This is a genomic window from Streptomyces sp. NPDC127197, assembly GCF_042672405.1.
Classification (GTDB): domain Bacteria; phylum Actinomycetota; class Actinomycetes; order Streptomycetales; family Streptomycetaceae; genus Streptomyces; species Streptomyces flavusporus.
This window is the reverse complement of the sequence record NZ_JBHXVG010000008.1, coordinates 56,588-280,277: the sequence shown is the minus strand read 5'-3', so window position 1 is coordinate 280,277 and position 223,690 is coordinate 56,588. Positions and strand designations below refer to the sequence as shown.

At 70.6% G+C, this 223,690-nt stretch carries 208 protein-coding genes, 1 tRNA gene, 1 other RNA gene, 11 pseudogenes and 2 riboswitches (2 of these 223 cut by a window edge); of the genes and pseudogenes, 101 read left to right on the top strand and 120 right to left on the bottom strand.

What is annotated here, in order from left to right:
• The 7 genes in view from ACFVJQ_RS15990 to ACFVJQ_RS15960 are tightly spaced (at most 15 nt apart) and all read right to left on the bottom strand, a layout consistent with a single transcriptional unit that may run on beyond the window.
• Positions 1 to 63 carry the 5' end (the start) of a Trm112 family protein gene (locus ACFVJQ_RS15990; protein ID WP_385784258.1) on the bottom strand. It extends 165 nt beyond the left edge of the window, so the window shows 63 of its 228 coding nt (coding positions 1-63); its start codon is at positions 61 to 63; the stop codon falls past the left edge of the window.
• Between the two features lie 14 nt (positions 64 to 77).
• Positions 78 to 965, bottom strand: a complete 888-nt coding sequence (locus ACFVJQ_RS15985; RefSeq protein ID WP_385784330.1) for a hypothetical protein — start codon at positions 963 to 965, stop codon at positions 78 to 80.
• A gap of 15 nt (positions 966 to 980) precedes the next feature.
• The gene (locus tag ACFVJQ_RS15980; RefSeq protein WP_385784255.1) at positions 981 to 1,700 is read right to left on the bottom strand and encodes a class I SAM-dependent methyltransferase; all 720 of its coding nucleotides are present in this window, start codon (positions 1,698 to 1,700) and stop codon (positions 981 to 983) included.
• Positions 1,697 to 3,148: a condensation protein gene (locus tag ACFVJQ_RS15975; protein WP_385784252.1), complete on the bottom strand. Its 1,452-nt coding sequence runs from the start codon at positions 3,146 to 3,148 to the stop codon at positions 1,697 to 1,699. The genes ACFVJQ_RS15980 and ACFVJQ_RS15975 overlap by 4 nt, the downstream gene beginning before the upstream one ends.
• A complete protein-coding gene (locus tag ACFVJQ_RS15970; protein WP_385784249.1) occupies positions 3,145 to 7,440 on the bottom strand; it encodes a DUF3367 domain-containing protein in 4,296 nt (1,431 codons plus the stop codon). Before ACFVJQ_RS15970 ends, ACFVJQ_RS15975 begins: the two co-directional genes overlap by 4 nt.
• Positions 7,437 to 8,177 carry a bifunctional 2-polyprenyl-6-hydroxyphenol methylase/3-demethylubiquinol 3-O-methyltransferase UbiG gene (locus ACFVJQ_RS15965; RefSeq protein ID WP_129800943.1) on the bottom strand — a complete coding sequence of 247 codons (741 nt, stop codon included), beginning with the start codon at positions 8,175 to 8,177 and terminating at the stop codon, positions 7,437 to 7,439. Before ACFVJQ_RS15965 ends, ACFVJQ_RS15970 begins: the two co-directional genes overlap by 4 nt.
• Positions 8,174 to 9,361, bottom strand: a complete 1,188-nt coding sequence (locus ACFVJQ_RS15960) for a glycosyltransferase family 4 protein (RefSeq protein WP_385513100.1) — start codon at positions 9,359 to 9,361, stop codon at positions 8,174 to 8,176. Before ACFVJQ_RS15960 ends, ACFVJQ_RS15965 begins: the two co-directional genes overlap by 4 nt.
• A gap of 332 nt (positions 9,362 to 9,693) precedes the next feature.
• Here ACFVJQ_RS15960 and ACFVJQ_RS15955 point away from each other — a divergent pair, with 332 nt between their 5' ends.
• Together ACFVJQ_RS15955 and ACFVJQ_RS15950 are read left to right on the top strand one after the other, a co-directional pair.
• Positions 9,694 to 9,846, top strand: a complete 153-nt coding sequence (locus tag ACFVJQ_RS15955; RefSeq protein ID WP_385513101.1) for a hypothetical protein — start codon at positions 9,694 to 9,696, stop codon at positions 9,844 to 9,846.
• A 2-nt stretch (positions 9,847 to 9,848) separates the two neighbouring features.
• Complete coding sequence (locus ACFVJQ_RS15950; protein ID WP_385513102.1) at positions 9,849 to 11,156, top strand: PucR family transcriptional regulator; 1,308 nt, start codon at positions 9,849 to 9,851, stop codon at positions 11,154 to 11,156.
• Here ACFVJQ_RS15950 and ACFVJQ_RS15945 read toward each other — a convergent pair.
• From ACFVJQ_RS15945 to ACFVJQ_RS15890, 12 genes are all read right to left on the bottom strand, one after another.
• The gene (locus tag ACFVJQ_RS15945) at positions 11,090 to 12,205 is read right to left on the bottom strand and encodes an MBL fold metallo-hydrolase (RefSeq protein ID WP_385784244.1); all 1,116 of its coding nucleotides are present in this window, start codon (positions 12,203 to 12,205) and stop codon (positions 11,090 to 11,092) included. The two genes, ACFVJQ_RS15950 and ACFVJQ_RS15945, sit on opposite strands and share 67 nt — an antisense overlap.
• A gap of 174 nt (positions 12,206 to 12,379) precedes the next feature.
• On the bottom strand, positions 12,380 to 13,663 hold the full coding sequence (locus ACFVJQ_RS15940; protein WP_385784241.1) for a PucR family transcriptional regulator: 1,284 nt from the start codon (positions 13,661 to 13,663) through the stop codon (positions 12,380 to 12,382).
• A gap of 111 nt (positions 13,664 to 13,774) precedes the next feature.
• Entirely contained in the window at positions 13,775 to 14,674 is a 900-nt protein-coding gene (locus ACFVJQ_RS15935; protein WP_385513105.1) for an ABC transporter permease, read from the bottom strand.
• Positions 14,661 to 15,449, bottom strand: a complete 789-nt coding sequence (locus tag ACFVJQ_RS15930; RefSeq protein WP_385513106.1) for an ABC transporter ATP-binding protein — start codon at positions 15,447 to 15,449, stop codon at positions 14,661 to 14,663. Before ACFVJQ_RS15930 ends, ACFVJQ_RS15935 begins: the two co-directional genes overlap by 14 nt.
• 60 nt (positions 15,450 to 15,509) lie before the next feature.
• Positions 15,510 to 16,676 (bottom strand): ABC transporter substrate-binding protein, encoded by a 1,167-nt coding sequence (locus tag ACFVJQ_RS15925; RefSeq protein ID WP_385513107.1) that lies wholly within the window; start codon positions 16,674 to 16,676, stop codon positions 15,510 to 15,512.
• Complete coding sequence (locus tag ACFVJQ_RS15920; RefSeq protein WP_385513182.1) at positions 16,663 to 17,925, bottom strand: sulfate adenylyltransferase subunit 1; 1,263 nt, start codon at positions 17,923 to 17,925, stop codon at positions 16,663 to 16,665. Before ACFVJQ_RS15920 ends, ACFVJQ_RS15925 begins: the two co-directional genes overlap by 14 nt.
• A 133-nt stretch (positions 17,926 to 18,058) precedes the next feature.
• Positions 18,059 to 18,967 carry a sulfate adenylyltransferase subunit CysD gene (gene cysD, locus ACFVJQ_RS15915; protein WP_385784236.1) on the bottom strand — a complete coding sequence of 303 codons (909 nt, stop codon included), beginning with the start codon at positions 18,965 to 18,967 and terminating at the stop codon, positions 18,059 to 18,061.
• Positions 18,964 to 19,500, bottom strand: coding sequence for an adenylyl-sulfate kinase (cysC, locus tag ACFVJQ_RS15910; RefSeq protein WP_385513183.1), 537 nt, complete (start codon positions 19,498 to 19,500; stop codon positions 18,964 to 18,966). The genes cysD and cysC overlap by 4 nt, the downstream gene beginning before the upstream one ends.
• An 8-nt stretch (positions 19,501 to 19,508) precedes the next feature.
• The gene (locus tag ACFVJQ_RS15905; protein ID WP_385513109.1) at positions 19,509 to 20,621 is read right to left on the bottom strand and encodes a sulfotransferase; all 1,113 of its coding nucleotides are present in this window, start codon (positions 20,619 to 20,621) and stop codon (positions 19,509 to 19,511) included.
• A 107-nt stretch (positions 20,622 to 20,728) separates the two neighbouring features.
• Complete coding sequence (locus ACFVJQ_RS15900) at positions 20,729 to 21,814, bottom strand: type III polyketide synthase (protein WP_385513110.1); 1,086 nt, start codon at positions 21,812 to 21,814, stop codon at positions 20,729 to 20,731.
• 378 nt (positions 21,815 to 22,192) lie between these two features.
• Entirely contained in the window at positions 22,193 to 24,490 is a 2,298-nt protein-coding gene (locus tag ACFVJQ_RS15895; protein WP_385784232.1) for an MMPL family transporter, read from the bottom strand.
• A gap of 92 nt (positions 24,491 to 24,582) precedes the next feature.
• Positions 24,583 to 25,308: a DUF2993 domain-containing protein gene (locus ACFVJQ_RS15890; protein WP_385513112.1), complete on the bottom strand. Its 726-nt coding sequence runs from the start codon at positions 25,306 to 25,308 to the stop codon at positions 24,583 to 24,585.
• Positions 25,309 to 25,382: 74 nt separating this feature from the next.
• Here ACFVJQ_RS15890 and ACFVJQ_RS15885 point away from each other — a divergent pair, with 74 nt between their 5' ends.
• The 3 genes from ACFVJQ_RS15885 (at position 25,383) to ACFVJQ_RS15875 (ending at position 27,763) form a co-directional block, all read left to right on the top strand.
• On the top strand, positions 25,383 to 26,003 hold the full coding sequence (locus ACFVJQ_RS15885) for a TetR family transcriptional regulator (RefSeq protein WP_385513113.1): 621 nt from the start codon (positions 25,383 to 25,385) through the stop codon (positions 26,001 to 26,003).
• 147 nt (positions 26,004 to 26,150) lie between these two features.
• Positions 26,151 to 26,924: an IclR family transcriptional regulator gene (locus ACFVJQ_RS15880; RefSeq protein WP_129800929.1), complete on the top strand. Its 774-nt coding sequence runs from the start codon at positions 26,151 to 26,153 to the stop codon at positions 26,922 to 26,924.
• Positions 26,921 to 27,763: an SMP-30/gluconolactonase/LRE family protein gene (locus ACFVJQ_RS15875; RefSeq protein ID WP_385784226.1), complete on the top strand. Its 843-nt coding sequence runs from the start codon at positions 26,921 to 26,923 to the stop codon at positions 27,761 to 27,763. Before ACFVJQ_RS15880 ends, ACFVJQ_RS15875 begins: the two co-directional genes overlap by 4 nt.
• A 106-nt stretch (positions 27,764 to 27,869) precedes the next feature.
• On the opposite strand, the gene ACFVJQ_RS15870 is transcribed toward ACFVJQ_RS15875, so the two are convergent.
• The 5 genes from ACFVJQ_RS15870 to ACFVJQ_RS15850 are packed head-to-tail and all read right to left on the bottom strand — an operon-like array spanning position 27,870 to position 33,439.
• Positions 27,870 to 29,267 (bottom strand): FAD-dependent monooxygenase, encoded by a 1,398-nt coding sequence (locus ACFVJQ_RS15870; protein WP_385513115.1) that lies wholly within the window; start codon positions 29,265 to 29,267, stop codon positions 27,870 to 27,872.
• A gap of 14 nt (positions 29,268 to 29,281) precedes the next feature.
• On the bottom strand, positions 29,282 to 30,466 hold the full coding sequence (locus tag ACFVJQ_RS15865) for an MAB_1171c family putative transporter (protein WP_385513116.1): 1,185 nt from the start codon (positions 30,464 to 30,466) through the stop codon (positions 29,282 to 29,284).
• A complete protein-coding gene (locus tag ACFVJQ_RS15860; protein ID WP_385513117.1) occupies positions 30,463 to 31,638 on the bottom strand; it encodes an MAB_1171c family putative transporter in 1,176 nt (391 codons plus the stop codon). The genes ACFVJQ_RS15865 and ACFVJQ_RS15860 overlap by 4 nt, the downstream gene beginning before the upstream one ends.
• Complete coding sequence (locus tag ACFVJQ_RS15855) at positions 31,635 to 32,153, bottom strand: toxin (protein WP_385513184.1); 519 nt, start codon at positions 32,151 to 32,153, stop codon at positions 31,635 to 31,637. The genes ACFVJQ_RS15860 and ACFVJQ_RS15855 overlap by 4 nt, the downstream gene beginning before the upstream one ends.
• A gap of 50 nt (positions 32,154 to 32,203) precedes the next feature.
• Entirely contained in the window at positions 32,204 to 33,439 is a 1,236-nt protein-coding gene (locus ACFVJQ_RS15850) for an MAB_1171c family putative transporter (RefSeq protein WP_385784221.1), read from the bottom strand.
• Positions 33,440 to 33,651: 212 nt separating this feature from the next.
• Between ACFVJQ_RS15850 and ACFVJQ_RS15845 the strand changes: the two genes are divergently transcribed.
• The 9 genes from ACFVJQ_RS15845 to ACFVJQ_RS15805 all read left to right on the top strand — a co-directional run bounded on the left by ACFVJQ_RS15845 (position 33,652) and on the right by ACFVJQ_RS15805 (position 44,327).
• The gene (locus ACFVJQ_RS15845; protein ID WP_385784218.1) at positions 33,652 to 35,010 is read left to right on the top strand and encodes an extracellular solute-binding protein; all 1,359 of its coding nucleotides are present in this window, start codon (positions 33,652 to 33,654) and stop codon (positions 35,008 to 35,010) included.
• The gene (locus ACFVJQ_RS15840; RefSeq protein ID WP_385784215.1) at positions 35,007 to 35,948 is read left to right on the top strand and encodes a carbohydrate ABC transporter permease; all 942 of its coding nucleotides are present in this window, start codon (positions 35,007 to 35,009) and stop codon (positions 35,946 to 35,948) included. The genes ACFVJQ_RS15845 and ACFVJQ_RS15840 overlap by 4 nt, the downstream gene beginning before the upstream one ends.
• Positions 35,945 to 36,808, top strand: a complete 864-nt coding sequence (locus ACFVJQ_RS15835) for a carbohydrate ABC transporter permease (protein ID WP_385784212.1) — start codon at positions 35,945 to 35,947, stop codon at positions 36,806 to 36,808. Before ACFVJQ_RS15840 ends, ACFVJQ_RS15835 begins: the two co-directional genes overlap by 4 nt.
• A 21-nt stretch (positions 36,809 to 36,829) precedes the next feature.
• Positions 36,830 to 37,795 (top strand): arabinan endo-1,5-alpha-L-arabinosidase, encoded by a 966-nt coding sequence (locus tag ACFVJQ_RS15830; protein WP_385784209.1) that lies wholly within the window; start codon positions 36,830 to 36,832, stop codon positions 37,793 to 37,795.
• A 102-nt stretch (positions 37,796 to 37,897) separates the two neighbouring features.
• Positions 37,898 to 39,415 carry an alpha-N-arabinofuranosidase gene (locus tag ACFVJQ_RS15825; protein ID WP_385784206.1) on the top strand — a complete coding sequence of 506 codons (1,518 nt, stop codon included), beginning with the start codon at positions 37,898 to 37,900 and terminating at the stop codon, positions 39,413 to 39,415.
• Between the two features lie 1,238 nt (positions 39,416 to 40,653).
• On the top strand, positions 40,654 to 41,538 hold the full coding sequence (locus ACFVJQ_RS15820) for a carotenoid biosynthesis protein (RefSeq protein ID WP_385784204.1): 885 nt from the start codon (positions 40,654 to 40,656) through the stop codon (positions 41,536 to 41,538).
• Positions 41,539 to 41,733: 195 nt separating this feature from the next.
• The gene (locus ACFVJQ_RS15815; protein WP_385784326.1) at positions 41,734 to 42,921 is read left to right on the top strand and encodes an NAD(P)/FAD-dependent oxidoreductase; all 1,188 of its coding nucleotides are present in this window, start codon (positions 41,734 to 41,736) and stop codon (positions 42,919 to 42,921) included.
• Positions 42,922 to 43,188: 267 nt separating this feature from the next.
• Positions 43,189 to 44,085: an RNA polymerase sigma-70 factor gene (locus ACFVJQ_RS15810; RefSeq protein ID WP_385784201.1), complete on the top strand. Its 897-nt coding sequence runs from the start codon at positions 43,189 to 43,191 to the stop codon at positions 44,083 to 44,085.
• On the top strand, positions 44,082 to 44,327 hold the full coding sequence (locus tag ACFVJQ_RS15805) for a transposase family protein (protein ID WP_385784323.1): 246 nt from the start codon (positions 44,082 to 44,084) through the stop codon (positions 44,325 to 44,327). The genes ACFVJQ_RS15810 and ACFVJQ_RS15805 overlap by 4 nt, the downstream gene beginning before the upstream one ends.
• 112 nt (positions 44,328 to 44,439) lie before the next feature.
• Here the strand turns inward: ACFVJQ_RS15805 and ACFVJQ_RS15800 are convergent, their stop codons facing one another.
• Complete coding sequence (locus tag ACFVJQ_RS15800) at positions 44,440 to 44,571, bottom strand: DUF4291 family protein (protein WP_385784198.1); 132 nt, start codon at positions 44,569 to 44,571, stop codon at positions 44,440 to 44,442.
• A 23-nt stretch (positions 44,572 to 44,594) separates the two neighbouring features.
• The gene (locus tag ACFVJQ_RS15795) at positions 44,595 to 45,155 is read right to left on the bottom strand and encodes a hypothetical protein (RefSeq protein WP_385784195.1); all 561 of its coding nucleotides are present in this window, start codon (positions 45,153 to 45,155) and stop codon (positions 44,595 to 44,597) included.
• Positions 45,156 to 45,322: 167 nt separating this feature from the next.
• Here ACFVJQ_RS15795 and ACFVJQ_RS15790 point away from each other — a divergent pair, with 167 nt between their 5' ends.
• The 3 genes from ACFVJQ_RS15790 (at position 45,323) to ACFVJQ_RS15780 (ending at position 48,139) form a co-directional block, all read left to right on the top strand.
• Positions 45,323 to 45,775 carry an iron chaperone gene (locus tag ACFVJQ_RS15790; RefSeq protein WP_385784193.1) on the top strand — a complete coding sequence of 151 codons (453 nt, stop codon included), beginning with the start codon at positions 45,323 to 45,325 and terminating at the stop codon, positions 45,773 to 45,775.
• A gap of 234 nt (positions 45,776 to 46,009) precedes the next feature.
• Complete coding sequence (locus ACFVJQ_RS15785; RefSeq protein ID WP_385513126.1) at positions 46,010 to 46,456, top strand: hypothetical protein; 447 nt, start codon at positions 46,010 to 46,012, stop codon at positions 46,454 to 46,456.
• Positions 46,457 to 46,555: 99 nt separating this feature from the next.
• Entirely contained in the window at positions 46,556 to 48,139 is a 1,584-nt protein-coding gene (locus tag ACFVJQ_RS15780) for an MFS transporter (protein WP_385784190.1), read from the top strand.
• An 89-nt stretch (positions 48,140 to 48,228) separates the two neighbouring features.
• Here the strand turns inward: ACFVJQ_RS15780 and ACFVJQ_RS15775 are convergent, their stop codons facing one another.
• From ACFVJQ_RS15775 to ACFVJQ_RS15765, 3 genes are all read right to left on the bottom strand, one after another.
• Positions 48,229 to 49,317, bottom strand: a complete 1,089-nt coding sequence (locus ACFVJQ_RS15775) for a hypothetical protein (RefSeq protein ID WP_385784187.1) — start codon at positions 49,315 to 49,317, stop codon at positions 48,229 to 48,231.
• Positions 49,318 to 49,494: 177 nt separating this feature from the next.
• Positions 49,495 to 50,313: a hypothetical protein gene (locus tag ACFVJQ_RS15770; RefSeq protein WP_385513129.1), complete on the bottom strand. Its 819-nt coding sequence runs from the start codon at positions 50,311 to 50,313 to the stop codon at positions 49,495 to 49,497.
• Positions 50,310 to 51,575 carry a glycosyltransferase family 4 protein gene (locus ACFVJQ_RS15765; protein WP_385784183.1) on the bottom strand — a complete coding sequence of 422 codons (1,266 nt, stop codon included), beginning with the start codon at positions 51,573 to 51,575 and terminating at the stop codon, positions 50,310 to 50,312. The genes ACFVJQ_RS15770 and ACFVJQ_RS15765 overlap by 4 nt, the downstream gene beginning before the upstream one ends.
• Positions 51,576 to 51,768: 193 nt before the next feature.
• On the opposite strand from ACFVJQ_RS15765, the gene ACFVJQ_RS15760 reads away from it, so the two are divergent.
• Together ACFVJQ_RS15760 and ACFVJQ_RS15755 are read left to right on the top strand one after the other, a co-directional pair.
• Positions 51,769 to 52,749, top strand: coding sequence for an arabinan endo-1,5-alpha-L-arabinosidase (locus ACFVJQ_RS15760; RefSeq protein WP_385513131.1), 981 nt, complete (start codon positions 51,769 to 51,771; stop codon positions 52,747 to 52,749).
• Positions 52,731 to 54,164 (top strand): family 43 glycosylhydrolase, encoded by a 1,434-nt coding sequence (locus ACFVJQ_RS15755; protein WP_385784179.1) that lies wholly within the window; start codon positions 52,731 to 52,733, stop codon positions 54,162 to 54,164. The genes ACFVJQ_RS15760 and ACFVJQ_RS15755 overlap by 19 nt, the downstream gene beginning before the upstream one ends.
• 13 nt (positions 54,165 to 54,177) lie before the next feature.
• On the opposite strand, the gene ACFVJQ_RS15750 is transcribed toward ACFVJQ_RS15755, so the two are convergent.
• From ACFVJQ_RS15750 to ACFVJQ_RS15715, 8 genes are all read right to left on the bottom strand, one after another.
• Positions 54,178 to 55,908, bottom strand: a complete 1,731-nt coding sequence (locus ACFVJQ_RS15750) for an aminotransferase class I/II-fold pyridoxal phosphate-dependent enzyme (RefSeq protein WP_385784176.1) — start codon at positions 55,906 to 55,908, stop codon at positions 54,178 to 54,180.
• Positions 55,909 to 56,214: 306 nt separating this feature from the next.
• On the bottom strand, positions 56,215 to 57,363 hold the full coding sequence (locus tag ACFVJQ_RS15745) for an aldose epimerase family protein (protein WP_385513134.1): 1,149 nt from the start codon (positions 57,361 to 57,363) through the stop codon (positions 56,215 to 56,217).
• 52 nt (positions 57,364 to 57,415) lie between these two features.
• Positions 57,416 to 58,660, bottom strand: a complete 1,245-nt coding sequence (gene mmsB, locus ACFVJQ_RS15740; RefSeq protein ID WP_385263226.1) for a multiple monosaccharide ABC transporter permease — start codon at positions 58,658 to 58,660, stop codon at positions 57,416 to 57,418.
• The gene (mmsA, locus tag ACFVJQ_RS15735) at positions 58,657 to 60,207 is read right to left on the bottom strand and encodes a multiple monosaccharide ABC transporter ATP-binding protein (protein ID WP_385513135.1); all 1,551 of its coding nucleotides are present in this window, start codon (positions 60,205 to 60,207) and stop codon (positions 58,657 to 58,659) included. The genes mmsB and mmsA overlap by 4 nt, the downstream gene beginning before the upstream one ends.
• Before the next feature lie 32 nt (positions 60,208 to 60,239).
• A complete protein-coding gene (chvE, locus tag ACFVJQ_RS15730; protein ID WP_385513136.1) occupies positions 60,240 to 61,352 on the bottom strand; it encodes a multiple monosaccharide ABC transporter substrate-binding protein in 1,113 nt (370 codons plus the stop codon).
• 137 nt (positions 61,353 to 61,489) lie between these two features.
• Positions 61,490 to 62,458 carry a hypothetical protein gene (locus ACFVJQ_RS15725; RefSeq protein WP_385513137.1) on the bottom strand — a complete coding sequence of 323 codons (969 nt, stop codon included), beginning with the start codon at positions 62,456 to 62,458 and terminating at the stop codon, positions 61,490 to 61,492.
• A gap of 111 nt (positions 62,459 to 62,569) precedes the next feature.
• Positions 62,570 to 63,574 carry a zinc-binding dehydrogenase gene (locus ACFVJQ_RS15720; protein ID WP_224733996.1) on the bottom strand — a complete coding sequence of 335 codons (1,005 nt, stop codon included), beginning with the start codon at positions 63,572 to 63,574 and terminating at the stop codon, positions 62,570 to 62,572.
• Complete coding sequence (locus tag ACFVJQ_RS15715) at positions 63,571 to 64,728, bottom strand: mandelate racemase/muconate lactonizing enzyme family protein (protein WP_385784170.1); 1,158 nt, start codon at positions 64,726 to 64,728, stop codon at positions 63,571 to 63,573. Before ACFVJQ_RS15715 ends, ACFVJQ_RS15720 begins: the two co-directional genes overlap by 4 nt.
• A 361-nt stretch (positions 64,729 to 65,089) precedes the next feature.
• On the opposite strand from ACFVJQ_RS15715, the gene ACFVJQ_RS15710 reads away from it, so the two are divergent.
• Entirely contained in the window at positions 65,090 to 65,767 is a 678-nt protein-coding gene (locus ACFVJQ_RS15710; RefSeq protein WP_385784167.1) for a hypothetical protein, read from the top strand.
• A gap of 88 nt (positions 65,768 to 65,855) precedes the next feature.
• Positions 65,856 to 66,236, top strand: a complete 381-nt coding sequence (locus ACFVJQ_RS15705; RefSeq protein WP_385513141.1) for a winged helix-turn-helix transcriptional regulator — start codon at positions 65,856 to 65,858, stop codon at positions 66,234 to 66,236.
• Positions 66,237 to 66,304: 68 nt separating this feature from the next.
• Here the strand turns inward: ACFVJQ_RS15705 and ACFVJQ_RS15700 are convergent, their stop codons facing one another.
• On the bottom strand, positions 66,305 to 66,754 hold the full coding sequence (locus ACFVJQ_RS15700; protein WP_385513142.1) for a MarR family winged helix-turn-helix transcriptional regulator: 450 nt from the start codon (positions 66,752 to 66,754) through the stop codon (positions 66,305 to 66,307).
• 120 nt (positions 66,755 to 66,874) lie between these two features.
• On the opposite strand from ACFVJQ_RS15700, the gene ACFVJQ_RS15695 reads away from it, so the two are divergent.
• Complete coding sequence (locus ACFVJQ_RS15695; RefSeq protein WP_385784163.1) at positions 66,875 to 67,897, top strand: NADP-dependent oxidoreductase; 1,023 nt, start codon at positions 66,875 to 66,877, stop codon at positions 67,895 to 67,897.
• Positions 67,898 to 68,006: 109 nt separating this feature from the next.
• Here the strand turns inward: ACFVJQ_RS15695 and ACFVJQ_RS15690 are convergent, their stop codons facing one another.
• A complete protein-coding gene (locus tag ACFVJQ_RS15690) occupies positions 68,007 to 69,155 on the bottom strand; it encodes a serine hydrolase domain-containing protein (protein ID WP_385784160.1) in 1,149 nt (382 codons plus the stop codon).
• 50 nt (positions 69,156 to 69,205) lie between these two features.
• Positions 69,206 to 71,755, bottom strand: a complete 2,550-nt coding sequence (locus ACFVJQ_RS15685; protein ID WP_385784157.1) for a M14 family zinc carboxypeptidase — start codon at positions 71,753 to 71,755, stop codon at positions 69,206 to 69,208.
• Positions 71,756 to 71,938: 183 nt separating this feature from the next.
• On the opposite strand from ACFVJQ_RS15685, the gene ACFVJQ_RS15680 reads away from it, so the two are divergent.
• Together ACFVJQ_RS15680 and ACFVJQ_RS15675 are read left to right on the top strand one after the other, a co-directional pair.
• Complete coding sequence (locus ACFVJQ_RS15680; protein WP_385784155.1) at positions 71,939 to 72,802, top strand: hypothetical protein; 864 nt, start codon at positions 71,939 to 71,941, stop codon at positions 72,800 to 72,802.
• A 51-nt stretch (positions 72,803 to 72,853) separates the two neighbouring features.
• A complete protein-coding gene (locus ACFVJQ_RS15675; RefSeq protein WP_385513147.1) occupies positions 72,854 to 73,651 on the top strand; it encodes an EI24 domain-containing protein in 798 nt (265 codons plus the stop codon).
• 16 nt (positions 73,652 to 73,667) lie between these two features.
• Here the strand turns inward: ACFVJQ_RS15675 and ACFVJQ_RS15670 are convergent, their stop codons facing one another.
• Together ACFVJQ_RS15670 and ACFVJQ_RS15665 are read right to left on the bottom strand one after the other, a co-directional pair.
• Entirely contained in the window at positions 73,668 to 74,939 is a 1,272-nt protein-coding gene (locus tag ACFVJQ_RS15670) for a pyroglutamyl peptidase (protein ID WP_385784152.1), read from the bottom strand.
• 103 nt (positions 74,940 to 75,042) lie between these two features.
• Positions 75,043 to 75,618 (bottom strand): TetR/AcrR family transcriptional regulator, encoded by a 576-nt coding sequence (locus tag ACFVJQ_RS15665; RefSeq protein ID WP_385513149.1) that lies wholly within the window; start codon positions 75,616 to 75,618, stop codon positions 75,043 to 75,045.
• A gap of 103 nt (positions 75,619 to 75,721) precedes the next feature.
• Between ACFVJQ_RS15665 and ACFVJQ_RS15660 the strand changes: the two genes are divergently transcribed.
• A complete protein-coding gene (locus ACFVJQ_RS15660) occupies positions 75,722 to 78,166 on the top strand; it encodes a glycoside hydrolase family 3 C-terminal domain-containing protein (protein WP_385784149.1) in 2,445 nt (814 codons plus the stop codon).
• Between the two features lie 70 nt (positions 78,167 to 78,236).
• On the opposite strand, the gene ACFVJQ_RS15655 is transcribed toward ACFVJQ_RS15660, so the two are convergent.
• On the bottom strand, positions 78,237 to 79,205 hold the full coding sequence (locus tag ACFVJQ_RS15655; protein ID WP_385784146.1) for an aldose epimerase family protein: 969 nt from the start codon (positions 79,203 to 79,205) through the stop codon (positions 78,237 to 78,239).
• Between the two features lie 25 nt (positions 79,206 to 79,230).
• The gene (locus ACFVJQ_RS15650) at positions 79,231 to 80,124 is read right to left on the bottom strand and encodes an SGNH/GDSL hydrolase family protein (protein ID WP_385513152.1); all 894 of its coding nucleotides are present in this window, start codon (positions 80,122 to 80,124) and stop codon (positions 79,231 to 79,233) included.
• A gap of 299 nt (positions 80,125 to 80,423) precedes the next feature.
• On the opposite strand from ACFVJQ_RS15650, the gene ACFVJQ_RS15645 reads away from it, so the two are divergent.
• Entirely contained in the window at positions 80,424 to 80,918 is a 495-nt protein-coding gene (locus tag ACFVJQ_RS15645; protein ID WP_224733479.1) for a DUF3145 domain-containing protein, read from the top strand.
• A 70-nt stretch (positions 80,919 to 80,988) separates the two neighbouring features.
• On the opposite strand, the gene ACFVJQ_RS15640 is transcribed toward ACFVJQ_RS15645, so the two are convergent.
• The 5 genes from ACFVJQ_RS15640 to fasR all read right to left on the bottom strand — a co-directional run bounded on the left by ACFVJQ_RS15640 (position 80,989) and on the right by fasR (position 85,959).
• Positions 80,989 to 82,260: a beta-ketoacyl-[acyl-carrier-protein] synthase family protein gene (locus ACFVJQ_RS15640; RefSeq protein ID WP_385513153.1), complete on the bottom strand. Its 1,272-nt coding sequence runs from the start codon at positions 82,258 to 82,260 to the stop codon at positions 80,989 to 80,991.
• 85 nt (positions 82,261 to 82,345) lie between these two features.
• Positions 82,346 to 82,594 carry an acyl carrier protein gene (locus tag ACFVJQ_RS15635; RefSeq protein ID WP_129800876.1) on the bottom strand — a complete coding sequence of 83 codons (249 nt, stop codon included), beginning with the start codon at positions 82,592 to 82,594 and terminating at the stop codon, positions 82,346 to 82,348.
• Between the two features lie 105 nt (positions 82,595 to 82,699).
• Positions 82,700 to 83,701 (bottom strand): ketoacyl-ACP synthase III, encoded by a 1,002-nt coding sequence (locus tag ACFVJQ_RS15630; RefSeq protein WP_385784141.1) that lies wholly within the window; start codon positions 83,699 to 83,701, stop codon positions 82,700 to 82,702.
• A gap of 24 nt (positions 83,702 to 83,725) precedes the next feature.
• Positions 83,726 to 84,664, bottom strand: coding sequence for an ACP S-malonyltransferase (locus ACFVJQ_RS15625; RefSeq protein ID WP_385513155.1), 939 nt, complete (start codon positions 84,662 to 84,664; stop codon positions 83,726 to 83,728).
• A gap of 89 nt (positions 84,665 to 84,753) precedes the next feature.
• Entirely contained in the window at positions 84,754 to 85,959 is a 1,206-nt protein-coding gene (fasR, locus tag ACFVJQ_RS15620; RefSeq protein WP_224733483.1) for a fatty acid biosynthesis transcriptional regulator FasR, read from the bottom strand.
• A gap of 74 nt (positions 85,960 to 86,033) precedes the next feature.
• Between fasR and ACFVJQ_RS15615 the strand changes: the two genes are divergently transcribed.
• Positions 86,034 to 86,684 (top strand): pirin family protein, encoded by a 651-nt coding sequence (locus ACFVJQ_RS15615; protein WP_385513185.1) that lies wholly within the window; start codon positions 86,034 to 86,036, stop codon positions 86,682 to 86,684.
• A 168-nt stretch (positions 86,685 to 86,852) separates the two neighbouring features.
• Here ACFVJQ_RS15615 and ACFVJQ_RS15610 read toward each other — a convergent pair whose 3' ends face one another.
• Complete coding sequence (locus tag ACFVJQ_RS15610) at positions 86,853 to 87,674, bottom strand: serine hydrolase domain-containing protein (protein WP_385513157.1); 822 nt, start codon at positions 87,672 to 87,674, stop codon at positions 86,853 to 86,855.
• A gap of 19 nt (positions 87,675 to 87,693) precedes the next feature.
• Complete coding sequence (locus tag ACFVJQ_RS15605; protein WP_385784136.1) at positions 87,694 to 88,164, bottom strand: GNAT family N-acetyltransferase; 471 nt, start codon at positions 88,162 to 88,164, stop codon at positions 87,694 to 87,696.
• A 97-nt stretch (positions 88,165 to 88,261) separates the two neighbouring features.
• Between ACFVJQ_RS15605 and ACFVJQ_RS15600 the strand changes: the two genes are divergently transcribed.
• Together ACFVJQ_RS15600 and ACFVJQ_RS15595 are read left to right on the top strand one after the other, a co-directional pair.
• Complete coding sequence (locus ACFVJQ_RS15600) at positions 88,262 to 88,759, top strand: MerR family transcriptional regulator (RefSeq protein WP_385513159.1); 498 nt, start codon at positions 88,262 to 88,264, stop codon at positions 88,757 to 88,759.
• Entirely contained in the window at positions 88,756 to 89,772 is a 1,017-nt protein-coding gene (locus ACFVJQ_RS15595) for an aldo/keto reductase (RefSeq protein WP_385784133.1), read from the top strand. Before ACFVJQ_RS15600 ends, ACFVJQ_RS15595 begins: the two co-directional genes overlap by 4 nt.
• 79 nt (positions 89,773 to 89,851) lie before the next feature.
• Here ACFVJQ_RS15595 and ACFVJQ_RS15590 read toward each other — a convergent pair whose 3' ends face one another.
• The 3 genes from ACFVJQ_RS15590 to ACFVJQ_RS15580 form a co-directional block, all read right to left on the bottom strand.
• Entirely contained in the window at positions 89,852 to 90,697 is an 846-nt protein-coding gene (locus ACFVJQ_RS15590) for a DUF4429 domain-containing protein (protein WP_385513161.1), read from the bottom strand.
• 67 nt (positions 90,698 to 90,764) lie between these two features.
• Positions 90,765 to 91,982 (bottom strand): alpha/beta hydrolase, encoded by a 1,218-nt coding sequence (locus ACFVJQ_RS15585; RefSeq protein ID WP_385784129.1) that lies wholly within the window; start codon positions 91,980 to 91,982, stop codon positions 90,765 to 90,767.
• A 70-nt stretch (positions 91,983 to 92,052) separates the two neighbouring features.
• Entirely contained in the window at positions 92,053 to 92,718 is a 666-nt protein-coding gene (locus tag ACFVJQ_RS15580; protein ID WP_385513186.1) for a TetR family transcriptional regulator, read from the bottom strand.
• A gap of 122 nt (positions 92,719 to 92,840) precedes the next feature.
• On the opposite strand from ACFVJQ_RS15580, the gene ACFVJQ_RS15575 reads away from it, so the two are divergent.
• Both ACFVJQ_RS15575 and ACFVJQ_RS15570 read left to right on the top strand, forming a co-directional pair.
• Positions 92,841 to 94,460: an MFS transporter gene (locus ACFVJQ_RS15575; protein WP_385513163.1), complete on the top strand. Its 1,620-nt coding sequence runs from the start codon at positions 92,841 to 92,843 to the stop codon at positions 94,458 to 94,460.
• Positions 94,461 to 94,729: 269 nt separating this feature from the next.
• Positions 94,730 to 95,038 (top strand): small hydrophobic protein, encoded by a 309-nt coding sequence (locus ACFVJQ_RS15570; RefSeq protein WP_385513164.1) that lies wholly within the window; start codon positions 94,730 to 94,732, stop codon positions 95,036 to 95,038.
• 66 nt (positions 95,039 to 95,104) lie between these two features.
• On the opposite strand, the gene ACFVJQ_RS15565 is transcribed toward ACFVJQ_RS15570, so the two are convergent.
• The gene (locus tag ACFVJQ_RS15565) at positions 95,105 to 95,866 is read right to left on the bottom strand and encodes a potassium channel family protein (RefSeq protein WP_385513165.1); all 762 of its coding nucleotides are present in this window, start codon (positions 95,864 to 95,866) and stop codon (positions 95,105 to 95,107) included.
• A gap of 97 nt (positions 95,867 to 95,963) precedes the next feature.
• Positions 95,964 to 98,711, bottom strand: a complete 2,748-nt coding sequence (gene aceE, locus ACFVJQ_RS15560; RefSeq protein WP_385784124.1) for a pyruvate dehydrogenase (acetyl-transferring), homodimeric type — start codon at positions 98,709 to 98,711, stop codon at positions 95,964 to 95,966.
• A 389-nt stretch (positions 98,712 to 99,100) separates the two neighbouring features.
• Between aceE and ACFVJQ_RS15555 the strand changes: the two genes are divergently transcribed.
• The 6 genes from ACFVJQ_RS15555 (at position 99,101) to ACFVJQ_RS15530 (ending at position 103,697) form a co-directional block, all read left to right on the top strand.
• A complete protein-coding gene (locus ACFVJQ_RS15555; RefSeq protein WP_165396382.1) occupies positions 99,101 to 99,538 on the top strand; it encodes a DUF3052 domain-containing protein in 438 nt (145 codons plus the stop codon).
• 141 nt (positions 99,539 to 99,679) lie between these two features.
• The gene (locus ACFVJQ_RS15550; RefSeq protein ID WP_224733500.1) at positions 99,680 to 100,138 is read left to right on the top strand and encodes a peroxiredoxin; all 459 of its coding nucleotides are present in this window, start codon (positions 99,680 to 99,682) and stop codon (positions 100,136 to 100,138) included.
• 114 nt (positions 100,139 to 100,252) lie between these two features.
• Positions 100,253 to 100,828 (top strand): calcium homeostasis/redox stress adaptation protein, encoded by a 576-nt coding sequence (locus ACFVJQ_RS15545; protein ID WP_129800861.1) that lies wholly within the window; start codon positions 100,253 to 100,255, stop codon positions 100,826 to 100,828.
• A gap of 107 nt (positions 100,829 to 100,935) precedes the next feature.
• Entirely contained in the window at positions 100,936 to 101,511 is a 576-nt protein-coding gene (locus tag ACFVJQ_RS15540) for a TerD family protein (RefSeq protein ID WP_224733502.1), read from the top strand.
• A 57-nt stretch (positions 101,512 to 101,568) separates the two neighbouring features.
• Positions 101,569 to 102,705: a DUF475 domain-containing protein gene (locus tag ACFVJQ_RS15535; protein WP_385513167.1), complete on the top strand. Its 1,137-nt coding sequence runs from the start codon at positions 101,569 to 101,571 to the stop codon at positions 102,703 to 102,705.
• A 254-nt stretch (positions 102,706 to 102,959) separates the two neighbouring features.
• Complete coding sequence (locus tag ACFVJQ_RS15530; RefSeq protein WP_385784119.1) at positions 102,960 to 103,697, top strand: Tellurium resistance; 738 nt, start codon at positions 102,960 to 102,962, stop codon at positions 103,695 to 103,697.
• Between the two features lie 27 nt (positions 103,698 to 103,724).
• On the opposite strand, the gene ACFVJQ_RS15525 is transcribed toward ACFVJQ_RS15530, so the two are convergent.
• Positions 103,725 to 104,618: a TerD family protein gene (locus ACFVJQ_RS15525; protein WP_385784116.1), complete on the bottom strand. Its 894-nt coding sequence runs from the start codon at positions 104,616 to 104,618 to the stop codon at positions 103,725 to 103,727.
• A gap of 206 nt (positions 104,619 to 104,824) precedes the next feature.
• Here ACFVJQ_RS15525 and ACFVJQ_RS15520 point away from each other — a divergent pair, with 206 nt between their 5' ends.
• The 3 genes from ACFVJQ_RS15520 to ACFVJQ_RS15510 all read left to right on the top strand — a co-directional run bounded on the left by ACFVJQ_RS15520 (position 104,825) and on the right by ACFVJQ_RS15510 (position 109,404).
• Positions 104,825 to 105,994 (top strand): HpcH/HpaI aldolase/citrate lyase family protein, encoded by a 1,170-nt coding sequence (locus ACFVJQ_RS15520; RefSeq protein WP_385513169.1) that lies wholly within the window; start codon positions 104,825 to 104,827, stop codon positions 105,992 to 105,994.
• A gap of 120 nt (positions 105,995 to 106,114) precedes the next feature.
• Positions 106,115 to 108,592 (top strand): phosphoribosyltransferase, encoded by a 2,478-nt coding sequence (locus ACFVJQ_RS15515; protein ID WP_385784113.1) that lies wholly within the window; start codon positions 106,115 to 106,117, stop codon positions 108,590 to 108,592.
• Complete coding sequence (locus tag ACFVJQ_RS15510) at positions 108,592 to 109,404, top strand: HAD family hydrolase (protein WP_385784110.1); 813 nt, start codon at positions 108,592 to 108,594, stop codon at positions 109,402 to 109,404. Before ACFVJQ_RS15515 ends, ACFVJQ_RS15510 begins: the two co-directional genes overlap by 1 nt.
• Positions 109,405 to 109,433: 29 nt before the next feature.
• On the opposite strand, the gene ACFVJQ_RS15505 is transcribed toward ACFVJQ_RS15510, so the two are convergent.
• The 4 genes from ACFVJQ_RS15505 to ACFVJQ_RS15490 all read right to left on the bottom strand — a co-directional run bounded on the left by ACFVJQ_RS15505 (position 109,434) and on the right by ACFVJQ_RS15490 (position 112,693).
• Entirely contained in the window at positions 109,434 to 109,652 is a 219-nt protein-coding gene (locus tag ACFVJQ_RS15505) for a zinc ribbon domain-containing protein (RefSeq protein ID WP_129800854.1), read from the bottom strand.
• A 9-nt stretch (positions 109,653 to 109,661) separates the two neighbouring features.
• Positions 109,662 to 110,246, bottom strand: coding sequence for a DUF4383 domain-containing protein (locus ACFVJQ_RS15500; RefSeq protein ID WP_385513172.1), 585 nt, complete (start codon positions 110,244 to 110,246; stop codon positions 109,662 to 109,664).
• Positions 110,247 to 110,387: 141 nt separating this feature from the next.
• Entirely contained in the window at positions 110,388 to 111,782 is a 1,395-nt protein-coding gene (locus tag ACFVJQ_RS15495; RefSeq protein ID WP_385784105.1) for a hypothetical protein, read from the bottom strand.
• A gap of 74 nt (positions 111,783 to 111,856) precedes the next feature.
• Positions 111,857 to 112,693, bottom strand: a complete 837-nt coding sequence (locus ACFVJQ_RS15490) for a DUF4097 family beta strand repeat-containing protein (protein WP_385784102.1) — start codon at positions 112,691 to 112,693, stop codon at positions 111,857 to 111,859.
• Between the two features lie 229 nt (positions 112,694 to 112,922).
• Here ACFVJQ_RS15490 and ACFVJQ_RS15485 point away from each other — a divergent pair.
• The 6 genes and pseudogenes from ACFVJQ_RS15485 to ACFVJQ_RS15460 all read left to right on the top strand — a co-directional run bounded on the left by ACFVJQ_RS15485 (position 112,923) and on the right by ACFVJQ_RS15460 (position 117,646).
• Positions 112,923 to 112,997 (top strand) — tRNA-Val (locus ACFVJQ_RS15485).
• A gap of 144 nt (positions 112,998 to 113,141) precedes the next feature.
• Positions 113,142 to 113,387, top strand: a pseudogene (locus ACFVJQ_RS15480) (NUDIX hydrolase); the annotation flags it as partial.
• A gap of 207 nt (positions 113,388 to 113,594) precedes the next feature.
• Positions 113,595 to 114,616, top strand: a pseudogene (locus tag ACFVJQ_RS15475) (IS110 family transposase).
• Between the two features lie 58 nt (positions 114,617 to 114,674).
• Complete coding sequence (locus tag ACFVJQ_RS15470) at positions 114,675 to 115,172, top strand: hypothetical protein (protein WP_385513175.1); 498 nt, start codon at positions 114,675 to 114,677, stop codon at positions 115,170 to 115,172.
• Between the two features lie 229 nt (positions 115,173 to 115,401).
• Positions 115,402 to 116,640 (top strand): IS110 family transposase, encoded by a 1,239-nt coding sequence (locus ACFVJQ_RS15465; RefSeq protein ID WP_385784097.1) that lies wholly within the window; start codon positions 115,402 to 115,404, stop codon positions 116,638 to 116,640.
• A 301-nt stretch (positions 116,641 to 116,941) separates the two neighbouring features.
• Positions 116,942 to 117,646, top strand: coding sequence for an ester cyclase (locus ACFVJQ_RS15460; protein ID WP_385784094.1), 705 nt, complete (start codon positions 116,942 to 116,944; stop codon positions 117,644 to 117,646).
• 502 nt (positions 117,647 to 118,148) lie between these two features.
• Here the strand turns inward: ACFVJQ_RS15460 and ACFVJQ_RS15455 are convergent.
• Positions 118,149 to 118,514, bottom strand: coding sequence for a hypothetical protein (locus ACFVJQ_RS15455; protein ID WP_385513178.1), 366 nt, complete (start codon positions 118,512 to 118,514; stop codon positions 118,149 to 118,151).
• A 312-nt stretch (positions 118,515 to 118,826) separates the two neighbouring features.
• The gene (locus ACFVJQ_RS15450) at positions 118,827 to 119,366 is read right to left on the bottom strand and encodes a hypothetical protein (protein ID WP_385784091.1); all 540 of its coding nucleotides are present in this window, start codon (positions 119,364 to 119,366) and stop codon (positions 118,827 to 118,829) included.
• A 336-nt stretch (positions 119,367 to 119,702) separates the two neighbouring features.
• On the opposite strand from ACFVJQ_RS15450, the gene ACFVJQ_RS15445 reads away from it, so the two are divergent.
• Positions 119,703 to 119,951, top strand: coding sequence for a hypothetical protein (locus ACFVJQ_RS15445; protein WP_385784088.1), 249 nt, complete (start codon positions 119,703 to 119,705; stop codon positions 119,949 to 119,951).
• Between the two features lie 535 nt (positions 119,952 to 120,486).
• On the opposite strand, the gene ACFVJQ_RS15440 is transcribed toward ACFVJQ_RS15445, so the two are convergent.
• Complete coding sequence (locus ACFVJQ_RS15440; protein WP_385784085.1) at positions 120,487 to 121,077, bottom strand: hypothetical protein; 591 nt, start codon at positions 121,075 to 121,077, stop codon at positions 120,487 to 120,489.
• A gap of 196 nt (positions 121,078 to 121,273) precedes the next feature.
• A complete protein-coding gene (locus ACFVJQ_RS15435) occupies positions 121,274 to 122,212 on the bottom strand; it encodes an AraC family transcriptional regulator (RefSeq protein ID WP_385784083.1) in 939 nt (312 codons plus the stop codon).
• Between the two features lie 102 nt (positions 122,213 to 122,314).
• Between ACFVJQ_RS15435 and ACFVJQ_RS15430 the strand changes: the two genes are divergently transcribed.
• Positions 122,315 to 123,313 (top strand): zinc-dependent alcohol dehydrogenase family protein, encoded by a 999-nt coding sequence (locus ACFVJQ_RS15430; RefSeq protein WP_385784080.1) that lies wholly within the window; start codon positions 122,315 to 122,317, stop codon positions 123,311 to 123,313.
• A 45-nt stretch (positions 123,314 to 123,358) separates the two neighbouring features.
• Here the strand turns inward: ACFVJQ_RS15430 and ACFVJQ_RS15425 are convergent.
• A pseudogene (locus ACFVJQ_RS15425) lies at positions 123,359 to 123,897 on the bottom strand (GNAT family N-acetyltransferase).
• A gap of 98 nt (positions 123,898 to 123,995) precedes the next feature.
• Here ACFVJQ_RS15425 and ACFVJQ_RS15420 point away from each other — a divergent pair.
• Entirely contained in the window at positions 123,996 to 124,136 is a 141-nt protein-coding gene (locus ACFVJQ_RS15420; protein WP_385512066.1) for a helix-turn-helix domain-containing protein, read from the top strand.
• A gap of 290 nt (positions 124,137 to 124,426) precedes the next feature.
• Here the strand turns inward: ACFVJQ_RS15420 and ACFVJQ_RS15415 are convergent, their stop codons facing one another.
• Together ACFVJQ_RS15415 and ACFVJQ_RS15410 are read right to left on the bottom strand one after the other, a co-directional pair.
• Positions 124,427 to 124,612, bottom strand: coding sequence for a hypothetical protein (locus tag ACFVJQ_RS15415; RefSeq protein WP_385512064.1), 186 nt, complete (start codon positions 124,610 to 124,612; stop codon positions 124,427 to 124,429).
• Positions 124,605 to 124,922 (bottom strand): hypothetical protein, encoded by a 318-nt coding sequence (locus ACFVJQ_RS15410; protein ID WP_385512062.1) that lies wholly within the window; start codon positions 124,920 to 124,922, stop codon positions 124,605 to 124,607. The genes ACFVJQ_RS15415 and ACFVJQ_RS15410 overlap by 8 nt, the downstream gene beginning before the upstream one ends.
• A 382-nt stretch (positions 124,923 to 125,304) precedes the next feature.
• Here ACFVJQ_RS15410 and ACFVJQ_RS15405 point away from each other — a divergent pair.
• A pseudogene (locus ACFVJQ_RS15405) lies at positions 125,305 to 126,056 on the top strand (DUF6879 family protein).
• 10 nt (positions 126,057 to 126,066) lie between these two features.
• Positions 126,067 to 126,270: pseudogene (locus ACFVJQ_RS15400) on the top strand (helix-turn-helix domain-containing protein); the annotation flags it as partial.
• Between the two features lie 614 nt (positions 126,271 to 126,884).
• Here ACFVJQ_RS15400 and ACFVJQ_RS15395 read toward each other — a convergent pair.
• Positions 126,885 to 127,238, bottom strand: coding sequence for a hypothetical protein (locus ACFVJQ_RS15395; protein ID WP_385512060.1), 354 nt, complete (start codon positions 127,236 to 127,238; stop codon positions 126,885 to 126,887).
• 300 nt (positions 127,239 to 127,538) lie between these two features.
• Between ACFVJQ_RS15395 and ACFVJQ_RS15390 the strand changes: the two genes are divergently transcribed.
• Positions 127,539 to 128,327: a tetratricopeptide repeat protein gene (locus ACFVJQ_RS15390; protein WP_385784076.1), complete on the top strand. Its 789-nt coding sequence runs from the start codon at positions 127,539 to 127,541 to the stop codon at positions 128,325 to 128,327.
• A gap of 220 nt (positions 128,328 to 128,547) precedes the next feature.
• Here ACFVJQ_RS15390 and ACFVJQ_RS15385 read toward each other — a convergent pair whose 3' ends face one another.
• Positions 128,548 to 129,837: an MFS transporter gene (locus tag ACFVJQ_RS15385; protein ID WP_385512057.1), complete on the bottom strand. Its 1,290-nt coding sequence runs from the start codon at positions 129,835 to 129,837 to the stop codon at positions 128,548 to 128,550.
• Between the two features lie 55 nt (positions 129,838 to 129,892).
• Between ACFVJQ_RS15385 and ACFVJQ_RS15380 the strand changes: the two genes are divergently transcribed.
• From ACFVJQ_RS15380 to ACFVJQ_RS15370, 3 genes are all read left to right on the top strand, one after another.
• On the top strand, positions 129,893 to 130,879 hold the full coding sequence (locus tag ACFVJQ_RS15380) for a DUF5937 family protein (protein ID WP_385512055.1): 987 nt from the start codon (positions 129,893 to 129,895) through the stop codon (positions 130,877 to 130,879).
• Between the two features lie 399 nt (positions 130,880 to 131,278).
• Positions 131,279 to 131,698 carry a hypothetical protein gene (locus ACFVJQ_RS15375; protein ID WP_385784072.1) on the top strand — a complete coding sequence of 140 codons (420 nt, stop codon included), beginning with the start codon at positions 131,279 to 131,281 and terminating at the stop codon, positions 131,696 to 131,698.
• 13 nt (positions 131,699 to 131,711) lie between these two features.
• A complete protein-coding gene (locus tag ACFVJQ_RS15370) occupies positions 131,712 to 132,380 on the top strand; it encodes a PP2C family protein-serine/threonine phosphatase (protein ID WP_385784069.1) in 669 nt (222 codons plus the stop codon).
• Positions 132,381 to 132,401: 21 nt separating this feature from the next.
• Here ACFVJQ_RS15370 and ACFVJQ_RS15365 read toward each other — a convergent pair whose 3' ends face one another.
• Positions 132,402 to 133,304, bottom strand: a complete 903-nt coding sequence (locus tag ACFVJQ_RS15365) for a ketopantoate reductase family protein (RefSeq protein WP_385784066.1) — start codon at positions 133,302 to 133,304, stop codon at positions 132,402 to 132,404.
• Positions 133,305 to 133,502: 198 nt separating this feature from the next.
• On the opposite strand from ACFVJQ_RS15365, the gene ACFVJQ_RS15360 reads away from it, so the two are divergent.
• Positions 133,503 to 133,733, top strand: a complete 231-nt coding sequence (locus tag ACFVJQ_RS15360; RefSeq protein WP_385512051.1) for a DUF2277 domain-containing protein — start codon at positions 133,503 to 133,505, stop codon at positions 133,731 to 133,733.
• 16 nt (positions 133,734 to 133,749) lie between these two features.
• On the opposite strand, the gene ACFVJQ_RS15355 is transcribed toward ACFVJQ_RS15360, so the two are convergent.
• From ACFVJQ_RS15355 to ACFVJQ_RS15335, 5 genes are all read right to left on the bottom strand, one after another.
• Positions 133,750 to 134,376 carry a DedA family protein gene (locus ACFVJQ_RS15355; protein ID WP_385512049.1) on the bottom strand — a complete coding sequence of 209 codons (627 nt, stop codon included), beginning with the start codon at positions 134,374 to 134,376 and terminating at the stop codon, positions 133,750 to 133,752.
• A 161-nt stretch (positions 134,377 to 134,537) separates the two neighbouring features.
• Positions 134,538 to 134,990, bottom strand: coding sequence for a DoxX family protein (locus ACFVJQ_RS15350; protein WP_385512048.1), 453 nt, complete (start codon positions 134,988 to 134,990; stop codon positions 134,538 to 134,540).
• Positions 134,991 to 135,069: 79 nt separating this feature from the next.
• The gene (locus ACFVJQ_RS15345; protein WP_385512047.1) at positions 135,070 to 136,980 is read right to left on the bottom strand and encodes an FAD/NAD(P)-binding protein; all 1,911 of its coding nucleotides are present in this window, start codon (positions 136,978 to 136,980) and stop codon (positions 135,070 to 135,072) included.
• A 125-nt stretch (positions 136,981 to 137,105) separates the two neighbouring features.
• On the bottom strand, positions 137,106 to 138,746 hold the full coding sequence (locus tag ACFVJQ_RS15340) for an alkaline phosphatase D family protein (protein ID WP_385784061.1): 1,641 nt from the start codon (positions 138,744 to 138,746) through the stop codon (positions 137,106 to 137,108).
• A gap of 87 nt (positions 138,747 to 138,833) precedes the next feature.
• Positions 138,834 to 139,478, bottom strand: coding sequence for an HNH endonuclease family protein (locus ACFVJQ_RS15335; RefSeq protein WP_385512044.1), 645 nt, complete (start codon positions 139,476 to 139,478; stop codon positions 138,834 to 138,836).
• Between the two features lie 388 nt (positions 139,479 to 139,866).
• On the opposite strand from ACFVJQ_RS15335, the gene ACFVJQ_RS15330 reads away from it, so the two are divergent.
• Both ACFVJQ_RS15330 and ACFVJQ_RS15325 read left to right on the top strand, forming a co-directional pair.
• A complete protein-coding gene (locus ACFVJQ_RS15330) occupies positions 139,867 to 140,448 on the top strand; it encodes a TMEM165/GDT1 family protein (RefSeq protein ID WP_385512042.1) in 582 nt (193 codons plus the stop codon).
• 204 nt (positions 140,449 to 140,652) lie between these two features.
• On the top strand, positions 140,653 to 141,309 hold the full coding sequence (locus tag ACFVJQ_RS15325) for an HAD-IA family hydrolase (protein ID WP_385784058.1): 657 nt from the start codon (positions 140,653 to 140,655) through the stop codon (positions 141,307 to 141,309).
• 414 nt (positions 141,310 to 141,723) lie between these two features.
• Here the strand turns inward: ACFVJQ_RS15325 and ACFVJQ_RS15320 are convergent, their stop codons facing one another.
• Positions 141,724 to 142,659, bottom strand: coding sequence for a peptidoglycan-binding protein (locus tag ACFVJQ_RS15320; protein ID WP_385784055.1), 936 nt, complete (start codon positions 142,657 to 142,659; stop codon positions 141,724 to 141,726).
• A gap of 184 nt (positions 142,660 to 142,843) precedes the next feature.
• Here ACFVJQ_RS15320 and ACFVJQ_RS15315 point away from each other — a divergent pair, with 184 nt between their 5' ends.
• Positions 142,844 to 144,895, top strand: a complete 2,052-nt coding sequence (locus tag ACFVJQ_RS15315) for a DHA2 family efflux MFS transporter permease subunit (protein ID WP_385784052.1) — start codon at positions 142,844 to 142,846, stop codon at positions 144,893 to 144,895.
• Here the strand turns inward: ACFVJQ_RS15315 and ACFVJQ_RS15310 are convergent.
• The gene (locus ACFVJQ_RS15310) at positions 144,879 to 145,382 is read right to left on the bottom strand and encodes a GNAT family N-acetyltransferase (RefSeq protein WP_385512034.1); all 504 of its coding nucleotides are present in this window, start codon (positions 145,380 to 145,382) and stop codon (positions 144,879 to 144,881) included. The genes ACFVJQ_RS15315 and ACFVJQ_RS15310 overlap by 17 nt on opposite strands.
• 162 nt (positions 145,383 to 145,544) lie before the next feature.
• On the opposite strand from ACFVJQ_RS15310, the gene ACFVJQ_RS15305 reads away from it, so the two are divergent.
• Positions 145,545 to 146,234: a hypothetical protein gene (locus ACFVJQ_RS15305; RefSeq protein ID WP_385512033.1), complete on the top strand. Its 690-nt coding sequence runs from the start codon at positions 145,545 to 145,547 to the stop codon at positions 146,232 to 146,234.
• Between the two features lie 3 nt (positions 146,235 to 146,237).
• Positions 146,238 to 146,726 carry a hypothetical protein gene (locus ACFVJQ_RS15300; RefSeq protein WP_385784047.1) on the top strand — a complete coding sequence of 163 codons (489 nt, stop codon included), beginning with the start codon at positions 146,238 to 146,240 and terminating at the stop codon, positions 146,724 to 146,726.
• 25 nt (positions 146,727 to 146,751) lie between these two features.
• On the opposite strand, the gene ACFVJQ_RS15295 is transcribed toward ACFVJQ_RS15300, so the two are convergent.
• On the bottom strand, positions 146,752 to 147,162 hold the full coding sequence (locus ACFVJQ_RS15295) for a DUF1992 domain-containing protein (RefSeq protein ID WP_385512030.1): 411 nt from the start codon (positions 147,160 to 147,162) through the stop codon (positions 146,752 to 146,754).
• Positions 147,163 to 147,281: 119 nt separating this feature from the next.
• Between ACFVJQ_RS15295 and ACFVJQ_RS15290 the strand changes: the two genes are divergently transcribed.
• Positions 147,282 to 147,674 carry an FHA domain-containing protein gene (locus ACFVJQ_RS15290; protein ID WP_224735980.1) on the top strand — a complete coding sequence of 131 codons (393 nt, stop codon included), beginning with the start codon at positions 147,282 to 147,284 and terminating at the stop codon, positions 147,672 to 147,674.
• 14 nt (positions 147,675 to 147,688) lie between these two features.
• Here the strand turns inward: ACFVJQ_RS15290 and ACFVJQ_RS15285 are convergent, their stop codons facing one another.
• Positions 147,689 to 148,360: an O-methyltransferase gene (locus ACFVJQ_RS15285; protein ID WP_385784043.1), complete on the bottom strand. Its 672-nt coding sequence runs from the start codon at positions 148,358 to 148,360 to the stop codon at positions 147,689 to 147,691.
• 318 nt (positions 148,361 to 148,678) lie between these two features.
• Entirely contained in the window at positions 148,679 to 150,064 is a 1,386-nt protein-coding gene (gene proP, locus ACFVJQ_RS15280) for a glycine betaine/L-proline transporter ProP (protein ID WP_385512026.1), read from the bottom strand.
• Positions 150,065 to 150,450: 386 nt separating this feature from the next.
• Here proP and ACFVJQ_RS15275 point away from each other — a divergent pair, with 386 nt between their 5' ends.
• Positions 150,451 to 152,535, top strand: a complete 2,085-nt coding sequence (locus ACFVJQ_RS15275) for a bifunctional glycosyltransferase 87/phosphatase PAP2 family protein (RefSeq protein ID WP_385784040.1) — start codon at positions 150,451 to 150,453, stop codon at positions 152,533 to 152,535.
• 38 nt (positions 152,536 to 152,573) lie between these two features.
• Here ACFVJQ_RS15275 and ACFVJQ_RS15270 read toward each other — a convergent pair whose 3' ends face one another.
• Together ACFVJQ_RS15270 and ACFVJQ_RS15265 are read right to left on the bottom strand one after the other, a co-directional pair.
• Entirely contained in the window at positions 152,574 to 154,712 is a 2,139-nt protein-coding gene (locus tag ACFVJQ_RS15270; protein ID WP_385784037.1) for a P-loop NTPase fold protein, read from the bottom strand.
• A 74-nt stretch (positions 154,713 to 154,786) separates the two neighbouring features.
• Positions 154,787 to 155,242 carry an ATP-binding protein gene (locus ACFVJQ_RS15265; protein WP_385512020.1) on the bottom strand — a complete coding sequence of 152 codons (456 nt, stop codon included), beginning with the start codon at positions 155,240 to 155,242 and terminating at the stop codon, positions 154,787 to 154,789.
• 92 nt (positions 155,243 to 155,334) lie between these two features.
• Here ACFVJQ_RS15265 and ACFVJQ_RS15260 point away from each other — a divergent pair, with 92 nt between their 5' ends.
• Together ACFVJQ_RS15260 and ACFVJQ_RS15255 are read left to right on the top strand one after the other, a co-directional pair.
• Positions 155,335 to 156,183 (top strand): helix-turn-helix domain-containing protein, encoded by an 849-nt coding sequence (locus ACFVJQ_RS15260; protein WP_385784034.1) that lies wholly within the window; start codon positions 155,335 to 155,337, stop codon positions 156,181 to 156,183.
• Positions 156,143 to 156,424 (top strand): DUF397 domain-containing protein, encoded by a 282-nt coding sequence (locus ACFVJQ_RS15255; RefSeq protein ID WP_385784031.1) that lies wholly within the window; start codon positions 156,143 to 156,145, stop codon positions 156,422 to 156,424. The genes ACFVJQ_RS15260 and ACFVJQ_RS15255 overlap by 41 nt, the downstream gene beginning before the upstream one ends.
• Here the strand turns inward: ACFVJQ_RS15255 and ACFVJQ_RS15250 are convergent.
• Complete coding sequence (locus ACFVJQ_RS15250; RefSeq protein ID WP_385784028.1) at positions 156,408 to 157,577, bottom strand: steroid 3-ketoacyl-CoA thiolase; 1,170 nt, start codon at positions 157,575 to 157,577, stop codon at positions 156,408 to 156,410. The two genes, ACFVJQ_RS15255 and ACFVJQ_RS15250, sit on opposite strands and share 17 nt — an antisense overlap.
• Positions 157,578 to 157,824: 247 nt before the next feature.
• Between ACFVJQ_RS15250 and ACFVJQ_RS15245 the strand changes: the two genes are divergently transcribed.
• A complete protein-coding gene (locus tag ACFVJQ_RS15245; protein WP_385512015.1) occupies positions 157,825 to 159,060 on the top strand; it encodes a cytochrome P450 in 1,236 nt (411 codons plus the stop codon).
• Positions 159,061 to 159,247: 187 nt separating this feature from the next.
• On the opposite strand, the gene ACFVJQ_RS15240 is transcribed toward ACFVJQ_RS15245, so the two are convergent.
• From ACFVJQ_RS15240 to ACFVJQ_RS15205, 8 genes are all read right to left on the bottom strand, one after another.
• Positions 159,248 to 159,475, bottom strand: a complete 228-nt coding sequence (locus ACFVJQ_RS15240; protein ID WP_385263060.1) for a helix-turn-helix domain-containing protein — start codon at positions 159,473 to 159,475, stop codon at positions 159,248 to 159,250.
• A gap of 403 nt (positions 159,476 to 159,878) precedes the next feature.
• Positions 159,879 to 160,292 (bottom strand): transglycosylase SLT domain-containing protein, encoded by a 414-nt coding sequence (locus tag ACFVJQ_RS15235; protein WP_385263056.1) that lies wholly within the window; start codon positions 160,290 to 160,292, stop codon positions 159,879 to 159,881.
• Between the two features lie 337 nt (positions 160,293 to 160,629).
• On the bottom strand, positions 160,630 to 161,469 hold the full coding sequence (locus tag ACFVJQ_RS15230; RefSeq protein ID WP_385512013.1) for an ECF transporter S component: 840 nt from the start codon (positions 161,467 to 161,469) through the stop codon (positions 160,630 to 160,632).
• Positions 161,466 to 163,145 (bottom strand): ABC transporter ATP-binding protein, encoded by a 1,680-nt coding sequence (locus ACFVJQ_RS15225; RefSeq protein ID WP_385784023.1) that lies wholly within the window; start codon positions 163,143 to 163,145, stop codon positions 161,466 to 161,468. Before ACFVJQ_RS15225 ends, ACFVJQ_RS15230 begins: the two co-directional genes overlap by 4 nt.
• Positions 163,142 to 164,377, bottom strand: a complete 1,236-nt coding sequence (locus ACFVJQ_RS15220; protein WP_385784020.1) for an energy-coupling factor transporter transmembrane component T — start codon at positions 164,375 to 164,377, stop codon at positions 163,142 to 163,144. Before ACFVJQ_RS15220 ends, ACFVJQ_RS15225 begins: the two co-directional genes overlap by 4 nt.
• Positions 164,370 to 165,011, bottom strand: coding sequence for an SCO2322 family protein (locus ACFVJQ_RS15215; RefSeq protein ID WP_385512009.1), 642 nt, complete (start codon positions 165,009 to 165,011; stop codon positions 164,370 to 164,372). The genes ACFVJQ_RS15220 and ACFVJQ_RS15215 overlap by 8 nt, the downstream gene beginning before the upstream one ends.
• Positions 165,012 to 165,013: 2 nt before the next feature.
• Complete coding sequence (locus tag ACFVJQ_RS15210) at positions 165,014 to 166,234, bottom strand: prenyltransferase/squalene oxidase repeat-containing protein (protein WP_385512007.1); 1,221 nt, start codon at positions 166,232 to 166,234, stop codon at positions 165,014 to 165,016.
• 133 nt (positions 166,235 to 166,367) lie between these two features.
• A riboswitch (cobalamin riboswitch) is annotated at positions 166,368 to 166,445 on the bottom strand.
• 117 nt (positions 166,446 to 166,562) lie between these two features.
• Positions 166,563 to 167,588, bottom strand: coding sequence for an MBL fold metallo-hydrolase (locus tag ACFVJQ_RS15205; protein WP_385784016.1), 1,026 nt, complete (start codon positions 167,586 to 167,588; stop codon positions 166,563 to 166,565).
• A 189-nt stretch (positions 167,589 to 167,777) separates the two neighbouring features.
• Between ACFVJQ_RS15205 and ACFVJQ_RS15200 the strand changes: the two genes are divergently transcribed.
• Positions 167,778 to 169,235 carry an aldehyde dehydrogenase gene (locus tag ACFVJQ_RS15200; RefSeq protein WP_385512004.1) on the top strand — a complete coding sequence of 486 codons (1,458 nt, stop codon included), beginning with the start codon at positions 167,778 to 167,780 and terminating at the stop codon, positions 169,233 to 169,235.
• A gap of 3 nt (positions 169,236 to 169,238) precedes the next feature.
• Positions 169,239 to 169,472 (top strand): ferredoxin, encoded by a 234-nt coding sequence (locus ACFVJQ_RS15195; protein ID WP_129800813.1) that lies wholly within the window; start codon positions 169,239 to 169,241, stop codon positions 169,470 to 169,472.
• Positions 169,473 to 169,551: 79 nt separating this feature from the next.
• Positions 169,552 to 169,727, top strand: a riboswitch (TPP riboswitch).
• A 9-nt stretch (positions 169,728 to 169,736) separates the two neighbouring features.
• Here the strand turns inward: ACFVJQ_RS15195 and ACFVJQ_RS15190 are convergent.
• Positions 169,737 to 170,378 (bottom strand): TetR family transcriptional regulator, encoded by a 642-nt coding sequence (locus tag ACFVJQ_RS15190; RefSeq protein WP_385512002.1) that lies wholly within the window; start codon positions 170,376 to 170,378, stop codon positions 169,737 to 169,739.
• Between the two features lie 221 nt (positions 170,379 to 170,599).
• Between ACFVJQ_RS15190 and ACFVJQ_RS15185 the strand changes: the two genes are divergently transcribed.
• The 3 genes from ACFVJQ_RS15185 to ACFVJQ_RS15175 are packed head-to-tail and all read left to right on the top strand — an operon-like array spanning position 170,600 to position 173,771.
• Positions 170,600 to 171,976 (top strand): glycosyltransferase family 4 protein, encoded by a 1,377-nt coding sequence (locus ACFVJQ_RS15185; protein WP_385512000.1) that lies wholly within the window; start codon positions 170,600 to 170,602, stop codon positions 171,974 to 171,976.
• The gene (locus tag ACFVJQ_RS15180; protein ID WP_126391870.1) at positions 171,970 to 172,704 is read left to right on the top strand and encodes a class I SAM-dependent methyltransferase; all 735 of its coding nucleotides are present in this window, start codon (positions 171,970 to 171,972) and stop codon (positions 172,702 to 172,704) included. The genes ACFVJQ_RS15185 and ACFVJQ_RS15180 overlap by 7 nt, the downstream gene beginning before the upstream one ends.
• A complete protein-coding gene (locus ACFVJQ_RS15175; RefSeq protein ID WP_385511998.1) occupies positions 172,701 to 173,771 on the top strand; it encodes a prenyltransferase/squalene oxidase repeat-containing protein in 1,071 nt (356 codons plus the stop codon). Before ACFVJQ_RS15180 ends, ACFVJQ_RS15175 begins: the two co-directional genes overlap by 4 nt.
• A 4-nt stretch (positions 173,772 to 173,775) precedes the next feature.
• Here the strand turns inward: ACFVJQ_RS15175 and ACFVJQ_RS15170 are convergent, their stop codons facing one another.
• Positions 173,776 to 174,072 (bottom strand): hypothetical protein, encoded by a 297-nt coding sequence (locus ACFVJQ_RS15170; RefSeq protein WP_385511997.1) that lies wholly within the window; start codon positions 174,070 to 174,072, stop codon positions 173,776 to 173,778.
• A 158-nt stretch (positions 174,073 to 174,230) separates the two neighbouring features.
• Here ACFVJQ_RS15170 and ACFVJQ_RS15165 point away from each other — a divergent pair, with 158 nt between their 5' ends.
• Genes ACFVJQ_RS15165 through ACFVJQ_RS15155 form a run of 3 tightly spaced genes read left to right on the top strand, consistent with a single transcriptional unit; the run spans position 174,231 to position 177,827 of the window.
• On the top strand, positions 174,231 to 175,514 hold the full coding sequence (locus ACFVJQ_RS15165) for a hypothetical protein (RefSeq protein WP_385784009.1): 1,284 nt from the start codon (positions 174,231 to 174,233) through the stop codon (positions 175,512 to 175,514).
• On the top strand, positions 175,511 to 177,088 hold the full coding sequence (locus tag ACFVJQ_RS15160) for a substrate-binding domain-containing protein (protein WP_385784006.1): 1,578 nt from the start codon (positions 175,511 to 175,513) through the stop codon (positions 177,086 to 177,088). Before ACFVJQ_RS15165 ends, ACFVJQ_RS15160 begins: the two co-directional genes overlap by 4 nt.
• On the top strand, positions 177,075 to 177,827 hold the full coding sequence (locus ACFVJQ_RS15155) for a hypothetical protein (RefSeq protein WP_385784003.1): 753 nt from the start codon (positions 177,075 to 177,077) through the stop codon (positions 177,825 to 177,827). The genes ACFVJQ_RS15160 and ACFVJQ_RS15155 overlap by 14 nt, the downstream gene beginning before the upstream one ends.
• A gap of 4 nt (positions 177,828 to 177,831) precedes the next feature.
• Here ACFVJQ_RS15155 and ACFVJQ_RS15150 read toward each other — a convergent pair whose 3' ends face one another.
• From ACFVJQ_RS15150 to ACFVJQ_RS15110, 9 genes are all read right to left on the bottom strand, one after another.
• Entirely contained in the window at positions 177,832 to 178,842 is a 1,011-nt protein-coding gene (locus ACFVJQ_RS15150) for an LLM class F420-dependent oxidoreductase (RefSeq protein ID WP_385784000.1), read from the bottom strand.
• Positions 178,843 to 178,940: 98 nt separating this feature from the next.
• Positions 178,941 to 179,768, bottom strand: coding sequence for a hypothetical protein (locus ACFVJQ_RS15145; RefSeq protein ID WP_385783997.1), 828 nt, complete (start codon positions 179,766 to 179,768; stop codon positions 178,941 to 178,943).
• 157 nt (positions 179,769 to 179,925) lie between these two features.
• Positions 179,926 to 180,870: an N-acetylmuramoyl-L-alanine amidase gene (locus ACFVJQ_RS15140; RefSeq protein WP_385511985.1), complete on the bottom strand. Its 945-nt coding sequence runs from the start codon at positions 180,868 to 180,870 to the stop codon at positions 179,926 to 179,928.
• A 102-nt stretch (positions 180,871 to 180,972) separates the two neighbouring features.
• Positions 180,973 to 181,623: a class I SAM-dependent methyltransferase gene (locus ACFVJQ_RS15135; protein ID WP_385511984.1), complete on the bottom strand. Its 651-nt coding sequence runs from the start codon at positions 181,621 to 181,623 to the stop codon at positions 180,973 to 180,975.
• A 96-nt stretch (positions 181,624 to 181,719) separates the two neighbouring features.
• A complete protein-coding gene (locus tag ACFVJQ_RS15130; RefSeq protein ID WP_385783993.1) occupies positions 181,720 to 182,868 on the bottom strand; it encodes a sialidase family protein in 1,149 nt (382 codons plus the stop codon).
• Positions 182,856 to 183,383, bottom strand: a complete 528-nt coding sequence (locus tag ACFVJQ_RS15125; protein WP_385783990.1) for an RICIN domain-containing protein — start codon at positions 183,381 to 183,383, stop codon at positions 182,856 to 182,858. The genes ACFVJQ_RS15130 and ACFVJQ_RS15125 overlap by 13 nt, the downstream gene beginning before the upstream one ends.
• Positions 183,384 to 183,390: 7 nt before the next feature.
• Positions 183,391 to 183,888 carry an RICIN domain-containing protein gene (locus ACFVJQ_RS15120; protein WP_385511979.1) on the bottom strand — a complete coding sequence of 166 codons (498 nt, stop codon included), beginning with the start codon at positions 183,886 to 183,888 and terminating at the stop codon, positions 183,391 to 183,393.
• A 126-nt stretch (positions 183,889 to 184,014) separates the two neighbouring features.
• Positions 184,015 to 184,998 (bottom strand): helix-turn-helix domain-containing protein, encoded by a 984-nt coding sequence (locus tag ACFVJQ_RS15115; protein ID WP_385511977.1) that lies wholly within the window; start codon positions 184,996 to 184,998, stop codon positions 184,015 to 184,017.
• 152 nt (positions 184,999 to 185,150) lie between these two features.
• Entirely contained in the window at positions 185,151 to 186,890 is a 1,740-nt protein-coding gene (locus tag ACFVJQ_RS15110; protein ID WP_385783986.1) for an MFS transporter, read from the bottom strand.
• Positions 186,891 to 187,026: 136 nt separating this feature from the next.
• Between ACFVJQ_RS15110 and ACFVJQ_RS15105 the strand changes: the two genes are divergently transcribed.
• The 6 genes from ACFVJQ_RS15105 (at position 187,027) to ACFVJQ_RS15080 (ending at position 193,003) form a co-directional block, all read left to right on the top strand.
• Positions 187,027 to 188,460 carry an MFS transporter gene (locus ACFVJQ_RS15105; protein ID WP_385783983.1) on the top strand — a complete coding sequence of 478 codons (1,434 nt, stop codon included), beginning with the start codon at positions 187,027 to 187,029 and terminating at the stop codon, positions 188,458 to 188,460.
• A 51-nt stretch (positions 188,461 to 188,511) separates the two neighbouring features.
• The gene (locus ACFVJQ_RS15100; protein ID WP_385783980.1) at positions 188,512 to 189,051 is read left to right on the top strand and encodes a SigE family RNA polymerase sigma factor; all 540 of its coding nucleotides are present in this window, start codon (positions 188,512 to 188,514) and stop codon (positions 189,049 to 189,051) included.
• The gene (locus ACFVJQ_RS15095; RefSeq protein ID WP_385783977.1) at positions 189,051 to 189,884 is read left to right on the top strand and encodes a hypothetical protein; all 834 of its coding nucleotides are present in this window, start codon (positions 189,051 to 189,053) and stop codon (positions 189,882 to 189,884) included. Before ACFVJQ_RS15100 ends, ACFVJQ_RS15095 begins: the two co-directional genes overlap by 1 nt.
• A 185-nt stretch (positions 189,885 to 190,069) precedes the next feature.
• The gene (locus tag ACFVJQ_RS15090; RefSeq protein ID WP_385511969.1) at positions 190,070 to 190,930 is read left to right on the top strand and encodes a MaoC/PaaZ C-terminal domain-containing protein; all 861 of its coding nucleotides are present in this window, start codon (positions 190,070 to 190,072) and stop codon (positions 190,928 to 190,930) included.
• Positions 190,931 to 190,968: 38 nt separating this feature from the next.
• Entirely contained in the window at positions 190,969 to 192,045 is a 1,077-nt protein-coding gene (locus tag ACFVJQ_RS15085; RefSeq protein WP_385511967.1) for a Zn-dependent alcohol dehydrogenase, read from the top strand.
• Between the two features lie 25 nt (positions 192,046 to 192,070).
• Entirely contained in the window at positions 192,071 to 193,003 is a 933-nt protein-coding gene (locus ACFVJQ_RS15080; RefSeq protein WP_385511965.1) for a 3-oxoacyl-ACP reductase, read from the top strand.
• Between the two features lie 77 nt (positions 193,004 to 193,080).
• Here ACFVJQ_RS15080 and ACFVJQ_RS15075 read toward each other — a convergent pair whose 3' ends face one another.
• Together ACFVJQ_RS15075 and ACFVJQ_RS15070 are read right to left on the bottom strand one after the other, a co-directional pair.
• Entirely contained in the window at positions 193,081 to 193,239 is a 159-nt protein-coding gene (locus tag ACFVJQ_RS15075) for a hypothetical protein (protein WP_385511964.1), read from the bottom strand.
• A gap of 104 nt (positions 193,240 to 193,343) precedes the next feature.
• Complete coding sequence (locus ACFVJQ_RS15070) at positions 193,344 to 194,543, bottom strand: hypothetical protein (protein ID WP_385511962.1); 1,200 nt, start codon at positions 194,541 to 194,543, stop codon at positions 193,344 to 193,346.
• Positions 194,544 to 194,730: 187 nt separating this feature from the next.
• Between ACFVJQ_RS15070 and ACFVJQ_RS15065 the strand changes: the two genes are divergently transcribed.
• From ACFVJQ_RS15065 to ACFVJQ_RS15055, 3 genes are read left to right on the top strand one after another with little or no spacing between them, the layout of a single operon-like run.
• Positions 194,731 to 195,582, top strand: a complete 852-nt coding sequence (locus ACFVJQ_RS15065) for a Nif3-like dinuclear metal center hexameric protein (protein ID WP_385511960.1) — start codon at positions 194,731 to 194,733, stop codon at positions 195,580 to 195,582.
• Positions 195,579 to 196,322, top strand: coding sequence for a zinc ribbon domain-containing protein (locus ACFVJQ_RS15060; RefSeq protein ID WP_385512076.1), 744 nt, complete (start codon positions 195,579 to 195,581; stop codon positions 196,320 to 196,322). Before ACFVJQ_RS15065 ends, ACFVJQ_RS15060 begins: the two co-directional genes overlap by 4 nt.
• Before the next feature lie 12 nt (positions 196,323 to 196,334).
• Entirely contained in the window at positions 196,335 to 197,636 is a 1,302-nt protein-coding gene (locus ACFVJQ_RS15055) for a bifunctional RNase H/acid phosphatase (protein WP_385783971.1), read from the top strand.
• Between the two features lie 21 nt (positions 197,637 to 197,657).
• Here the strand turns inward: ACFVJQ_RS15055 and eda are convergent, their stop codons facing one another.
• Positions 197,658 to 198,272, bottom strand: coding sequence for a bifunctional 4-hydroxy-2-oxoglutarate aldolase/2-dehydro-3-deoxy-phosphogluconate aldolase (gene eda, locus ACFVJQ_RS15050; protein ID WP_385511956.1), 615 nt, complete (start codon positions 198,270 to 198,272; stop codon positions 197,658 to 197,660).
• 68 nt (positions 198,273 to 198,340) lie between these two features.
• Entirely contained in the window at positions 198,341 to 199,123 is a 783-nt protein-coding gene (gene yaaA / locus ACFVJQ_RS15045; RefSeq protein WP_385511954.1) for a peroxide stress protein YaaA, read from the bottom strand.
• Between the two features lie 75 nt (positions 199,124 to 199,198).
• Between yaaA and ACFVJQ_RS15040 the strand changes: the two genes are divergently transcribed.
• Entirely contained in the window at positions 199,199 to 200,635 is a 1,437-nt protein-coding gene (locus ACFVJQ_RS15040) for an RNB domain-containing ribonuclease (RefSeq protein ID WP_385783966.1), read from the top strand.
• Here ACFVJQ_RS15040 and ACFVJQ_RS15035 read toward each other — a convergent pair.
• Positions 200,586 to 201,116: pseudogene (locus tag ACFVJQ_RS15035) on the bottom strand (hypothetical protein); the annotation flags it as partial. The gene ACFVJQ_RS15040 and the pseudogene ACFVJQ_RS15035 sit on opposite strands and share 50 nt — an antisense overlap.
• 3 nt (positions 201,117 to 201,119) lie before the next feature.
• Positions 201,120 to 201,567, bottom strand: a pseudogene (locus ACFVJQ_RS15030) (MerR family transcriptional regulator); the annotation flags it as partial.
• Between the two features lie 163 nt (positions 201,568 to 201,730).
• Between ACFVJQ_RS15030 and ACFVJQ_RS15025 the strand changes: the two are divergent.
• The 4 genes and pseudogenes from ACFVJQ_RS15025 to rnpB all read left to right on the top strand — a co-directional run bounded on the left by ACFVJQ_RS15025 (position 201,731) and on the right by rnpB (position 204,499).
• On the top strand, positions 201,731 to 202,309 hold the full coding sequence (locus ACFVJQ_RS15025; RefSeq protein WP_385783963.1) for a Uma2 family endonuclease: 579 nt from the start codon (positions 201,731 to 201,733) through the stop codon (positions 202,307 to 202,309).
• Positions 202,310 to 202,353: 44 nt separating this feature from the next.
• The gene (locus tag ACFVJQ_RS15020; RefSeq protein WP_385783960.1) at positions 202,354 to 203,181 is read left to right on the top strand and encodes an AraC family transcriptional regulator; all 828 of its coding nucleotides are present in this window, start codon (positions 202,354 to 202,356) and stop codon (positions 203,179 to 203,181) included.
• Between the two features lie 19 nt (positions 203,182 to 203,200).
• Positions 203,201 to 203,980: pseudogene (locus ACFVJQ_RS15015) on the top strand (DMT family transporter); the annotation flags it as partial.
• Between the two features lie 115 nt (positions 203,981 to 204,095).
• An RNA gene (gene rnpB / locus ACFVJQ_RS15010) (RNase P RNA component class A) lies at positions 204,096 to 204,499 on the top strand.
• 66 nt (positions 204,500 to 204,565) lie between these two features.
• Here rnpB and ACFVJQ_RS15005 read toward each other — a convergent pair.
• The gene (locus ACFVJQ_RS15005; RefSeq protein ID WP_385783957.1) at positions 204,566 to 205,051 is read right to left on the bottom strand and encodes an ATP-binding protein; all 486 of its coding nucleotides are present in this window, start codon (positions 205,049 to 205,051) and stop codon (positions 204,566 to 204,568) included.
• A gap of 143 nt (positions 205,052 to 205,194) precedes the next feature.
• On the opposite strand from ACFVJQ_RS15005, the pseudogene ACFVJQ_RS15000 reads away from it, so the two are divergent.
• Positions 205,195 to 206,051 (top strand): annotated as a pseudogene (locus ACFVJQ_RS15000) (Scr1 family TA system antitoxin-like transcriptional regulator).
• A complete protein-coding gene (locus ACFVJQ_RS14995; protein WP_385511943.1) occupies positions 206,048 to 206,236 on the top strand; it encodes a DUF397 domain-containing protein in 189 nt (62 codons plus the stop codon). The pseudogene ACFVJQ_RS15000 and the gene ACFVJQ_RS14995 overlap by 4 nt, the downstream one beginning before the upstream one ends.
• A 55-nt stretch (positions 206,237 to 206,291) precedes the next feature.
• Here ACFVJQ_RS14995 and ACFVJQ_RS14990 read toward each other — a convergent pair whose 3' ends face one another.
• A complete protein-coding gene (locus ACFVJQ_RS14990) occupies positions 206,292 to 206,759 on the bottom strand; it encodes a MerR family transcriptional regulator (protein ID WP_385783954.1) in 468 nt (155 codons plus the stop codon).
• Between ACFVJQ_RS14990 and ACFVJQ_RS14985 the strand changes: the two genes are divergently transcribed.
• Together ACFVJQ_RS14985 and ACFVJQ_RS14980 are read left to right on the top strand one after the other, a co-directional pair.
• Positions 206,722 to 207,288 (top strand): RBBP9/YdeN family alpha/beta hydrolase, encoded by a 567-nt coding sequence (locus tag ACFVJQ_RS14985; RefSeq protein WP_385783952.1) that lies wholly within the window; start codon positions 206,722 to 206,724, stop codon positions 207,286 to 207,288. The genes ACFVJQ_RS14990 and ACFVJQ_RS14985 overlap by 38 nt on opposite strands.
• 119 nt (positions 207,289 to 207,407) lie before the next feature.
• Positions 207,408 to 207,865, top strand: a pseudogene (locus ACFVJQ_RS14980) (RrF2 family transcriptional regulator).
• A gap of 72 nt (positions 207,866 to 207,937) precedes the next feature.
• On the opposite strand, the gene ACFVJQ_RS14975 reads toward ACFVJQ_RS14980, so the two are convergent.
• From ACFVJQ_RS14975 to ACFVJQ_RS14960, 4 genes are all read right to left on the bottom strand, one after another.
• A complete protein-coding gene (locus ACFVJQ_RS14975) occupies positions 207,938 to 208,375 on the bottom strand; it encodes a hypothetical protein (protein ID WP_385783949.1) in 438 nt (145 codons plus the stop codon).
• Positions 208,372 to 209,508: a molybdopterin-dependent oxidoreductase gene (locus tag ACFVJQ_RS14970; protein ID WP_385783946.1), complete on the bottom strand. Its 1,137-nt coding sequence runs from the start codon at positions 209,506 to 209,508 to the stop codon at positions 208,372 to 208,374. The genes ACFVJQ_RS14975 and ACFVJQ_RS14970 overlap by 4 nt, the downstream gene beginning before the upstream one ends.
• Before the next feature lie 80 nt (positions 209,509 to 209,588).
• Positions 209,589 to 209,957, bottom strand: a complete 369-nt coding sequence (locus ACFVJQ_RS14965; protein ID WP_385783943.1) for a MazG-like family protein — start codon at positions 209,955 to 209,957, stop codon at positions 209,589 to 209,591.
• 52 nt (positions 209,958 to 210,009) lie between these two features.
• Complete coding sequence (locus ACFVJQ_RS14960; protein WP_385511933.1) at positions 210,010 to 210,582, bottom strand: DoxX family protein; 573 nt, start codon at positions 210,580 to 210,582, stop codon at positions 210,010 to 210,012.
• A gap of 165 nt (positions 210,583 to 210,747) precedes the next feature.
• Here ACFVJQ_RS14960 and ACFVJQ_RS14955 point away from each other — a divergent pair, with 165 nt between their 5' ends.
• Both ACFVJQ_RS14955 and ACFVJQ_RS14950 read left to right on the top strand, forming a co-directional pair.
• Positions 210,748 to 211,074, top strand: a complete 327-nt coding sequence (locus ACFVJQ_RS14955) for a nuclear transport factor 2 family protein (RefSeq protein ID WP_385511932.1) — start codon at positions 210,748 to 210,750, stop codon at positions 211,072 to 211,074.
• 64 nt (positions 211,075 to 211,138) lie between these two features.
• Positions 211,139 to 212,125 (top strand): aldo/keto reductase, encoded by a 987-nt coding sequence (locus tag ACFVJQ_RS14950; RefSeq protein ID WP_385511930.1) that lies wholly within the window; start codon positions 211,139 to 211,141, stop codon positions 212,123 to 212,125.
• A 264-nt stretch (positions 212,126 to 212,389) separates the two neighbouring features.
• Here ACFVJQ_RS14950 and ACFVJQ_RS14945 read toward each other — a convergent pair whose 3' ends face one another.
• The gene (locus ACFVJQ_RS14945; protein ID WP_385783940.1) at positions 212,390 to 213,160 is read right to left on the bottom strand and encodes an SDR family oxidoreductase; all 771 of its coding nucleotides are present in this window, start codon (positions 213,158 to 213,160) and stop codon (positions 212,390 to 212,392) included.
• A gap of 142 nt (positions 213,161 to 213,302) precedes the next feature.
• On the opposite strand from ACFVJQ_RS14945, the gene ACFVJQ_RS14940 reads away from it, so the two are divergent.
• Positions 213,303 to 214,943, top strand: a complete 1,641-nt coding sequence (locus tag ACFVJQ_RS14940; protein ID WP_385783937.1) for an alkaline phosphatase D family protein — start codon at positions 213,303 to 213,305, stop codon at positions 214,941 to 214,943.
• Here the strand turns inward: ACFVJQ_RS14940 and ACFVJQ_RS14935 are convergent.
• The gene (locus ACFVJQ_RS14935) at positions 214,930 to 215,964 is read right to left on the bottom strand and encodes a Gfo/Idh/MocA family protein (protein WP_385783934.1); all 1,035 of its coding nucleotides are present in this window, start codon (positions 215,962 to 215,964) and stop codon (positions 214,930 to 214,932) included. The genes ACFVJQ_RS14940 and ACFVJQ_RS14935 overlap by 14 nt on opposite strands.
• A gap of 116 nt (positions 215,965 to 216,080) precedes the next feature.
• On the opposite strand from ACFVJQ_RS14935, the gene ACFVJQ_RS14930 reads away from it, so the two are divergent.
• From ACFVJQ_RS14930 to ACFVJQ_RS14905, 6 genes are all read left to right on the top strand, one after another.
• The gene (locus ACFVJQ_RS14930; protein ID WP_385511922.1) at positions 216,081 to 217,376 is read left to right on the top strand and encodes a multidrug effflux MFS transporter; all 1,296 of its coding nucleotides are present in this window, start codon (positions 216,081 to 216,083) and stop codon (positions 217,374 to 217,376) included.
• A complete protein-coding gene (locus ACFVJQ_RS14925) occupies positions 217,328 to 218,503 on the top strand; it encodes a serine hydrolase domain-containing protein (protein ID WP_385783930.1) in 1,176 nt (391 codons plus the stop codon). Before ACFVJQ_RS14930 ends, ACFVJQ_RS14925 begins: the two co-directional genes overlap by 49 nt.
• 112 nt (positions 218,504 to 218,615) lie before the next feature.
• Complete coding sequence (locus tag ACFVJQ_RS14920; RefSeq protein WP_385511918.1) at positions 218,616 to 219,608, top strand: small ribosomal subunit Rsm22 family protein; 993 nt, start codon at positions 218,616 to 218,618, stop codon at positions 219,606 to 219,608.
• A gap of 126 nt (positions 219,609 to 219,734) precedes the next feature.
• Entirely contained in the window at positions 219,735 to 220,208 is a 474-nt protein-coding gene (locus ACFVJQ_RS14915; protein WP_385783926.1) for a carboxymuconolactone decarboxylase family protein, read from the top strand.
• A gap of 77 nt (positions 220,209 to 220,285) precedes the next feature.
• Positions 220,286 to 220,903 carry a TetR/AcrR family transcriptional regulator gene (locus ACFVJQ_RS14910; protein WP_385511915.1) on the top strand — a complete coding sequence of 206 codons (618 nt, stop codon included), beginning with the start codon at positions 220,286 to 220,288 and terminating at the stop codon, positions 220,901 to 220,903.
• Between the two features lie 189 nt (positions 220,904 to 221,092).
• The gene (locus ACFVJQ_RS14905) at positions 221,093 to 221,830 is read left to right on the top strand and encodes a bifunctional DNA primase/polymerase (RefSeq protein WP_385511913.1); all 738 of its coding nucleotides are present in this window, start codon (positions 221,093 to 221,095) and stop codon (positions 221,828 to 221,830) included.
• A 12-nt stretch (positions 221,831 to 221,842) separates the two neighbouring features.
• Here ACFVJQ_RS14905 and ACFVJQ_RS14900 read toward each other — a convergent pair whose 3' ends face one another.
• The 3 genes and pseudogenes from ACFVJQ_RS14900 to ACFVJQ_RS14890 all read right to left on the bottom strand — a co-directional run.
• Positions 221,843 to 222,844, bottom strand: coding sequence for a hypothetical protein (locus ACFVJQ_RS14900; protein ID WP_385511912.1), 1,002 nt, complete (start codon positions 222,842 to 222,844; stop codon positions 221,843 to 221,845).
• A pseudogene (locus ACFVJQ_RS14895) lies at positions 222,807 to 222,941 on the bottom strand (iron transporter); the annotation flags it as partial. The gene ACFVJQ_RS14900 and the pseudogene ACFVJQ_RS14895, both read right to left, overlap by 38 nt.
• A gap of 4 nt (positions 222,942 to 222,945) precedes the next feature.
• On the bottom strand, positions 222,946 to 223,690 hold the 3' portion of the coding sequence (locus tag ACFVJQ_RS14890; RefSeq protein ID WP_385783922.1) for a heme ABC transporter ATP-binding protein. Its footprint extends 80 nt past the window's final position; 745 of the gene's 825 nt are visible here — the last part of the coding sequence; its start codon lies off the right edge, out of view — the gene reads right to left on this strand; its stop codon occupies positions 222,946 to 222,948.

Genomic DNA, 223,690 nt, shown 5'->3' with positions numbered 1-223,690 from the left:
GTGCAGCTGGCCCTTGTCGAGGGGGCACGCCAGGATCTTCAGCAGCGGGTCGTCGGGGGTCATGGTGGTGTCAACTCCTAGGCGGTGAGGGGTGGTTGGGGTGCCGTATCGTGCTTCGGCATGCTCAGCAGCACCGTGACCGCCAGCGCCGTGCCCGTCAGCCGCAGTGCCAGCCGCAGCGGGTCGTCCGGCAGTGCCTCGCCGAACGACAGCGTTCCGAGCACCGCCGTGTACAGGCAGGTCACCGTCGTGCACACCGGCACGATCAGCGAGGCCCGGCAGCGCTGCAGCGCGGCCTGCGACATGACCAGGCCGAACGCGCCGGTGAAGAGCAGGAGGTACGGGTACGGGGAGCGCAGTACGGACAGGAGTGCGCCGGCCGGGTCACTTGTCGTCCAGTAGCCGGAGACCCCCTTGATCGCGAGCGAGCTGACCCCGTAGAGCAGGCCCACCGCCACCCCGTACTCGACGCCGGTCGTCGGCAGCCGGTGGCGGCGCAGGGCCCGGCGTTCGGCCGCGCGGTACAGCCACACGCCGGACGCCAGCGACGGCACGCACAGCAGCAGGACCAGGGCGTAGGGGGCTTGCCGGCTGACCGTGTCCGTGGCCTCGTCCAGCGACAGTACGACCATCAGCAGGGCGGCGAGGATCGCAGCCAGTGCATACCGCTCCCGTCCGCTGGTCTCCTCGCCCAGCAGCCGGGCGGAGAGCAGTACCAGCAGTACCAGGCCGGAGACGAAGATGCCCTGGGCGGCGGCGATCGGCAGGGTGCGGTAGACGATGAGCTGGGCGGCGAACCCGGCCGCGAGGGCGAGCGAGCCGCCGATCCACAGCGGGCTGCCGAGCACCAGGCGCAGCAGGCGGCCGGGGCGGCGGACCGTGACCTCGGGCAGGGCGGCCAGCGCCCGCTTCTCCAGTACGAACCCGCTGCTGTACAGGACGTTCGCCATCAGGGCCGCGGCCACTCCCCACCACACGGCCTATGTCCTTCGCGCGTGCAGGAGCAGGATCGAGGCGAGGGGTGGTCTGGCGCAGGCCAGCCGGTCCAGCGGTCGCAGCGGGCGCGGTACGCCGTGGAAGGGCGCTCCGGTAAGTCGTACGACCTCGAAGCCCGCCGCCGCGACGAACTCCCGTAGCGCGCGGGCGGTGTACAGCCGCAGGTGTCCGACGACCTCCCGGCCGGGGCGGCCGTGGATCGCGCGCAGGCTCACCTCGGAGAAGACCGGCTGGACGCCGACGGCCAGCAGGGCGCGGTTGTACCAGGCGGCCAGGTTCGGGGTGGACAGCATCAGATGGCCGCCCGGGCGCAGGACGCGTCGGATCTCCTCCAGGGCGGTGTCCGGGTCCACGAGGTGTTCGATCACCTCGCTGAAGAGGACGGCGTCGGCGGAGCCCGTTCGGAAGGGCAGTGCGGTCAGTTCGCCGCGCACCGCGTACGGCAGCCGGTTGCAGGCGCGGGTCAGGGCGTCGTGGGACCAGTCGACGCCGACGATGCGGTGGCCGGGGAGGAGGGGGGCGGCGGTGGCGGCCGCTGTGCCGTCTCCGCAGCCGATGTCGAGGACGGTCTGGGCCGTGTCGGTGCCGAGGGCGGCGGCCAGCATGCGGGCCTGGCGGAGGCTGCGGGGGGTGCCGGAGGCGACGGGGACGGCGGGGTTCTCGTAGAAGTCCCGCAGGTTGCCGGGGGGTGCGGTGGTGGTCATCGGGTGACCTCCGTGGTGTGCAGGTAGTGCTCGAACAGGTCCCGCAGATGGGCGCCGTCGCCGTGGCTGAGCAGGGTGCGGGACCAGCGCAGCGCGAGGTGGAGGCGGCCGGCCGTCGATGCGGTGGTGACCGTGAGGCCGCGGGGCATACGGGCGGGGGCCGAGAACCAGACCGCGTGGGCGCGGCCGGCCTCCTCGCCGAAGTCCAGGGGGTACGGGACGCGGCCGATGTTGCTGAGCAGCGTTGTGGACGTCCAGGGTGCTGCGGCGCGGCGGAGGCCGCGGGTGAGGGCGGCGCGCCACGGGACCGGGAGGACGGGCGCGGTCAACAGGGCGGCTCCGTGGCCGAGTTGGGGACGGGAGAGGGACTTGAGAGCGCGGGTGCGGGTTGCCGTCCGGCGGAGCAGGGTGTCCATGTCGGTCGGGGTCAACTCGTCTGGGGAGAAGGGGACTTCGACGAGGCGGGTGCCGTTGCCGATGGGCATCGTCGTGTCGCGGGGGCGGTTGTCCACCGGCATGGTGATGCGCAGGGGGCGGATGGGGGTCCCCCCGCTCGAGCGAAGCCGAGAGTGGGGGAGGGTGCCGTGTTCGCGGTTCCAGTGGGCGATCGTCAGGGCGGTGGTGACCATGAGCTGGTCGTTCACCGTGTAGGGGGAGCCCTTGGGGCGGTGGGGGAGGGGGAGGTCGGTGACGAGCATGCCGTTGCCGGGGGAGGGGGCGGGGGTGCCGGGGGCGACTCTTGCGGGTGGGGTCCAGTTGGAGGGGGTGTCCGGGGGGACCTGGGGGGTTTCGGGCGCGCGTGCGGGGGGTGCGGTGGGGGAGTTGTCCACGCCGCTGTACAGCTCCGCTGCGGTGGCCAGGACGCGGAGGCAGGCTGGGCCGTCCAGGGCGGTGTGGTTGATGGTGAGGAAGAGGACTGTGCCGGTGGGATCCTGGGGTGGGGTACGCAGCCCGGCGTCGCGGGGTGCCGCTGCGCCCACCCTCCCCCACTCTCGGCTTCGCTCGAGCGGGGGGACCCCCATCGCCCCGGCGGCACGACTGCCCGCAGCTGAGTCGGCACGACTGCCCGCAGCCACGTTCGCGACCACTTCAAGGCGTATCGGTGGCGACAGGGACAGTGGTGGTGCCTCCGTCAGCGCGCGGATCCGGGCGTCCCGTAGCGCATCCCGGGTCGGCGGCGGAAAGCTCACCACCTCCACGTCCGGCTCCCCGGTCAGCTCCCACTCGTAGCGCCGTCGGTACCACCGCCCCGGCGCCTCCCGCATCAAGATGCGGGGATGGCGTTGCAGGGCCTCCGTGAACGCCTTGCACAGGCGGGGTGGGTCGAGGGGGCCGGGGAGGTGGACCTCGATGTGGACGGTTTCCGGTTCCTCGTCCTGGAGGCAGTGCCGGGCCACCTCGTCCACGACCGGGAACGGGATGCGTGCCGGGTGTTCGACTGCCGTCATGGGCGTTCCTCTCCCCCCTGGCCGAACTGCGGGTTCCCCGGACCGCGCGCGGAGACCGTCGGGCCGGCGTCGGGCTGAGGGGCCGGCTCGCGCTGGGGGACCGGCCCGTGCTCGCCCCGTCGGCGGTGTGGCAGGGGTTGCGTCGGTGGCTCGGAGGTCCCCGGCACCGGTGGCAGCACCGCCGTCGTCCCCGGCGCTCCCCGCTCCCGTACGCTCACCAGGGCCGCGAACAGGCCGATCAGGGCGAGCAGTTGGGCCGCCGGTCCGAACGCTCCCGTGCCGTGCGCCACCGGCTGCCCGGCGCCCGTCGCCGCTGCGATGCCGGCCCCGGCGAGCGCCACGAAGGCGATCGGGACGAGCAGGGCGTGCCGCCGGTACGCCAGCACCGCCAGGGCCGGGACCAGGAGCGCGAACCACCCGGCGATCACGATGCCGACCACCGTCAGCGCCGCCGTGCCCAGCCACAGGCCCGGCGCTCCGGGCACCGGCTGCGGCGGGTCGGGGTTGGGGGCGCGGCGGCGCCACAGGACCAGGGCCAGCAGCGCCGCCATGCCCACGCCGCTGCCGATGAGGGCGGCCTCGTAGGGCGTCGACGGCTCGTACGTCAGCTTGACCGTGCCGCTCGCCCCGGCCGGGATCCGCCAGCCCTGCTGCCAGCCGTCCAGCCGGACCGGGGTGAGTTCGTCGCCGTTCAGCGTGGCCCGCCAGCCGTCGTTGAAGTTCTCGTACGTCGTCAGGTACGAGGCCGCGCCCGAGCCGACGCTCACCTCGCGCAGGTCGCCCAGCCAGTCCCGTATCTCCAGGTCACGGTCGGAGGTCACGGGCTCGGTCACCGTGCCGCGGGTGAGGGTGACGTCGGTGAGGACCAGCGGGCCGGCGTCGCCCGCCTCGACGCGGTGCGTGCCCCGGGTCAGTTCCAGCCCGTCCGACGGGCACACCGACACCTCGACCGGCCGGTGTTCCGCCAGGTCGCGTACGGTCCCCTGCACGCTCGTGCGGTACAGCTTCCCGTCCACGGCCAGCACCGGCCCTTCCCCGCACGGCAGCGAGAAGGTCCGTTCGGGCTTCGGCTGCGGGGTGCGGTAGCGGTCGAGGGCCGGGAGGTACGCCTCCGTCAAGCCCACCGGGAGTTGCAGGTCCTCGTCGACGACCGGGTTGTGGAGGGTCAAGGGGGCGGTTTCGGTGATGGTGATGTCGAGGCGGTCCGTCGTGATCGGCGGGAAGCGGACCCAGCCGTTCTCGTCGACGCCGGCGGTGGCCGCGCCGTCGGGGGAGCTGATGTGCACCTCCGTGGGGCGGGTGGACAGGCCGCCCGCCGGGGCCAGCACCAGTTCGCTCACCGGCTGCTTGGCCGGCCAGCGCAGGTGGATCGTCGGGCGGTCGCCCGCGATCCATGCCGTCGTCAGGTCGCCGTCGGTGAGGTTGCGTGCGGACAGGCCCGTGCCGAGTCGTGCTGTGGAGTCGGCGGTCGCGGTGATGCGGTCCTGCTGGTCGGGCGCGATCTCGTAGAGCAGCCGGTCGAGTTCCTCGCCGGGTATCGGCACCGCGCTCGCCTTCACCTCGTACGTTCCCGCCGTGCCCGTCGAGAAGCGGCGGTGCAGGCCCGCCTCGGTGCCGGTCGGGGACGTGCCGGTGGGGTCGGCGGTGCGGTGCAGGGAGATGAGCTCACCAGGCGTCGCTTCCGACGCGTCCGTCGGGAGCCGCAGCATCCGGGTCACCTGTACGTCCGGCAGGGTGATCTCGGCGAAGCCCGCGCCCAGCAGACCGGCCCGGCGCTCCACCGAGTCGACGATCGTCAGCTTCATCCAACTCGTCGCGCCGGCCGGTGCCTTGATGCGCTGGGTCATGCCGTTCGGCTGGAGGAAGCTGGTGACGGAGCCCCGCTCGGTCTCCACCCGCACCCGCGTCGGCGCCGCCCGCACGCTCTCCTGCGGCAGCGGCGTGACCCTGAACGACGACGGCATGTCGTAGTCGTCCGTGAAGCCGATGCGCAGCCACTGCCCGTTCGGTGTGCCGTCCGAGCCCTCCGTCCAGGCGGTGTCCGGGTTGCCGTCGAAGGCGTTCACCGGGTCGAACTGCGGGAGATGGAAGAACCAGCTGCCGTACGAGGACGCCGTCACCGAGCGGGCGCCGCGCAGTTCGGCCACCGTCTGGTGGCCGGTGCCGGTCACCGGCAGGATCTGGTGCGGTGGCTCGTCCGCGTCCTGGTAGGCGTCCGGGGCGTTCCGCTCGTCCCGGGTGTACGTGTACGAGGTGTTGGCGTTGACCAGGCCGAACCGGGTGTCGGCGCGGCGCAGTCCGTCGCCGACGACCTGGAGCTGCGGGGAGCCGAGCCCGGGGTGGTTGTCGCCGGTCAGGACGGTGGCCCGGCCGCGCAGTTCGGAGGCGAGCGGCAGCAGGGACTCGGGGCCGCCGGAGACGACGGCCGTGTCGGCGACCGGGTACAGCGTGGCCTGGCCGGGCCGGGGAACGTCCTCGCCGCGCGGCTGGTAGATCTCCACCGCCCGCTGCCGGGGGTAGAGGCCCTCGACCTGGAGCGGGGTGTCGTCGGCGATCCGCCCGCCGGTCATGACCGGGCCGAGGCCGGTCACCCGCTGGTAGCCGGACTGCTCCAGGGTGCGCTTGACGGTCGTCGTCGGGACGGCGCCGATCTGGTCGGGGTCGAGGTCGTTGCGTACGACGACGTAGTGGATCCCGGCGCGGCTCAGATAGTCCGCCAGGCCCGGCACTTCGCCGCCGGTCAGCAGCGCCTGTTCGACCGCGTCCATCGCGCGCCGGTTGCCGGGGGTGCCGAAGGGGACGTAGTCGCGCTGGGCCCAGCGGGAGTCGGCGAGGACGTCCAGGGGCTGGTCGATGGTCGAGCCCCAGGTGTGGATGCCGTGCGCGGTGGCCGGGACGACCAGGGCGCGCGAGTCGGGGGAGTACTTCTCCAGCCAGTCGGCCGTGGTCTGCCAGTACTTGGGGAGCTCCTGGAACGAGCCCGGGTTGAGGATCGATCCGTTGAGGTACGGCCACAGCAGGCCCGGAAGGATCAGCACCGCCGCGACCAGCGGTGCGAAGCGGCGGCCGGGCACGGGGCGGGCGCCTCGCGGTTCGGCGGCGACGGCGACCAGGTGGGCCAGGCCCAGCACCAGCGCCAGGGCCAGACCTGTCTGGAACTTGTAGATGTTCCGGAAGGGTGCCAGCCAGCCGTTCAGCCAGTCCTGCACGGTGTCGTGGAAGGGCGCGCCGAAAGCCCCGCCGTACCCGGCGAGCAGGATCAGCGCCGCCGTCAGCACGGTCAGCACCAGCCACCGCCGCTCCGGCAGGTCCCGGCGCGCCAGCCCGGCCAGGCCCAGCCCGGCCGCGCACGCCGAGCAGAGGATCACGACCACCGAGGACGCCACCGCCCACCCGGCCGGCAACCACGCCTCACCGAAGTGCAGATACGCCACCCAGTTGCCCGCGCCGCGCAGCGCCTCCGGCGCCGACATCGTGGCCGTCGTGGTCTGCGAACTCTCCACATAGGGAAGGAAGTTCTCGCCGTACACGCCGAGCAGCAGCAGCGGGATCCACCACCAGGCGGTCGCCACCAGCATGCCCGGCACCCACCAGGCGATCAGCTTGCGCTGCCGTGGCCCGGGCGGGCGGGACAGCAGGTACAGGCCCACCGGGAGCAGGGACGCCAGCGTCGAGGCCGCGTTCACACCCCCCATGAACGGGACGATCAGCGCCGAGCGGATCGCCGCGACCCGTGCGCTGTACCGCTCGTTCGTCAGCGGCAGCAGCACCCACGGCAGGAACGCGCCGGGCAGCGCCGCCGCCGACGTCGAGCCGACGACGGTGGTGAACACCGGCCACAGCGCGTACGCCGCTGCCGCGAGCAGCCGGGACGTGCCGTTGCCGATGCGCAGCCGCTCCGCCAGCCGCAGGGCGCCCCAGAAGGCGACGGCGACGATGATCGACATCCACAGGCGTTCCGCCAGCCACACCGGCAGGCCGGCCGTGCGGCACAGCCAGTGGAACGGCAGCATCGGCCACAGGTAGCCGACGTACTGGTCCTGGATGCCGCCGAAGCCGCCCCGGTCGTGCCACAACTGGCCGAGATCGGCGAGGAACTGCCCGGGGTCGACGGTCACCCCGAGCTTGGTGTCGAAGGTCTGCCGGCCCGGCTGCACGGCCAGGAACAGCACGAGGACCACGGCCCAGAACCCCAGCAGCCAGCGCCGCGACCGCGGGCCCTCCGGGGGACCCGCGGTGGTCGCGGTGGTGGGGACGGCTGCCGGAGGAGGGGCCTGGACCGTGGTCGTCATGGGGGACACCGCCGGAGGATGAGGAGGAGGTTCCAGGTGGCCAGCTCACGGAGGCCGGGGACCTTGACGACGGCCTCCGTGAGGAACGGCCAGTAGCGGGAGCGCGCCGTGACGACCGTGACGTCGTCGCGGGCGCGCACCTGCCGCAGGGTGGGGCCGATGTGCACGGCGAACAGGTTCTCGCCGAGGGTGTGCTTGGCGTCCTTGCCGGTACGGCGGCGGTAACGGGCGCGGGCCCGTTCGGCGCCGAGGTAGTGCCAGGGCGCCCACTCGTGTCCGCCCCACGGGGACAGCCAGTTGGTGAACGACACGTAGATCAGCCCGCCGGGCCGGGTGACCCGCGCCAGCTCGCTGAGGAACGTCTGCGGATCGGCCACGTGCTCCAGGACGTTGGAGGAGAAGGTGACGTCGGCGACCCCGTCGTACAGCGGCAGCAGATAGCCGTCCGCGATGACCGTCCCGTCGGGCGGCTTCTCGCCCAGCTCGCGTACGTCCGGCTCGAACAGGTAGGCCTCGGCGCCGCGGCGCCGGAACTCCTCCGTGAAGTGACCGCTGCCGCCGCCGACGTCCACGACGGTGCGGCCGGCGAGGGGACCGTCGTAGGCCTCGACCTGGTCGGCGGCGTCCCGGGCGAGCAGCGCGTAACAGGCCTCCGGGTCGTCCTGCTCGCGGAGGAAGGCACGGAAGAGGGCGAGGGACCGGCGTATCGACGGGTCCTTGAGGCCGGTGCCGGTCACGGCTCCCAGCCCCTCACCGCCTCCGCCGCAACTGCGCGGAACTGCCGGACCGTCCGATCCCATCGGTACCGCGCCGCGTGTTCACGGGCCGCCTTGCCCATCAGCTCCCGGCGGTGCGCGGACAGCGCAAGCGTGCACCAGGCGGCGGCGAAGGACGACTCGCCGTGGGCGAGGACGCCGGTCTCGCCGTCGATCACCGAGTCCCGGAGGCCGGGCACGTCGAAGGCGATCGTCGGCGTCTCACGGGTGGCCGCCTCGGTCACGACCAGGCCCCAGCCCTCCACCGCCGAGGGATGGACCAGCAGCCAGGCCGCGCACAGCAGCCGGTGCTTCTCGGCGTCGGAGACATGGCCGGTGAACTCCACGTCCGGGCCCGCGAGCCGCTCCAGCCGCTCGCGTTCCGGGCCGTCCCCGACGATCAGCAGCCGGCCGCCGGTGACCGGCCGGACCCGCTCCCACAGCCGTAGCAGCAGGTCGATGCGCTTGTACTCGACGAGCCGGCCCACCGCCACGAACAGCGGCTCGGGCGAGCGGTCCGCCCGCGGACCCGGCTCCTCCACGCCGTTGTGCACGACCCGGATGCGTTCGCGTTCCACGCCGATCGCACGCAGCGCGTGGGCCGTGGACGGGGACACGGCCACCATCAGGCTGCGGGCCTGTGCCCCGGTCAGCGCCCAGTGCTCGAGTCTTCGGCCGATCCGGGCGGCGGGGGCGAGCGGCCCGCCGAAGCGCATCTGCCACAGATCGGTGTGTACGTGGTTGACCAGGCACAGCGTCGGGCCGCGATGCCACATGGGCGCGAGGTAGGGCATGCCGTTGCACACCTCGACCAGCAGGTCGCAGTCACCGACCTGACGGGCGAAGGCGGAGCGGGCGCGCAGATAGTGGCCGTAGGCGCCGCCCGCCGAGACGACCCGGTAGTCCCGGATGGGGGCACCTCCCGCTCGAGCGGAGCCGAGAGTGGGGGACGCGGGGCCGCCGCATAGCAGCGTGACCTGGTGGCCCAGCCGGGTCAGACCCTCGGCCAGCCGGTCGACGAGCAGCTCGGAGCCGCCGGCCGCCGGATTGCCGAGGTCCCGATGGGCGAGGAAAACGATTCGGCGCGGGGGTGGGGGAAGCGCCGAAGGGTGCTGCTGCGGCCGGGGGAGCTCGGTGCGCAGCGGCGGCGGTACGTGCTGGGGCATGGGTGCTCCAACTCGTCTCAGGGTGCGGAACTCAGCGTGGGGGGAAGGACGTGCGGGAAGAAATAGTCTCTGTGCTGTTCCTGCGTGGGGGCTGTGGACGGGTTGTGCTCGGGGTGGGTGGACAGTTTTCGCCCAGGCGTTCGCCACGGCTACTCACCGGCATGACAATTTCGGCGCTTGTTGTAGCTGACGTCACGTCACAAAGTGAGCCTCGGCCGATACCCACCCTTGACGCCGTGTGAGCGCCCTGTCGAGACTGGGCTCCGAACGGCAGGGGCGGGGCACCGGGGTGGGACGACCTCCGGACTCTGGACGAGAGAGGCAGACCCCGCATGCCCAGACTGCTCGCCGCCACCGTGACCGTCGTGATCGCCGCCGCCCTCGCGGTGGGCGCCGCGTTCGGCATCGTCGCGCTGCTCGAGTCCACACCCGAGCAGCCCAACACGCCCTTGATCACATACGAGCAAGCGGGCCAGGGGAGCTGACCGTGGCCGCCCGTCCGGCAGCGGTCACCGCCCGTTCCGCCTGGCACGACGTGCCCCGGCTCCAGGTGCGCCGGTTCGCGGCGATCGCCATGGCCGAGGCGCCCGCGCTGGCCGAGGAGATCCTCGGCGAGATCCGCCGCGAGTACCCGCACCTGCCCGTCGTCCTGGACGAGAGCGGCGAGCCGATGGCCCTGGTCGGCATCCGCCGCGCCATCGAGGTGTTCGTGCAGCACCTGGAGCACGCCGACTACTCCACGGGCCGCCCCACCGTCCCGCCCGGCGTCTTCCAGGACTTCGGCCGCGGCGAGGGGTACAACGGCCGCACGCTTGACTCCCTCCAGGCGATCTACCGGATGGGCGTACGCCTGGCCTGGCGCCGGTTCGCCGACATCGGGCAGCGCGTGGACATCCCGCCGCCCGCGATGTACGAACTCGTCGACGCCGGCTACGAGTACCTCGACGGCCTCGTCGACCAGTCCGTACGCGGCTACGCCGAGGCCGCCGCCCGCCAGGCCGGCGAACGCCTGCGCCTGCAACGCCGCCTGATGGAGCTGCTGCTCGCCGAACGCCACCGCGGCGACCCCGCCGACGCCCTCGCCGAACGCGCCGCCCGGATCGGGTGGACGCTGCCCGAGAAGGTCGCCGTCGGGGTGCTGCTGCGCCCGGCCCGCGAGGCGGTGGCACCGGCGGTCGGGCAGGGCGTGCTGCTCGACCTGGAGTACGAGCAGCCCCGCATGGTCGTCCCCGAACCGGACGCCGCCGGCCGGGGTGAACTGCTGCACCGGGCGCTGGGCGGCTGGGCGGGCGCGATCGGACCGCCCGTGCCGCTCGCCGACGCCGCCAAGTCGCTGCGCTGGGCCGAGGCCGCCGTACGCCTGATGGAGCGGCGGCTGCTGCCCGCCGGTGAGGTGCTGTTCTGCACCGAGCACACCGAGGCCCTCGTCCTGCTCCAGCCGGAGGAACTGATCGACGACCTGGCGCTGCGCTGTCTGGCGCCGTTGGCTCATTGCGGCCCCACTCATGGGCGGAGACTTGCGGAGACGTTACTGGCGTGGCTGGAGACGAGGGGCGGCGCGCCGGAGGTGGCGGCACGACTCGGCGTCCATCCCCAGACCGTCCGCTACCGGCTGCGGCAGATACGCGAACTCTGGGGCGACGAGATCGACGACCCTGACCGGCGCTTCGAACTGGAACTGGTCCTGCGGGCCCAGCGCCTGCGAGGCGAGATCGGCCGGGGCCGCACTCAGCCCCGTCGGGCGCCCACCGGCAGGCGGGCCAGGTCGCGGCCCACCACCACCCGGCCGGAGTAGCCCTTGCTCGCCTTGGTGTGCCAGGTCGAGTCGTCGACGATGTTCGTGGCACCCGGGACCAGATGGCTCAGCACCAGCGTGCCCACACCGGCGCGTTCGGCGAGCGGGCCCACCCGGGTCGCGTCCGTGTGGCTGATCTCCATGTGCCGCAGCTGCGCCGGCTTCAGCCCGCCCAGCGCCAGCGTCTCCAGGTCCATCACCTCGTGCACCAGCACGTCCGCGCCCCGGGCCAGCCGCGCCACGTTCCCGCACGGCGCGGTGTCGCCGCTGAACACGACAGACCCGTCCGCGGTGTCGAAGCGGTAGGCGAACGACGGGAACACCGGCGGATGCTCCACCAGCACCGCCGTGACCCGCACCCGGTCGTCCCGCATCACCTCGAACGGCTCCATCGGCGGCGCCATCAGCTTGCGCGGCCCCGCCGCCTTCGGCAGTGGGAAGCGCACGTCGTGCGGCCGGATCAGCGTGCGGATGTCGGGCCAGCCCTCGCTGCGCATCCGTACGTTGATGTCGTACGCGGTGGCGGCGATGTGCCCGGCGATCAGGTCCTCCGTGCCGGGCGCGGGCTCCGACGGGCAGACGGTCCGCACCGAGCGGCCCTTCGGCCAAGTGGCGGGGAGGTTCCCCGCGGAACCGGGCCCGTAGACGTGGACCGGATCGCCCAGCGGCTGGTACCCGCCGAACCGCAGCCACAACAGGGCGTACAGGTCCGACAGATGGTCGGAGTGGAGGTGGGTGACGAAGATCGTCGTGAGCTGCTCGGCCGTCAGCCAGGCCTGCGCGTACCGGCCGAAGATGCCGGGGCCGCAGTCCACGAGGTAGGCCCGGCCGTCGACGACCAGCGCGGACCCGATACCGGCGCGACCGTGCATGGGGACGGGACCGCCGCTGGTACCGAGCAGGACCAGCTCGGTACCGCGGCTCGGCTGGGGAGCGGCGTTCGCGGGGGCGGGGTGCAGGGGGACGGCGGCAGCGGCGGTGAGTGTGGAGGCGGCAGCGGCGGTGCGCAGGACCGTCCGGCGGGTGGGGGCGTCGGGGCGTGAGGGCATGGCGGATCCCAAGGGGGTGAAGAGGTGGTACGGGAGGCGGGTACGCGGTGGGGGCGCGTGACAACGGGGCGTTCTCCTCAGCAGTCAACGGCGGCCGGACGGCTTGGGCTTTGGGCCGGCGGCCCAAAATCCCACCGGTCTTTGTGACCCGCGTCCCATCCCCACCCGGATGTGTTAGAAGGGTCCGAGCAGCCGGGTGATCTCCAACGCCAGCCGCAGCTCCAGGGCGTCGGCGTCCAGCGGACGGCCCAGCAGCTCCACCGCCCGCCGCACCCGATACGTCACCGTGTTCCGCGCAACGAACAACCGTTCCGCAGCCCCCTGCGGACTCCGCCCCTCCGCGAGATACACCCGCAGCGTCTCCCGCAGCTCCCGCACCCGCGGATCATCACCCCCCAGCGCCCCGAGAACCCGCGCCGCAAACCACCGCGCATGCTCCACGTCGGCCGTGAGCAGCGCCGCCGTACTCACGTCGGCGTAGTCGCACAGCCAGCCCGTACGGCCCAGCCGGGCCACCCGTTCCGCCTCCCGGGCGCCGCGGTGGCTGCGCCGGAAGCCCTCGGTGGCGTAGCCCACCGGGCCGAGCGCGGCACGCAGCGGCCGGCGTTCGGGGACCTGGCGGGGCAGCCGGGCCAGGACGTCGCGGCGCGGCTCGGACGGCCAGCACATCCACGCCCACAGCTCGGCGCTGCCCGCCGCCACGTTGAGCAGCTGCTCGGCGCCGGCCGCCCGGCACAACTCGGCGGCCAGCAGCCGCAGCTCCTCGGTCGAGGTGTCGGGAGAACCGGACGTGACGATCAACGCCACATGATGCCGGGCGAGTTCGTAGCCGAGCGTACGGGCGGCGACAGCGCCGCCGACCAAGCGCCCGGCGAGCAGCTCGTCCACGATCCGGCGGCGGGCCGCCTCCCGGCCGCGCCGCCAGCGGTCGCGCTCGGCGACGTACTCCTCGGCGAGTCGGCTGGCCTGGACGTCGGCGTACACGAACAGCAGCTCACTGACCCGATGCGTTTCCTGGACCCGGATCTCCTCCGGTTCCTTGCCCAGTGCCTCCATCAGCCGCCCGTGCAGGTAGGCGTGCCCGAGCCGGACGCCGCGCAGCACGCGGTCCAACGGCACGTTACGGCGGGCCAGTTCGGCGTTGCTCGCGACGGCCTCCGGCGGGACCAGGGCGGCGGTCGGCTCCGGCTCGGTGAGCAGGCCGGTCAGGGCGGTCAGGACGGTGGCCTCAACAGCACGCTGAAAGGGGACAGCGGCACCGGGCGCACCGTGCTCGGGTACCTGCCGCACGATGTGTGCGGCCATGTCCCGGGCGACCTCGAGGGCCCAGCCGGCGGGGCCGGGGCCCAGTGGGTGTTCGGCGGCGGCCAGCGTCTCGGGCGAGCACGCTGGTTGCGGCGGCACCGCGTCCGGCGCCAGCCGCAGCAGCCACGATCCCGAACCCGAGGGCACGCTCACCGGGTCAGTACAGCAGATGGCGCCGGTGCTCGCGCCCGGGGTTGCGCAGCCCGGCGCTGCGGGGTGCCGCTGCGCCCACTCGTGCCGCCCCAGCGGCACGACTGCCCGCAGCTACCCACGCGCCCCCGCCAACCCCCGCGACCGCAATACCCGTCGCTCCAGTGGTGCGAACAGCAGTAGGTCGACCGCGATGCCGACCAGGAGGATCTCGCCGATGGTGGCGAGGACCAGGGCCATGTCCTGGTAGGAGCGGGCGTTTTCCAGGAGTTGGCCCAGGCCCAGGCCCAACTCCGGGGAGCTGGCGATGAGTTCCGCGGCCATCAGGGAGCGCCAGGAGAACGCCCAGCCCTGCTTGAGCCCGGCCAGGTAGCCGGGCAGCGCGGCCGGCAGCAGGACGTGCCGGACCCGGGCGGGTCCGGTGGCGCCCAGTACCCGTCCCGCCCGCAGGTACAGCGGCGGCACCTGGTCGACGCCCGCCAGCAGCCCGTTCGCGATGGACGGTACGGCGCCCAGCAGGATCACCGCGTAGATGGTGGCGTCGGTGAGCCCGAACCACACGACCGCCGCCGGCACCCACGCCACCGACGGCAGCGACTGAAGGCCCGACAGCACCGGCCCGATCCCGACCCGCAGTGACCGCACCGCGCCGAGCAGCAGCCCCAGCGCGGTACCGATGACGACGGCCGCGGCGAACCCGAGGGCGCCGCGCTGCATGCTCGTCCACACCGTGGAGAACAGCGTGCCCTCGTACCACTGGTCGGACAGCGCCCGCCACACGTCGGCCGGCGACGGCAGCAGGTAGTCCGGTTTGAGCTCGGCCTCGTAGGCGGCCTGCCAGGCGAGCAGGACGAGGACGACGGCGGCCACAGGTGGCAGTACTCGCTCGCGCAGGATCTGGCGCAGGGGTGTCCGGGCGGGGCCTACGGGTGCGCTGTCCAGCGCGTCGAGGCCGGCCTCGACGGCCGCGGTCTCCTGGACCTTCCGGGTGGCGACCGTCTCACCGGCGGCCATGGCGTCGGATCTCCTCCCGCAGTGCGTCGGTGACCCGGGCCGTCAGTGCGGCCTCCGGGAGGTCGGAGTCGGTCCACTCGCGGGCGATCCGGCCGGGGCGGGAGGACAGCAGCACGACCCGCTCGCCGAGCCGGACCGCCTCGCGGACGTTGTGGGTGACGAAGACGACGGAGAGCCTGTTCTCGGACCAGATGCGGGTGAGCTCCTCGTGGAGCACGTCCCGGGTGATGGCGTCGAGCGCGGCGAACGGCTCGTCCATCAGCAGCACGTCGCCCTCCTGGGCGAGGGCACGGGCCAGGGCGACGCGCTGGCGCATGCCGCCGGACAGTTCGTGGATGCGCTTGCCGTAGGCGTCCTTCAGCCGGACCAGCTCGAGGAGCCGGCGGGCCTCCTCGGGCCGCTCGCGCCGGGGCACTCCGCGCAGCCGCAGGGCGAGTTCGATGTTCCGGCCGGCGGTGAGCCAGGGGAACAGGGCGTGGTCCTGGAACATCAGGGCGGGCCGCCGGCCGCCGGTGACCTCGATGGCGCCCGTGGACGGCCGGTCCAGGCCCGCCACCAGGTTCAGCAGCGTGGACTTGCCGCAGCCCGAAGCGCCGAGCACGCAGACGAACTCGCCGCGGCCGACGGTCAGGCTGATGTCGTCCAGGACCGTCTGGCGCCGTCCCGCGGTGTCGAACCACTTGGAGACGTGGGTGAGCCGTACGGCCGGTTGCTCCGCCTCGGCCAGGGCGACCGGGCGGGCCGGTGCGCCGGCCCGCAGCACCGTTTCTGACATGTGATCAAATCCTTTGCAGTACGGGCAGTGCTGCCCAAGAAGTCCGGTCGGTGTCGGGGGTCAGGTGCCGCGGTCGGCGACGCCGAGCCCGGCGTCGTCCACGGTCGGCTCGCCCTGCTGGGCGAGGACCCGGTTGAGGGGGCGCAGGTCGAAGATCCCGCGCAGGGCCGCCTGCGCACCGCCGCCCTGCGTGCCGTCCGCGCCGTGCAGGAGCCCGAGCCGGTCGGCCCGGTCGGCCTCCTCGGCGAGGGTCGCGGCGAGTGGGTCGTCGGTGAGTTTCACGTGCCGCCAGGCCGCGTCGAGGACCCCGCGCTCCAGTGGCCGTCCGGTCAGCGCATCGATGGCGCTGTTGACGGCCGTCTTGCCCTCGGCCGGATGGCTTTTCAGCCAGGCGTTGGTGCGTACCGAGCCGCGCAGCACGGCATCGACGACGTCCGGATGGTCCGCGAGGAACGACGGGGACACCACCACCAGTGCGGTGACGAACGCGCCGCCGTCCCACAGGTCCGACTCGTCGACGAGCACCCGCCCGCCGGCGGCGACCAGCTGCGCGGCCACCGGCTCCGGTACCCACGCCCCGTCGATCGCGCCCCGCCGGAAGCTGGTCGGGATCTCCTTGGACGACTGCCGCACCACCGTGACGTCACCGCGCCCGGTGCGCGGATCCACCTCCCAGCCCTGCTCGCGGATCCAGTGCAGCAGCGCGACGTCCTGGGTGTTGCCCGCCTCCGGCGTCGCGATCCTGAGCCCGCGGATGTCGGTGCCGCGCACCTTCGCGTCGGCGTCGACGACCAGTGCGACCCCGCCCGATGCGGCACCCGAGACGATCCTCAGGCCGCGGCCCTCGGACCGCAGGAAGCCGTTGACGGCCGGCGACGGTCCCATCCACGCGATGTCCACGGCGCCCGCGTTGAGCGCCTCCAGCGCCGACGGGCCGCCGTTGAAGACCTGCGTGCGCAGCCGGGTACCGCCCAGCTCGCGGGTGAAGTAGCCCTTCTGCACCCCGGCCAGCGGCGTGGCGTGCGTGACGTTGGCGAAGTAGCCGATGGAGACCTCGTCCGCCGACAGCGGCGGGCCCGTGCCGACGGCCGGCGCGGCCGCCGCCTCCGGCGCCCGGGACCCGTAGCCGCAGCCCGCCGCCAGGAACAGCAGCAGGAGCAGCGCGAGGGCCGCGCGGAGCGGACGCCGGGAGCGGCTGGGCGCCGGGCTGCGCTCAGACAGGCGCATCGGGGGTCCCCGGAGCTGTCGCGCCGACCATGCCTGCGGTCAGCGTGGCGCCGTCGGCCGGGTCGATCAGCACGAAGGAGCCGGTGCGCCGGCTGTCCTGGTACTGGTCGAACGCCAGCCGCTCGGCGGTGCGCAGCGCGACCTGGCCGATCTCGTTCAGGTCGAGCCGGCCCGGGCCCGGGATGCGGCGGACCACCGCGCGCACGGTGCGCGTGGTGTGCTTCAGCAGCACGTGGTCCCCGGGCCTGAGCGGGCGTTCGTGCAGATGGCACACGGCTGCCTCGACGTCCCGGGACAGCGTCGGCAGGGCCGCCGCCGGGACGATCAGGTCGCCTCTGGAGACGTCCAGGTCGTCGGCGAGCCGCAGCGCGCCGGACTGCGGTGAGCGGACCAGCTCGGCCGGGGCGCCCAGCACGTCGATGCCGGTGACGGTGGTGGTGCGCCCGGACGGCAGCACGGTGACCTTGTCGCCGACCCGCAGCACTCCGGCGGCGACCTGACCCGCGTAGAGGCGGACGTCACCGGAGCGGATGACGTACTGGACCGGGAAGCGGGCGGGTCCGTCGGTCACCTCGTCCGCGACGGGCACGTTCTCCAGGTGCGCGAGGACGGTCGGCCCGCCGTACCAGTCCATGCGCGTGGACGGCTCGACGACGTTGTCACCGGCGAGCGCGGAGATCGGGATCGCGGTGACCTCGGTAATGCCGAGGTCGGTCGCGAGCCGGGTGAACTCCCCGGCGATGTCCGCGAACACGGACTGCTCGTAGCCGACGAGGTCCATCTTGTTGACGGCGAGGACCACGTGCGGCACCCGCAGCAGCGCCGCCACGGCCGCGTGCCGCCGGGTCTGCTCGACCACGCCCTTGCGGGCGTCGACGAGGATCACCGTCAGGGTGGCCGTGGACGCGCCGGTGACCATGTTGCGGGTGTACTGCACGTGCCCCGGGGTGTCGGCGAGGATGAACCGGCGCCTGGGGGTGGCGAAGTAGCGGTAGGCGACGTCGATGGTGATGCCCTGCTCGCGCTCGGCGCGCAGCCCGTCGGTGAGCAGGGCCAGGTCGGGGCCCTCGCCGGAGGACGCGCGGGCGACGGCCTCCAGCTGGTCGGCGAGGACGGACTTCGAGTCGTGCAGCAGTCGTCCTACGAGGGTGGACTTGCCGTCGTCCACCGAGCCGGCGGTGGCCCAGCGGAGCAGGTCCGCCTCGGCCGCGGGGGCGGCGGAGGCGTCACGGTGCCGGGTGGTGGGCATGGGGTTCGCGTGTCCCTCCTGTGCGCCGGTCCCGGCGGTCAGCCGGGACCTGGCTTCCTGGAAGATGCCGCGCATCATCAGGGCGGCGGTGAAAAGCGGGGGGTGGCCGAGAGCTGTCACGTCCGCGGTCATGTCAGAAGTACCCCTCGCGTTTGCGGTCCTCCATCGCCGCCTCCGACAGCCGGTCGTCGGCACGGGTGGCGCCGCGCTCGGTGAGCCGGGAGGCGGTGATCTCGACGATCACCTCGTCGACGTCGGACGCCTCGGACAGCACGGCTCCGGTGCAGGACATGTCGCCGACGGTGCGGTAGCGAACCCGGCGCTTCTCCACCGGCTCGCCGTCCTTCGGGCCGCCCCAGTCGCCCGGCGCCAGCCACATGCCGGAGCGCAGGAACACCTCCCGGTCGTGCGCGAAGTAGATGGACGGCAGCTCGATGCCCTCGCGGGCGATGTACTGCCACACGTCCAGCTCGGTCCAGTTGGACAGCGGGAAGACGCGCACATGCTCGCCGGGCAGATGGCGGCCGTTGTACAGCTGCCACAGCTCGGGCCGCTGCCGGCGTGGATCCCACGTACCGAACTCGTCGCGCAGCGAGAACACCCGCTCCTTGGCGCGGGCCTTCTCCTCGTCGCGCCGCCCGCCGCCGAACACCGCGTCGAACCCGCCGCCGCTGATCGCCTCCAGCAACGGCAGCGTCTGCAGCGGATTCCGGGTGCCGTCGGGACGTTCGCGCAGCACACCCCGGTCGATGTAGTCCTGTACGGACGCCACATGGAGGGTGAGCCCATGTGCGGCCACCACACGGTCCCGGTAGGCGAGCACCTCCGGGAAGTTGTGCCCGGTGTCCACATGCAGCAGCGCGAACGGCAGCGGCGCCGGCGCGAACGCCTTCAGCGCCAGATGCAGCATGACGACGGAGTCCTTGCCGCCGGAGAACAGCAGCACCGGCTTCTCGAACTCGCCGGCCACCTCGCGGAAGATGTACGCCGCCTCCGACTCCAGGACGTCGGTGTGCCCGAGGCGGGCGGCCACGGTAGTCACAGCAGCCCCCGTTCCGCCATCAGCGCGTGCAGGGTGTCCACCGACTCGCCGACGGACTGCAGTTGCGTCTCCACCTTCGCGTCCGGTGACTGCGGCGGCTCGTACGGATCGTCGATGCCGGTCAGCCCGGACAGCCGCCCGGCGCGGGCCTGCGCGTACAGGCCCTTCACATCGCGTACGGCGCACACCTGGAGCGGCGTGGCGACATGCACCTCCAGATACGGGGTGCCGCTCGCCTCGTGCCGTTTGCGGACCGCCTCGCGGCTGTCGGCGTACGGCGCGATGACCGGGACCAGCACCAGGATGCCGTTGCGTGCCAGCACCTCGGCGACCAGGCCGATGCGCTGCACGTTGGTGTCCCGGTCCTCGCGGGTGAAGCCGAGGCCGGCGCTGAGGAACGTACGTATCTCGTCGCCGTCGAGCACCTCGACCCGGTGCCCCTCCCGGGTGAGACGGCTGGCCAGCGCCTGCGCCAGCGTCGTCTTGCCGGAGCTGGGCAGCCCGGTCAGCCACACCGTGGCGCCCTTGGTCAGCGGGGTCCTCATGCGCTGCTCCTTGCCGCCGTACCGGCCATGGGGACGACACCGTGCGCGGCGAGCACGGAGAACCCGGCGGCGCACGCCTGCTCCAGCTCCTCGCGCTCGGCGTCGGGCAGGTCCCGCCAGGACGACGAGGGCGCGCCCACCTTGGCCGCGCACCGGCGCTCCCAGTCGGTGTCCACGAAGTCCGCGCCGAGGAACTCGCCGATGCGGTGCAGGGACTCCTCGGGCGCGGCCAGCAGGTCCTCGTACCAGATGTGCAGCACGTTCTCCTGCGGCAGCGCGGACATCGCCTCCATGCCGCGCTTCATCTCGTCCGCCCAGTACGTGCCGAACAGCGAGACCGGGAGCCGGTAGTCGCGGACGGCACGGGCGTCGAAACGATCCGGCAGGAACGGCAGCAGCTCGTCCGGTACGAACCCGAGATCGCGTTCGGTGTCGGCGGACTGCTCCTCGGCGTACGGGTCGTGGCCGAGGGTGAGATGCAGCGCCATCACCACCGCGGCCATACGGAAGCCGGTGTGGCGGCTCATGGACAGCGCGGTGTCCCGGCCGTCGCGCACGATGTGCAGATAGCGGGCGTCGGGGAAGTGCTCGCGGAACTGCCCGGCGAGGATCAGCGAGCCGCCGCTGCGCTCGGCCCACAGGGTCTTGCCGAAGCGGGCGCACAGCCAGGCGAACAGGCGGTGGTAGTGCTCGCCGACACCGGCGTCCGGGAACTCGGCGACGGCCGCTTCGAGTTCGCCGTACAGCTCGTCGGGGGTGTCGGTGAGGTGGGGGAGGGTGGTCAGCAGGACGGCCGGGATGCCGGTGTCGGCCTGGAAGCGGCTGGTCGCCGAGGGGCGGTAGAGGACTTCCCTGGGGGCCAGTCCGTGGGCGGTCAGGAGTCGGTTGACGGTGTTGCGGGAGGACAGGACGTCCCAGAACTCCGCGGCCGTGAGGAGGCCTTCGGGGAAGACCCGGGCGGTGATCCGGTACATGTCCGTGAGGTGGTTGAAGAGCTCCGACAGGCTGAGGACCTGCGGGTGCTCGCGCAGCAGCTCGGAGACCAGGGTCGAGCCGCAGCGTCCGGTGCCGGTGACGAAGACCTGGCCCGGTGAGGTCGGGTTGGGCATGGCGCAGCTGTTCCTTCCGTGCGTCCTTGGGCGGTGTCCGTGGGGTCGTGCTGGAAGGTGCTTCGGGCGGGCCGACGGTGTGGGGCCGTGGCGCGGCCCGGCCGGTGTCAGGACCGGCGCAGCAGGGCCGCGTACAGCGTGAGGCCGGGGCCGAAGGCCATGGCGACCACCGGGCCGTCGGTGCGGGGCAGGCGCTGGAGGACCATGAGGACGGTGGGCGAGGAGCAGTTGCCGCACTCGTCGAGGACGCCGTACGAGGCGTCCAGCGCGCCGGCGGGCAGCTCGAGCCGCTCACCGACGACCTCGAGGATGCGCTTGCCGCCCGGGTGCACGGCCCAGCCGGTGACCTCCTCGGGCGTGAGCCCGTGCGGGGCGAGCAGCTGGTCGCGGACCACCTCGCCGACGTGCTGGGCGAGCACGTCGGGGACCTTCGGCGAGAGGCCCATCTTGAAGCCGAGGTCGGTGATCTGCCAGCTCATGTGGTCGGCGGTGCTGTGGTCGGTGACCGCGACGACGTCGATCACCTCGTAGCCGCTGTCGGCGTCGGGCTCGAGGACGACGGCCGCGGCGGCGTCCGCGAACAGCGCGTGCGCCACGATCTGTTCGATGTCCCGGGTGGGCGGCTGGACGTGCAGCGAGGTCAGTTCCAGGCACAGCAGCACCGCCGGCCGGCCGCGCGAGGCGACGAAGTCGGAGACGGCACCGAGCGACGGGACGGCGGCGTAGCAGCCCATGTGGCCGATGAACAGCCGCTGGACCTTGCTGGACATGCCCAGCTCGTCCGCGAGCCTCAGGTCGAGGCCGGGCGTGGTGTAGCCGGTACAGGAGGCCACGGCGAGCAGGCCCACGTCCGACGGGGCCAGACCCGCGGACTCCAGGGCGTCGGCGACGGTGCGCTTGCCGAGGGGCACGGCCTCCTCGATGTAGCGCTCCATGCGCTGTCCGGTGCTCCAGCCGGACACTTCCTTCTCGGCGCGCGGGTCCACGGCCGTGGAGCGGGAGCTGATTCCGGAATTCTCGAATATCCGGCGGGCCAGCGGAAAACCGTCGTAGTGGCCCAGGAAAAATTCCTGCCACAGGTCGTCCTGGCTGCTCCGGGTGCCCGGAAAGGAATGAGAGGAGCCGGTGATGACGGGGCGTGCGGCGGCGCGCAGCCCCCGGCGGGCAGGGGCGATTTTCTCTTCGAGCTGCATGCGTAATCCCTTTGCTTTTGGGCAGCGGAAACGGCCGCGTCGGGCCGACGGCGGGAGAGAGGGAATCGTGCGTGCTGATGGAATCCGACCCGGGCGCCTTTGCGCAGGCCAGAACGTCCATATGAAGATACGCCGAAACGGCGCACGGAAGATGAAAGAAAGAGTGGTCTGCTCTCCCCCGCTCGAACCGGATGTCGATTCGGTGCCCTCAGTCAAACACAGGGCTTCCGGCGGAATCAAATATTCCGGGGTTAATTTCCTCGTCGGTAACAATTAGCGGCTGAAAAACGCCAGCCTGCCTCTCGGTGAACCCGAGAGGCAGGCTGGTGTCGTGTTTTTCTGTTCGGTTTCGGTGTCCGGAATCGAGCCCCGGGTAATTCAGCCAGAACTTGCGTTGATTTCGGTCAGCGGCCGTGCGGGTTCCGCCCGGGGTGGTTCGTGCAGCCGGGCGCCCTCGATGTCCAGGTCGGGCAGCAGCCGGTCCAGCCCGCGCGGCAGCCACCAGGCGCCGCGTCCCACCATCGCCAGCACCGCCGGCACCAGGGTCATCCGTACGACGAAGGCGTCCACCAGCACACCGAACGCCAGTGAGAACGCGATGGGTTTGACGATGGCGTCCTCCGTCGTCACGAAGCTGGCGAAGACGAAGAACATGATGAGCGCCGCCGCCGTCACCACCCGCGAGGCATGCCCGGCCCCGTCGATCACCGCGTCCCTGGCCCGGCCGGTGCGCACCCACTCCTCGCGCATGCTGGACACCAGGAAGACCTCGTAGTCCATCGCCAGCCCGAAGAGCACGGCCATCAGCACGATCGGCAGGAAGCTGACGACGGGACCGGTCCGGGCCACCCCCAGCGCGTCGGCGAGCCAGCCCCATTGGAACACCGCCACGACCGCACCGAAGGACGCCGCCACCGACAGCAGGAACCCGACGGTCGCCTTGACCGGCACGACCAGCGAGCGGAAGACCAGCAGCAGAAGAATCAGACAGAGCCCGACGACGACGGCCGCGAACGGCAGCAGTGACGCGGTCAGCCGGTCGGAGACGTCGATGCCGATCGCCGTGGTGCCGGTGACGGACACGGCGGCGCCGGTCTCCCGCTCGATGACGGCCGCGTCGCCGCGGATGGCGTCCACCAGGTCCTGCGTGGACTCGTCCTGCGGTCCGCCCTCCGGCACGACCTGGATCACCGCCCGCCCGGACTCCGGCGCGTACTGCGGCTGACCGACCTTGACCACGCCCGGCAGCTCCTGCAGCCGTCCGGCCACCGCGGCCGCCTGCTGCTGCCCGGCCTGCCCCTGGGCGTCCGCCTCGGCGAGCACGAGCAGCGGCCCGTTGAAGCCGGGCCCGAACGCCTCGTCGACGGTGTCGTACGTCTCGCGCTGCGACGTCCCGTGCGCCGCCGTGCCGTTGTCGGGCAGCGCCAGCCGCAGATCGGCGGCGGGCAGCGCCAGGGTCACCAGGGCGGCGACGGTGCCGACGACGACGAGCAGCGGGCGCCGGCTGACGAGCCGGGCCCAGCGCTGCCCCATGACGGAAGCCTTTGCTGCGGCCTTCTCCGTGGCTTCCTCCGCGACTTCTTCCGTGGCCTTCTCCGTGGCTTTTTCTGTACTCCCCGCAGGAACCTCCCCCGCGGCAACCGCCGCCCGCCGCGCGGCCCGTGACCCCGGCCGGGGCGCGAGCCGTGCCCCCGCGAGGCCGAACAGCGCCGGCAGCAGCGTCACCGCGACCAGCACGGCGATGAGCACCGTCGCCGCCGCACTCAGACCCATGACCGTCAGGAACGGGATACGCACCACGAGCAGCCCGACCAGCGCGATGACGACCGTCGTCCCGGCGAAGACCACCGCGCTGCCCGCCGTACCGACCGCCCGTCCCGCCGACTCGCGCGGTTCCATTCCCTGGGCGAGCTGCGTCCGGTGCCGGGACAGCACGAAGAGCGCGTAGTCGATGCCCACCGCCAGCCCGAGCATCAGCGCGAGGCTCAGCGCGGTCGACGACACCGTCACCCCCGAGGACACCGCCAGCAGTCCGGCGAGCCCGGTGCCGACGCCGACGAAGGCGGTCAGCAGCGGCATCCCGGCGGCGAGCAGCGAGCCGAAGGTGATGGCGAGCACGGCCAACGCGACCACCACGCCGAGCAGTTCGAGGACGCTCGGGGTGAGCACGCCGTTGCCGTACGCCTGACCGCCGACGGAGACCTCCAGCCCCGCCTCCTCGGCGGCCTTGGTGGTCTCCTCCAGCGAGTCGAGCGCGCCGTCGTCCAGGTCGGAGCGGCTGACGTCGTAGTTGACCTGGGCGAGCGCGGTGCGCCCGTCGGGGGTCACGGTGCCGGCCTTGTCGGGCGGGATCACGGCGGCGACCTGCGGGGCGTCCTGCGCGGCGGTCAGTGTCCGCTGGATGCCCTGGGCGGCCTGCGGATCGGTGACTTTTGCGCCGTCGGGCGCGGTGAACACGATCTGGGCGCTGGTGCCCGCGGCCGCCGGGAAGTCCTCGGCCATCGTGTCCTGCGCCTGCTGGGATTCGGAGCCGGGAATGGTGAACTCGTTGTCGAGCTTGCCGCCCACGACGACCAGCGCGCAGACGGCGCCCGCCAGTACGGCCAGCCAGGCCGCCAGGACGAGCCGCCGTCGGCGGTAGGCGCCGAGACCGAGCCGATAGAGCCATGTCGCCACGGAGATGCTCCTCGTGCAGTAGTGGCTTGTGCGATGGGGGGCCGAAGACGGACGGGTGTCGGTGGGCCGGGGCGTCTGTCGGGCGGAGCGGGTCAGGCCTTCACGGTCGTGCTGCCTCCCGTCAGTTCCAGGCGCAGTCCGTCGGCGGTGACCGCGAGCCGCTCCGGCTCCAGGTCGAGGGGCAGTCCGGACAGGTCCAGCTCCTGCGGGGTGTCCCCGAGCAGCTGGCCGGCGAGGGCGTCGGGAACGATGCGTTCGCCGATGCGCACCGTGGTGCGTTCGAACCGGATGCCCTCCTTCTCGAGGACCGGCCGGAAACCGATGGAGATCCGCCCGGCCGGCCCGGCCTGCACGACCAGTTCGCCGCTGTCCGGATCGGTGGTCACCGCCGCAGCGCCCAGTGCACCCCCGGTCATCGTGGCGACGGCGTCGGCGAGCGCGGCGTCCGTCAGCTCGGCGCTCACCCGGGTGTCGGCCACCGACAGTCCGTCGCCGGTGCGGACCACATCGGCCAGTTCGGCGTGCAGGTCGACCCCGGAGAACCGGCGGAACGTCGCGCCCTCACCGGAGACCTCCACGTGGGAGAAGGACCCGCGGGCCAGTTGCAGCATCACCGGCGTCGGTCCGAAGCCCACGTCCAGCCCGGTGTGCAGCCGGCGCTCCATGCGGTCCGCGAGCCGGTCGGCCGCCTGGTGACGTGCCACCGCCTCCGCGACACCCCCGGCGGCCAGCACCGCGCCGACCACGCCCAGGGTGATCAGGCGGGCTCTGCGGGACACCCGCCCCCGGAACACACGCCCCCTCCGAAAAAGTGTCATGACTGACAGCATAGCGAAGGTGTCATGACTGACAGATTCTGTACCGTCGGTTTTCCGCCTGCGATACTCCTCACATGGCAACCCTCGACACCCCCTCCGCGGCGCCGCGCGGGCGTCGCGAGGCGCACAAGGCGGCGACGCGCAAGGCCCTCCAGGAGGCCGCCCACCGCATGTTCGAGGAACGCGGCTATGCGCAGACCACCGTGCGGGACATCGCGGCGGCCGCCGGGGTCACCGAGCGGACCTTCTTCCGCTACTTCCCCTCCAAGGAGGACCTGGTCCTCGACGAGGTCCTGGACCTCATCCCGGTCATGCAGGCCCAGGTGGCCGCCCGCCCCGCCGACGAGGACCCGTACGCCGCCGTCCTGGGCGCTTCCCTCGACCTCATCGCCGACGGCGGCCCCGGCCTGATGTTCAGCGGGCCGCCGCAGCGCTTCCCCGGCCAGCCGGTGCGCCAGTTCCTGCCGGTGCTCAGCCAGTTCGAGGACGGTCTCGCCGAGGCCCTGCGGGAGCGGCTCGCCGAGCACGATCCCGACGCGGCCACGCCGCTGCGGGCGGCCGTACTGGCCCGGGCCGCCGTCGGTGCGATGCGCTCCGCCCTCTTCGCGTACACCGCCCTGCCGGAGGAGGAACGCACACCGGCCCTGGCGGACGAGCTGCTGCGCACGGCGTTCGGGCATCTGCACGAGCCCTGAGCGCGGCGACCTGCACATCCGGCCGGTGCAGGCCCATTGCCCAGGCAAACACTCCATGAGTAGCCTGTGTTCGCCATTCCGATCGACAGTTGAAATTTCGAACGCAGCCGCAGACGCAAGTCTCAGACGCAAGGGAGGGGGCCGGTCGTGGGACGCCTCGTACCTGCCGTGACCCGGGCTCTCGACATCCTGGAGCTCTTCCTCGACGGGGACGGCACACTCTCCGCCCCCGACATCGTGCGCAAGCTACAGCTTCCGCGCACCACCGTGCACGAACTGGTGACCACCCTCGCCGCCAGGTCGTACATCGTCCAGGTGCCCGGCCAGCCGGGACGCTACCGACTGGGCGTACGCCCGTACCAGCTCGGCAGCCGCTACGCCGAACAGCTCGACCTCGCCGCCGAGGGCCAGCAGGTCGCCCGGTCCGTCGCCGAGACGTGCGACGAGACCGTGCACGTGGCCATCCTCGAGGGCACCGACGTCATCTACATCGCCAAGGTCGACTCCACCCACGCGGTGCGCATGGTGTCGGCGGCGGGACGTCGCCTCCCCGCCCACTGCACGTCCGTCGGCAAGATGCTGCTGGCCTCGCTGCCCGAGCCGGAGCTGACCGCACGCATCCCGGACGACGCCGACCTGGTCGCGATGACCCCGAACAGCATCACCGACCCGGCGGCCCTGCGCGAGGCCCTGGCCGGGATCCGGCAGCGGCAGATCGCCGTGGAGAGCCGCGAGTCCAACCCGGACGTCAGCTGCGTGGCCGCCCCGGTGCGCGACCGCACCGGCAAGGTGGTGGCCGCGCTGTCCATCTCCGTGCCCATGATCCGCTGGAGCGACGAGCGCCGCGCCGAACTGGAGCAGCTCGCCGTCAAGGGTGCCGCGGAGCTCTCCGAACGCCTCGGCCACCGGAGCGTGGCATGACGTACGAGGTGGCGGTACGTGCAGAGGCGACGCTCGGCGAGGGCCCGACGTGGGACCCGGCGACCGGACGCCTGATCTGGATCGACATCCTCGGCTCCCGGCTCCACACCTACGACCCCTCCTCGGGCGTCCGGACGGCCCGCTCGACCCCGCAGCACGTCGGCGCGGCCAAGCCCCGCACGAACGGCGGCCTGGTCCTCAACCTCCGCGACGGAGTCGGCCTCCTCGACCCGGACGGCTCCTTCCGCTGGCTCCACCACGACCCCGTCCCCGGCCGCCGCGCCAACGACGCCGCCGTCGCCCCCGACGGCACACTGTGGGCGGGCACGATGCGCTACGACGAGGCTCCCAGCGGCGGCACCCTGTCCCGGATCACCGGTGACGGCTCGGCCGACGTCGTCCTCGACGACGTGGCCGTGAGCAACGGCACGGGGTGGAGCCCCGACGGGCGGTTGATGTACTACGTCGACTCACCGACCCGCCGCGTCGACGTCTTCGACCACGCGGACGGCGGCGTGACGAACCGGCGCCCCCTGGCGGAGATCGAGGAGGGCGCCGGCTTCCCCGACGGCCTGACGGTCGACGCGGACGGCTGCGTATGGGTGGCCCTGTGGGACGGGGCAGCGATACGCCGCTACACCCCGACGGGCAAGCTGGACCGAGTGATCAACCTCCCGGTCCCCCGCCCGACAGCCTGCACCTTCGGCGGCCCGAACCTGACGGACCTGTACATCACGACGGCACGGACGGGGCTGGATACACCGACGCCGCTTTCGGGGTCGGTGCTGGTCATACCGGGGGCAGGAATGGGGTTGAGGCAACCGGCGTTCACCGGATAGGACGCTACCGCGGGCATTCGTGCCGCCCGGGGCGGCACGGGTGGGCGCGGCGGTACCCCGCCAACGCCGGGCTGCGCGACCCACCCCCGTCCGATCAGCGACCCGCCTACCGCCCCGTCCGATCCAACCCCCGCAGAACCTCCCGCTCCTTCGCCGTCAGCGGCGGTCCCGCAGGGGCGGGCAGAGACGGACCCGTGAGGGCGGCCAGGAGGGCGTTCGGACGGAAGAGACGGGTCGGGCCGGCGGTCAGGCTGGTCACGTCCCACAGGGCGGAGGCCGCCGCGTAGGAGCCGGTGGCCGCTCTTGTCAGCCGGCGGGTGTACCCGGCGGCCAGACGGTCCGCGGTGCCGGGTCGGCCGCCGCGTGTTCCCGGATACCAGACGTCCTGGCTGACGGCCAGGGTCCACGCCGCGTCAACCGTCCCGGCGGCACCGCGCTGCACGCGGCGGGCCAGTCCGGGTGCGGCCGGTCCGTCGCGCCGGAGCTCGCGGGCGAGGAGCTGGGCGCCGAGCGCGGCCACCGACATGCCCTGCCCGTAGGCCGGGTTGAAGGTGGCCACCGCGTCACCGAGGACGACGAAGCCCTCGGGCCACTGCCGGGCCTTCTCCAGATACCGTCGGACGTTGCTGGTGCTGCGCCCGATGTGGACGTCGGTGAGTGGTTCGGCGCCGGAGATCAGCCGGCCCACGATGGGGTCGGGCAGGTCGAGGGTGTACTGGAGGAAGCCGTCGGGGTCGGCGGGCGGCTCGCCACCCCGGGTGCCGGCGAGGCTGACCATCCAGCGGTCGCCCTCGATGGGCAGGACCATCCCGCTGCGGCCCGGCCGGGACGCGTAGGGGTCGGCCTGCACCATCGTGAGCGGGAACCCCTCGGCGCCCGGCGGCGTGCGGTAGATGCGGGTGGCGTTGACGAGACCGGAGTCGACGGATGTCTCCCGGATGCCGGAAATGCCCAGCAGCTCCAGCCACTTGATGACACGCGTCCCCCGTCCGCTCGCCTCGACGACGAGCGCGGCGTCAAGGTCCGTGTCACCCTCGGGTGTTGACACACGGACACCGTGAACACGCCTGTCGCTGCCGATGAGTTCGAGGACCTGCCCCTTGCGGATCTCGACCGGGGTTCCGGTGACGACCGCCTCGCGCACCGTCCAGTCCAGCAGCGCCCGCGTGCACGTGATCATCTGGGGCCCCTCGTGCCACCAGCGCCGGAGCCAGCCCTCGGGCGTGAGGGCCACCATGCCCCGGCCGAGGGATATCTCGTGGGCGCCCGCGGTGAGCAGGTCCTTGCGCAGCCGGGCGCCCGGCACCAGCTCCTCCATGGCGGCCATACCCCCGGCCATCAGAAGGTGGGCGTGACGCCCCTGCGGGAGTCCCTTGCGGTGTTCCGGTCCCTCGGGCAGGTCGTCGCGTTCCAGCACGATCACCTCGTCCACGACGGTGGACAACGCCGCCGCGGCCAGCATGCCGGCCAGGCCGGCACCGATGACAACAGCTCTACGCGACATGAGACTCCTTGGATTCAGCCATGGTTCAAGCCATGCGAGGTGCTCACCGTACCTTCGCGCACGGCGACCACCGGCGAGCGCGTCAGGACCTGCGCCAGCTCCACCAGCCCGCTCGTGTCGGAGACTTCGGTGGCGTAGAGCCGATAAGTGCTCGGCCGGTCGAGGGGCTGCTCGCCGGCGGCGGCACGGCGCGCGGCGTCGTCGACCATCGCGGCCTCCGCGACCAAGCGGGCCTCGTGCGCGCAGCGGTTCTCACGCAGGACGGCGTCCCGGGCCCGCTCGCGCACCCGGTCGTCGAAGTAGGGGGCCAGGGCCAGCAGCGCGTCGTGGATGGACATCTCCCGCCAGTGCAGCCGCTCCCGGGGCAGCTGCCACCAACTGTCGGGCGACTTCGGCGCGGTGGACACGAACCGCACCCGTGACCACAGCGGGCCGAGCCTGCGGTAGTCGCCCAGACAACGCCAGTGGTCGACGGCCGGCGGCAGCAGCCTCGGCAGCATGAAGCCCGCGGAACAGACCAGCGCGGCGAGCGAGGCCATCGGCGGGGCGACGACCGTGGACAGGAAGTCGAGGTCACCACCCGCCCAACGCGCCACCACGGCCGTGTACTTGGTCAGCTGGAACCCCAGCACATCCAGCGCCGCGCCGACCATGATCAGCTGCAGGCCGGTCCTGAGCAGCCCGGTGACCTCGCGCATCCACTTCAGGCACAGCGCGCACATCACCACGGTCGCGACGCTGTGCCCGACCAGGTAGAGCACCGTCATCTCGCGCATGAACGGCGTGTTGGCGTAGTACGTGTCGAGGTCGGACAGCCGCTCGGTGTCCGCGTCGGCGAGCACGAACATCACGACGATGGCGACGATCAGCGCGGCGTAGGCGGTGACACTGCGGGCGACCATGCGCCGGATCCGCTCACGGGGGCCGCCCCGCCAGTGGATCAGCAGGATGACCAGGGAGCAGCTGTACGCGGAGATCAGTCCGTACGTCAGCGGCGCACCGAAGTTGGTGATGCCGGTCAGGTCGTTGACGACTTCCAGGGTCAGCGGTGCAGAGCAGACGAAGACGAGCGCGCCGAGTGCGATGGCCACGCACGTGGACACGGTCAGCGGGTTGCGTACGGTGGTGCGCGGCCGCCGGAACAGCACGGCGAAGGACAGCCCCAGCAGGCCGGCCGCCAGATACACGACGAGGCTCATGCCCGCCCCCTCGTGGCCGCCCTGCGGCTGATCCGGGCGGCGGCGACGGCCGGGGAACCCGCCAGTGCCTCGGCGATGGGCACGAGGGCTGCCGGGCCGGGCACCTCGACCGGCAGCCGGTCCGCCTCGTCCGCCGATACGGCGACGCTGTCACGTTCCTCCCGGGCGGCCGCGGCGATGACCGCGGCCCATGCGGTGGCCTCGGCCCGCTCCGGGTCGCCCGTCGCCCGCAGTTCGGCGTCGAGCGTACGGTCGTACAGGACCCGGTCGTAGAACGCGTCCAGGTAGCTCAGCGCGTTGTGGATGCTGGTCTGGCGCCACATCAGCCGGGTGGTGGGGGAGGCCCAGCGTGGCCGGGCCAGTCGCAGCGAGCGGCGGGTGAGGACGTCGTCCAGTTCGCGCTCCAGCGGGGCGAGGCGCGCGTACGTCCGCCAGGACAGCAGCCACCGCGTCAGCCCGGGCCCGGCCAGCGGGATCAGGATGCCGGCGGAGACGACGAACGCGCCCAGGCCGGCCGCCGCGAGGGAGACGTTCGTGTCGAGTGCGGTCCAGTCCTGCCCGAACCAGCGGCCGATGACGGCGGCCAGCTTGGACAGGCTGTACCCCGACGCGCACAGCGTGCCCACGCCCAGGGTGACCAGACCGACCCGCAGCCAGCCGTGCACCTGGCGGGCCCAGCGCAGCGAGGAGACCGTGGTGACGCTCACGGCGGTGAGGTGTCCGACCAGGTACAGCACGATCATCTCGGCGATGAACGGCGTCGTCGCGTAGTAGGTGTCCAGGTCGGTGCGGCGCTCCACGGGGGCGTCACCCAGGGCGAACGACACGGCGATGCCGATGACGACGAGCGCGTAGGCGAGGATCCAGCGGCGCGCGGTCACCGCAACCTGCGGCCCGCCCCGCCAGCACACGATCAGCACCTGGGAGGCGGCGCTGTACGCGGTGATTGCCGCGTACGTCATCGGCGCGGCGAGGTTGGGGATGCCGCTGACGTGGTTGATCGCCCCCACGGTGGGCGGTGCACCGAGGAAGAAGCACAGGCCGGCCAGGCCCAGGACCGCGCAGATCGCGCGCAGGTAGGGGTCCTGCCGGTGGCGGATCAGGTCCGGCGCCTTCACCGCCAGGCCGAGCCACAGCACACCGCAGCTGATGTAGTTGACGAGGCCGCTCATCTGCGGTTCCCGCGGTAGTTGAGTGCGGCCCCTATCCGGCCGGCCAGCCCCTGCGGGTCGGCGCCGCCGTCGGCGGGGGGAGCGGGGTCCGGCGGTGTTTCCATCAGGGCGCGCAGCCGCTGGCCCATCAGCATGCCGAACCGGTCGGCCTCCTGCTCGTCGGCGAGGCAGAAGTCGGTCCGCAGCGCGGCGGGCCCGTCGGCGGCTGTGGCATGCGACGTCTCCGACTGCTCCCGGCTCATGTGCCACACCTCGTGACAGAAGATCACGATCTGGTGCCATACGGCGGCCCGCTTGTCGACGACGATGTCGTCCCGCGTCTCACGGTTCAGCCACAGCCCGCTGGCGGTGTGGGGCGGGAAGACCTCCCGGTGCAGGACGACTTCGCGGCCCCGCCACTCACTGACGGATGCGACGAGCGCGGCCAGCAGCGCCTCGGGGTCGGCCGGGACGGGAACCTGGATCGGGGCGATGAGGGCGTCGGCGAGCCGCCGCATCTCCTTCTTCGTACGCACCATTCTTCCCCGGGGTTGTCTCGTCGTTCGGCGTCTCGAGGGCGGTGGGGTCACTCATGGACGGGCACGCTCCGTGCGGGGGCCGTGCGGGCGCGTACCGCCGCCAGGACATCGGGGCGGCGCAGGGCGCGGGACACGGCGTAGATCTCCTGGAGCAGATCCGTGGTGTCCTGGTCGCCGGTGCCGGTGGTGTCCGGGGAGCGCCGTCTGGCGTCGACGGCGTCCTGGATCATCACGGCGGCGGCGCAGGCCTTCGCCGGGCCGGGATCGAGGCCGAGGGCGAGCGCCGCGTCGTACGCCCTGCGCTGCTGGTCCGCGTCGATGTGCCGGGCCAGCGGCAGCAGCACGTCGCGGATGAACGTCTCCCGGCGGATCAGGCGCAGTTCCTGGGTGGAGTGCAGCACGAAGGGCACGCCGGGGCCGTTCACGGAGCGCATCAGCAGGTACAGGGGCCGCAGTTCATGGTGGGCGAGCCGGACCCGCCAGCGGTCGTGCAGATACTGGCCGCTGTGCGGCAGGATGAAGCCGACCGCGATCAGGATGGCGGACAGACAGGCGATCGGCGGTGCGACGCCGGTGTTGAGCCAGTCGAGGTCGTGCCCGCTCCAACGGGCCGCCACGGCGGTGAACTTGGCCGCGTCGAACATCAGGTTCATCGCATAGCCGGCCCCGAGGGAGGTCAGGCCCCAGCGCAGCCAGGCGTCGAGTCCGTCGGTGCGGACCCAGTTCCAGATCAGCTTGGAGGTGATCAGGACGGCGACACAGTGTGCGACCAGATAGAGCACCGTCATCTCGCGCATGAACGGCGTGTTGGCGTAGTACGTGTCCAGGTCCCGTACCCGTTCCACCGGGGCGTCCGCGAGGGCGAACAGCACCCACAGCGCGACGATCACGCCCGAGTACAGGGTGATGACCCACCGCATGGCGCGGCGCGTCGAGGCCGACCGGTCGGACAGGCCGTTGCGCCAGGCGATGATCAGCAGCAGGCAGGATCCGCAGAATGCGGTGAGCAGCGAGTACACCCAGGGCGCGGAGATGTTGGGGACGCCCGTGATCCGGTTGACCCAGGCGATCGTGGCCGGCGCCACGAACACGAACACACAGCAGGCGAGCAGCAACAGCCCGCCGACCGCGCGCAGCAGTGGGTCCTTCCAGAGCCGGATGATGGTCGGCAACTTGATGGCGAGAGCGGCGACCAGGACCGCCGTCGGGATCCAGATGAAGGAGCCGTACAGCTCGCCGACGAACACGGCGGGATCCAGCGCCGGCGCGCCCGCGATGCCCATCGGACCCCCTTCTCACCGCCGTTCGGCAGCTTGTCCGAGGTTACGCGCTCGGAACTGTCCGCGTCATGCGATACGGCGACCGTAGTCCACCCCGAAACGACCGGCGCCGACCGAAAGTCCTGTCCAACCCATTGACGCGCAAGCGCTTCGATTTTACGGTCCCGTTCGAAGTTACGAGCGCATTTCGAAATATCGAACAGTAAGGGCAGGGCATGGGACAACCTGGCCTGAATCGCAGGCAGCTTCTGGCCGCAGCAGGCGGATTGACGGTCGCGGGCAGCTTCGGCTTCGCCGCCCTCGGGACCGGCGCCGACGCGCTCGCCTCCGGCGCGGACACCCGGGTGCGCTACTGGAACCTCTTCAGTGGCGGCGACGGCGCCAACATGATCGCGATGCTGGACGCCTTCCGTAAGGAAAACCCCGGCATCGACGTGAAGGACTCCACCCTCCAGTGGGGCAACCCCTTCTACACCAAGCTCGCCATGGCCGCCGCCGGCAACCGCGCACCCGACCTCGGCGTCATGCACCTGGGCCGGGTCACCGGCTTCTCGCCCGGCCGCCTCCTGGACCCCTGGGACGTAGACCTGCTCGCCAAGTACGGCGTACGGGAAGCGGACTTCAACCCCGACCTGTGGAAGCGCGCCGTCATCGACGGCAAGCTCTACGCCCTCCCGCTCGACATCCACGTCCAGCTCTGCTTCTACCGCAAGGACGTACTGAAGAAGGCGGGCCTGCTCGACGACGACGGCCGGATCGTGCCCGTGACGTCGACCGGCGAGTGGTTCGACGTGCTCAAGGAGGCCAAGAAGGCCACCAAGAAGGGCCTGCAGACCATCGGCTTCTGGCACAACGACCAGAACTTCCAGTGGTGGTTCTTCGTCGCCTTCTACACCCAGCTCGGCGGCACCTGGTTCGACGCCGCCAACACCGAGGTCACCTTCGACACCGACAAGGCCACCCAGGTCCTGGAGTTCCTGCGCCGGCACATCACCGACGGCTACGCCAACTCGGGCTTCGGGGGCACCGCAGGCGCCGAACAGTTCCTCAACGGTGCCCCCTTCGTCTGGGAGGGCAACTGGTCGGTGCCGGTCTTCTCCGGCGCCAAGCTCGAGTACGGCGCCACCCCGCTGCCGCCCGTCTTCGGCCGGCAGGCCACCCACGCCGAGTCGCACGCCTTCGTCCTGCCCCACCAGTCCGACCGCGGCGGCGCCGCCAACGAGGGCGCCCACCGACTGGCCGCCTACGTCGTCCAGCACGCCCAGCAGTGGGCGGCAGGCGGCCACATCCCCGCCTACACGCCGACCCTGTCCACAGCCGCGTACAAGAAGCTGTACCCGCAGAGCGAGTACGTCTCCGCGATGGACCACCAGGCCACCGAGCCGAAGGTGTGGTTCGCGGGTTCCACCGGCATCCTCGCCCAGCGCATCGGCCCGATCGTCGTCGCCTCGACGATGGGCTCCGCCAAGCCGGAGGCAACCGCCCGCCGGATGAAGGGCGCGCTCACCGAGCTGCTCGGCATGAAGAACCCCATGGACGGCAAGACCGCCGCGCAGGGAGGTGCCGTCGCATGACGACCGCCAGTACCGAGACCGTCCTCGCACCGGCACGCGCGAAGACCGCCGCACTGAGCGCCACCGTCCGCCGCAAGCAGGGCTTCCAGCACGGCGGCTGGTTCGTCGCCCCCTTCCTCGCCCTGTTCGCGCTCTTCGTGATCTGGCCGCTGCTGCGCGGCATCTATCTCAGCTTCACGGACGCCAACATCTCCGGCGACGGCGCGAGTTTCGTCGGCCTCAACAACTACCGCGAGGCCCTGCAGGACCCGCTGATGTGGGACGCCCTCGGCCACAGCGCGTACTTCACGCTCCTGGTCGTGCCCTGCATCACGGTCCTCGCCTTCCTCCTGGCGATGCTCGCCCACCACATCGAGCGCGGCAAGTGGCTGTGGCGGCTGTGCTTCTTCGCCCCGTTCCTGCTGCCCTCCACCGTCGCGGGCAACCTGTGGCAGTGGCTGTTCAACCCCGGCACGGGCATGATCAACCATGTCTTCGGCATCGAGACACCCTGGCTGACCGACAAGTCGTACGCGATGCTTGCCATCGTCATCACGACCCTGTGGTGGACGGTCGGCTTCAGCTTCCTGCTCTACCTCGCCGCGCTCCAGGGCATCCCCGACCACCTCTACGAGGCCGCCAAACTGGACGGCGCGAACGCCTGGCACCGCATGATCCACATCACGCTGCCGATGCTGCGCAACATCACCGGGCTCGTGATCGCCCTGCAGATCCTCGCCTCGCTCCAGGTCTTCGACCAGGCCGTCGTGATGATGGACTTCTCGCCAGGACCGGAGGAATCGACCCGCACCTTCGTCCAGTTCACCCTCGAAGAGGGCTTCACCAGCTACCGCGTGGGCTACGCCTCAGCGATCTCCATCATCTTCTTCGTGATCATCGCGGCCGTCGCCCTCGCGCGGATGTGGCTGCTGCGCAACCGTGAGGAGGGCGGCCGATGAGCACCGCCGCAGAAATCCGCGTCAAGCCCCGCAGGTCGTCCTGGACACCCAGCCAGATCGTGCTCACCCTCCTCGGCGTGGCCGTCTCCGTGGTGTTCTTCGCCCCGCTCGCATGGGCGCTGTTCACCTCGCTCAAGTCGGAGACCGAGGCCGTCGAGGTGCCGCCGCACTGGCTGCCGAAGGAGTGGACGGGCCAGGCCTGGTCGGCGATCTTCGAGACCGGCAACATCACCAACTGGTTCGTCAACTCCCTGGTCGTCTCGGTGTGCGTGACGACGGTGGTGCTGATCGTGAGCGCCCTCGCCGGATACGGCTTCGCCCGCACCGAGTTCCGCGGCAAGGGCGTGCTCATGGGCATCGTCATGTCGGGCCTGATGATCTCCCCGGCCGTCCTCGGCGTCCCCCTGTTCACCACGGTCCAGCAGATGGGGATGGTCGACACGTACTGGGGCATGATCCTGCCGCAGTGCGCGCCCGCCGCGATGGTCTACATCCTCTACAAGTTCTTCCAGGGCATCCCCCGCGAACTGGAGGAGGCCGCGTTCATCGACGGCGCGGGCCGCTGGCGGGTCTTCTTCACCATCGTCGTCCCGCTCGCCCGCCCGTCCCTCGCCGCGGTCGGCATCTTCACCTTCATCGCGTCGTGGAACAACTTCCTCTGGCCGTACATGGTCACCAACAACCCCGACCTGATGACCATGCCCAACGGCATCGCGACCGTCATGAACTCCTACGGCATCCAGTGGGCCCAGCTCATGGCCGGCGGCCTGATGGCGGGCCTGCCCCTGATCGTCGTCTTCGTCTTCTTCCAGCGGCAGATCGTGGCGGGCGTCGCCCACACGGGCCTCGCCGGCCAGTAACCCCCTTGAGGAGAGCGTGAGTTGAAGCGCTTCAGACTCGTGACGCTGCTGTCCGCGGCGCTCATCGCCCTGATGCCGAGCACGGCAGAGGCCGTGACCTACCCCGACCCCCAGCCCATCACCGGCCAGCAGATCATCCACGACCCGACGGTCATCCGCCTCAAGTCCGGCGGCTACGTCGCCTATTCGACCGGCGGTGTGATCGGCGCCCGCCTCTCCGAGGACCGCGTCCACTGGGAGGACTCGGGCAACGCCTTCGCCGAGCCGCCGAGCTGGTGGTACGAGTACAACGACACGGGCGACCCGTGGGCGCCGGACATCTCCTACCGCGACGGCCGCTACTGGCTGTACTACGCCGTCTCCTCCTGGGGCACCAACCACTCCGCGATCGGCGTAGCGACCTCCCGCTCCGGCCTCCCCGGCACCTGGACCGACCACGGCAAGGTCCTCACCTCCGAGACGACCGACCACTGGAACGCCATCGACCCCGCCCTGATCAGAGCGGACGGCAAGCTCTGGATGTCTTTCGGCTCGTACTGGACGGGCATCCGGATGATCGAGCTGGACGAGAGGACAGGCAAGGCGATCCCGGGAGCCCCGGTCCACCACCTGGCGACCCGCCCCGACGCGCCGTACGCCGTCGAAGGCCCGTACATCGTCAAGCACGGCCGCTTCTACTACCTCTTCGCGTCGTACGACGCGTGCTGTTCGGGCGTGAACTCGACGTACAAGATCAAGGTCGGCAGGTCGACGTCGGTGACGGGCCCGTACGTGGACAGCACGGGGAAGCCGATGCTGGAGGGCGGCGGTGACTTGCTGCTGGCCGGCCACGGCAGGTACATCGGCACGGGAGGCCAGTCGGTGTTCCGAGACAGGGGCCAGGACTGGCTGGCGTACCACTACTACGACGCAGAGGACGAAGGCACCCCCAAGCTGGGGCTCAACAGGCTGAGCTGGAAAAAGGACGGCTGGCCAATCGTCCGTTAGGGGCGCGGGGCTGTATCAATTTGCGGCTCCGCCGCGTGGGCGCGACCAGCCACAGACAACCCGCACCCGGCAACGAACCAGAACCACCCTCGAAGGGACCCCATGAGTAAGACCGCCCGCTTCACGCTCGACCCCGCCTTCACCACCGGCAAGGTCAATCCCCGCCTCTTCGGCTCCTTCGTCGAACACCTCGGCCGCTGCGTCTACACCGGCATCTTCGAACCCGACCACCCCACAGCCGACGCGGGCGGCCTCCGCACAGACGTCCTCGACCTCGTCCGCGAACTCGGCGTCACCGCCATCCGCTACCCCGGCGGCAACTTCGTCTCGGGCTACAAGTGGGAGGACTCCGTCGGCCCGGCAGCGGAGCGCCCCCGCCGCCTCGACCTGGCCTGGCACTCGACGGAGTCCAACCGCTTCGGCCTCTCCGAGTACATCGACTTCCTCCGCAAGGTCGGCCCCCAGGCCGAGCCCATGATGGCCGTCAACCTCGGCACCCGAGGCGTCGCCGAGGCTCTCGAACTCCAGGAGTACGCCAACCACTCCGAGGGCACTGCCCTGTCCGACCTCCGGGCCTCCCACGGCGACAAGGACCCCTTCGGCATCAAACTCTGGTGCCTCGGCAACGAGATGGACGGCCCCTGGCAGACCGGCCACAAGACGGCCGAGGAATACGGCCGCATCGCAGCCGAAACGGCCCGCGCGATGCGCCAGATCGACCCGAACGTGGAACTCGTCGCCTGCGGCAGCTCCGGCCAGGGCATGCCCACCTTCGCCGAGTGGGAGGCGACGGTCCTCAAGGAGACGTACGACCTCGTCGACTACATCTCCCTGCACGCGTACTACGAGCCCGTCGACGGCGACATCGACTCCTTCCTCGCCTCCGCCGTCGACATGGAGTCCTTCATCGAGAACGTCGTCGCGACCTGCGACCACGTGGGCGCGCGGCTGAAGTCGAAGAAGAAGATCAACCTCTCCTTCGACGAGTGGAACGTCTGGTACATGTCCGGCTGGCAGCAGCACGCCGAGGGCATGGACCCGGCCGACTGGCCGGAGGCCCCGCGTCTGCTGGAGGACAACTACAGCGTCCTGGACGCCGTCGTCTTCGGCTCCCTCCTCATCGCCCTCCTCCGCCACGCGGACCGCGTCACGGTCGCCTGCCTCGCCCAGCTGGTGAACGTCATCGCCCCGATCATGACGGAGCCCGGCGGCCCGGCCTGGCGCCAGACGACGTTCTTCCCGTTCGCCCAGGCGTCGCGATACGGCCGAGGCGAGGTGCTGGACGTACGCGTCGACTCACCGACGTACGAGACCCAGAAGTACGGAGAGACCGACCTGCTGCACGCCACCGCCGTGCGCGCCGAGGACGGCACGGTCACCGTCTTCGCGGTCAACCGCAGCCGCACCGAACCGCTGCCGCTCGAGGTCGCCCTGAACGCCCTCGACCTCACCCGGGTCATCGAGCACAGCGCCCTCGCGGACGCCGACCCCGACGCCCGCAACACCCTCGACGACCCTGAGCGCGTCACCCCGCACGTGATCGAGGGCACGACCGTCCAGGACGGGCAACTGAACGCCGTACTGGAGCCGCTGTCCTGGAACGTGATCCGGCTCGCCTGATCCGGACCGGACAAAGCCGACGGAGCCGCCGGAGGACATCTCACCCTCCGGCGGCTCCACCGTGCTCACCCCAGGAGAACTCGTAGCGATCGCGCTCCGCTCGGTCGGACGCATTCCCATACGCGTGAGCCAGACAGTCACGCGTCCGGTGGGCCGCGTTGGACTCTGCCGGCGCGAGGACGTACAACTGCGGCAAGAGGGCCTCCTGGTGCTCACGGAAGGCGAGTTGAGCTGCGGTGTCGGAGCATCCGTGAGCAGGCTCGCGTGCCGGGCGAGCCGTCGGCCTTCGTCCAGCTCGTTCAGCTCCGCCGGCTACGGCGGTGGCCTCGAGCAGGCCGCCCTGCGCCTGTCGGCGGTGGCCTCTGATGACCGTCTGAGCACTCATGCCCAACTGCCGCCCGAGGAAAGGGGCGGCGTTCCGTTGTGTCCGGTGTGCGCTACGTCTCATCCGCGGGCTGTTACGGCAGAGGGATGGCTGGTGTCTTGATGCCGAATCCACGACATGGGGAGAGATGAATGAGCGGGAACGCCGAGCGCGGTGGTTGCTGGCGACGGGGACGGGGACGGGGACGGGGACGGGGGCGTGACGGCGGGCCGGCAGCCTGGCTCGGCGCGATGGTGTGCCGGTGACCGTGGTCGATCCGCGTCCCGAGTTCGTCGAGCGGATCCGTCTGCACCAGCTTCTGACCGGTTTCCGATGACACGGTCGAGGGCTTCGGGGGCCGCTGGCAGACATCGGGGCGACGGCTCCGGCGAGGATGAATTGGCTGAGATGACGGCGTCTGAGAATCAGACCGATTCTCGGCAGGCTCTGGTGAAGCGCATCGAGAGCCGGGATGCCGATATCGGTACGTATCTTCAACGCGCCAGGCGCCGGCGCGACCGGTTTTCACTGGTGAGCACAGTTGCTGGTGCTGTGGATGACCTGGCTGGGCGTCACGTACCGCGACTCGGCGGCTGCTGCCCGGCCGGTGGACGCGTCTGCGGAGGAGCTGTTGTTCACCGAGGTCGTACCTCCCGGCACTGCTCGTGATGGTGGGGCTGCTGGAGCTCTACGGCCGCCAGTCCACCAGCGCCTGGGCGTCTCGAGTGTTCACCGGGTACCGCCGTGCCGTCCCCGACGCACCCGAACCCGCGGACCCCACCGACTGGCCGCATTCCGGGGCGGGCCGCTTCCACCACACCCTGGCACTGTGCGCGGCGGAGGCAGCTGAACCCACCATTACAGGAGAAACAAAATGAACCCATGGAACCGCGTCCTCTGGCTGCTGGCAGCCGCCGCCGCAGTAGTGGGCCTCACCGTACCGCTGACCGGGACACACATCGCGGTGCCGATGCTGCTGCTGTCGGTCCCGTTCGCGCTGATCCACGGGGTGCGGAGATACGGGTGGCGGACGCTGCTGTTCTTTCTGATCGTGACCCTGGTGGTGAGCAACTTCTTCGAGAACCTCAGCGTTTCCACCGGGTTCCCCTTCGGCCAATACCACTACACGGGCCATCCGCAGCTGATTCATGTGCCCATCGAGATCGGACCGATCTACTTCGGTCTGGGCTACCTCTGCTGGCAGGTGGCCAACACCTTGCTCGACGAGGCGGACAGCCGTCTGGGCGGCTCGTCCGGGTCGGTCGCCGGCCGGGTCGAGGTGGTGGCGCTGCCGATGCTGGCCGCGGCACTGATGACCATGTTCGACCTCGGCGTCGACTCGATCGCCGCCACCGTGAAGCGGGTCTGGGTCTGGGAAGATGGGGGCGGGGTGTTCGGGGTGCCCTACACCAACTATTTGGGCTGGTGGTTTGTCACCTATCTCTACTTCCAGATCTTCGCCCTGTATTTGATGAAGCGTCAGCCGACATCGACATCGACATCGACCTCGGTGTCGGTGCGGACCGAGGGGCGGGGGGTGTTGGCGCAGAACGTGCTCTTCTACGGGGCGCTGGGGCTGAGCTCGGTTCCCTACTTCATCGGCGCTTCCGGTGACATGGTCAAGGACGGGGCCTCGGTCAGCTGGAGCGGGCATGCGATCAACGAGACGATGATGACGATCAACCTGTTCGGCATGGTGGTCGCTGCGTTTCTTGCCGCGGTCAAGCTGGCTCGCAACGACCTGGCCCTGCGACGCTGATTCCGACTGACGCAGAACGGCCGCCGCTCGGCTTTCCGGCGGCCGTTCGCGGTGTTTTCCAGCGAATGCGGTGAGCCTGACCTCGTCAGGGCCGCGTTTCGCGGCATTTGATGTGTGCTACGTCTCATCCGCAGGTTGTTACGCCGGACGGGCAGCCGGTGTCTCCATGCCGAGTTCACAACACGAGGAGACATGATGAACGGGAACGTCGAGGTAGTCGTCGTCGGCGGAGGGTACGGGGGCGTGACGGCGGCCAACAGCCTGGCTCGGCGCGATGGTGTGTCGGTGACCGTGATCAATCCGCGTCCCGAGTTCGTCGAGCGGATCCGCCTGCACCAGCTCGTGACCGGCTCCGATGACGCGGTCGAGGGCTTCGACAGGGTCATGGGCGGGAACATCCGGCTGGTGGTCGACACCGCGACCCGGATCGACGCTGCCGAGCGTCAGGTGTCGCTGGCGGGCGGTGGCACGGTCTCCTACGACTACCTCGTCTACGCGGTGGGCAGCGGCGCCGCCGATCCCGGCGTCCCCGGAGCGGCGGAGTTCGCTCATTCGGTGTCGGACCTCGAGGGGGCGGAACGACTGCGGTCGGCGCTGGATGCGACGCCCGCGTCGGCTCCGGTGACCGTGGTCGGGGCCGGCCCGACCGGCCTGGAGACCGCCGCCGAGCTGGCGGAGGTGGGCCGCAAGGTCACCCTGGTCTGCGGCAAGGCGCTCGGCCCCTCCCTGCACGCCCGAGTCCGCCGCCCGGTCGCCCGCCGGCTCGCCAAGCTGGGTGTGACCGTCCTCGAAGGACCCGGTACGAAGGTGGCGGAAGTGACACGCGACGGCGTACGGCTCGACGACGGCCGCGAGCTGCCCAGCGCGGTGACGATCTGGACCGCAGGATTCCGTATCCCGGACCTGGCCGCCCGCAGCGGGCTGCGCACCAACGCCGAAGGCCGTCTGGTCACCGACACGACGCTGACCAGTGTGGACGACGAGCGCATCATCGCCGCTGGGGACGCGGGAGTGATGCCGGACCACCCGTTCCGGCTGAGCTGCCAGGCCGCCACGCAGCTGGGCCCGGCGGCCGCCGCCACGATCCTGCGCCGGATCGCGGGGAAGAAAGCCTCTCCCGTCCGGATGTTCTTCGCCGGGCAGTGCCTCAGCCTCGGCCGGAAGGGGGGCGTCACCCAGTTCTCCTACCCGAACGACAAGGTGAACGCGCTCAGCATCAGCGGGCGGACCGGTGCCGGCGTCAAGGAGATCGCCTGCGTGTTCACCCTCAACAAGTTGGTGTCCGGGGCACGCAAGGCCAGTTCCCGCGGATCCCACGGCGACAGCACCGACCGCGTGGTAACGCCTCAGCCGGAACACCCCACGACGCCGTCCAACACCTGACGCGCGGGCCAGCCGCCAAGACCCCTCCTTCGGCCGGACCGACCGGTCCGGCCCGAGAAGGACCGAGCCGGAGTGACAAGCACACAACGCCGCGGCCTCGTAGGCCGTGGCCGGGCTCCGGGGCGCCAGTCCCACAGCCCGCCCATCCCACGTGGCCTGATCAGTGGGGAGGCTGCTGCCGACAACCCCGTCTTCGGACCGGGTACCTGTTCTTTACGGCCTGCTTCCGGCACATGGGGCCGACCGCGAGAGAGTGAAGCGCACGACATGAACGACCACGTCACCGATTCCGCGACCGAGGCCTTCGTCGCCCACCGCGACCTGCTGTTCACCGTCGCCTACGAGATGCTCGGATCGGCGGCGGATGCCGAGGACGTCCTCCAGGAGGCCTGGCTGCGGTGGGTCAAGGTCGACCTGGAGCAGGTGCGGGACCAGCGCGCCTACCTGGTACGGATCACGACCCGGCAAGCACTCAACCGGCTACGCACCCTCAAACGGCGCAAGGAGGCCTACGTCGGCCCCTGGCTGCCCGAGCCCCTGCTCACCGCGCCGGACGTGGCCGAGGACGTCGAACTGTCCGAGAACCTGTCGCTGGCACTCATGTTCATCCTCGAAACCCTCTCACCGACCGAACGCGCCGTCTTCGTGCTGCGCGAGGTCTTCGACATCGGCTACGAGGACATCGCGGCCGCAATCGACAAGAGTCCCGCCGCCACACGCCAGATCGCCTACCGCGCCCGCCAACACGTCGACGCCCGCCGGCCGCGCACATCGGTTTCCCCGGAAGAAACCCGGGCAGCGTTGAATTCGTTCCAGTCCGCGCTCGAAACCGGGGACCTGCACGGGCTGCTCGACGTACTCGCCCCGGACGTTGTTTTCGTCAGCGACGGCGGCGGCCTCAAGCTGGCGGCCCTGCGGCCGGTCGTCGGCGCCGACAAGGTGCTCCGTTACATGGCCGGCAGTGTCGAAAAGGCCGGCGGCACCTTCACCAGTGAGCCCACGACGGTCAACGGCAACCCCGGACTCATCCTGCGCGTGGACGGCGTGATCGACGGCGTGCTGGCCTTCCGCGTGGAGAACGCCCGCGTCACGGGTCTCTACTACGTCCGCAACCCCGAAAAGCTCACCCGCGTTGAGTCCGAAACCCCCCTCACCTCCCGCTGACCGTCTCCCCGCGACACGGCCGACCGAGGTCCGCGGTAGCGCAGGCGTCGCGGAACAAGCCGCTGACCGCCGCCGAGAAGCAAGCGAACCGGCTGGTCAGCCGGGAACGCGCGGCGAACGAGCACGGCTTCGCCGACCTGAAGAACTGGCGCGTACGCACCAAGCTCCGCCTGAACGCGAAGCACGCCACCATTCTCCTGCGTGCCCTCCTCGTCCTGACGAACGCGGAGACGAGCCGCTGACTCGACGCGGCAGACGATCACCCCAGCACGATCAGTCGGACGACCAGCACGAGCACCCCACCCCCGGCTCACACCAGCCCCACTGACCAGCACATTTCAAGATGACAACGTCTCATTGGGCAAGCGTCGCCCGGACCTTCGGGTCCGGGTCGACCGCCAGCTGGGCGCGCAGCGCCGGTTCGGCGATCTCCCGCGGATACGCCTGATACACCGTGATTCTGGAATCGGTGTGGGCCGCGCGCATGATACGACCGTGCTCTGCCTGCGTCACAGACCGCGCGCCTCTGACACCCATACGCCCACCTTGTGGACCTCCGGCCCCTCGACGTGTGTCGCCCCGGCCGTGTACAGCAGCCACAGCAGTTCGAGGGATCCGAAGAAGGATTCCCCCCAGCTGTCGACCCAGACGCGGACCTGCGAGGGACCCACCGGGACCACGTCCCAGAACTCCCAGCCGCGGGAATCCTCGTCCGGGTGGAACCGATAGATCCAGTTCTGGAGACGCCAGGGCTTTACTTTGCCACTCTTGGCCAGGAACGCGGCACGACCGTCCCGGGCTAATTCCTGACCGGACTCCTCGCCCCGGCCGGAGACGCGCGTGAACCAATCCGGAAACCGGTCCGTAGGCAGATCTTGGTCGTCGAACTCCGCCGTGCAGGCCAAATGCAGTGCCGCAGCCAGTACTTGGCGTACTCGTTCCGCGTATTCCGCGGGCGGTGCGGTGACATCGACGGTGAATGCGGCCAGAACCGGTGGCGCCGCCTCGGCCGGTGGGCGCTGCCGTACGCGATCCAGTTCGGCGGCGACGCTCTCCTCGCTGTGGATCATTCGCCGATCCTCCCGGACATCACTACTCGGCCGCCCGGTGGTCAGTGGTGGATTCCGTGGTCAGCACGGAGGCGGTCCGTGCGCCGGACGGGAGAGGCTGTGGTCGCAGTGATCGGGCCCGGCAGGACACGCCGGGCCGATCGTGACCCACGGCTACGGGAGTGACCATGAGCAGCACCGAAAGCAGCACGTACGAGGGGTTTACGACCGAGGAGCGGGCCGCGATGAAGGAGCACGCCCAGGAGCAGAAGAAGGCAGCGCGCCGCGGCTCGCGTGCGGACAAGGCGGCGGAGGCGGAGCGGGACGTGCTCGCGAAGATCGCCGAGATGCAGGATTCGGACCGGATCATGGCCGAGCGCGTCCATGCCGTCGTCACCGCCGGCGCCCCGGTTCTCGCACCGAAGCTCTGGTATGGCATGCCCGCTTATGCGTTGGACGGCAAGGTCGTCTGCTTCTTCCAGAGCGCGGCGAAGTTCAAGGCGCGCTACGCGACACTCGGGTTCAGCGACCAGGCGAACCTGGACGAGGGCGCGATGTGGGCGGCCGGTTTCGCCCTGACCGAGGTGACGGCCGAGGTGGAGGCGCGGATCGCCGCACTCGTGAAGCAGGCGGTGAGCTGAGGGGGCACGCCCGCTACCGGACGGCCTTGGGCGCGAGGCTGCAGCGACCGTGTCCCGACAGGATCCGGACACGGCGTGGACCAGGCCGGACAGGTTCCGATTGTCCGGGACAAGCCGTCCTCCTTGCCGCACTTGGCGCTGTTCAGCAAGCTCTCAGCAGCCGGCCGGTCCAACGGCACGGCATTCTCCGCCTACTTGGGCGGTGCGCCCACGGATGCCTGAAAAGGAGCTGCAGTGAACAGACGGAAGCTAGTGCGCCATGCGGTTCAGTCTGTGCTCGCCGCGGCCGTCTTGACGGTCGCCGTCCCCACGTCCGCCTCAGCCGCCGCAACGGGCTATGTGCACGGAGCCAGCTACCAGGCGTGCAACATCGTGAGAGGCGACTACGGCTACTCGCCCTACAGGGAGAAGTTCGACGGCTTTACCGGGTACGACACCTGGGGCAGCGTCACGTTGTCCTACGACAGGAGGGAATGCGGCTCTTGGAACACCGACATCGGATGGTTCCAGTACACCGGCTACGTGTGGGTTGGCGGCGAGTGGCTCTTCATCCCCTGGACCTCGAAGGCCAGCCCTTGGGGTGAGGTAAGCCTGGACTTCGAGCCTCCCTCTCGGGACCTGCGCTTCCGTGTCTGCAACAACATCAACGGGAAGCCGGACGGCTGCGGCCGGGTGCAATAGCGGTCGCCGACATCGCCGTTGGCTGTGGCCTGCGGCGGGGGCCCGTCGCGTTGACCTCAAGTCCAGTTGAGGTTCTACGGTGGCGCCATGGAGACAGGAATGACAACATCTCCCCAGGTCAAGGCGGGGAAACGAGAGTGGTTGGGGCTGGCCGTCCTGGCTCTGCCGACCATCCTGATCGCTCTCGATATGTCCGTTCTGCACTTGGCGGTGCCGCATTTGAGTGCCGACCTCGACCCGTCGAGCACGCAATTGCTCTGGATTGTCGACATCTACGGTTTCCTCATCGCAGGCCTGCTCATCACCATGGGCACATTGGGTGACCGTATCGGCCGACGGCGGCTGTTGCTGATCGGCGCGGTGGGATTTGGTGCCGCCTCGATTTTCGCGGCCTATTCCACGAGTCCGGTGATGCTCATCATCGCGCGCGGGCTGCTGGGTATCGCCGGGGCGACACTGATGCCGTCCACGATGTCGCTGCTGCGGAACATGTTCCACGACGCGAAGCAGCGCAATGTCGCGATCAGCGTGTGGATGGCGGGCTTCGTGCTGGGCGGTGCCCTGGGGCCGGCCGTCGGCGGCGTGATGCTGGAGTACTTCTGGTGGGGTTCCGTCTTCCTGCTGGGCGCGCCGGTGATGGCTCTGCTGGTGATCACCGGCCCCCTGCTGCTCCCGGAGTTCCGGTCCGACCAGCCGGGGCGTCTGGACTTCCTCAGCGTGCTGATGCTGCTGGTCGGCGTGCTTCCGGTGGTCTACGGCATCAAGGAGTACGCCTCGCACGGCATCGAGGCCACCTCCTCGCTGATCCTCGCCCTGGGCCTGGCCATCTGCGCGGCCTTCGTGCTGCGCCAGCGGAACCTCGAATCGCCCCTCCTGGACCTCCGCCTGTTCAGCAGCCGTACGTTCGCCGCCGCCCTGGCCGTGCTGTCCCTGTCGATGTTCGTCATGGCCGGCGCGCAGTTCTTCCTGGCGCAGTTCCTGCAGATGGTGTCCGGGTACACGCCGATGGAGGCCGGACTGCTGATGCTGCCGATCTCCGTGATGATGGTCATCGGCATCATGGCGTCCCCCGGGCTCGCCCAGAAGATCCGGCCCGCCTACCTGATGGCCGGCGGGCTGGCGATCGCCGCCGTGGGCATGTTCATCCTCAGCCGCCTGACCGAGGACTCCGGCATCGGCATGGTCATCGCCGGTGGCGCCATCATGAGCCTGGGCCTGGGCCCGACGCCGGCGCTGGGCACGGGCATGGTGCTCGCCACCGCTCCCGCGGAGAAGGCCGGCGAGGCCTCGGCCATCCAGGAGACCGCTGCCGAGCTGGGCACCGCCATGGGCATCGCCCTGCTGGGCGCGGCCGGCACCGCGGTCTACCGCGCCGAGGTGCAGGACAGCATCCCGGCAGGCACCCCCGAAACGGCCTCGGCCGCGGCCGAGGACAGCATCGGCTCCGCCGTCGCGGCGGCGGAGGACCTCACCGGTGACACCAAGGAGTCTCTCCTGGACGCCGTGCGAACGGCGTTCACCGACGGGATCCAGATCTCCTACACCGCCAGCGTGGTCATCGCGCTCGCCATCGCCCTGCTGGTGGCCACCCTGCTCCGCAGGGTCACACCCACCCTCGAAGAGGAAGACGAGGCCCCGCAGCCGGAGCAGAAGGCCATGGTGGCGGGTGATCAGGCCAGGTAGCCGACAGCCGCAGAAAAGCAGCGGGCTCTCCGCGTGACTCCGGGCCCCGGGGCAGGCTTGTCCTCGCCCCGGGGCCCGGCCGGCGTGGTTCAGCGCTCGATCCGGACCTGGGCGGGCGGATAGGGGGAGGAGGACGTCGTACCGACTCCCCAATAGCCGCCCGCACCAGGCACGGACACCAGGGAGTTGATCACCACAGGAGCCGACGAGGCGGCACCGCGCTCACTCACCCAGGCCGCCCCGTCCCACCGCAGGTGATGCGCCCGGTTCTGGTCCCAGAAATCCCAGCCGGAAACACGGTCGGGCAGTCCCCGCTCGTCGCCCACGATCCCGGTGAGCATGCCGAGGGTGAACGGCGCGGTGACGCTCCGCCAGGTGCTGCCGTCCCCGTGGAGGAGGGTGACGCCGGGGGGTTTGCCGGGCGGGCCGCCGACTCCGTAGTCGTAGCCGGTGAGCCAGATGTCGTCGTCGGCGACCGGGAGCAGTCCGGTGACGGTGGCGCGGATGCCCTGGTAGGCGGGGAGCTCGGTCCACGCGGTGCCGTTCCAGCGGGCGACGATTCCGGTGCCGTAGACCCAGACGTTGCCGTCGGGAGTCACCCGGACGCCCGAGGGCGTGGCCGCGGCCCCGCTCGGCGGCGCCGCCACCCACCACCAGCCGCCTCGCCCGCCGCGCAGCAGCACCGAGCCGTCGCTGTTACGGCCGGAGCACCAGGCCTGCCCGTCGGGGCCCACCGCGACTCCGGTGAGGACAGTCCCGGCCTGCCCCCGCCCCGGGAAGTCGGCCTCCTGCCAGGTGCGCCCGTCCCAGGCGAGCAGGTGCGCGGCACCGGAGGCGTCGGTGCCGACCGCCCAGGCGGAGCGGGCGCAGGTGCCGGCGACGGAATGCAGGGAGCCTCCGAAGCCGAGGTGGGCGAGGCCGACCCGGGTCCATGTCCCGCCGTCCCACGCGAGGGCCAGCGGCGTGCCTCGGGTACTGCCGTTGCGCCCCTCCTCGCCCACGGCCCAGGCGAGGTCGGGCCCGGCGGCGGCCACATCGATCAGTTGGGCGGCGGGAGTGCAGTCGGGCGCGGTGACCGCCTGCCAGTCATGGGGCTCCGCGGCGTCCAGGTCCGCCGCACTCGCCGTGCCGCCGCTTGTGGAGGCGAGCCCGAGCCCGACCGCCCCGGCACCGAGCACGCCCCCTAATCCGCTCAGAAAGCTCCGTCTTCGCACGGCCTTCCCCCTCGTCCTCGGCGCTCGTCACGGGCCAACACCGTGAACCAGCCCGCCGCAAAAGGCAATGCAGAAGCGGGTGTCAACTCGCGGTGGGCGAAGCCGGAGGCGTGAGCCGTGGAGGGGCGGGCGTCATCCACCTCAACCGGCCTTCGTCACCTCCACGGAGAGGTCGTTGTCGACGGTGTAGTAGGGGCGCAGGACGGCGCCGCCGAGTGTGACCGCCGGGTGGACGAAGACCTCCTTGCGGTCTGCCAGGTCGTCGAGCAGACGGGCGACCCGGATGAGAGGCGCCTGCGCCGCAGGCCGCACGAAGACGTCCCAGACGCCGCTCCCGGCGTCCGTCCCGGCGGTCAACTCCCCGTAGTCGACCGTGAAGGAGAAGCTTCGGCCGTCGGGTGCGGGCCGTGGCTCCAGGGAGCGCACGGTGCCGCTGCCGCCCCGCAGGCGCAGGTGCACGGCGGCTCCCTCCTGGAACGAGGCGCCGTGCAGGCGGGCGCCGACCGTCATCGACCGGTCCGTGATGTCGATGCCGTCGACCTCCGCGTGGGCGGGGCGCAGCCAGGCCCGTACTGCGAGGTACCCGTCCTTGGTGACGTAGGGAACCCGGACGGCCAGCGGTGACTGCCGGTCGCGGAGGTGTCCGTCGACCAGGGCCCGCAGGTCGCGCAGGCCCGGGCGCAGACGCTGCCGCTCGGATCCCGGTCCCCGGAGCAGGTGCACATCCCACCGGCCCTCCTCGAGAACGGGCTGCGGGCCCAGGACGGCGCGCAGGCGACCGTCGTCGGCGGGCTCCAGGTCGAGGGCGTGCACGGTCTTCTCAGGCTGGCCCTTCTTCGGGCGCAGCCGGAGCAGCACCTGCGGCCCTTCGGCCGGCAGCGGCGGCAGATCGAACGTGATCCGGCCGTCCGGCTCGACCACGCAGCCGACGCGCGGATCCACACTCTGTTCCGTGCTCATCGCTGTCCCTTCCGAACCATGCGCAGCGCGCTGCTCGCCGAGGCGAACGCGGCGTCGCGGGCGGCGAAGCCCTGGCTGACCAGGGCGCGGTGCATGCGGGCGCGTTCCTGTACGACGGGTCGCCCCGCCCTTCGCGCCGAGACCGCCTCCGTGAACAGCCGCTCGGCCTGCTCGACCACGGGGCCGGGAGCGAACCGCCGCGCGTTCCTCAGCGCCGCACGGCCCATACGGCGGCGCCCCTCGTCGTCACGGACCAGTTCCAGCAGGGCCGTGCCCAGCGCGTCCCGGTCCCCGACCGGCACCAGCCGGCCGTCGACCCCGTCCTCGATGATTTCACCGGGTCCGTAGGGGCAGTCGGTGCTCACCACCGGCAGTCCGCAGCGCATCGCCTCGACGATCGTCATGCCGAACGGCTCGAAGTTGGAGGCGGCCGCACCGATCGAGCCCTTGACCCACTCTCCCTCCATGGGGGCCGCCGCACCCATCAGGAAGACGTTGTTCCACAGGCGGAGGTCCATGATGAGCTGCCGCAGCCGATCGTGCTCCTCACCCTTGCCGTAGATGCGCAGCTGCCAGTCCGGGTGTTCGGCGGCGACCATGGCGAAGGCCTCGATGAGCAGGTCGTAACGTTTCACCGGGACCAGTCGGCCGGCCGCGACGACCACCTTCGCCGAGCCGTCGACGGCCGGCAGCACGGGATCCGGCACGCTGTTCGGGAGTGCCTCCACCCGGACGCCGGGCAGCCACATCTTGCGCCGGTAGGCGGCGGCGTCCGCCTCGGTCACCGTGGTCAGCGCGTCGAGCCGGCGGTAGGCCCGGCGCAGCGTGGTGCGCAGCCGGGGCGGATGGTTGTCCAGGGTGAGGTGCTCCTGTCCGATGCGGACGACATGCTCCGGAGCCTGGAGGGCGAGGTGGACGTTCAGCCCCGGCCGGGTGCCGATGACCACGTCGGCGTCGATCGTGGCGAGGCACTCGGCGATCCGCTGGTCGGTCAGCTCGCTGTACTGCCCGTAACGGTACTCGGCGCGGGGGAACACCCCCGCCGGTCTCAGATGCAGCGGATGGTTCTTCTCCTGCCGCAAGTCCACGAGCGGTCTGAGCGACACCCTCGGGCCCAGGGTGAAGTTCGGGTGCTCCCGGTGCCGTAGCACGGAGACGATCTCCACCTCGTGCCGCTCGGCCAGTGCGTGGGCCAGGTTGAAGGTGGTGGTGATCGTGCCTCCGATTCCGTAGGCGTTGTGGAGCAGGAAAGAGATCTTCATGGCGGGCTAGACCACGACGACTCACCGGCGGTTGCCGCCCGTTACCACTTCGTAGTGCGCCCGCTGTGACTGCGCGGACCATTGACGCGCAAGTGGTTCGATTCTACGGTCCGTCCGAGCTTGCGATCGCTGTTCGAAATCACGGACGTACGGGCGCTCCATTCCAACGCCCCCACCCGCAAGGAGGATCCGCGTGAGCCGCACCTCCCGAACGACCAGAACCGCACTCCTCGCCCTCCCCGCCGCCGTCCTGCTCGCCCTGCTGCCGTCCACGGCATCGGCGTACCCGAACCCCGGACGGGTCACCGGCTCCGTCGTCACCCACGACCCGACGATGATCCGCACCTCGTCCGGGCAGTACCTGCTCTACGCCACCGGCGGAGGCATCGCCAACAAGACCTCCAGCGACCGCATCGCGTTCAGCGCCGGCGCGGACGCCTTCTCCTCGCGGCCCAGTTGGTGGCGGAACTACTCCTCCGTCCCCGAAGCCTGGGCGCCGGACATCTCGTACCACGGCGGCAAGTACCTGATGTACTACTCCGTCTCGAAGTTCGGCTCGAACACCTCCGCCATCGGCCTCGCCACCTCCAGCACCGGCCAGCCCGGCAGCTGGACCGACCAGGGCACCGTCTACACCTCCGGCTCCTCCAGCGACTACAACGCCATCGACCCCAACCTCTTCGTCGACGGCGACGGAAAGTGGTGGCTGTCCTTCGGCAGTTGGTGGACGGGGATCAAGATGATCCAGATCAATCCGTCCACCGGCAAGCAGCTCTCCAGCAACACGACCCGGTACTCGCTCGCCTCCCGCCCGACCGGGACGAAGGCCGTCGAGGCGCCGTTCATCGTCAAGCGCAACGGCTACTACTACCTCTTCGCCTCGTACGACACCTGCTGCGCCGGCACCAGCTCCACGTACAAGGTCAAGGTCGGCCGCGCCACCAGCATCACCGGGCCGTACCACGACAAGAACGGCGTCTCGATGATGAACAACGGCGGGACACCCGTCCTCGAGTCGCACGGCAGCATCATCGGGCCCGGCGGACAGTCGATCATGAACGACGTGGACGGCGACCTGATCGTCTACCACTACTACGACGGCAACGACAACGGCACCCCCAAGCTCGGCATCAACCTCCTGAACTGGAGCAGCGGATGGCCCGTCGCTTACTGACCCTGCTGGCGGCCCTCCTGCTCGCGCTCGGCCTCGGCCAGTCCTCCGCGAGCGCCGCCTCGTTCACCAACCCCGTCAAGTCCGTCAAGGGCGCCGACCCCTGGATCTCGTACCACAACGGCAACTACTACCTGGTCACGACCAGTTGGACCAGCGCCATCACCATCCGCAAGTCCACCACCCTCGCCGGTCTCTCCACCGCTCCCAGCGTGCAGGTGTGGACCGGCGACGCCGCCTCCCGGTGCTGCAACATCTGGGCGCCGGAGCTGCACTTCCTGAACGGCCGCTGGTACCTGTACTACGTCGCCGGGCAGAACGTGTCCGACTACATTCCGACGCAGCGCACCCACGTGCTGGAGAGCGCCGGGTCCGATCCCATGGGGCCGTACACCTACAAGGCGCAGCTCAACTCCGCCTGGATGCTGGATCCGACCGTCGCCACCATCAACGGCTCTCTCTATCTGTTCGGGAGTGCCAGTGGCGGGACCCAGAATCTCGTCGCCGCTCGGATGTCGAATCCGTACACCGTCAGCGGGGCCTTCTCGACGGTCTCGACGCCGACGTACGACTGGGAGCGGCAGGGCGGGACGGTCAACGAGGGCCCGGAGATCCTTCAGCGCGGCGGGCGGACGTTCCTCATCTACTCGGCGAGCGGCTGCTGGACCCCCGACTACAAGCTCGGCCAGCTCGAACTCACCGGGTCCAACCCGCTCTCCGCCTCCTCCTGGACGAAGAAGTCCACGCCCGTCTTCCAGCGCAGTGACGGCAACGGCGTCTACGGTCCCGGCCACAACGGGTTCTTCACCTCGCCGGACGGCAGTGAGAGCTGGATCGTCTACCACGCCAACGACGGCGCGAGCGAGGGCTGCGACAACGGACGGACGACCCGGGCGCAGAGGTTCACCTGGAACTCGGACGGTACGCCGAACTTCGGTACGCCGGTGCGGCTGGGGGCCTCGCTCGCCGGTCCGTCCGGTGAGCCGGCGGCGGCCTCGACCACGTACACCGTCGTCAATCGAAACAGCGGCAAGTGCCTTGACGTAGCGGGGAGTTCCAGTGCCGACGGGGCCAATGTCCAGCAGTACGGCTGCAGTGGCGGCAACAACCAGCGGTGGCGGCTCGAGGATCTCGGTGACGACACCCACCGGCTGGTGAACGTGGCCACCGGCAAGGTGCTCGACACCGCGAACTGTTCCGCCGACGACGGGGCCGATCTGCGGCAGTGGTCCTGGCTCAACAACACCTGCCAGCGGTTCCGGTTCGTCGCCACCGACGGCGGCTACGTACGGATCGTCAACCAGGCCACCGGCAAGGTCGCCGACGTCGCCAACTGCTCGACGGCGGACGGGGCCGACGTACGCCAGTGGACGTGGCTGAACAACGCCTGCCAGCAGTGGCGGCTGACTCCGGCCTGACCCGGCGGGCCGCCTACCCCACCTGGCCCATCCCGGCCGGGTTCGGCCAGCTGGTCGCGCCCGGCCAGCCGGTCGCCGGTGCCGTCGCCAGACCGGCGGGGACGCCGGTGCCCGTGGTGCCCCGCACCTGCGCGGCGGTGAGGCCACCGCGGGCCGGGACGCCGGGCGGGGTGAGGCCGGACGGCTGCTGGGGTACCGCCTGGGCCACCGCGGGCTGCGGGATCGCCTGCGGTGGCCCAGGCTGCGGAATCGCGGGCTGAGGGACGGGCTGCGGCGCCGCCGGTTGCGGGACCGCCTGCGGCGCCGTCGGCTGCGAGAACGTCTGCGCGGCCGCCGGCTGCGAGAACGTCTGCGCCGCTGCCGGCTGCGGGAACGTCTGTGCCGCCGCCGGCATCGGCACCCCCGCCCCGCCGGTCTGTGCCGCGGCCGGCATCGGCATGCCGGTGCCGGCGGGCGGGGCGGCTGCCAGGCCCCGCCCACCGGCACCGACCGCACCGACGGCGCCGACGGCCTGAGCGGCAAGGCCTTGCATACCGGCGCCATTGGTGGCACTGACGAGCCGGTCCACCGCCGCCGTACCCGAGCTGTAGCTGGTCCCGGTGCCCAGCTCGGGCACGGCGGCTCCCCTCCTGGTCCCGTAGAGCACCTGTTCCAGGCCGGACACCAGGCGACGCACATCCACCTGGGGGCGCACCACGAGCCGCAGGAAGCGGCTGGAGGATCCGATCTTGTTGCCGCACTCACGGACCAGGATCCGGTGCTCGGTCAGCATCCGGTCCCGGACCACGGTGCCCTCGGCGCCCACGGGGAGGCGCACGAAGAGGAAATTGCCCTGGGACGGGTACACCGTCAGGCCGGGCAGCGCGGCCAGCTGGCCGGCCATGTCCAGCCGGTCCCGTCGCACCTGCTGGAGGCTCTGCGCGTACTCCTGGCCGTGTTCCTTCAGCATGAACACCACGTGCTCGGCGAAGGAGTTGAGGTTCCACTTGGGGAGCATGGAGCGGACCCGGCCCGCGAGCGCCGGGTTGGCGACGAGGTAGCCGAAGCGGATGCCGTGCAGGCCGAAGTTCTTGCCGAGGCTGCGCAGCACGATGACGTTGGGCCGGATCATCGCCTCCTGCACGACGCTGGGTTCGGCCTCGGCGTCGGCGAACTCCAGGAACGACTCGTCGATCACGACCAGGTCCCGGTCCGCCATCGCGTCCATGAACTGCACGACCGCGTGCTTGTGCAGGTAGCCGCCGTCGGGGTTGTTGGGGTTGCACAGGACGGCGACCCGGGTGCCGCGGGCCCGGATGAACTCGGCGTACTGCGCCAGGTCCAGGGCGAAGCCGCTGGACTCCTGGAGCGGGAACATGTCGACCCGCTTGCCGGTCTCCATCGGCTGGTCGGTCCAGCGGCCGAAGGTGGGGACGGGGATGGCGAGGGACTCACGGACGAGGAGGTGGTCGATCCAGGTGATCAGCTCGGTCGAGCCGTTGCCCATCGCCACGCACTGCGGCGGAAGCTGGAGCAGGCTGCACAGTTCGGCGGTGATGGTGTCGGCGCTGCTCGGGTAGTACGTGATGATGTCCCGCAGCCTGCTCGCCATCTCGTCGAACATGGCCGGGGTGGGGAAGTAGGGGTTGCAAGGGATGCAGAAGTCCACCGGGCCGGTCTCGTCGCCGCCCTCCCGCGTCAGCGCCGCCATGGAGGGGCTGTGCGCCGCAGTGCTGCGGAACAGCGAGGTGACGTTGTCAGCCATGGAACCTCCGTATGAGGCGGGCCCGGTGGGGACGATCGGGTCCGTCGTCTGGGCGGCCCGCGCGGGGGAGCGCGGGCCGCCCATTCATACGGATGCGGCTGTGACGCCGTTCAACTCATTTGAATCCTCTCCCTCGCGAGGGAGATTCCTGGCTCACGCCGCCTGGCAGGCCAACGACCCGTCAGGTCTTCCGCGATCAGCACCAGCCGGGTTGAAACCAGCCCGGAAACAGCAGCTGCCATCGTGCACTGACACCGACATATGCTTGGTTCTCGCTACACACCGGAGTCACCTGATCGCACAGTATCACGCACCGAACGAATGGATGGTTGTCGACCGGTACGTCTGCCCCGGCCGCAGCACCGTCGACGGGAACGACGGGTGGTTCGGCGAGTCCGGGTAGTGCTGGGTCTCCAGGCACAGCCCGTCGCCCTGCCGGTAGACGGTCCCGCCGGTGCCGACGAGGGAGCCGTCCAGGAAGTTGCCGGAGTAGAACTGCAGGCCCGGCTCGGTGGTCGCGATCTTCAGGGTGCGGCCGGAGGACGGGTCCCGGAGCGTGGCGATGTGCTCGGGGCGGGCCGTGATGCCCTTGTCGAGGACCCAGTTGTGGTCCAGGCCCTTGCCGTACAGCAGCTGCTGGTGCGCGACGCGGATGTCCTCGCCGACGGTCTTGGTGCGGCGGAAGTCGAAGGGGGTGCCCGCGACCTTCGCCAGTTCGCCCGTGGGGATCAGCCCTGAGTCGACCGGCGTGTAGCGGGCGGCGGCGATGGACAGCTCGTGGTCGTAGATCGTGCCGCTCGACTCGCCGGCCAGGTTCCAGTAGACGTGGCTGGTGAGGTTGACGACCGTGGCCTTGTCGGTGGTGGCCTCGTAGTCGATGCGCCAGTCGCCGTGCCGGGTGAGGGTGTACGTGACCTTCGACTTGAGCGTGCCCGGGTAGCCCATCTCGCCGTCGACGCTGGTGTAGTACAGGTACAGGCCGACGTCGGAGCCCTTGGTGAACGGCTCGATGTCCCACACCCGCTTGTCGAAGCCCTGCGCTCCGCCGTGCAGGCTGTTGTCGCCGTCGTTGACGGACAGCTGGTACGCCTTGCCGTCCAGGGTGAACCTGCCCTTGGCGATGCGGTTGCCGTAGCGGCCGATCAGCGCGCCGAAGTACGGGCTGGAGGAGACGTAGTCCTCGATGTTGTCGAAGCCCAGCGAGACGTTGGTGTAGCGGCCGCGCCGGTCGGGGATCTCCAGGGACTGGACGATGCCGCCGTAGGAGAGGACCTTCAGGCGGGTGCCGCCGTTCTCCAGCGACCAGCTGTAGACCTTCGTGCCGTCGGCGAGCTTGCCGAAGAGCGACTTCACCGGCGTCCTGCCTCCCGTGGCGTGTGCTGTGCCGCCGAGCGTGGTGGCGGCTATGCCCGCCGCCGCGGCTCCCGCGATGACCGTGCGTCTGTTCAGTTCCATGTGCGGCTCCTGCATAAGGAGGGGCCCCGCCTTCCGGCGGGGCCCTGCTGACTTACGAACCGACCTTGCGCTTGTTCCACACGTCGAACCCGACCGCCGCGAGCAGTACCAGGCCCTTGATGACCTGCTGCCAGTCGGTGCCGATGCCGACGAGGTTCATACCGTTGTTCAGCACGCCCAGGACCAGACCGCCGATGATCGCGCCGAGCACGGTGCCGACACCGCCGCTCATCGACGCGCCGCCGATGAACGAGGCCGCGATCGCCTCCAGCTCGAAGTTCAGGCCGGCCTTGGGCGAGGCCGCGTTGAAGCGGGCGGCGAAGACCAGACCCGCCAGGGCCGCGAGCATGCCCATGTTCACGAAGATCAGGAAGGTGACCTTCTTGTCCTTCACACCCGACAGCTTGGCCGCGGGCAGGTTGCCGCCGATCGCGTAGATGTGGCGGCCGATGATCGCGTTGCGCATGACGTAGCCGAAGCCGACGAGCAGCACGCCCAGGATGAGCAGCACGATCGGGGCGCCCTTGTAGCTGGCCAGCAGCAGCGTCAGCGTGAGGATGGCGGCGCCGAGCGCGACCAGCTTCAGCAGGAACAGGTTGAAGGGCGGGACGTCCAGGGAGAACTCCTGCTGCCGGCGGCGGTCGCGGAACTCCTGGAAGACCACGAACGCGATCATCCCGAAGCCCAGCAGCAGAGTGAGGTTGTGGTAGTTGGTGTTCGGTCCGACCTCGGGCAGGAAGCCGTTGGCGACCTTCTGCAGACCCTCCGGGAACGGGCCGAGGGTCTGGCCCTCGAGGAAGATCTCGGTCAGACCGCGGAAGATCAGCATGCCCGCGAGGGTCACGATGAACGACGGTATGCCGCCGTAGGCGATGAAGAACCCTTGTGCCGCGCCCGCGACCGCGCCCATGGCGAGGCAGAGGATGACGGCGACCGGCCATGGCAGATCGTTCTTGACCATGAACACGGCGGCCATCGAGCCGATGAACGCTGTCAGTGATCCCACCGACAGGTCGATGTGGCCCGCGATGATGACCAGCATCATGCCGATCGCGAGGATCAGGATGTAGCTGTTCTGCAGCACCAGGTTGGAGACGTTGCGCGGCAGCAGCAGGTCGCCGTCGGTCCACACGGCGAACAGCGCCACGATCAGGCCGAGGGCGATCAGCATGCCGTACTGCCGCATGTTGCGGCGCATGCCGTCCAGGACCAGCTGGAGCAGGCCGTCGCCCGCGGCCCCTCCGCTCTTGCCCGGCGGCGCGGGGGCCGGGGTCTTGGCGGTCACATCCGTGCTCATCGGGATACCTCTTTGTCCTTAGTCATCTGACGCATCAGCGATTCCTGCGAGGCCTCGGCCCGCGAGAACTCGCCGGTCAGCCGCCCCGCGGCCATCGTGTAGATGCGGTCACACATGCCGAGCAGCTCCGGCAGCTCGGAGGAGATGAAGACGACCGCCTTGCCCTGGGCGGCCAGCTGGTCGATGACCGTGTAGATCTCGTACTTGGCACCGACGTCGATGCCGCGCGTCGGCTCGTCCAGGATCAGCACGTCCGGACCCGCGAAGATCCACTTGCTGAGGACGACCTTCTGCTGGTTGCCGCCGGACAGCTTGCCCACCGGCTCGAAGACGGTCGGCGCCTTGATGTTCATGGACTTGCGGAAGCCCTCGGCGACCTGCCGCTCCTCGTGTTCGTCGACCACACCCCGCTTGGCGACCTTGCCCAGCGCGCTGAGCGAGATGTTGCGGTTGATGGTGTCGATGAGATTGAGGCCGTAGTGCTTGCGGTCCTCGGTGACGTACGCGATGCCGTGCTTGACCGCCTCGGGGACGGTCTTCGTACGGATCTCCCTGCCGTCCTTGAGGACCGTGCCGTCGGCGTACCGGCCGTAGGTGCGGCCGAAGACGCTCATCGCGAGCTCGGTGCGCCCGGCGCCCATCAGGCCCGCGATACCGACGATCTCCCCGCGCCGCACGGACAGTGACACATCGTCGACCACCTTGCGCTGCTGGTCGATCGGGTGGTGCACGGTCCAGTTGCGGATCTCCAGCGCGGGGGCCGCGCCCTCCTCCGGCTCGTGCGGCGTGCGCTCCGGGAAGCGATGCTCCAGGTCACGGCCGACCATCCCGCTGATGATCCGGTCCTCGGTGGTCTCCGGGGCCTTCACGTCGAGCGTCTCGATGGTCTGGCCGTCACGGATGATCGTCACCGAGTCGGCGACCTTGCGGATCTCGTTGAGCTTGTGGGAGATGATGATCGAGGTGATGCCCTGCTTCTTCAACTCCAGGATCAAATCCAGGAGTTTGCCGCTGTCCTCGTCGTTCAGGGCCGCGGTCGGCTCATCCAGGATGAGCAGCTTCACCTTCTTCGACAGCGCCTTCGCGATCTCCACGAGCTGCTGCTTGCCCACGCCGATGTCGGCGACGCGGGTCTCCGGATGGTCGGTCAGACCGACCCGGCGCAGCAGCTCGGTGGCGTGCCGCAGGGTCTCCCGCCAGTTGATGAAGCCACCCTTGGCATGCTCGTTGCCGAGGAAGATGTTCTCCGCGAGGGAGAGGTACGGCGACAGCGCCAGCTCCTGGTGGATGATGACGATGCCGCGGTGCTCGCTCGCCCGGATGTCCTTGAACTCGCAGACCTCCCCCTCGAAGAGGATGTCCCCCTCGTAGGTGCCGTGCGGGTGGACGCCGGAGAGGACCTTCATCAGGGTCGACTTGCCGGCGCCGTTCTCCCCGCAGATGGCGTGGACCTCGCCCTGCTGGACGGTCAGTGTGACGTCCGACAGCGCCTTGACGCCGGGAAAGGTCTTGACGATCGAGCGCATTTCCAGGACGGGTCCCGCCATGGTCGTGCCTTCCAATCCCTAGGTGCTGGCGGTTACTTGAGGTCGCTTTCCTTGATGTAGCCGGAGTCGACGACGGTCTCCTGGTAGTTGGCCTTGTCGACGGCCACCGGCTCCAGCAGGTAGGCCGGGACGACCTTGGCGCCGTTGTCGTACGTCTTGGTGTCGTTGACCTCGGGCTTCTTGTCGTTGAGCACCGCGTCGACCATGTTCGAGGCCACCTTGGCGAGTTCGCGGGTGTCCTTGTAGACGGTCATCGACTGCTGGTCGGCGATGATCGACTTCACCGAGGCGACCTCGGCGTCCTGACCGGTGACGATCGGCAGCGGCTTGCTCTTGGAGCCGTAGTCGTCCGACTTCAGCGCCGACAGGATGCCGATGGAGATGCCGTCGTACGGCGAGAGCACCGCGTCGACCCGCTCGCTCTTGTACGCCGAGGTCAGGATGTCGTCCATGCGCTTCTGGGCGGTGCCGCCGTCCCAGCGCAGGGTGGTGACCTGGTTCAGCTCGGTCTGCTTGGACCGGACGACCAGCTGCTTCTTGTCGATGTAGGGCTGCAGGACGTTCATCGCGCCCTGGAAGAAGTAGCGGGTGTTGTTGTCGTCGTTGGAGCCGGCGAACAGCTCGATGTTGAACGGGCCCTTTTCGGAGCCGTCCTTCAGGCCGAGCTTCTCGACGATGTAGTTGCCCTGGAGCTCGCCGACCTTCTCGTTGTCGAAGGAGGCGTAGTAGTCGACGTTCTCCGTGCCGAGGATGAGGCGGTCGTAGGAGATCACCGGGATGTCGGCGTCCTTGGCCTGCTGGAGGACGTTGTTCATCGACTTGTTGTCGATGGCCGCGACGATCAGGGCGCGCACACCCTGCGTGATCAGGTTCTCGATCTGCGAGACCTGCTGGTCGGGGTCGTCCTCGCCGTAGACCAGCTGGGTCTTGTAGCCCTTGGACTCCAGGTCCTTCTTGACGTTGTTGCCGTCGGCGATCCAGCGCTCGGAGGACTTGGTCGGCATCGCGATGCCGATGGTGGCGCCCTCGGCGCTGCCCTTGTCCTCCTCGCTGCCACCCTCACTGCTCTGGCCGCAGGCGGTCAGGGTGAGGGCGAGGGAGGCCGCTGCGGCTATGGCGGAAAGTGCGGCTCGGCGATTGCGCATGGTCATCTTCCTTGATGTCTCAGCCCGGCTGGGAATGGGTGTGCGGCAACGCTGGGGTGGTTCGTGAAAACCGGTGAACGGTGTGTGGGATTCTGTTTGCCTGCGTCGTCTTCTGTGAAGAGGGGGCGTCGAAACCTTTATGAATATGTTTCGAACCGCTTGAGCTCGCCGGGCAGCCGCGAGCCCAGCGGGGCCATGTCCCCGTCGGCCCCGTGCCGGGCGAGCAGGTCCAGGGCCAGCCGGCCGCGCCGCACCCGCTCCCTGGCGGTGGCCAGGGTGACGTCCCGCAGGTGGTGGCCGTACGGGTAGATCCCGGGGGCCTTGGACAGGCCGAACTTCAGGTAGAGCGGTGCGCCGCGCCGGATCAGCTCGGCGACCTCGTACATCCGCACATAGCCGCCGAGGTCGTCGGGGGCCTCGATGTACATGTCCATGGGGGCGCCGGACACCCGCCGGATCTCGGTGAGGTGATCCAGCGTCAGGTCGCTGGGCACGTTGATCGAGTCGGCGCCGAGCCGCTCGTACACGGAGAACGAGGCCGGGTTGACCGGCCCGACCAGCGCCGACAGCTTCAGCGTGGTGTCGGCCGGGATGATCCCGGCCGTGCGCGCCCGGTGCAGCGTCCACAGCACGCCCTCGTCGGCGACGAGCAGGCACTTCACGCCCAGCTCCGTGGCCCGTACGGCGTCCTCGACGCACCCGGCGACGGCGTCGTGCCCGCGGGCCCTGAGGCCGCCGCCGCGGGAGTCGGTGCGGGTCGAGCCGCCGATGTCCCAGGTGCCGCGCGGGCCGGTGAACAGGCAGAGCTCGATGTCACGTTCGCCGGTGGCCTCGACCATCTCGGTGATCTCGGCGTCGGTCAGCATCCACACGCCGCTGCCCTGGCTGATCCGGTGGATCGGTACGTCGAGCCGCGAGGACTCCTTGAGCACGACCGCCAGCGCCTCGGGACCCTCGCACGAGGGGATCTCGGTGCGCCAGCGGCCACCGCCCGGAAAGCTGTGCGGCGATGCGTCGGCGGGGTCGAGGGAGGGCGCGCCCAGGCCGAGCGCGGTGAGCGCCTGCTCACCGGGCCTGCGGGCTGCCGTGGCGGAAGCGTCGGTCACAAGCTGTCCTTCGTGTTCGAGATATCGGACGTGGTCCGGGGCTCTGGGTAGGGGAAGCTCTGGGATACGCCGGTACGGCGGCCGTCAGGTCGCCGCCGTACCGGCGTACGACTAGGGGCGGAGCAGCACCTTGCCGACCTTCGGATCGCCGGCTCCCACCAGCTCGATGGCCTGCGGGAACTCGGTGAGCGGCAGCTCGTGGGTGACCAGCGGCACCGGGTCGAGCAGCCCGGCGCCGAACACCCGCACCGTGTGCGCCCAGGCGTCCGGCGGCGCGCCGAAAACGGTGTGCACCTCCAGCTGCCGTACGACCAGATCCGTCGGGTCCAGACCGTCGGCGCCCGGCGCCGGGATCCCCGTCAGGACCAGCCGGCCGCCGCGCCGCAGCAGGGCGGCCGCGGTGCGGGCGGCGTCGGCGGAGCCGGCCGTCTCGATCACCACGTCGAAGTCGCCGGGGAGTTCCTCGTCCTTCGTACGGAACTCGGTCGCGCCGAACTCCCTGGACAGGGCCGCACGGTCCGGACGGGTGCCGACGACCAGCAGCTCGGCCGGGGAGGCCGCGCGCAGGAACTGCACCGCGAACATCCCGAGCGTGCCGGTGCCGACCACGGCCACCTTCTCGCCGGGCAGGGCATGGGCCTTCAGGGCCGCCGCCGCGATGCAGGCGGCCGGCTCCAGCAGCGCCGCCGCCGTCAGGTCGGCGTCGTCCGGCAGGACGTGCAGCAGACGCGCCGGGAGCGTGAGGGTGGTGGCCATCGCCCCCGGCTGGGTGAACCCGGTCTCCTCGTAGCCGTCCGTGCACAGCGTGGTCTCACCGGCGTGGCAGCGGTCGCACACCTGGCAGTTGCGGAAGCCCTCGCCGACGACCTTGCGGCCGACGAGCGACCCGGGGACTCCGGCGCCGACCTGCTGCACCGTCCCCGACCACTCGTGGCCGGGGGTGAGCGGGTAACGGACGTATCCCTCGGGCCGGTTGCCCTGGTAGACCTCGCGGTCGCTGCCGCAGATGCCGACGGCGTGCACCCGGACCAGCGCCTCGCCGGGCTCGGGCGGGCGGGGCGTGTGCTCGACGAGCCGGTGCTCGCCGGGCGCCTCGATGACGACGGCGGTGCTCACTTGGTTTCCTTCGGCTTGCGCTGCTCCCAGCCCTCGGCCCACAGGTCGAACCGGGCCTGCTGCTGCGGGAACTCGGCAGCCGCGTCGGTGTCGAGCTCGACACCGAGGCCGGGGGCGTCGGAGAGGTGGAAGTACCCGTCGATCACCTGGGGCGCGCCCTTGACGACCTTCTTGATCTCCGCGTCGGCGAAGTCGTTGAAGTGCTCCAGGATCTTGAAGTTCGGGGAGGTGAAGCCGACCTGGAGGGACGCGGCGGTGAGGACGGGCCCGCCGACGTTGTGCGGGGCGACGAGCATGTAGTGGGTCTCGGCGGTGGCGGCCAGCTTCCGCGTCTCCCAGATGCCGCCGATGTGGCCGACGTCGGGCTGGATGATGTCGACGGCCTGGCTCTCGAAGAGCTCGCGGAACTCGATGCGGTCGTGGATGCGCTCACCGGTCGCGACCGGGATGTCCACCTTGGCGGCGACCTTCTCCAGCGCCTTCAGGTTCTCCGGCGGGCAGGGCTCCTCCAGCCAGGCGGGCTTGAAGGGAGCGAGCTCCTTGGCCAGCCGGACGGCGGTGGCGGGCGAGAACCGGCCGTGCATCTCGAGCATCAGCTCGGCCTCCGGGCCGATGGCGTCCCGCACGGCCTCGATCAGCGACACGGCGTACAGGGTCTGCTCGTGGTCGAGCTCGAAGTGCCCGGTGCCGAAGGGGTCGATCTTGAGTGCCTTGTACCCGCGCTCCATGACCCCCTGGGCGGCCTTGTGGTACGCCTCCGGGGTCCGCTCGGTGGTGTACCAGCCGTTGGCGTACGCCTTGACCTTGTCGGTGACCTTGCCGCCCAGGAGCTGCCAGACGGGCACCCCGAGGGCCTTGCCCTTGATGTCCCAGCAGGCCATCTCGATGACGGCGATACCGGACATGACGATCTCGCCGGCCCGCCCGTAGTCGCCGTACTTCATCCTGCGGACGAGGTCCTCGACAGCGAACGGGTCGGAACCGAGAATGTGGTTGGCCTCGGCCTCCCGCAGATAGCCGATCAGCGCGTCGGTGTGGCCCAGCATCCGGGTCTCGCCGACTCCGGTGATGCCCTCGTCGGTGTGCACCTGTACGTACGTCAGGTTGCGCCACGGCGTCCCGACCACGTGTGTGCTGATTCCGGTGATGCGCACGGCAGTTGCCCCTCGTGAACGTCGGCTCTGTTCGAAATTTCGTCACTCGTTCGAAATGCTGGCGTGACAGTAAGGACGGGGCGGTCGGGGTGTCAATGGGTCGAACGCATAACAGTTTCGGCACTTTCGAAAGTCGTTTCGGGGTGATGCGGGCGGGTTGCCCTCAACTCGCCACGCCGGAACGGATCGTTCACCACAGAACATTCACAGCGGAGCCTATGAACGTTACCGATGCGGAACTTAATCTTCCCGCGTCATGGACTACTGTCACCCGTGCCGACGGCACCTGAATGGCGCCCTCGCCTGTCCGGGGTGCGGCACGCCAGCGGAACAGCTTCGCGCGTACGCGGAGGAGACGGTCGTGCACACCGTCGTACGGACGGACGTGCGGACGGACGTCGTCACGGTGGTACGGCCGGCGGAGCCCGACGAGCCGTACGACGACGGATACGACGAGGACGACGACGACCGCCCCGGACGCGGCTCCGGGCGACGCCGTCAGCCGGCCGTGAGCCGCCGCGACCGCAAGGCCGCGGCCCACCGCCGCCGGCGCCGCCGCACCCTGCTCATCGCGGCGGGCTTCCTCCTGGCCGCCGGCGCCCTGAGCCTCGCCGAACTCGGCCTGGACGCCCCGGGCTCATCCCCGAAGCCGGCAGCGGCCGGGGACGCCTCGCCGGACGGCGGTGCGTCGGACGGGTCCGACGAATCACCGGACCCCCTGACCGACGGCTCCACGGGCGCCACCCCGGGCACGGGCACGGCCTCCGCGGACGCCTCGAAGTCCCCTTCCCCGTCGAAGTCCGACAAGGACAAGGACGAGAAGGACGACAAGAAGTCCGCGACCCCGACGGAGAACGACCAGTCCTCCCCGACGGACCCGGCCCCCGACGACCCGTCGAACCCCGACCCCGCGCCCCCACCCGCCGACCCGGACCCGACCCCGACTCCGCCCTCACAGCCGACGACCTCGGTACCGGACCCGGACCCGGAGCCGTCGCCGACGAAGACGTGCGAGCGGTTCTTGTGGTGGTGCACGTAGCCGGTCACTCTCTTGTGGTTACTCGGAAACCGTAGGAGACTGGCCGTCGGCCTGGAAGAACGCACTTTTTCGGCGACTGGGGAACCTCATGGGGACCAAGCAGTTCACGGGCTCGCCCGAGGAAGCGGACCTCAGGCGCGCGGACTCCCTGGCGCGGCAGATCTTCTCGGACGTCGCCAACAAGTGGGCGTTCCTGATCATCGAGGCTCTCGGTGGGCGCACCCTGCGCTTCAGCGAGTTGCGGAACGAGGTCGAGGGCATCAGCCACAAGATGCTCACCCAGAACCTGCGCATGCTGGAGCGCTACGGCCTGGTCGAGCGGCAGGTGCACCCCACCGTGCCGCCGCGCGTCGAGTACACCCTCACCGAGCCGGGCCAGGCTCTGCGCGCCACGGTCGACGGAATGTGCGGCTGGACCCACCAGTACCTCGGCCACATCGAGGCCGCCCGCCGCCGCTTCGACGCCTGACGGGTGCGCGGCACTCGCGTGCGGCCATACCGCCGCTCAGATCTGCCGGCTGTGGCAGGCCGGTTGGGTCAGCCTTCGTAGGAGCCCGCCCCCAGCATCCGCCGCAGCAAATCCCGCAACGTCAGCCGCTCCTCCTCGCTCAACCCCGCCAGCGGCTCCCGCGCAAACCGCAGTGATTCCCGCAGACTGCGCGCCACCCGCCGCCCCTCCTCCGTCGCCACCGCCAGCTTCACACGGCGGTCGGCCGGGTCCGGGCGGCGTTCCACCAGGCCCCGGGCCTCCAGGCGGTCCACGATGCCCGTCACGTTGGAGGGCTCGCACTTCAGCTTGTGGGCCAGCTTGCGCATCGGCAGTGGTTCGAGTGACAGCAGGCTCAGCAGCTTGGCCTGTGCGCCGGTCAGCGCGTGCTCGCCGGCGGCCTCCTCGTACTCCTCGTGGTAGAGGGCCACGACCGAGCCGATCAGGTCGACGACCTCCATGGTCAGTTCATCGGGGCGGGTGGTCTGCGGTACGGCCATGCTCTCCAGGGTACCCGGTTACTTGACATCCTGAAATATTCCAGAGCATTGTTGTTTCAGGTTCTGAAGTATTTGCTCCGCCTGCCGCATCCGCAGGCGGCCCGCAGGAAAGGCGCCCTCATGGCCGACACCCCCGCACTCCCCGCCGTCAACCGCGAATGGCACCTGCTCAGCCGCCCGGTCGGCTGGCCCCAGCCCGAGGACTTCGCCCTGGTCGAGGCCCCGATGCCCACGCCGGGCGAGGGTCAGGTGCTGGTCAGGAACCAGTACCTCTCCGTGGATCCGTACATGCGCGGCCGTATGAGCGCCGCCAAGTCGTACGTCGCCCCCTTCGAGCTCGGCAAGGTCATGCAGGGCGGCGCGGTCGGCGAGGTCGTCGCCTCGAACGCCGAGGGCATCGCTGTCGGCGATCATGTGCTGCACTTCTTCGGCTGGCGCGAGTACGCCGCCGTGGACGCCAAGAACGCCGTCAAGGTGGACCCGGACGCCGCGCCGCTGTCGACGTACCTCGGGGTGCTCGGTATGACCGGGCTGACCGCCTACGCCGGTCTGCTGCGCACCGCCGCCTTCAAGGAGGGCGATGTCGTGTTCGTGTCCGGTGCCGCCGGTGCCGTGGGCAGCCAGGTCGGGCAGATCGCCAAGCTGAAGGGGGCGTCCAGGGTCATCGGGTCGGCCGGCTCCGACGAGAAGGTCAAGCTGCTCGTGGAGGAGTACGGCTTCGACGCCGCCTTCAACTACAAGGCCGGGCCGGTGGGCGAGCAGCTGCGTGCCGCCGCGCCCGACGGCATCGACGTCTACTTCGACAACGTCGGTGGCGATCACCTGGAGGCCGCCATCGGGTCCCTCAACCAGGGCGGCCGGATCGCCGTCTGCGGCATGATCTCCGTCTACAACAACACCGAGCCCGCCCCCGGCCCGCGCAACCTCACCCGCCTCATCCAGACCCGCGGCCGCATCGAGGGCTTCCTGGTCGGCGACCACTACGACCTCCAGCCGCAGTTCGTGCAGGAGGTCGGCCCCTGGGTCGCCTCGGGAGCCCTGAAGTACCGCGAGACCGTCGTCGAGGGCATCGAGAACAACCTGGAGGCCTTCCTCGGCGTCCTGCGCGGCGACAACACCGGCAAGATGATCGTCAAGCTCTGATCACACGATCAGCCGTCACCGTGACGCTCGTCCGACGGCGCTCGTTGCGTACGGCGAAGGCCGCACCCTTGGACGTGGGGTGCGGCCTTCGCCCACTCGCGTCGCCGACTCACAGAGCAGCGCTGTGCACCGCCCGCACGAACCCCACGTTCTCCGGCGCCGCCCCGCCCGGGAAGGCGCACCGGCGCCGCGTGTAGCCGTAGGCCAGCCCGCTGCGCGGGTCGGCGAAGGCCTGCGAGCCGCCCGCGCCGCTGTGCCCGAACGCTCCGGCGCCCAGGAACGGGTACCAGTTCTCCGCCGTCGCCTGGAAGCCCAGCCCGTACGCCTTGTGGGCGCGGGCCACCAGGTCGTAGCCGACCGAGTGGATCTGCCCGACCTCGGCGACGGTGTCCGGCTTCAGCAGCGGCGGCCGGCCGTCCACCTCGCTGATCGCCGCCGCGTACATCCCGGCGAGCCCGTGCGCGGACGCCACGCCGCCCGCCGACGCCGGGCCCTTGGCGCGTACGGTGCGGGAGTTGGCGTGGTCCTCCAGCGCACCCGTGCCGGGCACATGCGTGTTGAACGCGATCGAGGTCAGCGTGTGCGGCCCGGTCGGCTGTGCGTCCAGTACGGCCTGCTGCTCGGCCGTGGGGGCCATCGGCTGCACGGACCGGAAGCGGGGCTCCTCGGCGGCCGGCAGGCCCAGGTGGAAGGCCAGCCCGTAGGGGGCCCGCACCCGCTCCTCGTACACCTCCTGGAGCGTACGGCCGGTCGCCCGCCGTACCACCTCACCGGCGAGCGCCCCCATGACCAGCGCGTGGTAGCCGAAGGCCGTGCCGGGCCGCCAGAACGGCCGCTGGTCCGCGAGCCGTTCGGAGATCAGCCGGTCGTCCGCCAGCTCCTCCTCGGTGAACCCGGCGTCCAGGCCGATCAGGCCCGCCCGGTGCGTGACCAGCTCGCGCAGGGTCAGCGCGCCCTTGCCCTCGGCGGCGAACTCCGGCCAGTAGTACGTCACCTTGCGGTCCAGTTCGAGCGTGCCGTCCTGGACGAGGAGCGCGACGACGAGGTGGGCGGCGCCCTTGGTGGAGGAGAAGACGCCGTAGAGCGAGTCGGCCGAGACGTCGTCCGGCCCCGCCCACAGGTCGACGACCCGCCGCCCGTGCACGTAGGCGCACAACTGCCCCTCGTAGTCCGGCCGTTCCGCCGCCACGAAGGCGGCGAACTCCTCGCGCACCTCCTCGAAGCCCTCGGCGACGGTCCCGTGGATCTGCTGCGTCATCCGATCTCCTCTGCCTCCTCGGCCGTAGCGCTGCTCGCGTGTGCCGTGGTCTACATGGTCGCCATGGTGAACAATGCCCGTCCGACCTGAGGGAATTCTCCCCTGGGATGTGCCCGGAAAAGCGGTTCGGTGCCGAAGAGCACCGCATGCGGGCCGCTCACCACCGAGGGCCGCCCCGCTGCCGCGGCGGAACCGCCGGTTCCGTCCGCCAGCGGCCGCCAGTGTCCGGACACCAGGGGGTTCCCGGTCGCATACGACTGCTCCACCCGCACGCCGGGTCCGAGGTCGGTGAACCAGACCGGCGCGTAGACGAAGCCGTGGTCCGGTGCACCCGCGGTGACCTTCCCGCCGGAATTCACCACGCGCACCACGCCGTTGGCGTCCCCGTTGCCCTCGACGGCCTTGACCGGCAGCAGCCCGGCGGCGGCGTTGAGGGTGGCCCCGTCCGAACCGCGCCCGACGAGACCGTGGCCGTCGAGGAAGGCGTCGAGGGCGGTACGGGCCGCGGCGTTCAGGTCGTCGTGATCCAGCCCCGCCGACACGAACAGCACATCCACCGTCGACCAGTCGAACCCCGCGTTGAGCACGGCCGTCGACACCGGCGTGACCTCGAAGTTCATCTCCCGCAGCGCGAACAGCTCACCCGGCGTGACCGCGGCGGCCACCCGGACGCGGGTCAGCGGGGTGCCTCCGGTGATGCGGGTGGCGTCGAAGGCGACGTCGTACGCCCGTGCCGCCGCGGCCGCCTGCCGGCGCGCCGAGCCCGGCACGACGACACTGCCGTCCGCCGCCTGCCGTACCCGGACGCCCTGCTGCAGAAGGGAGTTGAGCGCGGCGACCTCGCGCGGATCGTCGAGGCGCAGCCGCAGGTCGCCGCGCGGGGCGACGTACCCGACCGGTGTGGCCTCGCGCACCGGGCGCAGGGTGACGTGGGACAGACCCTGCACCGACTCGACCGTGGCACCCCACAGCCGGCCGAGGCTCCAGCCCGAGATGTCGTACATCACCGACACCTTGTCACTGATGTCCCGCCCGTCCGCCAGCAGCGCGTTCGCGAGTCCTCGCTTGGGCTGGCGCATGTCGACGACGTACGAGCCCTTGGCGTACCACCGCCCGTCCAGCCGGAACGGGTGGGCGGCGCGGCTGACACGGACGTCGTTGGCGATCAGATGGTCGACGAGCCGGGCGGCTGCGGTGAGGGAGCGCTGGGCGTCGCCGGCCGGGATGACGTAGGCGCGGGGGAACGTCGTGGTGTAGACGTCCTCGGGTCCGATACCGGGAACGCCGGGCACCGTCTCCTCGGAGACCGGCACCTGCGCGGCGCCCGCGGCTCCCCGCCGGAAGACCTCGATCTGGTCCGCGACCAGGGAGGTGCGCTGCCGCTGTACGAAGTCGAGCGTGGCGTCGAGCGTGGCGCCCGCCACGTCGACGTTGATCGCGGAACGGCGGCGCAGCTCGCTCACCGGCAGCGTGTTGTAGTCGGTGTTGTTCACCCGCAGCGGGATCTCGACGGTGTGCGCGGCGACGGTGCCGTGGAAGGCCGCGTACTGCGGGGTGAAGATGGGCGGCCAGTCGTCCCAGCCCTCGTCCTGGTCGCGGAACGGGATCTGGGCCGGCTCGACGCCGTCCTTCTCGGGCGTGTAACCGAGGCCGTTGACGGCGGCTTCCATGCCGAGGGCGTTGGCGTAGGTGTTCTTCAGGAACAGGTCGTACTCGTAGTTCTCGCCGTGCGGCGGGGTGGTGGGCTCGATGAGGGTGCCGTTGACGTAGCCGTGCAGGTCGAGCATGACGGCCGGCTGCTTGTCGACCATGATCTGCCGCATCGCGCGCGCCTCGGGCTGGGAGGCGGTGACGAAGTCGCGGTTGAGGTCGAAGCCGTTGGCATTCGCCCGGGTGCCGGCGATGCGCCCGTCCGGGTTGGCGGTGATGTTGAAGTACAGGCGGCTGTGCGCGAGGAGGTCCGCCGTCCTCGCGTCGTTCGCGGTCGCCAGCCGCTCGATGAGCTCCAGGGAGGCGTCCGTGCCCTCCCACTCGTTGCCGTGGATGTTGTTGTTGAGGAAGACGGGCGTCTTGTAGGCCGCCTTGACGGCCGGGTCCTTGGCGGCCACCGCCGGTGTGTTCTCGATGAGTTCGCGCAGCCGGCTCTGCTCACGAGCCTGACGGGCCGTCTCCGGGGCGGTGACGGTGACGAGGTAGAGCCGGTGGCCGCCGGCCGAACGGCCCGCGATCTCGACGCTCACCCGGTCCCCGAGGCGTTGCAGGGCGTTCAGCTTCGGCGCGATGGCGTGATACGGAGTGAGGCCGAGCTTTATCGACTTGTCGGCCGGGTTCACCGGGTCCGGGGTGAGGATCTGTTCGCGCGGGTAACCGCGGTGGGCCTCGTCCGCGAAGTCGTCGGAGAGGTCGGGGACGGGCGCAGTGAGGGCCTGACGGGCGGCGCTCGCCGGGGACTTGGCGGGGCGGTCGTCGAGGGCGGGGCCCTCCCGGGTGACGGGGTCGGTGTCCGCGCCGGCCGGGGCCGGAGTGGTGAGCAGGAGCGATCCTGCGATGAGGGCGGCGGTCAGGACGGGTCTCGCTGGGGCGGTTCTCGTGGTGCGCACGCGTACCTCCTCGGCTTCCTGAGATCGGTACGGCGAGGTGTACCTGTTCGACTCAACCGCAACAAGAGGGTCTTGGTGTCGCCGACGCCCGGCGTTGCCCCGGATGGCGCACGGCGGTCGGCTCGCGGGGGCATGCTGAGTGGGCTCGGCAGTGGGTGCGCGCACTCGAGACGAGGAGGACCCGTGGCAACGATCCCGTCGCTCCCCAGCAGGGAGGACGTACTGCGGATGGCCCGCAGTACGACCGACATCACCGGCCAACTCCTGGACACCGCCCAGAACATCACCCGGATCACGATCAACACGCTTGACCCGCGGGACGGTTCGGGCGCCGAAATGCTGCGGATGCTGCGCGAGACCACCGCGGAGCTGGCCGAGGCGAGCGCGTCTCCGCAGGCGCAGGAGGCGTTCTCCCGGATGGTCGACACGCTGACCCGGCTCGGCACGAGCGGAATGCCGCTCGCCGCCCACCCCGTGAGCGAGCCGGCGCAGGCGCTGCTGGCGGCGCTCGGCGACAGCCTGCTGCCCGTCCTCGACGCGGTGCAGCCGGCGGTGGAGGAGCTCGCGGCGGCGGTCGAGGACCTGACGGACGCGATGTCACCGCTGCTGCCCGTCACGGCCGGCGTCGCGGCCGGGGTCCTGCTCGTGCTGACGCCGGTGATCCGGGCGGCCGCGGAGGTCCTGCGCGACTCCTCACCCGAACTCCGCCGCGCCGCCGACGCGTTGACGGCGGCCGTGGCTCCCGTGATGCCGCTCCAGGTGGCGTTGGCGGAACGCGCGGCCATGGCGGGGGCGGGCGTCGTACGGGCCGCGGTGCCGCCCCTCGCCGACCTGACGGAGGGGGCCGCGGCGACAGTCAAGGCAGTACGGCCGGTTGTCGTCGCCGGGGAAGAGCTGCTGGTCGCCGGGTTGGAGCAGTTACAGCCGCTGCTGCTGGCCGGGACGGCCCGCGCGGGCCGGATCGCCCGGGCGATGGCGGTACGCGTCTCGGCGGCGGTGTCGCCGGCGGCGGAGCCGGGCGTTGTGGTGAGTGTGGTACCTGTGTAACGACAGCGGCCGTGGCTCGGGCGGCCGTGGGCCACCGGCTAGAGTTCCCGCATGCGCGATCTTGGGGTGGGCTTCCGCTGTCTCCTGAAGGGCCAGCGATGGGTGGCCCGGCACGGCAAGCAGTACGGCTTCGGGCTGCTCCCCGGCCTGATCACACTGGTCCTGTACGCGGCGGCCCTGGTGGCACTGGCGCTGTGGGGCGAGGACTTCATCGCCTGGGCGACTCCGTTCGCCGACGACTGGTCGAGCCCCTGGCCCGGCCTCTTCCGCGGCTTCCTCACGGCCGTTCTGTTCGCCCTGTCCCTGCTGCTCGCGGTCCTCACCTTCACCGCGGTCACGCTGCTCATCGGGCAGCCCTTCTACGAGAGCCTCTCCGAGTCGGTCGACCGCGACGTCTCCCCGGACGGCACCGCCCCCGAGTCCGGCCTGCCCCTGTACAGGGAACTGTGGATCTCCGCCCGGGACAGCCTCCGCATCGTCGTCCGGGCCGCCCTGTGGGGCGTGCTGCTGTTCGCCCTCGGGTTCATCCCGGTGTTCGGCCAGACGGTCGTCCCGGTGATCGGCTTCTTCGTCACCGGCTTCTTCCTCACCGAGGAACTCACCTCCGTCGCCCTCCAACGCCGCGGCGTCGTCCTCCGCGACCGCCTCGCCCTCCTCCGCTCCCGCAAGTCCCTGATCTGGGGCTTCGGCACCCCGCTCGGCCTCGCCTTCCTGGTCCCCGTCGTCGCCGTCTTCCTGATGCCGGGGGCGGTTGCGGGCGCGACTCTGCTGGCACGGGAGCTGCGGGGCGAGGAGATCGTGGAGGAGACCGAGGACGAACCGGCGCCGCGAGCCGACGCCGGTCAGTGACACTCGGCAGTGAACCTCAGGCGGACGTCGCGTTGGCCGCCGCCGTCACGATCGCCCGTACCTGCGCGATGATGTCCAGCCGGTTCTGTACGAACTCCGGGTCGGTCACCGCGCCCGTCGCCGGATCGGTGTTGCCCGCCCCGAACTGCAGCACCGGCGTGTGCACATGCCCGCCCGGCAGCGTGTCGTGCAGGCCCAGCCGGTCCCGTAGCAGCGTGGCCCGGTAGGCGATCTCGTTGGAGAGGTAGTTCCCACCGCCGCCGGCCCGCGCCACCGACCCCGGGGTCGGCCCGTCCGGCCGTACGACGGGCTCAGCGCCGCCCGCCGGGATCTCGGTCACGCTCGTGTTGTCGTACACCGGGAAGCGGCCGGTGTCCGCGGCCACGATCTCCTCGTACGGCAGCGTCGTCGATGTCCACTGCGGCTGCGTGGCCGGATCGGTGACGGGGACGGTCTCCGTCCGGCCGATGTTCTCGTTGTCCGGGAATCCGCCCCGCCAGGCCCCGTTGGTGCGCTCGATGTCGAACCGCCCGACGCGCCCCTGGCTCACGGTCGCGAAGAGGTCGGCCTTCGGCAGATACGGCCGCAGCGTCCGCTCCACCGTCCCCTCCGCGAAGTCCTGCCAGCGCACCGGGAACACGGCGGTCTCCACCCTGGCCGGGCCGTCCGCCGTGTCGATCACCGTGCCGTCGAGCGCGAGCGCGGTCGCCCCGGACGGATTGGAGATCCGCACGTCCCGGTCCAGCGTGAACGGATCGAACCCGGTGACCACGATGCGCCGCACACCCTCGCCGTGGGGGAGGATGTCGGTCTGACCGCGCGAGGTGCGCTCCAACGCGTCGAGCAGGGCCGCACGTTGGCGGTCGGTGAGCCCGAAACCCGGCTCCCAGCCCCGCACTTCACGCGTCATCCCCAGCCGCGCCCAGTACAGCGGCCGGTCGTCGTCCCGGCTCAGGTCCCCGCCGGCCGGCCCCCGGCCCTGCGCCCGGTCGACGGCCCGCCGCCACAGCTCCGCTCCCTCGCGTACGACGATCCCGCGGGCCTGCGCGTACGAGCCCGCCCGGCTCAGCGCCTCGGCCAACTCCGGTGCCACGCCGTCGAATCCGGACCGCCTCAGGATCTCCTGCGGCACGGCCCGGTCCAGCCGCTGCTCCTCGACCGTCGCCGTGGCCGTGCCTGGGTCGGCAGAGGCAGAGGCAGAGGCAGAGGCAGAGGCCGGTGCGGGCGCCGCGAGGCCGGCCAGCAGGGCAAGGCCGAGTACACCGATGCGAACACGTATGGAATTCAAGGGGTTTCAGGCCTTCCGTCGCAGTGGGGTGCGGGTGCCGGACGGCGGAAGTATCGCGCGACGAAAGTGGTCTACGCCATGGTGTGTGAGGGGAGTTGGGCGGTCAGCGCTCGCCCAGCAACGTGAGGAAGTCCCGGAACGCGCCCGGCATGTCCACCGACTCCGGGTCCAGCAGCCACTGGTACTGCAGTCCGTCCATCACCGCGACCAGCAGGGGAGCGGTGCGTTCGGGAGTGAGGCCGTTCGGCAGGCGGTCGCCGTACTCGGTGCGCAGGACGTCCGCCATGGACTCGCGCACCCGCGCGTAGCGCTCGGTGAAGTAGGCGCGCGCCGGATGCCCCTCCGTGACGCTCTCGCCGAGCAGCGCCGAGAAGGTCTGGATGATGCCGGGCCGCATCGCGTTGTACTCGACGAGCGAGGCCAGCAGATCGACCCGCCAGGTGGTGTCCGGGACGGCGTCCCACTGGTCCCGCTCCTCGAGCACGGCGACCAGCAGGGCGTTCTTGGTCGGGAAGTAGTGCAGCAGCCCCTGCTGGGTCAGGCCCACCCGTTCCGCCACCGCGGCCAGGCTCGCGCCCCGGTAACCGCGCTCGGCGATCACCTCCAGGGCGGCCCGGACGATCTCGGCCCGCCGTTCCTCGCTCCTGACCCTCGCACTCATGGCGTCACCGTACGACATCACCCCACCGGGATATAACGGAAAGGTAACGAAACCTACTGGTCTACAGGTAGCCGATGCAGGATGGAGAAGCCGCACGGACCCGACGCGAGGAGACACCGCCATGGCGGAAACCCCGGCCCACCGCACGCTCGCCGATCAGGCCCGCGAGGCCGCCGTCGAAGCGGCCCTCGGCAAACTCGACCTGGACGACAAGGCCCGGCTGCTGTCCGGCCAGGACGCCTGGACCCTGCCCGCCCTGCCCGGGATCGGCCTGAAGTCCCTCGTCATGTCCGACGGCCCGATCGGCGTACGCGGTGTGCGCTGGACTGCCGACGACCCCTCCGTCGCCCTGCCCTCACCCACCGCTCTCGCCGCCACCTGGGACCCCGGCCTCGCCCGGCGCGCCGGCGTCCTCCTCGCCCAGGAGGCCCGCCGCAAGGGCGTCCACGTCCTGCTCGCCCCCACGGTCAACCTGCACCGCTCCCCGCTCGGCGGCCGCCACTTCGAGGCCTACAGCGAGGACCCGTATCTCACCGGCGAGATCGGCGCGGGCTATGTGAACGGCGTCCAGTCCGGCGGCGTCGGCACCACCGTCAAGCACTTCGTCGCCAACGACGCCGAGACCGACCGCTTCACGGTGAACAACACGGTCGGCGAACGCGCCCTGCGCGAGCTGTACCTCGCCCCCTTCGAGGCGATCGTCGAGAACGCCCACCCCTGGGGCATCATGACCGCCTACAACTCGGTCGACGGCACGACGATGACCGAGCACCACCACCTGGTCGACAAGGTCCTGCGCGGCGAATGGGGCTTCGACGGCTTCAACGTCTCCGACTGGACCGCCGCCCGCTCCACCACCGCCTGCATCGAGGGCGGCCTCGACGTCGCCATGCCCGGCCCGCAGACCGTGTACGGCGCCGCCCTCGCCCAGGCCGTACGCAGCGGCGAGGTCGCGGAGGCCAAGGTCGACGAGGCAGTTCGCAACGTGCTGCGGCTGACCGCCCGGGTCGGCATCCTCGAGGGCGCCGAACCGGCCGTCACCGACCTGCCGGAGCCCGTCGACGGCGAGGCACTGGCCCGCGAGATCGCCCGCCGCTCCTTCGTCCTGGTGCGCAACGAGAACGACGCCCTCCCGCTCAGGCCGGGCAAGGTCGCGTTGATCGGAGCCGCCGCCCGCGACGCCCGCGTCCTCGGCGGCGGCTCCGCCACCGTCTTCCCGGCGCACGTCGTCTCCCCGCTCGACGGCCTCACCGCCGCCCTCCCCGACGGCACCCTCAGCTACGCCGTCGGCGCCGACCCGAACACCGAACTGGCCGTCGCCGACCGGGGCTTCGAACTGCGCGCGGTCTGCCGCGACGCCGACGGCAACGTCCTCGGCACCGCCTCCGTCCCCAACGGCCAGATCCAGTGGATCGGCGACGACCTCCCCGACGGAGTCACTCACGACCGCCTGCACACCGTCGAACTGACCGGCACCTTCACCCCGCGCGAGACCGGCCCGCACACCTTCGGGGTCAAGGGTCTGGGCGCCTTCACTCTCACCATCGACGGCACGACCCACTACGACGACATCCAGCGCCCCGACGGCGACGACCCCTTCCAGTCCTTCTTCGGCGCCCCGGTGCCCCGCGCCCGGCCCGAACTCACCGCGGGCGAACCGGTCGACGTCTCCCTCACCCACGTCATCGACCTCCCCGAGGGCATCCCGATGAAGATGGTCAGCTTCGCCCTCGCCCACCAGGAGCCGCAGCGCGACGCCGACGAGCTGATCGCCGAGGCCGTCGAGGCCGCGCGCGACGCCGACACGGCCGTCGTCGTGGTCGCCACCACCGAGCGCGTCGAGTCCGAGGGCTTCGACCGCACCGACCTCAGGCTCCCCGGCCGCCAGGACGACCTGGTCCGCGCCGTCGCCGCCGCCAACCCCCACACCGTCGTGGTCGTCAACGCGGGCTCCCCGGTGGAACTGCCCTGGCGTGAGGAGGTCGCGGCCGTGCTGCTGACCTGGTTCCCGGGACAGGAGGGCGGCGCGGCACTGGCGGACGTGCTGACCGGCGCGTACGAGCCCGGTGGGCGCCTGCCGACCACGTGGGGCTCCCTGGCGGACGCCCCGGTCACCCAGGTCGTCCCGGCCGACGGAGAACTCCCGTACACGGAGGGCGTGTTCATCGGCTACCGCGCCTGGGAGAAGCACGGCCGCACCCCGGCGTACCCCTTCGGTCACGGCCTCGGCTACACCGACTGGACCTACGAGTCCGTCGAGGTCGAGGGCACCAGTGTCCGGGTCCGCCTGCGCAACTCCGGCGAGCGCCCGGGCCGCGAGGTCGTCCAGGTGTATCTGGCGCCGAGCGAGCCCGACCCCGAGCGCCCCGCGCGCCGACTGGCCGGCTTCGCCGGGGTGGAGGCCGCGCCCGGCGAGCGCGTCGAGGTCACCGTGGACCTGCCGCGCCGCGCGTTCGAGATCTGGGACAAGATGAGCGGGTCATGGTCGTTTGTGAAGGGTTCGTACGAAATCCAGATCGGCCGCTCGATCACGGACCGCCGCCTCACCGCGGCGATTAACGTCTGAGGCGGGGCAACCCACGAGCAGCCCCGGTCCGGGACCTGACACCCGGGCCGGGGCTCGTGGGGCCCAGGCCCTACCGGGTCGAGAAGCCGTACACCGTCTCCGACCGGTACACCTCGCCCGGCCGCAGCACCGTGCTCGGGAACTCCGGCCGGTTCGGGGAGTCCGGGAAGGCCTGCGTCTCCAGGGCGATGCCGTCGCCGGGGGCGAAGGGCTCGCCCAGGTGGTCGGCGGTGTACAGCTGGAGGCCGGGCTCCGTGGTCGACACGGTCAGGACCCGCCCGGATGCCGGGTCGTACAGCTCGGCCACCTCCTCCGGCGTCCCGGTCACCCCCTTGTCGAGCACGAAGTTGTGGTCGTAACCGGCGCCGGCCTTGCGTTCCGTGCGGAAGTCGAAGCGGGTGCCCTCGACGGAGGCGATGCCGGTCGGGATCAGGTCCGCGTCGACCGGCGTGTACCGCCCTGCGGCGATCCGCAGCGCATGGCCGCCCGCGGTGCCGGAACCGCTCAGGTTCCAGTACGAGTGGTTCGTCAGGTTCACCACGGTCGGCGCGTCCGTGAGCGCCTCGTAGGAGATCCGCAGCGCGCCCGTCGAGTCGAGGCGGTACGTCGCCGACACCTCCAGCCGGCCCGGGAAGCCCTCCTCGCCGTGCGGGCTGATCCGGCTGAGCCGTACGCCGTGCTCGACCGGCGTCACCTCCCACACACGCTTGTCGAAGCCGCGCTCGCCGCCGTGCAGCGAGTTCGGCCCGTTGTTCCGCGCGAGCTCGTACGTCTGTCCGTCCAGCGGGAAGCGGCCGCCCGCGATCCGGTTGGCGTACCGGCCCACCAGGGCGCCGAAGTAGGGTCCCGGATGCTCGACGTACCCGTCCAGGTCCGCGAAGCCCAGCACCACGTCCGCGGCCTGCCCCTGCCGGTCCGGTACCTGCACCGACTGCACGATTCCGCCGTACGACAGGATCCGCACCCGCACGCCCGCCCGTTCCAGGGTCCAGCGCTCGATGGGGGTGCCGTCGGAAAGTGTGCCGAAGTGTTCGCTCATGAGCGAAACCCTAGGACAACCCTGGTCAGGCCGTCTTCCCGGTGACCTTCCGGTACGCGATCTCCGCCAGCCGCGCCTGCCCGTTCTTGCTCGGATGGAACCAGTCCCAGTGGCTCAACTGCGCCGTACCGAAGCGGTACTCGTACACCGCGCCGCCGTCGAAGCGGCACCGCTCGTCCTGCGCGCACACCTCCTCCAGCACGCCGTTGTAGTCCTCCACCCGCTGCTGCACCGTCTCGCGCCGCTGGTTCGCCGCCGCGTCCAGCGCGTCCGCGTCGCCCAGCATCGACGGGCAGATGCCCAGCTTCCACACCTGCTTGCCCAGCGGATTGGTACGCCCCTCGGACCACAGCCGCTTCAGGTTCGGCACGCTCGCCACATACACCTGGGCCTTGGGCATGGCCTTGCGCAGGGTGTGCAGCGCGTCCTCGAAGTCGGCGCGGAAGTCGGCCACCGGCGTCATCTCCGCCGTCGAGGCCCGACAGGCGTCGTTCGCCCCGGCCATCACCGTCACCAACTCCGGCTCACGGGTCACCGCCCGCGCCATCTGCCCGGGCAGGTCCGCCATCCGCGCCCCCGTCACGGCGTAGTTCCAGCTGTGCGTGGCGGCCCGCGCACCGCCCAGCAGCCGTACGGCGAGACTGTCCACGTCGGGGCTGCTGCCGGTCGCCCAGGAGGCCTCCGGACAGTCCGACAGGACCTCGCAGGCATCGAAACCGCGGGTGATCGAGTCGCCGACCGCGGCGATCGAACGGGGGCTGCGGTCCCAGGCCGGCGTCGGACTCGGCTTCGCCCGCTGCGCACCGGTACCCGCCGGGCCCGACGAGTCGCCCCCCACCGCATCGCATCCGGTGACACAGAGAAGGGCCGCCGTGAGCACGGCGAGCCAGGCCCGCGAGCGTTCTCCGGTCTTCCGCATCCGCTGCTGATCCCCTCGGTCCTCGTGCGCTGGTGTACGACGGTCGTCCCCAAGACCGCGCGACGGCGTCCAAGGGGGCTCCCTCCATAACAACGCGCAAGAGTTCCCGACCGCGCGGCGTGCAACGGCGCACGGCCGTACAAGCGTCCTGCCGGGTGAATGGCGGGAGTTTCCCGGCACCTGGACCGACGGTACGTCACACTCCTTGCGCCGCCGCACGGTAGCCTCGCCATCAACGTGGCCGACAGCCACCACCGCCCCGCCCGAACGCACCATGCCCGCTCTGCCCGGAGGTCCCGGTGACGACACGTGGAGTCCTGTACGTGCACTCCGCGCCGCGCGCGCTGTGCCCGCATGTCGAGTGGGCCGTCGCCGGGGTGCTCGGCACACGCGTCAACCTCGACTGGATCCGGCAGCCCGCCGCGCCCGGCACCTGGCGCTCGGAGTTCTCCTGGCAGGGCGAGGCCGGCACGGCCTCCAAACTCGCCTCCGCGCTACGGGGCTGGCATCTCCTCCGCTTCGAGGTCACCGCCGAGCCCTGCCCGACCGCCGAGGGCGAGCGCTACAGCTGCACCCCCGACCTCGGCATCTTCCACGCCGTCACCGGCATCCACGGCGACATCCTGATCCCCGAGGACCGCCTGCGCGCGGCGCTGCTCCGCAGTCAGCGAGGGGAGACGGAGCTGGAGGCCGAACTGTCCAAGCTCCTCGGGAAGCCGTGGGACGACGAGCTGGAGCCGTTCAGGTACGCGGGCGAGGGGGCGCCGGTCCGCTGGCTGCATCAGGTGGTGTGATTCCCTGCCCCACACGTACGAAGGGCCCCCACCGGCTGGTGGGGGCCCTTTACGCTCGTAGGACAGGCCGTCAGACCGTCCGGAACGCCAGTACCACGTTGTGACCGCCGAACCCGAACGAGTCGTTCAGCGCGGCGATCCTGCCCTCGACGGGCAGCTTGCGCGCCTCGCCGCGGACCACGTCGGCGTTGGCCTCGGCCTCCGGGTCGATGTTCTCCACGTTGATGGTCGGCGGAGCAACCCGGTGGTACAGGGCGAGCACGGTCGCAACCGTCTCGACCCCGCCCGCACCACCCAGCAGATGCCCGGTCATCGACTTCGTCGCGGACACCGCGATGTGGTCGGCGTCGTCACCGAACACCTTCCGCAGCGCCTTCAGCTCGGCGATGTCACCGGCCGGCGTCGACGTCGCGTGCGCGTTGACGTGCATGATCTCGGCCGGGTCGAGGTCGGTCCTCTCGAGCAGGTTCTGCAGGGCGTGCGCGATACCGCGCCCCTCCGGCTCGGGCTGCACGATGTCGTGACTGTCGGCGGAGATGCCCTGCCCGACCGCCTCCGCGTAGACGCGCGCACCGCGCTTCGCGGCGTGCTCGGCGGACTCCAGGACGACCACGCCGGCGCCCTCACCGAGGACGAAGCCGTCACGGGCCACGTCGTACGGACGGGAGGCGCCCTGCGGGTTCTCGTTGTTCTTGGACATCGCCATCATGTTGCCGAACGCGGCGATGGGCAGCGGATGGATCGCCGCCTCCGTGCCACCCGCGACGACGATGTCGGCGCGGCCGGTGCGGATCATCTCGATGGCGTAGCCGATGGCCTCGGCGCCCGACGCGCACGCGGAGACCGGCGTGTGCACGCCCGCCCGGGCGCCCACGGCCAGACCCACGTTCGCGGACGGGCTGTTCGGCATCAGCATGGGGACGGTGTGCGGGGAGACGCGGCGGACGCCCTTCTCCTTGAGCACGTCGTACTGGTCGAGCAGGGTCGTGACACCGCCGATGCCGGACGCGATGACCGCACCGAGCCGGTCCGGGTCGACGGTTGCGTCCTCACCGGCCTTTGCGGTGAAACCGGCGTCGGCCCAGGCTTCCTGAGCGGCGATCAGCGCGAACTGCGCCGAGCGGTCCAGGCGGCGGGCCTGCGGCCGGGGGATGGTCTCGGTCGGTTCCACCGCGACCGGCGCGGCGATACGGACCGCCTGGTCGGCGGCCCAGTCCTGCTCCAGGGCCTTGACGCCGGAACGTCCGGCGACCAGGCCCTCCCAAGTAGAGGCTGCGTCGCCACCCAGCGGTGTGGTTGCGCCGATACCGGTGACGACCACAGTGCGATTGGTCGGGCTCACGGGAATTCTTTCTCCAACGGATACGAGGATTCAGCGGCGCCACCGCCGGGTGGCGGGGCCGGCAGCTCCCGGCCTAAGGGGTGCCTCAGGCCTGGTGCTTGAGGATGTAGTTGGTCGCGTCGCCCACGGTCTTGAGGTTCTTGACGTCGTCGTCCGGGATCTTGACGTCGAAGCGCTCTTCGGCGGCGACGACGACCTCGACCATGGACAGCGAGTCGACGTCCAGGTCGTCGGTGAAGGACTTGTCCAGCTGGACGTCCTCAACCGGGATGCCGGCGATCTCGTTCACGATCTCCGCGAGACCGGCGACGATCTCTTCCTGAGTGGCGGCCATGTCAGGCGCTCCTTCGTAGATGTTCCAGAGGGTGTGGCGCCCACCGCGTGAGCGGCAGGTGCTTGCAGTGCCCGCACCGGATCGGCACGATCCGGCACGGAGTGCCTAGGGGAGGGTAACGACAGTGGCGGCGTAAACGAGACCCGCCCCGAATCCGATGACGAGCGCGGTGTCGCCGCTCTTCGCCTCGCCGGTCGCCAGGAGCCGCTCCATCGCGAGCGGAATCGAGGCGGCCGAGGTGTTGCCGGTGGTGCGCACGTCACGGGCGACCGTGACGCTCTCCGGCAGCTTGAGTGTCTTCACCATCGAGTCGATGATCCGCTCGTTCGCCTGGTGCGGAATGAAGACATCCAGTTCGTCCGGCGAAAGTCCGGCGGCGTCCAGGGCCTCCTTGGCGACCTTCGCCATCTCGAACACGGCCCAGCGGAACACCGCCTGGCCCTCCTGCGTGATCGCAGGAAACCGCTCGACCTCGCCCTCGCGGTAGTCGGTCCAGGGCACGGTCTGCTTGATGGTCTCGGACTTGTCGCCCTCCGAGCCCCAGACGGTCGGGCCGATCCCGGGCTCGGTGGACGGGCCCACGACGACCGCGCCCGCACCGTCGCCGAACAGGAAGGCCGTCGCCCGGTCCTCCAGATCGGTCAGGTCGCTCAGCCGCTCCACGCCGATGACGAGGACGTACTCCGCGGAGCCCTCGACGATCATGCCCTTGGCGAGGGTCAGGCCGTAGCCGAAGCCCGCGCAGCCGGCCGAGATGTCGAACGCGGCGGCCTTGGCCGTGCCGAGCTTGTCGGCGATCTCGGTGGCCACGGCCGGGGTCTGCTTGAAGTGGGTGACGGTCGAGACGATCACCGCGCCGATCTGCTCGGCGGCGATACCGGCGTCGGCGATCGCCTTGCCGGACGCCTCGACCGACATCGCGGCGACGGTCTCCTCGGCGTTCGCCCAGTGCCTCGTCTCGATGCCGGAGCGCGAACGGATCCACTCGTCCGACGAGTCGATCTTCTCGAGGATCACCTCGTTCGGCACGACTCGGGTGGGCCGGTACCCGCCCACGCCGAGGATGCGCGCGTACGGGGCGCCCTTGCTGGGCTTGATCTTCGGCATGTTCGGTCGGGCTCCTTCAGGGGGTCAGGCGCCCGCTGCGTCAGCAGCAGGATCAGACGCAGCGGTGATGAGCTCGCGGGCCGCGTCGAGGTCGTCGGGGGTCTTCAGGGCCAGCGTCTTGACGCCGGGCAGGGCCCGCTTGGCGAGACCGGTGAGCGTACCGCCGGGGCACACCTCGAGCAGGGCGGTGACGCCGAGCTCCTGGAACGTCTCCATGCACCGGTCCCAGCGGACCGGGTTGGCGACCTGACCGACCAGCCGCTCGACGACCTCGGCGCCGGAGGCGACCGTCCGGCCGTCCTTGTTCGAGACGTAACGGATCTTCGGGTCGGCGGGCGTGAGCGCCTTGGCGGCCTCGGCCAGCGTGTCGACCGCGGGCGCCATGTGGTGGGTGTGGAACGCGCCGGCCACCTTCAGCGGGACGACCTTGCGGACGCCCTCGGGCTTGTCCTCGTTCAGCGCGGCGAGCTGCTCCAGGGTGCCCGCGGCCACGATCTGCCCGGCGCCGTTGACGTTCGCCGGGGTCAGGCCCAGCTTCTCCAGGTGCGCGACGGACACCTCGGGGTCGCCGCCGAGCAGCGCCGACATCCCGGTCTCGGTGATCGCGGCCGCGTCGGCCATGGCCAGACCCCGCTTGCGTACGAGAGTCAGAGCGGCGGTGTCGTCGAGGACGCCCGCGAACGCGGCGGCGGTGATCTCACCGACGCTGTGGCCGGCGACCGCGCCCGCATTGATGTCACCGAGTGCCGCGGCCGAGAGGATTCCGGCGGCGACGAGCAGCGGCTGCGCCACGGCGGTGTCGCGGATCTCGTCCGCGTCGGCCTTCGTGCCGTAGTGGGCGAGGTCCAGTCCGATGGTGTCCGACCAGGCGGCAACGCGGTCGGCGGCACCGGGCAGTTCGAGCCAGGGAGTCAGGAAGCCGGGCGTCTGGGCGCCCTGGCCGGGAGCGACGAGTACGAGCACTCTCACACTCTCTCTTGGGGACGGCCATGGCCGCCCGTGGGGACAAGGACGAAGAACACGAAGGGGTTTTGTGGGCCCCCGACAAAAGGCTAGGGCTGGAGATCTCCATCCGCCAGACGCCCCAGGATCAGTGCGATGCGCAACGTGAACGCGGAACGTACATCGGATGGCGACCAACCGGTGACGTCAGTCACACGTCGAAGCCGGTAGCGCACGGTGTTGGGATGCACGAACAGCATCCGGGCCGCTCCTTCGAGGCTGCTCGCCTGCTCCAGATAGACGCTGAGGGTCTCCAGGAGCGCCGAGCCGGCTTCCTCCAGCGGTCTGTAGATCTCCTCCACCAGCTGCTCGCGTGCGCTCGGGTCACCGGCGATCGCACGTTCCGGAAGCAGGTCGTCCGCCAGAACCGGCCGTGGCGCGTCCTGCCAGGCGGAACACGCCTTGAGCCCCGCGGCGGCGGCCTGCGCGGAGCGGGTCGCGGCCAGCAGATCGGGCACGATCGGCCCCGCGACGACGGGACCTGCGGCGAAGGGCCCGATGAGCGACTTCGCGACAGCGAGCGGATTGTCACTGCCGCCCGCGATCACGACCAGCCGGTCCCCGAGCACGCCCGTCAGCACCTGGAGCTTGGCGTGCCGTGCCGCCCGCCGGATCGCCTCCACCGTCAGCTCGGAGTCACCGTCGGGCGCGGTTCCCAGCACCACGCACACATGCTCGGGTGCGTTCCAGCCGAGCGCGGCCGCCCGCGACACGGCGCCCTCGTCGGCCTCGCCGCTCAGCACGGCGTTCACGACCAGCGACTCCAGCCGGGCGTCCCAGGCACCGCGTGCCTCGGCGGCCTGGGCGTACACCTGCGCGGTCGCGAAGGCGATCTCACGCGCGTACACCAGCAGCGCCTCCCGCAGGACGTTCTCGTCGCCGGGGGCGGCGACCTCGTCGATCGCGCTCTCCATCACTTCGATCGTGGTGCGCACCATCTCGACGGTCTGCCGCAGCGTGATGGCCCTGGTCAGCTCGCGTGGCGCGGTCCCGAAGACGTCGGTGGAGATGGCCTGCGGGGCATCCGGGTGCCGGAACCACTCGGTGAACGCGGCGATACCGGCCTGCGCGACCAGCCCGATCCAGGAACGGTTCTCCGGGGGCATGGCCCGGTACCACGGCAGCGTCTCGTCCATCCGCGCGATGGCCTGGGCGGCAAGACTTCCGGAGGACTTCTCCAGCCGCTTCAGGGTCGCGGCGTGCGCATGCACGCCGGGTACAGGGGCGTCGGGGTGACGGGCTTCGGGTTCGGGCACGGGGACAAGACTGCCTTATCGGGACGCGAGTGCGCTCCGCCGGGTCTCAGGTGAGGTCTACGGTGGTGTCCGTGATGGACGTACGGCGCGCCGAAGAGCGCTACCCCGGCGGCGACCCGCAGACCGGCATCGTGTCCCGGCACGCCTTCTCCTTCGGCCCCCATTACGACCCCGACAACCTCCGCTTCGGCGCGCTGATCGCCTGCAACGAGGAGCGGCTCGCCCCCGGCGCCGGCTTCGACGAGCACCCGCACAGCCACACCGAGATCGTCACGTGGGTGGTCGAGGGCGAGCTGACCCACCGCGACTCCGCGGGCCACGAGACGGTCGTCCGTGCCGGGGACGTCCAGCGGCTCAGCTCGGCGGCCGGCGTCCGCCACGTCGAACGCAACGACGCCGACCACCCGCTGACCTTCGTCCAGATGTGGCTGGCCCCGCTGACCCCCGGCGGAGACCCGTCCTACGAGATCGTCCACGGCATCGCCGACGCCACGCCCTACGCGGTCCCGGAAGCCGGCGCGATACTCCACGTCCGCCGCCTGACCCCGGGCGAACGCACGGCAATCCCCGACGGCCGACACGTCTACGTCCACGTGGTCCACGGCGAAGTAACCCTGAACGCCGAGCCGTTGGGCCCGGGCGACGCGGCCCGCATCACGGACGCCAAGGACGTGGAGGGGGTGGGGACGACGGAGGCGGAACTGCTGATCTGGGAAATGACGTAACAGCCCCGTCCCGCCGGCCCGCGGGCGCCGCCACGCCGTCAGTCCGCGGGCGCCGCCACGCCGTCAGTCCGCGGGCATTCGTGCCGCCAAGGGCGGCACGGGTGGGCGCGGGCGGCACCCCGTCAGCACCGGGCTGCGCACCTCACCCCCGCCCAGCCCCAGCCGACCTCAGCCCCGCAACTCCGCCAGCACCGCATCCGTGAACACCGGCCACGCCTCAACCGCCCAGGCCCCGAACGCCCGATCGGTCAGCGCAACGCAGGCAACCCCCGCCTCCGGGTCGATCCACAGAAACGTACCCGACTGCCCGAAGTGCCCGAAGGTGCGCGGCGAGGACGAAGAGCCTGTCCAGTGCGGGGACTTGCCGTCACGGATCTCGAAACCGAGCCCCCAGTCGTTCGGGTTCTGATGCCCGTACCCCGGCAGCACCCCCTTCGTCCCCGGATACTGCACAGTCATCGCCTCAGCAACCGTCCGCGGATCGAGCAGCCGCGGCGCCTGCACCTCAGCCGCAAACCGCACAAGATCGTCGACAGTCGAGACGCCGTCCTTCGCCGGAGACCCTTCCAACGAGGTCCCCGTCATGCCCAGCGGCTCCAGCACCGCCTGCCGCGCATACTCGGCGAACGGAATGTCCGTCGCCTTGGCGACATGGTCCCCGAGCTGCTCGAACCCGGCGTTGGAGTACAGCCGCCGTTCCCCGGGCGCGGCCGTCACCCGGTGCTCGTCGAAGGCCAGCCCGGAGGTGTGCGCGAGCAGATGACGGACCGTCGAGCCGGGCGGCCCGGCCGGTTCGTCGAGCTCGATCGCCCCCTCCTCGTACGCGACGAGCACGGCGTACGCCGCGAGCGGCTTGGTGACCGAGGCCAGTGCAAACCGCTCCCCGACCGCCCCGCGCCGCCCCAGCACCGCACCATCCGCCCGCACGACACCCGCCGCAGCAGCAGAAACCGGCCAGCTGTCGATCAACGCCAAGCTCTTCAAGGACATGCCATCGAGCCTATGCGCCTCAGAGCTTCAACCGCATCAAGGGGTCCCTCTGCCGCGCGAAGCCCAGCGAGGCGTACAGCGGCTCGGCCTCGGCGGAGGCGGTGAGGTCGATCTGGCCGGCGCCGCGCTCCCGGAACCACTGGAGCAGTTCCTCCATGCAGGCGCGCGCGTACCCGCGCCGCCGGGCGTCCGGGTCGGTGGCGACGCTGAAGACGAAGCCGATCCTGCCGTGCGGATTGCCGGCCTTCCCGATCCGGTACTCCAGCGTCCCGGCCACCAGCGCGGCCAGCGCCCCCGGCCGCTCCGGATGGTCGACCACGAACGCCGCGAAGTCCCCGTCGGGCTCGCCCAGCCGCGCGCGCAGCGTCGGCAGGGACTCCGTATGCCAGTCTCTGGACCCGTCCGCCGCGAACACCGAATCGATCATCACCTGGCGCAGTCGCAGCACTTCCGGGGCATCTTCGGGCATGGCACGGCGTACAAGACTCATGACCCGCACGCTAGCCACCCGACCCGAGGCACGTCCTGCCGATTTCTTACCGTCTGCGCTTGCCTGGAGTGCACTCCAAGGTCATAGCGTGGAGCGCATGACGGTGATGCAGACCACGGCAGCAGCCACCGAAGAACGCACCGAAGAAGCCCTCACCCGCACGGACATCTGCTCCGCCCCACCCCGCCGGCATCCGCGCCCCGACGGCCAGGACCGGTACACGATCAGCGAGGTCGTCGCCTTCACCGGCCTGTCGGCCCACACCCTGCGCTGGTACGAGCGGATCGGGCTGATGTCCCACATCGACCGTTCCCACACCGGTCAGCGCCGCTACACCAACCGCGACCTGGACTGGCTCGACCTCGTCGGCAAGCTGCGGCTGACCGGCATGCCGGTCGCCGACATGGTGCGGTACGCGGAGCTGGTGCGTGCGGGCGACAGCACCTACGGCGAACGGTGCGCGTTGCTGGAGGAGACCCGCCGGGACGTACAGGCCCGGATCGCCGAACTCCAGGACACCCTGGCCGTGCTCGACCGGAAGATCAGTTTCTATACGGACGCCACCCGCGTCCGCGAAACGGAGACACCCCGATGACCGACAGCAGGATCCCGACGGTACGACTCGGCGACGGCGGCCCCGAGGTCGGTGTGCAGGGTCTCGGCTGCATGGGCATAAGCTTCGCCTACGGCCCCTCCGACGCGCGGGAGTCCCGGGCCACCCTGGAGCGGGCGCTGGAGCTGGGCGTCACGCTCTACGACACGGCGGACGCTTACGGCCAGGGAGAGAACGAGCGGTTCCTGTCGCCGTTCTTCAAGGCGCACCGGGACGACGTGCTCATCGCGACCAAGTTCGCCCTGGCGATCCCGCCGGACGACCCGACCCGGCGGATCATCCGCAACGACCCGCCGTACATCCGCCAGGCCGTCGAGGCGAGCCTCGGGCGCCTGGACGTCGACGTGATCGACCTCTACTACATGCACCGCCGCGATGTGAACGTGCCGATCGAGGAGACCGTCGGCGTGATGGCCGAGCTGGTCCGCGAGGGCAAGGTCAAGCACCTCGGCCTGAGTGAGGTCACCGGCGCGGAACTGCGGGCCGCACAGGCCGTGCATCCGATTGCCGCCGTGCAGTCGGAGTGGTCGCTGTTCAGCCGGGACATCGAGGCGGGCGTGGTGCCGACGGCCCGCGAACTGGGCGTGGCCCTCGTGCCGTACTCGCCGCTGGGCCGGGGTTTCCTCACGGGCTCCTTCACCAGCGCCGAGAAGGACCTGACGGCCGACGACTTCCGCCGCCAGATGCCCCGCTTCACCGGCGACAACGCGACGGCCAACGCAGCGCTCCTGGAGCCGATCCGCAAGGTAGCCGCCTCCCACGGCGCCACCCTCGGCCAGATCGCCCTGGCCTGGGCCCAGCAACAGTCGACGGTCCACAACCTCCCGGTCATCCCCATTCCGGGCACCCGCAAGCCGGCCCGAGTGGAGGAGAACACGGCGGCGACGCGGATCGTGCTCGGCGAGGAGGACATGGCTCTCCTGGACCCGATCGCCGAGAGGGTGTCAGGCAACCGCTACGCAGACATGACGTTCACTTCTGCCGGACGGGAGTAGGAGATACCTAAGGGGCGCGGGGAACTGCGCGAGCAACCCCCACAAGCCGCGCCTCACCACCGGAGGTACCCGGCAGAAGCTAAAGCTCAGCCAACAACTCCGCCTTCTTCACGGAGAACTCCTCATCCGTCACCAACCCAGCCTGATGCAACTCCCCAAGATGCCGAATCCGCTCCGCAATGTCCGCGGGATCCCGCCGCGGAGCGGCAACCACCGCCGCCGCCGGACCCGCGGTGCGAACCGCAGCCAATACAGCCGCCGCGAACGGCAGTGACTCATGCACAGGCCCGTACCCCAGCCCGAACACCACGGCCGCCGGATCCTGGTCAGCCTGCGCAGGCTGATCGTGCGCGTCGCGCCGCAGCAGCCGCAGATGGCCCTCGAAGACCTCGGGTGACCGCCACTCGACCCCGCTGAGGTCGGCGACCGCGAACTTCTGGTCGCCGGCCTTCCACTTCGCCGATGACGCCCCCGTCCAGAACCACCGGAAGGAGACGGACGTACCGTCGAAGGACGCCTTCGCGTCGTACGCCTTGAACTGCAACGGTGGCTCCGGCGCCGCCACGAGATGGCGTTCGGCCGGACCGGACTCGGTCAGCAGGCCCCGTAGTTCATCGGCGTAGTACTCGGCGAGCGTCTCCCGTTCGGCAGGCAGCACCAGACGATAGGGATCGCTGCCTTCCTTCAGTTGGCCCGCGGCAGCGTCGATCAGCGGATCGGCGCCCGCCCGTAGCTCGGCGCGCAGCACCACGGTCCCGCGCCGGCCGGGGGAGAGCGTCACCCCCTGCAGAGCCTCCAGTGGCACACGGCGCTCCCCGAGCGCCTGGAACAGCTTGGGTGTTCGAATCCCCCGTTCGTAACGGATGAGCACGGAGTCGGACTCGAACTCCCAGGCGGCATGAAATCCGGCCAGTACGTCACCCATGCGGCTCATCGTATGCGGCACGCGCTCTTTCGTCCCCTCCCTGCGCAGACCGCAGTTTCTTGCGCCTCTACGCGCGTCCGACCGCGGTGGTGCCGGACAAACCCGCCTGGCACGTGCCGGCATCGTCGGCGCAGTCCACCGCGCGGTACGCGCCAACCCCGATCTCGGCGAAGTTGGCGAGGCTCTGCGTGCCCGGTTCGAAGTAGCCGGCGTGCCCCTCGGCGCCGCGCGCCGACAGCACCCGCGCCCCGAACGCGGTGGACACCGGGTCGGCGCCGTGCCCGAGACCACCGAACTCCATGTACGGCACGTCCTGGATCCAGTCGTCGGCGTCCCGCATCGCCCACACGTGCGCCGAGGTCCGCAGGTGCGAGGCCGTCGCCGCTCGCATGCCGGGACTGCCGGCCACCGCTATGTCGGCGACCCGGCGCGGCAGCGTGTGCGCGGCGACCCCGCACACCACGGAGCCGTAGCTGTGGCAGAACAGCGAAACGGGCGCCCGGCCGGGCAGCGCGCGCACCATCCTGGTCAGCCGGACCGCGCCGTCCTCGGCGCGCATCGCGGTGGCCGCGTCCATGCCGATGCCGCTGGGCGCGGTGTAGTCGGCCCAGGCGATCACGGCCGTGCGGGTCGAGAGGCTCGCCGCGCGCTGGGCCGCGTACAGGGACTTCGCCATGCCGACCGGCGCCGAGTATCTGCGGCGAGTGCGCTGGAAGGTGAGCAGGTCGGTGTCGACGCCGGGGACGACGACGGAGACCCGCTGGGCCTTCGTCAGATCGCCGAAGACCTCGGCGATCCGGCCCGAGCCGACCGGGTCGAAGGCGAGGATGTGCCGGTCGGCCCGCATGAGCGACGCGAAGCGGTGCATACGCCGGCCCGCCTCCTGCTGCCCGGTGGGACTGAGCCGGTTGTCGTGCATGCGCTTGAGTTCGACCTTGCGGGCCTGGTCGAGCGCGATGCGGTTGGCGCGGTAACGCAGCCGGACGGGGGCGCCGTTCATGTTGCCGACCGCCAGTGGATAGCGGTGGGCGAGGTGGGCGCGCTGCCGGTCGGTGAGCGAGGCGAAGAAGCGGGCCAGCCGGGCGGGTGCGGCGTCCGGGTCCGGCAGCCGGTGTCCGTCGAGACGGCCGTGCTCCCAGGCGGAGAGCGAGGCCTGCAGCGGCGACTGGGCCCGCCCGCTGCGCAGGGCGGTCCAGCCGGTGGTCGCCAGCATCACGAACACCACGGCCAGGGCGAGCAGTGCGCGCCAGACGCTGAGTGAGGGAGAGGTGTCGAAGGAAGTCACTGGGAGGACACACTAGGAGAACGAGAGGGTCTCGCGTGAACCGAGTGACACGGATCACGTTTGGGTAAAGTCACGCTCCTTGGGGCGCACGCCAGTTGCCGGCCAGTGCCGGTCCCACCTGATCCAGGTAGGTGGCCGTCAGTTCGCGCATCGCCGCCAGGCTGAAGTCGGGGCCCGTGCTCCACTGACGTTCCGTCACCCGCATCACCCCGCTGAAGACGGCCACCGCCACCCGCGGTCGTGGATCGGCGTCCACGTCGAGGCCCTCGCGCTCCGCGATCAGCAGCGCCATCTGCTCCTCCGTCTCCGCGAAGTGGCGCAGATGCGCGGCGAGCAGGACGGGCGTCGACTCGATCACCTGGTACATCCGCAGATACTGCTCGATCGGAGCGACGGACTCGACGACCGCGCTGAGCGTGTCCCACCCCTCCATGACGGCCCGGCGCATCGCCTCCATCGGCGGTTCGTGCGCGGGGCGGGCGCGCACCGCGTCGAGGAAGTGCGCCACCGTCATCGTCTCCAGGGCGAGGGCGGCGTCCTCCTTGCCGGAGAAGTAGCGGAAGAAGGTGCGGGGAGAGACGTCGACGGCCGCGGCGATGTCGTCGACGGTCGTGTGGTCGTACCCACGCGTGGTGAACATCTCGACCGCGGTGCGCAGCAGCGCGTCCCGGGTTCGCCGCTTCTTCAGCTCGCGCAGTCCCGGCCGGGGCGCCGATGCCGTGCCCGCACTGTTCACCGTGTCCACCAGGCCTTTCCTCGAACTGTTTTCCCAGTTCAGGCTATATGGGAGTGACGTGACAGTTACTGACTTGTGAACTGGTTTGTCAACTGTCAGAGGCTGACACTAACCTCGAACACATGACTAGTCAGACCACCATCGACAAGACGGGGCCGGGGGACAAGGCACCATCAGCCCCGTCGGATGCGGCGCCGGCCAAGGGCCTGCGCGGCCATCCCTGGCTCACCCTGATCACCGTCGCCGTGGGCGTGATGATGGTGGCCCTCGACGGCACCATCGTGGCCATCGCCAACCCGGCCATCGCCACCGACCTCAAGGCCAGCTGGGCCGAGGTCCAGTGGATCACCAACGCCTACTTCCTCGCTCTCGCGGTCTCCCTGATCACCGCGGGCAAGCTCGGTGACCGCTTCGGCCACCGGCAGACCTTCCTCATCGGCGTGGTCGGCTTCGCCGCCGCCTCGGGTGCCATCGGCCTGTCCGACTCCATCGCCGCGGTCATCACCTTCCGTGTGTTCCAGGGCCTGTTCGGCGCCCTGCTGATGCCGGCCGCGCTCGGCCTGCTGCGCGCCACCTTCCCGGCCGAGAAGCTCAACATGGCCATCGGTATCTGGGGCATGGTCATCGGTGCCTCCACGGCCGGCGGCCCGATCCTCGGCGGTGTCCTGGTCGAGCACGTCAGCTGGCAGTCGGTGTTCTACATCAACGTGCCGGTCGGCATCCTCGCCCTCGTTCTGGGCCTGCTCATCCTGAACGACCACCGCGCGGAGAACGCCCCGCGCTCCTTCGACCTGCTCGGCATCGGCCTGCTGTCCGGCGCGATGTTCTGCCTGGTCTGGGCGCTCATCAAGGCCCCCGAGTGGGGCTGGGGCGACGGACAGACGTGGACCTTCATCGGCGTGTCCGCGCTGGGCTTCGCCCTCTTCGCCCTCTGGGAGAAGAAGGTGCGGGAGCCGCTGATCCCGCTGGGCCTGTTCCGTTCGGTCGCGCTGTCCGCCGGTGTCGTCCTGATGGTCCTGATGGCCATCGCGTTCATGGGCGGCCTGTTCTTCGTGACGTTCTACCTCCAGAACGTGCACGGCATGAGCCCCGTCGACGCCGGTCTGCACCTGCTGCCGCTCACCGGCATGATGATCGTCGGCTCGCCGCTCGCCGGCGCGATGATCACCAAGGTCGGCCCGCGCGTCCCGCTGGCCGGCGGCATGGCGCTCACCGCGATCGCCATGTACGGCATGTCCACCCTGGAGACGGACACCGGCAGCGGCATCATGTCGCTCTGGTTCGCCCTGCTCGGCCTGGGCCTCGCGCCGGTCATGGTCGGCGCCACCGAGGTCATCGTCGGCAACGCCCCGATGGAGCTCTCCGGTGTGGCCGGCGGCCTTCAGCAGGCGGCGATGCAGATCGGCGGCAGCCTCGGTACGGCCGTCCTGGGCGCCGTCATGGCCTCCAAGGTCGACAGCGACCTCCCCGGCAACTGGGCGGACGCGGGCCTTCCGGAACTCACCCCGGCCCAGGAGGCGCAGGCCGCCGAGGCGGTCCAGCAGGGCGCCGCGCCGGTCCCGCCGGGCACGCCGGACGCCATCGCCGCGAAGATCACGGGCGTCGCGCACGACACCTTCATCTCCGGCATGAGCCTGGCGTCCCTCGTCGCCGCCGGAGTTGCCGCGGTGGCGGTCCTGGTCGCCTTCCTGACCAAGCGCGGCGAGAACGCGGAGGCGGGCGCGGGAGCCGCCCATATCTGACGCGGGATCAACAGGGGTCTCTCTGGCCCCTGTTTCCCCTATCAGAGTGACAACCCTAAAAAATCCGCCCCCTGGCACACGCCGCACTTCACAGTGGCTCCAGCCCTTCGTATGGCATGTTCCTGCGGCAAGTTCGTACGACGAGGAGGGCGGCCTGGGGCTGCGGCGCGCTGCTGGAGGGGGGCGGCGCGCCGGCAGACCTGATTGAGGCGCGCATGTCGGGTACTCGCCCTACCGAACCCGAACGGCCCGGATGATCCAGGGAGTTGATGATGGCGGGCTTCGGACAGGGAACGCGCAGGCACCCCCGCTCACGTGGCCGGACGTGGTCACGGACCGGGCCGGATCGCGCGACGCTCGGAATCATCGGTGCCATCTGTGCGATCGCCGGTTTCTTCGTGCTGGGAATCTTCCTCGGCCCGGTGGCGATCGTCTGCGGCTGGCTGGCCATGGGCCGCACATGGACCGGCTCCCGCTCGGTACCGGCCCTGGTTGCCGTCGTCCTGGGCGCCATCGACACGCTCCTGGCGATCATCTGGCTGTCCGGCGCGACCACCCCGGGCACCGGCATGTTCTGAGCCGGGGGGAGTGAGGAGGGGCCTCCGGCGTCACCGCCGGAGGCCCCGTAAACGCCGGTCAGCCGGTCAACGCCGCTGGTCCTCCCCGACCGGTTGCGGAACCGCCGACCCGGACAACATCGCAACCTCCGCCCGCAACGCCCGGACCTCCTCCGTCAACGCCGCGATCGCCTCCGTCTGCCGCCGCTCCTCCACGTCGTCCCTCTCGAACCGGGAGATGAACCACGCGGCGATGTTCGCCGTCACCACACCCAGCAGCGCGATCCCGGACAGCATCAGCCCCACCGCGAGCAACCGCCCCGCCCCGGTGGTCGGCGCATGATCCCCGTACCCCACGGTCGTCATCGTCGTGAACGACCACCACACCGCGTCACCCAGCGTCCGGATGTTCCCGCCGGGAGCGTCCCGCTCCACCGACAGCACGGCCAGCGACCCGAACATCAGCAGCCCGATCACCGTCCCGGCCACATACGTCGTCAGCCGGATCTGCGTGGCCATCCGCGCCCGCCGCCCCACCAGCAGCAGCGTGGACACCAGCCGCAGCAGCCGCAACGGCTGGAGCAACGGCAGGATCACCGCACACAGGTCCAGCCAGTGCCGCCGTACGAACGTCCGGCGATCGCGCGCCAGCACCACCCGCACCACGTAGTCCGCCGCGAACGCCCCCCACACCACCCACTCGATCAGCAGACACGCAAGCGTCGTCGACCGGCTCGGCGAGCCGTCCACGATCGGCACGGCATAAGCGACGGCGAACACGACGGCCAGCGCCAGCAGCGGGTTTTGGGTACGCCGCTCCCACCGTTCCTGTGCCGATTGCTCCTTCATGTCCGCATCGTAAAGAACCCGCCGGGCCGGCGAACGCCCGAGGGCGGCAGAGCCGAAAACCACAGCCCCACCGCCCTCGAAGCAGGCCCGTAAAGCCTTACGCGTCGCCGCCCGCGACCCCCGGATCGGCCGCCGCGACGTCGAGGAGCTGGTACCGGTCGATCGCCTGCTTCAGTACTGACCGGTCGACCTTCCCCTCCTTCGCCAGCTCGGCCAGCACCGCCACCACGATCGACTGCGCGTCGATGTGGAAGAACCGCCGCGCCGCACCGCGTGTGTCGGCGAAGCCGAAGCCGTCCGCGCCCAGCGACTGGTACGTGCCCGGCACCCACCGCGCGATCTGGTCCGGAACCGACCGCATCCAGTCGGACACGGCCACGAACGGCCCCTCCGCGCCGTTCAGCTTCCGTGTCACGTACGGCACCCGCTGCTCCTCCTCGGGGTGCAGCAGGTTGTGCTCCTCGCAGTCCACGGCCTCGCGCCGCAGCTCGTTCCAGGAGGTCGCCGACCAGACGCCGGCCTTCACGTTCCACTCCTCGGCGAGGATCCGCTGCGCCTCGACCGCCCACGGCACCGCGACACCCGAGGCCATGATCTGCGCCGGGATCGACCCCGACGTGCCCTCGCTGAGCCGGTAGACGCCCTTGAGGATGCCCTCGACGTCCACGTTCTCCGGTTCGGCCGGGTGCTGGATCGGCTCGTTGTAGACGGTGAGGTAGTAGAAGACGTCCTCGCCCTGCGGGTGCTCCTCGTCGCCGCCGTACATCCGGCGCAGACCGTCCTTGACGATGTGCGCGATCTCGTACGAGTACGCCGGGTCGTACGCCACACAGCCCGGGTTCGTCGAGGCGAGCAGCTGGGAGTGGCCGTCCGCGTGCTGGAGACCCTCACCGGTCAGCGTCGTACGTCCGGCGGTCGCGCCCAGGACGAAACCGCGCGCCAGTTGGTCGGCCATCTGCCAGAACTGGTCGCCGGTGCGCTGGAAACCGAACATCGAGTAGAAGACGTACACCGGGATGAGCGGCTCGCCGTGCGTGGCGTACGCCGAACCCGCCGCGATCAGCGACGCCGTGCAGCCGGCCTCGGAGATGCCGTCGTGCAGCATCTGCCCGGTCGGCGACTCCTTGTACGCGAGGAGCAGGTCCCGGTCCACGGCCTCGTACTGCTGGCCCAGCGGGTTGTAGATCTTCGCGCTCGGGAAGAAGGAGTCCATACCGAAGGTGCGGTACTCGTCCGGCGCGATCAGCACGAACCGCTTGCCGATCTCCTTGTCCCGCATGAGGTCCTTGAGGAGCCGGACAAAGGCCATGGTCGTCGCGATGGACTGCTGGCCCGAGCCCTTCTTCACGGTCGCGTACGTCTTGTCGTCCGGCAGCGCCAGCGGCTTCGACCGCACGACCCGCGTCGGGACGTACCCGCCGAGCCCCTTGCGCCGGTCGTGCATGTACTGGATCTCCTCCGAGTCCCGGCCCGGGTGGTAGTACGGCGGCAGGCCGGACTCCAGGTCCTTGTCGGCGATCGGCAGGTGGAGGCGGTCCCGGAAGCGCTTGAGGTCGTCGACCGTCAGCTTCTTCATCTGGTGTGTGGCGTTGCGGCCCTCGAAGTTCGGGCCCAGCGTCCAGCCCTTGATCGTCTTGGCCAGGATGACCGTCGGCTGCCCCTTGTGCGCCTTGGCCGCCGAGAACGCCGCGTAGATCTTGCGGTGGTCGTGGCCGCCGCGGCCCAGCATCAGGATCTGGTGGTCGGTCATGCCCTCGACCATCGCGCGCAGCCGGTGGTCGTCGCCGAAGAAGTGGTCGCGGATGTAGGCGCCGGTCTCGGTCGCGTACGTCTGGAACTGGCCGTCCGGCGTGGTGTTCATCTTGTTGACCAGCACACCGTCGCGGTCCTGCGCGAGCAGCGGGTCCCAGGTGCGGTCCCAGATCAGCTTGATCACATTCCAGCCGGCGCCGCGGAAGACCGACTCCAGCTCCTGGATGATCTTGCCGTTGCCGCGCACCGGGCCGTCCAGGCGCTGCAGGTTGCAGTTGACGACGAAGGTGAGGTTGTCCAGGCCCTCGCGGGCGGCGATGGACAGCTGGCCGAGTGACTCCGGTTCGTCCATCTCGCCGTCGCCGAGGAAGGCCCATACGTGCGAGTTGGAGGTGTCCGCGATCCCGCGCGCGTGCATGTAGCGGTTCATCCGCGCCTGGTAGATCGCGCCGATCGGGCCGAGGCCCATGGAGACCGTCGGGAACTCCCAGAAGCCCGGCATCGAGCGCGGGTGCGGATAGCTGGACAGCCCGTACGGCGCCTTGGACTTCTCCTGCCGGAACCCGTCCAGGTGCTGCTCGCTGAGGCGGTCGAGCAGGTACGCGCGCGCGTAGATGCCCGGGGAGGCGTGCCCCTGGAAGAAGACCTGGTCGCCGCCGTCGCCCTCGTCCTTGCCGCGGAAGAAGTGGTTGAAGCCGACGTCGTAGAGGGAGGCGGAGGACGCGAACGTCGCGATGTGGCCGCCGACTCCGATGCCGGGCCGCTGGGCCCGGGAGACCATGACGGCCGCGTTCCAGCGGGTCGCGTTGAGGATCTTGCGCTCGATCTCCTCATTGCCCGGGAAGAACGGCTCGTCCTTGGTGGCGATGGTGTTGACGTAGTCCGTGCTGCGCATCTCGGGCACGGCCACGCGCTTCTCGCGGGCCCGCTCGATCAGCCGCAGCATCAGATAGCGGGCCCGCTCACGGCCGCGCTCGTCGATGGCGGCGTCCAGGGAGTCGAGCCACTCCTGGGTCTCCTCGGGGTCGAAGTCAGGAACCTGACTCGGAAGGCCGCCAATGATGATCGGATTGCGATCGGATCCGGGAGCCACGCTGTTCCTTACCTGTCAGAGGGGGCTGTCTGAGGCCGGTTTTCGTCTGTGTGCCTGCACCGATCCCCATCGTGTACCTCGGGACCGCAAACGTCATCTCTACCGAGAGGTAATCGAGACGTTCGTCAGCTCTTGGCGCAAAGCCATGCGAATTTCGTACCCACGGACGGTTCCCAAACGTACAAAGGGGGCAGATAGGTGTGGTGTGTGTCACCCTCGATCACAGCGCCATGCCTGGAGTTGCGGCGACACGGCCGGGATCGTCACCGTTTAGGCGGCCCGAACCGCCGGGTACTTGCGCGATCCGCCCCGCCCGTGTGGACTACGGCCAATGCTTCGCGCACGCGCGTGGCTGAGATATTCATCAAGACATGATCAGGAGGCAACCCGTGAGCGCGACCGCGGACCACGCGGAGGAGCGGACGAACCCTGCCGCCAGGCTGGGGTTCCAGCCCGGGCAGGTGGTCCAGGAGATCGGCTACGACGACGACGTCGACCAGGAGCTCCGCGAGGCCATCGAGGAAGCCATCGAGGGCGATCTGGTGGACGAGGACTACGAGGACGTGGCCGACGCCGTCGTGCTGTGGTTCCGTGACGACGACGGCGACCTGACGGATGCGCTGGTGGATGCCACCACGTACATCGAGGAAGGCGGCGCGATCCTGCTCCTCACGCCGAAGACCGGCCGTACGGGATACGTGGAGCCGAGCGACATCTCGGAAGCCGCGACCACGGCGGGACTGACGGCGTCCAAGAGCGTCAGCGTCGGCAAGGACTGGAGCGGCAGCCGCCTGGCGACGCCCAAGGCCGCGAAGTCCAAGCGGTGACCGTTCGTTGAACGTCAGGACGGGCTGAACGGCCTCGTCCTCGAACGCCGGACGGGCTGGTCGGTCAGCCCGTCCGGCGCTTCTTCGGTGATCTCTGCGTAGGGTGGGTCCACCCGAACAGCCCCACCGAAGGGATGCACGATGGCGATCCAGGTCGGCGACAAGGCGCCCGACTTCGAGCTGAAGGACAACCACGGCCGGGACGTGAAGCTCTCGGACTTCCGCGGTGAGAAGAACGTGGTCCTGCTCTTCTACCCCTTCGCCTTCACCGGCGTGTGCACCGGCGAGCTGTGCGAGGTCCGGGACAACCTCCCGAAGTTCGAGGACCGCGACACCCAGGTGCTCGCCGTCTCCAACGACTCCATCCACACCCTGCGCGTCTTCGCCGAGCAGGAGGGCCTGGAGTACCCCCTGCTGTCGGACTTCTGGCCGCACGGCGCCACCTCGCGCGCGTACGGCGTGTTCGACGAGGACAAGGGTTGCGCGGTGCGCGGCACCTTCGTCATCGACAAGGACGGCGTCGTCCGCTGGACCGTCCGCAACGGGCTCCCGGACGCCCGCGACCTGAACGAGTACGTCAAGGCGCTCGACACCCTGTGATTCTTCGGTTCAAGGCCCTACGAGGGCCGGGAACCCGTCACTAGGATCGATTCGTTTGATCCGATAGCAACGCACGACGGGGCTTCCCGCCCCCGGACACCAATGGAGGGACTCGTGGGAGTCAGCCTCAGCAAGGGCGGCAACGTATCGCTGACCAAGGAGGCCCCGGGCCTGACCGCGGTCATCGTCGGTCTGGGGTGGGACGTGCGCACCACGACCGGCACGGACTTCGACCTCGACGCGAGCGCGCTGCTGCTGAACAACTCGGGCAAGGTCAGCAGTGACCAGCACTTCATCTTTTTCAACAACCTGAAGAGCCCGGACGGCTCGGTGGAGCACACCGGCGACAACCTCACCGGTGAGGGCGAGGGCGACGACGAGCAGATCAAGGTCAACCTCGCCGCCGTCCCGGCGGAGATCGAGAAGATCACCTTCCCGGTCTCGATCTACGACGCCGAGAACCGCCAGCAGTCCTTCGGCCAGGTCCGCAACGCGTTCATCCGCGTCGTGAACCAGGCCGGCGGTGCGGAGATCGCGCGGTACGACCTCAGCGAGGACGCCTCGACCGAGACCGCCATGGTCTTCGGCGAGCTGTACCGCCACGGCGCGGAGTGGAAGTTCCGCGCCATCGGCCAGGGTTACGCCTCCGGCCTGCGCGGCATCGCGCAGGACTTCGGCGTGAACGTCTGAGCCACGCCCCCACCGCAAGGTCCTGTCCGGCGCCGCGCGTTTGCGTGCGGCGCCGGACGCGCAGGACAACCACATCAGGCAGCAGCACCCAGGGGAGGACCAGCATCATGGGCGTCACGCTCGCCAAGGGGGGCAACGTCTCCCTGTCCAAGGCCGCGCCGAACCTCACACAGGTGATGGTCGGACTCGGCTGGGACGCGCGTTCCACCACCGGAGCCCCGTTCGACCTCGACGCCAGCGCCCTGGTGTGCAGCAGCGGACGGGTGCTGGGCGACGAGTGGTTCATCTTCTACAACCAGCTCAAGAGCCCGGACGGCTCGGTGGAGCACACCGGCGACAACCTCACCGGTGAGGGCGACGGCGACGACGAGTCGATCCTCATCGACCTCTCCAAGGTGCCCGCCCAGTGCGACAAGATCGTCTTCCCGGTCTCGATCCACCTGGCCGACGAGCGTGGCCAGACCTTCGGCCAGGTCAGCAACGCCTTCATCCGGGTGGTGAACCAGGCCGACGGCCAGGAGCTCGCCCGCTACGACCTCAGTGAGGACGCCTCCACGGAGACCGCCATGATCTTTGGCGAGGTCTACCGCTACCAGGGAGAATGGAAGTTCCGTGCGGTAGGACAGGGGTACGCGTCGGGGCTGCGGGGGATCGCTCTAGACTTTGGGGTCAACGTTTCGTAAAGCCGGGTACGGCGCGGGGGAGACCCGTATACCCGTACACAAGGGATTGGGTAGCCAGTGGTTCTGAAAACCTTCGGCTGGTCGTTCGCGGTCACCGCGCTCGGCCTAGTCGCGGCGGTCTTGTACGGGGGGTGGACCGCCTTCGGCATCGTGGCGATCCTCTCCATCCTCGAGATCTCGCTGTCCTTCGACAACGCAGTGGTCAACGCCGGAATCCTGAAGAAGATGAACGCCTTCTGGCAGCGCATCTTCCTCACCATCGGCATCCTGATCGCCGTCTTCGGTATGCGGCTGATCTTCCCCGTCGTCATCGTCGCCGTCAGTGCACAGCTCGGTCCGATCGAGGCCGTCGACCTCGCGCTGACCGACAAGGACCGTTACCAGGAGCTCGTCACCGACGCCCACCCGGCGATCGCGGCCTTCGGTGGCATGTTCTTGCTGATGATCTTCCTGGACTTCATCTTCGAGGACCGGGAGATCAAGTGGCTGACCTGGCTGGAGCGGCCGCTGGCCAAGCTCGGCAAGGTCGACATGCTGTCGGTCTGCATCGCGCTGATCGTCCTGCTGGTCACCTCGATGACCTTCGCGACCCACGCCCATCTGCACGCCGGGCCCGCGGACAAGTCGGCGACGGTGCTTCTCTCCGGTGTCGCCGGCCTCATCACGTACATGATCGTCGGCGGTCTCTCCGGCTACTTCGAGGACAAGCTCGAGGAAGAGGAGGAGCGCGAGCACGAGGAGGAGGAAAAGGCCAAGCGCACCGGCAAGCCCATAGTCCTGCTGGCCGGCAAGGCCGCGTTCTTCATGTTCCTCTACCTCGAGGTCCTGGACGCGTCCTTCTCCTTCGACGGTGTGATCGGCGCGTTCGCCATCACCAACGACATCGTGCTGATGGCCCTCGGCCTCGGCGTCGGCGCCATGTACGTCCGGTCGCTGACCGTGTACCTGGTCCGCCAGGGCACCCTCGACGACTACGTCTACCTGGAGCACGGCGCGCACTACGCGATCGGTGCTCTCGCCGTGCTCCTCCTCGTCACCATCCAGTACGAGATCCACGAGGTCATCACCGGCTTGATCGGCGTCGCCCTGATCGCCTGGTCCTTCTGGTCCTCGGTGCGCCGCAACCGCGCGCTGGCGGCGGCTGAGGGAAAAGCGGGCTCGGACGAGAAGACTGAGGTCTCGGCCGGCCTTTAAGGGCTCGGTTCGCCTCCGGGGCGCAAAAGTCGGTGTCGAGAGCCCGATCGTGCTCAGTCCTTCGGGCCTCCGCGCGGTCGGTCTCTCGACACCGACGCGCCCCTTCGGCTCACTCGCCGTAGGCGGCCGTTTCTCGGTGTGAACCTGGGGAACGCTCTGTGCGGGGCGGTCATTGAGGACGGCTGGATGTCCTCGACGGCCGCCCCGCCGGTCTGTCAGGCGCAGGTGTGGGGCAAGCGAATGTGGGGGCGGAAATGGGCTTGTTGGACGGGCTCTGGCGCGGACGCGCGGCCGAGTTCGACTCGGGCAACGCGGCCACCAACGCGATCGAACTGACCAAACGGCACAGCCAGGTGTCGCTCACCAAACAGGGGGCGGCGACCGGGCATCTGCGGATCAACCTGGCGTGGCGGATGCGCAGCTCCGACATAGGCGGGCCGCAGCGGGAGAGTCTGCTGCGGCACCCGTTCAAGGCGCTCAAGCCGCCGGAGGTCGTGGGCCACAGCCAGAGCATGGTCAACGTCGACCTCGACCTGGGGTGTCTGTACGAGCTCCAGGACGGCACCAGGGGCGTGGTCCAGCCCCTCGGCGGCTACTTCGGTGACGTCAACGCCCCGCCCTACGTCAAGCTCAGCGGCGACGACCGCTTCGGCTCGGCGTCGGGCGAGACGATCTACGTCAACCTGGACCACCGCGAGGCGATCAAACGCCTCCTGCTCTTCGTCTACATCTACGACCAGACCCCCGCGTTCGACCGCACCCACGCCATCGTGACCCTCTACCCCAGCAACGGCCCCCGCATCGAGATCGGCCTCGACGAACGCCACCCCCAGGCCCGCTCCTGCGCCGTCGTGATGATCGAGAACGTCAAGAACGAGGTGTGGGTCCGCCGCGAGGTGAAGTTCGTGTACGGCTTCCAGGCGGAGCTGGACCGGCTGTACGGGTGGGGGCTGCAGTGGGGGCGGGGGCACAAGACGAAGTCGCAGCGCTGAGCGCGTGCCGGAGTGCCGGCGGAGCGCTCAGCGCCCGATGAACTGCGGCCCCTGCGGCGGCAGCCGGAAGTCGGGGTCCGGGGTGGCGGCCGGCACCGGCACCGGGGGCGGGTATCCGTAGCCGGACTGCGCGGTCGCCGGAGCGGGCTGCGGATAGCCGTACGCAGGCTGACTGGTCGGCTGCGGATAGCCGTACGCAGGCTGACTCGCCGCCGCTGCGGGCTGCTGCTGCGGATACCCATACGCAGGCTGCGCGGTCTGCGGCGGTACGGCCGTCGTCGGCTGCTCCGGGGGCAGGGGACGCGACACCTCGGGTGCCGGCTGCGGCGCCGGAGCGGACGTGGTGTCGGCGGCCGGGGCAGGCTCCTGCGCGGCCTCCGACTCGTCCACCGAGATCCCGAAGTCCGTCGCCAGCCCCTTGAGCCCGTTCGAATACCCCTCGCCGAGCGCCCGGAACTTCCACCCCTCGCCGCGCCGGTACAGCTCACCGCAGATCAGCGCGGTCTCCTCACCGGTCTCCGGCTTGACGTCGAAGTAGGCCAGCGGCTCACCGTCGGGTGCAGCCGCGTCGTACAGCAGAATGCGCAGTGACCGTACGCAGTCGAAGGCGACGCCGTCCGCCGAAGCGACCAGCAGAATCTGGTTGACGTCGGACTCGACACCGGAGAGGTCTGTCTGGATCGTGTCGGTCAGGCCTTCGGTGACCCGTTTCTTGCCGAGCCGCCAGACCTTCCCGGAGGGGTGCCGGGGCTGGTTGTAGAAGACGAAGTCCTCGTCGGAACGCACACGACCGTCGGGGCCGAGGAGCAGCGCCGAGGCGTCGACATCCGGGACCCCCTGCCCGGGCGTCCAGCGCAGCACGGCGCGCACCGTCGTGACTTCGAGCGGGACGTTCGACCCCTTCAGCATCGCGTGCGTCATGCGGTCATCCTGCCCTCTCCGTCCTGGTCACGACAACGCGGGGTCGGGGATCCAGGACTGCCCCGCAGTGCCGCCGACATGGCCCTGCTTGCCCTGCGTTACCTGAAATTCATGCCCAACGGGAACCCCGGACATGGCCTTCTACGTACTATTACCGGCCACCTTCATTCGGCACATCGGCCGCTCAGTCACCACGGGGGAGCTTTATGCGTCATTTCGGGCACATCGCCCCTGAGGTGCGGCAGCGCCTCTTCCATCAGGAGCCGTGCGACTTCACCGCCGGTTCCCCGGCCCGGCTGCTCTCGGCGGCCCTGGGCGCCACGCTGTACAGCCCGGCGACGCGACCTCGGCTCGCCGACGACATCGTCAAGCAGACCGGACGCGGCGTGGTCTCGATGGTGCTGTGCCTGGAGGACTCGATCGACGACGCGGACGTCGGCGCGGGCGAGGAGAACCTCGTCCGCCAGTTCACCGAGCTCGCCGGCCGCGCCGACGACAACGATCTGCCCCTGCTGTTCATCCGCGTCCGCACGCCCGGGCAGATCCCCGACCTGGTCCGCCGCCTCGGCCCCGCCGTCCGGCTGCTGTCCGGATTCGTACTGCCGAAGTTCACCGAGGAACGCGGCATCCCCTTCCTGGAGGCCGTGGCCACCGCAGAGGCGGCGAGCGGGCAGCGGCTTTTCGCCATGCCGGTGCTGGAGTCGCCCGAGCTGCTGTACCGGGAGTCGCGGGTCGGGACACTGGAGGGCATCTTCCGGGCCGTCGACAAGTACCGCGACCGCGTGCTCGCCCTGCGCCTCGGCGTGACGGACTTCTGCTCCTCGTACGGGCTGCGCAGACCCCCCGACATGACCGCCTACGACGTCCAGATCGTCGCCTCCGTGATCGCCGACGTGGTGAACATGCTGGGACGGGCCGACGGCACCGGATTCACGGTGACCGGGCCGGTGTGGGAGTACTTCCGGGTGCAGGAGCGCATGTTCAAGCCCCAGCTGCGACGCAGCCCCTTCCTGGAGGGGCAGGCCGAGGAACTGCGCGAGGCGCTGATCGAGCACGCCATGGACGGGCTGCTGCGGGAGATTACGCTGGATCAGGCCAACGGTCTGCTCGGCAAGACCTGCATCCACCCCTCGCACGTGCTGCCGGTGCACGCTCTGTCGGTGGTCAGTCACGAGGAGTTCAGCGACGCCCAGGACATCCTGCGGCCGGAGCGGCTGGGCGGTGGCGTGCTGAGGTCGGCGTACACGAACAAAATGAACGAGGTGAAGCCGCACCGCGCCTGGGCCGAGCGGACGCTGCTGCGCGCCGAGGTGTTCGGCGTGGCCAACGAGGACATCGGCTTCGTGGAACTGCTGGCCGCGGGAATCCCCGGCTGATGCCGCCGGACACCGCCGAAGCGCCCGAAACCCCCGAAATCGCTGAAACCGCCGAGAACCGCCGAAACCACTGAAGCCGCCGAACACAAGGTGCCGAACACCGGTGAACACAAGGAACGCATGGACAAGGCAGTGAACAACGGGGACAACCGAGCCGACGGGAACGGGACCTGGTCCGGGACCTGGGTCGCCGAGCGGCTCGGGGTCGAACTCGCCGGCGACGACACGCTGGCCGACCTGCTGGGGCTCGCCCTGCGACGCAACCCCAAGCGGGCGCACCTGCTCGTGTCGAACGTGCTCGGCAAGCACGTACCGCAGTCCCCGTCGGTCGTCTACGGCTCCGGGTTCGCCCTCGGGCGGAGGGTCCGGGAGCTGCTGGGGGACTCCGGGGCGAGCGCCGCGGTCGTCGTCGGGTACGCGGAGACGGCCACCGGGCTCGGCCACGCGGTCGCCGACGGCCTCGGCCACGCCCCGTACCTGCACTCCACCCGGCGCCCCGTGCCCGGCGTCGCGCAGGCCGGCGGCTTCGAGGAGTCCCACTCGCACGCCACCTCCCATCTGCTGCTCCCCGAGGACCCGGAACTGCTCGCCGGAGACGGCCCACTGGTCCTGGTCGACGACGAGTTCTCCACCGGCAACACCGTCCTCAACACCGTGCGCGCCCTGCACGAGCGCTATCCCCGCGACCGGTACGTCGTCGTCGCTCTGGTCGACATGCGCTCGCCCACCGACCAGGACCGCCTCGCGGAGCTCGCGGACGAAATCGGCGCCCGTGTGGACCTCGTCGCAACGGCCCAGGGGACCGTATGCCTGCCGGACGGCGTACTGGAGAAGGGCCAGGCCCTGGTCGCCGAACACGAACAGACGGGGCCGGTGGGTGCCCATGGCTCCGCGGACGCCGTCACTCGGGTCGATCTGCGCTGGCCCGCCGGGGTGCCCGACGGTGGCCGGCACGGCTTCACCGCCGCCCACCGCAGGCGCCTGGAGGCCGCTCTGCCCGCCATGGGCGCCCGCCTCGCGGAGGCCCTGCCGCCGGGCGCCCGGCGCGTGCTGGTTCTCGGCTGCGAGGAGCTGATGTACGCGCCGCTGCGCCTCGCCCGCGAGCTGGAACACCTCGTCCCGCCCGCCGACATACGGTTCTCCACCACGACCCGCTCGCCCGTCCTCGCCGTCGACGACCCCGGCTACGCCATACGCACCCGCCTGGTCTTCCCGGCGCACGACAACCCGGCCGACGGCCCCGGCGAGCGCTACGCCTACAACGTCGCGGGCGGCGGTTTCGACGCCGTCGTCGCCGTCGTCGACTCGACCGCCGACACCCCCGCCCTGCACGCACCCGACGGGCTCCTCACCCAGCTTGCCGCCCACACCCCGCACGTCCTGCTCGCGGTCGTACCGTCGTACGTTCCCGAGGCCGCGCATGCCTCCGAAAGGCCCGCCATGCTGCCCGAGCCCCTTCGCGGCCCCGCCTTCTCCTCGTACGCGCCCGAAGAGGTCGGCTGGCTGCTGCAGGACCTGTCGGACGTCACGCTGGAAGCACCCACCGAGGAGCGCGAGGAGGCCATCCAGAGCGGCGGCGCGCACTACGCGGAGTCCCTGCCGGTGGAGTACCAGCCCAGCGAGCAGTACCAGGAGCTCTTCCACGCGGCCCTGGAGACCTCCGCGGCGCGCATCGCCCACGCCGTCGGCGTGGTCACCGAGACCGTTCTCGCCGAGCGGTCCCCGCGCCCGGTCCTGGTCTCGCTGGCCCGCGCGGGCACACCCGTCGGCATCCTGATGCGACGCTGGGCGCAGCACCGGCACGGCCTCGACCTGGCCCACTACGCCGTGTCCATCGTGCGTGGCCGCGGCATCGACGCCAACGCACTGCGCTGGCTGGCCGCCCGGCACGACCCGCGCGACGTCGTCTTCGTCGACGGCTGGACGGGCAAGGGCGCCATCACCCGCGAACTGGCCGCGGCGCTGCGCGAGTTCGAGGAAGCGGAAGGCGTCACCGGGTTCGACCCGGAGATCGCCGTGCTCGCCGACCCCGGCTCCTGCGTCCGGACCTACGGCACCCGCGAGGACTACCTCATCCCGTCCGCCTGCCTCAACTCCACGGTGTCCGGCCTGATATCGCGCACCGTGCTGCGAGCCGACCTGGTGGGGCCGAACGACTTCCACGGCGCCAAGTTCTACCGCGAACTCGCCGGCGCCGACGTCTCCACGGCCTTCCTCGACGCCGTCTCCGCCTGCTTCGACGAGGCCGTGGACGCGGTCGACGCCGCCGTCAAGGAACTCCTGGCCGCCGACCGCACCCCGACCTGGGAAGGCTGGGCGGCCGTCGAGCGCATCAGCGAGGAGTACGGCATCCACGACGTCAACCTCGTCAAGCCCGGCGTCGGCGAGACCACGCGGGTCCTGCTGCGCCGCGTGCCGTGGAAGATCCTGGCCCGGGCCGGCGCGGGCCCCGACCTGGACCATGTCCGGCTGCTGGCCGAGCAGCGCGGGGTACCGGTCGAGGAGGTCGCCGAGCTCCCCTACACCTGCGTGGGGCTGATCCATCCCAAGTACACGCGCGGCGCGACGGGCGCCGACGGAAGGGCGGTGGCTGTCTGATGCCGGTGCTGGTGGCGAGCGACCTCGACCGTACGCTCATCTACTCCGCAGCGGCCCTGTCGCTGACCATGCCGGACGCGCGGGCGCCACGGCTGCTGTGCGTCGAGGTGCATGAGAGCAAGCCGCTCTCGTACATGACCGAGACGTCGGCGGCACTGCTCGCGGACCTCGCCGACTCCGCGGTCTTCGTGCCGACCACGACCCGCACCCGCAAGCAGTACCACCGCATCAACCTGCCCGGCCCCACTCCGAAGTACGCGATCTGCGCGAACGGCGGGCACCTGCTGGTGGACGGGGTGTCGGATCCCGACTGGTACGCGCGCGTGACGGCTCGCCTGGCCGACGAGTGCGCGTCGCTGGCCGAGGTGCAGGAACATCTGCTGAGGACCGCCGACCCGGTCTGGGTGCGCAAGCACCGGGTCGCCGACGACCTCTTCGCCTATCTCGTCGTCGAGCGCGAGCTGCTCCCCGAGGACTGGGTGAAGGAACTCGCGGTGTGGGCGGAGAACCGCGGCTGGACGGTCTCCCTGCAGGGCCGCAAGATCTACGCCGTGCCGAAGCCGCTCACCAAGAGCGCGGCCATGCGGGAGATAGCCCTCCGCACCGGCGCCGACCTCACGCTCGCCGCGGGCGACTCCCTCCTCGACGCCGACCTGCTGCTCGCGGTGGACAAGGGCTGGCGTCCGGGGCACGGTGAGCTGGCCGACAGCGGGTGGAGCGCGCCCGACATCACCTCTCTGCCTGAGCGCGGGGTGCTGGCCGGGGAGCGCATCCTGCGCGAGTTCCTGCGGGCGTCCCGGGAGCGGCCGTAGGCGGTGACGGCCGCGTCCCGGCAACGCCGTCAGCCGCAGCAGCCTCCGCCACAGCACCCGCCCCCGCCGCCGGCTCGCGGAGCCGGCGCAGGGGCGGTGGCCGAGCCGCCCACCGCCACGGTCGACAGCAGCTTCACCGTGTCGTCGTGGCCCGTCGGGCAGGTGGCCGGGGCGGAGGACTCGGCCATGGGGCGGCTCAGTTCGAAGGTGTCGCCGCAGGTCCGGCAGCGGTACTCATAGCGAGGCATACGCACAGGTTAACGGGGACTCTCCGGCGGCCGCCGGGATTCGTCGCGCGCCACGGCCGCCCCCCGCGCCCGCTCCCGCGGCTCCGGCTCGACCAGATCGGGATGGCGGGCCCGCCAGTACGGGTTGTCGTGCGGCAGGGCCGAGCCGACCCTCCCGTACATCCCGAAGAACATCAGCACCACACCGAACACGAAGCTGAACAGCACGTTCTGGATGCGGAAGGCGAGGAAGTTGTAGTCCGTGTCCAGCAGCCCCAGGTTCAAGAAGCCGCTGAGGATGAAGGCGACGCCGACGATCATATTGAGCGTCGAGGCGAAGTTCCCGCCGATCACCATGCCGACGAAGAGCAGCAGCCCCACGCAGATCGACAGGACGCTCAGCGCGCCGTTGGTGTTCAGGCCCGCGACCTGGTCCCCGCGGGTGTCGAAGAAGCCGACCCTGTCGATCAGGCCGAGGATGCCGAAGGCGATCAGCACCAGACCCATCAGACCCGCGCCGACGCGGTAGACCTGGTTCAGGCGATGGTCGACGGGAAGATGATCGTCGAACCGGATCCGCCGCCGTGTTCCCCCGTGCGCTGCGTGTGTGGCCATGTCCGCCTCCCTTGGGCGTGAGCGGAGGCCGTACTTCCCTTTCCCTTCAATATCTGCCCGCTCTGCCCCGCCGGGCAACACGTCCGAGCCGCATCCGAGCCGCACCCAGGCTCCACAACAGGTCAGCGGCCGGCCCGCCGCTCAGTGACCGGCGGCGCCCCCGCGTTCCTCACGGATCTGCGCGACCACCCTGGCCACCGTCTGCCGCACCGCCTCCGTCTCGGTCAGGAAGTGCCAGTAGTCCGGGTGGCGGCCGTCCAGCGTGGCGATCGCCCGTTCCAGCCGGCCGACGGAGTCGTCCAGCGGGCGGGCGTGACGCGGGTCCGGGGTGTGGCGTCCGGCCATGGCCAGCCGCTGTGCGTCCCGGATCGCGAACCGGGTCCGCTCGATCTCCTGCTCGGGGTCCTTCTGCACGGCGTTCAGCCGCTGCAGCCGGTCACCGGCGGCCGAGACGGCCTCGTCGGTGGAGTTCAGCAGTGCCCGTGCCGTCGACAGCAGGGCCGTCGCGTCCGGCCAGCGCTGGGCGTCGCGCGCGGCCTGCGCCTCGGTCAGCTTCAGCTCGGCCTGCCGTACGGTCTCGGCGGCCTGCCCGGGCACGTGCTGGAGGTCCTGCCAGCAGGCGAGGGTGAACCGCCGCCGCAGTTCGCTCAGCACCGGCTCCACCTGACCGGCCCGGGTGGTGAGGGCCTGCGCGCGGGTGCGCAGGGAGACCAGCCGGTGGTCGATCTCGGCGGCCCGCTCCGGCAGCCGTTCCGCCTCCGCGCGGATCGCCTCGGCCTCCCGGGCGACGCGCTCGGCCCGCTCGAGGGTCTGGGGTACGCCGTGCTGTCCGGCGCCCTGGTTCAGCTTGGTCAGCTCCGGGGCGAGGGCGGCGAGACGGGCGGCGAGATCGTCCGCCCGCAGCCCTGACCCCCGGACCGTGTCAAGGGCGTTGGAGGCGGCGAGCAGCGACTGCCGGGCGCGTTCGACGGCGGGGGCCAGCCGGGCGAGCTGGGTCTCGGCCTTGCCGAGCAGCGGACCGAGCCCGTCCGCGAACCGGTCCAGGTCCTGTTTGACACGGCCGAGCTCGTCCTTGGCCCGGGTCAGCTCGGTGCGGGCACGGCCGGCGGCCGAGGCCTCCAGGTCGTCGCGGTCGAGGTCGTGGGCGTCGACGGCTTCGATGTAGCGGTGGCTGGCCTCGTCGATGCGGTGGCCGAGGGCCTCGAAGTCGGCGGCGGCGCGGCGGGCGGCGGGGGAGTCGTCGACGGCGGCGATCGTCTCGATCGAGATCCGCAGATCACGCTGGGCGGTGTCGAGCTCGTAGAAGGCAGCCGCGGCGGCGTCCTTGGCGGCCTGTGCCTCGGCACGCTGGCTCTCGGCGCGCCCGCCGAACCACCGCCGGGTGCCGCCACCGGCGAACGCGGCCGGCAGCGCGAGGACGGCGACCAGGGGCAGGCTCATGAGGGTGAGGGCGTCACGGACCGCGGCGGAGACCTGCGGAGGGCGGTGCGCGCGCGGCATCGACGGCGATTCCGGCTGAGGTGGTGTCGCCGTCACATCCCTCTCCCGTGTTGTCATCCGCCCTGCCCGGTGTCATTCTCCCACCGGTTAAGGACGAACACACGGGCCTGTTAGTTCGCTGTCCGGACCGTGACTTTGCCGTCGCCGGTGCGGGCGGACACCACATGGTCGCTGGAGTCGTCGCGGGGCACGGACACGTCGACCGCGCCGTCGCCGGTCTCGGTGCTCACGCGGTACGTGGCCCGGGGCAGCGTGACGGTGACGGAGCCGTCGCCGCTGCTGGACTCCACCAGGTCCGGTACGACGCCCAGTTCGAGCCGGACCGAGCCGTCGCCGGTGTGGGTGCGGACCTCGCGGGAGCTGACGTCGGCGTGGACGGAGCCATCAGCGGTGCGCAGCTCCACCGGCCCGGTGGCGCCGCTGACGTGCACGGACCCGTCGCCACTGCGCACCTTCAGCGCCGCGGTCGTCTTCTCGACCCGGACCGAGCCGTCGCCCGTACGGATGTTCAGGGCGTCCTCGAAGCCGCGGGCCCGTACGCTGCCGTCCCCGTTCTCGACCTTGACGTCGACGCCGCGCGGCACCTCGATGCGGTGCTTGGCCGAGCAGTCGGCGATGAACCCGGAGCACTTCAGCCGCAGCACCAGCCGGTCGTCCTCCATCGACCAGGTCACCTTGGGATCGCTCCCCGCAACGACCGAGCCCTCGAACCACCGGGTGACCTCGATACGGCCCGCCGGGTTGTCGTCCGCGGCGACGATCTCGAGGGCGGAGTCGTCGGAGTCGACGGTGAGGGTGGAACCCCGCAGCGAGAAGGACCGCTGCTCGGGGTCCGTGTCTTCCCCGGCCGAAGCACCGCAGCCGGCGACCCCTGCGACGACGACCACGACGGCGCCGGCGACGGCGGCCGCACGAGCGCCAACGGAAACGGAAACGGTACGGGCCATGAGGATCTCCCCCTGAGACGGACTGCGAGACGCCCCGGTCCCGGCCTGTGGGTACCGGGAAGGCGACTCCTCGACCGTAGGCACCGGGCCTCGTCCGGGGGATCCGGACCACTCCCGAATCCGGGGTGGGGTTATCCCCCCGCCTGGGACACCCACGCGGGGGCCGCCCGCCCCGCGATACGCGTTTGCAGGACAGTGCCCCGGGCAAGGTAGGCTGTCGAATCGTCCTGGGCGCGTAGCTCAGCGGTAGAGCGCCGCCCTTACAAGGCGGATGTCGGCGGTTCGAAACCGTCCGCGCCCACCAGTTGCAGGACACGACGAAGGCCCAGGTCAGCGGGTAGGTACCCGGAGACCTGGGCCTTGATCTTTGGTGGCTGCTCGGAGCCGCCGTGCCACTCACGTGCCAGATGGGTCGCGCGGGGGCCGCTTCACCCTTCCTGATCTGGCCGTGGATGAACTCACTAGGGTCGACAAGAACACGACGCGAGGCATCGTCGCCCTGGCCTTCCGCTGCAAGCCCTCCGGCTGCATCGAGCGCACGTCGAGCGAGTCGACGGCCGTCGCCTGGCTCACGCCCGAAGAGGTCAGTGAGCGCATGTCCAAGGTCTACGCAATCCTCCTCCTGGACGCCTTGGACGGCAATGGCCCGCACGTCCGAAGCCGCGACGGCAAGCGCCTCATCCCAGCGGGATAGAACTTTCCCTACCTTCATCAAGGCGGCTCGCTCCGCTCGCCGCGCGCGGCCCGGCCCCCGGCCGGGCCTGTGCTCCTGTCTCCGCCCCGTTCTTCGGGACTCCTTGACCTCTGATTGAGATGTGCGGATCGGTCGCTGTTTACGGAGCTGGCGGCGGGGTGTCCTCGGACCGAACCGGCACGCTGTCCGAGGGTCGAGGAGACGCACATGACCATCCAGTTGCCCCGTCTTTGGGGCGGTATCGATGCCAGCAAGGCCCACCACTGGTGGGTCGCCATCGACAACACCGGAACCACCGTCTGGAGCCGGAAAGTCAGCAACGACGAGGCCGCGATCCTGGCTGGCCTGAGCGAAGTCCTGTCGCTGACCAGCGATGCCCGCTGGGCGGTTGACCTCAGCGGCACCGCGTCCGCCCTCCTGCTGGCCCTGCTCACCACCCACCGCTCGGATCTGATCGCCGACCGGGTCCGACTGCTCAACCGCCTGCACGACGTGCTCACCGGCATCAGCCCGGCCCTGGAAGCGGCCTTCGACTACGCCGACCACAAGGGCGCCGTCATCCTGCTCACCGGCTACCAGACCCCCGCCGCCCTGCGCCGATGCGGCCAAGCCCGCCTGACCCGCTGGCTCACCGCCCGAGGCGTGCGCCACCCCGACACGGTGGCCGCCACCGCCGTCCAGGCGCGCATGCCCAGCACATCACGCTGCCCGGTCAGGACACCGCAGCCGCCATCACCGCAGACCTCGCCCGACAGGTGCTGGCCCTGGACGACCGGCTCAAGCAACTCAACCGGCAGATCCGCGACGCCTTCCGCACCCACCCACAGGCCGCCGTCATCGAGTCGCTCCCCGGCATCGGCCCCATCCTGGGCGCGGAGTTCCTGGTCGCGGCGGGCGACCTGGCCACCTACCCCGACGCCGGACATCTCGCCTCCGCCGCCGGCCTGGTCCCCGTCGCCAAGGACTCCGGACGCCGCACCGGCAACCTGCACCGGCCCCAGCGCTACAGCCGCCGCCTGCGCCGCGTCTTCTACCTCTCCGCCCAGACCAGCATCATCCGCAACGGCCCCAACCGCACCTACTACCTCAAGAAACGAGCCCAGGGCCACAAGCACATCCCAGCGGTCATCGCCCTCGCCCGCCGCCGCGTCGACGTCTTATGGGCCTTGCTCCGCGACAACCGCCCCTTCACCACCACCCCGCCCGCAGGAGCGACCACCGCAGCATGACGGGTCATCAAGGCTCCACTGACCTGCGCAGTAAGGTGCAGGCACCATAGGGGGTGCCATGAGTCCGCTCACGATCACTTGGACGCTGCGCCATCACGGCTGGGCATTTTGCAAGGTGGCCGATGACAAGGGCGAGGTGGAGGTCTTCGCGTCGTACGTCACCGACGGCCCAGAACAGTTCCTGCACGCCGTCACCAGACTCGCGCTGATGGACACGGAGACTCGGGCCGAGTTCGAGGGCGAGCCGCAGGTCTACCGATGGCTCTTCCGCCGTGAAGGGGCTGACGTCGACATCCACCTGCTGAGGGCCGGCAACTCCCTGAAGCCCGACAGCTCAGGTGTTGTCCTCTGGTCCAGCCGCCATACGATCACGACCCTCGTGAGGGCTGCACTTCGCGCCTTCGACCAGGTTGCCTACGAGCTTGGCGAAGACGGCTATGCATCCCAGTGGGGGCGGCCGTTCCCCCGGGCGGACCTTGAAGCGCTACGCACCGCGCTCCACGCTGCACCGGGCGGGAACCGCCCTCAACCGAAGGACGGCGCCCCGCCGACTTGACCCGGCCATTGAGCGATACCCCGAAGGGGAGAAAATCGGGCTACGGCCGTCCGGCTGACGTCGCGGAGTCTTGGTGCCTCCGGAACCCGACATTGAGTAGGACGCCGGGATCCTTCGTCAGGCACCCGGAAGTGTTGCTGCGAGCATGCGAATCAGATTCTTTTGCCTGGGCGGTCCCCGCCGGACGGCTGCCGCGCAGCCGCACAGCGCGTGAAGGGGGTGCCGGGGCATGGACGTGGTCCACGAACGATGCGCCGGAATCGACATCGGCAAGGCGGACGTGAAGGTCTGTATCCGCGTCCCGGGACCGGGCAAACGCCGTCGCAAAGAGATCCGTACCTTCTCGACCATGACCCGTGACCTGCTGGCCATGCGGGACTGGCTGTTGGCCGAGCAGGTCACCGTGGTGGGTATGGAGGCCACCGGCTCGTACTGGAAGCCGGTGTTCTACCTGCTGGAGAACGACATCGAGTGCTGGTTGCTGAACGCCCGGCACATGAAGAACGTCCCCGGCCGCAAGACCGACGTCGCCGACTCCGAGTGGATCTGCAAGATGGTCGAACACGGCCTGGTCAGACCCTCGTTCGTGCCACCGCGTCCCGTTCGCCAGCTGCGGGACCTCACCCGCTACCGCACCGAGGTCATCCGCGAGCGCACGCGCGAAGCCCAGCGGCTGGAGAAGCTGCTGGAGGACGCCGGGATCAAGCTGTCCGCGGTCGTCTCGGACCTGCTGGGCAAGTCCGCCCGCTCGATGCTGGAGGCCCTGATCGCCGGGGAGCGTAACCCCGAGGTCCTCGCCGAGATGGCCAAGGCCGGCATGCGCGCGAAGCGGCAGATCCTCGCCCAGGCGCTGACCGGCCGGTTCACCGACCACCACGCCTTCCTCGCACGGACCATGCTGGACCGCGTCGACGCGGTCACCGCGACCGAGGCCCGCCTCAGCGAGGAGATCACCCGCCAACTGGCCCCGTTTCGGCGCCAGATCGAGCTGCTGACCACGATCCCCGGTGTCAGCACCCGTTCGGCCGAGATGATCCTGGCCGAGATCGGCACGGACATGGCCCGCTTCGCCTCGGCCGCCCACCTGGCCTCGTGGGCCGGGATGTGTCCGGGCAACCACGAGTCCGCCGGCAAGCACACCTCGGGCAAGTCCCGCCCGGGCGACCCGTGGCTGAAGAACGCACTCGGCCTGGCCGCCACGGCCGCGGCCCGCAGCAAGGACACCTGCCTCGCGTCCCGCTACAAACGCATCGCCGTCCGCCGCGGCAAGAAGCGGGCCCTGGTCGCGCTCGGGCACACCATCCTGACCTCGATCTGGCACATGCTCACCAACGACGCCGAGTACCACGACCTCGGAGCGGACTACTTCCTGCAACGAACCGGCCGGGCCCGCCAGACGCGGCGCCTGGTCAGCCAGCTCAACATGCTCGGCTATCAAGTGTCCCTCCAATCAGCGGATGCGGGCTGAGCTGCGACGTCAGGGGATTTTCGAATCAGGGGATTTTCGAATCAGACGTCCACGTGGGGACAACATCCCGGGTGGATGTCGCTGGATGCGGACAAGGCGGTCGCGGCGGCGATGCAGGATCTGGCGCGGGCAGGACGGTGTTCATTCCGGACGCCCGTTACAAGGCGCTGGTGGAGCTAGCGCCGGGCGGGCGCTGCGGGATCCCCCTACGGGACGCTGACGCTACGGCCCCAGCTGACCCGACGGTAGGCCGACATTCGCTACTAAAATGAAGAAAACGGCGCTCGCTACGGGAGGCGCCATGACATTCGTGCAGATCATCGACTGCAAGACCGACCGGATCGACGAGATGAACCGGCTCATGGACACGTGGGTCGAGCAGACGAAGGGCAAGAGGACCGCCACCCACGACCTCATCGGCAAGGACCGGTCCGAGCCGCGCCACTTCATAGAGATCGTCGAGTTCCCCTCGTACGAGGAGGCGATGAAGAACTCCAACCTCCCGGAGACCAACCGGATCTTCGAAGAGATGGTCGCGCTCTGCGACGAGGTGCCCACCTTCACGGACCTGGACGTAGTGCGGGACGAACAGCTCAACAAGGCGACGGCCCGCCGCTTCTTCCTGGAGCTCGTCGGCAGGGACGAGCCCGAAGGCTTCAATCAGGTGTTCGCGGCCGACTACCACGACCACGACATCGCCAACAAGGAGGACACCCGTGGTGCCGACGGCATCCGCGAGGAGGCGCTCGGTTACCGCAAGGCCTTTCCGGACTTCGAGTTCACGATCGAGGATCAGGTGGCCGAGGGTGACCGTGTAGTGACGCGGTGGAGCTGGACGGGTACCAATACTGGAGAGCTGCGGGGCATGCCGCCCACTGGCAAGAAGGTCGAGATGGTCGGCACCACGACCTTCCGGTTCGAGGACGGCAAGGTCGGGGAAGGCTGGTGGCACTGGGACTTCCTCGGCATGCTGAGCCAGCTCGGCGTGGTCGAACTGCCGACGTAGTCCTTCAGAGGCCAGCAGGAGGGCCCCCTACTCCCGTACCTCACGAGCGGGAACAGGGGGCCTGCGTACGTCTCGCATACCACCCGCGGAAGTCAGCCACGAAGGGTCTACTGCATCCCCAACAGTGCCTCGCCTATCGCGGTGAGTCTGTCGATATTGGAGATCAAGAGGCAAGGCCGTACGACGGAACCTGCAAGGCAGATGTCACCGGCCGTGGACTATTTGTGGATAGGCAGCCGCTCAGTGGCCACAGCCGTTCCCGTGACCGACGACGATCCCAGAGACCGGAGCGGCCTCCCGAGCCGTGCGCGCTTCGCTGTACCGGGTCGCGACATCTACGTCTGACATCCAGCGGCGGGCCAATCTCCCGAGCGAACTCCTAAAGTGGATGTCGCAGGTTCGAATCCTGCCGGAGCGCCAGCGGAGAAATCCCAACCGATCAGCGGGCCGACTGGATGCGGCTCCCGGCTGCCCTCCCACCAAGGATCTCGGTGATAGGCGGTCACCCCATCTGCGACTTGACGTGGTCGATCACCTCGTTGAACTCCTTCGTCGGCGAGAAGTCCATGTACTCGCAGTCCTCAAGCGCTTCCGGCACGTGACCGGGCGACCAGTGGAAGGCCTGCCCCGCCTCGTAGATCTCCTCCCCATCCTTTGTCCGCATCTTCAACCGCCCCTTGAACAGGTAGCCCCAGTGCGGGCACTGACACATGTCTCCGGGCAGTCCCGTAACAGCCGGTGTCATGTCCGTGCCCTTGGGAAATCGCACGAACGCGACGGTCATGCCTCCCCCAAGTTCCTGCGTCCGCAGCTCCACACCATCGCCTTCGATCGCGACAGGAGTGTCGTTCCACGTCGTTGCCGTCATGACTCCTCCACGGCTTGTCCGTGCTAGACCTCGAAATCGCTACCTGTTTTCAGTCTGGGTCCCTCCTCGGCGGTGCGCGACAGGGGACGCATCGCACACGGTGGCGAGGCCGCCTGCGTCCATGCCGTCGGAGCATCCCTGGCGGGACGCTCGGCAGTCAGTCGTCAGTCACGACCTATTTGTGGACAGGAACCGCCTTCGTCTACATCTCCACGCCCGTGAACAGGGCCTTTGCCTGATTCGCTGACGGCCTCCGGAGCCGTGTGCGCAGCTTCGAATCCCTCTGGGGTTCTGCCGCCACCGGAATAAAGATCACGCGGGCCATGCTTCAGTGGTGACCCGCTGAACCTCTTTGCAGAACATCTCGTACGCGCCGAGGTAGCCGCGCTGCTGGTCGAGCCAATGTAGGTATGGCGGTGAATCAGGCACAGCTTCGGCAGGGCTCCGGCGGAGAGTATCGATGGCGCGGGCGGCGCTTTGGAGCCAATCCAACGCTTCGGCCGAGATGTTCACCAAGGTGCCCGACGCGTACGTCATCACGTGGTCAAAGTGGCCGGTGTGGACCGACAGTATGGCTTTCCGAAGCCGACTATGCGCTTCGCTTGAGTTGGCGTCACGCAGCGCCTCCGCTGACTCCTCCAGGGCGAACAGCGCGTCGCGGAGTTTCGCCTGGAAGGCTGTGCAGTTCTGCTTGAACTCCTCTCTCCGCTGCTTGCTCAAGTCGACCTTGCCCTGTTGGAGCACCTGACTTCGAGCGCCACGCGCCGTCAAGCCCGCTCCCACGGCAGCGCCTGCCGCACTTGCGAAGCCGGCCACGCCCGCAGCCCACACAGCAGCAACCCCCTGGTCCATGGACAGTATTTTGGCGAGTCCATCGCAAGCTGGGTAGGTCGAGGGAGCCGTTGTCCCGCTGCTGATCGATTGGCTTAGTGAACTTGTAGGCCCGCCCAGGCAGCCACTGGCGCCCGTTGCGCTGCATGCTGCGCGACCAGGGCGCACCACAAGCGCACCAGATCGAGCGGGGAACAGCGGGGAATCACGGTGAAAGCAGCCGAGCCCACGGAGGCATCGAACCGGACGTTCGGCCAGGTCAGCGCACCCATTAGGCCTCAGATGTCCACAGCTTCCCAAGCTGGTGGCCTACCGCCGGCCTTGACCCCCGTCAGTCCCTCCTGATCAGCTGAACCCATGGCTACCGACCCCAGCGAGTACGAGAAGGCAATGCCGTTCGTGGGCGCCCACCTTGCCAAGATCGAGCGAGCAGTCGACCGGACCCGCGCTTCTCACTCCGGACGGCCGTTTGCCGAAGTCCGCCAGGCCCTGGTCGAGGCACTGGAACATGAAGGCGCTCAACGGGTCGTTCCTCAGGTCGTCGATGAGTTGGCGCGACAGATCTCCGGTACGCCGGTGATCCCACCCCCTGACATCCACGCCTGACATCAACGTCGGCAGACAGCAGCAGCTCAGTCCGAACGGTGATGGCCGCACCTGCCGAGTGCAATGAGCCGGTTGGGCCCGCTTGATCGAACTCCTAAAGCGGGTGTCGGCGCGTGCCACAGTCGTGCCGCATAGGGCGGTCAACCACGGTCAACGACGGTTCACCGCAGTCGAGATGCGCCTCTGGCCTGCGCTGCGATAACAGCCGGAGTGACCTGCGCCCCTATGCCGCCGCCCACGTCCGCCCTTACAAGGCGGTGTCGGCGGTTCGAAACCGTCCGCGCCCACAGGGGATAGCCGCAGGTAAGCGGTAGGTTCGGCCCCTCGCCCATGATCGGGCGGGGGGCCGAATCCTTTGACTTCTCCGTGATCGCGGCGTAGGAGTCTTCCTCGATCTCGGCCTGGGACTTCGAGCAGTCGGCCATGGCGAGGAGCCCGGCGGTCAGCACGATTGTGGCGGTGCACCGCACGGGGCTGTGGGTGGGGGCGGCCGTGGCCCTGCCGTCACGGGTGGGCAGGGCCACGACGGTTGGGGTTAGTAGTTGGCGTTGGCGAGGATCTCGCCGTCCTTGTCGTACACCGTCACGAGACCGTTGTCCGACTCGTAGCAAGACGTGAACGCGGACGCGATCAGCTTGCCCTCGCCCGCGTGCGGGCCCACCAGTCCACCGGTGAAGTCCGTGAACACCTCGGGCGCGTCGAGGATGTCGTTCCGCTTGTCGGCGCCGGTGACCTTCGTGACGTGCTTGACGGCTTCCTTCTCGGTGGGCGTTCCGTTCTTGGCGACGCAGGCCTGGAACTGCTCGGCCTGGGTCTTGGTCTCCTCCGCCGGTTCTTCCTTCGCCTCGTCAGCCTTCTGGTTGTCGTTGGCGCTGACGGCCTTGTCCTTGTTGCTGGTGTCGGTGGAGTCACCGTCCCCGCCGCCGGCGGCTACGCCGGCGATGACGACGAGAGCGATGACGCCGAGGCAGCCGAGCCCGGCGATCTTGCCGACGCTGCGCTTCTTCGGCGGCTGGGGCGCGGGCGCGCCGTAGTAGGCAGGCGGCTGCTGAGGGCCGCCCCATCCAGGCTGCTGCGGGTACTGCTGCTGCGGCTGGTTCGGCTGCTGCGGGTACTGCTGGTTCACGTGTCCCCCCGAGGGATCGTTCGTGGATTGCACGTGTACGACTCATGGAGAAGTTGTGTGGTTGTAGAACATCGAAATAATTCTTCGATCGGGGTGCAGCCCCAGGGGGCGGTGCTTTCCTGCGGAAGCAGACCACGGTGACCAGCCACCCATCGAGGGTTGTGAACCGTCCGCACGATGATCCAGACGAAACCGCCTAGGAGCCGGCGGCGGCCGCGGGACGCTTGCGGTACTGCCCCGGCGGGATGCCGTACTCGCGCTTGAACGCCTTGGCGAAGGCGAACTCCGAGGTGTAGCCCGCGCGTTCCGCCACAACGCGCAGCGGCGTGTCACCCGAGCGCAGCAGTCGGCCCGCCGTCGTCATGCGCAGCCAGGTCAGGTAGGCCAGGGGCGATCTGCCCACCAGGGCGGTGAAGCGCCGCGCGAATGCGGCCCTGGACAGGCCGCCACGGGAGGCCAGCTGTTCCACCGTCCAGGGCAGGGCCGGGTCGGAGTGCATCGCCTGCAGTGCGGCGGTGACCGCGGGGTCCCGCAAGGCCGCCGCCCAGCCCGTCGCCTCCCGTCCCTCCTGGGACTTCCGCAGCCACCAGGTGCGCAGCAGGTACACCAGCAGCGTGTCCAGGAGGCCGGAGACGATCGCGTCGGAGCCGGGGTGCGGCTCCGCCAGTTCCGCGCCCAGCAGGTCGAGGGCGGACCGGAGGCCGTGGTGCGTCCCGATCCCGGCCCGGACGTGGACGACCGGAGGCAGCTCCGAGAGCAGTGGGTGCGCCCGCGACCGGTTCAACTGGTAGGCACCGCACAGCAGCAGTGTGTGCGCGTCCGGACCCGGACCGGGATCGGGCGGCACCGGCCAGGACCCGTCCGGCTCCAGCGCGAAGTCCTCCAGGGGAGTGTCGGGATGGTCGGCCAGAGCGTGCCCGTAGCCGTGGGGCAGGAAGACCACGTTGCCGGGCCCGAGGGGCACCGGAGCGGCTTCCCCTGGGCGCAGGAGATAGGCCGCGCCCTGGAGTACGACGTGGAATCCGGCGCCGTCCGAGGCGGGGAACCGCACGCCCCACGGAGCGTTCTGTGCCGTACGGGAGGAGTGCGGCCGTCCCGTGCGCATCGCGGCGACCGCGTCGCTGAGGACATCCATGCGCCGAACCGTACGTCATCCCGCTGCCCGCGAGACGATCGGACAGTAAGGGAAGACAATGCGACATGGATCGTCTCGCGGCCGATGCATAGCGTCGTCTCCATGACGACTTCCCTTCACACCAAGGCGGTTCTCTTCCATGAACTCGGCGGCCCCGAGGTGCTTCGTGTCGAGGACGTGCCGCTCGGCCTGCCCGGCCCCGGCGAGGTGCTCTTCCGGGTGGACGCGATCGGCCTCAACCGCGCCGACGCCCTCTTCCGCGCGGGCACCTACTACTACCCGCCCACGCTGCCCGGCTCGCGGCTCGGCTACGAGGCCGCCGGGGTCGTCGAGGCGGTCGGCGAGGGCGTGAGCGGCTTCGCGCCGGGCGATCCGGTGATGGCGGCGGCCAACTTCGACTTCGGGGTCCACGGCGTGTACGCCGAGCGGGCCGTGCTGCCGCAGGAGTCGGTGGTGCACCGTCCCGCCGGCGCCGACGCCGTGACCTCGGCTGCGGCCTGGCTGACCTACACGACCGCATACGGAGGGCTGGTTGAGACCGCCGGGATGACCCCCGGCGACCATGTGGTGATCACCGGCGCGTCGAGCGGGGTCGGCACGGCCGCGATCCAGACGGCCCTGCGGCACGGCGCCATCCCCATCGCCACCACGCGCGGCCCGCGGAAGCGGCAGCGGCTCCTGGAACTCGGCGCGGCCCATGTGATCGCGACGGACTCCGAGGACCTGGTCGCGGAGGTCCGCCGAATCACCGGGGGCAAGGGCGCCGAGATCGTCTTCGACGCGATCGGCGGGCCCGGCTTCGCCGCACTCGGGGACGCCCTCGCCCCCGGCGGCACGGCGGTGCTGTACGGCTGGCTCGACCCGCGCCCGGCACAGTTGGGCCTGAACTGGCCGCAGACAGTGCACATGTACAACAACGGCCCCCTCGTGGAGCATGCCGACTTCCGACGGCGCGCCGCCGCGTACATCGGCTCGGGACTGGCCGACGGCACGCTGGCGCCCGTGATCGCCGAGACCTTCGAGGGGCTGGACCGCGTCGCCGACGCGCACCGGCTGATGGAGTCCAACACGCACACCGGCAAGATCCTCGTGACCCTGTAGAGCACCGGCGGCGGCTGAACGGTGATCCGAACGAAACTGCCTGGCTCAACCGGACGGCGTGACCGGGGACCACATGCCGAGCCACTGCTCGGCGCCCCATGCCTCGAACCGCTCTACCTCGGTGAACCCCAGCTTCGCCGCGAGGCGCATCGAGCTGACGTTGGCGGTCTGGGTGGCGAGCACCACCGGCTCGCCGGGAAGGACGCCGTCCAACCAGTCGAGTGCCGCCGCGCACGCCTCGGCGGCGTACCCGAATCCCCACGCCCGCGGCAGGAACAGGTAGCCGAGATCGACCTTCCCCGCGGCAGCCGGGCGACGGTGCTCCGGTGCTCTCCTGAGCAGGATCTGGCCGATCATCGCCCCGTCGAGATCAACGACGAAACTCCCCGGCCACCGCTCGGGCACCCCGGGCGTCTCGCGCTCAAGCTCGTCACGCGGCCGGGGCCGCCGAGGTAGGTGTGCACCTCTGGCGAGGCGAGCAGCTCGATGAACGCCGCACGGTCCCGGGCCTCGGACTCGCGGAGCACGAGCCGCTCGGTCTTGATCGGGGCAGGTGGCCAGGTGATGGGGCCGAGTCCAGTCATGGCGGGCAACCTATCGCACGCCCGTGAGAGTGATCCGAAAGAGAAGGCCTAGGTGGGACAACAGATCCGGCGCGTCCGCGAGCTCCACAACCTGTCCCATGCAGGACGTGTGCGGCCGGTCCGGAATCGACGTCGCCATCTACAGCCGAATCGAGCAGGGCCACTCCTCACCCAAGCTCGACACCCTGATCCGTATCGCCGACGCGATCGGCGTTCCGCTCGCCGACTTCGTCCGCTGAGGTGGCCGCCCCCGACGGGGATGCAGGGGCGGTCACTCGCCCGCCGCCGACGCGGTAGGCGCGACGCTGCCGACGGCGGAGATCAGTACGAGGTCGTGGCTCGGTACTCCTCCCAGAGCCGTTCCGCGTCAGGACACCGGCCGTCCTCGAAAGCGCAGGAGTCACACCTTGAGGTGTGGCAGATGTACGCGTTGTAGGCCTGCTGGGTGCGCCTGAACCGCGCGTTGGTGCCAACCCGCTGTAAGTGCCGGCGCCAGATCCGTGGTGTCTGTACTCCCGTCCGGCACGGCTCACCGCGACCTCCGACGCTGCGGCTCGTGGTGATTGCGGATCTCCACGTTGCAGTCCGACACGCGGGACAGGTCGCCCCGGGCGGCAGCCTCGGCCCGCTGACGGGCCAAGGCCTGGCACACCCCGCAGCCGACGGGAGGCTCGGGCGCGTCCAGCGGGAGGCCGAGCGTGATCGGTTCATCCATCGTCGTGGGCGTCTTCATCGAGTGCCTCCGCGGGAAGTCGGTACCCTCCCGGCCCGAACGCCGCGGCGAGTACGGCAGCATCAGTGAGCCGGCCCGAGCCATCTGGACGCCACAGCCAGAACCGGCCGTCGACATACGAGCCCATCGACGGGCAGTGCAAGGACCAGCCCGCGGGGCGCACGACCAGCTGGCGCACGTCGGCCAGCTTCTCGGCAGCGTCGAGCGGCACCAGCCACCACGCCCTGTCCAACTCCCCGTCGGCGAGCACGGGTCCGCGCTGTTCCTCGCGGATGCGCGTGGCTGCTGGCATGGCAGGTATGAGGCGAGACTCGGCGACGAGCCAGTGCTCGCCAGATGCGATGGACGCGAACTCCTCGGCGTTTCAGGCCTTGCGTACGAGGTCCGGGTGCGGGGAGCAGTTGGCGAGCCATGAGTCCCCGGCCTCGTACCGCGCCGCGAGCGTGGCCGCACGCGCGATCGGCTTCGTGCTCATGCCGCGCGGTCCTGTGAAGGGGTCGATGTCTTGCGACGCAGGTGGTGTGGCCATGAACAGGACGGTAAGTACGAGGAGTTGACAGCCGTCATGTGATGTTCTCGTCTGGTCTCGCGAAAGGGCCGAGGCACGGTGGCGCGGACCATCAGGCCTGGTGATGCTGAAGGCAACACCACTCGGCATCGAGGGAGACGCGACCATGGCGCGACGGCTCCGGTTCAACGGCACCGACAGCAAGAACGGCGGCTGCCCGGCGGTCCACGAGGACCTCGACAGTGGTGAAATCATCGTTCAGGGGCGGCCGCTCACCGACCCTGAGGACATCGCCCGACTCCGGCACCTCGGCCCGGACGACGTCGCCGTGGCTGTCCCACGCGAGCTGCTCGTCAACCACGGCCCAAGGAGATGGACCGCGTGCCCAAGCTGATCGGCCTCGACGAGTTCGGCCGGCTCTTCGAGACGTTCGAGCACTCGGCATGGCACCTGGAGACGCGACGCGGCTACGCCTCCGATCGTGAGGACGCTGGGTACGCGGAGTTCCTCGCAACCGGCACAGCCCCGTGCGACCTGGACAGCGACTGGTGCGCGAACATCCGCCGGCAGACGACGGCCGGGAAGTACGTCGGGCGGGTGCGGGTCGTCGACAATCCGCCGACCGAAGGCCAGCGTTTCCTCCTCAGCTATGCGCGGTGCAACGCGGCTACGGGTGAGGACGTACGCAACCTCTGGCGCGAGGACGCCGAACAGGCACACCTGCCCGCAGAGGACTTCTGGCTGTTCGACAGCCGCCTCGTGGCCATCCTCCGCTTCGACGACTATGACGTCTTCCACGACGTGGAGGTCATCACCGAACCCGCTGAGGTGCTGCGGTACTGCCAGGTCCGCGACGCCGCGGTCCACGCCTCCGTCCCGTACGACCAGTTCGCGGCGCAGCTCGGTACGAAGGAGTAGACCGGCACCGGTGAGCACGGACTACCAGCAGGCCCGGGAAGCCCTCGGCCAACGTCTGAGGGAACTACGCCTCTCGGCCCCGGAAGGCCGTCTCACCGGCACGCAGCTCGCGCGGCGGCTCGGCTGGCCGCATTCCAAGGTGTACAAGCTGGAGGGCGGCCGACAGACCGCGACCACGGAAGACCTCCAGGCCTGGGCCGAGGCTGTAGGCCGGGGGACTCTCACGATCAGCCCCGATTGCCCTGCCTGGAACCCATGCGAGTCGTCGTCCTCCATCGCATCTGTCTATCAGCGGGGCCCGACCGGCGGCGACCCGATTATCACCGCCATGCCAGCTGGACGGGGCACCACCCAAGCACACAGGTGGGGTCAAATCGCAGTGACAGATCGTGCCCGAGAGATCGCCAAGTGGGGCCAATTCCCGCTGTCGAATGGGGCCGGCTCACATGTCACACGGCTGTGGCACACGACCGCTTCGTCCCGAAGCAACAACGAGCTCCCTCAGGTCGTTTGCGACCATGACGTGAGCAAGGCGTCCGGCGACGGTCACGCCTTCCTGCCAAGCGGCTGCCAGAAGGTACTCCGCGTCAGTGTCGTTGGCCGCCTCGTCCGCCGCGCCGTGGCTTCGACAAAGTCGAGATGCGCCGCTGACCGGAGGTGGCGCTAGAGCCGTGGACTCAGAACACCTAGGCGTCCCCGCCACCGATCACGTACGCCCGTACAAGGCGGATGTCGGCGGTTCAAAACTGTCCGCGCCCACCAGTGTTAGGGCACGACGAAGACCCAGGTCAGCCAGTAAGTAGCCGGGGGTCTGGGCCTTGATCGTTTTCAGGTTTCCTTCCGCTCGGGTTCCGGTGGTGTCTCGTGCGCGTGCTTGAGTTTCGCGCGGGCGTCGACGCGGTCCGGGCCGGTGAGTTCCGACCAGTAGCGGTGGGTGGTGACGAAGATCGCGAGTTCGTGCTCGCGTTGGCGGAGCTTCTCGACCTCGGCCTGTTCGTCGGCCGTCCAGCCGGGGGAGGCGGGGCGTTCGATCTTGCGCCAGCCGCCGGCGTCGCTGAAGCCGTCCAGGGGCTCGACCGACCAGGGGAGCCGCTTCAGCAGGGCCGACAACTCGGCCCGGACCTGATGCAGCTCCTCCTGACCGGCGCGGAGGTCGCTAGGGAAGTCATAGGTCGTAGCCACGCCGCAATGCTACGCCTGTTCGATTTTGGGTGGCGAGTTCCTTCCCGTGGTTCATGCGAACGGGTGTGACTGAGCACGCTAGTTGGCCACTGCGCATCTCAGTTGGCCACTCTGGCGCTCAGCTTGTTGTTCAACGCCTCGCTTCGCAGCGGTGTGGTGAGAGTTCGCACTGCTCGCCTGACCCCGGGACATCAGGGGCCGCCGACCAGCTCTCGCCCCTTCGCCAAACGGCGTGCGCAGCATCCGTATGCTCCGGCCATGAAACTCTTCCGGCCGCGCGGCCGAAACGACGCCGGGCGGATGACGAGATCCCCTGTGTCCCAGGCCATGGCCCTGTACGAGGCCGGGCGCTATGCCGAGGCGGAGGCCGAGGCCCGCGCCGTGGCCGCGGCCCGGTCGCGGCCGCGCGACGACATGTACGCACCGCTGGCGCTGAGCATCGCCGCGCTCGCCACGGGCGCCCAGGGCCGCCACGCCGAGGCCCTCGCCGCATACGACGCAGTGCTGCCGGTCTTCGGCAGGATCTTCGGAGCCGAACACCCGCAGACCCTGAAGCTGCGCTCGGACCGCGCCCAGGCGCTGACCGTGCTCGCCCGGCACGCCGAGTGCGAGGCAGAGTGTGCGGCCGTCGGCCGGGCCGCGACCCGCGGCACAGGGCCGGAGATGCCGCTCATAGCGGCGGCCGCCCGCAACGGACTGATCTTCGCCCTCAACGCGCAGGGACGCCACCCGGAGGCCGAGGCGCTCGCCTGCGAGGCCCTGGCCGCCCATCGCGTACCGGACCGGTTCTCCCTGGTCCTGCGGCTCGGCCTGGCCCGCAGCCTCAACGGCCAGGCCCGCCACGAGGAGGCTCTCGCCGAGGCGGAGCGCGCCGACGAACTGCGCCGCAGTCTGCCCGAGGAGCAGCGCCGCCCGGAGACCGGCGCCGTCGAGCTGGCCGTGGCCACCGCCCTCCTGGGGCTGGGCCGCGGTACCGAGGCCCGCCTCCGGGCCGCAGCCGCTCACGACGCCTGCCTGGCCTCCTTCGGCCCGGACCATCGCCGCACCGTCGAGGCTCGGGCGCTGCTCGACCGCATCGACGGCGCTTGACCGGGCGCGCAACGCCTCCCTCTGCCGGGCCGCACGCCACACCGTGGGCAGCTCATCCGGCCACCGCGATGAGCCGGGCGAAGGTCGCGCACGTCCCACTGAAACTCTGGTTCGGCGCGCTGAGCGCTCTAGTTGGCCAGTTCCTGGGAAAGCGGATGCCGCGCCTCGTGGGCAGTGGCGTTCTTCTGGAGGAAAGTCGCAGAGCCTGGTGCCATTTCGGTCAGGACTGCGAGGTGGCTGTCGGTGACGCGGGGCGTGGTGGCTGGGAGGCGGGTGCTGGTGGGAGCTCCCGCATCGTGCGCACGGGGGAACAGAGGACCGGGAGGAAAGCGCCTGCCAGGCACACCGCTCCCGCCCACACAGCCACGCGTACGCCTGTGGTTTCACCGATCAGTCCGCCCAGCGCGGAACCGACGGCGAGGGCGCCGGTGAGCAGGAAGCGGAAGGTCGCATTCATTCGGCCCAGCAATGCGTCCGGGGTCAGGCGCTGGCGCAGGCTGACGCCGAGCACGTTGTCCACCCCCGTCTTCGTCGTGGCTGCCAGCCAGCCGGCAGTGGCCACCCACAGCCAGGGCCCGCGCCCGGCCAGGGCGACGGCCAGCCCGGCAGGGGCGAACCACAGCCCGGCAAGCCCCAGGGCGCGGCCGTGGCCGAAGCGGGCGGCAAGGCGGCGGGCGCTGCCGGCGCCGAGCAGGATGCCCAGTCCACCGGCCGCCCAATACAGGCCCAGTACCCCGGCTGGCAGGCCCAGGTCGCGGATGAACAGCACCGGCAGCACGGCATTGATCATCTGTGCGCCGAGGTTGGTGAGCGTCGCGGTGAGCGCCAGCGCACGCAGCTCCTTGCTGCCGAAGACGTGGCGCAACCCCTCCGCGATCTCGGCCCGCAGCCGCCGTCGCCCGGTCGGCGCCGCGGCGCGTGCGCTCCGGTGGCGCACACCCGTGAGACCTGCGGCAGAGGCCAAGTAGGCGATGGCCGCTCCCAGGATGGCCACCGGAGCCGTGAGCAACTGCACCAGGAAACCGCCGGCGCCGCGGCCGGCGATGTTGGCTCCGGCCATCAGGCTCACCACCGCGGCATTGGCCGTAACCAGGCGCTCGCGGCCGACGAGTTCCGGCAGGATGCTCTGCGAGCCGACGTCGAAGAAGACGGTGGCGCACCCGTTCAGCAGCACGACCGCGTACAGCTGGGGCAGTGACAGCGCATCCAGCCACCAGGCGACGGGTACCGAGGCGAGCAGCGCGGCTCGCGCAGCGTCGGCGGCGACGAGGACCCGGCGGCCGGGCAGTCGGTCCACCCAGGCCCCCGCGGGCAGCCCGATGATCAGGAAGGCGGCGGTGGAGAGCGCGGCCAGTCCGCCGGCCTGACCAGGACCCGCGTCCAGGACGGTGACGGCCAGCAGCGGGATGGCCACGTATCCGATGTTGGTGCCGAGATGGCTGAGGGCGCTTGCGGTGAAGAGCGTGCGGAAACCGCGTAGGCGCCACGGAGATCCGGGGTGTGGGGTCATGCGCGTACGGTGCGGGGCGGGCCGCGGCTCCGCCTAATGATTTAGCCTCATCTAAATGATCGAGATCGAGTTCGGCATGGAGGACGTGGCCCGCACGCGCTTTGCGCTGTCCCCGCTGTGGGAAGTGGTGGCGAGCGTGCGGGTGCTCAAGGGCGCCGACGAGCAGGGCCTGCACCGCACGTGGACGGAGCGTGTCCGTCCACGGCTCGCCGCCGGCCTCGACCTCGGCGTGCTGTTCGATCTGGTCCCGGTGCCGTCCCGGTCGCCGTGGACGGGAAGCATCCCGTCGTTCCTCTGCCCGCCGCCCACGACTCCGCTGCCCTCGCTCGCCGTGGAGCTGGCGACGCTGCGGGCCACCCCGCCGGAGCTGCTGAGGACGACGTCGGCGGTGCCGGCCGCGCGCATGGCGGCCCTGCATGCGGACCCGGCAGCGGAGCTCGGCCGTCTGGCAGAGGTGATCGAGGCGTACTGGGAACTGGCGCTCGCCCCGTACTGGCCCCGGATCCTCACCCTCCTGGAGAGCGACATCCGCTATCGCGCGGGCCGGTTGGCAGACGGCGGCGCACAGCACCTGTTCGCCGACTTGGACCCGCAGGTCGCCTGGGCAGGCGGAACCCTGCAACTGGCTCACCGCACGGTGCGCGGCCCTCGCCGACTGGACGGCCGAGGCCTGTTGCTGGTGCCCTCGGCGTTCGTATGGCCGCGCATATTCTCGGTGCTGGGCGAGCCGTGGCAGCCTTCGCTGCGCTACCCCCCGCGGGGCGTCGGCACCCTGTGGCAGTCCCGTCCGGCGCCCGTCTCCGACGCACTCGCGGGGGTGATGGGCCGCTCGCGCGCCCTGCTGCTGGCCGAGTTGGGCGCTCCCGCCTCGACCACCGAGCTTGCCCACCGCACCGGACTCACCCCCGGCGGTGTCTCCCAACATTTGACGGCCCTGCGGACAGCGGGCCTGGTCAGCGCTCACCGAGCCGGGCGGCAGGTGCTGTACGCACGCACCCGTACCGGAGAGGCGGTGGTCGAGGCGGCAGGGTCAGGACCATGAGCAACCTGCCGAACCGGCGTACACCATCCGAGCCCGGATGCGCGCATGCCTCCGCGAGCCACCCCGAAATCAGCCAGGCTGCCTCACCCACTCACGGCCTGTTCGACGCTCAGTGAGACCTCCCGAACGGGCGCATCCTCCCGGCCGACCAACGCGCTCAGAGTGGCCGACTGAAGCGCTCAGTCACAACGGGTGTGCCTGAGCGCCCAGGCTGCTGCATGTTCCCTGCAGTGCTCAGTCACGACGGGTGGGACTGGGCGCCTGACCTGGCGCAAGGGCGTTGAAGTGGAGAGTTCAACTTCGGCGAGGCAGGCTTTACCCATGCGGTCGCTCCTCCGCCCTCCTCCTCGACCGGGAGCAGGCGGCCACAGCCGGGTACTCCTCACACTCACGAGGTGGTTGCCCTTCGTCATCGCGCTGGGCGTGCTGGTCATCGAACTCACCCCCGCCCACTTCATCTACACCGGCCCCCTGCTCGTCGCGACGCCGGCGCTGGCCGCCGTGACGATCGGCCCCAAGGGCACCGTCTCGGCGGCGACTCTGGTTCTGGTGATCAGCGTGACCACCGCTACCTATAACCAGGCCTGGGGCACGCTTCAGGTCTATACCAACTTCCTGGCTCTTACCCTGATCTCCCTGGCCAGCTTCATCACGAGCAGCGCCGTGCGTGCGTACAGGCGGAGCGAGTTCGACCAGGTTCGCCGGATCGCCGTGGCAGCACAGGAGGTCATACTTCGGCCCGTCCCCGAGCGCCTGGGCCCTCTGCGGGCGGCCAGTCTGTGCCTCGCGGCCGGGACCGGGGGCACAGGTCGGCGGTGATCTGTACGAGGCCGTGCAGACGCGCTACGGCGTCCGGATGATCGTGGGGGACGTCCGGGGCAAGGGACTGAACGCCATGCGCGCGGTCGCGAGGGCGCTGGGCGCGTTCCGGGTGGTCGCGCACTATGAGGACGAGCTGATGGAGGTCATGAACCACTGCGCGCACGCGCTGCGGCGGGAGGCGGCCGTGCCCGGTGCGTACGACGAGGAAGCTCTGATGGAGGGATTCATCACCGCGCTCATGGCCCAGGTGCCGGACGACACCGTGGTGCAACTGGTCAACCGGGGTCATCCGCCCCCGCTGCTGCTGCACCAGGGCAGGGTCCAGGCTCTGATGCCCTCCTCGCCACAGCCACCTCTCGGCCTGGAAGACCTCATCACCGGCCCTCCCGAGAAGCCGGAGAGCTATCCGTTCGTTCCCGGCGACCGTCTGCTGCTGTACACCGACGGCGTGATCGAGGCCCGCAACCGCGACGGCGACTTCTTCGACCTGCGGGAGGCCATGGAGCGCATGGGCGCAGGCACCACCACCCCGGCAGAGTTCCTGCACGAACTGCACAAGGCGTTGATCCGCCACACCGGGGGCCGCCTGGCGGACGATGTGGCGATGATCCTCGTCGACCGGCTCGACGACGAAGCCGGCGAGCAGGGCGGTGGAGCTGCTGCCGCCGCGCGTGGATGACGACCTCCGCCGGAGGTCCTGTCAGTGGCCGGCGTCCTTCAGCTCCCGGACCAGCCGTGCCGTCACGGGGGTGGGTACGCCGTGGCGTTCGGCCGCGCGGAGCAATGCGCCGCCGATGGCGTCCAGTTCGAGCGGGCGGCCCGCTTCGGCGTCGCGTTGCATGGAGGACTTGGTGCCCGGCGGGAAGGCGTCGTAGCGGGCGAGGGCCTGGCCGGGGTCGGCCGGGCCGCCGCAGGCACGGCTCACCGCGGCCGTCTCCGCCACCAGGGCCGTCAACTCGTCGCGGTGCCGGGAGCGTACGTCGCCCAGGGGGAGGGCGTAACGGGTGGTGAGCAGCGCGAAGGGCGCGAGGAACGACATCTTCGCCCACAGGGCCGCCGCCTCGTCCTCCAGGACACGGGTGGTGGGGCCGGCGGCCGCGAACGCCGCTGCCGGCGTGTCGAGACGCTCGCGAGATACGGGGTCGCCGGTCAGGTCGACCTCGGCGAAGGGGCTGGTGTGCTCGATCACGCCGGGGGCGACGCGGGTCGACTCCACGCGGACGACGGCAGGGGCGACCTGGTCGGGGCGGTAGCGGGAGCGGAGGAAGGAGGGGTGTTCGACGCCGTTCAGGAAGGGGACGATCAGGCCGTCGCCCAGGACGCTGACCGGGACGCGGGCGAGCGCGGCGTCCAGGGCCGTGTGCTTGACGGTGATCAGGCAGACGTCGACCGGTTCGCGCAGTTCGGTGGCCGCTTCGACGTCGGCGGCGAAGTCGCCGAACCGGGGGCTGCGGACGCGGATGCCGGTGGTGCGCAGGGTGTCGGTGGTGGCCTCGCCGGCCAGGCAGATCACACGGTGCCCGGTGCGGGCGAGGAGGGCGGCGAGCAGGCCTCCCACGCCTCCGGGGCCCAGGACCGCGACGGTGAGCTTGTCGTGCGCCATGGAGTATGGCTCCTCTCGGTGGTCGGCCCCGGGGAGGTGGCCGCCTCGGAGTGGATCATCTCAGGCGGGGTGGGGGAGGGGTATAGCGGATTCGGAGTGTGAGACGGGAGACGTGGGGTGGGTGTCGGCGGAGACGGCGGTCCGTCCCAGCGGCACGACTGCCCGCAGCTGCGTCGGCAGTTGTGATGCACTGGACCCATGTGCCGCAGTATCAAGACGCTACGTCCGCCGGTGTTGCCCGAGGAGGCCACCGAGGCTGAGATTCGGGCTGCCGCCCTGCAGTACGTGCGGAAGGTCTCCGGGTTCCGGGCGCCGGCCGCGCACAACCGGGAGGTCTTCGACCGCGCCGTCGAGGTGATCGCCGAGGCGACGGCGGAGTTGTTGGCCGGGTTGGAGGTGCGGGGGCAGACGGCTCGGCAGGCGGGTTAGGAGAGGGCGAGGCGGGTTACGCCGTCTCGCCGGGCTCCGGCCGTCGGCGCATCAGGTACGTCGCCGCCGCGCCGGCCGCGAACAGTGCCAGGACGGACACGCCCGTGGCGAGCCAGGTCGTGCCCAGCCAGTGGGCGCCGAAGTAGCCGAGGGCGACGCTGTACGTGGCCCAGGCGAGGCCGGCGAGGGCGGACCAGGGGACGAAGTCGCGGGCGCGGCGGTGTGCGGCGCCGGCGGTGAGGGAGACGACCGAGCGGCCGGCGGGCGCGAAGCGGGCGAGGACGACCAGGGCGCCGCCGCCCCGGGCCAGAGCCGTGCCGAGACGTTCCTGCGCGGTGCTCAGGCGGGGTGAGCGGGCGAGCGCGCGGTCCAGTCGGGCGCCGCCGCTCCAGGCCAGGCGGTATGCCACCAGGTCGCCCAGCACGGATGCGGTGGTCGCGCACAGCGTCAGGGCCAGGATGTCGGGGACGTTGTCCGGGACCTGGCCGGTCGCCGCGCCGGAGCCCGCGGCCGCGGCCGTCGCGGCCATGATGACGAGCACGCCGCTCGGCAGTACCGGAACGAACACATCGAGGAGGACCGACGCAGCGACCATGGCGTAGATCCATGGACTGCCTGTCAGTGACCCCACACTCTCCAGCACCGCGACTCCCCGTTGCTCCCCCGTGAGCCATAGAGCGTACGCCTGGGTGTGACAGAAGGGTCACAGGGGGCTCGTGTGTTCGGCCAGAACGACAGCCAAAACGACGGCGCCCTCCCTCACCCGCGTGAGAAAGGGCGCCGTATGTACAGGTTCCGGCAGGATCAGGCCGTCACCGGCGACCGCTCGCCCGCCGGCTTCTCCGCCGTCGTCGAGCGCTTGGCGAACAGCCGGTCCAGGCCGAGGGCGCCGGAGCCGGTGAATATCAGCAGGAACATGGCCCAGCAGTACAGGGCCGCGGCCTCGCCGCCGTTCTGGATCGGCCACAGGGCGCCCGGCTGGTGCACCTTGAAGTACGCGTACGCCATCGCGCCGGACGCGATGAACGCCGCGACGCGGGTGCCGAGGCCGAGCATGACCAGGGCGCCGCCGACGAGCTCGATGACGGCGGCGTACCAGCCGGGCCAGGTGCCCGCGGACACCGTTCCGCCCTGGCCGTCGGCGCCACCGAGGACTCCGAAGAGCTTGGAGGCGCCGTGGCAGAAGAAGAGCAGGCCGATCACGATCCGGAACAGGGCGAGGACGTACGGCTGCGCGCTGTTGAGGCGTGCGGTCATTGTGGGGGGCTCCTACGGTCAGGCAGGCCAGGACGACCTGCCGGTGACGTAATCGAACGAAAGCTCAGCGTAGGTAGCCCTAATCAATGCTTGCAAGTTCAACAACCTGTCGGTTTGCTGTCGCTTGTGGCTCCGCGGCCGTACGCAGCACGGCCCGCGCCACCCCGTCCGCGTCCGACAACGTGACCGAATCCACCCCGGGCCGGGCCCCCGCCGCCGTCACCCAGTGCACACCCTCCGTGGGCACCCCGAAGGCGAACCGCCGGGCGTGTGGCTCACCTCGACGGTCCACCAGTCGATAGGGCCGGGGGGTGACGTCCAGCCCTCCCGTTTCGTAACCGTCGACCGTGTGCGGGCGGCACTGTCCGGTCTTCAGCAGCCCGGCGAGCAGGTCGTCGGCGGTGCGGCGCAGGTCGGGCTCCGGCAGCCGGGCCTCGATGAGTGTCGTCACGCGGACCGTCGAGCCCGGTATGTCGGGTGAGTGCGCCACCCACGCCCCGTCCGCGCACCGCACCCCCAGGCGCGGCCCGAGCACCTCCACCACACCCGCCTCCATCAGCGCGGCCAGTTCCTCGATGCGGCGCCGGGGCGGGCCGATGGACAGGAAGGCGTTGAGCGGGGTGTACCAGCGATCCAGATGATCCCGGCGGGAGACGCCGGGCAGTCCGCCGTGGTCGACGATCAGCCGGATCTCGTTGCGCAGGTCGCGCAGCACGTCCAGGGCGGTCTTGAGCGGGCCGTGCACATTGCCGAGGGCGGCCTGTGCGGCGTCCTCGCGCAGATACGACAGGAGCCAGTCCCGCCACTGACCGGGGCCGTCGAAAGCGCGGCCCGCGTAGGGGCGGGAGATCCGTTCCCAGCACCAGCGTTCGGCCGCCGGGACGCCGAACTCATCGAGCAGGCGGGCCTCTTGGGGGTCGCGGTGGGGGACGGCGAGATAGTGCTCGGCGAACTCGGGGCGTCGTAGCAGCGTGGTGTAGTAGACCGTCTCCACCTCCTTCGCCACCAACGGCCATATCTCCGTCAGGAAGTCGGGCGCGTCGCCCGAGTCCGCACGTTTGCGGAAGCCCGCGATCACCTCCGGGGTCAGCGCGAGCGGGGTGTGACGGCCGTACGGGCCCTTGGCGTTGTCGCCGCGCGCCTGGTACGGGATGCCGCGCCGGGAACCGGCGTACAGGCGAGGCTCGCGGCCGGAGGGGACATAGCGCAGCCCTGCGCCGGTGGGGACGAAGCGGCCGCCGCGGCCGGTGGTCAACAGGGCCATGTGGTCGAAGAAGTTGAGACCCAGGCCGCGCAGCAGCACCGGTTCGCCGGGGGAGAGGGCGGACAGGTCCACGTCCGCCGGGTTGGCGGGCGGGATGTGCCGCAGGCCGTGGCGGTCGGCGTACGCCGCCTGGCGCCGCTGCTCCGCGTCCGGGGCGGTCGGCAGATGCCCCTGCGCGAGGACGACGGCCGCGAGACCGGTCAGCGTACGGCCGTCGTCCAGGGCGAGCAGCTGGCGGCCGTCGGGGCCGTCGTCGAGCCGTATCGCTCGGGCGGCGTGGGTCTCGACGCGCACCTCGGGCGGGGCCTGCCGCACCGCCTCGGCGAACACCCACCCCAGGTAACGGCCGTACTGCGCCCGGGTCGGATACTCGTCCGGCCCCAGCTCGCCGCCCGCCCACTCGTGCAGGCTCGGCCCCGGCCGGATCGGCCCCGAGCAGTCCACGCTGTCGTCGGTGAACAGGGTCACCTGCGAGGCCACGGTGTTCATCAGCAGTTCGGCCGACTGCGCGGTGCGCCAAACGCGGCCGGGCCCGGGCGGCGCCGGGTCGATCACATGGACCGTCAGCCGGGTGCCGGGCGGGAGGAGTTCACGGGCGGAGGCGCAGAGTCGTTCGAGGACGCTGGTGCCGCGCGGCCCGGCACCGACCAGGGCGACGGAAACCGGGGCCGACGGGGACCCCGGTATGGAGGACTCCGATGCGGACTCCGCGGTCGGTGCAGACAAAGCGGTGACTCCCGGGCGTGTGGGGCGCAGAGCGGCGAACCGCCCGCGGGAAGCGGACGGTCCGCCTCATCATGCCTTCGGGCGCCACAGAAGCCAACGCGCGTCCCACAGGTCCCGGATGTGCCTCATGTGGTGGTGAGGACCGACTCCTCCACCGTCGTCAGCCGCGCTCCGCCCCGCCCGTCCGCCCTGGCCTGGTCCAGCCGCAGCCGCGCCGAACGGCCGTTCAGTGTCAGCGTCATGAGCTGGTTGCCGAACCACGGGCCGCCCGTGCGCCGCCAGTCGATCGGCGGGCGCGGGACACGGCCGTGCCCGGCGATCCGGCGGCCGAGGAAGCGGGCGAAGCCGCTCCAGCCGAAGCGGAAGCCGAGCCGGATCGACAGCGGGATGGAGTTGTGCACGGGGGAGCAGGTGAGCTGGACGACCCGGGCGTCGGGGCCGGCCGAGGGCCAGACGGGCTCGGCCACGTAGGCGTGGTGCACGTCCCCCGACAGCACGCACACCGTCGCCGGTGCCCCGTCCCCCGAACCCGCCTCGGCGATCAGCGCGGCCAGCGCGTCGAAGGAGCCGGGAAAGGCAGCCCAGTGCTCCAGGTCCGCCGCCCGCCGCACCTTCTCCCCGAACCGCGCCCAGCGCTCGCCCTTCTCGCCCCGGCACAGCGCCGCATTCCACCCCTCGGCGTCGTGCACCAGGTGCGGCAGCAGCCACGGCAGGGAGGTGCCGATCAGGAGATGGTCGTACGAGCCCGGCTCGTACAGCGCCTGTGCGCGCAGCCACTCCGCCTCGCCCGGCGCGAGCATCGAGCGCGCCTGCTCGTCGAGAACGCGGGCGGCGCGGGTGTCCACCATCAGCAGCCGTACGCGGCCGAAGTCGCGCCGGTAACTCCACCGCACGGACGTCGGGTCGGCGTCGGCCTTCGCGGCGAAGGCGCGCAGGAGGTCGGTCGCGTCGGGGGTGTCGCGTACGGCCGCGTACAGGGCGTCGGCGGCCAGTTCGGCCGGAGACAGGTTCCCCAGGTGCTGGTGGACCCAGTACGACATCAGGCCGCTCAGCAGGCGTTCGCGCCACCAGTCGGTGGCCCGCATGTCGGCGAGCCAGGCGGCGGAGGTGTTCCAGTCGTCGATGACGTCGTGGTCGTCGAAGATCATGCAACTGGGGACGGTGGACAGCAGCCACCGCACCTCCGGGTCGAGCCAGGATTCGTAGTAGAGGCGGGTGTACTCCTCGTAGTCCGCCACCTCCCGGCCCGGCGGCTCGCTGAGGTCGCGGCGGGCGGCGAGCCAGCGCTGGGTCGCCCGGGAGACCTCGTCGGCGTAGACCTGGTCGCCCAACAGCAGCAGCACATCGGGTCGTTCGGCCGTGGGATCGGCCGCGATGCGGGCGGCCAGGGTGTCCAGGGCGTCGGGGCCGACGGGGTCCTTCTCGTCGGCCGGGGGAGCGGCCCAGCGGCAGGAGCCGAAGGCGACGCGGACGGCGTCGCCGGTCGTCCCCGCGCGGATGACCGAGGGCGGGTACGGGGAGTCCGGCAGCGGCCACACGCGCGTGCCGTCGAGGAACACCTCGTACTCCGTCGCCGTGCCCGCAGTGAGGCCGCTGACCGGCACGAGGGCGTAGTGATGGCCCGCGACCTGGAAGGTGCGGGCCGTACCGCGGGCGCCGTCGGCGCAGCGCACCTCGGCGGTGCACGGACGGCTCGCCTCGACCCATACGGTCGCGGACGAGCCGTCGGCGTACCTCAGCAGTGGACCCAGGCGCAGTCCCGCCACGTGATCACCCTCCTCCGTCGCCCCGTACGGTACGGAACGACGGAGGCCGGTGGCGAGGTTCCGTTCATGAACGCCAGGGAAAGCGGATCAGCAGGGGGCCAGGTAGTTCTGCAGCGCGCTCTTCTCGGCCGAGTCGACCGACAGGCCGTAGTAGTACTTCACCTGGACCCAGGCGCGGACGTAGGTGCAGCGGTAGGCGGTGCGGGACGGCATCCAGGTGGCCGGGTCCTGGTCGCCCTTGGACTGGTTGACGTTGTCGGTGACCGCGATGAGCTGCGGGCGGGTCAGGTCGTTGGCGAAGGACTGGCGGCGGGAGGTGGTCCAGCTGTCGGCGCCGGAGTCCCAGGCCTCGGCCAGCGGCACGAGGTGGTCAATGTCGACGTCGGAGGCGGCGTACCAGGTGGCGCCGTCGTACGGGGAGTACCAGCTGCCGCTGGTGGCGGCGCAGGAGGAGTCGGTGACGACGTTCGAACCGTCGCGCTTGAGGACGGTCTCACGGGTGTTGCAGGAGCCCGACTGTGTGATCCAGTGCGGGAAGAGGTCCCGGTTGTAGCCGGTGCGGTCCTCGGTCGCCACGGTGAGCTGGGCGAGGTAGCTGCGGGCGGTGGCGCCGCTGACCGGAGTGGGGAGGGCGGCGGAGGCGGTGGGGGCGTTGAAGAGGGCCACGGAGGCTATGAGGGCGCTGAACGCCGCGGCTGTGCTCAGCCGTCGACGCGCGTAGAACCTGGCCATGCGAACTCCCTTGGGGATGTGGGGGTGTTGGCGTGCGAGCGAGGGAATGCTCGCGGTGCCGTGTTGCGTACGCGTGTGCGTGCGATGGCAAGTTAGTGACGCGGGCATGACACGACAAGGTTCAAGGCGGAACTTTTCACTCCAGGCGTGTCGCGTACGATGGACGGCGCAGAAGGGGAGTAGCTCTTCGCCGGACCGTCGACATACTGCTCAGCTCGTCTGAGCCGGCGCCCGGAGGCGGGCCTCGAAGGTGAGGCCGGCCAGCGAGACCTTCGGCAAGCAGTGCACGCCCGAGCCGTACGGCACGGGTGCCACGTGTGCTGCCGTGCCGAGGTGTCGCTGACGACGTACGACTCTCGGCGGGGCGGCCCCGACCGATTGAGGAACCTTGATCAGCATCACCGTCACGGCGCTCGTCTTCGGCGTCGTCTTCCTCGCCGAACTGCCGGACAAGACCGCACTCGCCGGCCTCGTCCTCGGCACCCGCTACCGCGCTTCCTACGTCTTCGCCGGTGTCGCCGCCGCGTTCGCGCTGCATGTCGCGCTCGCCGTCGCGGCGGGCAGCGTGCTGACGCTGCTGCCGCAGCAGGTCGTCCACGCGGTGACCGGCGTGCTCTTCCTGGGGGGCGCGGCGATGCTGCTCAGGAACAAGGGCGAGGACGAGGAGGAGATCCGCAAGCCGGAGGACCAGTCCTTCTGGAAGGTCGCCGGGGCCGGGTTCATGCTCATCCTCGTCGCCGAGTTCGGGGATCTGACGCAGATCATGACGGCGAACCTCGCGGCGCGTTACGACGATCCGCTCTCCGTCGGACTGGGTGCGGTGCTGGCGCTGTGGGCGGTGGCGGGCCTGGGCATCGTCGGTGGGCGTGCGCTGATGAAGCGGGTGCCGCTGGGGCTCATCACCAAGATCGCGGCGTTGCTGATGCTGGGGCTCGGGGTGTGGAGTCTGTGGGAGGCCGCTGCCGGGTGAGCTGAACGCCCGGTGAACGGTTGTCCAAGGTGGTGGCGGCATGCCGGGTTTGTTTTGTACCGTGGGGGAACAAAGTGGTTCCCGCCCGTTTTCCCTGACCGGCGGGCGGGGCCACCTTGTCCCTCCGGGGGGTCACCTTGTCCCTTCGAGGGTCACCTTGTGCCTTCGGGCCACCGCCCCGCACCCCGCGTTCTGGAGCTGCCGATGCTGGCCACCACCGTGCTCACCGCCCGCGCCCTCCTGCTCGACATGGACGGCACCCTCGTCAACTCCGACGCCGTGGTGGAGCGCATCTGGCGGCGCTGGGCTGAGCGGCACGGGCTCGACGGGGACGAGGTCATGAAGGTCGTCCACGGGCGGCAGGGGTACGCGTCGATGGCCGTGCTGCTGCCGGACCGGCCGATGGAGCAGAACCTTGCGGACAACGCGCGGATGCTCGCGGAGGAGACGGCGGACATGGACGGCGTCGTGCCGGTGCCGGGGGCGGCGGAGTTTCTGGCGTCCCTGCGGGGGCTTCCGCATGCGCTGGTGACCTCGGCGGATGTTGCGTTGTCGACGGCGCGGATGGCTGCGGCGGGGCTGGGGATGCCTGATGTTCGGGTGACCGCGGAGTCGGTGGGGGCGAGCAAGCCTGATCCGGAGGGGTTCTTGAAGGGGGCCGCGGAATTGGGAGTGGCGCCTGCGGACTGTCTCGTCTTCGAGGATTCGGGGGCCGGGATTGCGGCCGGGCGGGCGGCTGGGATGCGGGTTGTGGGGGTTGGGGTGCGGGCGGGGGGTTATCGGCCGGATGTGCTGGTGCCGGATCTTAGGGGCGTGCGGGTGGAGGAGGGGGTTGGCAAGTTCGGCGTGCAGTTCACATGAAGTCGCTTTAACACGATCGTGTGATCGTCGACTTCCGGGCTTGTGCGGCCCTGAGCCGTCCGGGTTAACGTGATCGTGCGATCTGGGACGCCGGGTATGGCGCCAGCGTGCGGGGCCCCCGCTCCACCAGAGGGATGGTGCGGGGCCTCCCCGTCGCCTCTGGCCGTGCCCATATGGCCAGGTTGCGCAGGGAACTGGCCTCCTGGGCTCGGACCACGCACGGGATGCGTGTCGCCGCCCCGGGGTTGAGTACGCCGGGGACCAGTGCGCTCAAGACCGTTCGGGGCGTGCGGCTGAACGGGTTCACTCCTGCTCAGTCTTCAGGAACGGTTGATGGGGCGATGCGGGTGCGTCGGATGGTGCGGGGGCGCTGGGGCCGTTTGCGGGTCGGTGGGCGGGAAGCGCGGCGGAGCGTTACGGCTCCGACGTTTCCGACTCCAGGCGCTCCCGTGTCTTCTCGTCGTAGACCCCCAGTTCGTCCGGCTGTACGCCGCGTGCCCACTGGTAGTTGCGTACGGCTTCCTCTACGCGGTGGTTGTAGTGGCCGTGGGGTTCGTCGTTGTACAGGTACAGCTGGCGTAGGCGGAGTTGGAGTTCGACGACCTCGGAGCCGTCGTCGCCGGGGCGTAGGACGGGGGTGTTCTCGTCGCGGTCGTTTTCGGGGGCCTCAGGGGCGGTGGGTCCGGTCGTTGTCGCGGTGGGGGTAGGGGTCCGGGGCGGGGTCGGGGATGTGGTGGGCGCCGAGCGGGTCGGGGTGGGGGACGGGGACGTCGGGCTTGTCGTCGGTGACGGCGTCGTGGGTGTCGGTGTCGCCGAGGGGGCGGTCGTGGACGGCGTTCGGGGTGCCTCGCTGGTACGTGCGTCGGGTACGGCTTCCCGTACGTCCTGCGGCAGCGCGTCGTCCCGTGACGGCGTCTCGTAGGAGAACAGCCCGCTCGCGAACCCGGCCGCCGCGACGACGGCGACGACGGCGCCGGCCACCGCGAGCAGTGCCGTACGGCGATGGTTGCGGGGCCGCTCCAGGCCGACGTCCGGGGTGGGCGCGTCCGGATCCGGGGCCTCGAACAGCCGTAGGTCGGTGGCGCTGGGCGTGGGGAGCGGGTCGGGTTCGACGGCGCGCAGGGGCATCGTGACCTCGGCGTCCGGGGGAGCCTGGGACACCTCCTCCCCGTCGAGGTCCACGTACGGCCGGATGCGCAGCGGATCAAAGTCCTCCGCCGCCGCCTGCTCCGCCGTACGGGCGTCGCGCAGCGCGTCGGACGCACGCCGGCCGCAGGCGCAGGAGGGGGTGTTGTCCGCCCCCCTGGGCGCCCCGCACTCCGGGCACCGATGCCCCTTCGGCTCCACCACGCGTCCGTCCCCTCCCCTCGCGACTCCTCGCGACCCCAGAGATTATGCAGATCTCGTGGAGGTCCTGTTCCCGAAGCCTCGGAGTCACAGCGGAACCACACCTTCCAAGCGGACTCGACGGGCCATAACCGGGCAGATCGCCCACGATGGATGGCGTAACCACGGCAGCCCTCGGGAGGTCTCCATGGCGGGGGATACGCGCGGCAGGACGAGGGACGTTCCGGGCACCGGCGCCCAGGAAGGCGTGCCCGGCGGTGTCCTCGTGTCGCTGGGCGCACTGCTCCTCGGCATGCTGCTCGCCGCCCTCGACCAGACGATCGTGTCGACCGCGCTGCCCACCATCGTCAGCGACCTCGGCGGTCTGGAGCACCTGTCCTGGGTGGTCACCGCGTATCTGCTGGCGTCGACCGCCGCGACCCCGCTGTGGGGCAAACTCGGCGACCAGTACGGGCGCAAGCGGCTGTTCCAGACCGCGATCGTGATCTTCCTGGTCGGCAGCGCGCTGTGCGGTATGGCGCAGAACATGCCGCAGCTCATCGCCTTCCGCGGCCTCCAGGGCCTGGGCGGCGGCGGGCTGCTGGTGCTGTCGATGGCGATGGTCGGCGATCTCGTGCCGCCCCGCGACCGCGGCCGCTACCAGGGGCTGTTCGGTGCGGTCTTCGGCACGTCGAGCGTCCTGGGGCCGCTGCTCGGCGGGCTGTTCACCGAGCACCTGAGCTGGCGCTGGGTCTTCTACATCAACCTGCCGCTCGGTGTCGTCGCGCTCGTCGTGATCGCGACCGTGCTGCATCTGCCGCGCACAGCCACCCGGCACGTCATCGACTACCTGGGCACCTTCCTCATCGCGGCCGTCGCCACCTGCCTGGTGCTGGTCGCCTCCCTCGGCGGCACCACCTGGGCCTGGGGCTCGCCGCAGATCGTCGGGCTCGCGGTGCTCGCCGTCCTGCTCGCCGTGGCGTTCGTGCTGGTCGAGCGGAGGGCGGCGGAACCCGTTCTGCCGCTGAAGCTGTTCCGTATCCGCACCTTCACCCTCACCGCCGCCATCAGCTTCATCATCGGTTTCGCCATGTTCGGCGCGTTGACCTACCTGCCGACCTTCCTGCAGGTCGTCCACGGCATCACGCCGACCTGGTCGGGCGTGCACATGCTGCCGATGGTGCTGGGCCTGCTGCTGGCCTCCACCACCTCCGGCCAGATCGTCAGCCGCACCGGCCGCTGGAAGGTCTTCCCCATCATGGGCACCGGCGTCACGACGGTCGGTCTGCTCCTGCTCAAGGAACTCGACGAGCACAGCTCCGACGCCGTGATCAGCGGCTGCCTCTTCGTCTTCGGCCTGGGGCTCGGCCTGGTCATGCAGGTGCTGGTGCTCATCGTGCAGAACGCCGTCTCGTACCAGGACCTGGGCGTCGCCACCTCCGGCGCGACGTTCTTCCGCTCCATCGGGGCCGCCTTCGGAGTCGCCATCTTCGGCACGGTCTTCGCCGGCCGCCTCGACGACGCTCTGGCGTCCGCCTTCCGCGGCGTACAGCTCCCGCCCGGCGTGTCGATCGACTCCCTGGAAGCCGACCCGCGCGGCATCGCCGACCTGCCACCGGGGCTGCGCCCGCCGGCCCTGCACGCGTACTCCTCGTCCATCACGGACGTCTTCCTGTACGCCGCTCCCGTCGCTCTCCTCGGCTTCGTGCTGGCGTGGTTCCTGAAGGAGGACCGGCTGCGCGGCTCGGTCACGGCACCCGACGTCACCGAGACGCTGGCCAGCAACCCCGTGCACCGGTCGTCGTACGACGAGGTGTGCCGCGCCCTGTCGGTGCTCGGCACCCGCGAGGGCCGGCGCGAGGTCTACCGGAAGATCACCGCACGCGCGGGCTACGACCTGCTGCCGGCGGCGAGCTGGCTGCTGCTGCGGATCAAGCGGTACGGCTCCGTGGAGCCGGGCGTGCTCGCCGAGCGTGCCACCGTCCCGCTGGGTGCCGTCCTGGAGGCCGCCCGGCAGATCGAGGAACGGCGGCTGGCCGTCCGGGAGGGCCTCGACCTCGTCCTCACCGAGCAGGGGCGCGTGGTCGCCGAACGGCTCGCGCACGCCCGCGAGGAGTCCCTGGCCGGGCTGCTCGGCGACTGGTGGGGCCCGGACCGGCCCACCGACCTGGTGCAGCTGGTCAGAGAGCTGAACGAGGAGCTGTGCGGCTCGGACCGGGAGGAGCCGCACGCAGCCCGTCCGGTCACCCCCTCGAGATGAGCCGTTTGCCGAACCAGTGCTCGGCGTACGGGTCGGAGTTGTGTGCCGCGGTCTCCTCGTAACCGAGCCGCGCGTACAGCGCCCGCGCCTCCACCAGGTCGCTCCGCGTGTCGAGGATCATCCGCTCGGCGCCCAGCTCCCGCGCGGCGTCCTCGGCGGCGGCGACGAGCAGCGCCGCCCCGCCCTTCCCGCGCAGCTCCGGCAGCAGGAACACACGCGTGAGCTCGGCGATCGACGGATCCTCCGTCAGCCGTACGCCCGCGGTGCCGACGGCCGTGCCGTCGTACCGCGCCACCAGCAGAAGCCCGGCGGGCGGGGCGAGGCGGTCGCCCGCGTTCGCCGCGATCTCCCGCTCCAGTTCGGCCGGGTCGGTCCGGCGGCCCTGGTGCAGCAGGTACCAGCGGTCGCTGACCTCCGTGTAGTACGCCCGCCAGAGCGCGGCGGCGTCCGGGGAGTCGACGGGTTCGGGAGCGACGGTCCAGGTCATGCCGCTCATTGTCGGGAGACGGTGGGCGGGGCCCGCAACCGAATATGCGTCACCTCGGGCTCCGGCCGCAGACGGGGTCGTTTGGGCGGGGGTGCGTGGGCAACCCGGTCAGCGGACCGGCCCGGTGAAGGGCCGGTCGGGTCGAGAACCCGGAAGGCATTCATGTCTGGCTGGATCATTGCTCTGATCGTGATTGCGGCGGTGGTCGTCCTCATCGCGGCCGCCCTGGCCCTGCGCGGCCGTGGTGCGACCGGCGGACGGGACCTGCGGCGACGTTTCGGGCCCGAGTACGACCGGGCCGTGGCCCGGCACGACGGCGACACCAAGGCCGCCGAGCGCGAACTCACCGAACGCCTGGAGCGCCACGGCAACCTGCGGGAACGGCCCCTCGAGCCCGTGCAGCGCGAGCAGTTCGAGGCCCGCTGGACGGCCGCCCAGGAGCGGTTCGTCGACTCGCCGCAGGACGCGGTGAGTGAGGCCGACCGGCTGCTCGCGGAGCTGGCCGGGGCGCGCGGCTTCCCGGACGGCGGGCAGTACGAGGAACAGCTCGCCGCGCTGTCCGTGCACCACGCGGACCACGTGCACGGCTACCGGCGCGTCCACCGCATCGCACGCGCACAGGTCGGCGGCGCCCAGGAAGGGCGGACGGACGCCGCGCAGGACGGGCCCGCCGCCACCGAGGAGATGCGTGAGGCCATGGTCGAGGCCCGCGCCCTGTTCGACGACCTGGTACGCCCGGCCCGTGAGGACGAGGGGCGCCCCGTCGCCGAGCAGAAGACCAGGCGGCCGGCCCACGCCGGTGGCCGCCAGCACCTGCTGTGGGGCTTCAGGCGGCACGCGAAAGGGAGTTGAGGCATGACCGACGTGACACGACCCACGGGCGGCGGCGCGGAAGGCGAGCCCGACCGCACCGGGCGCCGCGAGAACCTCACCGGCCACGAGGCGGCCCCCGCGACGGCCCGCGAGGCCGGCGGCACCGGCGGCACCGCGCGCGGTGCGGCGCCCGTCCCGAGCCCCGGTCCTTCGGGACCCGCGGACCCGGCCGCCCCCACGGCCCGTATGGCCCCGCTGCTCCCGCACGACGAGACCGACAAACTGGGACTGCGGATGCAGCAGGCGGTCTCCGGGTTCGTGGACGGCCCGCGGGCCGCCGTCGAAGAGGCGGACCACGTGCTGGAGGAGATCGCCGCCCGCTTCACGGACGCGGTGACCCAGCGGCGCCGTACCCTGCGCAGGTCCTGGCAGTCGACGGACGAGGGCACGCCCGCGACCACCGACACCGAGCAACTCCGTCTGGCCCTGCAGGACTACCGCGAGCTGGCGGAGCGGTTGCTGCGCCCCTGACCTCCCAAGAGGCCGCCGTGACCTGCTAAGAGGCCGCCGTCCGGCGCTTCCGCCACTGTCGTACGACATCTTCGACGTCGTACGGCTTCAGACCCAGCGGCGGGCCGGGCGGCGGCTTGAACATCATGTCGCGGATCTTGACGTTGATGTCCTCGACGATCTTGCGCACGGCCCGCTCGGACGGTGCCTTCGTGGCGGCCAGGAGGGCGTCCTCCGCCTCCTTGCGCAGGGCGAGTGTCGGCGGCAGGACCGACAGGCCCTCGCGGGCCAACTTGCGCTTGATCCACCACTGTTCGTCGTACGTCGCCTCGACCTCTCTCGGCAGTGGCTTGCCCGCGCCCGGCAGATGCGCGAAGTCGCCGCGCGCCTCCGCGTCGCGGATCTGTTTGTCGGTCCAGGACTCGAAGCTCACGCCCGGTGGCTTTCGCTCGGTCATGGGGCCATTGTGCCGGACGCCGTCGTGCCGGGCGATTTATCATTCGGCGGCGGTGGGCCAACCAGTCCGCCGGGCAAGGACGTTGAGCCCCGCGCAGGGACGTGACAAAAGGAGCGCACGTGCTCGAACTCACCATGGCCACCGTCTCCGGGGCGGAGGCGGGCGCCACGGCCGGCATGCTCATGGCCGACGCGCCCAGCGAGCCGGGCGCCGTGCTGCGGGTGGGCCGGGACAAGTCCGTGTGCCGGCTCGCCACGCCCGACGACTGGCTGTTCGTCTCGCGGGTCCATCTGGAGTTCCTGTGCGGCCCGGACGGCAGCTGGCAGGTGACCTGGCTGCGCGGCTCGCAGCCGGACCCGTCCTCCGAGGTCCGGCTGATGGCCGGCGGGTACACCCAGCCCCTCGCCTACGGCGGCACCGTGCCGCTGCCGCGGGGCGGCAACGGAGAGATCGTCATCCAGGACCGCACCGCGCCGCGCAGCGTCAACGTCGGCTTCTACCACGAGCTCTGAGTGACGGCGGAGTCCTATGCCAGGACCCGTGCCAGCGCGAAGCCGTCGTAGCCCTTGCTGCCCACCGTCTGGATCGCCGTGCCGCTCAGCCTGGGATGGGAGCCGATCAGCTCGATGGCGGCGCGGGCGCCCTGGACGTCCGGCTCGGTGCTGGCCGCGTCGGTGACGCGGCCGCCGCGTACGACGTTGTCGACGATGATCAGGCTGCCGGCGCGGGTGAGCTTGAGGGCCCACTCCACGTAGTGGGCGTTGTTGGCCTTGTCGGCGTCGATGAAGACCAGGTCGAAGGGCGGCGGGTTCTCGTCGGCGAGCTGGGGCAGGGACTCCAGCGCCGGGCCGACCCGCACCTCGACGAGCTTGTCGAGGCCCGCGCGGGCGATGTTGCGGGTGGCGACCTCGGCGTGCTTGGCGCTGTACTCCAGCGAGATGAGGCGGCCGTCGGCGGGGAGGGCGCGGCCGAGCCAGATGGTGCTGTAGCCGCCGAGCGTGCCGATCTCCAGGATCATCCGGGCGCCCTGGATCTGGGCGAGGAGCTGGAGCAGCTTGCCCTGGGGGGCCGTGACGTTGACGTGCGGCAGTTCGGCGGCCTCGCTGTCGCGCAGGGCGGCCTGGAGGGGCTCGTCGTCGGGGGAGAGATGGGTGCGGAAGTAGTCGTCCACGGCGTCCCAGGTCTGCGACTCGCTCATGCGCATTGCCTCTCGTGTGCGAAGCGGTTCCGTAATTAGGGCGTCTAACTAGTTGCCCTAACGAAGGTAGTCGCCACGGGGTTTCACGACGAGAGCGGCACGCCGACGGCCGTCAGTCCGCGGGCAGTCGTGCCTCCCCCAGAGGGGGGACCCCCAGGGCGGCACGGGTGGGCACGGGCGGCATCCCGTCAGCGCCGGGCTGCGCGACCCACCTCGGCCGGCTCCCACGCCGGGCGCTTGGAGAGCGGCGGCTCGTTACCGTACGCACGGGCGGTACCCGGTAGCGCGGGTTGCGCAACCGGGTACCGCAGCCGCGCGTCAGCGCCCAACCGCCTCCGCCGGCTCCAGAGCCGGCGCCGACCCCGGCAGCGGGCGCCCCGCCGATTCCGTCATGAACCACACCGCGACACCGCCGATCACAGCCGCCGCCATCATGTAGTACGCGGGCATCATCATGTCGCCGGTCGCCCCGATCAGCGCCGTGACCACCAGCGGCGTCGTGCCACCGAAGAGGGAGACTGAGATGTTGAAGCCGATGGAGAGGGAGCCGTAGCGGACCCGGGTCGGGAACAGGGCGGGGAGCGCGGAGGGCATCGCCGCCGTGAAGCAGACCAGCAGCAGGCCCAGGGCGCCCATGCCCAGAGCGACAGCGGCGAGGCTGCCCTGGCGGATCAGCAGCAGCGCGGGGATGGACAGGGCCAGGAAGCCCGCGCAGCCCGCCGCGATCACCGGGCGGCGGCCGATGCGGTCGGTCAGGGCGCCGGTGAAGGGCTGGGCGATCATCATCAGCGCCATCACGCCCAGGACGACCAGCAGGCCGTGCGTCTCGTCGTAGTGGAGCTCGCTCGTGAGGTAGCTCGGCATGTACGACAGCAGCATGTAGTCGGTGACGTTGAAGACCAGCACCAGGCCCATGCAGAGCAGCAGGGCCCTCCACTGGCCGGAGATCATCTCGCGCATCGGCACCTTCGGCCGGGCCGACTCCGCCTTCTCGACCTCCGCCGCGAAGGCCGGGGTCTCCTCCAGACGCATCCGCAGGTACAGGCCGATGAGGCCCATCGGGCCCGCGATCAGGAACGGGATCCGCCAGCCCCAGGACAGCAGGTCCTCGGTGGACAGGAGGGCGGTCATGAGGGTGACCAGGCCCGCACCGCCGATGTAGCCGGCGAGCGTGCCGAACTCCAGCCAGCTGCCGAGGAAGCCGCGCCGCCGGTCGGGTGCGTACTCGGCGATGAAGGTGGACGCGCCCGCGTACTCGCCGCCTGTGGAGAAGCCCTGCACGAGGCGGGCGGCCAGCAGCAGGATCGGCGCGCCGACGCCGATCGCGGCGTACGACGGGATCAGGCCGATGGCGAACGTGCCGATCGCCATCATGATCATGGTGAGGGCCAGGACCTTCTGGCGGCCGATACGGTCGCCCAGCGGGCCGAAGACCATGCCGCCCAGCGGGCGGACCAGGAAGGCCGCGGCGAAGGCGCCGAACGTGGACAGCAGCTGAGCCGTCGCGTTGCCCGTGGGGAAGAAGACCTTGCCCAGGGTCACGGCGATGTAGCTGTAGACGCCGAAGTCGAACCACTCCATGGCGTTGCCGAGCGCGGCCGCCTTCACGGCGCGCTTCACGAGGGCCGGGTCGGTGACGGTGACGTCCGGGGCGTGGGTGGTGGTCGGGGACGGATGCGGGGCGGCGACTGTGGCAGTCGTCAAAACTTCGCTCGCCTACCTTTCGACGGGGACAGGGGCGGGCCCGTCCGGCGTCGACGGCGGCAGGCCAAAAAGCGACCATAGGGGCACTTGTCCCGATTACGTACCGTGGTCGTTTCGCTGTATGGGGTAGGTAAACGCCGTATGTCCAGGAGCGTCGGCCCGCCCCGGAACCCGTCATTCCGGCGCCGACTGTGATCCATCTCGCGCCCGGTGGGGGCAACCCGATCCCCCTCCGACTATCGTCTTCCGGACAAAAGGAGAGCGGACGTCAGGTGAAGCGGGGGTTGCCTGCGTCCCCCTCCGGGGGTGGTGCGAGCCTCATGAGGATCGCAAAGGGACCCATGCGCGGGACACGTGGGACGAACGGGGCGGGAGGGCCGCGGGGCGTGGCGAATGCGGAGCACACCGGGAGACCGGGGGAAGCCTTCGGGGCGGCGGCGGCGGTCGGCACGGCCGGGGCACGGCAGCGCGCGGCGCGGCTGGGTCTGTGGCTGGTCGCCGCGATCCTCGCCGTACGGCAGATGGCCGTCATCCTCAGTACGCCCAGGGGCGAGCGGCTGACGGACCTGGAGACCTGGGTCGGCCCGGACGGCGTGCTGCACGTGGAGGGCTCGCTGTACGACTCCACGCGCTTCACCGGCACCCCCTTCGGCGGCCTCGTCCTCAAGCCCCTCACCCGCTCCGCCGAACAGGCGCTCGGCTGGGGCTGGACCTTCGGCACGCTGCTGCTCGTCGTCGTGCTCGGCCTGGTCGCCGCGCGCGCCCTGCCGAAGCCGGTGAGCCGGCGCAGCTCGCTGTTCGCCGCGCCCGTCGCGATCTGCCTGCTGATGCTGTCGCTGCCGGTGCGCAACGCCTTCTGGCTCGGCCAGACCAGCATCATCCCCGTCCTGCTCGTCCTGCTCGGCTGCTTCGCCGTGCGCGGCGAGCGGGCCGGCGGCGCCCTGATCGGTGTCGCCGCCGCCTTCCAGCCGACCGTGCTGCTGTTCGCCCCGCTGCTGTGGTTCACCGGCCGCCGGCACGCCGCCGCCTCCCTCGGCGCGACCTTCGCCGCCTGCACCGCGCTCGCCTGGGCGGCGATGCCGCACGACTCGTACACCTACTGGGTGCACCACATGGCCGGCGTCGGTCTCGGCGGCCGGGCCGACGATCTCGCCAACCAGTCCCTGCACGGCGCCCTGCTCCGTCTGGGCCTGTCCGGCCCGCTGGAGATCGCCGTCTTCCTGGTGCTGGGCGCCGGGATCGCCACCCTCGGCCTGCGCCGCGCCGTCCGCCACGCCCACGACGGGCAGCTCCTGCTCGCCGTCGCGATCACGGGCTGCGCGGCGATAGTCGTCTCTCCCACCGCCTGGCAGCACCAGCTCCTCTGGGTCCTCCTCGCGGTCGTCGGCCGGGTCGGCAAACGGGCCTCCGACCGGCTGGTGTGGCCGGTCGCCGTGGTCGTGGTCATGACGCTCCCGGCGAAGATGATCCTGCCGAACATGGCCGCCCTCCACCCGCTGCGCGACAACGTCGTCCTGCTCGCGGCGATCGCCGCCGCCACGGTCGTACCGTTCCTGTCGCGTACGTCGCCGTACTACCGCTCCCCGATCCCCACGCAGTACGCGCCGCCGGTCCCGGCCCGCTGGCAGCGCATCCCGCTGCTGCCGTTCCTGCGCCGGGTGCTAGGCCGCCCGAACCTCCTGCTGGAACTGCTCCTCATACGCGTCACCTACGCCGCGTACTCCCAGGTCCGGCTGGCGGCGACGGGCGGCACGATATCCGGGGGCCGGGAGCGCGCCGAGCACCACGGCGAGCAGATCCTCTCGCTGGAGCGGATCCTGCACCTCGACATCGAACGCTGGGCCAACCACGCGGTGGTCAAGATCGACTGGCTGCGGCAGTTCTTCGACTTCTACTACACGTCCTTCCACTTCGTCGTCCCGCTGACCGTCCTCGGCGTCCTCTACTGGCGCCGCCCGGTCGACTACCGCTGGGGCCGCTCGACCCTGGGCCTGACCACACTCCTCGCGCTCGTCGGCTTCTGGGCCTACCCCCTCGCCCCGCCCCGCCTGATGCCGGACCACGGCATCGTCGACACGGTCCACGGCGTCCAGGACTTCTCCCAGCCGGACTACGGCACGCTGACAGCGCTCACCAACCAGTACGCCGCGATGCCGTCACTGCACTTCGGGTGGTCGCTGTGGTGCGGGGTGGTGATCGCGATCGTCGCGCCGAAGGGATGGATGAAGGCGCTGGGCCTGCTGCACCCCTTCTTCACCCTCTCGGCGATCGTCGCGACCGGCAACCACTGGGTCCTGGACGCGGTGGGCGGAGCGATGGTGGTCGGCGCCGGGTTCGGGCTGGCTTATGTGTTCCAGGGGCCGCGGGCGCGCACGGCCACGGCTGGGGCGGTCGGTGCGGAGCGGGAGCCGGAGCCGGCGCCCTCCGCCGTCGTCAGCCGCCCCGGATCAGGGCTCCCACCTCGTACTTGAGGCGCCGCGTGTCGGCCGCGTTGCGGAAATGGCTCACTTCAGGCGGAAGGCATGGGAGGCAGCGTCGGCAACGACCAAGCCGTTCTGACGCGTTGCAGCGTGGACCGGGCAAGCGTGTCGGCCGTGCCGATCTCGCGCTGGGCTCTGGCGAGGGCCGCGAAGGAGCCGGAGACCCCGGGATCGGAGGCCCTGGTGAAACGGTCTTCGGTGAGGTCCCTGGTGAAGATCCTCAGCACCGTGTCCAGATGGTAGGCGCGGTTGGCCAGCGTCGCGCCCACGCGGGCACGGTCGCCGGTCTCCCCGGCCTGCTGGTGGATCACGCCTCCCAGTGCGCCGAGTCCGCCGTGCTCGGCGACCAGGTCCGCGCGGAAGAGCTGCGCGAGTTCGGCCGACTCCTCGGAGCCGCCGGCGGTGTTGGCAATGCGGTCCAGTTCACGGTTCACCAGCTTGCGGGCCAGGTCGGCCAGCGTGATGCGTTGTTCCGGCTCCACGTACGAGATGGCCGCGCGGGCCGTCCGCAGGAGGTCTCGCGGCATTCCGCCCGACAGGCAGTAGAAGAGAGCGGTGAACGGGACGGGCAGCCCTACGACCCGACGGCCCAGCAGCTTCTCGGCGGTTCTCTGATCGAGGGGTTCGACCCGGATGATCTCGTCGATCGCACTGTCGAAGGCATCCCGTCGGCCGACCGGCGCCAACTCCGCCTCCCGCAGGGCCTCGTCGGAGACCGACAACACGAACAGGCACTTCGGCACGTCGAACACGGCCTTGAGTTCGTTGAGAAAGGTGCGTGCGGTGGCAGCCGGCTCGATCCGGTCGAGTTCGTCGATACCGATCACCACCCGCCGGTTCTTTTCGTCCAGTTCCAGCGCGGTCCGGCTGAGGAACCTCTTCAGGCTGTCCAGGATCTCCGGGTACGTCTGCGGCTGCTGGGCGAGCGATGTCGCTTTCCTCGCCGACAGGTTCCAGCTCCGCCAGCCGGCGCTGAGGGCCGCCTCGTCCGAGTGGGTCTGCAGATAGCGGATCGAGCGCTTGTGCCGCTCGGCTTCCTGTGCCGTGCCGAGACCTTCCTTGATCACGCGGTCGCACACTTTGTAGAACAGATGGAGCATGAACTCCCGACGGTCGAACAGGACCGGCACCGACTCGACGAGGCTCAACTGCCCCGCCGTATCCGCCTCGTCGACCTTGCAGAAGACTCGTAGCAGTTGCGTCTTGCCCGCCCCGCGTGGGCCCGACAGGGCGATGCTTCCGTTCTCCATTCCCGCGCTGATCATGGCCAGTTGCTTGTCGGCCGGCGTCTCCACATGTTCATGGCCGGCGCGAAGCTGCTTCAGGCCCGGGGCGTCATCGATGGAGAGCTCGGTGGAGAAAACACGCTCGGTGCGTTCGCTGATCTTTTCCCGCATGAAGCTTCTCAAGCCCTGCCGTACGGCCTCCCGCCACTCGGCCATGGCCTGTTGTTCCGCCTGGTTCCGTTCCCGTGGGTCGAATACGGCGATCCGGTGGGCGAGGGGAAGGGACTGCCCGGACTGGTCCGACCGTGCGAGTCTGCGCAGCCACAGCACCGGAAGCACGAACAACACCAGTGCGCCCAGCGCGATCCAGGCGCCCCAGCCGTATCCGCCGACCTCTTCCAAAGGCCGATCGTGCCGGAGCTGCCAGGCGACCTCTGTCGGGTAGGCACCCACCGAGATCGCGCACACCACCGCCAAGGAGCAATACGCGAGCCCCACACTGACGAGCAGCTGACGACCCTTTGCCGCGGGTACGCCTGCCCGCACATTGCGTGACAGAAGCCAGTAGACACACCAGGCCACGAAGGCCAACCCGCCCGCGATCAAGATCATGAACACGAGGAGTCCGAACGCGTCGCCCGCAGCGGACTTGACCGAAACGGAACGGTCATTGGTCAGAGCTTCCTTGAGTGCGGCACTCCAGCCGTACCCCACCGCTGACGTGAGCAGCATCAGCAGCACCAGCGTGCCAACCCCCACAAACAGCCTGAGGAGCCGGCCCTCCATGCGAGCTCTGGCGAAAGCCTGCTCATACGCCTTCTGCGCATCCTGGGCTTGTCCCAGAATGCGGCGACGCTCCGTTTCCGCGGCAGATTCCAGATGCTGCTCGTTCACGCTGCCGCTTCGGGTCAGGCTGTCGCGCAGTTCTTGCTCGGCCAGCACACCCTTCAGCAGTTCCGTGAACAGTGCCTCTTGTCTTAGCACCGACGCTCCCCCCGTGCCCGCGGGCCCCCTGCTCACAGACCGCCCGCATCCTGACCTGCCTCACAGGTCTTTCCGCACCAGCACTCGAACCACACCGCTTTGCCACCCCCTGTCACGGGACCCACACCCCATTTGTCGACCATCGCGTCCAGCAGGACGAGGCCCCGCCCGCCCTCCGCCTCCCGCGACAAGCCGACTGGCATGACAGGGAGTTGAGGTGACCCGTCCGTCACCTCCACCCGAACTCCCGCGCCCTGCCGCAGCACCAGCAGCGTGCAGCGCCGGTCCGGGACATGGCGTACGACGTTGGCGACCAGCTCCGTCACGGCGAGTTCCACGGCGTCGGCCAGCTCCGGCAGGTCCCACTCCGCCAGGAGCGAGCGGACGATACGGCGGATGTGGCGGGCCGAGTGCTCGCTGACCGTGAGGCTCATGCGGTACTGGACGAGGCGGGGGGCCAAGTAGGCGGGGGGAATGTGTTCGTTCACACGACGAGACTGACCTGCCGTCACTACGCTGGGCTACGGAACGGATACAACAGGTCCCGAAGTGGACCGAGTTGCGTGAGAGGGGCCGCTGCGTGACCCACATCAACACCCTCGACCCGGGCGCCTCGCCACTCGACTACTACGGCTTCGAGCTACGCCGGTACCGCGAGGCCGCCGGCCTGACCCAGAAGCAGCTCGGGAGCATCGTCTACTGCACCGGTTCACTGGTCGGCCAGATCGAGACGGCCCGGAAACTGCCGACGTTGCAGTTCAGTGAGCGGGCGGATGTGGCGTTGGGGACGGGTGGCTTACTGTCCCGGTTGCTTGAGCTGGTGATGCGTAGTCAACTTCCGGGCTGGTTTCAGCAGGTGGCGGAGTTGGAGGCGCGGGCGGTCGAGATCGGTACGTTTCACACGCACATGGTTCACGGTCTGCTTCAGACTCCGGCATACGCGGGTGCCGTGCTCGGCGTGCTGGATCAGAGCAACTTGGACGACCGGACCGCCGTACGACTGGCACGTCAGCGCATTTTCGAGAAGGCGGAGCCGCCGGTCTTCTGGGCGATCGTTGGCGAGGCCGCCCTGTACCAGGAGATCGGCGACACGCAGACCATGCGGGAGCAACTGGCGCACCTGTTGTCCTTTGAGGACAACCCTCGGATCAACATCCAGGTGCTGCCGTTCTCGACCGGCGCGCACGCGGGACTGACAGGCCCGTTCGACCTCTTCCGCTTCGCGAGCGACCCGTCCATCGTCTACACCGAGGGCTACGGAAGCGGGCATCCGACCGCCAACCCGGACACCGTCAAAGACTGCTCGCTCCGTTACGATCATCTTCAAGCCGCCGCGCTCTCCCTCAAGGACTCGGCGGAGTTGATCCGGCGCGTAATGGAGGAACGCTATGGCGAGCAACGCGATTCCGGCGGGGATCCAGTGGCGTAAGTCCAGCTACAGCAGCGATCAAGGCGGATCCTGCGTCGAATGCGCGCCCCTCGGGCCCCTGGCCTGGCGCAAGTCTTCGCACAGCGGCGACGAAGGCGGCAACTGCATCGAGATCGCCGAAACCCCCCACACCACCCTCGCCATCCGCGACTCCAAGAACCCGGCGGGACCGATCCTCACCCTCGACCCCGCCGCGTTCACCACCTTCGTCGGCTGGACGGCGACTACAGCCGCTGAATGATCGTGCCGGTGGCCAGTCCGCCCCCCGCGCACATCGTCACCAGCGCGAACTCCTTGTCCGTCCGCTCCAGTTCATGAAGCGCGGTCGTGATCAGCCGGGCCCCGGTGGCCCCCACCGGGTGCCCGAGCGCGATCGCACCGCCGTTGACGTTGACCTTCTCCAGGTCCTGCTCGAAGACCTGGGCCCAGCTCAACACCACGGACGCGAAGGCCTCGTTGATCTCCACCAGGTCGATGTCCTTCAGGGACATCCCGGCCTTGCCCAGCACCGCCTTCGTCGCGTCGATCGGCCCGTCGAGGTGGAAGTGGGGGTCGGCCCCTACCAACGCCTGCGCCACGATCCGCGCCCTCGGCCTCAGCTTCAGCGCACGCGCCATCCGCTTCGACGCCCACATGATCGCCGCCGCGCCGTCGCTGATCTGCGACGAGTTGCCCGCCGTATGGACGGCCGTCGGCATGATGGGCTTGAGGCTCGCCAGCGCCTCCATGGACGTGTCGCGCAGCCCCTCGTCCTTGTCGACGAGCCGCCACATGCCCTGCCCGGCGCGCTGCTCCTCCTCGGTCGTCGGGACCTGGACGGCGAAGGTCTCCCTCTTGAACCGCTCCTCGGCCCAGGCGGCGGCGGCCCGTTCCTGAGAGATCAGCCCCAGCGAGTCAACGTTCTCCCTGGTCAGCCCCCGGTGGCGGGCGATGCGCTCCGCCGCCTCGAACTGATTGGGCAGGTCCACGTTCCACTCGTCGGGGAACGGCTTCCCGGGGCCGTGCTTGGACCCCGACCCCAGCGGCACCCGCGACATCGCCTCGACGCCACAGCTGATCCCCACGTCGATGACGCCCGCCGCGACCATGTTGGCCACCATGTGCGACGCCTGCTGCGAGGACCCGCACTGACAGTCGACCGTCGTCGCCGCCGTCTCGTACGGCAGCCCCACAGTGAGCCAGGCCGTGCGCGCGGGGTTCATGGACTGCTCGCCGGCATGGGTCACCGTGCCGCCGACGATCTGTTCGACGCAGTCGGCGGGGATACCGGTGCGGCCGAGGAGTTCGCGGTAGGTCTCGCCCAGGAGGTAGGCGGGGTGGAGGTTGGCGAGCGCGCCGCCGCGCTTGCCGATGGGGGTGCGTACGGCTTCGACGATCACGGGTTCGGCGGCCATGGGGGCGGGTCCTCTCGTCCAGAACCAGGCAGAACCGATCCAGAACCAGTAACTAGTACGTGTTCTAGTTCTGTGAGCAGTCTGCTGACGTGATGTACATCACCGCAAGGGTCTTGCATGCGATTGGGCTCCAATTCGGGGTGCCGTACCCCTTGCGAGTTGTAGAACCCGTTACTACCTTCACGGCGATTCCGTGTTCTGATGCACCGTCAGATCAGCTCGCATCGTCAGATGGCTGGAGCCGCCGATGCCCTGTCCAGCGCTTCCCGAAGGGTTCGACTTCACCGACCCCGATCTGCTGCACCACCGTGTGCCCCTCCCGGAGTTCGCCGAACTGCGCCGCGTCGAACCGGTCCGCTGGATCGCTCAGCCCGCGGGGCTCGCCGGCTTCCAGGACGAGGGCTACTGGGCCGTCACCCGGCACGCCGACGTCAAGTACGTCTCCACCCACCCCGAGCTCTTCTCCTCGTACCTCAACACCGCGATCATCCGCTTCAACGAGCACATCGAGCGCGACGCGATCGACGCCCAGCGGCTGATCCTGCTGAACATGGACCCGCCGGAACACACCCGGGTCCGTCAGATCGTGCAGCGCGGGTTCACACCGCGGGCCATCCGGGCGCTGGAGGAGCGGCTGCGGGCGCGGGCGCACTCCATCGTCGAGAACGCCCGGGGGCACTCGGGCCCCTTCGACTTCGTCACGGAGGTCGCCTGCGAACTGCCCCTGCAGGCGATAGCCGAGCTGATCGGCATCCCGCAGGACGACCGGTCGAAGATCTTCGAGTGGTCGAACAAGATGATCGCGTACGACGACCCGGAGTACGCCATCACCGAGGAGGTCGGCGCCGAGTCGGCCACGGAACTCATCGCGTACGCCATGAACATGGCCGCCGACCGCAAGCAGTGCCCGGCGAAGGACATCGTCACCACGCTGGTCGCGGCGGAAGACGAGGGCAACCTGGGCTCGGACGAGTTCGGCTTCTTCGTGCTGATGCTGGCCGTGGCGGGCAACGAGACGACCCGCAACGCCATCACGCACGGCATGCACGCCTTCCTCACCCACCCCGACCAGTGGGAGCTGTACAAGAGGGAGCGGCCACAGACGGCGGCCGAGGAGATCGTGCGCTGGGCGACACCCGTCGTCTCCTTCCAGCGGACGGCCACGCAGGACACCGAACTCGGCGGCAAGCTGATCCGCAAGGGCGACCGGGTCGGCATCTTCTACTCCTCCGCCAACCACGACCCCGAGGTCTTCACCGACCCCGACACCTTCGACATCACCCGCGACCCGAACCCCCACCTCGGCTTCGGCGGGGGCGGCCCCCACTACTGCCTGGGCAAGTCGCTGGCCGTCCTGGAGATCGAGCTCATCTTCAACGCGATCGCCGACGCGATGCCCGACCTGCGCCTCGCGGGCGACCCGCGCCGGCTGCGCTCGGCGTGGATCAACGGAGTGAAGGAGCTCCGGGTCACCGCCGGCTGATGTACTCGAGGGAGGCAGGAGCAACCCCCTACGCCCCGCCCCTGCCTCCCCCGACTTCCGTACCTGGGGCCGGAATCAGTTCTGTCCCGGGCGCCTGACACTGGGGCCACCTGGGGCTGGGGGAAGTGAGCGCCGAGCGGTGCTGGAAGCATCCAGGGCTGCGGGGCGCTGCGCCGTGCGGGTGCGCTCAGCCGACCTTGCGCAGTTCCCCGTCGTCGAAGACCGCCACCATGACGAGGCTGCCGCCCAGCGCCTCGACATACCGCGCCACGACATCCGTCCCGGAGACCTGTCCGCACTCGATCTGGGAGACCCGGCCCTTGGTCACGCCCATGCGTTCCGCCACCTGAGCCTGGGTGAAACCGCGCTCCTGGCGCATGTCGACCAGTCGCCAGGCCCGGGCTTGGTCGAGCATGCGCTGAGTGCCTTCGACGAATGCATCTCGGCCGCCGGACAGTTCCTCTGCCCGCTCCCGATGCCCGCTGGCTGACCACCTGACGTGTCCGTTCACAGGATCCAGATCGCCTGGTTCACCAGCACGTACGACGCCGGGTCGGCCTTCTCCACGTCGTGCAGCCACTGATCCACCTCGTCGGTCAGGTAGACGTCCCACTGCTCTTCCACCTTCGATCCTTTCGGGAGTTTAGCATTCACTAAACATCGAGGGGAGTCGAGCAAGCCTGATTCCGGGACCCTCACTCATACGGGTTGGGAGAGCCGGGCCACTTCCTTGAGGTGAGCCGTTGCTGCACACGACGAAGGCGGCGGCCCCGGGGATCGGGGGCCGCCGCCTCGTTCTTGGGTGCTGCTGGGTCTGATCAGTACCAGCCGTTGGCCTGCCAGAAGCTCCAGGCGCCGGTCGGGCTGCCGTAGCGGGAGTTCATGTAGTCCAGACCCCACTTGATCTGGGTCTTGGCGTTGGTCTTCCAGTCCGCGCCGGCGGCGGCCATCTTCGAGCCCGGCAGGGCCTGGACCAGGCCGTAGGCGCCGGAGGACGGGTTCGTGGCGTCGACGTCCCAGCCGCTCTCGTGCTCGACGATCTTGCTGAACGCGTTGAAGTGTTCGGCAGGGACCATCTGCTTGGCGATCGCCTTGGCCTGGGTGGGAGAAGCAGTGGTCGCAGCCTGGGCCGGGGTGGCGGACAGAGCCATTCCGGCGGTGGCGGCGGCGACGGCGACGCCGGTGAGGGCCTTCTTGGGGGCGGCGATGCGGCGGAGGAAGGAGACGGACACGTTGAACCTTTTTCGTCGGGGACGGGGTGGTCGCGGCATGCCGGAACCACGCGGTGCGCGGCGGGGGCATGCGTTGGCGCCGCGGCCCTGTGGGCTCGTCGGCGCCGTGCGACGTCATCCAGAGAAGCAGGCCGGGAAGGGGTCCGCAATGACCCCTTTTACTAGTTGTGGTCGCATCTGGGGTGAAGGTCTTTTGTGTGACGTGGCTCTCAATGCGCAGGTCGGAGGGGGTTATGGCGTGGGCATGGCATCCGATTTGTCCGACTAAAGGGGATAGTAGGTGATCCGCGTCATGTGGGGTGCTTCACCCGCTGAGTGACGGTGGGTTCGTCGCCGTTCACTCAGCGGGTGCGTCGAATGTGACCGGCGTCTCGAACGCGGCCCGGCGCGTGGCGCGGCGCAGTGCCTTGAGGACCGCTGGACCGAGGAACAGGGTCAGGACGACGGTGACGACTGCTCGGCCGAGGTCCCAGCCGAGCGAGGTGGCCAGGCAGTAGGCCAGGAAGCGGGCCAGGTTGGCGGGGACCGTCGCGTCCGGGTCGAAGGCCACGTTCGAGGCGAGGGCGCTCATGAAGGGCCAGCCCGCGAGATTCATGATCGTGCCGTAGGCGAAGGCGGCGAGAAAGCCGTAGGCGGCCAGCAGGAGCAGTTCCGCTCGGCCGCGCAGGCGGTCCGGGCCCGGCAGCAGGCCCGCGCCCATCGTGAACCAGCCCATCGCCAGCATCTGGAACGGCATCCACGGGCCCACCCCGCCCGTGAGCAGCGCGGACGCGAACATCGTCACCGCGCCCAGCACAAAACCGAAGCCCGGGCCCAGAACCCGGCCGCTCAGCACCATCAGGAAGAACATCGGCTCGATGCCCGCCGTCCCCGCACCGATCGGCCGCAGCGCCGCACCCGTCGCGGCCAGCACACCGAGCATGGCCACGGCCTTCGGGCCGAGCCCCGACTCGGAGATCGTCGCCGCCACCACCGCGACCAGCAGCACCAGCAGGGCCGCGAAGAGCCAGGGGGCGTCCTGCGCGTGCGCCGCGATCTGCGAGGTGGGCGGGGCGAGGAAGGGCCAGAAGAAGGCGGCCCCGCCCACCGCGCTGACCAGGGCGAGGGCGGCGAGGGAGCGGGGGCCGAGACGGACGGCTCGGGCCTGGCGGATGTGGGGGGAGTACGGAGCCGTCATGTCAGTGCCTCGCGGACCTGGGTGACCGTGAGCCATTTCTGCGGCGCCAGGATCTTGGTGACCTGTGGTGCGAAGGAGGGGGAGGAGACGACGACGTCGGCCGTCGGGCCGTCGGCGATCACCTCGCCCTCGGCCAGCAGCACCACCCGGTGGGCGAGCTCGGCGGCCAGTTCGACGTCGTGCGTGGCCAGCACGATCGCGTGCCCGTCGGCGGCCAGCTCGCGCAGCACGGCGACCAGGCGGGCCTTCGCCGCGTAGTCCAGGCCACGGGTCGGCTCGTCCAGGAGGAGCAGCGGAGGGCGGGCGGTCAGTACGACGGCCAGGGCGAGGGTCAGGCGCTGGCCCTCGGAGAGGTCGCGGGGGTGGGTGTCGTCCGTGATGCCGGGAAGGAGGTCCGAGACCAGGGCCCGGCAGGTGCCGGGCGCGGCGCCCGCGTCGGCGTCGGCCGCCGTGCACTCGGCGGCGACGGTGTCGGCGTAGAGGAGGTCTCGTGGTTCCTGCGGTACGAGGCCCACGCGGCGTACGAGATCGGGGGGCGCCGTGCGGTGCGGGGTCGCGCCGCCGACGCGGACCGTGCCGGCCGCCGGTTCGACGAGGCCGACCAGGGCGGAGAGAAGGGTGGACTTTCCGGCGCCGTTGCGGCCCATCAGGGCGATGGTCTCGCCGGGGGAGACCGTGAGGTCGACATGGCGCAGGGCGGGGACGCGGCCCCGGCGGACGGCGAGGGAGCGCACGTCGGCCAGGTGAGCGGTGGGCGGGGTGTCGGGTGTGCTGCGCTTGCGGAACAGCCGGCGGGGGGCGGGGGGGCTGCGCGTCGCGCTCGACGGCGGGGGCGGGGTGGGCGTGCCGTCGGGTTCCCGGCCGTCGAGGCGTGCGCGCAGGTCGGCCGCCCGGCGGCGGGCGTCGCGGACGGTCAGCGGCAGCGGGGACCAGCCCGCGAGCCGGCCCAGGTCGACGACCGGCGGGTACACCGGCGACACGGCCATCACCTCGGCCGGGGTGCCCAGCAGCGGGGCGGCACCCGGGGCGGGCAGCAGGACGACCTGGTCGGCGTACTGGACGACCCGTTCCAGGCGGTGCTCGGCCATCAGGACCGTCGTCCCCAGGTCGTGAACGAGCCGCTGGAGCACGGCGAGGACCTCTTCGGCGGCGGCCGGGTCGAGCGCGGAGGTCGGCTCGTCCAGGACCAGCACACTCGGATGCGGGGTGAGGACCGAGCCGATCGCGACCCGCTGCTGCTGACCGCCGGAGAGGGTGGCGATCGGGCGGTCCCGCAGATCGGCGAGGCCCAGCAGGTCCAGGGTCTCCTCGACGCGGCGGCGCATGACGTCCGGGGCGAGGCCCAACGACTCCATGCCGTAGGCGAGTTCGTCCTCGACGGTGTCCGTCACGAAGTGGGACAGCGGATCCTGGCCGACGGTGCCGACGACGTCGGCGAGTTCGCGCGGCTTGTGCGTACGGGTGTCCCGGCCGACCACGGTGACCCTGCCCCGCAGGCTGCCGCCGGTGAAGTGCGGGACGAGCCCGCTCACCGCGCCGAGAACGGTGGACTTGCCGACCCCCGATGGACCGACGAGCAGGACGAGTTCACCCTCCGGGACCTCGAAGTCGACGCCGCGGACGGTGGGTTCGGCTGCCCCGTCGTACGTCACGGAGACGTCCTCGAAGCGGATCATGAGGGCTCCTTGGGGACGGGACCGGCGGGGTCGGCGGGAGGAGGCGTGATGAACGCCGGGAACAGGCCGAGGAGTACGGCCGCCGCCGGCCACAGGGGCAGCGTCGGGGCGACCAGGGGGACCACGCCCGGGTGCATCGCCGCCGGGTCCGAGGCGGCGGCGAGCACGAGCAGCGCGGCGACGGCGGCGCCGGACGCGGCGACCAGACCGGCGCGCAGGTCCCACCGGTCGGGGCGGTAGCGGGTGCGCAGGGAACGACGGCTGCCGAGCCACAAGCCGGCGAGCGCGGCGGCGAGTCCGGCGAGCAGCACGGGCAGGCCGTACGTGCCGCCCTCCGCCGTCAGCAGTCCGTACGTTCCCGCGCACACGCCGACCAGACCGGTCAGGGTGAGCGCGGCCGTCGTACGGCGGACGGTGACCGGGACCTGGGCGGTACGGCCGTAGCCGCGGGCGTCCATCGCGGCGGCGAGAGCGACGGAGCGTTCGAGGGCGCCCTCCAGGACGGGCAGTCCCACCTGAAGCAGGCCGCGTACGCCTCGGTCCGGGCGGCCGCGCAGCCGGCGGGCGGCGCGCAGGCGCTGGGCGTCGGCGATGAGGTTCGGTGCGAAGGTCAGGGCGACGACCACCGCGACGCCGGTCTCGTACAGGGCGCCGGGGAGGGACTTGAGCAGGCGGGAGGGGCTCGCGAGGGCGTTCGCCGCGCCGACGCAGATGAGGAGCGTGGCCAGCTTCAGGCCGTCGTACAGGGCGAAGACCAGGGTCTCGGCGGTCACCCTGCCGCCCAGGCGGATGCCCTGCGCCCAGTCGGGGAGGGGGACTTCGGGGAGGGTGAGGAGGGTGTGGGTGCCGGGGATGGGGGAGCCGAGGGCTATGGCGAAGAGGAGGCGGATGAGGAGGACGGCCAGGGCTAGTTTCAGGAACGCGCCGTAGGAGCGGGACCAGGGGGTGTTCGGGCGGCGGGTGATCACGACGTAGGCGGAGACCGTGATGAGGAGGGTGAGGAGGAGGGGGTTGGTGGTGCGGGTGGCTGCGGTGCCGAGGGAGAGGGACCAGAGCCACCAGGCGCCGGGGTGGAGGGGTGCGTGGTGCTGGTGGCGGGGGGTTGGTGCGCTTACCGGCGCGTGCAGGGTGCCTCCCCCACTCTCGGCTTCGCTCGAGCGGGGGGACCCCCATCGCCCACCCGTGCCGCCCCGGCGGCACGACTGCCCGCAGTTGCGGTGGCGGTCAGCCATTTCTACGTCGGCGTGCCTGCCACCCCGTTGCTGCGCCCAGTGCTGCTATTGCGGCGATTGCTGCCCATATGCCGAGCGACGGGCCCCCCGACTCGTCCGTGTCCTTCTTCTCTGATGCTGTCGGCGCATTCTCCGTCTTCACCTGCTCCCCGCACCCCCGCTCCGGATAGCCCGCGATCGCGCACAGCAGGGCGTTGGTGTCGTAGCGCAGGGGTTTGGCGACCGTGGCCAGGGCCTCGGCTGTTGTCGCGTCGGGGGCGACAGCCGCGCAGGCCGTGCGGGTGGGCGGCGGGGTTTCGCCGGACGGGGCGTCCGTGGGCGTACCGAAGTCGATGACGAGAGCCACCCGCTTCCGGCCCTCCTGCGCGGGCGTCTTCGCGCAGATGGTCGCGAAGCCGGCCGTGTTGCGGGGCTGGGCGGAGTCCTGGGAGTCCTCGCTGACGGAGAAGCGGAAGCCCTGGACGTCGCCGTCGGCGGGGCGGGCGGTGGACGGGCCCTGGGTGGCGTACGTCCACTGGTCGCCGGCGCGGTCCCAGAAGGACCAGTAGCGGTAGCCGGTGGCCTGCGCCTGGCCGGTGTTCAGCAGGAGGAACAGCGCGGCCAGGAGCAGGGCGGCGATACGGCGGAACCTCACGGCTACCGCCTCTTGTTGCGGCCGCTGAGCAGGAAGCCGATGCCGATGCCGACGACGAGGAAGACACCGACGTACCACCACACGCCGAAGGTGAGGCCCTCGTCCTCGTCGTCCTTCTCCTCGGCCTTCGCCACGGCCCGGTCCTCGACCTGGGGCTGCGGGGTCGGGCCGGTCGCGTTGAGCTGGGCCACCAGGTCGGTGCCGCCGAAGTCCTTCGGGTCGGCGCCGGCCGCGTGGGCGGCGAGGACCAGCTGGGCGTAGGCGGCGGGGCCGCTCTGCTTGGCCCAGTCGGCGGAGTTCCGCTCCAGCCAGGTCAGCGGCTTGGCGGCCTGGGCGGCGCCGCCCTGCGCGGCCAGCGCGACCACGGCGTCGGCGGTGTTGCCGTAGTCGGGCTGGTCCTCGGAGCCGGGGAGGGCGGAGGTGAGGTGGCCGTCCTTGGCGAGGGTCCTGGTGAGGTAGGCGGCGCCGTTGGCGGCGGCCTGCTCGGGGGTCTTGGCGTCGGCGCAGGTGGGCTCCGCCTTCTTGCCCGCCTCGGCCGCGAGGCCCTTGCCCAGCGCGCCCAGGACGGCCGCCGCGGTCGCGTCCGCGTTGGCCGCCAACTTGCCTTTCTTGTCGGGCTGGTAGGCGAAGGCGCCGCCGTCCTTCGCGTCGCACGGGATGGCCAGCTTCAGCAGGGCGTCGTAGGGAGACTTGCCGTCCTTGACGACGGCGTCCGGCTTCTCGCCTGCCGCGGTGAGGGCACCGATGACGACGGCGGTGGAGTTGGCGTCGCTGGGGCCGCCGGGGGTGTAGCCCCAGCCGCCGTCCTTGTTCTGCACGGACTTCAGCCAGTCGACCGCCTTGCCGGTGGCGGCGTCGTAGTCGCCGACCGCGGCGAAGGCCTGGACGGCGGCGGCCGTGCTGTTGGTGTCGACCACGGTCTTGGCGTCGCAGTCCTTGGCGGGCTCGGCCCGGAAGGCGGCGAAGCCGCCGTTGTCGCACTGCTGCCGGGCCAGCCAGTCCGTGGCCTCCCAGGCGGGCTTGACGCCCACGGTCTCCTGGGCGAGCAGGGCGAGCGACTGCCGCCAGACGCCGTCGTAGGTCGGGTCGGACGTGCCGTACAGGCCGGAGGGCAAGGCCACCGACGGCGACGGGGACGGGTCGGCGGCCTGGGCGACCGGGGTCGCGGCGACGCCGATCACGGCGGTGGCGGCCAGGACCGCTGCACTGCGGCGGACGTTCATGATCGGCGGGGTGCCTTTCCCTACTGGGAGCCGGGCAGCACGGGACACCCCCGGGCGGCTCGGCTCCGTATGCCTCGACGGTGCCGCACACCGGCCGGTTGCCGGTGCACGTGAGCCGGTCACGTTCCGTCCGGGGCAGTCCGGCTCACCGAAGCCCTGCCGGGCCCGGCTCACGGTTGCGGGTCAGCGCCGGATTTGCACCGGCTTCCCCCCGTACGGGTGTGATGACGACCTGGCCACTCTACCGGGCCGTACGGAAGGGGCTGAGGGGTGCCTGCGGATGCTCCGTACGGCCCGGAGGCCGGCCCCCCTGGGCGGCCCCTGGGGTTCACACCGCCACGTACGCCACCGGCTCGCTCCCCGCCACCGCCTCCGCCCGTCCCAGCTTCACCAGCCGCCGCAGATGGGCCTCCGCCTCCGAGACCGCGATGTTCCTCGATCCGTACGGGATCTGGTCCCATGGGCGGTTCCACTCCATGCGCTCGGCGAGCTGCCAGGGAGTGAGCGGGGCGGTCAGGAGGTTCAGCAGGCCGGTGAGCCGCTCCTCGTGGTGGGTGAGCAACTCCTGTACGCGGAATGGTGCGTCGGCGAACGCGTGCTGGTGGGCCGGGAGGACCTCGGCGGGGGCGAGGCGGCCGATGCGTTCGAGCGAGTCGAGGTAGTCGCCGAGGGGGTCGGTCACGGTGGCGTCGTCCGGGTCCTCGTACAGGCCGATGTGCGGGGTGATCCCGGGCAGCAGGTGGTCGCCGGAGAACAGGCGGCCGTGGCCCGGAAGGCGGGCGGGGTGCTGCTCCTCCAGGTGCAGGCAGACGTGGCCCGGTGTGTGGCCGGGCGTCCAGATCGCGCGCAGGCGGCGGCCGGGGAGGTCGAGGAGTTCGCCGGGGACGATCTCCCGGTCGGGGAGGGCGGGGGAGAGGCCGGGCAGGGTGCGCGGGCGGGCGCTGCGCAGGGGGGCCACGTGCTCCTCGGGTGCGCCGGCCGCGGTGAGCTTGGCTGTCATGTAGGCGAACCAGTGGCCTGGCTGGGTGTCGCGGGTGCGGCGGACGATCGCGGTGTCCGCCGCGTGCATCGCGATCCAGGCGCCGGACGTCTCCCGTACCCGGCCCGACAGTCCGTGGTGGTCGGGGTGGTGGTGGGTGATGACCACCCCGTGGATCTCGTCCGGCGAGGTACCGCACACGGTCAGCCCCTCGGCGAGGGTGTCCCAGGACGCCGGGTCGTCCCAGCCCGTGTCGACCAGCACTGGACCGCGGTCGGTGTCGACGACGTACACGAGCGTGTGGCCCAGGGGATTGTCCGGGATGGGGACCCGGATGGACCGGACGCCTCCGCCGTGGTCGCTGACCTGTGTCATGGGCTCCCCTGTCGCCGCGTTCTCGCCACTATAACTAGAACGGGTTTCGATGGGAGCCCAAGTCACCTTCCTGTGCGGACCCTTCCGGCCTGCGGGCCTGACCGCCCTGTGGACTCCTCCGAGTGGAACTGGTATCAGTTCCGATATCTGATGGATCGTCAGAGTCACGCTCCGGGGAGGCAGTCGGCCATGACCGAGCTCGTGGAACACGGACAGCTGTTCATCGGCGGGGAGTTGACCGACCCCCTGGGCAAGGACGTCATCGAGGTGATCTCGCCGCACACGGAAGAGGTCATCGGGCGGGTGCCGCACGCGTCGCCGGCGGACGTGGACCGGGCCGTCGCCGCCGCGCGCACCGCCTTCGACGAAGGGCCCTGGCCACGGATGAGCCTCGACGAGCGGATCGAGGTCGTTTCGCGCATCAAGGACGGGATCGCCGCCCGCCACGAGGAGATCGCCCGCGTGATCTCCTCCGAGAACGGATCGCCGTACTCCTGGAGCGTCCTCGCGCAGGCGCTCGGCGCGATGATGGTCTGGGATGCGGCGATCACGGTCGCCCGGGACCACACGTACGAGGAGACGCGCGACGGCGTCCTCGGGCGGATCCTCGTGCGGCGCGAGCCCGTCGGGGTCGTCGCGGCCGTCGTCCCCTGGAACGTCCCGCAGTTCGTCGCCGCCGCCAAGCTCGCGCCCGCGCTGCTCACCGGCTGCACGGTGGTGCTGAAGCCGTCCCCCGAGTCACCCCTCGACGCCTACCTCCTCGGCGAGATCGCGAAGGAGGCCGGGCTGCCCGAGGGCGTGCTGTCGATCCTGCCGGCGGACCGCGAGGTCAGCGAGTACCTCGTCGGGCACCCGGGCGTCGACAAGGTCTCCTTCACCGGCTCGGTCGCGGCGGGCAAGCGCGTCATGGAGGTGGCGTCGCGGAACCTGACCCGCGTCACACTGGAGCTGGGCGGCAAGTCGGCCGCCGTGGTCCTCCCGGACGCGGACGTCCAGACGACGGTCGCCGGCGTCGTCCCGGCGGCCTGGATGAACAACGGGCAGGCCTGCGTCGCCCAGACGCGCATCCTGCTGCCCCGCTCCCGCTACGACGAGTTCGCGGACGCCTTCGCGAGCGCCGCGAGCGCACTGGTCGTCGGCGACCCGCTGGACCCGGTCACACAGGTGGGCCCGCTGGTCGCCCGGCGGCAGCAGCGGCGCAACCTCGACTACATCCGCATCGGCCAGGAGGAGGGCGCGAAGATCCTCACCGGCGGCGGCCGGCCGGCGGGCCTGGAGCGCGGCTGGTACGTGGAACCCACCCTCTTCGGCGACGTCGACAACTCGATGCGGATCGCCCGCGAGGAGATCTTCGGCCCGGTGATCTGCCTGCTCCCGTACGACGACGAGGCCGACGCCGTGAAGATCGCCAACGACTCCGACTACGGACTCTCCGGCAGCGTCTGGACGGCCGACGTCGAGCACGGCATCGACATCGCGCGCCGGGTCCGTACCGGCACCTATTCGGTCAACACCTTCAGCCTCGACATGCTCGGCCCGTTCGGCGGCTACAAGAACTCGGGCCTGGGTCGGGAGTTCGGTCCGGAGGGGTACGGCGAGTACCTGGAGCACAAGATGATCCATCTGCCGGCCGGCTGGGAGGCGTAGATCATGGGCGACCGCTGGCAGGTCGAGGTGGACCGCGCCCTGTGCATCGGCTCCGCCCAGTGCCTCCACCACGCCCCCGGCTCCTTCCGCCTCGACGCGGGCCGCCAGTCCCACCCCGTCGAACCGGAGACCGACGCCAACGAGAAGGTCCTGGCGGCGGCGGAAGGCTGCCCGGTCGAAGCGATCATGATCACGCTGCTGGGGAGCGGGGAGCCGGTGTTTCCGCCGGAGGGCTGAGTTTCCGCCGGAGGGCTGAAAAAAGTCCCCTTCGGGGTGTTCCGTCTGGCGGTGGGCGTTATATCCTGATAGTGGCCTACGGGACGAGTGAGGGAGTTCGACCGGAGTAGCCGACTGTGGCGAGATGCTTCGGCATCCGCCGTGGCCGACGTCGACGGTCGGGCTGAGAGGCCGGAAGGCAGTAGTCGGGCCGGACGGCGACCCCCATTACCTGATCCGGGTAATACCGGCGAAGGGAACCCGTCTCGTAGGTTCTTCGTGTGTCTACGCCCCGGTGTCCGGGTCCGTCAGGTCGATCAGGCGGCACACCGTCTCGATGTCGATCTTCACCTGGGCGATGGAGGCGCGGCCCGAGAGCCAGGTGATCAGCGCCGAGTGCCACGTGTGCTCGATGACGCGGACGGCGGAGAGCTGCGCCGGGGTCGGGTCGGCCAGGCCCATGGCGTCCAGGATGATCGCCGTCGTCTGGCGGGAGACCTGGTCCACCTCGGGGCTCACGCTGCGGTCCGCGAAGGTCAGCGCACGGACCATCGCGTCGGCCAGATGCGGCTCGCGCTGCAGGGCGCGGAAGGCCCGCATCAGCGTCTCCGCGACCCGCTCCGCCGCCGTCTCGCCCGACGGCGGCTTCTTGCGCAGCGTGCCGTGCATGCGCTCCAGCTGGTCCTGCATCGTGGCGACCAGCAGATGCACCTTGGACGGGAAGTAGCGGTACAGCGTGCCCAGCGCCACCTGCGAGGACTCCGCGACCTCGCGCATCTGCACCGCGTCGAAACCGCCCCGGCTGGCCAGCTGTGCGCTCGCTCGCAGGATGCGGCGCCGACGCGCCTCCTGCCGCTCGGTGAGGGGCGGGGTCGCGGGCGCGGCGGACCGCGCGCTCCTGGCTTCCACCTTGGCTTCCGCAGGCATGGATCCCGTTTCCGTGACAGTCCGTGAGGGCGTGCAATCAGTCAGCATGGCAGGCCCGGCCGGATCGCGCCCGTCGTGGTGTGAATCACCTGATCCACCGCTCACAGCGGCCCTACCTGCCGGTAGATTCAGAGCCTCTTGAACGATCAAGTCTGAAACTTGTTCTAGATTAGCGTCCCGGCGTAATCTCGCGGGACAGTGCAGTGAGAAGGGGGCCCAGAGTGACCGCTGAGGCCAGTCAGGCGGGGTCCCCGGAGGACCTGGCCGCCGACGGCGAGCGACCGCTCCGTATCGCACTCCTCACCTACAAGGGAAACCCGTTCTGCGGCGGCCAGGGCGTCTACGTCCGGCACCTCTCCCGCGAACTCGCCCGCCTCGGCCACCGTGTCGAGGTCGTCGGCGCCCAGCCCTACCCCGTCCTCGACGAGGGGTACGACGGACTGCGCCTCACCGAGCTGCCCAGTCTCGATCTCTACCGCCAGCCCGACCCCTTCCGCACGCCGAAGCGCGACGAGTACCGGGACTGGATCGACGCGCTGGAAGTGGCGACCATGTGGACCGGCGGGTTCCCCGAGCCGCTGACGTTCTCGCTGCGCGCCCGCCGTCATCTGCGCGCCCGGCGCGGCGAGTTCGACGTCGTGCACGACAACCAGACGCTCGGATACGGGCTGCTGGGTGATGTGGGCGCCCCGCTCGTCACCACGATCCACCACCCCATCACCGTGGACCGCCAGTTGGAGCTCGACGCGGCTCAGGGCTGGCAGCGGCGGCTGTCCGTACGCCGCTGGTACGCCTTCACCCGCATGCAGAAGCGCGTGGCGCGCCGCCTGCCGTCGGTCCTCACCGTCTCCGGTACGTCCCGCCAGGAGATCGTCGACCACCTCGGCGTACGGCAGGACCGCATCCACGTGGTCCACATCGGCGCGGACACGGACCTGTTCTCGCCGGATCCGTCGGTACGGCGGATCCCGGGCCGGATCGTCACCACGTCCAGCGCCGATGTCCCGCTGAAGGGCCTGGTCTTCCTCGTCGAGGCGCTGGCGAAGGTCCGCACCGAGCATCCCGACGCCCACCTCGTCGTCGTCGGCAAGCGGCCCGAGGAGGGGCCGGTCGCGCAGGCCGTCCAGCGGTACGGCCTCGAGGGCGCCGTCGAGTTCGTCAAGGGCATCTCCGACGCCGAACTCGTCGACCTGGTCCGCTCGGCACAGGTGGCGTGCGTGCCGTCGCTGTACGAGGGCTTCTCCCTGCCGGCCGCCGAGGCGATGGCCACCGGGACGCCGCTGCTCGCCACGACCGGCGGGGCGATTCCCGAGGTCGCCGGACGGGACGGGGAGACCTGCCTGGCGGTGCCGCCCGGTGACGCGGGGGCGCTGGCCGCCGGGCTGAGCCGACTGCTGGGCGACCCGGACCTGCGGGCACGCCTCGGCGCGGCGGGGCGTGAGCGGGTGCTGCGGCACTTCACCTGGGCGCGGGCCGCGGAGGGCACGGTGGCCCGCTACCGGGAGGCCATCGCCGGGTCCGCGTCCGCGACCGCTGGTGCATCCGCGGTTTCCACAGGTGTTGAAGGCGTCTACTCCGAAAGCAGGGCCACGTGCTGACCGTCGACTTCTCCCGGTTTCCGCTCGCCCCGGGCGACCGCGTTCTGGACCTCGGCTGTGGTGCCGGACGGCACGCGTTCGAGTGCTACCGGCGCGGCGCGCAGGTCGTGGCGCTCGACCAGAACGGTGAGGAGATCCGCGAGGTCGCCAAGTGGTTCGCGGCGATGAAGGAGGCGGGGGAGGCCCCGGAGGGCGCCACCGCGACCGCGATGGAGGGCGATGCCCTCGCGCTGCCCTTCCCGGACGAGTCCTTCGACGTCGTGATCATCTCCGAGGTGATGGAGCACATCCCCGACGACAAGGGCGTCCTCGCCGAGATGGTCCGCGTGCTCAAGCCCGGCGGGCGGATCGCGATCACCGTCCCCCGCTACGGCCCCGAGAAGGTCTGCTGGGCCCTGTCCGACGCCTACCACGAGGTCGAGGGCGGCCACATCCGCATCTACAAGGCGGACGAGCTGCTCGCCAAGATCCGCGAGGCCGGCCTCAAGCCGTACGGCACGCACCATGCGCACGCCCTGCACAGTCCCTACTGGTGGCTGAAGTGCGCGTTCGGTGTCGACAACGACAAGGCGCTGCCGGTGCGGGCGTACCACAAGCTGCTGGTCTGGGACATCATGAAGAAACCGCTCGCGACCAGAGTCGCCGAGCAGGCGCTCAACCCGCTCATCGGCAAGAGCTTCGTGGCGTACGCGACCAAGCCGCACCTGCCCCGGGTGGACGCCAAGTGACCACTCCCCGGACAGAACACCTCGTCCTGCCCGGGGTCCTCACCTCCGAGCAGGCCGCCGCGACCGTCGCCGGCATCCTCGCCGTGCAGCGCGAGGACGGGGCGATCCCGTGGTTCCGCGGGCACCACCTCGACCCGTGGGACCACGTCGAGGCCGCGATGGCGCTGGACGCGGCGGGCGAGCACGAGGCCGCCGAGCGGGCGTACCTGTGGCTGGCGACGCACCAGAACGAGGACGGCTCCTGGTACGCGGCGTACGCCGACGGCGACCCGCACGACGTCACCGACCGCGGCCGCGAGACCAACTTCGTCGCCTACGTCGCCGTGGGCGTCTGGCACCACTACCTCTCGACCGGCGACGACACCTTCCTGGACCGCATGTGGCCGGTGGTGTACGCGGCGATCGAGTTCGTGCTGGCCCTCCAGCAGGCGGGCGGGCAGATCGGCTGGAAGCGCGAGGACGACGGCACCTCCACCGCGGACGCGCTGCTCACCGGCAGCTCCTCGATCCACCACGCCCTGCGCTGCGCACTCGCCATCGCCGAGCAGCGTGAAGAGCCGCAGCCCGACTGGGAGCTGGCGGTGGGCATGCTGCGGCACGCGATACGCCGGCACCCGGAGCGGTTCCTGGACAAGGACCGCTACTCGATGGACTGGTACTACCCGGTGCTGGGCGGCGCCCTGACCGGCGCGGAGGCCAAGTCCCGTATGGAGGAGGGCTGGGACCGCTTCGTCGTCCCCGGCCTCGGGGTGCGCTGTGTCGTCCCCAACCCGTGGGTGACCGGTGGGGAATCGGCCGAACTCGCCCTGGCCCTGTGGGCGATGGGCGAGTCCGACCACGCGCTGGACATCCTGCAGTCCATCCAGCACCTGCGCGATCCGCGGACCGGCCTGTACTGGACGGGCTACGTCTTCGACGACGACGCGATCTGGCCACGCGAGCTCACCACCTGGACGGCGGGTTCGCTGCTGCTCGCCGTGGCCGCACTCGGCGGGCACGAGGCGACGTGCGCGGTCTTCGGTGGCGATCACCTGCCGAGCGGCCTCGACGCGGACTGCTGCGACTGACAGCTCAGTGCTGCCGGTGGATACGGCCCGCGATCGCGTGCCCAACGAACAGGTACACGACCGCGGCCAGCCCGTACCCGGCGACGACGCGCGCCCACTCCTCGTCGAAGGTGAACAGGTCGTGCGACCAGCCGGCGAGCCAGCGCGCCGCGTCGTGCACGAACTGCACGAAGTCGTTGGCGCGGTTGGCGTCCAGCAGGTACATCAGGATCCACAGGCCCAGGATGAGGGCCATGATGTCGGCGACGATCGCGATGACCGTGCCGGCCTGGTTGGCACCGGTGCGATATCGAGGGGACATACCCTCCGGGTTGCCGCTCGCGCCTGGCTGAAACCCCGCTGCCGCCTCACCGCGGTCAGCTGTCATTCGTCCGCCGTTCGAGTGGAGTTGGCCGCTCCGGGGGATGGTGTTCTCCGGGGTCTCTGATGATCCTGCCCCCTTGAGCGGCAGGAGGGCCGTTGTCCGACGACAGAACATCCACGACCGAGGAACCGAGACTCACCACCCGCCGAACCACGCACCGCCGCGTCCCGCGTCTCGTCGTCGCCGCGCTGCCGCTCGCCCTCGCCGGTCTGCTGTCCCTGCTGATCTCGGGCAACGCGCTCCGGCCGTTCGAACGCATCACGGTCATCGAGTCGCGTATGGCCTCCAAGTCCGACTACTTCAGAGACCCCGAAGTCGAACAGCTGTTACTCAAGCACGGCATCCGCGTGGACATCCGCCGCCTCGGCTCCCGTGGCATCGCCACCCGGTCCCTGAAGGGCCTGGACGTGGTCTTCCCGTCCGGCCAGCCCGCGGCGAAGCTGATCCTGGACCGGCCGGACGACACCGGCCAGACAGTGCGCCCCTTCGTCTCCCCGCTGGCCCTCGGCAGCTTCCGCGACTATGCGGAGACCCTGGTGAAGGCGGGCGTGGCGGAGCGGCAGGGCGGGGATCGGAAAACGCTCTACTACGACCTCGACATGGAAAAGTTCATGACCCTGCTCGACGGCGTGGACGACCCGCACCCCAGGGACGGAAAGGGCAGGACGGCGGACACCTGGAACGGCATCGGCTACGACGACGTCGCCCGCGACAACCGCAGCAACAGCGGCAGCGTCCTGGTGCGTACGTCCAACGTCTGCGAGTCCAACTCCGCCGGCACCTATCTGAGCATGCTCGCCTTCGTCGCCAACGACGAGAAGACCCCCGGCTCGAACCATCCCAACAACCCCGCGCGCGCCAAGGAGGAAGTGAACCGGATCGCCGCGGAGATCAAACCCCTCGTCACCCTGCAGGGCATGTGGGCCGACGAGCAGGCCGACAGCTACTTCTCCGCCCTCGGTGAGTCCCTGGCCCCCATCGCCCTGATCTACGAGCACCAGTTCCTGGCCCACCAGATCGCCCACCACGCCAAGCACGGCGGGCAGGACACCGACCGCGTCCTGCTCTACCCCAAGCCGTACGCGCTCACCGAGCCGCAGCTCATCTCCCTGAGCCCGAAGGGCGACCGGCTGGTCGAGCTGATCGAGGAAGACGAGGACCTGCGCCAGCGGGCCCTGGAACTGGGCTTCCGTATCCGCGTCTCCGGCGAGGACAGCGCCAGCGCGGACCTGGACAAGTACCTGCGCGACCACGGCATCCAGGTGCCGGTCCCCAACCCGAACCAGACCAAGGCGCTCGAACCCGGCCTGCAGGTCCTCGACGACATCATCAACTACGTCGGAGACTGCCCGCCGCCCAACCCGGACGACGTCACATGACCCGGCTCGTACGCGCCCTGACCGCCTCGCTCACCCTGGCCCTCCTCGCCGGCCTCACCACCTCCTGCACGCGGAACGAGGACCCGGTCACCCTGCGCGTCCTCGCCAGCCCCGAACTCGCCGACGTGGCGCCGCTGCTGGACGAACTGGAGGAGGACACGGGGGTCGAGCTGGAGATGGAGTACGAGGCCAACACGGACCTCGAAGGGCAGTATCCGGGCGGCCCGGCGTACGACCTGGCGTGGCTCGCCTCGGACCGCTCCTTCCTGCTGCGCGTCCAGGACTCCGAGGGCCGTCTGCCCCGGCCCGAGTCCACCCCGATCATGCGCTCCCCGGTCGTCGTCGGTCTCGAACCCGACGTCGCCGAGAAGCTGAGCGAGGCCGCCCCCGAGGGCCGGATCTCGTGGGCGGACGTGGCGGACGCCGCCGCCGACGGCACCGTACGGTTCGGGATGGCCGATCCTCGGCGCAGCGACACCGGCCGCGCCGCGCTCGTCGGGGTCGCCACCGCCGCCGCCGGCACCGGACGGGCGCTGCGCGAGGAGGACGTCTCCTGCGACCGGCTGCGGGGCTTCCGCTCCGGTCAGACCCTCTCCGCGGCCAGCTCCCGGGACCTGATCGCCGCCTATCGGAGCAAGCCCGGCGGCACCAACGCGCTGATCGCACACGAGGCCGAGCTGCTGTCGCTGAACGCCGGCGACCGGCGGGGCGAGCTCCTGCAGATCGTGCACCCCGACGACGGCATGGTGCTCTCCGACTTCCCGCTGCTGCTGCTCGACCAGGACCAGCGGTCGGCGTACGGCAGGGTGGTGGACTGGCTGCTGAGCGCCGACACCCAGCGCAAGCTCATGGAGCGGACCTTCCGGCGTCCGGTCAACCAGGACGTCGAGCCTTCCGAGCCGCTGCGCACGGACGTCGGCAACGCGCTCTCCTTCCCCGACAGCCTCTCCATCGTCGAGCAGCTGATCACCGACTACGGCGACCCCCGGAGCCGCACCGCCGACCAGGTCGTCTTCGTCCTCGACTTCTCGACGTCGATGCGCGGCGATCGCATGGCCGACCTGCGCGCCGCCTTCGCCGGACTCAGCGGCACCGACGACACCTCCACCGGCAAGTTCGCCCGCTTCTACCGCGGCGAACGCCTCACGGTCGTCCGGTTCGGCGGCCGCATCCTGGAGGAGCGCACCGTGACCGTGCGCGGCGACGCCGATCTGCGCACCCTCGACCAGCTGGTCGCCGACGGCGGTTACGACGACGCCACCGCCGTCTGGACCGCCCTCGACCGCGGCTACCGCATCGCCACCGCCGCCGTACGCGACGAGCCCGCACGGCCCGTCGCGATCGTGCTGATGACCGACGGCGAGAACAACGCGGGCATCACCTACGAGGAGTTCCTGCGCCGCCACGACTCCCTCGGCAGCGACGCGAAGGCGGTGCCCACCTTCCCCGTCCATTTCGGAGAGGCCGACGCGGCAGCCCTGAAACGCGCCGCCGCCGCGACCGGCGGCCGCATGGTCGACGCGAACCTCTCCTCCCTCTCCGACGCGTTCAAGGAGATCCGTGGGTGTCATTGACAGTCAGTGGTGGGGCCTGTGGTGGCCGTGGCTGCTCGTCTGGGCCGGCACGGCGGTCTGCCTGGCCATCGTGCTCGGGTACGGGTGGCAGCGCCTGCGCCGGCGGCGCAGGCGCGGCGGGACGCACCTCGACATGTGCTTCTACCTGCACAAGCAGCGAGTCATGGACATCTACGAGGTCGGCGGCTTCGCCCAGTCGCTGAGCCAGGAGGTCGCCCACCGGCTCCAGGTGCAGAACGACTTCGGGCTGTGGGGCAAGCTCTTCTTCTGGACGGGCAAGGCGCAACGGGGCGTCACCAAGGAGCAGGTCACCACCTACCTCCGGGAGGCCAACCCCATGAACGTGATCGGCGTGGTCATGGACGCCATGCGCAAGGAGGACCGCGTGGTGGACGCCGACCTCATCGAGGGCGACCTCGTCCTCAACCGGGAGAGCTCCGAGCGGCTGAGCAGCAGATACCCCGACGGCCGGATCCCTCTGAGCGCCCTGGGACTGGCGTACGTCTCGGTCACCGGCGGATTCACCGCGAAACGTGAGGAGAACGGCGTACTGCTGAGAGCCTCGTACGGCACCGGCGCACACGTGGAGATCATGTGCTTCGAGTCCCAGGGTCGTGGCGACTTCCGCGAGGAGCACTACTACACGGGGAAGTTCACGGCCCGCTGCCTGGGCAAGGTACTGGCCTGGGACGAGACGAAGGAGAGGCTGACCCTCGACCCGGTCGCCATCTTCCGCTGAACAGCTAGGAGTTGAGCTCCGCGAGCACCCGAAGCGTGTGCGGGTCGGGAGCCAGGACCAGCAGGTCGGTCACCGGTCCCTTGCGCCACAACTCCAGCCGCTGCGCGATGCGTTCGCGCGGGCCGACGAGGGAGATCTCGTCCGCGAACGCGTCGGGCACCGCCCGTACGGCCTCCTCCCGACGGCCGGCGAGGAACAGCTCCTGGATCCGCCGGGCCTCCTCCTCGTACCCCATGCGCGCCATCAGATCGGCGTGGAAATTGCGCTTGGCGTGGCCCATCCCGCCGATGTAGAAGCCGAGCATCGCCTTGACCGGCAGCAACCCCTCGGCGACGTCGGCGCACACCTGCGCCCTGGCCATGGGGGCGACGAGGAAGCCCTCGGGAGCACCGGCGAGGGAGGCCTCGTACACCTCGGTCCGCAGTGGCGACCAGTACAACGGCAGCCAGCCGTCGGCGATCCGGGCCGTCTGCGCGATGTTCTTCGGCCCCTCCGCGCCCAGCAGAACCGGCAGATCGGGTCTGAGGGGGTGGGTGATCGGCTTCAGCGGCTTGCCGAGGCCGGTGGCGTCCGGGCCGCGGTACGGGTGGGGGTGGAACCGTCCGTCGAGTTCGACGGGGGCGTGCCGCTCGAGGACCTGCCGTACGACGTCGACGTACTCCCGGGTCGCGGTCAGCGGCGAGGACGGGAACGGCCGCCCGTACCAGCCCTCCACCACCTGCGGCCCCGACAGCCCGAGGCCGAGCGTCATGCGCCCGCCGGAGAGATGGTCGAGGGTGAGCGCGTGCATGGCGGTGGTGGTCGGCGACCGGGCCGCCATCTGGGCAACCGCCGTGCCCAGCCTGATGGTCGAGGTGTGAGCGGCGATCCAGGTGAGCGGCGTGAACGCGTCCGAGCCCCAGGACTCCGCCGTCCACACCGAGTCGTACCCGAGCCGCTCCGCCTCCCGCGCCAGCGCCACATGGTCGGGGGAAGGGCCGCGACCCCAGTATCCGAGCGCGAGACCGAGCCGCATACCGCCTCCTGACGATGTGTCAGTTTCCCGAGGGGCGACTGTACGACAACGGCCCCCCGCCCGGAAGGGCGAGGGGCCGTGCGGCTACGGGCTCGACGTCAGCCGCGCTGGATACCGGTCGTGTCCTGCAGGACACCCCGGCGGCCGTCCTGCGTCTGCGCGACCAGCGCCGGACCGCGCTGCTCGACGGCCAGGTACCAGGTACCCGGGGCGAGTTCGGCGATGGGGGTCGGCGAACCGTCCTCCGGGAACAGCGGCCGCGGCACCGGCACCGCGAACCAGAACGGGGAGAAGTCCCCGGCCGGCGGCTGCGGCTGCTGGGGCTGCTGGGGCTGAGCGCCGTAGGGCTGACCGGGCTGACCCGGCTGCGGCTGCCCGCCGTATCCGGCGGGCTGCTGGGCGCCCGGGTAGCCGTAACCACCCTGCGGCTGACCGCCGTAGGGCTGCGGGGCGGCGGGGCGCGGGGCCGGGAGGAGGGCACCCTTGAGGGCGGGGACCAGGGGGGTGGCTACGGCGGCGGCGGCCATGAGCAGGGTGGCGACGAGGGCGAGGATCAGGCCCGTGCCGGCGTCGGGGCCGTCGGAGGAGTCACCGCCGAAGTTGTTGGCGGCGCTCGCTGGATCGAAGACGTTGCCGAGCGCGCTCCATGCGGCGAACACCGTGAAGGCGACGCCGAACTGGCCGAGGTCGAGCCCTGCGACCTTCGGGGCCTGCGGCAGCCCGCGGCCGACGACGACGAGCGCGGCGCCGATGAGACCCGCCAGTACGACGCTCATCAGCACCGGGCCGCTGCCCCACAGGCTGGGCATGTCCAAGCCGTCCGGAGCGCCGTCGGACGAGTAGAAGTCGAGGAACGACGCGATGAACAGCAACACCGCTGCTCCGATCACCACGCCGTCGCCCCGAGTGAGGGAGCGGATATTCACTTCAAAGGTCCTTCGTAGGTCGTCTCGTCGGTAGAGGCGTCGCTGTCACCATGTCGCCGTCAGGCCCCGGTGTGAAGCGCGGGGGTGGCCCCTCATCGTACGGATGACACTATCGTCCGTACGATCGCGCTGTCCGCCGGGATCAGCCCGCCGATGACTACCCGCGCAGGAAACTTACGATTCCGTCAGAGATCCCTTGCGCCGCCTTCTGCCTCCACGCGCCGCTGGTCAGCAGTGCCGCGTCCTTGCTATCGCGCATGTTGCCGCACTCGAGGAACACCTTGGGAACCGTTGACAGATTGAGACCGCCCAGGTCCTGACGCGTGACGAGACCGGTGCCGTTGCCGACGTAGTTGGACGGCGCGCTGCCGGTGACGCGTACGAAGCTTCCCGCGATGCGCTCGCCGAGGTCGCGGGACGGCCCGACGATCGGCCGGGTGTCGGCGGCGCCCTTGTGGACGGACGCCGGAAGGATGACGTGGAACCCGCGGTTCCCGGCGCCGGACCCGTCCGCGTGGATGGACACGACGGCGTCGGCTTTCGCAGCGTTCCCGATCTTTGCCCGCTCGTCGATGCAGGGGCCGTACGGCCGGTCGCCGTCCTGGGTCAGCTTCACCGTGGCGCCCTGCTGTTGCAGCAGTGTGCGCAGGCGGTGGGCGACGTCCAGGGTGAACTTTGCCTCCGTGTACCCGGAGCTGGTGGAGGTGCCCGTAGTGTCGCACTCCTTCCAGTTCGTACCAATGTGCACCTTGCGGTTGATATCGGCCGTGTGCTGGAAGTTGCCCGGGTTGTGACCGGGGTCGATGACGACGACCTTGCCCTTGAGGGGACTGGCGGCCGAGGGCGTCGGGGAGGCGCTCGGCTCCTTGGCGTCGGAGGCCGGCGCATCGGTCGGGGAGGCGGGCGAGGAGGGATGTGCGCTCGCCGAGGCCCCGGACGCCTGTCCCGGCGTACCGCCGGAGCCCCCGGAGTCACCCACCGCCTCGTACACCAGCCACCCGAGCAGCGCGCCCGGTACCAGCGCCGCGACGGCGACGGTCAGTGCCCCGCGGCGGGGGCGGCGGGGCTGGAGGTCATCGAATTCGGGGCCTCGGTACGACACGTCTGCCACCCTAGCTGCCGGTCACGCCACCCCACGGCCCGTGTGCGGCCCAATGGGTGGTGGCCTGCGCCGTTCGGCTGGCGAACCCCTTCGCGGGACCGCTCAGATCCCCGCCCCCGTGCGCCGCAGCACCCGCAGCGAGTCGGTGGCCGAGACCTCCGTGAAGGCGCCGGAGGCGAGGGCGCGGAGGTAGACGCGGTACGGGGCCTGGCCGGTGAACTCGTCCGCCGGGTCGGGGAACACGTCGTGGATGATCAGCAGACCGCCCTCGGCGACATGCGGCGCCCAGCCCTCGTAGTCTGCGGTCGCGTGCTCGTCGGTGTGGCCGCCGTCGATGAAGACGAGGGCGAGGGGGGAGTTCCAGAACCGCGCGATCTGCGGGGAGCGGCCGACCAGGGCGACCACGTGCTCCTCCAGTCCCGCCCGGTGCAGCGTGCGGCGGAACGTGGGCAGCGTGTCCATCAGGCCGAGCTCGGGGTCGACCGTCTCCGGGTCGTGGTAGTCCCAGCCGGGCTGCTGCTCCTCGCTGCCGCGGTGGTGGTCGACGGTGAGCGCGGTCACGCCGGCGGCGCGGGCGGCGTCTGCGAGGAGGATGGTGGAGCGGCCGCAGTACGTGCCGACCTCGAGGAGCGGCAGTCCGAGCCGTGCGGCCTCCACCGCCGCCGTGTACAGCGCCAGCCCCTCCCCGACGGGCATGAACCCCTTCGCCGCCTCGAACGCGGCGAGGATCTCGGGCTTGGGTGCCGCGGTCATGGGCAGGAGCCTTCCGGTCGTACGTACGTCTGGGCGCCCCATGCTGCCGTACCCCCCTGGCGACGGGCGACAGGGGGGTACGGCGGCGGTGATGGATCAGGGTGCGTCGGAGATGTCCAGCTTGTTCACCTTGATGCGGGAGGTGTCGAACTCCCAGGCGACATAGAACTTGCCCGGGGCGTACTCGTCGGCCATCGGGTACGTGTCCCAGCCCGCGCCCGTGGTGCCCTGCTGATCGGGGTCCTTGTCGGCCGTCGCGCCGTTGGCGAAGAACTTGCCGGCGCTCCATGCGGCGCCGGGGCGCTTGGTCTTGTAGTTGAGGACGTCACGGTTCGTGGCGGTGTTGTAGATGGACAGGTACTGGCCGTTGCTGTCCTTGATGAACTGAACCTTGGAGTTGAGGCTCGGCAGGTTGGTGTCGAGCGTGAAGGGCGTCCAGGTCAGACCGCCGTCGGAACTCGTGGCCGTCGCCGCGCGGGTCTGGGTGCCGATGCTGCGGGCGACCATGACCAGCTTGTTCGGGTCGTCCTGCGAGACGGCGATCTGGGGTTCGGCGGCGTCGAGGTTGTTCGGGTCCGGCACGATGCCGCCGGCCGTCCAGGTCTTCAGGTCCGAGGAGATCAGCACGCCGTTCTGGCGGCCCGAGGCCCAGAACGGGATGACGTGCTTGCCGTTGGCCAGCTGGACCGGGCGGCCGGCGAAGATGAGGTTCGCGAGTCCCTCGTCGGCGGTCGTGTCCGGGAGGTCGAGCGGCATGGTGACGGGGTAGTTCTGCCAGGTGTGACCCTCGTCGGTGCTGCGCTTGACCACGATGGCGTCGATCGGGAGGCCGGAGTTGTTGGTGTCCGACGACTTGGTCCGGCCGAGGTAGGCGAAGAGTTCGTTGCCCGTCTGGTAGAGGACGACGAAGTGCCAGGAGTATTCGCTGGTGTCCTGGGCGAGGACCTGGGGGTGACTCCACTTCGTGCCGCCGTCGGTGGTGTACGCGTACCGGATGTAGCCGTGGTCGACCTGGCCCGGGACGATGCCCTCCCGCCAGGCCACGACCGCGTTGTTCGCGCTGGTGGCGATGATGTCGGGGGTGCGGGGGCCGTCGCCCTCGGTGGCCGTGTTGATGTGGGCGCTCGACTCGCCCGACGTGCCCTCGGCGGAAGCCGGGCCCGGCAGGAGAAGGCCGGTCAGGACGGCGAGGACCAGTGCGGTCAGGAGTACGGGCAGGGCCCGCTTGCGGGTCACCACAGCCATTGCTGGTCCTTGTTCGTGTCGCTGCAGCCCCACTGGATGGCCTCCGTGCCGACGGTCGTGCTGGTGTTGGGGATGGCGAGGCACAGGCCGGTCTTCGCGTTCCTCAGCCGCTCGGTGCCGTCGTGGACCCAGACCTGTTCGTCGCCTTGCTCGGTGCCGCAGCCCCACTGGATGGCCTTGACGCCGGGGGTCGTGCTCCCGTTGGGGATGGCCAGGCACTTGCCGCTCGCCTTGTTGACGACGTGGTAGCCGCCGCCGGTCATCGGCTGGAGCGACCAGTAGTTGCTGTCGCTGTAGCTGCAGGTCCACTGGACCATCACGGTGCCGTTGGTCGTGCCGGCGCCCGGGTTGGCCAGACAGAAGCCGGTGCCCTGGTTGTAGAGGCGGGCGTTGACCGCGGCCTCGGCTGCCTCGGCTGTCGACGCCGAGCCGGTCAGTGACGAGCCCGTCAGCACGGACGCGCCTATGAGGGCGGTGGCCGCCAGAGTGACGGCCGCCTTTCTGCGCAGATGCATCACGGAGTCACCAGCGCCACAGCTGATCGGCGTTCAGGGAGCACGTCCACTGGATGGCCTCGGCACCGTTGGCCGTACTGCTACCGGGGATCGCCAGACATCTGTCGCTCTTCACGTTCCGCAGGCGCTGGATGCTGTCGTAGATCCAGAGCTGCTCCGGGCCGCCGCTGCACTCCCACTGAATCGCCTGGGTGCCATTGACCGTGGTGCCGTTGGGGATGGCGAGGCACTTGTCGCTGTTGAGGTTCCTGACGAGGAAGCGATCGCCGTTGCCGCCCTCAACAGGCTGCAGTGCCCACTGCTGTTCGCTGTCGCCGCTGCACTCCCACTGGATCAGGCCGGTGCCATTGGCCTTGCTGGCGTGGGGGACGGCCAGGCACTTGACGCTGCGGCCGTTGAGGAGCGTCTTGTAGCCGGTCGCGGCGTTGGCCGGAGTGGAGAAGGCCAGCGCGCAGACGGCCGCGGCGGCCACCGCGGAGACCCGAGTGATCATTTTGATGGACATGGAGGTCAGAGAGCCTTTCTGTATGCGTCATTCGTCATTGCATCCGTCAGCAACTGCCTGATCAGGATGCGAGTTGATCGTTGAGACTGTCGTTAGCTGTGAGTCCACTGAGACTTGGCGGTGCGTCTACTCCCGCACGGCGAGCGCCTGAAGCCGGTACTCCTTGGGTGACATCCCGTACGCGGCGCGGAAGGCGCGGGTGAAGTCGGAGGCGCGGGGCAGGCCCCACCGGGTGGCGATGGTGTGGATCGGCGCCGTGCGCAGGGCCGGGTCCGCCAAGTCGCGGCGGGCGCCCTCCAGTCGTCGTCGGCGGATGCAGGCCGCGACTGTCTCCCCCTGTGCCGCCTCCTGGAAGAGGCGGTGCAGGTAGCTGAGCGAGATGTGGTGTGCGGCGGCGATGACGGGCGGTGTCAGATTCGGGTCGTGCAGGTTCTGCTGGATGAACGCCTGGATGCGAGCGGTCAGGGCGCACTGCCGGGTCTCCGGCGGCAGGGCGTCCTCCGTCTCCAGCACGTTGGCGATCCAGGCCGACAGCAGGTCGAGGAGGACCGTCCCCAGGCGCGGTGCGTCGGACGGCCGCAGGGCGTCGGCCTGCCGGTCCAGGCCGGTGAGGAAGCCCGTCAGCAGAGCGCCGATTCCCTCCCGCCCGGACAGCCGTCTGCCCAACAGCTCCCGGTGGGGCGGCACATGCATCAGTGCCTTGGGGACCTCCACGCCTACCCCCGTGCAGGCGCGGCGTTCGCCGTCGCTGTACGACTGCACATCGCCCGGCCGTGAGCTGTCGGCCAGGTACAGGTCGCCGGGGCCGTACGTGTCGTACCGTCCGTCGTGGTCGACGGCCAGCCCTCCGTCGAGCACCAGCCTCAGGTGGTACAGCTCGGGGTCGGACTGCCGCACCATTTTCGCGTTCCGGCGGAACCGCGACGGAAGGAACGACGTCGGCCACACCGTCACCGGCCCCAGCTGCAACAGCCGTTGCTCCGCCCAGTAGTCGGCGGCGTGGTCACTGGTGAGGTCGGCGGGTGCGACGGTTCGGCCGACGCGCTCTCGCCAGAGGTCGAACCTGTCCTCCGCGGGCACGTCCTCGCTCCGGAACAGCGTCCCGATCATCCCACCCCGCCCCTCCCGCCCCTGAACCCCCGTCAGGCGCGTGCCGCTGATCTCCGGTCACACGGAGATCGCAGAGATGGATGGTGCGGGGGGAAACCCTTCTGGTCGTGAACGCCAGGTGGATTCGAGGGGAAGAGATCTCCTCGGATTGCTCAGAGCGCGGAGACCGTCCCGCCCGGCAGCGAAAGGTCCACATCGACCGCGCGGTCGTCGCCCGCGTGGGTCGCGGACGAGGCGAGCGGGCCGTGGCCGGTGGCCTTCGCTGCCAGGACGTACGCGCCCTGGGCGGGGACCGCGAGGGCGTAACTGCCGTCCTCCGCGGAGAGCGTCGCGCCCGCCTGACGCCCCCGCCGGTCGATCAGCGTCACCTTCGCGCGGGCGACCGGAGTGCCCTCGGCGTCGAGGACGCGGCCGCGGAAGCCGCGCAGGACCTCCTCGGCGCGGGCGAGGTTGGCGTCCTCCTCGCTGCTGGCCCGCAGTTGGGGTGCGCGGTTCGGCTTCGGCAGGAACAGGGCCAGCAGCAGGCCGACGGCGACGGCGCCGGTCGCGATCAGGAAGGAGACGCGGAAGCCGTGCATGGTCGGGATCTCCACGCCGTTCACGGTGTTCGCCGTGTTGGCCAGCACCATGCCGATGACGGCGCTGGAGACGGACGTACCGATGGAACGCATCAGCGTGTTGAGGCCGTTCGCCGCGCCCGTCTCCGAGGCCGGGACCGCGCCGACGATCAGCGCGGGCAGGGAGGAGTAGGCGAGGCCGATGCCCGCGCCCAGGAGGACGGCGATGACGAGGGACTGCCAGGCGGCGCTCATCAGACCGAGGCCGGCGCCGTAGCCGATGGCGATGATCGACAGGCCCAGGATCAGGGTGAACTTGGGGCCGTACTTCGCGGAGAGTCGGGCGTAGACGGGTGCCGTGAACATCATCGTCAGGCCCAGCGGGGCGACCAGCAGGCCCGCGACGACCATCGACTGGCCGAGGCCGTAGCCGGTGCTGGTGGGGAGCTGGAGGAGCTGGGGGAGGACGAGGGAGACGACGTAGAAGGAGACGCCGACCATGATCGAGGCGAGGTTGGTGAACAGCACCGCGGGGCGGGCGGTGGTGCGCAGGTCCACGAGGGGGGCCGCGGTGCGCAGCTCGTAGACGCCCCACAGGAGCAGGACGACGGCGGACGCGGCGAACAGGCCCAGCGTGGTGGCGGAGGTCCAGCCCCAGTCGCTGCCCTTGGTGATCGGCAGCAGGAAGAGGACCAGGCCGGTGGAGAGACCGAGCGCGCCCGGCAGGTCGAAGGAGCCCTCGGCACGCATCGGGGACTCGGGTACGGCGAGCAGGGTGAGGACGATGGCCAGGACGCCGAGGCCGGCGGCGCCGTAGAAGAGGGTGTGCCAGTCGGTGTTCTGGGCGACCAGGGCCGCGGCCGGCAGTGCGAGTCCGCCGCCGACGCCGATCGAGGAGCTCATCAGCGCCATCGCCGAGCCGAGCTTCTCGCGGGGCAGCATGTCGCGCATCAGGCCGATGCCGAGCGGGATCGCGCCCATCGCGAAGCCCTGGAGCGTACGGCCGACGATCATCGGGAGCAGGGCGCTGGTGACGGCGCTGACCAGCGCGCCGACCACCATCACGGAGAGGCTGAGGATCAGCATCCGCCGCTTGCCGAACAGGTCGCCGAGGCGGCCCATGATCGGCGTGGCCACCGCTCCGGAGAGAAGCGTCGAGGTCAGGACCCAGGTGGCGTCGCTGGGCGCGGTGTCCAGCAGCTGCGGCAGATCCTTGATGACCGGGACGAGCAGGGTCTGCATCACGGCGACAACGATGCCCGCGAAGGCGAGTACGGGGACCACGGCCCCCTTGGCCGTTCTTCCGGTGGGCTGCTCGTTCGTCGTACGTGTCATGTGTAGCTTGAACTCGGTGCGCCTGAGCAACTATTCCGATGCTTTGGCCCGCTAACGAATTCTTGACCTTCTCTTGGGACGGCCGGAGAGGCCTAGGGCGAAATCCCGATGCCAGGAGTGTTCCTCGGTTGAGACCATGACGGGCATGCTCGAAGCCGCTGACGCCACCCAAGCGCCCCGTCGTACCGCGCCGCCGACGTGGCTGGTGGTGGCGCTCGCGTGCGCGGGGCAGTTCCTCGTCGTGCTCGACGTGTCCGTGGTGAACACGGCGCTGCCGTCGATGCGGACCGGCCTCGGGCTGAGCGAGCAGGGGCTGCAATGGGTGGTGAACGCCTACGCCATCGCCTTCGCCGGGTTCATGCTGCTCGGCGGCCGGGCCGGCGACCTCTACGGGCGCAAGCGGATGTTCCTCCTCGGGCTCGGGCTGTTCACGCTGGCCTCGCTGGGCGGCGGGCTCGCCCAGGACGACTGGCAGCTGCTGCTCGCGCGGGCGGTGCAGGGGCTCGGCGCGGCCGTGCTGGCGCCGTCCACGCTGACGATCCTCACCTCGGCGGTGCCGGAGGGTGCGGCCCGGGCGCGGGCCATAGCCACCTGGACCGCGGTGGGTGCGGGCGGCGGCGCCGTGGGCGGACTGGTCGGCGGGGTGCTGGTCGAGATCCTGTCCTGGCGCTGGGTGCTGCTGATCAACGTGCCGATCGGCATGGTGGTGCTGTTCGGGGCCGCCCGCTACCTGCCCGAGAGCCGCGCCGGGGACGGGCGCCGGCTCGATCTGCCGGGCGCGGTGCTGGTGACGGCGGGGCTCGCGACCGTGGCGTACGGGATCTCGCAGACGGAGGCCGAGGGCTGGACGGCGCCGGCCACGCTGGTGCCGCTGGTCGCCGGGCTCGCCATGATCGGGCTCTTCCTCGCCGTCGAGGCGCGGACGACGGCGCCGCTGATGCCGCTCGGACTGCTCGCGCGGCGCTCGGTGTCCTCGGCGAACGTGTCGATGTTCCTGTGCGGCTCCGCGATGTTCTGCATGTGGTTCTTCATGACGCTGTACGCGCAGAACGTGCTGGGCTACACGCCGCTGGAGGCCGGTCTCGCGCTGGTGCCGAGCTCGCTCGCCGTGGTCGTCGGCTCCAAGCTCGCACCCCGGTTCATGCCGCGACTCGGGGCCCGCAACCTCGCGGCGCTCGGCACCGTCGTGGCGGCCGTCGGCTTCGGCTGGCAGTCGACGATGGGCGTGGACGGCTCCTACCTCACGGCGATCATGTTCCCCGGGGTCCTGATGATGCTCGGCGCGGGTCTGACGGCGACACCGCTGGCCGCGCTGGCCACGTCGGGGGCGCCGCCGCAGGAAGCCGGTCTGGTGTCCGGACTGGTCAACACATCCCGCACGATGGGCGGTTCACTGGGTCTCGCGGTCATGTCGACGATCGCGGCGGCGCGGACGGAGGGAAGCTCCGGCGGTACGGCGCGGGCGCTGACGGAAGGGTACGCCCTGGTGTTCCGCACGGGTGCCGGGGTGCTGGTGGCCGGGACGCTGCTGATGCTGCTGTGGCTGCCGCGGAAAATCTCGACGGAGTGAGGCAACGGTCCGGGTGGCTCATGGACTCCTTCAATCATCTAGGAGGTGCCCATGGGGGAACGGACACAGGCTCGGGACGCGGAGTTCCAGAGCTTCGTCACCAGCCGCTGGCCGCGGCTGATGCGCACGGCATTTCTCCTCACGGGGGAGCAGCACGCCGCGGAGGACCTGGTCCAGTCGACGCTCGAACAGGTCTATGTGGCCTGGCGCAGGGTCGGCTCGGCCGACGAACCGGAGGCGTACGTAAGGCGCGTGATGATCAACGCTCACGCGCGCAAGCACCGCAGGCGGCTCAGGGAGTTCCTGGCGCCGAAGGACGACTCGGGCCTGGTGCGCGAGGTGGCCGACACCGGTGACCGCATCGCCCAGGCCGACGACCGCAACACCCTGCTGAAGGCGCTCGCCCAACTGCCGCCCCGGCAGCGGGAGGCGGTGGTCCTGCGCTACTGGGAGGACCTGACCGAGACACAGACGGCGGAGGCGATGGGCTGTTCCGTCGGCGCGGTGAAGAGCAACGCGGCCAAGGGGATCGCGAAGCTGCGCGCCATACCGGGTCTGGCGGAGACGGTGACGTACGGAGGGCGGAAGTGATGAGCGCGGACCGGGAGACGAACCTCGACATGACGCACAGGGACATCGCCCTCCTGCTGGCCGAGGCGGCGGACGAGGTCGAGATCGGCATAGCCCCTACGCAGGCGGTGATCCGGGGCGGCCGTCGGCGCAGGGCGCGGCGGTGGGCGGCGGCTGCCGTCACGGCGCTGGTGATCGGGGGGTCCACGGGGGCGTTGGCGGTTGCGGGGGTGCCGGGCGAGGACGGCAACAGGGGGGCGGCGGTGGCGACGACGCCGTCCGTGTCGGCCGACCTGCTCAAGCCCCGGTCGACCGCTCTGGCGGTCGGAAGGGAGGAGGGCACGGAATGGAGCGTGACCCTGGACCTGTGGACGGCGCCGCAGGACGAGCAGCAGGCGCGGGCCCAGCTGGAGGCGATGGACGAGTACGGCATGCGGCCCAACGGCGTCGACACGGCGTCCGATCTCGTCGGCAGGAGCACGTACTTCGTGGGCATGACCTTCGGGGGTGCCTACTCGGAGATCATGCAGAACGCCTTCGACGAGACCTCGCAGGACCCGACCCTCGTCACCGCCGCTGTCCCCCTGGACCCGGACACCAGTGGCCCGGACCGTCTGGTGGTCGGCCAGGTGGCTAAGGGGGCCGTCGGCATCAGCTGCACGTGGAAGGACGGCACGAGCACCGAGTTCCGCAGGGCGGACGCAGGCAGGACGGTGGGCACCGACGAAGCCGCGATCACTTCCGTCGAGGGCTCCCCGGTCGACTGGTTCGTGTGTCTGGCGCCGAAGGGTAAGGCCTACGAGTCGGCGAGGGTCATGGTGCCCCCGCTGCCGAGCGGGGCCCAGAAGTCCTGAGGGGACCAGGGGATCCCGAGCTCCCCTGGAAAGCTGACACCACGTCAGGAGCCTTCACAAGTGCGGAGTGCTCGGCTATAACGAGGGCGCCGGACTGGAACGCGTTCTAGAACGGCCCGTGACGACCTCGGTGCGGCCGACGGTGCGGACGGCCGTACCGGGGTCTTGGAGACGACAGGAGCCCCATGCCCATCGACGCAGCCAAGGCGCTCGCCGCCGAACCCCGGACCGGCGAGATCACCTGGGACCAGAAGGACGTCCAGCTCTACCACCTCGGCATCGGCGCCGGCGTCCCCGCCACCGACCCCGACGAGCTGCGCTACACCCTGGAGTCCCGGCTGCATGTGCTGCCCAGTTTCGCCACCGTCGCGGGCGCGGGCTCGCCCGGCGTGATCAGCAGCCTGTCCATGCCGGGTGTCGACGTCGACCTCGCCCGCGTCCTGCACGGCGGTCAGGCACTGCGGATCCACCGGCCGATCCCGGTGCGGGGAACCGCCACCGCCACCGGCCGTATCGCTGCCGTGTACGACAAGGGCAAGGCCGCCGTCCTCGTCATGCGCACCGAAGTCGCCGACGTCGACGGGCCGTTGTGGACCAACGACGCGCAGATCTTCGTACGAGGGGAGGGCGGGTGGGGTGGCGACCGCGGGCCGTCCGCGCGCCTCGAACCCCCGACCGGCGCGCCGGACCGTACCGTCGAGCGGCACATCCGCGAGGACCAGGCCCTGCTCTACCGCCTCTCCGGCGACTACAACCCCCTGCACGCCGACCCCGAGTTCGCCAAGGTCGCCGGGTTCGAGCGGCCCATCCTGCACGGGCTGTGCACCTACGGCATGACACTCAAGGCGGTCGTCGACACGCTGCTCGGCGGTGATGTGACCCGGGTGCGCTCGTACACCACGCGGTTCGCCGGGGTCGTGTATCCCGGCGAGACGCTGCGCATCCGCATGTGGCGGCAGGAGGCGGCAGCGGTCCGGGTGGCCGTGAGCGCGGTCGAGCGGGGTGACGTGCCCGTTCTCGCCGACACCATCGTCGAGCACTCGTGAAGCACTCTTCGTGAAGCACTCCTGAGGGGAGCCGCACCATGCGCGCAGCCGTACTGCACGAGATAGGTCAGGACAAGCTGGAGGTCCTCGACGACGTCGAGGCGGTGGGGTTCGGCCCCGGCAAGGTGCGCATCCGGGTGCGGGCGACCGGGCTGTGCCACTCGGACCTGTCGGCGATGAACGGCGTACTGCCGCAGCCGGCGCCCTTCGTGCCGGGGCACGAAGGGGCCGGCGAGATCCTCGAAGTGGGCGAGGGAGTGCGCCATCTCCGAGCAGGCGACCGGGTCGTCGTCTGCTGGCTGCCCGCCTGCGGCGCCTGCCCCGCCTGCCGCCGCGGACAGACCGAACTGTGCCTGGCCGGGTTCATGAACGCGGGCACCCCCAACTACAAACGCTCCGGCGGGGACCTCTTCGGCTTCGCGGGCACCGGCACCTTCGCCGAGGAGGTCGTGGTCGACGCCGGCTGCGCGGTGCCGATCCCCGACGACGTGCCCTTCGACATCGCCGCCCTCATCGGCTGCGGGGTGACCACCGGGCTGGGCGCCGCCCTCAACACGGCCGACGTGGAGGCGGGTTCGTCGGTCGCCGTCATCGGCTGCGGCGGCGTCGGTATCTCCGCGATCCAGGGCGCGCGGCTGCGGGGCGCCGCCGAGATCGTCGCCGTCGACCCGGTGCCGGCCCGCCGCGAGGCCGCGCTGAAGTTCGGGGCCGGCCGGGCGGTCTCACCGGACGAGCTGCCCGACGTCAAGCAGCAGGTCACCGGCGGCGAGGGCTTCGACTACGTCTTCGAGGTCGTCGGCAGGTCGGCCACCGCCCGCACGGCGTACGAGAACACCCGGCGCGGCGGCACCCTCGTCGTCGTCGGCGCCGGGGCCATGGACGACTTCCTCCAGCTCAACATGTTCGAGCTGTTCTTCGACGAGAAGCGGATCCTGCCCTCGATGTACGGCGGCGGAGACGTCCTGCGCTCCTACGAGCGGACCATCGCCCTCTGGCGCGCCGGCCGTATCGACCTGGCCGGACTGATCACCCACCGGGTGCCGCTCACCGAGATCAACGAGGCCCTCGACCAGATGCGCACCGGCACCGCGCTGCGTACCTGCATCGAGATCTGAGCCGAACCCGAGCCGAAGGGGCCTCATGTCACTGCCACTCGAGGGACTGTCCGCGATCGTCACCGGCGCCGGACGCGGGCTCGGCCGGGCCGAGGCGCTGGAACTCGCCCGGCTCGGCGCCGCCGTCGTCGTCAACGACTTCGGACAGCCGGGGCGGGACGGCACCGGGGAAGCGTCCGCCGGACCCGCCGAGGAGGTCGTCGCCGAGATCCGGGCGGCGGGCGGCACGGCCGTCGCGCACACCGGGGACGTCGCCGACTTCCAACAGGCGAATCAATTGGTCGAGTTGGCGATCGGCACGTTCGGAAAGCTGGATGTCCTGGTCAACAACGCGGGCATCCTGCGCGACCGCATGGTCTTCTCCATGGCGGAGGACGAGTGGGACTCGGTCATCCGGGTCCACCTCAAGGGCCACTTCAACACCACCCGGTTCGCGGCCGCGCACTGGCGCGAGCGGTCCAAGGCGGCGGGCGGGCCGGTGTTCGGGCGGATCGTGAACACCTCCTCGGAGGCGTTCCTGGCCGGTTCCGCGGGACAGCCCAACTACGCGGCGGCCAAGGGCGGAATCGTCGGCCTGACCACCTCCACGGCCCTCGCGCTCGCCAAGTACGGCGTGACGGCCAACGCCATCTGCCCGCGCGCCCGCACCCGGATGACCGAGGACGTGTTCCAACCGGCGGGCACCGACGGCCTCGACCCGCTCGCCCCCGAGCATGTCGCCCCGCTCGTCGGCTATCTGGCCTCGCCGGCCGCCGCGCGGATCAACGGGCAGCTGCTCGTCGTGCACGGCGGCATGGTGGCCGTCGTCGAACGGCCGCGGGTGCGGGCGCAGTTCGACAGCAAGCAGGACACCTTCACGTACGACGAACTCGACGCGCTGCTTACGCCCCACTACGCGGACCGGCCGCAGGGGGAGACGTTTGCGGCGGTGGAGGTGCTGGGGCTGAAACGGGGGTAGGGCGTGGAAGGGCTGCATGGAAAGGCCCCGCTCACCGTGAGGTGAACGGGGCCGTACCCAAGCCGATTGACGTGCCGTCAGGCCGCCGTCTCGGACTGCTGCTCCACCGGCTTGCGGTGCCGTCCGCGAGGAGCCGACTCGGTGTCGTGCGTTGAGACCGGACCCCGGTGCCGGCCGTGGCCGGAGGGCTCCTGGCGGTCGGCGGGCAGCGGCTGGGACGTGCTGGCGTCGCTCATCGGAAGAATTCACCCCGTCAACATGATCTTTCAAACAGCCGGGCGAGTTTAACCGGGACACCTCGGGCCGAATCCAGGCGCACACGCCGACCGCCACTACTTCGTTACCTACTCGCCATACGCCCTGCCAGCGGCGCCTGCTGCAACGGCACCGGACGCGAGGCAACAGGTTCCGGAGGATCCGGTTCCGACGGCTCCGCGAAGGCGCGAGCCGCGCCGTCCGGGACCGGATCCCCCGGGCTCGTGTCCCCCGTGTCCGCGGGCGCCGGCGCCTCCCCGGGCACCGCCCACGCCGCCACACCGCACGGCACCGTCTCCGTGGCGTACGGAAGCCGCAGCACCCCGTCCCTCGTCCACAGCCCGGCACCCGCCAACCACCCCTCGGGCGCGGCCAGATGCCGTACGTGCCGGTCGGCGGGCCGCCACACCCCGACCCAACTGCCCGCCGGGCCGTCGATGCGCAGCCCCACCCCGCAGCTCTCCGGGGTCAGCACCTGCCCCGGCTCGATCGCGAACGGCGTCACCGCACAGTCGGCGGCCACCCGCAGGCACTCCGGGAACCGCACCGGCAGCGTGCTGCCCAGCACCCCCCAGCCCAGCCTGTCGCCGCCGCCCGGACAGGGCGCGTCGGAGCGGATGAGCAGCAGCCCGCTGTCGGGGTCGGCGAGCAGCAGCCGGTCGTCGCTGTCGGCGGCGATCTGCAGCAGCGGCGACACCTCGCCGTCCCGCCCCAGATCCACCACGACCGCCTTGGTCCGGCCGTCGGACTCCCGGTCCAGGGCCAGCATCCGCCCCGTCCGGTCCAGCCACACCCCGCCGGAGCAGCGCCCGGGGATCTCGGCGAGGTGCTCCGGCCCGAAGGCGCCGCCCGCCACCAGCCACACGGCACTGGAGAGCCGGCCGACAGCGAGGGCGTAGGCCCGGTCGCCGCCCGGCGCGGGCGGCAGCAGCCGCAGCCGGGTGCCGTCGTCGGGGCACTCGACCGCGCCGAGCGGGAGTTCGCCGGTGCCGGGCCCGGTCGGGTAGAGCAGGGAGAAGGTGTGCCGCCCGTCGGTGAGGCGGCGGATCAGCACCCGTCCGTCACCCATCGGCTGCACCTCCGTGCCGGGCTCCTCGGGCTGGTTGCCGGGCAGCGGCACGGCGTACGGCTCGGGTCCGTCCAGCGTCCAGCGCTCCGGGAACAAGGAGTCGCCGCTACGGGCGAGGCGTGCGGCGTACGAGCCGTCCACCGTGATCACGCAGCCCGCCGGCCGGGACCAGTCGTCGTGCTGGTCGGTGGCAGGCTCCGTCGCACAGGCCGTCATCGTTCGGTCACCTCCGGCGACGACGCTAGTTTTCGCACGCACAGACGTGGGACCACCCGACGACCGCTTCACACATAAGGGTGGCCGGGTGCCGGTTCGCCTGAGGTGAGGGGGGCCGGTGTGCTGGGCGGGATGTCGGCGGCGGCAGCGGTTCAGGCCGTGCGGATCAGCCAGGTAGCCTGTCCCCGTGCCCCGTCTGTCTGAAGTCATCGCCGCGTTGGAGACGCTGTGGCCCGCCGAGCGGGCCGAGTCCTGGGATGCGGTCGGCACCGTCGTGGGCGATCCGGACCAGGAGGTCTCCCGCGTCCTGTTCGCCGTCGACCCGGTGCAGGGGATCGTCGACGAGGCGGTGAAGCTGGGCGCCGACCTGCTGGTCACCCACCATCCGCTCTACCTGCGCGGTACGACGACGGTCGCGGCGAGCCACTTCAAGGGCCGCGTCGTGCACACCCTCATCAAGAACGACATCGCGCTGCACGTCGCCCACACCAACGCCGACACGGCGGACCCGGGCGTCAGCGACGCGCTGGCCGGGGCGCTGGACCTTCGTGTCGTACGACCCCTGGTGCCGGACCCGAGCGACCCCGACGGCCGCCGGGGCCTGGGCCGGGTCTGCGAACTGGACCATCCGCTGACCGTCCGCGAGCTCGCCGCGCGCGCCGCCCAGTGCCTGCCCGCCACCGCGCAGGGCATCCGCGTCGCCGGCGACCCCGAGGCGACCGTCCGCACGCTCGCCGTGAGCGGCGGATCCGGCGACAGCCTCTTCGACGACGTACGAGCGGCCGGCGTCGACGCCTTCCTCACCGCGGACCTGCGCCACCACCCGGCCTCAGAGGCCCGCGCCCACAGTCCCCTCGCGCTGCTCGACGCGGCGCACTGGGCCACCGAATGGCCCTGGTGCGAGCTGGCCGCCGCCCAGCTCGACGAGATCTCCGACCGCCACGGCTGGGACCTGCGCGTCCATGTCTCCAAGACGGTCACCGACCCCTGGACCGCCCACGCGGCCTCACCCGATTCGACAGCAGGAGCCCCCAACTGAACGCCGCGCCCGCCGACCAGATCCGACTCCTCGACGTCCAGGACCTCGACGTCCGCCTCCAGCAGCTGGCGCACAAGCGGAGGTCGCTCCCCGAGCACGCCGAGATCGAGTCGCTGACCAAGGACCTCACCCAGCTGCGCGACCTCCTCGTGGCCGCGCAGACCGAGGAGAGCGACTGCGCCCGCGAGCAGACCAAGGCCGAGCAGGACGTCGACCAGGTGCGCCAGCGCGCCGCCCGCGACCAGCAGCGCCTCGACTCCGGCGCCGTCACCTCGCCGAAGGACCTGGAGAACCTCCAGCACGAGATCGCCTCCCTCGCCAAGCGGCAGGGCGACCTGGAGGACGTCGTCCTGGAGGTCATGGAGCGCCGCGAGTCCGCGCAGGAGCGGGTGGGCGAGCTGACCGAGCGGGTCGCCTCCGTCCAGTCGAAGATCGACGACGCCACCGCCCGCCGGGACGCCGCGTTCGAGTCGCTGGACGGCGAGGCGGCCTCGGTCACCAAGGAGCGCGAGGTCATCGCGGGCTCCATCCCCGCCGACCTGCTGAAGCTCTACGACAAGCTGCGCGGGCAGCAGGGCGGCATCGGCGCGGCCAAGCTGTACCAGCGCACCTGCCAGGGCTGCCGCCAGGAGCTGGCCATCACCGAGCTGAACGAGATCCGCTCGGCCGCGCCCGACACGGTGATCCGCTGCGAGAACTGCCGCCGCATCCTGGTGCGCACCTCCGAGTCGGGGCTGTAAGGGGCGTACGGGGTGCAGGAGTTCATCGTCGAGGCCGACGGCGGTTCCCGGGGCAACCCGGGGCCCGCGGGCTACGGCGCCGTGGTGATCGACGCGGCGACCGGCGAGACGCTGGCGGAGGCTGCGGAGTACCTGGGCACCACGACGAACAACGTCGCCGAGTACCGCGGTCTGCTGGCCGGCCTGCGCGCCGCCCACACCCTCGACCCGACGGCCCGGGTGCACGTCCGGATGGACTCCAAGCTCGTCGTCGAGCAGATGTCGGGCCGCTGGAAGATCAAGCACCCCGACATGAAGCCGCTGGCCATGGAGGCGGGGCGGGTGTTTCCGCCCGGCCGGGTGACGTACGAGTGGATTCCGCGGGAGCAGAACAAGCAAGCGGACCGGTTGGCGAACGAGGCGATGGACGCGGGCGCCCGGGGCGAACAGTGGACGGCGTCGGCGGTCGCCCGGCCTGCGGTTCCCGAGCCGTCGGGCCCGCCGGGGGACGCGGTGGCGGGCGCGGCGAGAGTGCGCGCGGCGCTGGCGGACCGTTCTACGCCCTCTGCGGCCGAGGGTACGCCGGACCGTTCAACGGCTTCCCCCGCAGCGGAGACGCCGGACCGCGGTCATACGAAGACCGACGCCGACGTGCGTGCCGCGCGTGCCGTGGCCACGCCGACCGTCGGCTGGGGTGCCCCCGATCTCGGCGCCCCCGCCACCTTCGTGCTGCTGCGGCACGGCGAGACGCCGCTCACGCCGCAGAAGCGTTTCTCGGGCAGTGGCGGAACCGATCCCTCCCTCTCCGACGCCGGCCGGGAGCAGGCCGAGCGGGTGGCCGCGGCGCTGGCGAGGCGCGGGACGATCCAGGAGATCGTCGCCTCTCCCCTCGCCCGTACCCGCGAGACCGCCGGTGTCGTCGCCGCCCGCCTCGGCCTCGACGTCAGCTTCGACGACGGCCTGCGCGAGACCGACTTCGGCGCGTGGGAGGGGCTCACCTTCGCCGAGGTCCACGAGCGCTACCCGGACGACCTGAGCGCCTGGCTCGCCTCCCCGGACGCCGAACCGACCGGCGGCGGCGAGAGCTTCGCGGCGACCGCCACCCGGATCGCCGCCACCCGCGACAAGCTGGTCGCGGCGTACGCGGGCCGCACGGTCCTGCTGGTCACGCACGTCACGCCGATCAAGACGTTCGTACGGCTGGCCCTGGGCGCCCCGCCCGAGTCCCTGTTCCGTATGGAACTGTCGGCCGCGTCCCTGTCGGTGGTGGCGTACTACGCCGACGGCAACGCCAGCGTCCGCCTCCTCAACGACACGTCCCACCTGCGGCCCTAGGGCCTGTCCGCCGGACAGGCCCTAAAGCCCGGCCGCCTCCCGGGCCAGCTCCTCGATCCGCCCCCAGTCCCGCGCCGCCACCGCGTCCTCGGGAACCATCCAGCTCCCGCCCACGCAGCCGACGTTGGGCAGCGCCAGATACTCCGGGGCGGACGCGAGCCCGATCCCACCCGTCGGGCAGAACCGCGCCTGCGGCAGCGGCCCGGCGAGCGACTTCAGATACGCCGTACCGCCCGCGGCCTGCGCCGGGAAGAACTTCATCTCCCGCACGCCGCGCTCAAGCAGCGCTACAACCTCCGACGTGGTCGACACCCCCGGCAGAAACGGCACCCCGGACGCCGTCATCGCCTCCAGCAGTACGTCCGTCCAGCCCGGGCTCACCAGAAAGCGCGCCCCCGCCGCCACCGACTCCGTCACCTGAGCGGGCGTGATCACCGTGCCCGCCCCGACCACCGCGTCCGGCACCGCACCGGCGATCGCCCGGATCGCGTCCGGCGCGGCCGGCGTCCGCAGCGTCACCTCGATCGCGGGCAGCCCCCCGGCGACCAGCGCACGCGCCAGCGGCACGGCGTCGGCGGCGTCCCGGACGACGACCACGGGGACGACGGGAGCAAGGTCAAGAACAGAGACGGTCATGCAGGTCATCGTGCCCGGGGCATACAGCATGCGCAAAGACCGTTGCATATGCTGCAACGCGAGCATGCTCAATGGACCTCGTCCACCAGCACATCCAGCCCCCACGCCGTGCCCGCCTTCGCCGGAGGCTGCGCCTCCACCTCGTGCCCGAGGTCCCGCAGCGCCTCCACCAGCTCGGCAGGGTCCTTCGGCGCCGCCCCGGCGGACAGCAGGCTGCGGACGATCCGCCCCTTCGTCGCCTTGTTGAAGTGGCTGACCACCTTCCGGGTCGGCGCGTGCAGCACCCGCACGGTCGCCGTCCGCCCGGCGAGTTCGCCCTTCGGCCGCCACGCCGCCGCATATGCCGAGGACCGCAGGTCCAGCACCAGCCCGCTCCCGGCAGCCTCGGGCAGCGCGGCGGCCATCGGGGCACGCCAGTGCGCGCCCAGCGCGCCGAGCCCCGGCAGCTTCACGCCCATCGAGCAGCGGTAGGAGGGGATGCGGTCCGTCACCCGGACGGCGCCCCACAGACCGGAGAAGACCAGCAGGGAGCGTGCGGCACGCCGCTTGGCGGCCGGGTCGAGGGAGGCCAGGTCCAGGGCGTCGTACAGCACACCCGTGTAGATCTCCCCGGCGGGCCGTGCCCCGGCGGTGCGCAGCTCCGCGTTCTTGGCGGCCTCCCCGCGCAGTCCCTCGCTCAGCCCGAGCACCTCGCGTGCCTTGTCCTCGTCGCTCGCGCACAGCTCGACCAGCTCGTCGAGCACGGCCTCGCGGGCGGGGTTGAGCCCCGGCAGCGACAGCGACTCCGGCTTCAGCGGGGCGCCACGGCCGGAAGGAGCCTTGCCTTCCGAGGGCGGCAGCAGGACAAGCACGCGTACTCCTTACGTAGGACTCTGCACCAGAGGTTACGGCGTGCCACCTCGCCACCCCCGCCCTACGCTCGCTGTATGCCCCGCCGCCACATCCGCGTGACCGGCGCCCCCGACACCCCCCTCCGGGCCGCCCTCGCCGCGCTGCGTGCCGAGCTCGGTGTGTCCGACGGTTTCCCGGCCGAGGTCCTCGCCGAGGCCGAACGGGCGGCCAAGGCCCCCGCACTGCCGTCCTACGACGCCACCGACATCCCCTTCCTCACCATCGACCCTCCCACCGCCACCGACCTCGACCAGACACTCCACCTGTCCCGGCAGGGCACCGGCTACCGCCTCCGGTACGCCATCGCGGACGTCGCCGCCTTCGTCGTACCCGGCGGCCCGCTCGACGCGGAGACCCACCGGCGGGTGATGACCCTGTACTTCCCGGACGAGAGGATTCCGCTGCACCCGGCGGTCCTCGGCGAGGGCGCCGCGAGCCTGCTGCCGGGACAGCCCCGCCCCGCCGTGCTGTGGACGATCGACCTCGACGCGGACGGCCGTACGCTCGCCGTCGACGTCCGCCGCGCCCTCGTCCGCAGCCGGGCCAGGCTCGACTACGCGGGCGTGCAGCGGGAGATCGACGCGGGGACCGCCGAGGAGCCGCTCGTCCTGCTGAAGACCGTCGGGCTGCTGCGCGAGCGGCTGGAGATCGAGCGCGGCGGCATCTCGCTGGGCGTGCCCGAGCAGGAGATCGTCGAGCGGGACCACACCTACGAACCGGCCTACCGCGCCCCGCTCCCCGCCGACGGCTGGAACGCGCAGATCTCCCTGCTCACCGGTATGGCCGCGGCCGACCTGATGCTCTCCTACGGCACCGGCGTCCTGCGCACCCTGCCCGCCGCCCCCGACGGCGCCGTCGGCCGCCTCCGCCGCACCGCGCACGCCCTGCACATCGACTGGCCGCACCACGTCTCGTACGCCGAACTGGTCCGCTCCCTCGACCCGCACGACCCCCGCCATGCGGCCTTCCTGCAGGAGTGCACGACCCTGCTGCGCGGCGCCGGCTACACGGTCTTCCGCAACGGCGCGCTCCCGCCGATCACCACGCACTCCGCCGTCGCCGCGCCCTACACCCACTGCACGGCCCCCCTGCGCCGCCTCACCGACCGGTACGCCGCCGAGATCTGCCTCACCGCCGTCGCCGACCAGGACCCGCCGGACTGGGTGCTCGCCGCGCTCGACGCGCTGCCTGCGCAGATGGCCGAGGGCGCACGGCGGGCGGGCACGGTGGAGCGGCAGTGCGTGGACATCGTCGAGGCCGCGCTGCTCAAGGACCGGGTCGGGGAGGTCTTCACGGGCGTCGTGGTGGACCTGGAGGAACGCCACCCGACCGTCGGGACCGTGCAGTTGGAGTCCCCCGCGGTCATCGGCCGGATCGAGAGCGACCGCCCCCTCCCGCTCGGCGAACGCCTGCAGGTCCGCCTCACCCAGGCAGATCCGGCAGCGGCAAAGGTGCGCTTCGCACCTGCGTGATCTCCGCTACGAGGGTGCCGGCGTCCTCCGCGTACACGCGCACGACGCGCACCTCGTGCCGCCGGCCCAGGAAGGTGGTGTGCGTGAGGGGTTCGGCCAGCTCCAGCGTGACCGTGGTCTGCCCGCCGATCTCGACGTCGAGTTCGCCGTCGGCCTTCCTGTGGGCCGTGCGCAGCTCCCGCCGTACGGCCGCGATCCGGTCCAGCGGTATCCGCAGGTCGAGATGGGCGGCCTTGCGGATCCGCAGTGCTCCGGGCTCCAGCACGTGCGGACGGACCACGGACGCCGCGTGCAGGCCGATGACGATCAGTACGGTGTACACGCCCAGGAACAGCACCACCCGGTGCACGGCCGGCCAGCGGTGCAGCAGCACGGACATCACGACCGTCTCCACCACACACACGTACGCGAACCCGAACAGAACGGCGCGCTGCCCACGCGCATACCCGAAGGCGCGCCCACGGTCGGTGCCGGTCCTCCGGAGAGGCGGCGGTGTCCAGCAGCGCGATAATCTCCCGGTCCTTGGCGGCCATGGGGGAGTCGGAGGCCTGACCCATCCCGGAGAACAGCTCGGCCAGCTCCGGCGACACGGGCCCCTCGTCCGGCAGCAGCTCCGCGTCGAGCAGCGCCCGCAGCCGCGCACGCCGCTCCCGGATCGCCGCCTCCTGCCGGGCCAGATCGGCGTCGAGCTCCTCCAGCACCTCACTCAGGTCCCGCCCCGCGTCGTCCGCGAGCACATCCCGCACCTCGGCGAGCCCGAGCCCCAGCTCCGTCAGCCGCCGGATCCGGGCCAGCACGACGGCGTGCCGCAACGTGTAGTCCCGGTACCCGTTGGACAGCCGCTCCGGCTCGGGCAGCAGGCCCTGGTGGTGGTAGTACCGGACAGTCCGCGTGGTGACGCCGACAGCCGCGGCGAGTTCTCCGATCCGCATGCCTTCAGTAGAGACGTTGACGTTGCGGCAGGGTCAAGCGAACGGCTCGCCGCCTGACGGCGGCGTTGATCGTGTGCCACGATCGAGGGAACGGTTCCCGATCTCACGGACAGGTGATCTTCCGATGTCCCAGTCTGGCGAGCGACCGAAGGAGGGGCGTGACATGACTGCCATGGCCCATGAGCCGCTCACGCAGGAAGAGGTCCTGCTGGAGGGCTTTCTCGCCCTGGACACCCCGGAGGGTTTCCGGGCCGAGCTGATCGAGGGGGAGATCGTTGTGACGCCGCCGCCGGACGGGGAACACGAGAAGTACATCAGCCGGATCGTGAGGCAAGTGATCAAGCGATCCCGGACCGACATGGACTTCTCCGGGAACAAGGGGCTGAGGCTGAAAAGTGGGGAGGCCTGCCCGAAGAATCACGTGGTCCCGGATGTCACCTTCGCGCCCATCGAGCTTGACCTCTTCGGGGGAGCCGGTTCGTGGATGCCCTGCCACGGCGTTGCCATGGTGCTGGAGGTGACGTCCACAAAGCCCCAGGCCGACCGCGAGGCCAAACGCCGTTGCTACGCACGCGGCGGCATCCCTCTCTACCTGCTGGCCGACCGCGACACCTCCCAGATCACCCTCTTCAGCGCCCCGGAGAAGGACGACTACCGCGAGCATTGCACCCTGCCCTTCGGTAAACCGCTGGTCCTCCCCGAACCGTTCGCCTTCGAGCTGGAGACGGCGGACTTTCTCTGAGCCCCTGCGCGTTACACCACCCTGGGATCCCAGGGGAGTGTGACATGAACGAACGAGAACAGGCCAGTTGGACCAGGGCACGACTGGGCCGCAGCGGCCCGCCCCTCGACCTGCTCACCGCCCGCTTCGCCCGGCACGTCTACGCCCCGCACGCCCATGAGGAGCTCACCGTCGGTGTCACCGTCGGCGGCCTTGAGGTGATTGCCTACCGCGGCGGCCGTATCCACTCCGGCCCGGGCTCCATCGTCGTCCTCGAACCCGGCGAGATGCACACGGGCGGCCCCGCCGCCCCCGACGGCTACGCCTACCGCGCCCTGTACGCGGACCCGTCCCTGCTGGGCGACGGCACCGTCGGCGGCATCCCGCACTTCCGCGAGCCCGTCCTCGACGACCCGGAACTCGCCCGTGCCCTACGCGCCGCGCACACGGACATCGCCCGCTGCCCCGACCCGCTGGAGGCCGAGTCCCGCCTGCCCTGGCTGCTCACGGCCCTGGCCCGCCGCCACTCCACGGCCCGCGCGACCGACGACATCGTCCCCGGCGCCGATCGCATCGCCCACGCCGTACGCGACCGCCTCGCCGACGAACTCCTCGCACCCCCCTCCCTGGCCGACCTCGCCGCCGAACTGGGCCTGTCCCGCTACCAGCTCCTACGGGCCTTCCGCACGACGATGGGGATACCGCCGTACGCCTGGCTGGCCCAGTACCGGGTGCACCGGGCCCGCCGCCTGCTGGAGTCCGGGCTGCGCCCGGCGGAGGTCGCGGGCCTGGTCGGCTTCGCGGACCAGGCGCACCTGACCAGGTGGTTCCGCCGCGTACTGGCGGTGACGCCGGCGGCGTACCGCAACAGCGTTCAAGACACCGGGACCTGAGGGCGCCGACACTCACCGCATGACTGCACGCGGCTGGTTCCTGTTCTCCCTCATGGGAGTGGTCTGGGGCATCCCCTACCTCTTGATCAAGGTGGCGGTGGACGAGATGTCCCCGTCGATGGTGGTCTTCACGCGGTGCGCGTTGGGCGCGGCGCTTCTGCTCCCGTTCGCCCTCCGCCAAGGAGGCCTGACCCGCACGGTACGGGCGCACTGGAAGCCCATGCTGGCCTTCGCGTGCATCGAGATCATCGGCCCCTGGTGGACCCTGACCGACGCCGAGCGCCATCTGTCCAGCTCCACGGCGGGCCTGCTGATCGCAGGCGTGCCGATCGTCGGCGTGGTCCTGGCCCGCTTCTTCGGCGCGGCGGAACGGCTGGGCGCCCGCCGCATCACGGGCTTGTCCCTGGGCCTGGCAGGAGTGGCGGTCCTGACCGCCCCCCACCTGACGGGCGGCGACGCGCGCTCCCTGGCGGAGGTGCTGGTGACGGTGCTGGGCTACGCGACGGCTCCCCTGATAGCCGCCCGCCACCTGAAGGACGTCCCGTCCCTCCACCTCATAGCCCCCTGTCTGACCCTGTCGGCGCTGGTCTACGCCCCCGCGGCGGCGGCCACCTGGCCCGCGGAGATGCCGTCCACGCAGGCCCTGGCCGCCCTGGTGGCCCTGGGCGTGATCTGCACAGCGATAGCCTTTGTCGCGTTCCTGGAACTGATCAAGGAGGCGGGCCCGACCAGGGCCACGGTGATCACGTACGTGAACCCGGCGGTTGCGGTGACGGCGGGAGCCGTCTTCCTGAACGAGCCCCTGACGGCCTCGATCGCGGTCGCCTTCGCCCTGATCCTGACGGGCTCGGTCCTGGCCACGGCTGCCGGTCCGACGAAGCGCACACGCCCGGTACCATGGTCGACACGGCAGACGAGCCGGGCGGACGGCCGCGTGGAGTCCCCTTAGCGGGGCTTCCCGAGGAACGTCCGGGCTCCACAGGGCAGGGTGGTGGCTAACGGCCACCCGGGGTGACCCGCGGGACAGTGCCACAGAAAGCAAACCGCCGGGGGCTTCGGCCCTCGGTAAGGGTGAAACGGTGGTGTAAGAGACCACCAGTGCCCAGGGTGACCTGGGCAGCTAGGTAAACCCCACCCGGAGCAAGGTCAAGAGGGGACACCCCGGTGTCCCTGCGCGGACGCTCGAGGGCTGCCCGCCCGAGTCCGCGGGTAGACCGCACGAGGCCGGTGGCAACGCCGGCCCTAGATGGATGGCCGTCGCCTCCGAGCCCGTGAGGGCTCGGAGGAACAGAACCCGGCGTACAGCCCGACTCGTCTGCCACTGGGGCTCCGACCTGAGCTCACGGTGACGGGTTGCCGGACCTCAATCGCTCGGTGCATGGCCTCACGTTGTCTGTGGAGCCGCTCCACCATCTTGAGCTGCGGTGGATGCGGAAGCGGCGATCACTGGGCAGGGAAGTGCGATCTCCGCCCCCACGACCTTGCCGGATGGTGGCCATGGCTCACTGCCCCACCGGGCAGTGAGCGCGTCGACGAGGAGTAGCCCGCGGCCTGTCTCGTCGATGGCACTGGCGGTATGACAGCTCACGGGCCGACGGTCGCCTCGCGGGTCGGCCACTTCGATACGGAGCGTGTCCGAGGCCTCGACGGCGAGCGAGACCCGGAACCCGCGGCCCTTCACATGCCCGTGGGCAACCGCGTTCGCCGCCAACCCGGCGACAACCAGCGTCGCGGACTCGCTCACCGCGCAGCTCGGCGGCCAGCCCCACTCCTCGAGCTGATGCACAGTCATCAGCCGGGCAAGGCGAGCGCCGCGACGCGTGGCGCTGAGGAGCTGGGTGAAGTGCCGGGTGGAGATTTCTGACTTCATGTCACTGAGCGTGGCTGACGCGCTCTACCCTGACCAGGGAGTCATTCGGTACGCAGGGTGTGCGTACCGGTACGGACGGTTTCCTGTACGGGGTGTCGGCCGTGACTTGGTGAGGTGTGTGCGACAGCAGGGCGGGTGTCGGGATGACTGTGACGGAGCCGCAGGAGACGTATGACGAGGGTGAGCAGGCCGGCGACCTGAACCGGGCGATCGGCAAGCAGGTCAAGGTACTCAGGGAGCGAGCCGGGCTTACGCAGAAGGAGTTGGGGGACCGGCTCGGATACAGCGGGACCTGATCTCGTCGCTGGAGCGGGGGAGACGGACGCCGCAGCGGGAGTTCCTGGAGGTGGCCGATGAACTGCTGGATGCCGGTGGGCTGCTCAAGGCCACGATCGAGGATGTGGAGAACGCCAAGGCGAAAGCGAGGGTTCGGCATCCGGCCTGGTTCAGGGACTACGCGCGGTTGGAGCGCGAAGCGGTCGAGATCAACTTCTACAACAACCATGACGTCCCTGGCCTGTTGCAGACTGAGCGGCGGACGCGGGCGCTCTACGAGATGCGCAAGCCGCTACTCAGCGAGGACATCATCGTGCAGCGGGTGGCTTCCCGGTTGGACCGGCAGGAAATCCTGACGCGTTGGCCTCCTCCCATGGTGACGGCCGTAATCGAGGAAGTGGTGCTGCGGCGGCCCATCGGTGGTCCGGATGTTCACAAGGAGCAGCTTGAGCAGCTGATCAAGCTTGGGCGACTGCGCAATGTGGAGCTTCAGGTGATGCCGACGGACCGGGTAGAGCATGCCGGGATGGGTGGCGCATTCGTCCTCCTGACCCCGAAGGGAAAGCCGCAGGCGGGATACACGGAGGCGCAGAACAGCAGCCGACTGATCACCGATCCCGAGGAAGTCCGTATCCTGGCCGCACGGTACGGCAGCATCAGGGCCCAGGCGCTCACGCCCAGGGAGTCCTTGGACCTGATGGAGGACATGCTGGGGGAACGATGAACGAGCCTGCGCGACTCGCCTGGTTCAAGAGCAGCTACAGCGGCAACGAGGGCGGCGAATGCCTGGAGGTCGCTGCAACTGCCCGCACCGTCCACGTCCGCGACTCCAAGGCTCCTGCCCGTGCCCAACTCGCTTTCTGCCGCGCGGAGTGGACCGTGTTCTTGGAGTTTGCGGCCGGACGCTGACGTACAACGAGGGGGCTACGAACGAGCAGTTCGTAGCCCCCTCGATACGTTTTGTTCAGACTAGGCCCCTCTCCAGCGCATCACGCCGGATCTCGATCAGTCGTCGTTGTGTGTCACGGAGTTCGGCTTGTCTGGCGTCGAGCCGTCTGGCCAAGGCATCCAGCTCGGCTCGTAGGTCGGGGCACATCTCCAGGGTTGTGCCGTGATCGCCGGTGCGAGCGCAGTCGAAGTACCGCTGGATGGTCGAGGTGCCCAAGCCGGCAGAGATCATCGTCTTGATCTGGGCTACGCGAGTGACATCGGACTCGGCGTAGTCCCGGTACCCGCTGCTGTTGCGAGCCGGGACCAGTAGTCCTCGGTCCTCGTAGTGGCGTAGCGCTCGCGCGCTCACCCCGGTCAGCTCGGCGAGTTCGCCGATCAGCACCGTCACTTCCTCCTCATCGGCTTGACCTTCACGCTGACGTGAACCCATACGGTCCTGCGGCATGACAACAGGAACAACCCAGCGGCGTGCCTCGATCATCCACGGCTACGGTGCATCCCCCGGAGATCACTGGTTCGGCTGGCTGGGCGAGCAACTCAACGCGGACGGCATCCCGACCACGATCCCGGCACTTCCGAACCCACGAGACCCAGACCCCGCACAGTGGACGGAGGCCGTGCGCGCCGACTTGGGAACCCCTGACGAGAACTCGATCATCGTCGCGCACAGCCTGGGCTGTCTGACGGTGCTGCGTTATCTGCGAACACTTCCGGACCCTTGGCACCTTGGCACCCTCGTGCTGGTCTCCGGATTCGTTGACCAACTGCCCGCGCTCCCGGAACTGAACTCCTACATCGGGGACGGCTGCGACGTGGAGGAGCTCAGCAACCACGTCCGTCGACTCACGATCATCCGGTCGGACGCAGACCCGTACGTCCCCCGTGGTCACACCGACCGGCTTGCCAGCCTGCTCGGAGTCTCTGCAGAGGTGGTCCCCGGAGCCGGTCACTTCCTCGCTTCTGACGGCGTCACATCACTGCGCGAAGTTCTTGAAGCGATCGCGCCTTGATGGGGAGAAATGAGCTGCACGGCAACGCCCGCTGTCCGTTGCAGGACGCCGACGTCCCGTGGAGAGATGCCGCACCCGGTCGAGCCGGCGCCCCAGGTTGCCGTGGGATACTTCGCGGCATGCGGATCTCGGCGAGGGCGGACTACGCGGTGCGCGCTGCACTGGAGTTGGCCGCGGCGGGTAACGACGCCTCGCTCAAGGCCGAGGCGATCGCCTCGACGCAGGGTATCCCGCACAAGTTCCTTGAGTGCATCCTGGGCGACCTCCGCCGGGGAGGTCTCGTGATCAGTCAGCGGGGCGGGAAGGGCGGCTATCGGCTCGCCGTCCGGCGGAATCGATCGCCATCGCGGACGTGATCCGCGTGGCGGACGGCCCCCTGGTCTCGGTGCGGGGAGTACGCCCGCCCGAGCTCTCGTACGGCGGTCCCGCGGAGTCGCTGCTGCCGCTGTGGATCGCGGTACGCGCCAACGTCCGCAAGATCCTCGGCGAGGTCACCCTGGCCCACGTGGCTGCCGCCCAGCTGCCCGACGAGGTCCTGAGCCTCGCGGAGGACCCCGAGTCCTGGACGAATCCCTGATCGACGTCTCGGTCGCGCAGCCTCTGGCGGTCTCACGCGACGACCAGGCGGGTCCCCGCGCACCCGAGTTCGTCACCTCCCTGCGCGGCGCTGTCGGCGCGACCGGCGACACTTCAGCACCCAGGCCACGGGGACCGCGACGGCGAGGGTGAGCGCGAGGGCCATGGACGACGAGACCCAGTAGTCCCGCGGTAGAACCGTCGGGTTCGCCGGCCGCCCGGGGCGGAGGAGCAGCGGTAGGGCGATGAGGGTCAGGCAGCCGCCGGTCAGGAGCGCGCCGCGCAGGATCGGGCATAGGCGCCGGGCGCGGCTGATGAGCAGGCCCAGGAGGAGGACCGTCGGCACCAGGAGTCCGTCGTGCAGCACCACCGCGCCGCCCAGCCACAGCGCCAGCTCCCTGGCGTCCGACACGTCGGGGTGGGTGCGTACGACGAACTGCTGTATGCCGAAGCCGACGGCAGTCAGGCCGGGTACTGCGAGCAGCAAACGCACCACGGTCGTCGACGTCACGCGAGCACCTCCAGCCTCGTGACCCATTTGGTCTGCAGTACGCCGGGCCGGTTGGGCGCGATGATGCGGGCCGGGTAGCCGTGGTCCGGCGTCAGGATCTCGCCGTTGAGGCGGAGGGCGAGCAGGGTCAGGTCGTCGCGGGTGTAGGGGTGGTCCATCTCGGTCACGCCGTAGCCGCCGCGGCGTTGCAGGGAGGCGATCCGCAGGCGGGCGCCGTCGGGGAGGCCGGCCCGGGCCAGGAGGTCCTTGACGCGTACGCCCTCCCAGTGCGCGGACTTGGACCATCCCTCGACGCAGGCGATGGGCAGTTCGACGCGGTGCTGCGGCATCGCACGCAGTTCGTCCAGCGTCAGGTCGTATGACTTGGGTCCCTCCACGTGGAGTCGCCAGGCGCGCACCGCTTCCTCGGTGATGCCCGCGGCCCTCGCGGTCCGGTTGACCGGCAGTCCCTGGGGGCCCACGTCCGGGTCTCTCGGGGCGAGCAGGGCCAGGTCCTTCAGCGGGGTCACGGACTGGCCGGCGGTGAAGAGGGTGACCGCGCCGACCGCGGTGCCCAGGCCGAGCAGCAGGGAGCGGCGGTCGATCTCGTCCTCGATGGCCTGCTCCCGCAACTCGGTCGGTCTGCGGCGCCAGTTCGCCAGGATGACGGGGGCCTTCACCACCAGGTGCAGCAGCAGGGATCCGATGATGACCCAGGCCAGGGCCCAGTGCACCTGGCGGAAGGAGAACGGCCACACGTACCACTGGACCGTGTTGAGCAGGCCCATGAACAGCTCGAGCAGCGTCGCCGCGACCAGGACGGCGATGGACAGGCGCTCCAGTGCGTGGGTCACCGAGCGGACGGGTGGCCAGGCGAACAGGCGGGGGTAGACCGTCCACAGCTTCACCAGGAGGAGTGGTACCGCGGCTGTGCCGCTGATCACGTGCAGGCCCTGGGTGACGCGGTAGCCCGAGACCGGGCGGGTGGGCAGGTGTGCCGACAGCCAGGCGGGCGGTTCCTGGAGGTAGTGGCTGACCGCACCGGTCACGAAGCAGACGAGGACGGCCACCCCGAGGAGGCGGCCCACCACGGTGGCCGTGCGCGGATCGTGCAGCCTGCCTCGAAAACGGGGGAGGAGGGCGGGGAGGTCCATGACGCCATTGCACGCGTCCCGCGCCGCTCATCGGAACCGATTCCGTCTTACGGAACTCTGACGCCGCCCGCGCTCAACGCTCAGGAGACCGGCCCACTCCCCACCGACCGTTCCCACACCCGCCCCAGGTGCTCCGCGAACACCTCCGGCGCATCCGGCGTGAGCGTGCGCAGGGCCACCAGGGCCGTGATGACCACGTCGCACAGTTCGGACTGGACGTCCTCCCAGGTGTGGGTGGTGCCCTTGCGCGGGTTCTGGCCGGTCGCGCCGATCACCGCCTGGGCGACCTCGTCGACCTCCTCGGACAGCTTCAGGATGCGCAGGAGCAGGCCTTCCCGGTCGCCGTGCGCCCGGTTCGCGTCCAGCCACCGCCACAGGTCGTCGATGGAGGTCCACAGGTCGGTGGGGAGTGTCGTGGGCGTGACCTGGTCACTCATGGCGTCATTCATGGCCCGCAGCCTGCCATGGCGGTCGCTTCTCGAGCAGCGCCCCTGCGGTGGGCTACTCGTCGAACGACTCCTCGAACAGCGGGTCCTGGCCGCCCCCCGCCTCCCGCTGCGCCTGCTCCTGCCGCACCCGCTGGTTGCGCATGCCCACCACCACGGCCGTGCCCGCCGCCGCCGCGCCGAGCGCCGCCGGGACCATCCAGCCGCGGTCGAGAATGTGCCCGAGGGCGTGGTCGAGGGAGAGGCGGCCGGGGCCCGCGATGGCGATGCCGGTCGAGGCCAGACCGAGGCTGGCGGCGAACTCGTAGCCACCCTCGGCGTTGAAGAAGCCGCTCGGGGCGTGCACCGCGGACGCGCCCGCCATCCCTCCGGCCGCTGCCGCGCCCGCCGCCGGGGTGGCCAGGCCCAGCGCCAGCAGTGTGCCGCCGCCGAACTCCGCCAGCCCCGCCGCCATGGCACTCGCCTTGCCGGGCTTGTAGCCGACGGACTCGAACCACTGGCCCGTCCCCTCGATCCCGCCCCCGCCGAACCAGCCGAACAGCTTCTGCGCGCCGTGCGCCGCCAGTACCCCGCCGGTGCCCAGCCGGAGCAGCAGCAGTCCCAGATCACGTCGGTCGTAGCAGGTCACGATGACTCCCGGAGCAGACAGCAGGAACAGTTCCCCACCCGGTTTCCCCGATTTTCCCGATTTCCCCGATCTCCCGACCCCACCGTCGCATCCCCGCCACCCGCCCGGCCCTCCCGGGCAGCCGTTCGGGTGGCGGGCCGTGCGGCGCGGTGTGAGTCTGCTGGCATGACGATTCAGCCAGCCAAGCTGAGTGACCCGGCCGTTCGCGCCTTCGTCACCGCTGTCAACGCCCATGACCGGGAGGGCTTCATGACCCTCCTCGCACCCGGCGCGACCATGTCGGACGACGGTGCGGACCGCGACCTCGCCGACTGGATCGACCGGGAGATCTTCTCCTCCCACGGCCACATGGAGGTCGACAACGAGTCGAACGGCGGCCGCTCCCTCATCGCCCGCTACAGCAACGACACCTGGGGCGAGATGCGCACCCGGTGGAGCTTCGTCGTCGAGGACGACGGGAGGATCTCCCGCTTCGAGACCGGGCAGGCGTGAGCGCCCGTACGACGGCCGGAAGGCCTTGTGTTGAAGTGCGCTTCAACTCCTAGCCTTCCGAGGCATGGAGATCACCAGGACACTCGGACGCAGCGGCATCCAGGTCAGCGCTCTCGGTTTCGGCTGCTGGGCGATCGGCGGTGAGTGGCAGGACGCGAGCGGGCAGCCGCTCGGCTGGGGCAGGGTCGACGACGAGGAGTCCGTACGGGCGATCCACCGCGCCCTCGACCTCGGCGTCACCTTCTTCGACACCGCCGACACCTACGGCACCGGCCACAGCGAACGCATCCTCGGGCGCGCCCTCGGCAAACGCCGGGACGACGTCGTCGTCGCCACCAAGTGGGGCAACGTCTTCGACGAGGACACCCGCACCCTCACCGGCGGCGACGACTCCCCGGCGTACGCCCGCCGTGCGCTGACCGCCTCCCTGCGCCGTCTCGACACCGACCACATCGACCTCTACCAGCTCCACCTGTCCGACGCCGACCCCGAAAGGGCCGCCGAACTCCGCGATGTCTGCGAGGAGTTCGTGCGGGAGGGGCTGATCCGGGCGTACGCGTGGAGCACCGACGACCCCGCCCGCGCCGCCGTCTTCGCCGAGGGGGCGCACTGTACGGCCGTACAGCACGCCGCCAATGTGCTGCACGACGCGCCGGAGATGTTCGCCCTGTGCGAGGAGGCCGGCCTGGCCGGCATCATCCGCAGCCCGCTCGCCATGGGCCTGCTCACCGGCCGGCACGCCGGGCGGCCGCGCCTGGAGACCGGGGACATCCGCAGCAGGCCGCCGGCCTGGCTGCAGGGCTTCGCCGCGGGGTCCGGAGCCGATCCGGCATGGCTGGCCCGCGTCGACGCGCTGCGGGACGTTCTCACCAGTGGCGGTCGTACGCTCGCGCAGGGCGCCCTTGCCTGGCTGTGGGCGCGCAGTCCGCGCACCGTGCCGATCCCGGGCTTCCGGTCCGTCGCCCAGGCCGAGGAGAACGCCGGTGCCATGGCCCACGGAGCGCTCACTGCCGAGCAGTTGACGGAGGTGGACCGCATCCTCGGGCGGTGAACCACCCGCCGGTCCTCGATGTACGCGGCGGCTGTTCCACGGCCCCGGTGCGCACCTCGCGGTCCCACGCGAGGTCCACCCCCAACCGGTGCCGTGGAACAGCCGCCGCCTTCCCCCTCGGTGTGGCCGGCGGAAGCTCGACACTCCAAGTGTGAAGTTCCTGTGGAGGGAAGTTGAGCATAAGTCCTCTACCGGCGGCAATGGGGCGGACGGTGAAACTCCGGTTGTGCAGGTTGAGCGTTCACGCGGGTACGGGGTGACGGTTCAGCCGCGTCCCACGTACGGCATCGTCGTCGCCAGCACCGTCGCGAACTGCACGTTCGCCTCCAGCGGCAGCTCCGCCATGTGCCGCACCGTGCGCGCCACATCGGCGACGTCCATCACGGGCTCGGGCCTGACCTCTCCGTCGGCCTGCAGCGCTCCCGTCTGCATCCGCTGCGTCATGTCCGTCGCCGCGTTGCCGATGTCGATCTGTCCGACCGCGATGCGGTACGGCCGCCCGTCCAGCGACAGGGACTTGGTGAGGCCGGTCAGCGCGTGCTTGGTGGCCGTGTAGGCGACGGAGTGCGGGCGGGGCGTATGGGCGGAGATCGAGCCGTTGTTGATGATCCGGCCGCCCTGCGGGTCCTGCTCCTTCATCTGCCGGTACGCCGCCTGCGCGCACAGGAACGCCCCGTTGAGGTTGGTGTCCACCACGTGCCGCCAGGCCTCGTACGGCAGCTCCTCGACCGGGACCCCGCCCGGCCCGAACGTCCCCGCGTTGTTGAACAGCAGGTCCACCCGCCCGAACCGCTCGACGGCGGCCGCGAACAGCGCGGTCACGTCCTGCGGTTGTGACACGTCCGTGCGTACGGCCAGCCAGGTGCCCTCGGGCGCGAGGGCCGCTGTCCCCTCCAGGGTCTCCGGGCGGCGTCCCGCGAGCGCCACCGACCAGCCCGCGCGCAGCAGCTCCACGGCGACCGCACGGCCGATGCCGGAGCCGGCACCGGTCACGACGGCGATCTTCGACTGTGTGGCAGTTTGCTTGGCATTCATGGGCTCGCAGCGTAGGCGAGGGTCCGCCATGCGGAACTCATCTGCCCGCCATCCGAGTGTTGTGTACGTGCCAAGCGCGGGTCGTTCCCGGTGACTCCAATGCCTCTGCATCGAATCGACAGGTTCGTCAGGGGAGGACCGGATGACATCCGCAGCACGCCCGTCACAGCACGACCCCGAGTTCCGCGCAGCCGCCCGGCACATCGGTCGCCGTCGCTTTCTGACCGTCGCCGGGGCGGCGGCCGCGCTCGCGTTCGCGGTGAACCTGCCCACCGCGGGCATCGCCGGCGCCGCCGAACTCGACGCCGCACGGATCACCGACGACCCGTTCACCCTCGGCGTCGCCTCCGGCGACCCCCTGCCCGAATCCGTCCTGCTGTGGACCCGCCTCGCGCCCGCCCCGTACCAACCCGACGGCGGCCTGCCGGCCGAACGCGTCACCGTGCACTGGGAACTGGCCCGCGACGAGAACTTCCGCCGCCCCGTGAGACGCGGCACCACCACCGCCCACCCCGAGTTCCACCACACCGTGCACGTCGAGGTCGGCCACCTCGAACCCGGCCGCGTCTACTACTACCGCTTCCGGGCGGGCAGTTGGGTGAGCCCGACCGGCCGTACCCGCACCGCGCCGTCCACCCGCGACCAGGTCGCCGCCCTGAAGCTCGCCGCCGTTTCGTGTCAGGCGTACCACGACGGCTACTTCACCGCCTACGGCCATCTCGCCCAGGACGACGTGGACGTGGTGTTCCACCTCGGCGACTACCTGTACGAGTACGCGGTCAACGCGGTCGGCGGCCAGCGGAACTACACCGACCGGACCCTCCCGGCCCACTTCAACCGCGAGACGGTGACCCTGGAGGACTACCGGCTCCGGTACGCCCTCTACAAGACCGACCCCGACCTGCGCGCCGCGCACGCCGCGCACCCCTTCGTCGTCACCTGGGACGACCACGAGACCGAGAACAACTACGCGGACGACATCCCCGAGAACGACGTCCCCCCGGAGGAGTTCCTGCTGCGCCGCGCCTCCGCCTACCGCGCCTACTGGGAGAACCAGCCGCTGCGCCGCCCGCAGCTCCCCGACGGCCCCGACATGCAGCTCTACCGCCGCCTGCACTGGGGCCGGCTCGCCCAGTTCGACGTCCTCGACACCCGCCAGTACCGCTCCAACCAGGCCTACGGCGACGGCTCCGACGTCCCCGGGCCCGAGATCGACGACCCGACCCGCACGATGACCGGCGAGACACAGGAGCGGTGGCTGCTCGACGGCTGGCGGCAGTCGCGGGCGCTGTGGAACGTCGTACCGCAGCAGGTCGTCTTCTCCCAGCGCAAGTTCGACCTGACGGAGCCGTCGCGGGTGTCGATGGACGCCTGGGACGGCTACCGGCCCTCGCGCCGCCGGGTGCTGGACGGCGCGAAGGCGGCAGGCATCGAGAACCTGATGGTGCTCACCGGTGACGTGCACGTCGGCTACGCCTTCGACATCAAGGACGACTTCGACGACCCGGCCTCACCGACGGTGGGCACCGAGATCGTCGCCACGTCGATCGCCAGCGGGCGGGACGGCGCCGAGAAGCCGGCCAACTGGAACACGTACATGACGGCCAACCCGCACCTGAAGTTCTACAACGGGCGGCGGGGTTACGTGACCGTCGCGCTCGAGCAGGAGCAGGCCCGGGCCGACTTCAGGACGGTGCCGTACGTGACCACGCCCGGGGCGCCGGTCACGACGGCCGCGTCCTTTGTGACTCAGGTGGGGGAGCCGGGGCTCAGGCAGGTGTGAGCTGCGGCTCGTCCGCCTGGTCGGGATGCTCGCCGGGGTAGCGGACGCCGATGCGGTCACGGATCGCGTCGAGCGTCCGCATCACGGCGAGTGTGCCGTCGAGCGGGACGAGGGGGGACTCGGTCTCGCCGGCGCGCAGGGCCCGCATCACCTCGCGGGCCTCGTGCTTGAGGCTGTTGTGCGGGTCGGCGGCCGGGTCGTGGCCGAACTCCTCGGGGGCGCGGCCGGTGCGGTGCAGGACGAAACGGTCGGGGTGGAAGAAGCCGTACGGGATGTCGATCCGGCCGTGCGAGCCGGTGACCGAGGCGGCGACGGGCGTCCCGCCGACAATGGAGCAGTGCACCGAAGCGAGAGCGCCGCTCTCCCACGAGAGCAGTGCTCCCGTCTGGAGATCAACGCCCTCGTCGGAGAGCACCGCTCTCGCCGTGATGTCCGACGGCTCGCCGAGCAGCAGCTGCGCGAAGGAGACCGGGTAGACGCCGAGGTCCAGCAGCGCGCCCCCGCCCTGCTGCGGATCCCGCAGCCGGTGCTCGGGCGGGAAGGGTCCCGACAGTCCGAAGTCCGCCTGAATGCTGCGCACTTCGCCGATCGCCCCGTCGTCCACCAGCGCCTTCAGCCGCCGCACCAGTGGATTGCAGTACATCCACATGGCTTCCATCAGGAAGCTCCCGCGTTCCCGCGCCAGCGCGACCAGTTCCTCCGCCTCGCGCACGTTCAGCGTGAACGCCTTCTCGCACAGCACGTTCCGCCCCGCCGCCAGACACAGACCCGCGGCCTCCCGGTGCGCCGCGTGCGGAGTGGCGACGTACACGACATCGACGCCCTCGTCTCGCGCCAGGGACTCCCAGTCGCCGTACGCCCGGGGGATCCCGAACCGCTCCGCGAACGCCTTCGCCGAGCCTGAAGTCCGCGAGGCCACCGCCACCACCTCCGCGTCCGGCAGATCCACCAGATCCGCCGTGAACGCCGCCGCGATCCCACCCGTCGCCAGGATCCCCCACCGCACGCTGTCCGCCGTCATGCTCGCCCCGCCCTCGTTCCCGTTTGATCTTGTTCGTTCTCGTTTGATGTCGCCAGGCACTGTGTTCGAACTGAGAGCATAGGGAGCTGACTGGTTCAGGTAAGAGGGAGGGGCACATGTCCGAAGGCGGGGCACCGATACCGGATCTTTCACAGGCGGCCGCACCGACGATGCGGCCGCCCGTTCGTGCACTGCGCCGCACCGGACTGCTCGTCACGCTCATCCTCGGCGGGCTCACCGCCGTCCCGCCGCTGTCCATGGACATGTACCTCCCCGCCATGCCGGAGGTCACCGAGTCCCTGCACGCGCCCGCCGCGACCGTGCAGCTCACGCTCACCGCCTGCCTGGCCGGCATGGCGTTCGGGCAGCTGGTCGTCGGCCCGATGAGCGACCGGTGGGGCCGCCGGCGGCCGCTGCTGACCGGACTCGCCGTGTACATCGTCGCCACCGCCCTGTGCGCGGTGGCGCCCACCGTCGAGTCGCTGGTCGCCTTCCGGCTGGCGCAGGGCCTCGCCGGCGCGGCCGGGATCGTGATCGCGCGGGCGGTCGTACGCGACCTGTACGACGGCGTGGCCATGGCCCGCTTCTTCTCCACCCTCATGCTGATCTCCGGCGTCGCCCCGATCGTCGCGCCGCTCATCGGCGGGCAGATCCTGCGGGTGACGGACTGGCGGGGCGTGTTCGTGGTCCTCACGGCCGTCGGGGTGCTGCTCGCCGGGGTCGTCTGGTTCCGGCTCCCGGAGACCCTCCCGCCCGCCGAACGCCACCGCGGCGGCGTCGGCGAGGCCCTGCACTCGATGCGCCGGCTCCTCGCCGACCTGCCCTTCACCGGCTACATGCTCGCCGGCGGCTTCGCCTTCGCCGCGCTGTTCGCCTATGTCTCCGCGTCGCCGTTCGTGATCCAGGAGATCTACGGCGCCTCCCCGCAGACCTTCAGCCTGCTGTTCGGCCTGAACTCCATCGGCCTCGTCGCCGCCGGGCAGATCAACGGCAAGGTGCTGGTCGGCCGGGTCCGCCTCGACCGGGTCCTCGCCCTCGGGCTGACGGTCGTCGTCCTGGCCGCGACCTCGCTGCTGCTGATGTCGGTGGGCGTCTTCGGCGAGGTGGGGCTCGTCCCGGTCTCCGGCGCGCTGTTCGTCCTGATGACCGCGATGGGCTTCACCCTGCCCAACGCCCAGACACTCGCCCTCCTGCGCACCAGGCACTCCGCCGGCTCCGCGTCCGCCCTGCTCGGTACGTCCTCCTTCCTCATCGGCGCCATCGCCTCCCCGCTCGCCGGGATCGGGGGCGAGCACACCGCCGTCCCCATGGCCGTCGTCCAACTGGCCGCAGCCCTGGTGGCGGTGGCCTGCTTCGTGGGATTGTGCCGACCTTGGAACGCGGGTACGGGCGTGGAGGGAGCGGGGAGCTGAGTGCGCCGAGGCTGCGGAGCGGCACACCGGAACGGGCCGGACTCGACCCCGGCGAACTCCGTCTCCTCGTCCGCGACGTCCAGGGTCTGACGACCGGTGAGCGCCCGTGGGCGGCGGGTGCCGTCGTCGTCGCCGGGCGCGGGCCGGTGCTCGCGGTGGAGGAGGCGGCGGGGCACGCCGTGCGGTACGCGGCGTACGACCCGGAGGCCGACGCGGGGGTCGAACTGCCGGCCGCGGACCGGGTGCCGATGACCGTGGACACGCCCTTCGACCTGGCCTCGCTCACCAAGCTGTTCACCGCCGTCGCCGCGGTCCAGCAGATCGAACGCGGCACCCTCGGCATCGACGCGCGCGTGGGCGACTACCTGCCGGACTTCCGCGCCGCCGCCCGGCACGGCGTCACCGTACGGCAGTTGCTCACCCACACCTCCGGGCTGCGGCCCGAACTCCCGCTGTACGACTGCCCGGACGACACCGAGCGGCTGGCGTTGCTGCGCGCGGAGCCGCCGACGGGGAAGCCCGGGGTGTACCGCTACTCCGACCTGAACATGCTGCTGCTCCAGTACGTCCTGGAACGCATCACCGGCCACCCCCTGGACGTCCTCGTACGCGACGGGATCACCCGCCCGCTGGGCATGTCGTCGACACGCTTCGGCCCGTGCCCGGGCGCGGCGGCGACGGAGGACCAGCGCCGGCCGTGGGCGAAGGCCGACCGGGGGATGCTGCGGGGGGTCGTCCACGACGAGAACGCGTGGGCGCTGGGCGGGGTGGCCGGTCACGCGGGACTGTTCGCCACGGGGCGGGACCTGGCGGTGTTCTGCCGGGCGCTGCTGGCGGGGGGTTCGTACGGGCCGGCGCGCATCCTGGGCCCGGATTTCGTGGAGCTGCTGCTGACGCCGCCCGGGCTGGGGTTCGTGCTGGACCAGCCGTGGTTCATGGGGGAGCTGGCGGGGCGGGGAGCGGCCGGGCACACCGGTTTCACGGGGACGTCGCTGGTGCTGGACCGGGCGACGGACACGTTCCTGATCCTGCTCGCGAACACGGTCCACCCCTGCCGCCGCGCCCCGGACAGCCGACCGCGGGCAGCGGCGGGGACGCGGGTGGCTCGGGCGGTGCGGGGGGTGTGAGCGGTGCTCTCGGTGGTGAGCCGCGCCCTCGGCGACGTGCGGCGCGCTCGAATGTGAGCGGTGCTCGCAAAGCGGTGCGCCGCTCCGCCTCACCGCCCCATAGAATCGCCAGGTGAACGCCCCCCAGTCCCCGGCCGAAACCCTCCGTGCCGCCCTCGCCGGGCTGCTCGACGGACTTCCGCCCAGGCAGGCCGCGCAGGCCGTGGAGCGGCTGATCGGCCATTACCGGGGCGCCACCCCGACCGACGCCCCGATCCTCCGGGACCGTGCCGACGTGGCCGCGTACGCCGCGTACCGGATGCCGGCCACCTTCGAGGCGGTGCGCTCGGCGCTGAGGGCGTTCGCGGCGGCCGTGCCCGGGTGGGTGCCCGGCGGGCATGTGGACGTCGGGGGCGGTACCGGCGCCGCGAGCTGGGCCGTCACCGCCACCTGGGGCGGGGTCCGGCCGGTGACCGTGCTGGACTGGGCCGAGCCCGCGCTCGCGCTCGGGCGCGAGGTCGCCGCCGCCAACCCCGCGCTGCGCGACGCCCGCTGGCAGCGCTCTCGTATCGGAGCGGCGCTCACCCTCGAGAGCACTGATCTCGTCACCGTCTCCTACGTCCTCAACGAGCTCACCGCCCCCGACCGCGCCGCCCTCGTCGACGCCACCGCGGCCGCCGCCCAGGCCGTCGTCCTCGTCGAACCCGGCACCCCCGACGGCTACGCCCGCATCATCGACGCCCGCGACCGTCTGATCGCCGCCGGCTTCCACATCGCCGCCCCCTGCCCGCACAGCGCCGCCTGCCCCATCGCCCCCGGCACCGACTGGTGCCACTTCTCGGCACGGGTCAGCCGTTCCTCGCTGCACCGCCAGGTCAAGGGTGGCTCCCTCGCCTACGAGGACGAGAAGTTCAGCTACGTCGCCGCCACCCGTTTCCCGCCCACGCCGGCCCCCTCCCGGGTCGTCCGCAAACCCCAGATCCGCAAGGGTCAGGTCCTCCTCGACCTGTGCGAGACCGACGAACAGCTCCGCAGGACGACCGTCACCAAACGCCACGGCGACCGGTACAAGGCGGCCCGCGACGCCGACTGGGGCGACGCGTGGCCGCCCGTGGAGTCGTCGTAGGCGGGTCGCCTCCTCTGTGACCTGTGACCTGTGACCTGTGACGCCCGTCACCTCCGGCCGTGTCACATCCCGCCGAGCCGTTCCGTCAGAGGTGTGTAGCCACCGACCACGGCAGAGGAGTCCACCATGGAAGCCCGTTTGAACGTCTTCGGCAGTCCCACCGCAGGCAAGTTCCTGAAGCACATCGTCTCTGCGGGCAAGGTGCTCGCGGAGTCGCCGCTGCCCACGGCGACGCAGGAGCTGGTGAACCTCCGCGCGAGCCAGATCAACGGCTGCGGTTTCTGCACCGACATGCACACCAAGGACGCCCTCGCCGCCGGTGAGACCTCCGTACGCCTCAACCTGGTCGCCGCCTGGCGCGAGGCCACGGTGTTCACCGAGGCCGAGCGCGCCGCGCTGGAGCTGACGGAACAGGGCACCCGCATCGCGGACGCGGCCGGAGGTGTCACGGACGAGGCCTGGGCGAACGCCGCCAAGCACTACGACGAGGAGCAGCTCGCCGCCCTGGTGGCCCAGATCGCTCTCATCAACACCTTCAACCGGCTGAACGTCATCATCCGGCAGCCCGCCGGCGACTACCAGCCCGGCCAGTTCGGATAGCCGGGAGTGCGTCGGGGGCGGCTCGGTTCGGGCACGTGACGAGACGCAACGTCTTGTCGGCCTGGTAAATTCGTCCCATGGCCAAGAAGTCCGCCCCCGACGCCACCCGCCGCAGTGAGAAGTCCCGTCGCGCGATCTACGCCGCCGCCCTCGAACTCGTCGGCGAGGTCGGTTACGCCAAGACCACCGTCGAGGGCATCGCCGCCCGCGCCGGCGTCGGCAAGCAGACCATCTACCGCTGGTGGTCGTCGAAGGCCGACGTCCTGCTGGAGGCCTTCCTCGACCTGGCCGAGCAGACGGCGCAGGACGCCGGGCAGGAGCCGTACGCCACCATCCCGGACACCGGCGACCTCGCCGCCGACCTCAAGGCCGTCCTGCGCGCCACGGTCGACGAGCTGCTCGACCCCCGGTTCGAGGTCCCGTCCCGCGCCCTGGCCGCCGAGGGCCTGGTCAACGAGCAGCTCGGCCGGGAGTTCGTGGCCAAGCTCCTCGAACCCTCGCTCCAGCTGTACGTCCAGCGCCTGCGCTCCGCGCAGAAGGCCGGCGACGTACGCCCCGAGGTGGACCCCCGTATCGCCCTGGAACTCTTCGTCTCCCCGCTCGCCCAGCGCTGGCTGCAGCACACCGGGCCCATCTCGTACGAGTACACCGACACCCTCGTCGACTACGCCCTGTACGGACTCGCGCCCCGATGACCCGCACCCTGATAAATCGCGGCAAAGCGTCCGATGACCCCTGATCCCTGTGTGGAGTACGTCTCGTCCCACCCACCCCGGTTGGGGACTGCGGCCCCCCAAGGAGCAGGATGGTGGGACCATGGAGCAAGCTGTCCGTTTCGGCAGCGTGGTTCAACAGCGAGGTTCAACAGCGAGGCGAGGGGATAGATGAGCGCGGAGTTCGGCGGTCGCACCGGCCGGCAGGGCAAACTCTCCCAGTGGCTGCGGGGACGCCGCCCGAAGGAGGCCGCTGCCGACGACGGCGGCCGTGAGGACCTGCTGCTCGCCGTCGCCGCCGCGGGGCTGCCGCTGGCGCCCGCCGCGTATCCGGCCCCCGGTTATCGCTGTTCCTGCGACCGCGTCGGCTGTCCGACGCCCGCCCGGCACCCGGTGTCGTTCGCCTGGCAGACGCAGTCCACGACCGACCGCGCGCAGATCGAGCGCTGGGCCCGCCACCAGCCGCAGGCCAACTTCATCACCGCGACCGGCATGGTGCACGACGTCCTCGACGTGCCCCTGGAGGCCGGTCGCGAGGCGTTGCAGCGTCTCCTCGCCGCCGGCGTGGAGGTCGGCCCGGTCGCCGCGAGCGACGACGGCCGCATGCTGTTCTTCACCCTCACCCGCGGCACCCCCGAGGACGAGGACGAGTGGTGGCCGTGCGAACTGGACTGTCACCCCGAGACGATGGACGAGCATCCGGGCCTGCGCTGGCACTGCCGCGGCTCCTACGTCCTCGTCCCCCCGGCCCGGCTCCCCGGCGACGACCAGAGCGTGCACTGGGTACGCGGCCCCGAGCATGCGCTGCCCGATCCGCTGAGCCTGCTGGAAGTCCTCACCGACGCCTGCGCCCGGTACGCGGGCACGGAGCCGGACCACGCGAGCGCGGCCTGGCCCCTGCGCCACTGAGCAGCGGTACGCCTACTCGCCCTTCGCCGCCGTCAGCCCCTGGATCCGGCCCAGCACCGTCACCTGCTGGTCCCCGGAGCCCTTCTCCGGGTCCAGAGCCACCTCGTTGGAGACGACCTCCAGCGTCAGTGACTGCTTGATCTCACCGGTCGTCAGGGCCTCGACGTCCTTGTTCGGCGTCGGTACCGACGTACCGGCCGCGGCCGTCTGCTTCTCGAAGTGGCGGGTGCTGAAGAACACCAGCGCCCCGCCGTCGGCGGTGCGCAGCGCCACGGGGGCGTAGTCGCCGTTCGTCAGCGGCTCGTCGATGTACTGGGTGGCCAGGCCCGGCTTGCTCTTGTTCTTGTCACGCAGTTCGCGCCACACGGTGGTGTGCGTGCCGGGCGCGAAGGCGTCCCCGCCGTCCTGGAGGTACGTCGCGTAGTTCTGGCTCAAGTCGCCCGGTGCCACGGCGAGTTCGGGGGAGTTCGCGGGGATCGCCTCGGCCCAGCCGTCCTTGTCCTTCTTGAACTCCGGTACCTTGCCGGGCGCCACCAGCGTGAGATACGACACCTGCCACTGCTCGGTGAGCCCGTTGCGGGTGAACACCATCAGCCAGCGCGCGGCGGAGCCCTTGTTGGCCGCGGCGTCGGCGAGGAACCAGCGCGGCCAGCCGGCCTTCTTCGGGATGGTGTACTCGACGTCGCTGAACTTCAGCGGGGAGTGCGCGGGATTGCCGCCCGGGTTGTTGGCGCGGCCCGCCTTCAGCCGCGCCTCGTCGATCGCGCCCAGGGGGCCGGTGACATGGTCGGCGTCGAGGGAACTGTCGTAGGCCTTGTCGGCCCTGTTGTACGCGGCCGTGAACTCGGCCAGTGCCTTGGCTGCCTCGTCCTCGGTCGTCGCGGGGAGCACCTCACGCTCGCCGTGCACCACCACGCACCCGCTCGCCGTCACCGACAAAGCGGTCATCGAAGCTGCCATGAGCACGCTCCGGTCCAGCCTGCGAAGCCTGCGAGGGCCGCGATCCCTGCTCATCGGGTCCTTTCACCTTCCCCTTCCCGGAGGCGAACCCTACCGGGGCGGGGGAACGCGCGGGCGCCGGGATCGACTTCAGCGGCCACACCGTGACCTGGCCTTCACACGTCCCGCCGGGGCGTCACCAGGACCGCTCCCGTGCGCGGGTGCGGGAGCACCTCGACGGGCTGGTCGTAGACGGCCGTGAGGAGCCGGTCGGAGAACACCTCCGCCGGCGGCCCGTCGGCGGCGATCCGGCCGGCGTGCAGGACCGCGACACGGTGCGCGTGGGCGGCGGCGAGCCCCAGGTCGTGCAGGACGACGACCACGGCGTCCCCGGCGCGGGCCCGCTCCCGGCACAGGCGCAGCACCAGCTCCTGGTGCTTGAGGTCGAGCGCGGCGGTCGGCTCGTCGAGCAGCAGCAGGGACGCACGCTGGGCGAGGACGCGGGCGAGTGCGACGCGGGCGCGTTCGCCGCCGCTGAGCGCGGAGAAGGGCCGTACGGCGAAGGCAGTCACCTCGGTCGCCGCCATGGCCGCGGCCACCGCCGCGTCGTCCTGGTCCTCCAGCGGCGTCCCGGCCCAGGGCGCCCGCCCCATCCGGACCACTTCCTCGACGGTGAACGGGAAGGACAGCGCCGCCGACTGCGGCAACACGGCCCGGCGCAACGCCAGTTCCGGCGCCGGCCACTGCCCGGCGGGGCGGCCGTGGACGCGTACGACGCCCTCGGCGGCCGGGAGATCGGCGGCGAGCGCGCTCAACAGGGTTGACTTACCGGCACCGTTGGGGCCGACCAGGGCGAGCACCTCACCGGCCCGGACGGCGACGTCGACGCCGTTCAGGACGGTGCGCGCACCGAGATGTACG

Bases quoted from the DNA above. Each gene is read 5' to 3' on its own strand.
- ACFVJQ_RS15080 (WP_385511965.1), top strand. From the start codon at position 192,071: ATGTCACTGCCACTCGAGGGACTGTCCGCGATCGTCACCGGCGCCGGA.
- mmsA (WP_385513135.1), bottom strand. From the start codon at position 60,207: ATGGCGGGACCCGTCCTGGAAATGCGCTCGATCGTCAAGACCTTTCCC.
- ACFVJQ_RS15195 (WP_129800813.1), top strand. From the start codon at position 169,239: ATGGGCGACCGCTGGCAGGTCGAGGTGGACCGCGCCCTGTGCATCGGC.
- ACFVJQ_RS15460 (WP_385784094.1), top strand. From the start codon at position 116,942: ATGACATTCGTGCAGATCATCGACTGCAAGACCGACCGGATCGACGAG.
- ACFVJQ_RS15945 (WP_385784244.1), bottom strand. From the start codon at position 12,205: ATGCCCTCACGCCCCGACGCCCCCACCCGCCGGACGGTCCTGCGCACC.
- ACFVJQ_RS15780 (WP_385784190.1), top strand. From the start codon at position 46,556: ATGACAACATCTCCCCAGGTCAAGGCGGGGAAACGAGAGTGGTTGGGG.
- eda (WP_385511956.1), bottom strand. From the start codon at position 198,272: ATGACCGTCTCTGTTCTTGACCTTGCTCCCGTCGTCCCCGTGGTCGTC.
- ACFVJQ_RS15075 (WP_385511964.1), bottom strand. From the start codon at position 193,239: ATGAGCGACGCCAGCACGTCCCAGCCGCTGCCCGCCGACCGCCAGGAG.
- ACFVJQ_RS14970 (WP_385783946.1), bottom strand. From the start codon at position 209,508: ATGGACCTCCCCGCCCTCCTCCCCCGTTTTCGAGGCAGGCTGCACGAT.
- ACFVJQ_RS15135 (WP_385511984.1), bottom strand. From the start codon at position 181,623: ATGACCGCGGCACCCAAGCCCGAGATCCTCGCCGCGTTCGAGGCGGCG.
- ACFVJQ_RS15750 (WP_385784176.1), bottom strand. From the start codon at position 55,908: ATGGCTGACAACGTCACCTCGCTGTTCCGCAGCACTGCGGCGCACAGC.
- ACFVJQ_RS15540 (WP_224733502.1), top strand. From the start codon at position 100,936: ATGGGCGTCACGCTCGCCAAGGGGGGCAACGTCTCCCTGTCCAAGGCC.
- ACFVJQ_RS15245 (WP_385512015.1), top strand. From the start codon at position 157,825: ATGCCCTGTCCAGCGCTTCCCGAAGGGTTCGACTTCACCGACCCCGAT.
- ACFVJQ_RS15550 (WP_224733500.1), top strand. From the start codon at position 99,680: ATGGCGATCCAGGTCGGCGACAAGGCGCCCGACTTCGAGCTGAAGGAC.
- ACFVJQ_RS15860 (WP_385513117.1), bottom strand. From the start codon at position 31,638: ATGAGCGGCCTCGTCAACTACATCAGCTGCGGTGTGCTGTGGCTCGGC.
- ACFVJQ_RS15380 (WP_385512055.1), top strand. From the start codon at position 129,893: ATGATCGAGATCGAGTTCGGCATGGAGGACGTGGCCCGCACGCGCTTT.
- ACFVJQ_RS15845 (WP_385784218.1), top strand. From the start codon at position 33,652: ATGGGACAACCTGGCCTGAATCGCAGGCAGCTTCTGGCCGCAGCAGGC.
- ACFVJQ_RS15615 (WP_385513185.1), top strand. From the start codon at position 86,034: ATGGACGTACGGCGCGCCGAAGAGCGCTACCCCGGCGGCGACCCGCAG.
- ACFVJQ_RS15835 (WP_385784212.1), top strand. From the start codon at position 35,945: ATGAGCACCGCCGCAGAAATCCGCGTCAAGCCCCGCAGGTCGTCCTGG.
- ACFVJQ_RS15650 (WP_385513152.1), bottom strand. From the start codon at position 80,124: ATGCGGAAGACCGGAGAACGCTCGCGGGCCTGGCTCGCCGTGCTCACG.
- ACFVJQ_RS15465 (WP_385784097.1), top strand. From the start codon at position 115,402: ATGGACGTGGTCCACGAACGATGCGCCGGAATCGACATCGGCAAGGCG.
- chvE (WP_385513136.1), bottom strand. From the start codon at position 61,352: ATGCGCAATCGCCGAGCCGCACTTTCCGCCATAGCCGCAGCGGCCTCC.
- ACFVJQ_RS15500 (WP_385513172.1), bottom strand. From the start codon at position 110,246: ATGGCCACACACGCAGCGCACGGGGGAACACGGCGGCGGATCCGGTTC.
- ACFVJQ_RS14915 (WP_385783926.1), top strand. From the start codon at position 219,735: ATGGAAGCCCGTTTGAACGTCTTCGGCAGTCCCACCGCAGGCAAGTTC.
- ACFVJQ_RS15325 (WP_385784058.1), top strand. From the start codon at position 140,653: ATGCTGGCCACCACCGTGCTCACCGCCCGCGCCCTCCTGCTCGACATG.
- ACFVJQ_RS15130 (WP_385783993.1), bottom strand. From the start codon at position 182,868: ATGGCTGTGGTGACCCGCAAGCGGGCCCTGCCCGTACTCCTGACCGCA.
- ACFVJQ_RS14985 (WP_385783952.1), top strand. From the start codon at position 206,722: ATGACAACAGGAACAACCCAGCGGCGTGCCTCGATCATCCACGGCTAC.
- ACFVJQ_RS14910 (WP_385511915.1), top strand. From the start codon at position 220,286: ATGGCCAAGAAGTCCGCCCCCGACGCCACCCGCCGCAGTGAGAAGTCC.
- ACFVJQ_RS15875 (WP_385784226.1), top strand. From the start codon at position 26,921: ATGACGTACGAGGTGGCGGTACGTGCAGAGGCGACGCTCGGCGAGGGC.
- ACFVJQ_RS15700 (WP_385513142.1), bottom strand. From the start codon at position 66,754: ATGGCCGTACCGCAGACCACCCGCCCCGATGAACTGACCATGGAGGTC.
- ACFVJQ_RS15525 (WP_385784116.1), bottom strand. From the start codon at position 104,618: ATGACGCACGCGATGCTGAAGGGGTCGAACGTCCCGCTCGAAGTCACG.
- ACFVJQ_RS15220 (WP_385784020.1), bottom strand. From the start codon at position 164,377: ATGGCTGACCGCCACCGCAACTGCGGGCAGTCGTGCCGCCGGGGCGGC.
- ACFVJQ_RS15120 (WP_385511979.1), bottom strand. From the start codon at position 183,888: ATGTCCATCAAAATGATCACTCGGGTCTCCGCGGTGGCCGCCGCGGCC.
- ACFVJQ_RS15815 (WP_385784326.1), top strand. From the start codon at position 41,734: ATGAACGGGAACGTCGAGGTAGTCGTCGTCGGCGGAGGGTACGGGGGC.
- ACFVJQ_RS15865 (WP_385513116.1), bottom strand. From the start codon at position 30,466: ATGAGCCTCGTCGTGTATCTGGCGGCCGGCCTGCTGGGGCTGTCCTTC.
- ACFVJQ_RS15605 (WP_385784136.1), bottom strand. From the start codon at position 88,164: ATGAGTCTTGTACGCCGTGCCATGCCCGAAGATGCCCCGGAAGTGCTG.
- ACFVJQ_RS15590 (WP_385513161.1), bottom strand. From the start codon at position 90,697: ATGGGTGACGTACTGGCCGGATTTCATGCCGCCTGGGAGTTCGAGTCC.
- ACFVJQ_RS15820 (WP_385784204.1), top strand. From the start codon at position 40,654: ATGAACCCATGGAACCGCGTCCTCTGGCTGCTGGCAGCCGCCGCCGCA.
- ACFVJQ_RS15455 (WP_385513178.1), bottom strand. From the start codon at position 118,514: ATGACGGCAACGACGTGGAACGACACTCCTGTCGCGATCGAAGGCGAT.
- ACFVJQ_RS15420 (WP_385512066.1), top strand. From the start codon at position 123,996: ATGCAGGACGTGTGCGGCCGGTCCGGAATCGACGTCGCCATCTACAGC.
- ACFVJQ_RS15655 (WP_385784146.1), bottom strand. From the start codon at position 79,205: ATGAGCGAACACTTCGGCACACTTTCCGACGGCACCCCCATCGAGCGC.
- ACFVJQ_RS15255 (WP_385784031.1), top strand. From the start codon at position 156,143: ATGGCGAGCAACGCGATTCCGGCGGGGATCCAGTGGCGTAAGTCCAGC.
- ACFVJQ_RS15600 (WP_385513159.1), top strand. From the start codon at position 88,262: ATGACGGTGATGCAGACCACGGCAGCAGCCACCGAAGAACGCACCGAA.
- ACFVJQ_RS15905 (WP_385513109.1), bottom strand. From the start codon at position 20,621: ATGCCCAACCCGACCTCACCGGGCCAGGTCTTCGTCACCGGCACCGGA.
- ACFVJQ_RS15755 (WP_385784179.1), top strand. From the start codon at position 52,731: ATGGCCCGTCGCTTACTGACCCTGCTGGCGGCCCTCCTGCTCGCGCTC.
- ACFVJQ_RS15250 (WP_385784028.1), bottom strand. From the start codon at position 157,577: ATGGCCGCCGAACCCGTGATCGTCGAAGCCGTACGCACCCCCATCGGC.
- ACFVJQ_RS15040 (WP_385783966.1), top strand. From the start codon at position 199,199: ATGCCCCGCCGCCACATCCGCGTGACCGGCGCCCCCGACACCCCCCTC.
- ACFVJQ_RS15900 (WP_385513110.1), bottom strand. From the start codon at position 21,814: ATGCAGCTCGAAGAGAAAATCGCCCCTGCCCGCCGGGGGCTGCGCGCC.
- ACFVJQ_RS15920 (WP_385513182.1), bottom strand. From the start codon at position 17,925: ATGCCCACCACCCGGCACCGTGACGCCTCCGCCGCCCCCGCGGCCGAG.
- ACFVJQ_RS15415 (WP_385512064.1), bottom strand. From the start codon at position 124,612: ATGGATGAACCGATCACGCTCGGCCTCCCGCTGGACGCGCCCGAGCCT.
- ACFVJQ_RS15070 (WP_385511962.1), bottom strand. From the start codon at position 194,543: ATGACGGCCTGTGCGACGGAGCCTGCCACCGACCAGCACGACGACTGG.
- ACFVJQ_RS15360 (WP_385512051.1), top strand. From the start codon at position 133,503: ATGTGCCGCAGTATCAAGACGCTACGTCCGCCGGTGTTGCCCGAGGAG.
- ACFVJQ_RS15840 (WP_385784215.1), top strand. From the start codon at position 35,007: ATGACGACCGCCAGTACCGAGACCGTCCTCGCACCGGCACGCGCGAAG.
- ACFVJQ_RS15510 (WP_385784110.1), top strand. From the start codon at position 108,592: ATGCCGGTGCTGGTGGCGAGCGACCTCGACCGTACGCTCATCTACTCC.
- ACFVJQ_RS15315 (WP_385784052.1), top strand. From the start codon at position 142,844: ATGGCGGGGGATACGCGCGGCAGGACGAGGGACGTTCCGGGCACCGGC.
- ACFVJQ_RS15930 (WP_385513106.1), bottom strand. From the start codon at position 15,449: ATGTCAGAAACGGTGCTGCGGGCCGGCGCACCGGCCCGCCCGGTCGCC.
- ACFVJQ_RS15025 (WP_385783963.1), top strand. From the start codon at position 201,731: ATGACTGCCATGGCCCATGAGCCGCTCACGCAGGAAGAGGTCCTGCTG.
- ACFVJQ_RS15210 (WP_385512007.1), bottom strand. From the start codon at position 166,234: ATGAACGTCCGCCGCAGTGCAGCGGTCCTGGCCGCCACCGCCGTGATC.
- ACFVJQ_RS14950 (WP_385511930.1), top strand. From the start codon at position 211,139: ATGGAGATCACCAGGACACTCGGACGCAGCGGCATCCAGGTCAGCGCT.
- ACFVJQ_RS15520 (WP_385513169.1), top strand. From the start codon at position 104,825: ATGCGTCATTTCGGGCACATCGCCCCTGAGGTGCGGCAGCGCCTCTTC.
- ACFVJQ_RS15190 (WP_385512002.1), bottom strand. From the start codon at position 170,378: ATGCCTGCGGAAGCCAAGGTGGAAGCCAGGAGCGCGCGGTCCGCCGCG.
- ACFVJQ_RS15935 (WP_385513105.1), bottom strand. From the start codon at position 14,674: ATGGCCGCCGGTGAGACGGTCGCCACCCGGAAGGTCCAGGAGACCGCG.
- ACFVJQ_RS15125 (WP_385783990.1), bottom strand. From the start codon at position 183,383: ATGCATCTGCGCAGAAAGGCGGCCGTCACTCTGGCGGCCACCGCCCTC.
- ACFVJQ_RS14935 (WP_385783934.1), bottom strand. From the start codon at position 215,964: ATGACGGCGGACAGCGTGCGGTGGGGGATCCTGGCGACGGGTGGGATC.
- ACFVJQ_RS15665 (WP_385513149.1), bottom strand. From the start codon at position 75,618: ATGTCGTACGGTGACGCCATGAGTGCGAGGGTCAGGAGCGAGGAACGG.
- ACFVJQ_RS15385 (WP_385512057.1), bottom strand. From the start codon at position 129,837: ATGACCCCACACCCCGGATCTCCGTGGCGCCTACGCGGTTTCCGCACG.
- ACFVJQ_RS15570 (WP_385513164.1), top strand. From the start codon at position 94,730: ATGATGGCGGGCTTCGGACAGGGAACGCGCAGGCACCCCCGCTCACGT.
- ACFVJQ_RS15890 (WP_385513112.1), bottom strand. From the start codon at position 25,308: ATGACACTTTTTCGGAGGGGGCGTGTGTTCCGGGGGCGGGTGTCCCGC.
- ACFVJQ_RS15675 (WP_385513147.1), top strand. From the start codon at position 72,854: ATGCGCGATCTTGGGGTGGGCTTCCGCTGTCTCCTGAAGGGCCAGCGA.
- ACFVJQ_RS15660 (WP_385784149.1), top strand. From the start codon at position 75,722: ATGGCGGAAACCCCGGCCCACCGCACGCTCGCCGATCAGGCCCGCGAG.
- ACFVJQ_RS15205 (WP_385784016.1), bottom strand. From the start codon at position 167,588: ATGACACAGGTCAGCGACCACGGCGGAGGCGTCCGGTCCATCCGGGTC.
- ACFVJQ_RS15530 (WP_385784119.1), top strand. From the start codon at position 102,960: ATGGGCTTGTTGGACGGGCTCTGGCGCGGACGCGCGGCCGAGTTCGAC.
- ACFVJQ_RS15310 (WP_385512034.1), bottom strand. From the start codon at position 145,382: ATGACCTGGACCGTCGCTCCCGAACCCGTCGACTCCCCGGACGCCGCC.
- ACFVJQ_RS15365 (WP_385784066.1), bottom strand. From the start codon at position 133,304: ATGGCGCACGACAAGCTCACCGTCGCGGTCCTGGGCCCCGGAGGCGTG.
- ACFVJQ_RS15505 (WP_129800854.1), bottom strand. From the start codon at position 109,652: ATGCCTCGCTATGAGTACCGCTGCCGGACCTGCGGCGACACCTTCGAA.
- ACFVJQ_RS15635 (WP_129800876.1), bottom strand. From the start codon at position 82,594: ATGGCCGCCACTCAGGAAGAGATCGTCGCCGGTCTCGCGGAGATCGTG.
- ACFVJQ_RS15565 (WP_385513165.1), bottom strand. From the start codon at position 95,866: ATGAAGGAGCAATCGGCACAGGAACGGTGGGAGCGGCGTACCCAAAAC.
- ACFVJQ_RS14945 (WP_385783940.1), bottom strand. From the start codon at position 213,160: ATGAATGCCAAGCAAACTGCCACACAGTCGAAGATCGCCGTCGTGACC.
- ACFVJQ_RS15765 (WP_385784183.1), bottom strand. From the start codon at position 51,575: ATGAAGATCTCTTTCCTGCTCCACAACGCCTACGGAATCGGAGGCACG.
- ACFVJQ_RS14940 (WP_385783937.1), top strand. From the start codon at position 213,303: ATGACATCCGCAGCACGCCCGTCACAGCACGACCCCGAGTTCCGCGCA.
- ACFVJQ_RS15705 (WP_385513141.1), top strand. From the start codon at position 65,856: ATGGGGACCAAGCAGTTCACGGGCTCGCCCGAGGAAGCGGACCTCAGG.
- ACFVJQ_RS15770 (WP_385513129.1), bottom strand. From the start codon at position 50,313: ATGAGCACGGAACAGAGTGTGGATCCGCGCGTCGGCTGCGTGGTCGAG.
- ACFVJQ_RS15630 (WP_385784141.1), bottom strand. From the start codon at position 83,701: ATGCCGAAGATCAAGCCCAGCAAGGGCGCCCCGTACGCGCGCATCCTC.
- ACFVJQ_RS15090 (WP_385511969.1), top strand. From the start codon at position 190,070: ATGCCCATCGACGCAGCCAAGGCGCTCGCCGCCGAACCCCGGACCGGC.
- ACFVJQ_RS15470 (WP_385513175.1), top strand. From the start codon at position 114,675: ATGAGTCCGCTCACGATCACTTGGACGCTGCGCCATCACGGCTGGGCA.
- ACFVJQ_RS15850 (WP_385784221.1), bottom strand. From the start codon at position 33,439: ATGGGCATCGCGGGCGCGCCGGCGCTGGATCCCGCCGTGTTCGTCGGC.
- ACFVJQ_RS15170 (WP_385511997.1), bottom strand. From the start codon at position 174,072: ATGTCCCCTCGATATCGCACCGGTGCCAACCAGGCCGGCACGGTCATC.
- ACFVJQ_RS14995 (WP_385511943.1), top strand. From the start codon at position 206,048: ATGAACGAGCCTGCGCGACTCGCCTGGTTCAAGAGCAGCTACAGCGGC.
- mmsB (WP_385263226.1), bottom strand. From the start codon at position 58,660: ATGAGCACGGATGTGACCGCCAAGACCCCGGCCCCCGCGCCGCCGGGC.
- ACFVJQ_RS15695 (WP_385784163.1), top strand. From the start codon at position 66,875: ATGGCCGACACCCCCGCACTCCCCGCCGTCAACCGCGAATGGCACCTG.
- ACFVJQ_RS15100 (WP_385783980.1), top strand. From the start codon at position 188,512: ATGGGGGAACGGACACAGGCTCGGGACGCGGAGTTCCAGAGCTTCGTC.
- ACFVJQ_RS15955 (WP_385513101.1), top strand. From the start codon at position 9,694: ATGCCCAGACTGCTCGCCGCCACCGTGACCGTCGTGATCGCCGCCGCC.
- ACFVJQ_RS15575 (WP_385513163.1), top strand. From the start codon at position 92,841: ATGACTAGTCAGACCACCATCGACAAGACGGGGCCGGGGGACAAGGCA.
- ACFVJQ_RS15515 (WP_385784113.1), top strand. From the start codon at position 106,115: ATGGACAAGGCAGTGAACAACGGGGACAACCGAGCCGACGGGAACGGG.
- ACFVJQ_RS15610 (WP_385513157.1), bottom strand. From the start codon at position 87,674: ATGTCCTTGAAGAGCTTGGCGTTGATCGACAGCTGGCCGGTTTCTGCT.
- ACFVJQ_RS15745 (WP_385513134.1), bottom strand. From the start codon at position 57,363: ATGGAACTGAACAGACGCACGGTCATCGCGGGAGCCGCGGCGGCGGGC.
- ACFVJQ_RS15230 (WP_385512013.1), bottom strand. From the start codon at position 161,469: ATGACGGCTCCGTACTCCCCCCACATCCGCCAGGCCCGAGCCGTCCGT.
- ACFVJQ_RS15305 (WP_385512033.1), top strand. From the start codon at position 145,545: ATGTCTGGCTGGATCATTGCTCTGATCGTGATTGCGGCGGTGGTCGTC.
- ACFVJQ_RS15295 (WP_385512030.1), bottom strand. From the start codon at position 147,162: ATGACCGAGCGAAAGCCACCGGGCGTGAGCTTCGAGTCCTGGACCGAC.
- ACFVJQ_RS14930 (WP_385511922.1), top strand. From the start codon at position 216,081: ATGTCCGAAGGCGGGGCACCGATACCGGATCTTTCACAGGCGGCCGCA.
- ACFVJQ_RS15690 (WP_385784160.1), bottom strand. From the start codon at position 69,155: ATGACGCAGCAGATCCACGGGACCGTCGCCGAGGGCTTCGAGGAGGTG.
- ACFVJQ_RS15970 (WP_385784249.1), bottom strand. From the start codon at position 7,440: ATGACGACCACGGTCCAGGCCCCTCCTCCGGCAGCCGTCCCCACCACC.
- ACFVJQ_RS15020 (WP_385783960.1), top strand. From the start codon at position 202,354: ATGAACGAACGAGAACAGGCCAGTTGGACCAGGGCACGACTGGGCCGC.
- ACFVJQ_RS15160 (WP_385784006.1), top strand. From the start codon at position 175,511: ATGACCCGGCTCGTACGCGCCCTGACCGCCTCGCTCACCCTGGCCCTC.
- ACFVJQ_RS15200 (WP_385512004.1), top strand. From the start codon at position 167,778: ATGACCGAGCTCGTGGAACACGGACAGCTGTTCATCGGCGGGGAGTTG.
- ACFVJQ_RS15150 (WP_385784000.1), bottom strand. From the start codon at position 178,842: ATGCGGCTCGGTCTCGCGCTCGGATACTGGGGTCGCGGCCCTTCCCCC.
- ACFVJQ_RS15795 (WP_385784195.1), bottom strand. From the start codon at position 45,155: ATGATCCACAGCGAGGAGAGCGTCGCCGCCGAACTGGATCGCGTACGG.
- ACFVJQ_RS15350 (WP_385512048.1), bottom strand. From the start codon at position 134,990: ATGACCGCACGCCTCAACAGCGCGCAGCCGTACGTCCTCGCCCTGTTC.
- ACFVJQ_RS15810 (WP_385784201.1), top strand. From the start codon at position 43,189: ATGAACGACCACGTCACCGATTCCGCGACCGAGGCCTTCGTCGCCCAC.
- ACFVJQ_RS15825 (WP_385784206.1), top strand. From the start codon at position 37,898: ATGAGTAAGACCGCCCGCTTCACGCTCGACCCCGCCTTCACCACCGGC.
- ACFVJQ_RS15085 (WP_385511967.1), top strand. From the start codon at position 190,969: ATGCGCGCAGCCGTACTGCACGAGATAGGTCAGGACAAGCTGGAGGTC.
- ACFVJQ_RS15335 (WP_385512044.1), bottom strand. From the start codon at position 139,478: ATGGCCAGGTTCTACGCGCGTCGACGGCTGAGCACAGCCGCGGCGTTC.
- ACFVJQ_RS15115 (WP_385511977.1), bottom strand. From the start codon at position 184,998: ATGATCGGGACGCTGTTCCGGAGCGAGGACGTGCCCGCGGAGGACAGG.
- ACFVJQ_RS15595 (WP_385784133.1), top strand. From the start codon at position 88,756: ATGACCGACAGCAGGATCCCGACGGTACGACTCGGCGACGGCGGCCCC.
- ACFVJQ_RS15225 (WP_385784023.1), bottom strand. From the start codon at position 163,145: ATGATCCGCTTCGAGGACGTCTCCGTGACGTACGACGGGGCAGCCGAA.
- ACFVJQ_RS15005 (WP_385783957.1), bottom strand. From the start codon at position 205,051: ATGAAGTCAGAAATCTCCACCCGGCACTTCACCCAGCTCCTCAGCGCC.
- ACFVJQ_RS15110 (WP_385783986.1), bottom strand. From the start codon at position 186,890: ATGACACGTACGACGAACGAGCAGCCCACCGGAAGAACGGCCAAGGGG.
- ACFVJQ_RS15390 (WP_385784076.1), top strand. From the start codon at position 127,539: ATGACGAGATCCCCTGTGTCCCAGGCCATGGCCCTGTACGAGGCCGGG.
- ACFVJQ_RS15435 (WP_385784083.1), bottom strand. From the start codon at position 122,212: ATGGATGTCCTCAGCGACGCGGTCGCCGCGATGCGCACGGGACGGCCG.
- ACFVJQ_RS14900 (WP_385511912.1), bottom strand. From the start codon at position 222,844: ATGAGCAGGGATCGCGGCCCTCGCAGGCTTCGCAGGCTGGACCGGAGC.
- ACFVJQ_RS15885 (WP_385513113.1), top strand. From the start codon at position 25,383: ATGGCAACCCTCGACACCCCCTCCGCGGCGCCGCGCGGGCGTCGCGAG.
- ACFVJQ_RS15790 (WP_385784193.1), top strand. From the start codon at position 45,323: ATGAGCAGCACCGAAAGCAGCACGTACGAGGGGTTTACGACCGAGGAG.
- ACFVJQ_RS15870 (WP_385513115.1), bottom strand. From the start codon at position 29,267: ATGTCGCGTAGAGCTGTTGTCATCGGTGCCGGCCTGGCCGGCATGCTG.
- ACFVJQ_RS15430 (WP_385784080.1), top strand. From the start codon at position 122,315: ATGACGACTTCCCTTCACACCAAGGCGGTTCTCTTCCATGAACTCGGC.
- ACFVJQ_RS14905 (WP_385511913.1), top strand. From the start codon at position 221,093: ATGAGCGCGGAGTTCGGCGGTCGCACCGGCCGGCAGGGCAAACTCTCC.
- ACFVJQ_RS15800 (WP_385784198.1), bottom strand. From the start codon at position 44,571: ATGCGCGCGGCCCACACCGATTCCAGAATCACGGTGTATCAGGCGTAT.
- ACFVJQ_RS15490 (WP_385784102.1), bottom strand. From the start codon at position 112,693: ATGGCCCGTACCGTTTCCGTTTCCGTTGGCGCTCGTGCGGCCGCCGTC.
- ACFVJQ_RS15300 (WP_385784047.1), top strand. From the start codon at position 146,238: ATGACCGACGTGACACGACCCACGGGCGGCGGCGCGGAAGGCGAGCCC.
- ACFVJQ_RS15980 (WP_385784255.1), bottom strand. From the start codon at position 1,700: ATGACCACCACCGCACCCCCCGGCAACCTGCGGGACTTCTACGAGAAC.
- ACFVJQ_RS15285 (WP_385784043.1), bottom strand. From the start codon at position 148,360: ATGAGCGAGTCGCAGACCTGGGACGCCGTGGACGACTACTTCCGCACC.
- ACFVJQ_RS15960 (WP_385513100.1), bottom strand. From the start codon at position 9,361: ATGCCCCAGCACGTACCGCCGCCGCTGCGCACCGAGCTCCCCCGGCCG.
- ACFVJQ_RS15975 (WP_385784252.1), bottom strand. From the start codon at position 3,148: ATGACGGCAGTCGAACACCCGGCACGCATCCCGTTCCCGGTCGTGGAC.
- ACFVJQ_RS15445 (WP_385784088.1), top strand. From the start codon at position 119,703: ATGGCTACCGACCCCAGCGAGTACGAGAAGGCAATGCCGTTCGTGGGC.
- ACFVJQ_RS15925 (WP_385513107.1), bottom strand. From the start codon at position 16,676: ATGCGCCTGTCTGAGCGCAGCCCGGCGCCCAGCCGCTCCCGGCGTCCG.
- ACFVJQ_RS15240 (WP_385263060.1), bottom strand. From the start codon at position 159,475: ATGCTCGACCAAGCCCGGGCCTGGCGACTGGTCGACATGCGCCAGGAG.
- ACFVJQ_RS15410 (WP_385512062.1), bottom strand. From the start codon at position 124,922: ATGCCAGCAGCCACGCGCATCCGCGAGGAACAGCGCGGACCCGTGCTC.
- ACFVJQ_RS15105 (WP_385783983.1), top strand. From the start codon at position 187,027: ATGACGGGCATGCTCGAAGCCGCTGACGCCACCCAAGCGCCCCGTCGT.
- ACFVJQ_RS15450 (WP_385784091.1), bottom strand. From the start codon at position 119,366: ATGGACCAGGGGGTTGCTGCTGTGTGGGCTGCGGGCGTGGCCGGCTTC.
- ACFVJQ_RS14955 (WP_385511932.1), top strand. From the start codon at position 210,748: ATGACGATTCAGCCAGCCAAGCTGAGTGACCCGGCCGTTCGCGCCTTC.
- ACFVJQ_RS14990 (WP_385783954.1), bottom strand. From the start codon at position 206,759: ATGATCGAGGCACGCCGCTGGGTTGTTCCTGTTGTCATGCCGCAGGAC.
- ACFVJQ_RS14965 (WP_385783943.1), bottom strand. From the start codon at position 209,957: ATGAATGACGCCATGAGTGACCAGGTCACGCCCACGACACTCCCCACC.
- ACFVJQ_RS15095 (WP_385783977.1), top strand. From the start codon at position 189,051: ATGAGCGCGGACCGGGAGACGAACCTCGACATGACGCACAGGGACATC.